This is a genomic window from Paenarthrobacter sp. FR1 (assembly GCF_051106045.1).
Lineage (GTDB): Bacteria > Actinomycetota > Actinomycetes > Actinomycetales > Micrococcaceae > Arthrobacter > Arthrobacter nitroguajacolicus_A.
This window is the reverse complement of the sequence record NZ_JBPFSF010000001.1, coordinates 740279-970964: the sequence shown is the minus strand read 5'-3', so window position 1 is coordinate 970964 and position 230686 is coordinate 740279. Positions and strand designations below refer to the sequence as shown.

At 62.3% G+C, this 230686-nt stretch carries 206 protein-coding genes and 3 pseudogenes (2 of these 209 cut by a window edge); 143 read left to right on the top strand and 66 right to left on the bottom strand.

Annotated features, from left to right (window positions below):
* From ACR30Z_RS04500 to ACR30Z_RS04475, 6 genes are all read left to right on the top strand, one after another.
* Positions 1–519, top strand: partial view of a TadA family conjugal transfer-associated ATPase gene (locus tag ACR30Z_RS04500; RefSeq protein WP_434371353.1) — the final stretch only. It extends 744 nt beyond the left edge of the window; the window shows 519 of its 1263 coding nt (coding positions 745–1263); the start codon falls outside the window, past its left edge; its stop codon occupies positions 517–519.
* An 80-nt stretch (positions 520–599) separates the two neighbouring features.
* Complete coding sequence (locus ACR30Z_RS04495) at positions 600–1304, top strand: type II secretion system F family protein (RefSeq protein ID WP_434371352.1); 705 nt, start codon at positions 600–602, stop codon at positions 1302–1304.
* Positions 1304–1921, top strand: a complete 618-nt coding sequence (locus tag ACR30Z_RS04490) for a type II secretion system F family protein (RefSeq protein WP_434371351.1) — start codon at positions 1304–1306, stop codon at positions 1919–1921. The genes ACR30Z_RS04495 and ACR30Z_RS04490 overlap by 1 nt, the downstream gene beginning before the upstream one ends.
* Before the next feature lie 242 nt (positions 1922–2163).
* Positions 2164–2526, top strand: coding sequence for a DUF4244 domain-containing protein (locus tag ACR30Z_RS04485; RefSeq protein ID WP_434371350.1), 363 nt, complete (start codon positions 2164–2166; stop codon positions 2524–2526).
* On the top strand, positions 2523–2909 hold the full coding sequence (locus ACR30Z_RS04480; protein ID WP_434371349.1) for a TadE family type IV pilus minor pilin: 387 nt from the start codon (positions 2523–2525) through the stop codon (positions 2907–2909). The genes ACR30Z_RS04485 and ACR30Z_RS04480 overlap by 4 nt, the downstream gene beginning before the upstream one ends.
* Positions 2906–3268 (top strand): Rv3654c family TadE-like protein, encoded by a 363-nt coding sequence (locus tag ACR30Z_RS04475; protein ID WP_434371348.1) that lies wholly within the window; start codon positions 2906–2908, stop codon positions 3266–3268. The genes ACR30Z_RS04480 and ACR30Z_RS04475 overlap by 4 nt, the downstream gene beginning before the upstream one ends.
* A gap of 40 nt (positions 3269–3308) precedes the next feature.
* On the opposite strand, the gene ACR30Z_RS04470 is transcribed toward ACR30Z_RS04475, so the two are convergent.
* Both ACR30Z_RS04470 and ACR30Z_RS04465 read right to left on the bottom strand, forming a co-directional pair.
* Positions 3309–5624, bottom strand: coding sequence for a DEAD/DEAH box helicase (locus ACR30Z_RS04470; protein ID WP_434371389.1), 2316 nt, complete (start codon positions 5622–5624; stop codon positions 3309–3311).
* Positions 5625–5762: 138 nt separating this feature from the next.
* The gene (locus tag ACR30Z_RS04465) at positions 5763–6458 is read right to left on the bottom strand and encodes a GNAT family N-acetyltransferase (protein WP_144653012.1); all 696 of its coding nucleotides are present in this window, start codon (positions 6456–6458) and stop codon (positions 5763–5765) included.
* A gap of 147 nt (positions 6459–6605) precedes the next feature.
* On the opposite strand from ACR30Z_RS04465, the gene ACR30Z_RS04460 reads away from it, so the two are divergent.
* Positions 6606–7502, top strand: a complete 897-nt coding sequence (locus ACR30Z_RS04460) for a rhodanese-related sulfurtransferase (RefSeq protein ID WP_434371347.1) — start codon at positions 6606–6608, stop codon at positions 7500–7502.
* A gap of 5 nt (positions 7503–7507) precedes the next feature.
* On the opposite strand, the gene ACR30Z_RS04455 is transcribed toward ACR30Z_RS04460, so the two are convergent.
* Together ACR30Z_RS04455 and ACR30Z_RS04450 are read right to left on the bottom strand one after the other, a co-directional pair.
* Entirely contained in the window at positions 7508–8038 is a 531-nt protein-coding gene (locus ACR30Z_RS04455; RefSeq protein ID WP_434371346.1) for a hypothetical protein, read from the bottom strand.
* 64 nt (positions 8039–8102) lie between these two features.
* Positions 8103–8546: a hypothetical protein gene (locus tag ACR30Z_RS04450; RefSeq protein ID WP_434371345.1), complete on the bottom strand. Its 444-nt coding sequence runs from the start codon at positions 8544–8546 to the stop codon at positions 8103–8105.
* 94 nt (positions 8547–8640) lie between these two features.
* Here ACR30Z_RS04450 and ACR30Z_RS04445 point away from each other — a divergent pair, with 94 nt between their 5' ends.
* The 7 genes from ACR30Z_RS04445 (at position 8641) to proC (ending at position 17517) form a co-directional block, all read left to right on the top strand.
* Entirely contained in the window at positions 8641–10290 is a 1650-nt protein-coding gene (locus ACR30Z_RS04445) for a DUF7059 domain-containing protein (protein ID WP_434371344.1), read from the top strand.
* A complete protein-coding gene (locus ACR30Z_RS04440; RefSeq protein WP_434371343.1) occupies positions 10287–10997 on the top strand; it encodes an ArsR/SmtB family transcription factor in 711 nt (236 codons plus the stop codon). Before ACR30Z_RS04445 ends, ACR30Z_RS04440 begins: the two co-directional genes overlap by 4 nt.
* Before the next feature lie 125 nt (positions 10998–11122).
* Positions 11123–13846, top strand: coding sequence for a type I DNA topoisomerase (gene topA, locus ACR30Z_RS04435; RefSeq protein ID WP_144653006.1), 2724 nt, complete (start codon positions 11123–11125; stop codon positions 13844–13846).
* 66 nt (positions 13847–13912) lie between these two features.
* Positions 13913–14347 (top strand): SseB family protein, encoded by a 435-nt coding sequence (locus ACR30Z_RS04430; RefSeq protein WP_144653005.1) that lies wholly within the window; start codon positions 13913–13915, stop codon positions 14345–14347.
* A gap of 77 nt (positions 14348–14424) precedes the next feature.
* Positions 14425–15540, top strand: coding sequence for a Ppx/GppA phosphatase family protein (locus ACR30Z_RS04425; RefSeq protein ID WP_434371342.1), 1116 nt, complete (start codon positions 14425–14427; stop codon positions 15538–15540).
* A gap of 1 nt (position 15541) precedes the next feature.
* Positions 15542–16375, top strand: a complete 834-nt coding sequence (locus ACR30Z_RS04420) for a sugar phosphate isomerase/epimerase family protein (protein WP_434371341.1) — start codon at positions 15542–15544, stop codon at positions 16373–16375.
* Positions 16376–16686: 311 nt separating this feature from the next.
* Positions 16687–17517, top strand: a complete 831-nt coding sequence (proC, locus tag ACR30Z_RS04415) for a pyrroline-5-carboxylate reductase (protein WP_144653002.1) — start codon at positions 16687–16689, stop codon at positions 17515–17517.
* A gap of 9 nt (positions 17518–17526) precedes the next feature.
* On the opposite strand, the gene ACR30Z_RS04410 is transcribed toward proC, so the two are convergent.
* Both ACR30Z_RS04410 and ACR30Z_RS04405 read right to left on the bottom strand, forming a co-directional pair.
* Positions 17527–18165, bottom strand: a complete 639-nt coding sequence (locus tag ACR30Z_RS04410; protein ID WP_011775951.1) for a potassium channel family protein — start codon at positions 18163–18165, stop codon at positions 17527–17529.
* A 40-nt stretch (positions 18166–18205) separates the two neighbouring features.
* Positions 18206–19639, bottom strand: coding sequence for a TrkH family potassium uptake protein (locus tag ACR30Z_RS04405; protein WP_144653001.1), 1434 nt, complete (start codon positions 19637–19639; stop codon positions 18206–18208).
* 102 nt (positions 19640–19741) lie between these two features.
* Here ACR30Z_RS04405 and ACR30Z_RS04400 point away from each other — a divergent pair, with 102 nt between their 5' ends.
* Complete coding sequence (locus tag ACR30Z_RS04400; RefSeq protein WP_144653000.1) at positions 19742–20968, top strand: acetoin utilization protein AcuC; 1227 nt, start codon at positions 19742–19744, stop codon at positions 20966–20968.
* Positions 20969–20978: 10 nt separating this feature from the next.
* Here the strand turns inward: ACR30Z_RS04400 and ACR30Z_RS04395 are convergent, their stop codons facing one another.
* Positions 20979–21455 (bottom strand): hypothetical protein, encoded by a 477-nt coding sequence (locus tag ACR30Z_RS04395; protein WP_434371340.1) that lies wholly within the window; start codon positions 21453–21455, stop codon positions 20979–20981.
* A 155-nt stretch (positions 21456–21610) separates the two neighbouring features.
* On the opposite strand from ACR30Z_RS04395, the gene ACR30Z_RS04390 reads away from it, so the two are divergent.
* Both ACR30Z_RS04390 and gdhA read left to right on the top strand, forming a co-directional pair.
* Positions 21611–22162, top strand: coding sequence for an ArsR/SmtB family transcription factor (locus ACR30Z_RS04390; protein ID WP_144652998.1), 552 nt, complete (start codon positions 21611–21613; stop codon positions 22160–22162).
* A 207-nt stretch (positions 22163–22369) separates the two neighbouring features.
* Positions 22370–23707 (top strand): NADP-specific glutamate dehydrogenase, encoded by a 1338-nt coding sequence (gene gdhA / locus ACR30Z_RS04385; protein ID WP_144652997.1) that lies wholly within the window; start codon positions 22370–22372, stop codon positions 23705–23707.
* Between the two features lie 73 nt (positions 23708–23780).
* On the opposite strand, the gene ACR30Z_RS04380 is transcribed toward gdhA, so the two are convergent.
* On the bottom strand, positions 23781–25112 hold the full coding sequence (locus ACR30Z_RS04380; RefSeq protein ID WP_144652996.1) for an alpha-hydroxy acid oxidase: 1332 nt from the start codon (positions 25110–25112) through the stop codon (positions 23781–23783).
* A 90-nt stretch (positions 25113–25202) separates the two neighbouring features.
* Between ACR30Z_RS04380 and ACR30Z_RS04375 the strand changes: the two genes are divergently transcribed.
* Complete coding sequence (locus ACR30Z_RS04375; protein WP_434371339.1) at positions 25203–25901, top strand: FadR/GntR family transcriptional regulator; 699 nt, start codon at positions 25203–25205, stop codon at positions 25899–25901.
* Positions 25902–25942: 41 nt separating this feature from the next.
* On the opposite strand, the gene ACR30Z_RS04370 is transcribed toward ACR30Z_RS04375, so the two are convergent.
* A complete protein-coding gene (locus ACR30Z_RS04370) occupies positions 25943–26974 on the bottom strand; it encodes a LacI family DNA-binding transcriptional regulator (RefSeq protein ID WP_144652994.1) in 1032 nt (343 codons plus the stop codon).
* Positions 26975–27162: 188 nt separating this feature from the next.
* Here ACR30Z_RS04370 and ACR30Z_RS04365 point away from each other — a divergent pair, with 188 nt between their 5' ends.
* From ACR30Z_RS04365 to ACR30Z_RS04345, 5 genes are read left to right on the top strand one after another with little or no spacing between them, the layout of a single operon-like run.
* A complete protein-coding gene (locus ACR30Z_RS04365; RefSeq protein WP_434371388.1) occupies positions 27163–28575 on the top strand; it encodes a Gfo/Idh/MocA family protein in 1413 nt (470 codons plus the stop codon).
* Positions 28576–28605: 30 nt separating this feature from the next.
* Positions 28606–29604 (top strand): NAD-dependent epimerase/dehydratase family protein, encoded by a 999-nt coding sequence (locus ACR30Z_RS04360; RefSeq protein ID WP_434371338.1) that lies wholly within the window; start codon positions 28606–28608, stop codon positions 29602–29604.
* Positions 29601–30506 carry a 5-dehydro-4-deoxyglucarate dehydratase gene (locus ACR30Z_RS04355; RefSeq protein ID WP_434371337.1) on the top strand — a complete coding sequence of 302 codons (906 nt, stop codon included), beginning with the start codon at positions 29601–29603 and terminating at the stop codon, positions 30504–30506. The genes ACR30Z_RS04360 and ACR30Z_RS04355 overlap by 4 nt, the downstream gene beginning before the upstream one ends.
* Positions 30506–31639: a mandelate racemase/muconate lactonizing enzyme family protein gene (locus ACR30Z_RS04350; RefSeq protein WP_434371336.1), complete on the top strand. Its 1134-nt coding sequence runs from the start codon at positions 30506–30508 to the stop codon at positions 31637–31639. The genes ACR30Z_RS04355 and ACR30Z_RS04350 overlap by 1 nt, the downstream gene beginning before the upstream one ends.
* Entirely contained in the window at positions 31620–33071 is a 1452-nt protein-coding gene (locus ACR30Z_RS04345; RefSeq protein WP_434371335.1) for an aldehyde dehydrogenase (NADP(+)), read from the top strand. Before ACR30Z_RS04350 ends, ACR30Z_RS04345 begins: the two co-directional genes overlap by 20 nt.
* 68 nt (positions 33072–33139) lie before the next feature.
* Here the strand turns inward: ACR30Z_RS04345 and ACR30Z_RS04340 are convergent, their stop codons facing one another.
* The 3 genes from ACR30Z_RS04340 to ACR30Z_RS04330 are packed head-to-tail and all read right to left on the bottom strand — an operon-like array spanning position 33140 to position 37514.
* Complete coding sequence (locus tag ACR30Z_RS04340; protein WP_434371334.1) at positions 33140–34243, bottom strand: M24 family metallopeptidase; 1104 nt, start codon at positions 34241–34243, stop codon at positions 33140–33142.
* Positions 34240–36288, bottom strand: a complete 2049-nt coding sequence (locus tag ACR30Z_RS04335) for a DUF6807 family protein (RefSeq protein WP_434371333.1) — start codon at positions 36286–36288, stop codon at positions 34240–34242. The genes ACR30Z_RS04340 and ACR30Z_RS04335 overlap by 4 nt, the downstream gene beginning before the upstream one ends.
* Positions 36285–37514 carry an acetylesterase gene (locus ACR30Z_RS04330; RefSeq protein WP_434371332.1) on the bottom strand — a complete coding sequence of 410 codons (1230 nt, stop codon included), beginning with the start codon at positions 37512–37514 and terminating at the stop codon, positions 36285–36287. The genes ACR30Z_RS04335 and ACR30Z_RS04330 overlap by 4 nt, the downstream gene beginning before the upstream one ends.
* Positions 37515–37886: 372 nt before the next feature.
* On the opposite strand from ACR30Z_RS04330, the gene ACR30Z_RS04325 reads away from it, so the two are divergent.
* The 3 genes and pseudogenes from ACR30Z_RS04325 (at position 37887) to ACR30Z_RS04315 (ending at position 41368) form a co-directional block, all read left to right on the top strand.
* A complete protein-coding gene (locus ACR30Z_RS04325; protein ID WP_144652987.1) occupies positions 37887–38831 on the top strand; it encodes a carbohydrate ABC transporter permease in 945 nt (314 codons plus the stop codon).
* Positions 38824–39754, top strand: a pseudogene (locus ACR30Z_RS04320) (carbohydrate ABC transporter permease). The gene ACR30Z_RS04325 and the pseudogene ACR30Z_RS04320 overlap by 8 nt, the downstream one beginning before the upstream one ends.
* 240 nt (positions 39755–39994) lie before the next feature.
* Complete coding sequence (locus tag ACR30Z_RS04315; RefSeq protein WP_144652985.1) at positions 39995–41368, top strand: ABC transporter substrate-binding protein; 1374 nt, start codon at positions 39995–39997, stop codon at positions 41366–41368.
* Positions 41369–41508: 140 nt separating this feature from the next.
* Here the strand turns inward: ACR30Z_RS04315 and ACR30Z_RS04310 are convergent, their stop codons facing one another.
* A complete protein-coding gene (locus tag ACR30Z_RS04310) occupies positions 41509–43527 on the bottom strand; it encodes a beta-galactosidase (protein ID WP_434371331.1) in 2019 nt (672 codons plus the stop codon).
* A gap of 205 nt (positions 43528–43732) precedes the next feature.
* Here ACR30Z_RS04310 and ACR30Z_RS04305 point away from each other — a divergent pair, with 205 nt between their 5' ends.
* The 6 genes from ACR30Z_RS04305 (at position 43733) to ACR30Z_RS04280 (ending at position 50440) form a co-directional block, all read left to right on the top strand.
* On the top strand, positions 43733–45019 hold the full coding sequence (locus ACR30Z_RS04305; RefSeq protein ID WP_144652983.1) for an ABC transporter substrate-binding protein: 1287 nt from the start codon (positions 43733–43735) through the stop codon (positions 45017–45019).
* Positions 45020–45070: 51 nt separating this feature from the next.
* Positions 45071–46021, top strand: coding sequence for a carbohydrate ABC transporter permease (locus tag ACR30Z_RS04300; protein ID WP_144652982.1), 951 nt, complete (start codon positions 45071–45073; stop codon positions 46019–46021).
* Positions 46018–46935 carry a carbohydrate ABC transporter permease gene (locus ACR30Z_RS04295; RefSeq protein WP_434371330.1) on the top strand — a complete coding sequence of 306 codons (918 nt, stop codon included), beginning with the start codon at positions 46018–46020 and terminating at the stop codon, positions 46933–46935. The genes ACR30Z_RS04300 and ACR30Z_RS04295 overlap by 4 nt, the downstream gene beginning before the upstream one ends.
* Positions 46936–46969: 34 nt before the next feature.
* Complete coding sequence (locus tag ACR30Z_RS04290; protein ID WP_434371387.1) at positions 46970–47611, top strand: Poxvirus protein I5; 642 nt, start codon at positions 46970–46972, stop codon at positions 47609–47611.
* Positions 47612–47708: 97 nt separating this feature from the next.
* Positions 47709–49007 carry an MFS transporter gene (locus ACR30Z_RS04285; RefSeq protein WP_434371329.1) on the top strand — a complete coding sequence of 433 codons (1299 nt, stop codon included), beginning with the start codon at positions 47709–47711 and terminating at the stop codon, positions 49005–49007.
* A gap of 140 nt (positions 49008–49147) precedes the next feature.
* Positions 49148–50440, top strand: a complete 1293-nt coding sequence (locus tag ACR30Z_RS04280; RefSeq protein WP_434371328.1) for an ABC transporter substrate-binding protein — start codon at positions 49148–49150, stop codon at positions 50438–50440.
* Between the two features lie 50 nt (positions 50441–50490).
* Here the strand turns inward: ACR30Z_RS04280 and ACR30Z_RS04275 are convergent, their stop codons facing one another.
* Both ACR30Z_RS04275 and ACR30Z_RS04270 read right to left on the bottom strand, forming a co-directional pair.
* Complete coding sequence (locus tag ACR30Z_RS04275) at positions 50491–53583, bottom strand: family 78 glycoside hydrolase catalytic domain (protein WP_434371327.1); 3093 nt, start codon at positions 53581–53583, stop codon at positions 50491–50493.
* Positions 53580–55616: a DUF6807 family protein gene (locus ACR30Z_RS04270; protein ID WP_434371326.1), complete on the bottom strand. Its 2037-nt coding sequence runs from the start codon at positions 55614–55616 to the stop codon at positions 53580–53582. The genes ACR30Z_RS04275 and ACR30Z_RS04270 overlap by 4 nt, the downstream gene beginning before the upstream one ends.
* 305 nt (positions 55617–55921) lie before the next feature.
* On the opposite strand from ACR30Z_RS04270, the gene ACR30Z_RS04265 reads away from it, so the two are divergent.
* From ACR30Z_RS04265 to ACR30Z_RS04215, 11 genes are all read left to right on the top strand, one after another.
* Positions 55922–56605, top strand: a complete 684-nt coding sequence (locus ACR30Z_RS04265; protein ID WP_434371325.1) for a YesL family protein — start codon at positions 55922–55924, stop codon at positions 56603–56605.
* Positions 56598–56822 carry a hypothetical protein gene (locus ACR30Z_RS04260; RefSeq protein ID WP_144650862.1) on the top strand — a complete coding sequence of 75 codons (225 nt, stop codon included), beginning with the start codon at positions 56598–56600 and terminating at the stop codon, positions 56820–56822. Before ACR30Z_RS04265 ends, ACR30Z_RS04260 begins: the two co-directional genes overlap by 8 nt.
* Positions 56823–56829: 7 nt before the next feature.
* Entirely contained in the window at positions 56830–58359 is a 1530-nt protein-coding gene (locus tag ACR30Z_RS04255) for an extracellular solute-binding protein (protein ID WP_144650859.1), read from the top strand.
* Positions 58356–59330 (top strand): ABC transporter permease, encoded by a 975-nt coding sequence (locus ACR30Z_RS04250; protein WP_144650856.1) that lies wholly within the window; start codon positions 58356–58358, stop codon positions 59328–59330. Before ACR30Z_RS04255 ends, ACR30Z_RS04250 begins: the two co-directional genes overlap by 4 nt.
* On the top strand, positions 59330–60202 hold the full coding sequence (locus ACR30Z_RS04245) for a carbohydrate ABC transporter permease (protein ID WP_434371324.1): 873 nt from the start codon (positions 59330–59332) through the stop codon (positions 60200–60202). Before ACR30Z_RS04250 ends, ACR30Z_RS04245 begins: the two co-directional genes overlap by 1 nt.
* Before the next feature lie 22 nt (positions 60203–60224).
* Positions 60225–60896 carry a rhamnogalacturonan acetylesterase gene (locus ACR30Z_RS04240; RefSeq protein WP_434371323.1) on the top strand — a complete coding sequence of 224 codons (672 nt, stop codon included), beginning with the start codon at positions 60225–60227 and terminating at the stop codon, positions 60894–60896.
* Positions 60893–61570, top strand: a complete 678-nt coding sequence (locus ACR30Z_RS04235) for a DUF1961 family protein (protein ID WP_434371322.1) — start codon at positions 60893–60895, stop codon at positions 61568–61570. The genes ACR30Z_RS04240 and ACR30Z_RS04235 overlap by 4 nt, the downstream gene beginning before the upstream one ends.
* A gap of 50 nt (positions 61571–61620) precedes the next feature.
* The gene (locus ACR30Z_RS04230; RefSeq protein WP_144650844.1) at positions 61621–62628 is read left to right on the top strand and encodes an acetylxylan esterase; all 1008 of its coding nucleotides are present in this window, start codon (positions 61621–61623) and stop codon (positions 62626–62628) included.
* 220 nt (positions 62629–62848) lie between these two features.
* A complete protein-coding gene (locus tag ACR30Z_RS04225) occupies positions 62849–63997 on the top strand; it encodes a 3-deoxy-7-phosphoheptulonate synthase (RefSeq protein ID WP_434371321.1) in 1149 nt (382 codons plus the stop codon).
* 232 nt (positions 63998–64229) lie between these two features.
* Complete coding sequence (locus tag ACR30Z_RS04220; RefSeq protein WP_017199160.1) at positions 64230–64442, top strand: helix-turn-helix domain-containing protein; 213 nt, start codon at positions 64230–64232, stop codon at positions 64440–64442.
* Between the two features lie 164 nt (positions 64443–64606).
* Positions 64607–64705, top strand: a complete 99-nt coding sequence (locus ACR30Z_RS04215) for a 30S ribosomal protein bS22 (RefSeq protein WP_003792170.1) — start codon at positions 64607–64609, stop codon at positions 64703–64705.
* A gap of 168 nt (positions 64706–64873) precedes the next feature.
* Here the strand turns inward: ACR30Z_RS04215 and ACR30Z_RS04210 are convergent, their stop codons facing one another.
* Together ACR30Z_RS04210 and ACR30Z_RS04205 are read right to left on the bottom strand one after the other, a co-directional pair.
* Positions 64874–65410 (bottom strand): endonuclease domain-containing protein, encoded by a 537-nt coding sequence (locus ACR30Z_RS04210; protein ID WP_434371320.1) that lies wholly within the window; start codon positions 65408–65410, stop codon positions 64874–64876.
* A 568-nt stretch (positions 65411–65978) separates the two neighbouring features.
* The gene (locus tag ACR30Z_RS04205) at positions 65979–66812 is read right to left on the bottom strand and encodes an HAD family hydrolase (protein WP_434371319.1); all 834 of its coding nucleotides are present in this window, start codon (positions 66810–66812) and stop codon (positions 65979–65981) included.
* A gap of 230 nt (positions 66813–67042) precedes the next feature.
* On the opposite strand from ACR30Z_RS04205, the gene ACR30Z_RS04200 reads away from it, so the two are divergent.
* Both ACR30Z_RS04200 and ACR30Z_RS04195 read left to right on the top strand, forming a co-directional pair.
* Positions 67043–67297 carry a glutaredoxin family protein gene (locus tag ACR30Z_RS04200; RefSeq protein ID WP_144650832.1) on the top strand — a complete coding sequence of 85 codons (255 nt, stop codon included), beginning with the start codon at positions 67043–67045 and terminating at the stop codon, positions 67295–67297.
* A gap of 76 nt (positions 67298–67373) precedes the next feature.
* Positions 67374–68081 carry a redox-sensing transcriptional repressor Rex gene (locus tag ACR30Z_RS04195; RefSeq protein ID WP_144650829.1) on the top strand — a complete coding sequence of 236 codons (708 nt, stop codon included), beginning with the start codon at positions 67374–67376 and terminating at the stop codon, positions 68079–68081.
* A 59-nt stretch (positions 68082–68140) separates the two neighbouring features.
* Here the strand turns inward: ACR30Z_RS04195 and ACR30Z_RS04190 are convergent, their stop codons facing one another.
* The 3 genes from ACR30Z_RS04190 to ACR30Z_RS04180 form a co-directional block, all read right to left on the bottom strand.
* Complete coding sequence (locus tag ACR30Z_RS04190) at positions 68141–68902, bottom strand: hypothetical protein (RefSeq protein ID WP_434371318.1); 762 nt, start codon at positions 68900–68902, stop codon at positions 68141–68143.
* A gap of 250 nt (positions 68903–69152) precedes the next feature.
* Entirely contained in the window at positions 69153–69851 is a 699-nt protein-coding gene (locus ACR30Z_RS04185; protein ID WP_144650823.1) for a hypothetical protein, read from the bottom strand.
* Positions 69852–70023: 172 nt separating this feature from the next.
* Positions 70024–70575, bottom strand: coding sequence for a YceI family protein (locus ACR30Z_RS04180; RefSeq protein WP_144650915.1), 552 nt, complete (start codon positions 70573–70575; stop codon positions 70024–70026).
* A 208-nt stretch (positions 70576–70783) separates the two neighbouring features.
* Here ACR30Z_RS04180 and ACR30Z_RS04175 point away from each other — a divergent pair, with 208 nt between their 5' ends.
* The 10 genes from ACR30Z_RS04175 (at position 70784) to ACR30Z_RS04130 (ending at position 84837) form a co-directional block, all read left to right on the top strand.
* The gene (locus ACR30Z_RS04175; protein ID WP_144650820.1) at positions 70784–71449 is read left to right on the top strand and encodes a histidine phosphatase family protein; all 666 of its coding nucleotides are present in this window, start codon (positions 70784–70786) and stop codon (positions 71447–71449) included.
* 4 nt (positions 71450–71453) lie between these two features.
* Positions 71454–72059, top strand: a complete 606-nt coding sequence (locus tag ACR30Z_RS04170) for a TlpA family protein disulfide reductase (protein ID WP_144650817.1) — start codon at positions 71454–71456, stop codon at positions 72057–72059.
* A gap of 5 nt (positions 72060–72064) precedes the next feature.
* Positions 72065–72820 (top strand): cytochrome c biogenesis CcdA family protein, encoded by a 756-nt coding sequence (locus ACR30Z_RS04165; RefSeq protein WP_144650814.1) that lies wholly within the window; start codon positions 72065–72067, stop codon positions 72818–72820.
* Positions 72820–74529 (top strand): cytochrome c biogenesis protein ResB, encoded by a 1710-nt coding sequence (gene resB / locus ACR30Z_RS04160; protein WP_144650811.1) that lies wholly within the window; start codon positions 72820–72822, stop codon positions 74527–74529. The genes ACR30Z_RS04165 and resB overlap by 1 nt, the downstream gene beginning before the upstream one ends.
* Positions 74529–75596 carry a c-type cytochrome biogenesis protein CcsB gene (ccsB, locus tag ACR30Z_RS04155; RefSeq protein ID WP_144650808.1) on the top strand — a complete coding sequence of 356 codons (1068 nt, stop codon included), beginning with the start codon at positions 74529–74531 and terminating at the stop codon, positions 75594–75596. The genes resB and ccsB overlap by 1 nt, the downstream gene beginning before the upstream one ends.
* Positions 75597–75770: 174 nt before the next feature.
* On the top strand, positions 75771–77771 hold the full coding sequence (locus ACR30Z_RS04150) for an Hsp70 family protein (protein ID WP_434371317.1): 2001 nt from the start codon (positions 75771–75773) through the stop codon (positions 77769–77771).
* Positions 77772–77774: 3 nt separating this feature from the next.
* Positions 77775–79847, top strand: a complete 2073-nt coding sequence (locus tag ACR30Z_RS04145; RefSeq protein WP_434371316.1) for a LuxR C-terminal-related transcriptional regulator — start codon at positions 77775–77777, stop codon at positions 79845–79847.
* Positions 79848–80022: 175 nt separating this feature from the next.
* Entirely contained in the window at positions 80023–81345 is a 1323-nt protein-coding gene (locus ACR30Z_RS04140) for an IniB N-terminal domain-containing protein (protein ID WP_434371315.1), read from the top strand.
* A 130-nt stretch (positions 81346–81475) separates the two neighbouring features.
* Positions 81476–83365 carry a dynamin family protein gene (locus ACR30Z_RS04135; RefSeq protein WP_434371314.1) on the top strand — a complete coding sequence of 630 codons (1890 nt, stop codon included), beginning with the start codon at positions 81476–81478 and terminating at the stop codon, positions 83363–83365.
* Positions 83362–84837 carry a dynamin family protein gene (locus tag ACR30Z_RS04130; RefSeq protein ID WP_434371313.1) on the top strand — a complete coding sequence of 492 codons (1476 nt, stop codon included), beginning with the start codon at positions 83362–83364 and terminating at the stop codon, positions 84835–84837. The genes ACR30Z_RS04135 and ACR30Z_RS04130 overlap by 4 nt, the downstream gene beginning before the upstream one ends.
* On the opposite strand, the gene ACR30Z_RS04125 is transcribed toward ACR30Z_RS04130, so the two are convergent.
* Both ACR30Z_RS04125 and ACR30Z_RS04120 read right to left on the bottom strand, forming a co-directional pair.
* On the bottom strand, positions 84818–85420 hold the full coding sequence (locus ACR30Z_RS04125; RefSeq protein WP_144650794.1) for a hypothetical protein: 603 nt from the start codon (positions 85418–85420) through the stop codon (positions 84818–84820). The two genes, ACR30Z_RS04130 and ACR30Z_RS04125, sit on opposite strands and share 20 nt — an antisense overlap.
* 6 nt (positions 85421–85426) lie before the next feature.
* Positions 85427–85831 (bottom strand): PLDc N-terminal domain-containing protein, encoded by a 405-nt coding sequence (locus ACR30Z_RS04120; protein WP_144650791.1) that lies wholly within the window; start codon positions 85829–85831, stop codon positions 85427–85429.
* A gap of 87 nt (positions 85832–85918) precedes the next feature.
* On the opposite strand from ACR30Z_RS04120, the gene ACR30Z_RS04115 reads away from it, so the two are divergent.
* On the top strand, positions 85919–86230 hold the full coding sequence (locus tag ACR30Z_RS04115) for a DUF4229 domain-containing protein (protein WP_434371312.1): 312 nt from the start codon (positions 85919–85921) through the stop codon (positions 86228–86230).
* A 60-nt stretch (positions 86231–86290) separates the two neighbouring features.
* Here ACR30Z_RS04115 and ACR30Z_RS04110 read toward each other — a convergent pair whose 3' ends face one another.
* From ACR30Z_RS04110 to ACR30Z_RS04090, 5 genes are all read right to left on the bottom strand, one after another.
* Positions 86291–87172, bottom strand: coding sequence for a 1,4-dihydroxy-2-naphthoate polyprenyltransferase (locus ACR30Z_RS04110; protein ID WP_144650785.1), 882 nt, complete (start codon positions 87170–87172; stop codon positions 86291–86293).
* 60 nt (positions 87173–87232) lie between these two features.
* Entirely contained in the window at positions 87233–88372 is a 1140-nt protein-coding gene (locus ACR30Z_RS04105; RefSeq protein WP_434371311.1) for an AMP-binding protein, read from the bottom strand.
* 9 nt (positions 88373–88381) lie between these two features.
* Complete coding sequence (locus ACR30Z_RS04100) at positions 88382–89344, bottom strand: 1,4-dihydroxy-2-naphthoyl-CoA synthase (protein ID WP_144650779.1); 963 nt, start codon at positions 89342–89344, stop codon at positions 88382–88384.
* Positions 89345–89365: 21 nt separating this feature from the next.
* Positions 89366–89803, bottom strand: coding sequence for a VOC family protein (locus ACR30Z_RS04095; RefSeq protein ID WP_144650776.1), 438 nt, complete (start codon positions 89801–89803; stop codon positions 89366–89368).
* A 67-nt stretch (positions 89804–89870) separates the two neighbouring features.
* The gene (locus ACR30Z_RS04090) at positions 89871–90599 is read right to left on the bottom strand and encodes a lysostaphin resistance A-like protein (RefSeq protein WP_434371310.1); all 729 of its coding nucleotides are present in this window, start codon (positions 90597–90599) and stop codon (positions 89871–89873) included.
* A gap of 51 nt (positions 90600–90650) precedes the next feature.
* Between ACR30Z_RS04090 and ACR30Z_RS04085 the strand changes: the two genes are divergently transcribed.
* From ACR30Z_RS04085 to ACR30Z_RS04075, 3 genes are read left to right on the top strand one after another with little or no spacing between them, the layout of a single operon-like run.
* On the top strand, positions 90651–91595 hold the full coding sequence (locus ACR30Z_RS04085) for a metal ABC transporter substrate-binding protein (RefSeq protein ID WP_144650770.1): 945 nt from the start codon (positions 90651–90653) through the stop codon (positions 91593–91595).
* Positions 91592–92326, top strand: coding sequence for a metal ABC transporter ATP-binding protein (locus ACR30Z_RS04080; protein WP_144650767.1), 735 nt, complete (start codon positions 91592–91594; stop codon positions 92324–92326). The genes ACR30Z_RS04085 and ACR30Z_RS04080 overlap by 4 nt, the downstream gene beginning before the upstream one ends.
* Positions 92327–92328: 2 nt before the next feature.
* Positions 92329–93192, top strand: coding sequence for a metal ABC transporter permease (locus ACR30Z_RS04075; protein WP_144650765.1), 864 nt, complete (start codon positions 92329–92331; stop codon positions 93190–93192).
* Positions 93193–93207: 15 nt separating this feature from the next.
* Here the strand turns inward: ACR30Z_RS04075 and ACR30Z_RS04070 are convergent, their stop codons facing one another.
* Genes ACR30Z_RS04070 through ACR30Z_RS04055 form a run of 4 tightly spaced genes read right to left on the bottom strand, consistent with a single transcriptional unit; the run spans position 93208 to position 96383 of the window.
* Positions 93208–93996, bottom strand: a complete 789-nt coding sequence (locus tag ACR30Z_RS04070) for an ABC transporter permease (protein ID WP_434371309.1) — start codon at positions 93994–93996, stop codon at positions 93208–93210.
* A complete protein-coding gene (locus tag ACR30Z_RS04065) occupies positions 93993–94967 on the bottom strand; it encodes an ATP-binding cassette domain-containing protein (protein ID WP_434371308.1) in 975 nt (324 codons plus the stop codon). Before ACR30Z_RS04065 ends, ACR30Z_RS04070 begins: the two co-directional genes overlap by 4 nt.
* Positions 94968–95010: 43 nt before the next feature.
* Positions 95011–95874, bottom strand: coding sequence for a DUF4097 family beta strand repeat-containing protein (locus ACR30Z_RS04060; RefSeq protein ID WP_144650756.1), 864 nt, complete (start codon positions 95872–95874; stop codon positions 95011–95013).
* Complete coding sequence (locus ACR30Z_RS04055; protein ID WP_434371307.1) at positions 95874–96383, bottom strand: histidine kinase; 510 nt, start codon at positions 96381–96383, stop codon at positions 95874–95876. Before ACR30Z_RS04055 ends, ACR30Z_RS04060 begins: the two co-directional genes overlap by 1 nt.
* A gap of 202 nt (positions 96384–96585) precedes the next feature.
* On the opposite strand from ACR30Z_RS04055, the gene ACR30Z_RS04050 reads away from it, so the two are divergent.
* The 5 genes from ACR30Z_RS04050 (at position 96586) to ACR30Z_RS04030 (ending at position 103180) form a co-directional block, all read left to right on the top strand.
* Positions 96586–98235: an ABC-F family ATP-binding cassette domain-containing protein gene (locus ACR30Z_RS04050; protein WP_434371306.1), complete on the top strand. Its 1650-nt coding sequence runs from the start codon at positions 96586–96588 to the stop codon at positions 98233–98235.
* 137 nt (positions 98236–98372) lie between these two features.
* The gene (locus tag ACR30Z_RS04045; RefSeq protein WP_434371305.1) at positions 98373–98720 is read left to right on the top strand and encodes a molybdopterin oxidoreductase; all 348 of its coding nucleotides are present in this window, start codon (positions 98373–98375) and stop codon (positions 98718–98720) included.
* Positions 98720–99676, top strand: a complete 957-nt coding sequence (locus ACR30Z_RS04040) for an NAD(P)/FAD-dependent oxidoreductase (RefSeq protein WP_434371304.1) — start codon at positions 98720–98722, stop codon at positions 99674–99676. Before ACR30Z_RS04045 ends, ACR30Z_RS04040 begins: the two co-directional genes overlap by 1 nt.
* Positions 99677–99804: 128 nt before the next feature.
* The gene (locus ACR30Z_RS04035) at positions 99805–101499 is read left to right on the top strand and encodes an FG-GAP-like repeat-containing protein (RefSeq protein ID WP_434371303.1); all 1695 of its coding nucleotides are present in this window, start codon (positions 99805–99807) and stop codon (positions 101497–101499) included.
* A 217-nt stretch (positions 101500–101716) separates the two neighbouring features.
* Positions 101717–103180 carry an amino acid permease gene (locus tag ACR30Z_RS04030; RefSeq protein WP_434371302.1) on the top strand — a complete coding sequence of 488 codons (1464 nt, stop codon included), beginning with the start codon at positions 101717–101719 and terminating at the stop codon, positions 103178–103180.
* Between the two features lie 130 nt (positions 103181–103310).
* Here the strand turns inward: ACR30Z_RS04030 and ACR30Z_RS04025 are convergent, their stop codons facing one another.
* Positions 103311–104081 carry a DUF559 domain-containing protein gene (locus ACR30Z_RS04025; RefSeq protein ID WP_434371301.1) on the bottom strand — a complete coding sequence of 257 codons (771 nt, stop codon included), beginning with the start codon at positions 104079–104081 and terminating at the stop codon, positions 103311–103313.
* A gap of 324 nt (positions 104082–104405) precedes the next feature.
* On the opposite strand from ACR30Z_RS04025, the gene ACR30Z_RS04020 reads away from it, so the two are divergent.
* The 10 genes from ACR30Z_RS04020 to paaZ all read left to right on the top strand — a co-directional run bounded on the left by ACR30Z_RS04020 (position 104406) and on the right by paaZ (position 114251).
* Entirely contained in the window at positions 104406–104864 is a 459-nt protein-coding gene (locus ACR30Z_RS04020) for an SRPBCC family protein (RefSeq protein WP_144650737.1), read from the top strand.
* Complete coding sequence (locus tag ACR30Z_RS04015) at positions 104864–105520, top strand: pentapeptide repeat-containing protein (RefSeq protein WP_434371300.1); 657 nt, start codon at positions 104864–104866, stop codon at positions 105518–105520. Before ACR30Z_RS04020 ends, ACR30Z_RS04015 begins: the two co-directional genes overlap by 1 nt.
* A 140-nt stretch (positions 105521–105660) precedes the next feature.
* Positions 105661–106887 carry a thiolase family protein gene (locus tag ACR30Z_RS04010; RefSeq protein WP_144650730.1) on the top strand — a complete coding sequence of 409 codons (1227 nt, stop codon included), beginning with the start codon at positions 105661–105663 and terminating at the stop codon, positions 106885–106887.
* Positions 106887–107690: an enoyl-CoA hydratase/isomerase family protein gene (locus tag ACR30Z_RS04005; RefSeq protein ID WP_434371299.1), complete on the top strand. Its 804-nt coding sequence runs from the start codon at positions 106887–106889 to the stop codon at positions 107688–107690. The genes ACR30Z_RS04010 and ACR30Z_RS04005 overlap by 1 nt, the downstream gene beginning before the upstream one ends.
* Entirely contained in the window at positions 107687–108553 is an 867-nt protein-coding gene (locus ACR30Z_RS04000) for a 3-hydroxyacyl-CoA dehydrogenase family protein (RefSeq protein WP_144650725.1), read from the top strand. The genes ACR30Z_RS04005 and ACR30Z_RS04000 overlap by 4 nt, the downstream gene beginning before the upstream one ends.
* Before the next feature lie 26 nt (positions 108554–108579).
* Positions 108580–109176 (top strand): GNAT family N-acetyltransferase, encoded by a 597-nt coding sequence (locus ACR30Z_RS03995; RefSeq protein ID WP_434371298.1) that lies wholly within the window; start codon positions 108580–108582, stop codon positions 109174–109176.
* 145 nt (positions 109177–109321) lie between these two features.
* Positions 109322–110218, top strand: coding sequence for an SGNH/GDSL hydrolase family protein (locus tag ACR30Z_RS03990; RefSeq protein WP_144650719.1), 897 nt, complete (start codon positions 109322–109324; stop codon positions 110216–110218).
* A 53-nt stretch (positions 110219–110271) separates the two neighbouring features.
* Positions 110272–111000, top strand: a complete 729-nt coding sequence (locus ACR30Z_RS03985; protein ID WP_434371297.1) for a tyrosine-protein phosphatase — start codon at positions 110272–110274, stop codon at positions 110998–111000.
* Complete coding sequence (locus ACR30Z_RS03980) at positions 110997–112013, top strand: glycosyltransferase family 2 protein (protein ID WP_434371296.1); 1017 nt, start codon at positions 110997–110999, stop codon at positions 112011–112013. Before ACR30Z_RS03985 ends, ACR30Z_RS03980 begins: the two co-directional genes overlap by 4 nt.
* Before the next feature lie 138 nt (positions 112014–112151).
* Positions 112152–114251, top strand: coding sequence for a phenylacetic acid degradation bifunctional protein PaaZ (gene paaZ / locus ACR30Z_RS03975; protein ID WP_144650713.1), 2100 nt, complete (start codon positions 112152–112154; stop codon positions 114249–114251).
* Between the two features lie 273 nt (positions 114252–114524).
* Here paaZ and ACR30Z_RS03970 read toward each other — a convergent pair.
* The 4 genes and pseudogenes from ACR30Z_RS03970 to ACR30Z_RS03955 form a co-directional block, all read right to left on the bottom strand.
* A pseudogene (locus ACR30Z_RS03970) lies at positions 114525–114792 on the bottom strand (transposase); the annotation flags it as partial.
* A gap of 297 nt (positions 114793–115089) precedes the next feature.
* Positions 115090–115692, bottom strand: a complete 603-nt coding sequence (locus tag ACR30Z_RS03965; RefSeq protein WP_089596031.1) for a TetR/AcrR family transcriptional regulator — start codon at positions 115690–115692, stop codon at positions 115090–115092.
* Between the two features lie 37 nt (positions 115693–115729).
* Complete coding sequence (gene paaK, locus ACR30Z_RS03960) at positions 115730–117079, bottom strand: phenylacetate--CoA ligase PaaK (RefSeq protein ID WP_144650704.1); 1350 nt, start codon at positions 117077–117079, stop codon at positions 115730–115732.
* A 7-nt stretch (positions 117080–117086) separates the two neighbouring features.
* Positions 117087–117545, bottom strand: coding sequence for a hotdog fold thioesterase (locus ACR30Z_RS03955; RefSeq protein ID WP_144650701.1), 459 nt, complete (start codon positions 117543–117545; stop codon positions 117087–117089).
* 108 nt (positions 117546–117653) lie between these two features.
* Here ACR30Z_RS03955 and ACR30Z_RS03950 point away from each other — a divergent pair, with 108 nt between their 5' ends.
* Positions 117654–118232 carry a GNAT family N-acetyltransferase gene (locus ACR30Z_RS03950; RefSeq protein WP_434371295.1) on the top strand — a complete coding sequence of 193 codons (579 nt, stop codon included), beginning with the start codon at positions 117654–117656 and terminating at the stop codon, positions 118230–118232.
* Here the strand turns inward: ACR30Z_RS03950 and ACR30Z_RS03945 are convergent.
* Both ACR30Z_RS03945 and ACR30Z_RS03940 read right to left on the bottom strand, forming a co-directional pair.
* Positions 118225–119778: a putative bifunctional diguanylate cyclase/phosphodiesterase gene (locus tag ACR30Z_RS03945; protein WP_434371294.1), complete on the bottom strand. Its 1554-nt coding sequence runs from the start codon at positions 119776–119778 to the stop codon at positions 118225–118227. The two genes, ACR30Z_RS03950 and ACR30Z_RS03945, sit on opposite strands and share 8 nt — an antisense overlap.
* A 2-nt stretch (positions 119779–119780) precedes the next feature.
* Positions 119781–120833, bottom strand: a complete 1053-nt coding sequence (locus ACR30Z_RS03940; RefSeq protein ID WP_434371293.1) for a hypothetical protein — start codon at positions 120831–120833, stop codon at positions 119781–119783.
* Positions 120834–120940: 107 nt separating this feature from the next.
* Here ACR30Z_RS03940 and ACR30Z_RS03935 point away from each other — a divergent pair, with 107 nt between their 5' ends.
* A complete protein-coding gene (locus tag ACR30Z_RS03935) occupies positions 120941–121111 on the top strand; it encodes a hypothetical protein (RefSeq protein WP_017199100.1) in 171 nt (56 codons plus the stop codon).
* A gap of 157 nt (positions 121112–121268) precedes the next feature.
* On the opposite strand, the gene ACR30Z_RS03930 is transcribed toward ACR30Z_RS03935, so the two are convergent.
* Positions 121269–122909: an ATP-binding protein gene (locus ACR30Z_RS03930; RefSeq protein ID WP_434371292.1), complete on the bottom strand. Its 1641-nt coding sequence runs from the start codon at positions 122907–122909 to the stop codon at positions 121269–121271.
* 213 nt (positions 122910–123122) lie between these two features.
* Between ACR30Z_RS03930 and ACR30Z_RS03925 the strand changes: the two genes are divergently transcribed.
* Together ACR30Z_RS03925 and ACR30Z_RS03920 are read left to right on the top strand one after the other, a co-directional pair.
* Complete coding sequence (locus tag ACR30Z_RS03925) at positions 123123–123506, top strand: DUF7793 family protein (protein ID WP_144650686.1); 384 nt, start codon at positions 123123–123125, stop codon at positions 123504–123506.
* A gap of 19 nt (positions 123507–123525) precedes the next feature.
* Complete coding sequence (locus ACR30Z_RS03920; RefSeq protein ID WP_434371291.1) at positions 123526–124338, top strand: class I SAM-dependent methyltransferase; 813 nt, start codon at positions 123526–123528, stop codon at positions 124336–124338.
* A 4-nt stretch (positions 124339–124342) separates the two neighbouring features.
* Here ACR30Z_RS03920 and ACR30Z_RS03915 read toward each other — a convergent pair whose 3' ends face one another.
* A complete protein-coding gene (locus tag ACR30Z_RS03915; RefSeq protein ID WP_434371290.1) occupies positions 124343–126562 on the bottom strand; it encodes a S9 family peptidase in 2220 nt (739 codons plus the stop codon).
* Between the two features lie 196 nt (positions 126563–126758).
* On the opposite strand from ACR30Z_RS03915, the gene ACR30Z_RS03910 reads away from it, so the two are divergent.
* The 7 genes from ACR30Z_RS03910 to ACR30Z_RS03880 all read left to right on the top strand — a co-directional run bounded on the left by ACR30Z_RS03910 (position 126759) and on the right by ACR30Z_RS03880 (position 135486).
* Complete coding sequence (locus ACR30Z_RS03910; RefSeq protein ID WP_144650677.1) at positions 126759–127556, top strand: glycosyltransferase; 798 nt, start codon at positions 126759–126761, stop codon at positions 127554–127556.
* A complete protein-coding gene (locus tag ACR30Z_RS03905; protein ID WP_434371289.1) occupies positions 127553–128995 on the top strand; it encodes a glycosyltransferase family 4 protein in 1443 nt (480 codons plus the stop codon). The genes ACR30Z_RS03910 and ACR30Z_RS03905 overlap by 4 nt, the downstream gene beginning before the upstream one ends.
* A 13-nt stretch (positions 128996–129008) precedes the next feature.
* Complete coding sequence (locus ACR30Z_RS03900; RefSeq protein WP_434371288.1) at positions 129009–130565, top strand: lipopolysaccharide biosynthesis protein; 1557 nt, start codon at positions 129009–129011, stop codon at positions 130563–130565.
* Positions 130566–130670: 105 nt separating this feature from the next.
* Positions 130671–131756, top strand: coding sequence for a glycosyltransferase family 4 protein (locus ACR30Z_RS03895; protein WP_434371287.1), 1086 nt, complete (start codon positions 130671–130673; stop codon positions 131754–131756).
* Complete coding sequence (locus ACR30Z_RS03890) at positions 131757–132572, top strand: PIG-L deacetylase family protein (protein WP_244296743.1); 816 nt, start codon at positions 131757–131759, stop codon at positions 132570–132572.
* A gap of 116 nt (positions 132573–132688) precedes the next feature.
* The gene (locus ACR30Z_RS03885; protein WP_434371286.1) at positions 132689–134164 is read left to right on the top strand and encodes an ArnT family glycosyltransferase; all 1476 of its coding nucleotides are present in this window, start codon (positions 132689–132691) and stop codon (positions 134162–134164) included.
* A gap of 179 nt (positions 134165–134343) precedes the next feature.
* The gene (locus ACR30Z_RS03880) at positions 134344–135486 is read left to right on the top strand and encodes a hypothetical protein (RefSeq protein WP_434371285.1); all 1143 of its coding nucleotides are present in this window, start codon (positions 134344–134346) and stop codon (positions 135484–135486) included.
* A gap of 350 nt (positions 135487–135836) precedes the next feature.
* Here ACR30Z_RS03880 and ACR30Z_RS03875 read toward each other — a convergent pair whose 3' ends face one another.
* From ACR30Z_RS03875 to ACR30Z_RS03865, 3 genes and pseudogenes are all read right to left on the bottom strand, one after another.
* Positions 135837–136754: a GGDEF domain-containing response regulator gene (locus ACR30Z_RS03875; RefSeq protein WP_144650659.1), complete on the bottom strand. Its 918-nt coding sequence runs from the start codon at positions 136752–136754 to the stop codon at positions 135837–135839.
* Positions 136751–140209: a response regulator gene (locus ACR30Z_RS03870; protein ID WP_434371284.1), complete on the bottom strand. Its 3459-nt coding sequence runs from the start codon at positions 140207–140209 to the stop codon at positions 136751–136753. Before ACR30Z_RS03870 ends, ACR30Z_RS03875 begins: the two co-directional genes overlap by 4 nt.
* Before the next feature lie 150 nt (positions 140210–140359).
* Positions 140360–142026, bottom strand: a pseudogene (locus ACR30Z_RS03865) (alkaline phosphatase D family protein).
* A gap of 222 nt (positions 142027–142248) precedes the next feature.
* Between ACR30Z_RS03865 and paaA the strand changes: the two are divergent.
* Genes paaA through ACR30Z_RS03835 form a run of 6 tightly spaced genes read left to right on the top strand, consistent with a single transcriptional unit; the run spans position 142249 to position 147120 of the window.
* A complete protein-coding gene (gene paaA / locus ACR30Z_RS03860) occupies positions 142249–143244 on the top strand; it encodes a 1,2-phenylacetyl-CoA epoxidase subunit PaaA (RefSeq protein WP_144650650.1) in 996 nt (331 codons plus the stop codon).
* Entirely contained in the window at positions 143244–143621 is a 378-nt protein-coding gene (gene paaB / locus ACR30Z_RS03855; RefSeq protein ID WP_144650647.1) for a 1,2-phenylacetyl-CoA epoxidase subunit PaaB, read from the top strand. Before paaA ends, paaB begins: the two co-directional genes overlap by 1 nt.
* 11 nt (positions 143622–143632) lie before the next feature.
* Entirely contained in the window at positions 143633–144550 is a 918-nt protein-coding gene (gene paaC, locus ACR30Z_RS03850; RefSeq protein ID WP_434371386.1) for a 1,2-phenylacetyl-CoA epoxidase subunit PaaC, read from the top strand.
* Positions 144547–145116, top strand: coding sequence for a 1,2-phenylacetyl-CoA epoxidase subunit PaaD (gene paaD, locus ACR30Z_RS03845; protein WP_434371283.1), 570 nt, complete (start codon positions 144547–144549; stop codon positions 145114–145116). Before paaC ends, paaD begins: the two co-directional genes overlap by 4 nt.
* A gap of 10 nt (positions 145117–145126) precedes the next feature.
* On the top strand, positions 145127–146332 hold the full coding sequence (gene paaE / locus ACR30Z_RS03840) for a 1,2-phenylacetyl-CoA epoxidase subunit PaaE (RefSeq protein ID WP_144650640.1): 1206 nt from the start codon (positions 145127–145129) through the stop codon (positions 146330–146332).
* 8 nt (positions 146333–146340) lie between these two features.
* Complete coding sequence (locus ACR30Z_RS03835; RefSeq protein WP_434371282.1) at positions 146341–147120, top strand: enoyl-CoA hydratase/isomerase family protein; 780 nt, start codon at positions 146341–146343, stop codon at positions 147118–147120.
* On the opposite strand, the gene ACR30Z_RS03830 is transcribed toward ACR30Z_RS03835, so the two are convergent.
* Positions 147117–148655 carry a hypothetical protein gene (locus ACR30Z_RS03830; protein ID WP_434371281.1) on the bottom strand — a complete coding sequence of 513 codons (1539 nt, stop codon included), beginning with the start codon at positions 148653–148655 and terminating at the stop codon, positions 147117–147119. The two genes, ACR30Z_RS03835 and ACR30Z_RS03830, sit on opposite strands and share 4 nt — an antisense overlap.
* Before the next feature lie 151 nt (positions 148656–148806).
* On the opposite strand from ACR30Z_RS03830, the gene ACR30Z_RS03825 reads away from it, so the two are divergent.
* Positions 148807–149760 (top strand): lipid kinase, encoded by a 954-nt coding sequence (locus ACR30Z_RS03825; protein WP_434371280.1) that lies wholly within the window; start codon positions 148807–148809, stop codon positions 149758–149760.
* Between the two features lie 35 nt (positions 149761–149795).
* Positions 149796–150236, top strand: coding sequence for a VanZ family protein (locus ACR30Z_RS03820; protein ID WP_434371279.1), 441 nt, complete (start codon positions 149796–149798; stop codon positions 150234–150236).
* On the opposite strand, the gene ACR30Z_RS03815 is transcribed toward ACR30Z_RS03820, so the two are convergent.
* Positions 150233–150856, bottom strand: a complete 624-nt coding sequence (locus ACR30Z_RS03815; RefSeq protein WP_434371278.1) for a hypothetical protein — start codon at positions 150854–150856, stop codon at positions 150233–150235. The two genes, ACR30Z_RS03820 and ACR30Z_RS03815, sit on opposite strands and share 4 nt — an antisense overlap.
* Positions 150853–152385, bottom strand: a complete 1533-nt coding sequence (locus ACR30Z_RS03810; protein ID WP_167510474.1) for a polysaccharide biosynthesis tyrosine autokinase — start codon at positions 152383–152385, stop codon at positions 150853–150855. Before ACR30Z_RS03810 ends, ACR30Z_RS03815 begins: the two co-directional genes overlap by 4 nt.
* A 123-nt stretch (positions 152386–152508) precedes the next feature.
* On the opposite strand from ACR30Z_RS03810, the gene ACR30Z_RS03805 reads away from it, so the two are divergent.
* The 10 genes from ACR30Z_RS03805 (at position 152509) to ACR30Z_RS03760 (ending at position 161916) form a co-directional block, all read left to right on the top strand.
* On the top strand, positions 152509–153387 hold the full coding sequence (locus ACR30Z_RS03805) for a helix-turn-helix domain-containing protein (RefSeq protein WP_434371277.1): 879 nt from the start codon (positions 152509–152511) through the stop codon (positions 153385–153387).
* 201 nt (positions 153388–153588) lie between these two features.
* A complete protein-coding gene (locus tag ACR30Z_RS03800) occupies positions 153589–154230 on the top strand; it encodes a hypothetical protein (RefSeq protein ID WP_144650620.1) in 642 nt (213 codons plus the stop codon).
* Between the two features lie 155 nt (positions 154231–154385).
* Positions 154386–155498, top strand: a complete 1113-nt coding sequence (locus ACR30Z_RS03795) for a hypothetical protein (RefSeq protein ID WP_434371276.1) — start codon at positions 154386–154388, stop codon at positions 155496–155498.
* Positions 155495–156226: a signal peptidase I gene (lepB, locus tag ACR30Z_RS03790; RefSeq protein ID WP_434371275.1), complete on the top strand. Its 732-nt coding sequence runs from the start codon at positions 155495–155497 to the stop codon at positions 156224–156226. The genes ACR30Z_RS03795 and lepB overlap by 4 nt, the downstream gene beginning before the upstream one ends.
* A gap of 45 nt (positions 156227–156271) precedes the next feature.
* The gene (locus tag ACR30Z_RS03785) at positions 156272–157468 is read left to right on the top strand and encodes a polysaccharide pyruvyl transferase family protein (protein ID WP_434371274.1); all 1197 of its coding nucleotides are present in this window, start codon (positions 156272–156274) and stop codon (positions 157466–157468) included.
* A complete protein-coding gene (locus ACR30Z_RS03780; RefSeq protein WP_434371273.1) occupies positions 157456–158688 on the top strand; it encodes a lipopolysaccharide biosynthesis protein in 1233 nt (410 codons plus the stop codon). Before ACR30Z_RS03785 ends, ACR30Z_RS03780 begins: the two co-directional genes overlap by 13 nt.
* Entirely contained in the window at positions 158685–159614 is a 930-nt protein-coding gene (locus tag ACR30Z_RS03775) for a hypothetical protein (RefSeq protein WP_434371272.1), read from the top strand. The genes ACR30Z_RS03780 and ACR30Z_RS03775 overlap by 4 nt, the downstream gene beginning before the upstream one ends.
* Positions 159615–159905: a PqqD family protein gene (locus tag ACR30Z_RS03770; RefSeq protein ID WP_144650602.1), complete on the top strand. Its 291-nt coding sequence runs from the start codon at positions 159615–159617 to the stop codon at positions 159903–159905.
* Between the two features lie 233 nt (positions 159906–160138).
* Positions 160139–161170: a glycosyltransferase gene (locus ACR30Z_RS03765; protein WP_434371271.1), complete on the top strand. Its 1032-nt coding sequence runs from the start codon at positions 160139–160141 to the stop codon at positions 161168–161170.
* Positions 161167–161916, top strand: a complete 750-nt coding sequence (locus ACR30Z_RS03760; protein WP_434371270.1) for a WecB/TagA/CpsF family glycosyltransferase — start codon at positions 161167–161169, stop codon at positions 161914–161916. Before ACR30Z_RS03765 ends, ACR30Z_RS03760 begins: the two co-directional genes overlap by 4 nt.
* On the opposite strand, the gene ACR30Z_RS03755 is transcribed toward ACR30Z_RS03760, so the two are convergent.
* Positions 161842–163164 carry a hypothetical protein gene (locus ACR30Z_RS03755; RefSeq protein WP_434371269.1) on the bottom strand — a complete coding sequence of 441 codons (1323 nt, stop codon included), beginning with the start codon at positions 163162–163164 and terminating at the stop codon, positions 161842–161844. The genes ACR30Z_RS03760 and ACR30Z_RS03755 overlap by 75 nt on opposite strands.
* 51 nt (positions 163165–163215) lie before the next feature.
* Positions 163216–164586 carry a sugar transferase gene (locus ACR30Z_RS03750; RefSeq protein ID WP_434371268.1) on the bottom strand — a complete coding sequence of 457 codons (1371 nt, stop codon included), beginning with the start codon at positions 164584–164586 and terminating at the stop codon, positions 163216–163218.
* Between the two features lie 92 nt (positions 164587–164678).
* Here ACR30Z_RS03750 and ACR30Z_RS03745 point away from each other — a divergent pair, with 92 nt between their 5' ends.
* The 7 genes from ACR30Z_RS03745 (at position 164679) to ACR30Z_RS03715 (ending at position 169531) form a co-directional block, all read left to right on the top strand.
* A complete protein-coding gene (locus ACR30Z_RS03745) occupies positions 164679–165092 on the top strand; it encodes a hypothetical protein (protein ID WP_434371267.1) in 414 nt (137 codons plus the stop codon).
* A 178-nt stretch (positions 165093–165270) separates the two neighbouring features.
* Positions 165271–165810, top strand: coding sequence for a TM2 domain-containing protein (locus ACR30Z_RS03740; RefSeq protein WP_434371266.1), 540 nt, complete (start codon positions 165271–165273; stop codon positions 165808–165810).
* A 14-nt stretch (positions 165811–165824) separates the two neighbouring features.
* Positions 165825–166196: a PH domain-containing protein gene (locus tag ACR30Z_RS03735; protein WP_144650587.1), complete on the top strand. Its 372-nt coding sequence runs from the start codon at positions 165825–165827 to the stop codon at positions 166194–166196.
* A gap of 432 nt (positions 166197–166628) precedes the next feature.
* A complete protein-coding gene (locus ACR30Z_RS03730) occupies positions 166629–167246 on the top strand; it encodes a hypothetical protein (RefSeq protein ID WP_434371265.1) in 618 nt (205 codons plus the stop codon).
* A gap of 171 nt (positions 167247–167417) precedes the next feature.
* The gene (locus tag ACR30Z_RS03725) at positions 167418–168170 is read left to right on the top strand and encodes a hypothetical protein (protein WP_434371264.1); all 753 of its coding nucleotides are present in this window, start codon (positions 167418–167420) and stop codon (positions 168168–168170) included.
* A gap of 23 nt (positions 168171–168193) precedes the next feature.
* Positions 168194–168868, top strand: coding sequence for a sortase domain-containing protein (locus ACR30Z_RS03720; protein WP_434371263.1), 675 nt, complete (start codon positions 168194–168196; stop codon positions 168866–168868).
* Positions 168869–168913: 45 nt separating this feature from the next.
* Positions 168914–169531, top strand: a complete 618-nt coding sequence (locus ACR30Z_RS03715) for a hypothetical protein (protein ID WP_434371262.1) — start codon at positions 168914–168916, stop codon at positions 169529–169531.
* A 13-nt stretch (positions 169532–169544) separates the two neighbouring features.
* On the opposite strand, the gene ACR30Z_RS03710 is transcribed toward ACR30Z_RS03715, so the two are convergent.
* Positions 169545–170213, bottom strand: a complete 669-nt coding sequence (locus ACR30Z_RS03710; RefSeq protein WP_434371261.1) for a response regulator transcription factor — start codon at positions 170211–170213, stop codon at positions 169545–169547.
* A complete protein-coding gene (locus ACR30Z_RS03705) occupies positions 170210–171367 on the bottom strand; it encodes a sensor histidine kinase (protein WP_434371260.1) in 1158 nt (385 codons plus the stop codon). The genes ACR30Z_RS03710 and ACR30Z_RS03705 overlap by 4 nt, the downstream gene beginning before the upstream one ends.
* A 189-nt stretch (positions 171368–171556) precedes the next feature.
* Between ACR30Z_RS03705 and ACR30Z_RS03700 the strand changes: the two genes are divergently transcribed.
* The 3 genes from ACR30Z_RS03700 (at position 171557) to ACR30Z_RS03690 (ending at position 173914) form a co-directional block, all read left to right on the top strand.
* Positions 171557–172462 carry an alpha/beta fold hydrolase gene (locus ACR30Z_RS03700; protein WP_434371259.1) on the top strand — a complete coding sequence of 302 codons (906 nt, stop codon included), beginning with the start codon at positions 171557–171559 and terminating at the stop codon, positions 172460–172462.
* Positions 172463–172606: 144 nt separating this feature from the next.
* Complete coding sequence (locus ACR30Z_RS03695) at positions 172607–173431, top strand: alpha/beta fold hydrolase (protein WP_434371258.1); 825 nt, start codon at positions 172607–172609, stop codon at positions 173429–173431.
* A gap of 285 nt (positions 173432–173716) precedes the next feature.
* The gene (locus tag ACR30Z_RS03690) at positions 173717–173914 is read left to right on the top strand and encodes a hypothetical protein (protein ID WP_434371257.1); all 198 of its coding nucleotides are present in this window, start codon (positions 173717–173719) and stop codon (positions 173912–173914) included.
* A gap of 762 nt (positions 173915–174676) precedes the next feature.
* On the opposite strand, the gene ACR30Z_RS03685 is transcribed toward ACR30Z_RS03690, so the two are convergent.
* On the bottom strand, positions 174677–175753 hold the full coding sequence (locus ACR30Z_RS03685) for an LCP family protein (protein WP_434371256.1): 1077 nt from the start codon (positions 175751–175753) through the stop codon (positions 174677–174679).
* 95 nt (positions 175754–175848) lie between these two features.
* On the bottom strand, positions 175849–177492 hold the full coding sequence (locus ACR30Z_RS03680) for a hypothetical protein (RefSeq protein WP_434371255.1): 1644 nt from the start codon (positions 177490–177492) through the stop codon (positions 175849–175851).
* A 692-nt stretch (positions 177493–178184) separates the two neighbouring features.
* Here ACR30Z_RS03680 and ACR30Z_RS03675 point away from each other — a divergent pair.
* From ACR30Z_RS03675 to ACR30Z_RS03625, 11 genes are all read left to right on the top strand, one after another.
* Positions 178185–178493 (top strand): hypothetical protein, encoded by a 309-nt coding sequence (locus ACR30Z_RS03675; protein ID WP_434371254.1) that lies wholly within the window; start codon positions 178185–178187, stop codon positions 178491–178493.
* A gap of 4 nt (positions 178494–178497) precedes the next feature.
* Complete coding sequence (locus ACR30Z_RS03670) at positions 178498–179772, top strand: glycosyltransferase family 4 protein (protein ID WP_434371253.1); 1275 nt, start codon at positions 178498–178500, stop codon at positions 179770–179772.
* 428 nt (positions 179773–180200) lie between these two features.
* Positions 180201–181520 (top strand): glycosyltransferase family 4 protein, encoded by a 1320-nt coding sequence (locus ACR30Z_RS03665; protein WP_434371252.1) that lies wholly within the window; start codon positions 180201–180203, stop codon positions 181518–181520.
* Positions 181520–182407 (top strand): ABC transporter permease, encoded by an 888-nt coding sequence (locus ACR30Z_RS03660; protein WP_434371251.1) that lies wholly within the window; start codon positions 181520–181522, stop codon positions 182405–182407. The genes ACR30Z_RS03665 and ACR30Z_RS03660 overlap by 1 nt, the downstream gene beginning before the upstream one ends.
* The gene (locus tag ACR30Z_RS03655) at positions 182394–183284 is read left to right on the top strand and encodes an ABC transporter ATP-binding protein (protein WP_434371250.1); all 891 of its coding nucleotides are present in this window, start codon (positions 182394–182396) and stop codon (positions 183282–183284) included. The genes ACR30Z_RS03660 and ACR30Z_RS03655 overlap by 14 nt, the downstream gene beginning before the upstream one ends.
* Positions 183281–185194, top strand: coding sequence for a glycosyltransferase family protein (locus ACR30Z_RS03650; protein ID WP_434371249.1), 1914 nt, complete (start codon positions 183281–183283; stop codon positions 185192–185194). The genes ACR30Z_RS03655 and ACR30Z_RS03650 overlap by 4 nt, the downstream gene beginning before the upstream one ends.
* A gap of 27 nt (positions 185195–185221) precedes the next feature.
* A complete protein-coding gene (gene wecC / locus ACR30Z_RS03645) occupies positions 185222–186475 on the top strand; it encodes a UDP-N-acetyl-D-mannosamine dehydrogenase (RefSeq protein WP_434371248.1) in 1254 nt (417 codons plus the stop codon).
* Positions 186472–187395 (top strand): hypothetical protein, encoded by a 924-nt coding sequence (locus tag ACR30Z_RS03640; protein ID WP_434371247.1) that lies wholly within the window; start codon positions 186472–186474, stop codon positions 187393–187395. The genes wecC and ACR30Z_RS03640 overlap by 4 nt, the downstream gene beginning before the upstream one ends.
* Positions 187341–189650, top strand: coding sequence for a glycosyltransferase family 2 protein (locus tag ACR30Z_RS03635; RefSeq protein ID WP_434371246.1), 2310 nt, complete (start codon positions 187341–187343; stop codon positions 189648–189650). The genes ACR30Z_RS03640 and ACR30Z_RS03635 overlap by 55 nt, the downstream gene beginning before the upstream one ends.
* Positions 189651–189847: 197 nt before the next feature.
* Positions 189848–190711 carry a hypothetical protein gene (locus ACR30Z_RS03630; RefSeq protein ID WP_434371245.1) on the top strand — a complete coding sequence of 288 codons (864 nt, stop codon included), beginning with the start codon at positions 189848–189850 and terminating at the stop codon, positions 190709–190711.
* A 173-nt stretch (positions 190712–190884) separates the two neighbouring features.
* Complete coding sequence (locus ACR30Z_RS03625; protein ID WP_434371385.1) at positions 190885–191376, top strand: acyltransferase; 492 nt, start codon at positions 190885–190887, stop codon at positions 191374–191376.
* Here the strand turns inward: ACR30Z_RS03625 and ACR30Z_RS03620 are convergent.
* The 5 genes from ACR30Z_RS03620 to ACR30Z_RS03600 form a co-directional block, all read right to left on the bottom strand.
* Positions 191357–192187, bottom strand: coding sequence for a hypothetical protein (locus ACR30Z_RS03620; protein WP_434371244.1), 831 nt, complete (start codon positions 192185–192187; stop codon positions 191357–191359). The genes ACR30Z_RS03625 and ACR30Z_RS03620 overlap by 20 nt on opposite strands.
* A gap of 465 nt (positions 192188–192652) precedes the next feature.
* The gene (gene wecB / locus ACR30Z_RS03615) at positions 192653–193807 is read right to left on the bottom strand and encodes a non-hydrolyzing UDP-N-acetylglucosamine 2-epimerase (RefSeq protein ID WP_434371243.1); all 1155 of its coding nucleotides are present in this window, start codon (positions 193805–193807) and stop codon (positions 192653–192655) included.
* 555 nt (positions 193808–194362) lie between these two features.
* Complete coding sequence (locus ACR30Z_RS03610) at positions 194363–196012, bottom strand: hypothetical protein (RefSeq protein ID WP_434371242.1); 1650 nt, start codon at positions 196010–196012, stop codon at positions 194363–194365.
* Positions 196013–196226: 214 nt separating this feature from the next.
* Entirely contained in the window at positions 196227–196799 is a 573-nt protein-coding gene (locus ACR30Z_RS03605) for a YdcF family protein (RefSeq protein ID WP_244296730.1), read from the bottom strand.
* A gap of 60 nt (positions 196800–196859) precedes the next feature.
* Positions 196860–197324 carry an Lrp/AsnC family transcriptional regulator gene (locus ACR30Z_RS03600; RefSeq protein ID WP_434371241.1) on the bottom strand — a complete coding sequence of 155 codons (465 nt, stop codon included), beginning with the start codon at positions 197322–197324 and terminating at the stop codon, positions 196860–196862.
* 171 nt (positions 197325–197495) lie between these two features.
* Here ACR30Z_RS03600 and pdhA point away from each other — a divergent pair, with 171 nt between their 5' ends.
* From pdhA to ACR30Z_RS03585, 3 genes are read left to right on the top strand one after another with little or no spacing between them, the layout of a single operon-like run.
* Positions 197496–198731 (top strand): pyruvate dehydrogenase (acetyl-transferring) E1 component subunit alpha, encoded by a 1236-nt coding sequence (pdhA, locus tag ACR30Z_RS03595; RefSeq protein WP_144650532.1) that lies wholly within the window; start codon positions 197496–197498, stop codon positions 198729–198731.
* On the top strand, positions 198728–199828 hold the full coding sequence (locus ACR30Z_RS03590) for an alpha-ketoacid dehydrogenase subunit beta (RefSeq protein WP_434371240.1): 1101 nt from the start codon (positions 198728–198730) through the stop codon (positions 199826–199828). Before pdhA ends, ACR30Z_RS03590 begins: the two co-directional genes overlap by 4 nt.
* Positions 199829–199830: 2 nt before the next feature.
* Positions 199831–201270, top strand: coding sequence for a dihydrolipoamide acetyltransferase family protein (locus ACR30Z_RS03585; protein WP_434371239.1), 1440 nt, complete (start codon positions 199831–199833; stop codon positions 201268–201270).
* Positions 201271–201860: 590 nt separating this feature from the next.
* On the opposite strand, the gene ACR30Z_RS03580 is transcribed toward ACR30Z_RS03585, so the two are convergent.
* A complete protein-coding gene (locus tag ACR30Z_RS03580; RefSeq protein ID WP_434371238.1) occupies positions 201861–202712 on the bottom strand; it encodes a hypothetical protein in 852 nt (283 codons plus the stop codon).
* Positions 202713–203077: 365 nt separating this feature from the next.
* Between ACR30Z_RS03580 and ACR30Z_RS03575 the strand changes: the two genes are divergently transcribed.
* Together ACR30Z_RS03575 and ACR30Z_RS03570 are read left to right on the top strand one after the other, a co-directional pair.
* Positions 203078–204148, top strand: a complete 1071-nt coding sequence (locus ACR30Z_RS03575) for a NosD domain-containing protein (RefSeq protein WP_434371237.1) — start codon at positions 203078–203080, stop codon at positions 204146–204148.
* 208 nt (positions 204149–204356) lie between these two features.
* The gene (locus ACR30Z_RS03570; protein WP_434371236.1) at positions 204357–205229 is read left to right on the top strand and encodes an MBL fold metallo-hydrolase; all 873 of its coding nucleotides are present in this window, start codon (positions 204357–204359) and stop codon (positions 205227–205229) included.
* Between the two features lie 111 nt (positions 205230–205340).
* On the opposite strand, the gene ACR30Z_RS03565 is transcribed toward ACR30Z_RS03570, so the two are convergent.
* Positions 205341–206603, bottom strand: a complete 1263-nt coding sequence (locus ACR30Z_RS03565) for a choice-of-anchor P family protein (RefSeq protein WP_434371235.1) — start codon at positions 206601–206603, stop codon at positions 205341–205343.
* Positions 206604–206971: 368 nt separating this feature from the next.
* Between ACR30Z_RS03565 and ACR30Z_RS03560 the strand changes: the two genes are divergently transcribed.
* From ACR30Z_RS03560 to ACR30Z_RS03545, 4 genes are all read left to right on the top strand, one after another.
* Complete coding sequence (locus tag ACR30Z_RS03560) at positions 206972–208045, top strand: hypothetical protein (RefSeq protein ID WP_434371234.1); 1074 nt, start codon at positions 206972–206974, stop codon at positions 208043–208045.
* 98 nt (positions 208046–208143) lie between these two features.
* Positions 208144–209724 (top strand): beta strand repeat-containing protein, encoded by a 1581-nt coding sequence (locus ACR30Z_RS03555; RefSeq protein WP_434371233.1) that lies wholly within the window; start codon positions 208144–208146, stop codon positions 209722–209724.
* A 139-nt stretch (positions 209725–209863) separates the two neighbouring features.
* Positions 209864–211081, top strand: a complete 1218-nt coding sequence (locus ACR30Z_RS03550; protein ID WP_434371232.1) for an MFS transporter — start codon at positions 209864–209866, stop codon at positions 211079–211081.
* 58 nt (positions 211082–211139) lie between these two features.
* Positions 211140–212066: a hypothetical protein gene (locus ACR30Z_RS03545; RefSeq protein ID WP_434371231.1), complete on the top strand. Its 927-nt coding sequence runs from the start codon at positions 211140–211142 to the stop codon at positions 212064–212066.
* 21 nt (positions 212067–212087) lie between these two features.
* Here ACR30Z_RS03545 and ACR30Z_RS03540 read toward each other — a convergent pair whose 3' ends face one another.
* Entirely contained in the window at positions 212088–213431 is a 1344-nt protein-coding gene (locus ACR30Z_RS03540; RefSeq protein ID WP_434371230.1) for an acyltransferase family protein, read from the bottom strand.
* Between the two features lie 317 nt (positions 213432–213748).
* On the opposite strand from ACR30Z_RS03540, the gene ACR30Z_RS03535 reads away from it, so the two are divergent.
* A complete protein-coding gene (locus ACR30Z_RS03535) occupies positions 213749–213919 on the top strand; it encodes a hypothetical protein (protein WP_434371229.1) in 171 nt (56 codons plus the stop codon).
* 43 nt (positions 213920–213962) lie between these two features.
* Here the strand turns inward: ACR30Z_RS03535 and ACR30Z_RS03530 are convergent, their stop codons facing one another.
* Entirely contained in the window at positions 213963–214874 is a 912-nt protein-coding gene (locus tag ACR30Z_RS03530) for a phosphatase PAP2 family protein (RefSeq protein ID WP_434371228.1), read from the bottom strand.
* Positions 214875–215029: 155 nt separating this feature from the next.
* Here ACR30Z_RS03530 and ACR30Z_RS03525 point away from each other — a divergent pair, with 155 nt between their 5' ends.
* Genes ACR30Z_RS03525 through ACR30Z_RS03510 form a run of 4 tightly spaced genes read left to right on the top strand, consistent with a single transcriptional unit; the run spans position 215030 to position 219686 of the window.
* Complete coding sequence (locus tag ACR30Z_RS03525) at positions 215030–216448, top strand: extracellular solute-binding protein (RefSeq protein WP_434371227.1); 1419 nt, start codon at positions 215030–215032, stop codon at positions 216446–216448.
* On the top strand, positions 216445–217407 hold the full coding sequence (locus tag ACR30Z_RS03520; protein ID WP_434371226.1) for a carbohydrate ABC transporter permease: 963 nt from the start codon (positions 216445–216447) through the stop codon (positions 217405–217407). The genes ACR30Z_RS03525 and ACR30Z_RS03520 overlap by 4 nt, the downstream gene beginning before the upstream one ends.
* An 8-nt stretch (positions 217408–217415) precedes the next feature.
* Positions 217416–218288 carry a carbohydrate ABC transporter permease gene (locus ACR30Z_RS03515; protein WP_144650487.1) on the top strand — a complete coding sequence of 291 codons (873 nt, stop codon included), beginning with the start codon at positions 217416–217418 and terminating at the stop codon, positions 218286–218288.
* A gap of 30 nt (positions 218289–218318) precedes the next feature.
* Positions 218319–219686 (top strand): glycoside hydrolase family 32 protein, encoded by a 1368-nt coding sequence (locus ACR30Z_RS03510; protein WP_434371225.1) that lies wholly within the window; start codon positions 218319–218321, stop codon positions 219684–219686.
* 112 nt (positions 219687–219798) lie between these two features.
* On the opposite strand, the gene ACR30Z_RS03505 is transcribed toward ACR30Z_RS03510, so the two are convergent.
* Entirely contained in the window at positions 219799–220851 is a 1053-nt protein-coding gene (locus ACR30Z_RS03505; RefSeq protein WP_434371224.1) for a LacI family DNA-binding transcriptional regulator, read from the bottom strand.
* Positions 220852–220914: 63 nt separating this feature from the next.
* The gene (locus ACR30Z_RS03500; protein ID WP_434371223.1) at positions 220915–221544 is read right to left on the bottom strand and encodes a DUF2510 domain-containing protein; all 630 of its coding nucleotides are present in this window, start codon (positions 221542–221544) and stop codon (positions 220915–220917) included.
* Between the two features lie 103 nt (positions 221545–221647).
* Here ACR30Z_RS03500 and ACR30Z_RS03495 point away from each other — a divergent pair, with 103 nt between their 5' ends.
* The 5 genes from ACR30Z_RS03495 (at position 221648) to ACR30Z_RS03475 (ending at position 228668) form a co-directional block, all read left to right on the top strand.
* The gene (locus tag ACR30Z_RS03495) at positions 221648–222238 is read left to right on the top strand and encodes a hypothetical protein (protein ID WP_434371222.1); all 591 of its coding nucleotides are present in this window, start codon (positions 221648–221650) and stop codon (positions 222236–222238) included.
* Between the two features lie 60 nt (positions 222239–222298).
* Positions 222299–223315 (top strand): o-succinylbenzoate synthase, encoded by a 1017-nt coding sequence (locus ACR30Z_RS03490; protein WP_434371221.1) that lies wholly within the window; start codon positions 222299–222301, stop codon positions 223313–223315.
* Positions 223316–223391: 76 nt separating this feature from the next.
* Positions 223392–225479: a PhoX family protein gene (locus ACR30Z_RS03485; RefSeq protein ID WP_434371220.1), complete on the top strand. Its 2088-nt coding sequence runs from the start codon at positions 223392–223394 to the stop codon at positions 225477–225479.
* A gap of 331 nt (positions 225480–225810) precedes the next feature.
* Positions 225811–227520 carry a 2-succinyl-5-enolpyruvyl-6-hydroxy-3-cyclohexene-1-carboxylic-acid synthase gene (gene menD, locus ACR30Z_RS03480; RefSeq protein ID WP_434371219.1) on the top strand — a complete coding sequence of 570 codons (1710 nt, stop codon included), beginning with the start codon at positions 225811–225813 and terminating at the stop codon, positions 227518–227520.
* Between the two features lie 194 nt (positions 227521–227714).
* The gene (locus ACR30Z_RS03475) at positions 227715–228668 is read left to right on the top strand and encodes a hypothetical protein (protein ID WP_434371218.1); all 954 of its coding nucleotides are present in this window, start codon (positions 227715–227717) and stop codon (positions 228666–228668) included.
* Positions 228669–228759: 91 nt separating this feature from the next.
* On the opposite strand, the gene ACR30Z_RS03470 is transcribed toward ACR30Z_RS03475, so the two are convergent.
* The 3 genes from ACR30Z_RS03470 to ACR30Z_RS03460 all read right to left on the bottom strand — a co-directional run.
* The gene (locus tag ACR30Z_RS03470) at positions 228760–229548 is read right to left on the bottom strand and encodes an amino acid ABC transporter ATP-binding protein (RefSeq protein ID WP_144650462.1); all 789 of its coding nucleotides are present in this window, start codon (positions 229546–229548) and stop codon (positions 228760–228762) included.
* Positions 229549–229558: 10 nt separating this feature from the next.
* Positions 229559–230350 carry an amino acid ABC transporter permease gene (locus ACR30Z_RS03465; protein WP_144650459.1) on the bottom strand — a complete coding sequence of 264 codons (792 nt, stop codon included), beginning with the start codon at positions 230348–230350 and terminating at the stop codon, positions 229559–229561.
* A gap of 104 nt (positions 230351–230454) precedes the next feature.
* Positions 230455–230686, bottom strand: partial view of an ABC transporter substrate-binding protein gene (locus ACR30Z_RS03460; RefSeq protein WP_144650456.1) — the end only. It continues 566 nt past the right edge of the window; the window shows 232 of its 798 coding nt (coding positions 567–798); its start codon lies beyond the right edge, outside the window; the stop codon is at positions 230455–230457.

The following is a 230686-nucleotide window of genomic DNA, read 5'->3' as shown; positions in this document are numbered from 1 at the left end:
CACGGGAATCTTGAGGGCGGAGGTGCGCTGGACCTCGGTGAATTGGTCCGCCAGGCTTTGCGTATGCGGCCGGACAGGCTCATCGTCGGTGAATGCCGTGGCGCTGAGGTCCGTGAACTGCTGACCGCACTCAACACGGGGCACACGGGTGGCGGCGGCACCATCCATGCCAATACGGCCGAAGCTGTGCCGGCACGATTGGTTGCTCTCGGGGCGCTCGCAGGGTTGAGCGCTGAGGCCGTGCGTTTGCAGGTCTCCAACGCTTTGGACGTAGTGATTCACGTCGACCGAACCCAGTCTGGACGGAGAATTGCATCCATCGGCGTACTGGCAGACGGCAACGAGGGCCAGAAGGTGGTGAATGCCCTCTGCTGGAGTCCGTCGGGGATGACCCGGGGTCCGGCGTGGCAGGACCTGGCCGCCAGGCTTTCCTTGGCCTCACCCCCGGCGGCAGGGCCGGCCCCGCAGCACAGGCTGCCGGACTTTGGTCCGTCAGCAGGCACGGGACAAGAACCTTGATCATCGGTCTGGTCCTTGTTACTGCTCTTGCGGCCTGGTTGCACCTCCGGGGCCTCCGCGCTGACGGCCCGCGGGTTCGGATGAGCTTGGGTAATGCGCCCGTCGATGGGGGCGAGGTTGCCCATCGCCGTCCGCTGCTTGCTCTCTCGCGGCGGCAGCGGACTGAGCCTTTGTCCTTGGTGGTGTTGGTGCAGCAAATCGCGGCGCTGTTGCGGGGTGGAAGGGGATCTTCCAGGCTCTGGGAGGAGCTGTGGCTTGTCCACGGCTTCCAGGCGACCATGGACGGCGGCCCGCGCGTAGCGGCGGAAAGCCCGGCCCGGCTCTCCGAAGAATCCCTGAAGGTCCTCGCCGCGGTACGGGCAGCGCCGGCAGTAGGAGGCTCACCGGCTCAAGCGATCCGTGGGGCGGCGGGAAAAGTGTTTCGCCGTCGTGGCAGTTCGGAGCGTCGTGTGTGGATGGAGATGGCCGCCTGCCTGGAGGTGGCCGAAACCAGCGGGTGTCCCCTTGCCGATCTCCTCGCTCGATTCGCAGCCCAGCTGGAAGCCGAAGAGGACGCTGAAGCCGCACGGCAGACGGCGCTCGCAGGGCCCAAGGCAACCGTTCGGCTGTTGTCGTGGCTGCCGGTGTTCGGGTTGGTGCTGGGGATGGCCCTGGGGGTTGATCCGTTGGGAATCCTCCTGGACAACATCTGGGGTGTTGCCACTCTTGGTGCCGGGCTCCTGCTGACGGTGGCCGGACGGGTTTGGTCATCACGCCTGGTGGTGTCCGCTTCCGGAGGTGTCTGATGGCTGGAGTCTGGATCCTCACAATGATGGCCGTCCTGGCATTGGCTGCATTCGTTGGTTTCGCCTTGCCGGCGCGGGTGAGGTCCAGGTTTGGTGGAGGCAGCGGGGATGACACCGCGCCGGACTACTCTTCGCGACGGCCCGGCGTCGCAGTGGAGGTCAGGGAACCGTTGCACCTTCCCGACGGTCTTCGCGATACAGCGATGATGCTGGAGCTGATGGCGTCAATGCTTGATGCCGGGGCTGGAATAGGCCGGGCGTTGGAACTCATTGCCCGGTGCGCCGCGCCTCCAATCAGCCAGTCGCTGAGGCCCGTGGTGGCCGCGCTGGCGATTGGCGTCGACTGGGAAACCGCTTGGCGGGCGCCCACCAAACACGCCACCGAAGTCGTGCGGTTGAAGGATGCACTGGCTTTCGCTGCCCTGACAGGGGCCCCTTCGGCGGCCATTCTGTACGCGCAGGCCGCCAGGGAGAGGCGCGAGCAATTTCGCGCCGCGGAGAAGCGGGCGGCTGCCTTGGGCGTGAAACTTGTGGTTCCTCTGGGCTTGTGCTCCTTGCCGGCCTTCATCTGCCTTGGCATCGTCCCCGTACTGATTGCGATGCTTCCCTCCGGTTGAGCTGTGACAGCTGACCACTTTCCCTCCACATCCGGAGCGCACAGTGGTTTATCCACTTGACGTGATCCCTCACTTTCGGGGCTCTTTGCGGCACGGAAGAGTCGAACCAGCCGGCGAAAGCGCTGGCATATATGAAAGGAACTCCACCCGTGAAAACACTGTCCACTACACTTCCCGACCCTCTCAGTGATGTGCCCCAGGACCGGCCGGCTGAAGTCCCTGAGGCTTCCTCCGGGATACCGATGACAACCCAGCAATACGAACTCTCCGAGTACCAGTTGGAACAAAACGATCTCGAGCAATTCGATCTTGGGGACGAACCCGGGCAGTACGAACTTGGGCAGTATGAACCGGGGCAGTACGAACCCGGCTTAGAGGACCTTGAGGAGTTCGAGGACGGGCGACTTCAGGACGATGGCTTCTGGACAAGGGCAAGCGCCAGGACCAAGCTGATGGGCTCCGAACTGGGCATGGCCACGGCCGAGTACGCTATCGCCACCCTTGCCGCGGTAGGCCTCGCGGGCTTGCTGGTGGTCATCCTTCGCAGCGAGGAAGTCCGGGGTTTCCTGCTCAACCTGATCCGCACGGCACTGTCCTTGCCATGACGTACGTGCTGCCTGCCCGCTGGAGAGCCTCCCATGGCGGTAAGGAACGGGGTGCGGTCACCGCTGAGTTCGCCGTCGCTTTGCCAGCTTTGATTCTACTTTTGGCATTCCTGCTGGCAGGCGGCGCTGCGGGCATCACCCAGCTGCGGTTGGAAGAAGCGGCCAGGGCCGGAGCACGTGCTTCTGCCAGGGGCGAGGCACCCGCTTCGGTGGACGGGATCGTCAAACGCCTTGCCGGAGAGGGAGCGAGTTCAACCCAGACCCACGACGGCGAATGGCTCACTGTGACGGCTTCGTCACCTGTCGGGGGAGCACTGGGGCACCTTATCCCGTGGAAGCTGACAGCATTTGCGTCTGCCAGGGGAGAGGCCGGTACGCCGTGAACGATGTGCTGCCGGCTTCCCCTCCCGACCGCGGGTCCGGGACGGTTCTGGCGCTGACATTGGGCGCCGTCGTGATGGCGTTGCTGGTTGTGGTGGTTCTCCTCGCGCAGGCCGCGGCCATGGGGACCCGTGCTGCCACCGCCGCAGATCTCGCAGCACTGGCCGGGGCCGATGCCGCTCGGGGCCTCACTCCCGGAGACCCGTGTGCCGTGGCCGCGGACGTAGCGGGACGCCACCAGGCGAAACTCTCTTCCTGCACCGTAGTCGGCGGGGAGGAGGTGGAAGTTGCGACGGAACTGGCACACCCTTTCCAGTGGGGTGTTGCCAGCGGCAAGGCGCGTGCGGGGCCGCCTCCGTAAGCCGCCGTAGCCGCGGCTGCTCGCTTCGGCACAGCGTCGGTTAGACCGCGTCCTTCAGCAATACGCCAAGGAGAGTGATGGCGGCTGCCTTGTCCAACGGGTTGTTCTTGTTGCCGCATTTGGGGGACTGAACGCAGGACGGGCAGCCGGCGTCGCATTCGCAGGCTTTGATGGCCTCACGTGTGGCCGTCAACCATATCTTGGCCTTCTCGAAACCCCGTTCAGCGAATCCGGCGCCGCCAGGGTGGCCATCGTAGACAAAGATCGTGGGCACCCCGGTGTCAGCATGCAGAGCGGTCGACACGCCGCCGATGTCCCAGCGGTCGCTGGATGCCACCAAGGGGAGGAGGCCGATGGCGGCATGTTCAGCGGCATGCAGCGCACCAGGAAACTGGGCTTCCACCAGCCCGGCCCCATGCAGTGAACGGTTGTCCACCACGAACCAAACGGCCTTGGTAAAGAGGTCGCGGGCACCGAGTTCCAGCGGTTCCTCACCGAGGATCTCATTCGAAATCAAGGCTTTTCTCTGGAAGGAGACTACTTGGGTGGTCACTTTGACGTCGCCGAAATGCACGGTGATGTCACCCCATTGGACCGAGCGCGACGTTTCCAATACTTCGATCTGGGTCACGTCCCGTGCCGTGGTGTAGAAGTCGGGGTTCACTCGCCTGACCATCACGCAATGGTCCGCTTCGTTCAGGTCCTCCACCAGGTAGCTCTCGCCTTGATGGACGTAGATGGCACCCGTGTGTGCTTGATAGTGCGTCTGTGGCGAGTCCATGGTTCCCAGGAGGGACCCTGTCTCGGCGTCGACTATGCTCACCGGACCACCACCATCTGCCCGGAGGTTCACCATCCCGGCAGCGCTCTCGGGATGGGTCCAGAACCACCCCGCGGGCCGCTTGCGCAGATATCCCTGGACCACCAAGCGGTCCAGGAGGCCCTCGGCGGTGGGACCGAAGAGTTCCAGCTCCGCCGGTCCGATAGGCAACTCGGCCGCGGCCGCGCAAAGGTGCGGCCCCAGGACGTAGGGATTGCCCGGATCGAAGACGGTGGCTTCCACGGACACGTCGAAGATCGCTTCCGGATGGTTCACCAGATAGGTGTCCAAGGGGTCGTCGCTGGCCACGAAGGCAGCGATGGCGTCTTGGCCTGCCCGCCCTGCCCGGCCGATCTGCTGGAAGAGCGACGCGCGGGTACCCGGCCAGCCAGCCACCAGCACGGCATCAAGCCCCGAGATATCGATGCCCAATTCAAGGGCAGAGGTGCTGGAGACCCCCAGCAGCTGACCGGACCTCAAAGCTTGCTCCAGGGCGCGCCGTTCTTCCGGCAGATAGCCGGATCGATAGGCCGCCACTCGGCCCGGAAGGCTGGGGTCAACCTCGTCCAGCAGTCTTTTGGTGATGGACGCAATGGACTCCGCCCCTCGTCGGGACTTGATGAAGGCGATGGTCCTGACGCGGGACGAAACAAGGTTGGCCAGGATGTCCGCGGTTTCGGCCACGGCTGTCCTGCGCTGTTTGGCTCCATTTTCACCCTTGACGTCAGTCAGCGCGGGCTCCCAGAAAGCCACGGTGGTGGAGCCGTGTGGAGAACAGTCTTCGGAAACCTCCCGGACGGGGGCCCCGATCAGCCTCCCGAAGGAAACTCCGGGGTCGGATGCCGTGGCGGAAGCAGCAATGAATATCGGCTCAGGGAAGGACGTCCCTGCGCCGTAGTAGGCGCAGATCCGGCGCAGCCGGCGCATCAGGTTGGCCACATGCGAGCCAAACACGCCGCGGTAACTGTGGGCCTCGTCCACGATCACGTACCGCAGCCTCCGGAAGAACCTCGCCCACCACGTGTGGTTGGGAAGGATGCCGAAGTGCAGCATGTCCGGGTTGGCCAGGATGAAATTGGCGTGGTCACGGATCCAACGGCGCGACGAAACGTCGGTGTCGCCGTCGTAAGTTTCCGCCCGCACGGTTGGCAACTTCAGCGAGCGGATGGCTGCGAGCTGGTCCGCTGCCAGGGCTTTCGTAGGGGACAGGTACAGGGTGACCGCGCCGTCGTCGTGGATTTTCCCGGGATCGGACAGGACCCGCAGCTCCGAGCGGTGGATCGCGTCCAAGGCGGGGAGCTGGTAGGCGAGCGATTTGCCGGAAGCGGTTCCGGTAGCGATGACTACGTGCTGGCCGGAATGGGCGAGCTCCGCGGCCTGGATCTGGTGTCTATAGGGTTCGTGGATGCCCAGCGATCCGTAGGCCGCCACGACGTCCGGGTGCACCCAGCCAGGCCACGGTTCGTTGACGGCTTTTCGGGCAGGGATCGTGTGGACATGGCGCAGCTGCTCCGGGTCCGGAGTCCGGCCCAGCATGGAGATCAGCGAATTTGGTACAGCCACCGAATCATTCTGTCACTGTGCGGGCACGCAAACGGCGGCGCCCGTGGGCACCGCCGCAAACGGCGGCGCCCGTGGGCACCGCCGTCGAACATGGCCGCGGAGCGGCGCTTCTCAGGCCCCCGAGAGATCTGATCCTTCCGCGCCGCTGACCGACATCATGAGCACGTGGCAGACCACGTCCCAGCCAAGATGGGAGTAGAGCTTCTGGCCGTCCAAGGATGCCAGGAGAAGCCCGTTTTCGACGTCGTGCGAGAAAGCCTGGGCAGCGAGGGCCTTCATGATGAAGCTGCCCAAGCCGCGCCGTTGGAACTGTGGTTCAGTGACGATCTTGTCGAAGACCGCGGTGCCGTCCACCACGAACACCCGGCCGCTGGCGGCAACTTGTTCACCGGAGTGGACCACGGCGTGATGGACTCCGTTCGCTTCCGAGGTGGCAAGTTCGAGATCGTCGTCCGGGAGCCATGGATCTTCGGCGTCCTGGGTTTCCATGTCCACGATCATCATGGTTTGCGAAGCCGATGTCACCGTGAGCCCGTGCTGTTCAGCCAGGTACTTGTACCGTTGGACGTCGTTGGTGAGGACCGTCAGGATCCGGGTGGGGGCTTCTGCGGTCTTGGCCGCCAAGGCGGTGAACTCTTCGTCCGAGGGGTCATGGGCGAAATACTCCCAATCACCGGTCTTGTCGGCGCGAAGAGCGGCAGGGAAGCGTCCTTCTTGGCGTGACTGATAGCCGCGGCAACCGGACCAACCGGCTACCCAGACTTCCAAGAGGTGCGCAATGTCTTCAACCAAGGCATCTGGACTCATGTAGAGAGACTATGCCAGCACCCGGTGAAGCAACAGAGCGTAGTCAGCCGAAGGATCGTTGCTTATGGAATTGTGACTTCTTCACTCGCGAGGGCATCCGGCGCCCCCGGCAGAGGTGGATTTTACTGCACCCAGTACCCTTGAATAGTGGCTTTGAACCGAATTGTGCTCTTCTATGGCTTTACCCCGATCGCCGACCCCGACGCCGTGCGTCTGTGGCAGCGCGCCCTGTGCGAAAAGTTGGGACTCACCGGCCGGATCCTTATCTCGAAGGATGGCATCAACGCCACTGTGGGTGGCGAGCTGAACAACATGAAGCAGTATGTGAAGACGACGCGCGAATATCGGGGTTTCCACGGCATCGACTTCAAATGGTCCGAAGGCAGCGCCGCGGACTTCCCGCGCCTCAGCGTCAAGGTCCGCGATGAAATCGTGTCGTTCGGGGCTCCCGGTGAGTTGAAGGTGGACGACAACGGCGTTGTCGGGGGCGGCAAGCACCTGCAACCCGAGGAACTCCACGCCCTGGTGGACGCCAAGAAGTCCAGTGGCGAAGATGTGGTGTTCTTCGACGGCCGCAACGCGTTCGAGGCCCAGATTGGCAAGTTCAAGGACGCGATCGTTCCGGATGTGGACACCACCCACGACTTCATCAAGGAACTCGATTCGGGGAAGTACGACGACCTCAAGGACAAACCGGTCGTCACCTACTGCACGGGGGGCATCCGCTGCGAAGTGCTGTCCAGCTTGATGGTCAACAGAGGCTTCAAAGAGGTTTACCAACTGGACGGCGGGATCGTTCGCTACGGCGAAACGTTCAAGGACAAGGGCCTTTGGGAGGGCTCCCTCTATGTGTTCGACAAGCGCATGCACGTGGAGTTCAGCGAGGACGCGAAGACCATCGGAGAATGCGTCCGTTGCGCGGCGCCCACCAATAAATTCGAGAACTGCTCCAATCTCAGCTGCCGCACGTTGACCCTTTACTGTGCGGAGTGCGCTTCCAGCCCTGAGACGCTGCGATGCCCCGGAGGCTGCGAAGCCGCCTAGGGGCTTCAGAGCCTGCTCACCCTGTAAGCGAAGTTGGCGTCCGACCTGGACCCGACGGTGATGGACAGCACGGCGTCTGTCTCCAGTTGCACCACGCTCACCCGCGCGTTGGCGCACCCCAGCGTCAAGTCCACGAGCTCTGCCTCGCCCACTTTGACGGCGAACATCACCCTGCGTGTCCCACGGCACGCCAACGTCACCGCATAGGTCCCACCGGGCAACTGGACGGTTTGCTCAGACTTGGACTCGCCAGGGTTAAGGTAGCCACTGCTGGAGTAGAACGACTGCCCTTGCGATTCGGGCAACGCCGATTTTGCCCACTCGTCCAGGGCATCGCCGGTGACTGTCTGCTCCAGCGCAGGGTCGGGCGGAAGAACCACATTGCCCGCTGTTGACGTGGGGCTGGCCTCCGGCCTGCCGTCGTCGTCGTAGGTGTATTCGCACGCCGTCATGCTGCCGCACATCACAATGAGAAGTCCGACGGCGGCCCTCGCCAGCCGCTGCGACCTTGCCGAGCGAGCTGCCTTGCTGCCCATGCACTGACTTTACGCCCGTGCAGCCGATGGCTGAAGGGATTTCCGGGGAGGCGGTGGTGACGTTCTAGCTCGCTGTTGGTACGAGGTGATAGGCGAAGATCAATGGGGCATCGACGCTGCTGGTGGAGATACTGAGGGGACCGCTGCCCTGTACCTTGATCTTCACCACATCGAGGCTGCCGTTGCACGCTGCGGCTGCGTCGGCCACCTTGTTGCCGTCCGAAGACACTGCGAAGTACGCCTTGCCGCCTCCGTCGCACGCCATGGTGAGTGTGTAGTTCCCGGCAGGCACGCTGGACGCTTCCTTGGTCAGCGGGTCCCGGTTGAGGATCTTGCCGGAGTCTTCCAGAACCGGGCCTGTGGCCGCCGGGAGGACCTTTTCCTTCCACGCGGGGACGTCCGCGTCCGCGATGTTGGCCTGCGGCTGGCAGGCGCAGACTCCCAGCAGTGTCGCCGCAGTGATGGCAACAAGGCCCGCTCGGCGCCTTGTGGTGGAGAAGTTGAGCATGATTCCAACGCTACCGGTTTCCGGGGCGGGTCTTTGTCCACATACCGCAGACCAAAGGATCCACGGGCCCCTGTGCCGCCCCTACACTTGCAAGGTGACTGACACACCTTCTTTGTTTACCGCCGGCAATATTGACGATGCCCCCCGCAGCGACCATCCCCAGCTGCTCTTGGCGCTCGCCGCGGACCTTCGTGCCGTCTCCTACACGGTGGACGGTGTGGCGGAACATCTGGGAGAGGCCGCCTCGGAGGCACTCGGCAGGGACCAACTCGTTCCGGCACTCCTTGCCAGTGAGCGGCTGGCAGATTCCAAGGACACAGCCATGAGGTCGCTGGCAGCGGTTGTCCGCCTCTGGCTGCTCGCGGTCCCACAGTCCGTCATCGACATGGACGCGGCCCTTCCCGGCATACGAACGCAAGGGCTTGCGGAACTGGGCTTGGTCACAGTGGACTCGGGAGTCGTCCGGGCCAAGGTTGACCTGCGCCCTTATGGTTGGGACGCCAACACGGATGGCACCGGCGGGGCGGAACTCTGGGTTGCCAGCGACCTCGCAGCCCACCAGCAGCCGGGAGTCCTGCGGCATGATCACGTCCTGGGAATTGGGCGGGCATCCACCACGTTGGTCCAAACCACGTTCCGGCAGCACACCGAGCGTGCCCTGGACTTGGGAACGGGATGCGGCATCCAGACATTCCATCTCTTGCACCACTGCGAGCATGTGACGGCCACGGACATTTCCGCTCGGGCCCTCGCCTTCACCCGCTTCAACCTGCTGCTGAACGCAGCAGAGCTGGGGCTGGACCCCCATGATTTGGAGAAGCGGGTGAGCCTCCGGCTGGGCTCGCTCCTGGAACCAGTTGCGGGCGAAAAGTTCGGTCTGGTCGTGTCCAATCCGCCTTTCGTGATCACGCCGCGCACAGGAGGTGAATCGTCATCCGAGCAATTCACCTACCGCGACGGTGGACTTCCCGGCGACGAGATCGTCTCTTCCCTCATCCAGTCCCTCGCCGGGGTCCTCGCGCCGGGTGGCACGGCCCAGATGCTGGGCAATTGGGAGATTGCGTCGGGAACGGCCTGGAAGGACCGGCCCACAGCATGGCTCCAGGGCTCTGGCCTGGACATCTGGTTCATCCAACGGGAACAGGTGGGACCTGAGCAGTACGCGGAGACCTGGCTGCAGGACGCCTCGCAGAACCGTGAAGGTGAGCAATATAAGGAGTCGTACGCCGCTTACCTGCGTGATTTCGCGTCGAGAAACGTGGATGGTATTGGCTTCGGCATGGTCTGGCTGCGCCGCCCGGAATCCGGGCACTCGGCCGTGATCAACCGTTTCGAGGAAATCACCTACCCCATCGAGCAGCCCATCGGCCCGCACTTGGGCGCCGCCGTGGAACGAGCCGATTGGTTGGCGGCCCATCCAATACAGGGTGCGCATCTGGTGGTGGCGGAGGACGTCACTGAGGAACGGCACCAGCGCCCAGGGGCAGTCCATCCCGGAGTCATCCTCCTGCGGCAGGGCGCTGGTCTTCGTCGAACCAACCTGCTGAGCACAGAGCTCGCCGGCTTCGTCTCGGCCTGCGATGGCGAGTTGTCCGTTCAGCAGATCGTCTCGGCACTGGTGGCACTCCTGGGCGGTGGCGAAGATTTCGATGAAGCTGCCTTCCGTGAGGGGCTGTTCCGCGATGTCACCAACCTGGTCCTGGAGGGGTTCCTGCTCCCGGACCCGGCGCAGGTCAGCGCATGATCCGGGATGCGGCGCCGCGCTCATCAAACACCGGACCTCCGGGAAGTGACCCTGACTACACTGATGAAGTGACTGCGAACAATGAAACATCCCAGGCGTCAGGCGACGTTCCTCGGCGGAAGCGTGCCGAGAAGACCGTTGAGATCACTGATCCCAAGGCTATCCGGGCATTAGCGCACGCTGCCCGGATCGAGGTCATCTCCGAGCTCTACGCCACGCAGGTCAGCCACACAGCCACGGAACTCGCTGCCAGGACCGGTCTCACGCCCAGTGCCATGAGCTACCACCTTCGGGCCCTCCAAAAGTGGGGGATCGTGGCTCCGGCCGAGAACGCCGGCGATGCCCGGGAGCGTCGCTGGAAAGCTGCCGGAACGGACTTCACCATCTCGGGAGGCAGCGTTGCCAGTCCCGAGATAGCCGTGGTGGATCTGGAGCTGGATGCCTTCCGGCGCCGGGCTTCCGCTTTCGCCAAGGCCCGCGGGGAACGCCGTCAACGGGGGGAGACCGGGGAAGAACCGGCAGCGGTTGTCCTCTCCAGCAACTTGCTGTACCTGACCAACCCACAGCGCAGGGAACTTTTGGACAGAATCCGTGAGGTAGTACGGGAGTACGAACTTGAGGATCCCACTCAGATACCCGAAGGGGCCGAACGTGTGGCAACCTTGTGGTCAATGATCCCGGATGACCGCGTAGCACCCGGTCAGTAACTGCCCCGCCGGGCCGTCGAATGTCCGTCCTGGTTTCCGCACCACAACGCAGGATTCTGCAAACTATGGTGAACTAGGCCAATATGGGCAGCAGCCCAAATACACATTTTTTCTGTAGGAGCACCGTGCCCAGCAAGGCAAAAACCGGCAAGAAACTCGTGATCGTGGAGTCTCCCGCCAAGAGCAAGACCATCGCCAAGTATCTTGGCGAGGGCTTCATCGTCGAGGCTTCGATCGGCCACATCCGGGATCTCCCGCAGCCCTCGGACCTCCCTGCCGAACTGAAGAAGACCTCGCTGGGCAAGTTCGCGGTAGATGTCGAAAACGACTTCAAGCCGTACTACGTTGTTTCCCCGGACAAGAAGAAAAAGGTTGCCGAGCTCAAGGCTCAGCTGAAAGACGCTGATGCGCTCTATCTCGCAACCGATGGGGACCGCGAAGGCGAGGCCATCGCGTGGCACCTCCTGGAGGTCCTGAAGCCCAAGGTTCCCGTTTACCGCATGACCTTCGGTGAAATCACCAAGGAAGCCATCCACCGCGCCATGGACAACCTGCGCGACGTTGATACCGCCTTGGTGGATGCCCAGGAGACGCGCCGCATCCTGGACCGCCTTTACGGCTATGAAATCTCCCCCGTCCTGTGGCGCAAGGTAGCCCGCGGACTCTCAGCGGGCCGTGTGCAGTCCGTGGTCACTCGCATGGTGGTTGACCGCGAACGTGAACGCATGGCTTTCCGGGCAGCGTCCTACTGGGACCTGACAGGCCAGTTCGGTGCAGGCTCAGGCTCGTTCAAAGCCAAGCTCGCCGCTGTGGATGGCGCCAAGGTTGCCAGCGGCCGCGATTTCAACGACAACGGCCAGCTCACCTCCTCCAACGTGGTTCACCTCAACGAGGAACTGGCGACGTCGTTGGCCGCCGGCCTGGAGAACGCTGATTTCCGCGTCCGCTCGGTAGATACCAAGCCTTACACCCGCCGCCCCGCAGCGCCGTTCACCACGTCCACCCTGCAGCAGGAAGCCGGCCGTAAGCTCCGCTTCTCGTCGAAGAGCACCATGCAGGTTGCCCAGCGCCTGTATGAAAACGGCTACATCACTTATATGCGTACCGACTCATCGGCGTTGAGCGACGAGGCCCTCACAGCATCCCGCCGTCAGGCCGCTGAACTCTATGGTCCCGAGTATGTGCCCCAGAGCCCACGCGTCTACGCCAACAAGGCTGCCAACGCCCAGGAAGCCCACGAAGCCATCCGTCCTGCTGGTGACTCTTTCCGGACCCCGGCTCAGGTTGCCAAGCAACTGAGCGGCGACGAGTTCCGACTCTACGAGCTCATCTGGAAGCGTACGGTCGCTTCCCAGATGGCTGACGCCAAGGGTTCTACTGCCACTATCCGCCTCGGTGCAGTGGCCGCTGACGGACGCGACGCCGAGTTCTCGGCTTCCGGTACGGTCATCACCTTCCCCGGCTTCCTTGCAGCCTATGAAGAGGGCAAGGACGAGAGCCGTGGGGACGACGAATCCGACGAAGCCCGTCGCCTTCCGAACGTTGCCAAGGATGATTCCCTCACGGCTTCGGACATCGTGGCCGTCGGCCACGAAACGTCGCCGCCGCCGCGCTACACGGAAGCGTCGCTGACCGCTGAGTTGGAAAAGCGGGGCATCGGCCGTCCGTCCACCTACGCGTCCACCATTTCCACCATCCAGGACCGTGGCTATGTCCGTAAGCAGGGCTCCGCTTTGGTTCCCAGCTGGATCGCATTCTCTGTTATCCGCCTCTTGGAGCAGCACTTCACCGACTACGTGGACTACGAGTTCACCGCAGATATGGAAGGTGACCTGGACAAGATCGCCAACGGCCAGGCCGTCGGTGCTGCCTGGCTCAAGCACTTCTACTACGGTGAAGACGCAGACCCCGGCCTGCTGAGCATCGTTAACAACCTCGGCGAAATCGATGCCCGGGAGATCAACTCCGTGCCCATTGCCGAGGGCATCACGCTGCGTGTCGGAAAGTTCGGCCCGTACCTTGAAAGCTCCATTCCCACAGTGGACGAGAAGACCGGCGAGGTGGTTGAGTCCGCACGGGCCAACGTCCCCGAGGAACTTGCCCCGGACGAGCTCACGGCTGCGAAGGCCAAGGAACTCATGGAGACCGCAGCCCCCGAGGAGCGGGTGTTGGGTACTGATCCGCACACGGGCCACACGGTTGTCGCCAAGAACGGCCGCTACGGTGCCTACGTCACCGAGATCATCCCGGAGATGACCGAGGAACAGTTGGCCAACCAGCCGGTGGAGTACTACAAGAACGGCAAGCCCAAGCCACCGAAGAAGCCTGTAAAAGCCAAGCCGCGAACGGGTTCGCTGTTCAAGTCCATGACCGTGGATACAGTAACCCTGGACGAGGCCCTGCAACTGATGAGCTTGCCCCGGGTCCTCGGCGAGGATGCGGACGGCAACCCGATCACCGTGCAGAATGGTCGCTTTGGGCCGTACCTGAAAAAGGGTACGGACTCCCGGTCCATCGGATCCGAAGAGGAAATCTTCACCATCACGCTGGAACAGGCCCTGGAGATCTACTCGCAGCCCAAGCAGCGCGGCGCACGTGCCTCGGTCCCGCCGCTGGCAGAGTTCGGCCCGGACCCTGTCTCGGAGAAGAACATCGTGGTGAAGGAAGGCCGTTTCGGCCCGTACATCACCGACGGCGTCACCAACATTACGGTCCCGCGTTCCACCTCGCTGGAGGAACTGACTCGGGAACGCGCCGTCGAACTTTTGGCGGAAAAGCGCGCCAAAGGACCGGTCAAGCGGACCACTACCCGCAAGGCCCCGGCGAGGAAGACCGCAGCCAAGAAGTAGCATCAATGCCGGCCGGGATTGCTTTCGTGAATTGCGTCCCGGCCTGCATCGTGGTCGAGTAGAACCATGACTGAACAGACGGTTTCTCCGGACAACGAACCTTTGAACGACCTCGAAGCGAAGCTCGCTTTGGCCGAACAGCCGGACGCGAACCCGGTGGACGTCATCCTCGCCTTCCTGAACAACGAGGTTTACCTTGTCAGCTCTGAAGCTGTGGACGGCCCTGATTCCTCCGTGGAGCCGTTGGTGCTCTCGAATGCCGACGGCCAGCCTGTCCTGGCGGTTTTCAGCCACCCCAGCCGCGTGGATGAGCGTTTCCTCGAAGCGGCCCCGCACGTCCTGGGCACCATGGGTTCAGCGATCCTCGGCAACATTGGGGATGAACTGGGCATGGTGATCAATCCCGGAAGCGAGTTCGGCTTCGAAATCGACCCTGAAGGCATTGCCAACATCCGCCGCGACTTCAAAAGGGCCGACGAAGCCGGAGAGCCAGTCGAATAACGGGCGGGTGCAATCCAGTCGGCGAAACCTGGCTGACAAGTTGCTTCACGGGCTTCGGTTCGGGGAATAATGGCAGAATGCGTCTTGGCGTTCTCGACATCGGGTCCAATACCGTCCATCTCCTGCTGGTGGATGCTCATCCCGGCGCGCGCCCGGTAGCTTTCGCTTCCCATAAGCGCCCGCTCTCGCTGGTGCAATACCTGGACGGCGATGGCAACATCAACGACGCCGGGCAACACGAGCTCATTGAATTCGTGCTGGAAGCTTGGGAGTTCGCCGCCAGGCACAAAGCGGAGGATCTCCTCGCATTCTGTACCTCGGCCATCCGCGAGGCCACCAACGGTCCGGAGGTTTTGGCAAGGGTCAAACATGAAACCACTGTGACCCTCCAGGAACTCACTGGCAGCGAAGAAGCCTCCATGACCTTCTTCGCGGTCCGGCGCTGGTATGGGTGGGGCGCAGGGCCCATCCTGGACTTGGACATCGGAGGCGGTTCCTTCGAAATGGCCTACGGAACGGATGAGCTCCCGGAGCTTGCCACGTCCGTCCCACTCGGTGCCAGCCGCCTCACACGGGACTGGCTCCACGACGACCCTCCCACTGCCAAGAGCGTGAAGGAACTGCGACGCTACATTCGCTCCACCCTGAAACCCGTGGTCCGCAACTTCCACGAACTTGGCCGTGCAAACCTGGTGGCCGGGACGTCCAAGACGTTCCGTTCACTGGCTCGAATCGCCGGTGCCGCTCCGAGCGCTGCGGGACCTTACGTGAAGCGGGAACTGCACGCGGCGGACCTTGGCCTGTGGGCTCAACGTATCTCCGCCATGACGGTGGAAGACAGGTTGTACCTTCCCGGCGTCTCGGATGCCCGCGCCCGCCAGTTGTTGGCTGGCGCCCTGGTTGCCGAGGCTGCTTTGGAACTCTTTGAATTCCCCAAGATGGAGATTTGTCCCTGGGCACTCCGCGAAGGCCTGATCCTTCGCCGCCTTGACCAGTTGGTCTTCGAGGAAGCCCTTGATCCTGCGCCCCATGTGGGCAAGCGCAAGAAGGACAAGTCCAAGAAGAAAGCAGCCAAGGAAGCGGCCAAGTCTACGGACAGTGACGAGGCCCGGCCCATAACTGAAGAATTCCCTGTCCCTGTAATTTCCCCTTCACCCATCCCGGCCCCAGTGGCAGGCGGGCTGGCCTCCTGAGATGAGCAACGACGTCGATCCTGAAGTGAATGACCGCCAGATTCCAGTGGCGCTGTCCAGCGCCTCCGTCTACCCCCTGAGCGTCCATGACGCCTTCGCCGTGGCTCAGGACTTGGGCTACGAGGGCGTTGAGGTGATGGTCACCAACAATGCGGTGAGCCAGAATCCTGACGCCCTGATTCAGCTCAGCCACCGGTACCACCAGAAGATTGTTTCCATCCATGCCCCCACGCTGCTGTTGACGCAGCAGGTGTGGGGGACTGCGTGGAGCAAGATTGAGAAGTCCTGCCAGATGGCCGCTGAGGTGGACTGTGACACAGTCGTGGTGCACCCGCCTTTCCGCTGGCAGTCGAACTATGCCGAGAACTTCGTCGAGGGCGTTCGCGAAATGGCAGCGACCTACCAAGTTCGTATCGCTGTGGAGAACATGTACCCCTGGCGCGTCCGTGGGCGGGAGGCGGTGGCTTACCTGCCGCACTGGGACCCGCTGGGACAGGATTACGACGACGTCACGTGGGACTTCTCGCACGCCGCCACTGCGGGGGCCAACAGTTTGGAAGCCATCAAGGCGTTGGGCAGCAAACTCCGGCACGTCCACCTCACTGACGGGTCGGGTTCGGGCAAGGACGAGCACCTGGTTCCGGGCACCGGGACACAGCAGTGCGCCGATGCCCTGCAGCATTTGGCGTCCAGTGGCTTTGACGGTGTGGTGGTGGCGGAGATTTCCACCCGCAAGGCAAAGGTAGCGGGGGAGCGCGAGGAAATGCTGGCCGAAACCCTGCGCTTCGCGCGGCAGCACCTCAGCATCCCGTTGGTCCGCAGCGGAGACAACTAACGGCGTCGAGCCTCTGACCGCGGCTGTCGCCCTGCTACGGGGCGGCAGCTGCGGTGTTTAACGGGTGTATGCCAGGCTTAAATGCGAAAGCACCGGCGGCCGAATCGGGAAATGGGGGAAAACCCGCCCGGCCACCGGTGCTGCTGGCGGACATCCCCATGCCCGCCTCATCACTCGCACCCTCAATGAGGTAATAACTACGTTAGGCACCCTGCATGGGTGCTGCCTGCAATAACCTTGGGAACTTGCTGGGAATCCTGATATTCGGAATCCGTTAGACCCCGTCCGAGACCAACTGCAATGATGGAGCCATGAGCAACCGAATCGCATTCCTTGGCTGTGGATCCATGAACGAGGCAATCCTGGGTGGCCTTCTCGCCGCAGGGACGGACCCGTCCGACATCGTCGCCACTGTCCGGCGTGCGGAACGTGCAGACGAGCTGGCGCAGCGCCATCACGTCATGGCTATCGCGGGCGAGGAGGAGCCAGACAACAACAAGTTGGCCACCAAAGGCTCCGGGATGGTCATCCTGGGCGTGAAGCCAGTGGGCATCACGGACCTTGCCCGGGAAATCAGCCCGGCCCTGGCAAAGGACACCATCGTGGTCAGCGTTGCTGCGGCTGTGTCGATCGCTCAGCTGGAAGCTGCCCTGCCGGAGGGGCAACCGGTGATCCGCACCATGCCCAACACGCCCGCACGGCTGGGACGGGGCGTCGTTTCTGTCTCGCCCGGCACGCATTGCACGCCGGATCAGCTCGAAAAAGCCAAGAAGGCGCTTGCCGGCGCCGGCACCATAGTTGAGATCCCCGAAGAGCAGGTGGATGCCCTGTCCGCCATCAGCGGCTCCGGCCCGGCCTACGCGTTCTATCTGGCCGAGGCGATGGCCGCTGCTGGTGTCGAGCTCGGCCTGGATGCGGAGCTGTCCGTCATGCTGGCCCGCGAAACCGTGGCGGGCGCCGGCTTCATGCTGGCCGAGCCGGGCGCCAACCCCACTGACCTCCGCGTCGCCGTCACCAGCCCCAACGGAACCACCGAGCGCGCCATCGCGGCCTTTGACGATGGCGGGATCCCCAAGATCATTGCCGATGGAGCCCGCGCCGCCGCAGCCCGTGCGGCGGAAATCACCAAGCAGCTGGGCTAAGGCCCAACCCTACGGTCGCGCTGCGAAGCGCTCCAGCAGGTCCACGTGTCCGGACACGATCAACATGTCGTGGCCGGACACTTTGGTTTCCGGCCTGGCGTACGTGAAGTCCTCGCCGGGTGTCTTCACGCCCACGATCGTCACGCCGTACTTGGAACGCACTTTGGACTCTTCCAACGTGAAGCCGACGGTTTCCTTGGGCGGGTACATCTTGACGATGGCGTAGTCGTCGTCGAACTCGATAAAGTCGAGCATCCGGCCGGACACGAGGTGGGCTGCCCGGACACCGGCGTCGGCCTCGGGGTAGATCACATGGTTGGCGCCGATCCTGGTGAGGATCTTGCCGTGGGAGGGCGTGATGGCCTTGACCCACAGGTGCTGGATGCCCAGGTCCACCAGGTTCACGGTGATGAGCACGGACGATTCGATGGACGTACCCACGCCGACTACGGCAGAGCTGAACTCCTGGGCGCCAAGCTGGCGCAAGGCGTCGATGTTGGTGGCGTCAGCCTCCACCACATGGGTCAGCACGGGCGCCCACTTCTGGACGAGGGTGCGGTCGCGTTCGATGGCCAGGACTTCACGGCCCTGCTTCACCAGTTGCTCGGCGGTAGCGGAACCGAAACGGCCCAGGCCAATGACCAGCACTGGCGCGTTGTGGGCGGGGCGGTTGGCGGCCCCCGTGGTACTAGCCAATGATTGGCCTCTCTTCCGGGTAGTGGTATAGCTGGCTGCGTTGGCGCAGTGCCAGGCCGGCAGCCAAGGTTACGGTGCCGACGCGGCCGGCGAACATCAGTGCGGTAAGGACATAAACGCCCGACGGCGGCAGCTCGGCACTGAGGTTGGTGCTCAGTCCCACGGTGGCGAAGGCGGAAATGGATTCGAAGAGCACCCGGTCCAGGGAAGCGCCGCTGATGGAGAGCAGCAGGAACGCGGCCACGGACACCAGGGTGGCGCCCGCGACGATCACGGAGATAGCCACGCGCATGGTGCCCTGGGGAATGGTGCGACCGTAGACTTTGACGTCCGCGTCGCCTCGGGCTTCGGCCATGATGGCGAGGAACATGACGGCAATGGTGGTCACTTTGATGCCGCCCGCGGTGGAGGCGGAGCCACCCCCGGCGAACATGAGGGCGTCAGTGAGAAGCATGGTGGTGGATTCCATATGGTTTTGGTCCACCAGGTTGAAGCCGCCGGAACGTGTCATGACGGAGGCGAAGAGCGAGTGGGTGATCTTGTCACCCAGATCCATTTGCCCGATGGTGCGCACATTGTCCCACTCCATCAGACCCCAGAGCACCGTGCCTGCCGCGAGGAGGATGAAGGAGACCTGGATGGTGAGCTTGGTGTGGAGATTCCACTTCTTCCAGTTGAGCCCGTTTTGCTGGAGCACCATCACCACGGGGAAGCCCAGGCTGCCGAGGAAGACCCCCAGCATCAGCGGAATCAGAATCCAGAGGTCGGTCTCGTAGGGGACGATCCCGTCGGAGTGCGGAGTGAAACCGGCGTTGTTGAAAGCGGAAATGGAGTAGAACACGCCATGCCACACGGACTGCCAAAAGTCTTCGCCGAGGATCATGAAGCGCGGAATCAGTGCCAGTGCCAGCACCGCCTCAATGACCACCGAGGTCACGATGACGATCCGCAGCAGGGTACCAACTTCGCCGAGCCGGCCCGCGTTGTTCATGGCTTCCTGGGCGATGAGCTTGCCGCGCACGCCCAGGCGCTTGCTGACCATGAGGGCCAGCAGGGAGGCGAGCGTCAAGGTGCCAAGGCCGCCAACGAAAATGCCCACCAGGATGACGAGCTGACCGAAAAAGGTCCAGTGGGTGGCGGTGGATACCACCGTCAATCCGGTAACGCACACGCTGGAGACAGCAGTGAACATGGCCTGGTGCAGGGGAGTGACCGTACCGGCCGTGGAGGCGGCGGGGAGGGACAACAACCCGGTGAACACCAAGATCACCACCGCGAAGACGGTCAACGCCAAACGCGCCGGTGAGGTGTTGGCAATGTTGTCGATGAAGTCGCGTACGCGGGTGAAGATCCAGAGACCTTCCCGCTCCTGCTGGTTGGGTTGCCAGTTGGTCGGGCTCGTGGACCGCGACTGGCTTTGAGACATGGCGCTCTTCCTCGGTTGAACAAGCTTTCTTGAGTAGTAAACCACTATTCCCGCGGTGTAACCGGGCGAACGGGTCCTCCGGCCTCAGGTAGCCTGTTCTGGATGAACTCCAGGCTTGGAACCACAGCTTCCAGCATTACGCGCTCCGCACTGCCAACGACGGTGGTGTGGGATCCAGCCATGACTGCCTACAACTTTGGGCCTGGTCATCCGATGGCGCCGCAGCGGCTCGAACTCACGGCCCGGCTGGCTGAATCATTGGGATTGTTCGAGCACCGGCATGTGGCGGTGGAAGCACCCGGTGTGGCAACCGACGTCGAGCTTTTCTCGGTCCACAGCCGCGAGTATGTGGAGGCTGTGCGCCGCGTCAGTGAAGACCCGTCCTATCCCGAAGAAGATCGTGGCCTGGGCACGGAGGACGATCCTGCGTTTGCCGGAATGCACGAGGCCAGCGCCCGACTTGCCGGCGGCTCGCTTCTGGCGGCCGACAGCATCCTATCCGGGCACGCTGTTCGTGCCGTGAACTTCAGCGGTGGCATGCACCATGCAGCGCGGGAGCGGGCCAGTGGCTTCTGCGTATACAACGATGTCGCCATGGCCATCCAGCGGTTGCTCGACGGTGGTGTGCAGAGGATCGTCAGCATTGACGTCGATGCCCACCACGGCGATGGAACGCAGAGTATCTTCTGGAACGACCCCCGTGTCATGACCATCAGCCTGCATGAAACAGGCCTCACCCTTTTCCCCGGGACGGGTTTCGCCAATGAAACCGGAGGCCCGGACGCGCCCGGAACAGCAGTGAACGTGGCGCTCCCTACGTTCACGGGAGACGCGGCCTGGCTGCGGGCCTTCCATGCCGTGGTCCCACAGCTCGTAGGCGCCTTCCAACCCGAAGTGATTGTCAGCCAGCACGGTTGTGATTCCCATCGTGACGATCCCCTGACGCACCTCAACCTGAGCGTGGACGGGCAGCGTGAGGCGGCGTCCGCCGTCGCAAGCCTTGCTGCCCGCTACTGTGACAACCGCTGGATCGCTACCGGGGGAGGCGGATACGACGTCACTGGCGTGGTTCCGCGTGCATGGAGCCACCTGATCGGGATGGTGACCCAACGCCCGGTGCCACTCAGCACCCCGGTGCCGGAAGCCTGGCGAACATACGTGAAGGAAACGTACGGTGTGTGGGCCCCGGAGACCATGGGCGACGACGTGGACGTCTGGTGGCGCTCCTGGGAGGTCGGCTACGATCCTGCGGACGAGGTGGACCGGACCGTCATCGCCACGCGCAAGGAGATTTTCCCGTTGTACGGGTTGGACCCCTGGTTCGACTGACGTCCCCGGGCTACGGCTCGGACTTCTCCGTCTGGAAGACCACCCCGGCGGCGCCGATGAGCCAGCCCAACAGGGACAACGCGAAAGCTCCGATGAGGTCCGTGGACGCTTGCCCTTTGAACAACCAGACCACCAGGACCAGCATGCCCATGGTCATGTAGACCATGATGGCGAAGATCACCCGGCCTGAGAGTTTCATGGCCACCTCCGCGGGACGGACCATGGGGTTGGGGTCGCCCGCCTTCTGGCTCTCGCTCTTGACCTCAGCGATGGTGAAACCCAGCGCCGACGCCGTCAACGAGCTGAGCGAAGTAGCGAGCACTCCCGCCGCGGTCACCAGGGCGCCGTTCAGTTCGGGCGCATCAGCCCCACCGGTGGGCACCCAGGTCCCTACGCGCACGAGCACGGTGGCCCACACCAACACGAATAGGGCGAGGAACACCGCCGCAATGATGTTGAAGATCTGTCGCCGAAAGAAGTCAGTCATAGCCACTCACCCCGCGCTATGGCGGCCGGGGCCTGGGGGCCCGGACGGACCGTGACTCTGTTGTAGCACCAGCGATGGGGAGGGTCAACGAATGCCCGCTGCATCACAACGAAATAGGGATGCCAATCGGCGTATATGTCGCTAGGGTGTAAGGCATGGTGACTGACGACGTATTTGCCGTCATAGCTGAGGCAACCAGGCGCGACATCCTGGTCTCCCTCCGCTCTGGGGATAAAGCAGTAGGCGAACTGGTGGAAGAACTGGCTGCAAGCCAGCCCACGATCTCCAAGCATTTGAAGGTGCTCCGCGAGGCTGATCTCGTCAGCATGCGCGCGCAGGGCCAGAAGCGCTTCTATGCGCTGAATCCCAAGCCGCTCGCCGGCGTCGCGAGTTGGTTGGAAACGTTCGACGTCGGACCGGCGGCGCCCGCCGTCGTCGCGCCTTCCTCGGAGGTGCCCGCTGCTGCTGTGGACGCCGCCCCTGCTGTCGCGGCGCCTGAGCCCCCGGCCACCACCCGTGCAGATGCCGTTGGTCAGGCAGTGAAGGTCCACGCAAGTGGAACGCCGGTGTCGTTGGACTTGGCGTCGGATGACACGGTTCCCCAGCAGATCGGCCGCACCGTGGGCCGCGCCGCTACCAAGGCTGCTGACCTTCTGGCCAACCTCCCGAACCTGCCAAATCTTCCCAAGTTCGGGCGGAAGCGGTAGCGGGCGCCAAGCTAACGTGACCTTCCTCACATTGTGAGTTTTTGTTAATCTCCTGTTTCCTTGTGTTTTCAACGATTTTCTACAGTTGTGTTAACTCCGCAGCCGGGGTCACATTCCCATCGGATGGAGATCCCATGTCCCGTGGTGCAACCATGAGCGGGACTAATCGTCTCGCCGCGGGTCGGCGCACTGAGGATAGGAACACGCATGGATTCAAGGCTCGAAGCTGTCCGGGACACCGTGTTGGCGCGGAACCCGGGGGAGAAGGAATTCCACCAGGCCGTCACTGAGGTCTTCGAAAGCCTTGGTCCCGTCCATGACCGCCACCCTGAGTTCCTTGAAGGGGCCGTCCTCGAGCGTCTCTGCGAACCCGAGCGCCAGATCATCTTCCGGGTCCCCTGGACGGACGATGCCGGCCGGGTCCACGTAAACCGCGGCTTCCGGGTGGAGTTCAACTCCGCCCTGGGCCCGTACAAGGGCGGACTCCGCTTCCACCCGTCCGTCTACCTGGGCATCGTGAAGTTCCTGGGCTTTGAGCAGATTTTCAAGAACGCCCTCACGGGCATGCCGATCGGCGGCGGCAAGGGCGGCTCGGACTTCGATCCCCGCGGGCGCTCGGACGCCGAAATCATGCGGTTCTGCCAGTCCTTCATGACGGAGCTATACCGTCACATCGGCGAATACACGGACGTGCCCGCTGGTGACATCGGCGTGGGCGGCCGCGAAATCGGCTACCTCTTCGGCCAGTACAAGCGCATCACCAACCGCTACGAATCCGGCGTCCTCACCGGAAAGGGCATCTCCTGGGGCGGCTCCCTGGTTCGCCCAGAGGCCACAGGCTACGGCACGGTGATCTTCGCCCAGGAGATGCTCAAGACCCGGGGTGCGTCCTTCGACGGCCAGCGTGTTGTGGTGTCCGGGTCGGGCAACGTCGCGATTCACGCCATCGCCAAGGCGCAGTCACTCGGCGCCACCGTGGTGGCCTGTTCCGACTCCGCCGGTTACATCGTGGACGAGGCGGGGATCGACGTCGCCCTTTTGAGCCAAATCAAGGAAGTGGAGCGCGGTCGCCTCACGGACTACGCCGCACGCAGGCCGGGCGCCAGCCATGTTGCCGGCGGTTCCGTATGGGATGTCACCGGGACCGTGGCCCTGCCGTGTGCCACCCAGAACGAGCTCGATGGCGATGCTGCCGCCAAACTGGTCAGCAACGGACTGATCGCCGTTGCCGAGGGCGCCAACATGCCCTCCACGCGTTCCGCCGTATCCGTGTTCCAGGAAGCCGGAATCCTGTTCGGCCCGGGCAAAGCGGCCAACGCCGGTGGCGTCGCTACGTCGGCGCTCGAAATGCAGCAGAATGCCAGCCGCGATTCGTGGTCCTTCGAGCACACCGAACAGCGCCTTACCGACATCATGGTGGGTATTCACGACCGCTGTGCGGCGACCGCTGATGAATATGGCGCGCCCGGCAACTACGTGGTGGGCGCCAACATCGGCGGCTTCGTCAAGGTTGCCGACGCCATGCTGGCGCAGGGCCTGATCTAGCCCCTCCCCAACCCAAAAGCAGAGGCCGTTTTGAGCATTCAAAACGGCCTCTGCTGATATTTACTTGGGTGCTTTAGTGCTGCAGCAGCCGTACGTGGTCCGGGTTGAGGTCCGAGACCTTGCTGACGCCCAGGAGTGCCATGGTCCGTGTCATGTCCTTCTCAAGGATCTGGATGGTGCGGTCCACACCCTCGCGTCCGCCGGCCATCAGTCCGTAGAGGTAGGCGCGGCCGATCAGGGCGAAGTCGGCACCCAGTGCCAGCGCGGCCACGATGTCCGCACCGCTCATAATGCCGGTGTCCAGCATGACGGCTGCCTTGCTGTTGTCTGCCTTCAACGCCGAGGTAACCTCCGGCAGCAGGTGGAACGGGATGGGTGCACGGTCCAGTTGGCGGCCGCCATGGTTGGACAGGATGATTCCGTCGGCGCCGTGGTCCACTACCTTGCGGGCGTCTTCCACGGTCTGGATGCCCTTGACCACCAGCTTGCCCTTCCAGGTTTCGCGCAGCCAATCGAGGTCCTCGTAAGTGAGGGTGGGGTCGAACATGGAGTTGATGAGGTCCGCCACGGTCCCCGTGTAACGCGAGAGCGACGCGAACGTGAGGGGTTCGTGCGTGAGGAAGTTGAACCACCAGGCCGGGCGGTAGGAGGCGTCCAGGACGGTCTTCAGCGTCAAGGCCGGCGGGATGGTCATGCCGTTGCGGACGTCGCGCAGGCGGGCACCTGCAACGGCCGTGTCCACGGTGACCATGAGGGTGTCGTTGCCGGCCTTGGCGGCGCGGTCGATCAGTTCGAGCGAGCGGTCGCGGTCCGTCCACAGGTACAGCTGGAACCAGTTGCGTCCGTGGGGAGCGGCGGTGGCGACGTCTTCGATGGATGCGGTGCCCATGGTGGACAGGGTGTAGGGAATGCCTGCGGCCTCAGCGGCCTGCGAGCCGGCGTATTCGCCCTCGGACTGCATCATGCGCGTGAAGCCGGTGGGTGCAATGCCAAAGGGGAGGCGTGATTCCTTGCCGAGAATGTCCGTGCGGAGATCGATCCGCGATACGTCCCGGAGGATGCCCGGGCGGAACTCGATGTCCTGGAAAGCCTGCCGTGCCCGGCGCAGCGTGATTTCTTCTTCGGCAGCGCCGTCGGTGTAGTCGAACGGTGCCTGCGGAGTGCGGCGCTTGGCGATGTCCCGCAGTTCCCAGATAGTGCTGGCGCGCTTGAGCCGCGCGGTCTTGCTGAACTCGGGTTTCTTGAACTGCATCAGCGGTGCCAGGTCCGCGACCTTGGGGACGCGACGCTTCAGTGCCGGAGGCTGCACGACGGCGGGACGCGGCTGGGGCGGGCGGGTCACGTTTTCGTCGCTGCCCGCATTGGCGGGTGCGGCCGTGATCTTGGGATCGAGGGTGTCGGTCATGCGGTTCTCCCTTGAATTCTGTGGTCTTACCACTGTGGTCTAACCACACTGTAATCCATGTGGTTGGACCACATCAACTAGTATTCCGTTATGCGTACCCACGAGTTGGTCCTGCAATGGATCGAGAAGCAGCTGTCTGATGGAGATCTTGCCCTGGGCGGTCGGCTCCCCGGGGAACGCGCCATGGCCGAGCAGCTCCAAGTGTCCCGGACCTCCGTGCGGGAAGCCGTCAGGATCCTTGAGGCGATGGGGGTGGTCCGCGCCGGCGTGGGTTCGGGCAAGGATGCAGGAACGGTGGTTATCGCCGAGCCGGGGTCTGCGCTGGGCTCCACCCTCCGGCTGCATGTGGCAACGCGGCACCTCCCGGTGGCCGACATCGTGGAAACCCGTGTCCTGCTGGAGTCGTGGGCGGCGGAGCGGGCCAAGGTAGGCGTTCCGGAGCTGGAGGAAGCCGCGGAATTGCTGGATCAAATGGATGCTGCCGCGGATATCGACACTTTCCTGGCCTTGGACGCGCGGTTCCATGTGGCGCTCGCCCAAGCCGCAGGCAATACCGTGGTCAGTGCCATGATGGCCTCGCTGAGGGGTGCGATCGAGGACTACGCGGGCGAGCTGACCGGGAACCTTCCTGACTGGAACGCGACATCCACCAGGCTTCGGGCCGAACACCGCGCCATACTCGCCGCCGTCAACAGCAACGACGGCGCCGAAGCAGCTGAGCTTGTTGCCGCCCACATCCAAGGCTTCTACACGGAGGCCGGCGTCGGCTCAAACCCTCCGCCGAACTAACAGTTGATGACAATGTCCGCGCCGAACATTGTCATCAAGTGTCAGCTCGCGGGCCGGAGGGCCGGGGCGGCGGTGCTCTTGCGGATCTCCACCCGCGGTGAGAACTCGTCCTGGGCCTGGATCGATGCTTCGCCGGCCTGCTGAATCTGCTCCCGCATCCTGCGCCATGCCAGGCTACCGAGTTCATTAATGGGCACGGCTGCTGTAGTGAGCGGCGGCGTGGTGTATTTGGCAAACGGAATGTCGTCGAAGCCAGTCACGGAAATGTCCTCCGGCACGCGGATTCCGCGCTCATGCAGGCCGCTGAGCAGGCCCATGGCCACGAGGTCGTTGAACGCCAGAATCCCTGTGGCGCCGCTGGCAATGATGGCCTCCGTGGATTCGTGGCCGGAGTCGAAGTTGGATCCGCCGTGGAGCAGCTCCAGTTCGATCTCCGGATGCTCCGCCCGGAATTGGTCCAGGCCCACCAGCCGCTGGCGGTTGGACGCGCTGTGCTCGGGACCGGACAGGAAGACGAGGCGGCGGTGACCAAGGGAGACCAGGTGCTGCGCCAGCTCCTGGATGCCTTGCCCATAGTCGACGCTCAGGCTCGGGGTGTTGGTGGCAATCGTGGTGCGGTTGATGAGCACCAGGGGGTGCAGGGTGGGCGCCAGCTCCTCGAGTTCGGCGTCGGCCATGCGGGGAGCGCAGAGAACCACGCCGTCACAGCGACGACGAGCTTCGCCGGCCAGGATCGCCTCCTCGCTGGTGACTTCGGAGGAGTCCGCAATGAGGACCCGGTACCCGTCCTGGGCCGCTGCGATGCTGAGCCCGCGGAGGATGGCCTGGAATGTGGGGTTGGCCAGGTCCGGGACCACGATGCCGATCGTGTCGGTCTTGCCAAGCGCCAGGCTTCTGCCTACGGGGTTCGGTTGGTACTTCAGTTCCACCGCAGCGGCCCGGACCCGCGCGGCGATTCCCGGGTCCACGGCGGCGTTACCGTTCATGACGCGGGACACGGTGGCGTGCGAGACGCCAGCCTTCTCCGCGACGTCGGCAATGCCAACGCGCCTGTTGGTGTTCCTGCGTGCCATGTGGCCCCTTCCCATTGGTCGCCCTCCGCATGCTCCGTCGTTGGAGCAATGGTTGACGTGACCACCAGAGTCTTGATACAAAGCTTATAACGCTCTGAGAAAACGCTTTCTCATGATTCTTACACATGAAGCCGGGCCGTCAAGCGGTTCACTCCTGCCTTTTGAAAGGGGCATACCCCATGGTCAACATGGTCAACGTAGACTCAGCCGAGACCCAGACCGCGTCAGCAGATACGGCAGCCCAGAAAGAAGGACACCAGCGCACCCGCATTGCCCTGATCGGCACCGGAGGACGCTCGGAGATGTACATCCGGGCCATCTACGGACAGCACGCGGATGTCGCCGAACTCATTGCCCTCTCGGACGTCAACCAGGGCAGGGTGGACTTCTACCAGGAGCTCATCAAGGAACTCGGCGGAACAGAGCCGGTGGCTTCCTTCGAGCCAGGCGAGCTCACCAGCTTCATCCAGGCCAATGACATCGAACGCGTCATCGTCACGACGCCCGACTACACCCACGCGGACTACATCGTCGAGGCGCTCGAGGCGGGTGCCGACGTCGTGGTTGAAAAGCCGCTGACCATCGATGTTGAGGGCTGCCGCCGCATCACCGAGGCGGTCGCAAAGACGGGCCGCAATGTTGTGGTCACGTTCAACTACCGCTACTCGCCGCGCAACAGCGCGCTCAAGGAAGTCATCCAAAACGGAGTGATCGGCAAGGTCACGTCCATTGACTTCAGCTGGGTGCTGGACACGGTGCATGGTGCTGACTACTTCCGCCGCTGGCACCGCGAAAAGAAGAATTCCGGTGGCTTGCTCATCCATAAGGCTTCGCACCACTTCGACCTCGTCAACTGGTGGATCAACGATGTTCCGGAGCGCGTTTTCGCCTCAGGCGGCCTGCGCTTCTATGGCGACAAGAACGCTGCCGAGCGAGGGTTGGGCGCACGTCCTGAGCGTGGCACCGTTGACGGCCTTGAGCATGATCCGTTCCGCTTGGACATGCGCGAGGACGAGCGCTTGAAGGCGCTGTACTACGACAACGAAAAGTTTGACGGCTACATCCGCGACCAGGATGTCTTCACCGAGGGCATCACCATCGAGGACAACCTTGCCCTTGTGGTGGACTACCAGGGCGGACCCACCCTGAGCTACTCGCTGAACGCCCACAGCCCCTGGGAAGGCTACCGCGTCACCGTCAACGGCACTGAAGGCCGGGCGGAACTCGAAGTGGTGGAGCGCGCCGCCGTCGAGTCCAGCACCGACAAGAAGACCGTGGTTGACCCGAGCGCGACGCCCATCGAGGAAGAGGACGCCGTGCGCCGCAACGGCGAACGCCTGGTGGTCCAGCGCCATTGGGAAGCTGCCTACGAAGTCCCCATCATCAACGGCGAAGGTGGCCACGGTGGCGGCGACAACCTGCTGCTTTCGGACCTGTTTAACGGCCCCGGCGTCGACCCGCTGGGCCGCCCGTCCGGCTACATCGACGGACTCCGCTCAGTATCCGTGGGCATCGCCGGCAACCAGTCCCTGGACACCGATCTTCCCGTCCGCATCAGCGAACTTGGCCTCGGCGCCGATCTCAGCCGCGGCCAGTCCTGACCGGCTCACTACCCACGCAAGGAAAAGACCATGAGCAGGATTTTCGTCACCGGTGGTTCCGGCAGGCTCGGCCGCAGCGTTGTGGCCGGTCTCGCCGAAGCAGGCCACAAGGTGATTTCCGTCGACCGGGACGCCATCCCGGTGGAGCAGCTGCCCGCTGGCGCCGAGCAGTACACTGCAGACCTTCTGGCACCGGGTGAGGCAGAGCGCCTCATCCGGGAAACAGCGCCCGACGCCGTCATCCACCTCGCTGCTATTGCCGTACCTTTCAGCGCACCTGAGGACGTCATTTTCAGCACGAATACCCGGCTCGCCTTCGCGGTAGTCAGCGCGGCCACCGACTCCGGTGTGCCCAAGATCGTGACGGCAAGCAGTCCCACTGCCCTGGGCTACGGCTCACCGGCCGGGTGGCTGCCGCCGTCGTTCCCCCTTGACGAGCGGACGCCGCCCAAGCCCTGGAACGCCTATGCGCTGTCCAAACTGATTGCCGAGCAGACTGTGCAGATGTTCGCTGCGGCGCAGGGGGATAAAATCCGGTACGCGGCTTTCCGTCCGTGTTACGTGATTTCCCCTGAAGAATGGGAAGGCGCGCTGACGCAGCAAGGACACACAGTCCGCGAACGCCTGGATGACCCCGCCCTCTCTGCGCCGGCCCAGTTCAACTACGTGGATGCCCGCGATGTCGCCGACTTCCTGGACGTGCTCCTGGACAAAATGGACACCATCCCCAACGGTGAGGTGTTCTTCGTGGGCGCCAAGGATGCCCTGGCCACAGCGCCCTTGGCGGAATTGTTCCCACGCTTCCTGCCGGGCAGCGGCCCCCTGACCGAACACTTGACCGGCACCAGCCCGGCGTTCTCCATCGACAAAGCCCGCGACCTTCTGGGCTGGGAGCCGAAGCGCACCTGGCGCACCGAGCTCACCCCGCCCTACCAAGGCCCCGACACGGCAGCATCCGATCCAGCAGCACTCAACGACGAGAACCACGCCGGCCTGGTCCCGGCGGGAGCAACCAAGGAGAAACCATGAATTTCGACGGCGTACTGTTCTTCCCCGTCACTCCCTTCGCCGAAGACGGCTCGGTGGACGTACCCCTGCTCAAGGAGCACATCACGTCCCGGCTTCCGTTCGGCACAGGCGGGGTCTTCCCCGCCTGTGGCACCGGCGAATTCCATGCCCTGTCCATCGACGAGATCCGCACCGTGGTGACCGCCGCCGTCGAGGCTGTCGCGGGAGCCGTTCCCGTGGTCTCCGGTGCCGGTGGCCCGCTGGGACACGCCATCGCCGCGGCCAAGGTGGCTGAGGAAGCCGGCGCCGACGCCCTCCTGGTGCTCCCGCCCTACCTGGTCACCGGCCCAACAGACGGTGTGGTGGCCTACGTTGAGGCCATCGCTGCGGCGAGCAGCCTGCCCGTGATCGTCTACCACCGCGGCACCGCCAAGTTCACCGCCGAAGCGATCACCCGCCTCACCGCCAACCCGAAGGTCGTTGGCTTCAAAGACGGCATCGGAGACGTGGGGTTGGCCCAGGAAATCGTGTCTGCCATCAACGCGAGCGGGCGCACGGACTTTGCGCTCTTCAATGGCCTCCTCACCGCCGAACTGACCCAGGGCGCCTACCGAGGCCTCGGTATCCCCCTCTACTCCTCGGCAGCGTTCGCCATGGCTCCCGAAATCGCCAAGGCCTATTACGACGCCTACATCTCCGGCGACGAAGAACGCCGTCACGCGCTGCTCGAGGGTTTCTATGCGCCGCTGGTCCGCCTGCGCGACCAGACCCCTGGCTTTGGCGTTTCCCTAATCAAGGCCGGCCTGAGGCTCGCGGGGTTGCCCGTTGGTCCGGTCCGCCCGCCATTGGTTGACCCCAGCGAGGAACAACTGCTGGAGCTCAAAGCCATCCTGGCCAAGGGCCACGAGCTGGCCGGTAGCTGATGCCCGCCCGCATTACGGGCCTCACCACCCGGCTGATCACGGTGCCGCTGCTGCGCAGCTGGGGTGCGGAGGCGCCGGAGAACCATGTGATCGTCACCGAGCTGACAACGGACGACGGCGGCAAGGGCCACGGCTTCTCGTGGACTCCCACCATCGGTCCCCAGGCGGTGATGGCCCTCCTGGACCACGACATCGCTCCGTACATCCTGGGCTTGGAAGCGAACCCGGAGATGGTGTGGGACCAACTGTGGAAGCGGCTGCATGAGGCCGGCGGGGGAGGTCTCACCACCATCGCGATGGCCGGTGTTGACTTGGCGCTCTGGGACCTGAACGCGCGCCACGCAGGCACCTCCGTCACGGGGCTCCTGGGCCAACGCCAGGAGTCCGTGGAAGTGTACGGTTCCGGCGTGAACCTGCACTACTCCTTGGAGCAACTCGTGGAGCAAGCCCAGCGATGGGTTGCCGCGGGACACAACGCGGTGAAGATCAAGGTGGGTAAGCCCGAGCTCAGGGAAGACGCCGAGCGCGTTGCCGCCGTGCGCCAGGTGATCGGCCCTGACCGGCTGCTCATGATCGACGCCAACCAGCGTTGGGACCTCGCCCACACGTTCCGTGCCTTGGATGTTTTGGGGGAGTACGGACTGGAGTGGCTGGAAGAACCGATTCGCGCCGACGACCTCTGGGCTTACCGCCGCTTGCGCAAGCACTCGCCGGTGCCCATTGCCCTGGGTGAGAACGTCCACACCATCTACCGCTTCCGCGACTTCATCGAAGCGGAAGCCGTGGACATCATTCAGCCCAATATCGTCCGGGTGGGCGGCATTACGCCGTTCCGCAGGATTGTTGAACTGGCCCGCGCCAACAGCATCAGGGTGGCCCCTCACCTGCTACCGGAGCTCTCCGGGCAGTTGGCGCTCACCCTGGCCGAAGCCGTAAGCGTGGAGGACGTGGAAGATGCCTCGTTCGCACAACTTGGCATCCTGGCAGGACCTTCACCGGTACGCATCGGCAACAGCAGGCTCAGCTCTGCAGGTCTTCCCGGACTCGGCTTCGAGTTCACTGGGGAACCATCACATCCGCAGGTGTCCGCTATTGAGAACAAAGGAAACCGCATTGAGTACAGCAACTCTTGACCTGACAGCCATCACGGCGGCCGCCACTGAAGCTGCGAAGGTGACCGCAGCAGCGTCCGACGCCGAACGCGCGGCCTGGCTGACCGCCGTCGCCGACGCTTTGGACGCGAACGTCACCGAGCTGGTAGCGATCGCAGACTCCGAAACGAGCCTCGGCACCGTCCGGCTGACGGGTGAGGTGGCGAGGACCAGCGGGCAGCTGCGGCTGTTCGCCAACGTCATCACTGAAGGCTCCTACCTGGAGGCCGTCATTGACCACGCTGACCCTGCGGCCACTCCGCCCAAGCCGGACCTGCGCCGCATTCTGCGTCCGATCGGCCCCGTGGCTGTGTTCTCGGCGTCGAACTTCCCGTTCGCCTTCTCCGTAGCGGGCGGCGACACCGCGTCTGCTTTGGCTGTTGGCTGCCCGGTGATTGTCAAAGCGCACTCCGGTCACCTCCGTTTGTCCGAGCGGACCGCCGAGATCGTCGCTGAGGCCTTGGCGAAGGCCGGAGCCCCGGACGGAATCTTTGCCTTGGTCAGCGGACGCGAGGCCGGCACGGCACTCGTCCAGGACCCGGCCATCAAGGCAGTCGGCTTCACCGGCTCCATCCCCGGTGGCCGCGCACTGTTCGATCTCGCTTCGTCCCGCCCGGAGCCGATCCCCTTCTACGGTGAGCTGGGCAGCTTGAACCCCGTGGTCATCACGGCAGACGCCCTGGCCGAGCGTGGACAGCAGCTCGCAGCAGGCCTCGCGGGCTCGTTCACGATGGGAGCCGGACAGTTCTGCACCAAGCCCGGGCTCGTCTTCATTCCGGCGGGAACGGACTTCGCGTCGCACCTCGCCGAGGCGAGCACGGACAAGCCCACGGCCGCCATGCTCACCGAGCGCATCGCGGAAGCCTATCCGGACGGCCTGCGTAACGTCGCAGACCAGCCCGGTGTCGCCGTCGTGGCCGGCACGGTGGAGCAGGACAGCCTGGCCGACGGTGCCGCACCCGTGGTGTTCTCCACCAGCGCCGCCAATGTGCTGGAACGCCCGGAGGAGCTGCTGGAAGAGTGCTTCGGCCCCACCACGCTGCTGATCGAATACGCCAACCAGGAAGAACTGTCGGCGGCGCTCGCCAAGGTTCCGGGCAGCCTGACGGGCACGGTGCACGCACAGCCCGGCGAGGACGTCTCCGCGCTGGTGGAACAGCTCAGCACCTTGGCCGGCAGGGTACTGTTCGACGGCTGGCCCACAGGGGTTGCCGTGAACTGGGCCCAGCAGCACGGTGGTCCCTACCCGGCCACCACGTCGCTGTTCACGTCCGTGGGAGCAACCGCGGTACGCCGCTTCCAGCGCCCGGTGGCCTACCAGGACGCACCCGAGACCGTCCTGCACCCGGCCCTGCACGACGCCAACCCGCTGGGCATCCCGCGGCGCGTGGACGGTGTCCTGACGCTCGGCTAGCGCAACCAACACGAAAGGGGCGGGGTCACCAGCACGGTGACCCCGCCCCTTTCGTGTGGCCGCAGGAGTTACGGGCGCAGTGTCAGCGGACGACGGCGGCCGTCCACCTCGGTGGTCGGCCACCGCTCGTCTACGGTCAGGATGCGCAGGCCGGAATCCGTGAGCAGCACGGTGTCCTCGATCTTCACGCCGGGCCCGGACGGGTTCCACGTGAAGGGCTGGTTGAGGACGATCGTGTCCGTGACCTCGGCGGTGACCCTGGGGTCGCGGCCTGCGTAACCAGCGGGGCCACCCTGGTGGTGGAGCGTCCACTGATCGTCGCCGAATCCGTGGCGGGCGTAGGCTGCCTTGATCTGGGTGAACACCTCGTCGAGCCGTGCTCCCGGTAGCGTGGCCCGGAAGATGTCGGCCTCCACTGCTGCGATGCGGGCCTCGGCGTCGAGCTCTTGGGCAGTTCCGGCGTCGAAGGCTACCCAACGGGTGACGTTGGCAACCAAGCCGTTCCGTCGGGCGCACACCACGGCCATGGCACGGCGGCCGAGGGGGGAGTGGGTAGCCAGCGGATGCCGGAAGTCGCTCCGGCCAGCACCGTTGCAGAGGAGGACCAGTGGCTCGGCGCCCACAGACACAATGCGGGCGGCCAGCTCGGAAACCAGCTGGAACTCCGTGGTCTCCGGGGTCGCAGCCGTGAGGACATCCGTCATGGCTGTGGCTGCGTCGGCGGAAAGTGAGGCATACCGTGCAGCCTCGGCAGGCAGGAGTTGCTGGCGGGCCGCCCGCAGCTCCGTGGCGACGGCGGCTTCCACCAAGGGGTCACCGTCGACCGCAAGACCCGCCGCCGCAGCATGCAGCTGGCCATGCCACGGCACGGTGTCCAGGCTGACGCCTTCCGGCAATTCTTCGGCAGCGATCCGCCCGGCCTCGTTGTTGAACGTGACAAGGTGGTCGCCGGAACGATCCACCAGAAGGGCGGCGATGGGATCGCCGGCCAGGCTGATGTGGACGCGGCTGCCGTCCAGGTACCAGGTGAGCGCGGTGTTGGACGTGAGCAGGAGCGAGTCGCGGCCGGCAGCGTCCAGGATATCCAGCACGCGCCGGCGCTTCACTGCGCGGTCGGCTACGTTACCGGGAGCCGTGAGGGATGCGGACGTGGTTTGAGTGGGTGTGGTCATGCCGATTCCCCCAGAGTAGTGATGAGCTGTTCAATGTCTTGTGTTGCCAGGAAGCCGTCCGCAATGATCACGGTGACGGTCCGGTGGACAGGGCGTCCGGGTTCGGCGGCCACCGCCGTATCCCATGCCAGGGACAACCCGACTCCGGGATAGCCCGAATGCCGCACGAACCAAGGATCCGGGGCCTGCGGCGAGGCGAGGAAGACGAGTGTGGCCGGGTGTCCCAGCCCGGGATCGCCCGTGGCATGCGCAGCGCCGGACGCTCCGGCGTCGAACGTTCCAGACCACGCCAGCCACGGCGCGACGCTGCCGTGCACTGCATCCTCGCCCCGTGCCTCCGGGGTCCAGATGGTGGCATCGCCGACCTTCGGCAAGCGCCAAAAGAAGCCGCCGTAACCGCCCTGCGGCCGCCCGTTGGAACCGGGACTGCCCAAGGGCACGGCACGGCCGGTGGCGGACTCCAGCGTGAAGTCCAGGGTCAGTTTCCATGCGGAATTCCCGACGGCGGCCCAGCGCCACTCGCGTTGCTCGCGGAGCACAGGTGATCCGTCGGGCCCGATCCAGCTCAGCTGCTCATGGCGTCGCCCATCACCGTGTTCCGCGGAGTCGGTGACGATGTGTCCATGGTCCTTGCGCCAAACATAGGCCCCGGCCTCGCGAGTGTAGGTCCGTCCGCCCCAGAAGTTGATGCCGTCCACGTCCTGGAGGGCCACGCCTGCTCCGAGGTGCCACACGTGGTCCTCCGGGACGTGGTCGGTCACCACAGTTCCGGCCAAGGTGCGCACGGGGTGGAGGTACGGGCGCGGGGACGATGTTGCCCGGATGAGGGACCCGTCCTGGAGGGTGGCGACAGGGGTTCCGTTGATCTGGAGGGTAGGCCCGCCGGACATAGTCCATGGCGCCCCCAGCTCCGCAAACGTGGCCTGGCCCAGCGCTGCCCGTCGGATCAGGGATTCGATGCCGTGGACTACGGGGTGGGCGTCGTCGTCTTCGCCTTCCCACGTCACCCAGTCAGCGTGGATCGGCTGGGGTGGGTGCGCCGTGCGGATGGCTTCAAGCACCGACGCGTACGCTCCGGCGCCGCTGAGCGGGCTGAGCAGATCCGCCTCGTTGCCTGCATCCAACAGGTTCTCCAGCAGGTCCGTACGGCCGAACGTCTCGCTGCGGACACCCTCCGGCGTGGTGATCTCCACGCGATCTTCCGTATAGGAGAGGGTGAGCTGGCCGAGCGTGCCGTAGACGGTGACCGACGGCGGGGACTGCACAGGTGCGCAGAGCGTTAGCGCGCATGTCAGGACGGTGCCGTCAGTGGTACGCACCCGCACTACCGAGGTGTCGTCACTCTCTGTTTCGTTGGCCCTGTAAAGGTCGGTGTCCACGGACTGCACGTCAGCCACGGTCCTGGCACCTGCCAGGCGCAGCCCGGTGGCCACGGCGTGCGCCAGTGCGTTGGTGGCTACGCCGTCCACCACGTCGGTCCCGTTCAGGCTGCGCTTTCCGGCCCATCGAGATCGCTTGTAGTACGCCGTGGTCCGAAGCCACAAGCCTGTGGCACTGATGCCCCGGACCTCGCCGATTTCACCGGATGCCACCAAGGCTTCGATCGCGGGCAGGGCCTCTGATCCCAAGCTCTGGAACCCCACCTGCACCAGGCGGCCGGCGCTCGCCGCGGCTGCCATCACTTCTTCGTATTGCGCCATGGACGCTACCGGCGGTTTTTCGAGGTACACGTTGGCGCCGGCTTGGAGAGCCGCGAGGGCCAAGGGTGCGTGGGTTTGGATGGGCGTCGAAACGATGACGACGTCCGGTGCGGTCCCAGCCGCCAGGAGCTCGTCGAGGGAAGCGTAAACCTTCACTCCGGGGCCGAGTGCTCCGTCGGCGGGAGGCAGGGGATCGGCAACGGCCACGAGTTCAAGGGCACCGGAGGCAGACAGCCGATGCAGGTTATCCAGGTGGCGTTCGCCGAAGCCATGCACCCCTACCAACGCAATGCGGGGAAGCCGGGGGGTGACCTCCATGGCGATGGCGGTTGAGGTTTGAGTCATGAATCTGTCCTAGCGAGGTCAGGGGCGGGTGAATTGGTGCGGGGCCGGGGCTCCAGGGCAGAGGCGAGGAACGCTGCCGCTTCCTCTTGCATGGCCGGCGTGAAAACATGTGGCTCCTGCCAGAAGCTGCCGGTGTATCGTTCGGGCGGCAAGCGCTTGGACAGGTACGCATCGGCGTCGCGCATTCCCTGTTCCGGGAAGAGCTGGTCGTCCAAGGCGTACTGGATCATTGCCTGGGCCTGGGACCGTGCGGCGAGGTCGGGCCAATCCCCAAGCCTCGCGAGGCCGGGGGAATGCAGCAACCACGAGTGCGCGTCCAGGTAGGCCGGCAGCAGCGAGGCGAACGTGGTCATCATGCACGTCACCACATAGCCGCGGATCAGGGGGCTCAGGGCAGCGAGCACCAAGGCCCGTCCACCCCCGCCCGAGAACCCGAGACAACCGAGCCGATCCGCGTCCACGCCGGGAAGCGTGGCGAGGATCCCCAGCGCTGCGAGATCGTCATGCGCAACCGTCCCGGCCACACTGCTGCCGAGGAGAGTCGCGGCTTTCGCCACGGTTTCCTCGTGGGCGGCAGCCGCTGCGTTGTACTGTTCCGCTGCGGAAGGTTCGACGCCGGCCTCCCGCCAGAGTGCCCGCTGGCCGTTGACGGCGCCGGCTGTCCGCCACGGCAGGGGATCGAGGCCAAAGCGGCGGCTGCCCCACATGAAAGCGTCGTGGGCCAGGACAGCGAAACCCTGTTGCGCCAACCACGTTGCGAGGGCCCGGCCGCCGTACAGCTTCGCCCGGACCTCGAGGGGCTGTAACTCAAGGGGCAGATTACCGGGCAATTCGCTCGAGGAGGCGCCGCCGTCGTCATCCGTTCCGGAAGGAAGGGACACGAGCCGATCCGCGCCGTGGACCTTGATGCCGCCGTGGCAGTGCAAGGCCAGCAGACCGGGAAGCGGACCCGCAGCGTTGGCTGGCCGGACGAACCACGCGGTGGTTCTGGGCCCAAAGCCCAACTGCCAGGAGAGCCGAGAGGTGATGACGCCGTCGTGTTCTGTTTCCACGTGGACGGTGTACGGAAGTTCTGTTGTTACGGCGGGAACCCCAAGTGTGTCAGCCAGCTGCTGGGCATCAGCGGAGGCGGCTATATGGCGTCGCCCCATGTAGGCGGGCCAGTCTTCGTAATTGCCCAGCGCGCTGGGCCGGGAGGGCGAGTCTGCCACGTCAGCCCCGGTCATGGCAGGTGTTGTAGGTGGGAAACAATAGTGTCCTGCCTTATCGATGCGGGAGGGTGTGCTGTAGCGCACGCCGGGCTTCTTCAGCGTGGGAAATCGATGTGGGCGGCTTCCGAAGAAAACGCTTTCTCAAAAATTAGCAAAAGGCTGTACATGGGTCAAGAAAACGTTTACTTTGGTACGGAGCCGCTGAACGCCGGGACCCGAATCCTGGTACTTCGCAGGGTAGCGCCGGACGAACGGCGGCGTCCCGGACGGCAAGCATCAACACATTCGTAGTCCGTGGATGGCCACGATGACCAAAGGAGACCACATGGCCGCATATGAATACACGGGGGCGCCGCAGGGCGTCCGCGGTCAGGCAGGGGGGAAGCAATGAGCGCTATTGGCGAACTCTCTACGATGACCCGGCGCAAGGGCCCCATGACAAAGGAAGAGAAGAAGGCTAACGGCCGCGACAACAAGGCCGCCTACATCTTCCTCCTGCCCTGGCTTGTCGGCCTGGTGGTCATCACCGTGGGACCCATGCTGATGTCCCTGTATCTTTCCTTCACGGACTACAACCTCCTGCAGCCGCCGGAATGGGTGGGCCTGGACAACTTTGTCCGCATGTTCGGTGATGCCCGTCTCCACAACTCGCTGCGCGTCACGTTCACGTACGTGCTGGTGGGTGTTCCGCTCCAGCTGGCCGTTGCCCTGTTGATTGCGCTGGTCCTGGATAAGGGTCTTCGCGGCCTTCCTTTCTACCGCTCCATCTTCTACTTGCCGTCGCTGCTGGGCGGCTCCGTTGCCGTTGCCATCCTGTGGAAGCAGATCTTCGGCACCACTGGCCTGGTGAACCAGGTCCTGGCAATGATTGGCATCGAGGGCCCCGGGTGGATCTCGGACCCCAATACCGCTCTTGGCTCCATCATCCTGCTGCACGTCTGGACCTTCGGTAGCCCCATGATCATCTTCCTGGCCGGTCTTCGCCAGATCCCCAACATGTACTACGAGGCCGCAAAGGTGGATGGGGCCACCACGATTCAGCAGTTCTGGCGGATCACGCTCCCTATGCTGAGCCCCATCATCTTCTTCAACCTGGTGCTGCAGATCATCGGTTCGTTCCAGTCGTTCACGCAGGCGTTCATCGTCTCCGGCGGTAACGGCGGCCCATCCGACTCCACCATGTTCTTCACCCTGTACCTGTACCAAAAGGGCTTCGGCCAATTTGATATGGGTTACGCCTCAGCGATGGCCTGGTTCCTGCTGGTCATCATCGGTGTCTTCACTGCCATCAACTTCATCGCTTCAAAGTATTGGGTGTTCTACGATGACTAAACTTCAGACCCTCCCCGCCGCTGGTGACTCCGCCGACAAGACGGCCAAAAGCCCGCGCCGCCGTGAATCCCCGGGAAACTTGGCCTTCAGCCGCAGTGCCCGCATCAAGGGCCTGATCAAGCACGCCATCCTTATCCTTGTGGGCGGCGTGATGATCTACCCGCTCTTGTGGATGGTGGTTTCCTCCCTGCGCCCGAACGACCCTCATCTTCCGTGAGCCCGGCCTCTGGCTGGACAGCCTGGAAATGAGCAACTACACCGATGGCTGGTCGGCGCTCACGCATCCATTCGGCCACTACATGATCAACTCCGCCATCGTGGTCCTAGGCTCGATCGTCGGTAACCTGATCTCCTGCTCCATGGCCGCGTATGCCTTCGCCCGCCTGCAGTTCAGCGGCAAGAAGCTCTTCTTCGGCATCATGCTGCTGACCATCATGCTGCCCTTCCACGTGGTCATCGTGCCCCAGTACATCCTGTTCTCGCAGATCGGCTGGGTGAACACTTTCTGGCCGCTGATCGTGCCCAAGCTCCTGGCCACGGACGCGTTCTTCGTGTTCCTCATGGTCCAGTTCATCCGCGGAATCCCGAAGGACCTCGACGAGGCTGCACGTATTGACGGGGCCGGCCATCCCAGGATCTTCCTCCGCGTCATCCTGCCCCTGATGGTCCCGGCCCTGGCCACCACCACCATCTTCACCTTCATCTGGACCTGGAACGACTTCTTCGGAGCCCTCATTTACCTGACGGACCCGGACATGTTCACTGTGCCCGTGGCGCTGCGGGCGTTCGTTGACTCCCAATCGGCCACCAGCTGGGGATCACTCTTCGCGATGTCCATCGTGTCCCTCTTCCCCGTGTTCCTGGTGTTCCTCTTCGGCCAGCGGTTCCTCATTAAAGGCATCGCCACCACCGGCATCAAATAGGCATTAAGGACACTTCCCAGTAGGGCCCCTGCGGCTTTGATCGGCTATTGCCGACTAATCCGCGAGCCACGAAGTGTGCGAAGGGCTCCGGACGGGGACTGCGGTGCCCTGTCCGGAGCCCCTGAGCACACTGCTAATACAAGTAGCAGTCTTGTCATACAAGATTGTGACTTGTATCATAAAGTAAGCGAGAAAGCGTTTTCTCATTCGCAACAAGATCAAAGAAGATCGGAGACAACAGTGCCGGTATTTCCAAAGGGTGAAGCAGTCGCCCCAGCAGGCGCTTCGGGACGCGACACCTCGGAACCCAAAGCCAAGCAGCCCAAGCGCAGGCTTCGTGCATCCGCCCTCATCGCAGCCACGGCTGCGGCAGTCCTGGCCCTGACCGCCTGTGGTGGGGGAGCGGAGCAGAAGAGCGCCGACGGCAAGGTGGAGCTTCGATTCTCCTGGTGGGGTGGCGACAAGCGTGCGCAGTTGACGCAGGAGGCCATCGCAGCGTTCGAGGCTGAGAACCCGAACATCAAGATCAAGGCCGAGTACGGAGACTGGTCCGGTTACTGGGACAAGCTGGCAACCCAGGTTGCAGCCAACGATGCCCCGGACATCATCCAGATGGACGAAAAATACATCACCGAGTATTCCACCCGCGGTGCCCTCCTGGACCTGTCCAAGTACGACGTCGACACGTCCAAGCTGGATGAAGCGGCACTGAATGCCGGCAAGGGCGAGAAAGGCCTGACGGGTATCGCTGCCGGTATCAATGCCGCCACCATCCTCGCCAACCCGGCGGTCTTCCAGGCTGCGGGCGTCGCGCTTCCGGATGACAAGACTTGGACTTGGGAAGACTTTGAGCGCATTGCAGCCGAGGTCACGGCCAAGTCTCCCAAGGGAACCTATGGCGCTGCCGCGTATGGAACGGATGAAGCCTCCCTCGGAGTGTGGCTGCGCCAGAACGGCAAGTCGCTTTACACCCAGGATGGCAAGCTCGGCTTCGAGCCCTCGGACATCAAGGGTTACTGGGAATTCCTGAAGCAAATGAGCGAGAACAAGGCAGTACCGACGGCTTCGGAGATTGTTGAGGCGGAAGCGGCACCTCTGGATCAGAGTGGCTTGGCGACCGGCAAGAACGGTATGGCGTTCTGGTGGTCCAACCAGCTTCCGGCGCTCGAGAAGGCCGCCGGCGGCGAACTGCAGATCCTCCGTTTCCCGTCCAAGACGGGCAAGGCTGAGGACGCCGGTCTCTGGTACAAGGCCTCGCAGTTCTGGTCGGCATCATCGCGGACCAAGCACCCTGAAGAAACGGCCAAGTTCATCGACTTCCTGACCAACAACGTCAAGGCCGGAGAAATCCTGCTGGCCGACCGTGGTGTCTACCCGAACTCCGAGGTCCGCGACGCAATCGCCCCGAAGCTCGCCAAGGCGGACGTCAAGGTAGTCGACTTCATCGGTGCCATCAAGGAAGAGCTCGGTGAAGCACCGGCTGCTCCGCCGAAGGGGGCAGGTGCCATCCAGGAAATCATCAAGCGCTACACGTCCGAGGTCATGTTCAACAGGCTCTCGGCCGAAGAAGCCGGGAAGAAAGCCGTGGACGAAATGAAGTCCGCCATCAGCTAGCTTCTCCGCAACGGGAACCGCGCCCCGGGCGATCATTCGTGATCCGCCCGGGGCGCGGTTTTTAGTTTGTGGCCCTCAAGTAGCTGGCAGTAGTGGTTGTTTCCAGCGCTGGGAACAACCACTACTGTCAGTCAGTTGGGTCAGTCTTCCGCGATGACGGCCACGGCTCCAGCGGGTACCACGCCACTGAAGCGCGAGCCGCTCAGCAGATCGTCGCCGTCGGCCTTTACCGTGGCGTCCTCCCTGCCGTGGTTGATGGCGAAGAGGAAGGTGCGGCCGTCATCGGCCCGTCTGCGTGTGAGCTCGACGCCGGCAGCCGCCTCGGTCACGGCCGCCACCCGCGCTTCTTCCACCAGCCGTGCGGTCAGTGCATCGACGCCGGCGGCGTCCGGGAGCGTGGCGAGGTACCAGGCCGAGCCGGTTCCAACCGTGCGTCGGGTCAATGCCGGGACACCGTCCAGGGGGTAGTCGGTGAAGGTTGCCAGGACGTCGGTGGCGGTCCCTGCCGAAACGTGCTCGCTCCACACGGAGCCAACCGTTCCGTCGCTCAACGTCACTGCGGTGCCGGGGAACAGTGGATGGAACTCTTCGCTGCTGACCCCCAGCAGTCCGCGGAAAGCACCGGGGTAGCCGCCGAGCCGGACGTGGTCCCGTTCGTCGACGATGCCGCTGAAGTAGCTGATGAGTACCGTAGCTCCACCCTCGGCAGCGGCGGCTATGGAAGCAGCCGCAGCGTCTGTCACGGCGTAGAGGGTGCAGACCAGGATGAGGTCGTATCCGGAGAGGTCGGCGGAGGGGTGCACGAAGTCAGCAGTGATCCCACGCAGGTACAGGGCGCGGTGGAAGGCGCGCATCGTGTCGAGGTATCGCAGCGAGTTGTTCGGGTGTGAATCAAGTTCCGAAGCCCACCACGCTTCGTAGTCGAACAGGATGGCCACCCGCGATTCGACGCGCGAGCCCTTGATCGGTTCCAGTTTGGACAACGCGTTACCGAGGTCCACCACGTTCCGCCAAACCTGGGTGTCGCGGCCACCGTGGGGGACCATGGCCGAGTGGAACTTCTCGGAGCCGGCCTTGCTTTGCCGCCACTGGAAGAACATGACGGCGTCGGCGCCGCGGGCCACGTGCGTGAGCGAGTTTCGGATCATTTCGCCGGGCATCTTGGGCTGGTTGTGCGGCTGCCAATTCACCGCCGAGGTCGAGTGCTCCATGAGGATCCACGGATCGCCGCCGGCCACCCCTCGAGTCAGGTCGGCGCTGAACGCGAGCTCGATTTCGCGCTCAGGGTCTGCCGCCACAAGGTAGTGGTCGTTGGCAATGACGTCCATATCCTTGGCCCAGTCGAAGTAGTCCAGGGTCTTAGTGGCGCTGGAGACCATGAAGTTGGTGGTTGCCGGAATGTCCGGGGTGACCTCGCGGATCACGGCCAGCAACTGGCGGTAGTAGTCCATGAACGCCCAGGAATTGAACCGCGCAAAGTCCAGCTGCTGCCCCGGGTTGAGCGTGGTGGGAGCAGCGCCCGGCGGGATGATCTCTTCGAAGGAGGCGTAATGCTGGGACCAGAATGCCGTGCCCCAGGCCTCGTTGAGTGCCTCGATGGAACCGTAGCGGCGTTCCAGCCACGCGCGGAAAGCGGTGGTGTCTTCTTCGCCGTAGAACTCGCCTACGTGGCAGCCAAGTTCGTTGTCCACGTGCCAGAGAGCCAGCGCAGGATGACCCTTGTAGCGTTCGGCGATGACTCGCGTCATGGCTGTCGCGTACCGGCGGTAAACAGACGACGACGGCGTGTAGTGGCGTCGCGAGCCCCGTTCCAGCCTGGTTCCTTCCGCCGTTACCGGCAGGATTTCCGGGTACTTGCGCGCCAGCCAGGCCGGCGGTGATGCGGTGGCGGTGGCGAGGGCAACTTTGATTCCGGCTCCGTGGAGGTTGTCCATGACGTCGTCCAACCAGCCGAAATCGTAGTGTCCTTCGGTGGGTTCCAGGAGGCCCCAGGAGAAGATGCCGACACTGAGGAAGTTGACGCCGGCTTCCTTCATGAGTTCGATGTCTTCGCGCCGGATCTCTTCGGGCCACTGTTCCGGGTTGTAGTCCCCGCCATAAGCGAGGCCTTTAAGGCTGTTCCAGACGGACGGGGTGCGTGGGATTTCAGGGGAGGACAAGGGGACTCCTTCGTCGGGCGGACCGGGCTGGTGTGGGTGGAGCTCAGGTATGAGTGCAGCGTATCTGTGAAAACGCATTCTTCGGAAAACGCTTGCCCAGACTCTCGATTAGGGATATTGTATCGATTCAGAACGAGTGTAAGCGAGATCACTGCCACGTTGTAGAGAACTCGGAAGCTTGCACCAACTGAGCAAGGAGGCTCTCATGATCGATAGAAGGAAATTCCTCACCACGGTGGCTCTCGGCACTGCATCTGCCGCGTTCCTCTCCGCGTGCGGGCAGTCCTCTTCCAGCGGGCAGACCGGTTCCGCTGACAACCCCGTCACCATCACCTACACCTGGTGGGGCAATGACGACCGTGCCGAGCGCACGCGTAAGGCCATTGCCCTCTTTGAGTCCAAGAACCCGGACATCAAGGTCAACGGCAACTTCTCCGACTTCGCGGGGTACTGGCAGAAGCGCGCCACGGAAGCCGCCGGCGGTGGCCTGCCGGACGTCATGCAGTGGGACCTGTCCTACTTGCGCGACTACGGTCAGCGGAACCAGCTCCTGGACCTGGGCACCGTCAAGATCAACACCGACGCCTTCGAGAAGTCCCTTCTTCCCTCGGGCCAGATCCGGGGCAAGACCTACGGCATCCCCACCAGCACCAATGCTTTTGCGGTGTACTACGATCCCGCCAAGCTCGCCTCCCTGGGGATCGCGGAGCCGGATGGAAGTTGGAACTACAAGGAATTCAACGCTTTCCTGGCCGAGGTTGGCGCCAAGGGCAACGGCACCCTGTTCGGCGGCACCGACTACACCGGTATCTGGTGGAACTTCAACATCTGGCTGCGGCAGAACAACATCCAGGCCTTCACCGAGGACGGCAAGCTTGGGTTCTCCAAGGACGACCTGAAGAAGTGGTGGAACCTCACTGCGGACCTCCGCGGCACCGGTGCGATTGTGGGCGAAGACAAGGCAACCCAGTTGCTTCCCAAGTCCCCGTTCGGCTCCAACGTCACTGCCACGGAAGTTACCTGGGACAACTTCATGGCCGGCTACCTCGCGGACAGCGGCGCCAAGGAACTCAAGCTGGTGCCGGTCCCTTCGGATGATCCGGACAACCTGGGCCTGTTCCTCAAGCCGTCCATGTTGATGGTGGCCAGCGCGAAGACCAAGTACAAGGACGCCGCTGCACGCTTCATCGACTTCATGGTCAACGATCCCGAGGTGGGCCAGATCTTCAAGACCTCCCGCGGTGTACCGGCGTCGAAGACCCAGCGCGACGGTACCACCTTCGAAGGCACCGACAAGCTCGTGGTCGATTACGAGAAGTCCATTGAAAAGTATCTGAAGGACGCTCCCGAGCCGCCCATCGTCGGTTTTGGCACCCTCGAGTCCACGTTCAAGCGGGTCACCCAGGACCTGAACTACGGCAAGCTCACCGTGGACGGCGCAGCGGATGCGTGGTTCAAGGAAGCCGAAGACCTCATCAAGCAGAACGCCTGATCCAGACCCTCTGTGTCTGAACCTGGCTTCCCCAACTGACGGACTGATCTCGTGACTCAAAGCCCAACCCTGAGCAGGCGCTCCGCTTCCGCTCCCACGCCGCCGCGTAAATCGCGCCGGCGTGGGGCGGACGCCCGCGCCGGCTACACGTTCCTGTTGCCCTGGCTGCTGGGATTCATCGCCCTGACCGTGGGCCCGATGATTTCCTCGCTGTACCTCTCCTTCACCAACTACAACCTCTTCGACGCCCCCAAGTGGATCGGCTTCGATAACTACGTCACCTTGTTCCAGGACGAACGGTTCCTGCAGTCGGTGGGCGTGACCATGAACTACGTGATCTTCGGAACCCCGTTGAAGCTCGCGGCGGCGTTGGCGATCGCGATGCTGCTCAACAGCAAACGCAAGGGCCAGGGTTTCTACCGGTCCGCGTTCTACGCCCCCTCCCTGATCGGCGCCTCGGTGTCCATCGCGATCGTCTGGAAAGCCATGTTCGGCGATTCCGGCCCGGTGGACCAGGGCTTGTCCTTCTTCGGGATCAACCTTGGCGGGTGGGTGGGTAACCCGAACATGACCATGGGCATGATGATCCTGCTGACGGTCTGGCAGTTCGGCGCCCCGATGGTGATCTTCCTGGCCGGCCTGAAGCAAATCCCGGCCGACCTGTATGAGGCGGCGTCGATGGACGGTGCCGGCCCGGTCCGGAAGTTCCTGAACATCACCTGGCCCATGCTTTCCCCGGTGATCTTCTTCAACCTGCTGATGGAAACCATCCACGCGTTCCAGATCTTCGCCTCGGCCTACATCATTTCCAACGGTGAAGGCGGCCCGGCAGGATCCACCCTCTTCTACACCCTCTACCTGTACTTGCGCGGTTTCTCCGATTTCCGGATGGGCTACGCCTCGGCGATGGCCTGGCTCCTGGTGATCGTGGTCGGCATCATCACGCTGATCTTCTTCAAGACCTCCAAGTCCTGGGTCCACTACAGCGGTGATGCAAAGTGACAACCATGGCAACCCCCACCCAAACCCCGTCCACAACACCGGCGCCGGTCTACAACCCGAAGTCCGAATCCGTCACGGCCAAGCGGATCAAGAGCACCATCTTCCACATCATTGCCCTGGCACTGGTGGCGATGGTCCTCTACCCGGCCCTATGGATGATCTCCGCAGCGTTCAAGCCGAACTCCGAGATCGGCGGCGCGAACAACGCGTTGTGGTCGGCCAACTTCAGCTTCGACAACTTCGCCACGGCCATGGAAGGCATCGGCGGGGTCTCCACGCTGACGTTCTTCACCAACTCGTTGATCCTGGCCGTCGGCGCCGTCGTCGGCACCGTGCTCTCAGCGTCGATCTCCGCCTACGCCTTCGCCCGGATCAACTTCCCGGGCCGCGGACTGTTCTTCGGCATGATGATCGCCACCTTGCTGTTGCCCTTCCATGTGGTGATCATCCCGCAGTACATCGTGTTCCAGCAGCTCGGCCTGGTGGACACTTACGTGCCGCTGCTGATCGGCAAGTTCCTCGCCGCGGACGCATTCTTCGTCTTCCTCATGGTCCAGTTCATGCGCGGCCTCCCGGCCGAACTCGACGAAGCAGCCCGCATCGACGGCGCCGGACACGCCCGGATCTTTGGGTCCATCATGCTCCCGCTGATGAAACCGGCCCTGATCTCCACCTCGATCTTCTCCTTCATCTGGAGCTGGAACGACTTCCTGGGCCCACTGCTCTACCTGAACACCCCCGAAAAGTACCCGCTCCCGCTTGCGTTGCGGCTCTTTGTGGACCAAACCCAGAGCTCGGACTACGGAGCCATGATCGCTATGTCCGTCCTGGCGCTCCTCCCGGTCCTGGTGTTCTTCCTGGTCTTCCAGCGCTACATCGTCGAAGGCGTCTCAACACAAGGCCTCAAAGGCTGACGGACACGGAAGAGAATACTGAAAAATGAGCACCATGAACGCCACAGGCAAGCCGTCCAAGAACCCCGGCATTCCGGTCAACCGCTTTGCCCTCTTCGCCGAGACCATCCTGGCCGGAGTCATCGTGCTCCTCCTCTCCGTCCCCCTGGTGACGGCGCCGGCTGCCTACGCGGCCGGCGTCGCACACCTGGAAAGGCACCTCAGCGGCAGGGACGATTCCCTCCGCAGCCTGTGGGGCAATTTCCGTCGCGCGCTGCCCGGCAGCTGGAAGATGGGAATCACGACGGCGGCAGCCGCCGTCGTGATTGTCCTGAACCTGTTGCTCGCCCTGGTGGGTCAACTGCCCGGCCGGGCAGTCATCCTGCCCGCCACCCTGATCCTCGCTGCGGCCGGGGCGGTCCTCCTGCTCCGGACGGCCGCGAACTGGAGCGGGGGAGTGACCTGGGACGGCGACGCAGGCCAGCAACCCGCCGACGTCCCCGGCCCGCAACGGTGGGCTGCCGCCTACGCCCACGCCAAGGAAGAATCGCTGCGCGACTGGACCGGATCACTGCTGCTGCTCGCCGCAGTCTTCATGACCGTGGTGTTCGTCTGGATGCTGCAAGCCCTCTTCGTCATCGTCCCCGGCACGCTGGTCCTGGCCGCAGCAGCCATCAGAATCCGCTCCCACCACTAGGAGTTTTTGTACAGCTGATGCCCTTAAGAAGCCCTCTTAAAGGCATCAGCTGTACAAAAACTCCCCACCGACCCAGCTGAATCGAGCAAAACCCCCAGTGTCGCCGCGCCCCTTTCCACCGCGCCTTTTTCCACGTCGATCCACCCCCACCCAGACTGCAAGCCCACGTGCCCGCTCCACGGAAAGCTGGCATTACCCGCTGCGGCACCACAATTACCGGATCTTCGTCGCCCTATCGCTGGTAGGGAGCGGTGGCGTATGGATGCAGCGGTTGGCCCAGGACTGGCTGGTCCTGCAGCTCACCGGCAGCCCGGCCGCCGTGGGGCTCGCCGTGGCACTCCAGTTCCTGCCCATGCTGGTGGTGGGACCCATCAGTGGCGTTCTGGTGGATCTGTTCCCTAAGCGCCGGATTCTCCTGGTGTGCCAATCCGTCGCTGCGCTCTTGGCCGCCGGCCTCGCCGTCTGGAATGCGATGGGCGGTACGGATGTATGGGTTGTCTATGCCTCCTGTGTCGCATTGGGCATCACCAGTGCCATCGACGGACCAGCCAGGCAGGTGTTCGTCAACGAGGTGGTAGGCGACGCCGGCTTGCCCGCCGCCATTGGCCTGAACAGCGCAATCGGCCAGTTGGGGGCTATGGCCGGCCCTGCCCTCGCTGGCGTGGTCATCGCGCAGGCAGGTCCTGCGGCCGCGTTCGCTGCCAACGCCGGCATCGGTGTGGCAGTGCTGGCCATGATCGTGTCCATCCGGCCCGGCGAACTCCACCATTCGCCAGCGGCGCCTGAGCCGGGTGCCCGGCGGGGACAGATCCTGGCTGGATTCCGATTCGTCCGAGCCCGCCCGCCACTTCTATTGACGATGCTCCTTGCTGGTTTGCTGGGGGCTTTTGGGATGAACGGTCCCGTTGTCCTGGCAGCCTTCGCGGACCGTGTGTGGCACAGCGGACCTGCCGGGTTCGGCCTTTTCAATACCGTCAGCGCACTGGGTGCTTTGGCCGGCGCCCTGGTTGCAACCAGGATCAAGCGTTTTGGCCGGAAGGGGATCGTTGCGAGTGCGGGGCTGTTCGGCCTCACCCAATTGCTTGCTGCCCTGATGCCCACCCAGGAATGGTTCGTGGTGATGCTCATTGTGGTGGGTTTCATGACGCTCCTGTTTCTCACCAGCGCAGCCACCACGGTCCAACTTGAGGCCGGTGCCAGCGTTCGCGGCAGGGTCCTTGCCCTGTACTTCCCGCTGCTTTTGGGTGGCCATGCCCTGGGTGGCCTGCTGGCGGGGTGGCTCACCGAGGATTTTGGTGTCCGGACGGGGCTGGTGGTCACGGGGGCGTTGGGGATGCTGTCCGCGGCGGTGATTGGGGTTCTGCTGTGGAAGTATTCAACGCGGCGACGGGTCTGAGAGCGCAGCGACTGTTTGAGCGCTTTTGTTAAAGTGATAGCTCAAACAAACAAAAACTCCCTTGACGAGTGACGTAGCGCACATCTACGCTGAGAAAGCGTTTTCTCCTTCGTAGCGCACGACTCAGATAAGGACGTTTGATGTCTATTCGAGCACGGAAAAAATTCGCGGCGAAAGTCGCAGCAGCCGCGGTTGCCGCCGCCATTACCTTGACCGGCTGCGGTGGCGGGTCCCAGCAAGCAGCCTCCGACGGAACCGTCACCCTCCGCTTCAGCTGGTGGGGTTCGGATGTCCGCCACAAGATGACACAAAAGCTGATCGACGCCTTCGAGGCGAAGAATCCGAACATCAAGATCGAAGGCGAGTATGGTGACTGGTCCGGCTATTGGGACAAGTTGGCCACCCAAGTCGCGTCCCAGGATGCCCCGGACGTCATCCAGATGGACGCCGCTTACCTTGGCGAATACGCCGAACGCGGCGCCCTGCTGGAACTCAAAGACGTTGATCTCGGCAAGTTCGATCAAGCAGTGGCGGATGCCGGGAAAGTGGAGGGCAAGCAGTATGCCGTCACTGCCGGTGTAAATGCCCAGGTGGTGCTGGCCAACCCGGCACTGGTCGCTGCCAGCGGCGTTACCCTCCCGGATGACACAACATGGACTTGGGATGAATACAACAAGACTGCCGCCGCCATCACGGAGAACAGTAAAGGCGGTGTGTATGGTTCCGGCGCGGTCAGCGGCGATGCGCCCATGAACCTTTGGTTCCGCCAGCACGGAAAATCGTTGTTCACCGCTGACGGCAAGCTTGGTTTCGACGAAAACGACCTCACCGGCTGGTACGAATACCAAGCGGAGCTGCGCGATTCGAAGGCAGTACCGCCTGCCTCCGTGATGACGGAAGACGTCACCGCCTCCGTGGACCAGCAAGGTCTCGCCACCAACAGGTTCGCCTTGGCCTGGTACTGGTCAAACCAGCTGGGAGCCCTCGCCAAAGCCTCGGGCCAAGCCCTGGAGATCCATCGGCCGCCGAGCACGGACGGTACTGCAGCCGGCGCCAAGCAGTTCTACAAGTCATCGCAGTTCTGGTCGGCAAGTTCGCGGACCAAGCACCCCGCCGAGGTGCAGAAGTTCATCGACTTCCTCTCCAACAGTGTTGAGGCGGGCGAAATCGCACTGGCAGACCGCGGCATCCCCGGTAACTCCGAGGTCCGGACCGCAGTCCTGCCCAAACTGACACCGGAAGACGCGGCTACGGCCAAGTTCATCGACGAAATCTCTTCGGAACTGGGTGACGCCGTCCCCGTGCCGCCGGCCGGTTCGAGCTCGGTTGTCGAGGCCTTTGGCCGTTACGCCATGGAAGTCCATTTCAACCGGATGTCACCCGCCGACGCCGCCAAGAAGGCCATGGACGAGGCAAAGAGCACGCTGGGCTAACACCCCGCCGAGGTGACAGTTAATGCCAATCCCCACGGGAAATATTGGCATTAACTGTCATCTCGCGGCAGCAGCACCTGGGCTGTGACCCCTGCAGGAACCGTGTATTCGAGGTCCATGCCTGCGGGAGTCCGGCGCCAAGCAACCGAAACCGGCCCGCGCTGTGTCGGCACGCTGCCCTCCGCATATTCCAGCCTGCATACCGGCGGTTGAATCACGACGGCGGACCCTCCTGCCCCGGTCACGCGGACACCGAGGAGGTACTCAAGAATCTCCCGGACCACTGAGGCTGACCATGCGTGCGACTGGCTGTAGTCCGTAGCCTCATCCAACTCCCAGGCTTCCCACGTGAAGGAGGCCCCGGCGTCGAGTTGTCGGGCCCACCCCGGCTGGCTGGGATCCGTGAGGAAGTTCAAGACATCGTCCACCCGTCCCTGCGACAGCAAGGCCCGGAACAGCCGGTGCACCGTCATGGGTCCTTGGCGCATCCCCATCCCGGCGATCCGTTCGGCATCCTTCGCGGCGTGCTCAGCAGGAGTGATCCCCATGGACAGCGGGAACGACGTCGCATGCTGGGAGGCATTGAGGCTGGGCTTGCCGTCGGCGTAGAGCCCGTCCACCATGACGCCGTCCACCCTGAGTCGTGAGGAGATCTGCTGCGCCAGCGATACTGCGGCTTCGCCGAACCGGGCCGACTCCCGCCCAAGGCCGACAGCCCCGCAAAGCCGACTGACGGCGTCGAGTACTGACCAGCCCTGGGCGTTCACCGTGGTGCGCGCCGCGCATTCCATGTCGTAGCCGAAGCGGCCCGGCGCAGGCCAGTCCACAATGCCGTGGAGATAGGGCCCGCCGCCGCCTCCGAGATCGGTGACGAGTCCGGCAGTTGGGCCGTGGTCCGGGATGTGGCGGAGCACGTACTCGGCCGTGTCCCGAAGCTGGGGGAGGAGCTCGGCCACCAAGGCGTCGTCGCCACTGAGCCGGTAATAGTCTTCTACCCACTCGGGCACCATGAGAGAGAAGTCCGGGATGTCGCGTTTGCCGTCTCCATTGGGGTACACCGCGTTGTAACGCCCACGCTCGGATGGATCCTGCCAGTAGCGTTGCGCCGATCCTGCGAACTCGCGCAACGCTTTGGCCGTGAAGTGGCGTTCGCCGAACAGGGCCATGGTGGCGTACGAGATATTGACGGCATCGCCCAGGAACTGGCCCTTTTCACGGGTAGGGGTGTCCACGAACTGCTCCTGGACGCCCAGCAGCGCCGAATCGCGCAGGAGCGTGAAGACCCGGTTCAGCACGGGATCGGAGCTATGGAAGCTGCCGTTCTCCGGGTGCTGGGCATGGATCACCGTTGCGCCGATGTCCCCGAGATCGGCCTTGTCCACGCCGGGGAGTTCGAGGTACCGGAACCCCAAATGCACGGCTGCTTCGTAGCGTTGCGGTCCATCCGTCTGTGTATACGGAAACGTCATGTCCGTGTTCTGGCTGGAGGTCTTGCCATCGTCCACACGGCCATTGGCGCGCAGGTTGTAGCCGGTCCGCAGCATCACCGTTCGCCCGTACTCACCGTTGCGGAATTCCACCAAGGGACGCCCGGGGAGGACCTTGCCGAAGTCCGCTACCGGAGTGCCGTCGCCGGCAGTGAGGAGCTCGACGGCGGCAGCGTAGTTCCGCTCGACGCCCGCGTCGTTAGGTCGCAGCACCGGAAAATCCGGGACCGGGTGGGCTCCAAGGGACAGCGCCGGGTGCCATTGTTGTGGCTCCGGCCAGGCCGTCGCGTCGAAGTGCTCAATGGGATCGCCCTCATCGTTGCGGTAACCGCTCTGGCGGTACGGACCCTCGGCAACCAGCCACCCAGGCCCGGATCCGAAGACGTCCCGCGTGCCGTCGTCGTACTCCACCGTCAGCTGCGCCAGCAGGCCAGGGCGACCAGCCGCGCGTCCTTGGCCCGGTCCGTACCAATGGGCGACGGCGGTGAGGCTGGCCGTCTCGCTGGACTGCAAGGCAGCTGTGACGTCGGCGGCGTTGTAAAAGTGCTCGCCAGGGTAGCCGAAGTTGGTGGTCTCCAGGCAGGAGTTGCCGTTGATGGAGAAGCTGGCATGGTGGCTTGCTGCTGCGTAGAGGCGCCCACGGACCACGGGGCGTTTGAGGCTGATGCTTGCCTTGGCGAGAGTCCACTCGTCCGGCTGGCGGAAGGGCGTGGTGGTGGTCCAGCCCGTGAGGGCGCCTGGTGTGGCAAAGGCTGTTTCGAGGAGGCTCGCCCGGCCAGCCTGGACCCGAAGGGACGAATACTCGGCTTGGCTGCGCGGGCTCTGATGGAAAGCGATGCCGGTGCCGGCGGTGCCGGGGACCACAACGCTCAAGGCCGATTCGCCGTCGATGGTGACGCTGATGCGTTGGCCGTCGTCGGTGATCTCCATGTCCTGCCAGCCGTCCTGGGGAGTTGCCCCGGCGCGGGAAGCCGCAGTTGCTTCGAAAGCCGGCGTCTCGGCCAGCGGCTCCGTGATCGGCGCAGTCATGGCACCGATCCGCCAGTCCGGGGCGGGGCGAAGGACGGCCGACCGGTTCGGCTTGATTTCCACCAGCAACCCTGTCCCCGGGCCCTCACTGCGAAGGAGAATTCCGGCGGTACCGAGGCGCAGGCGGAAGCGGGCGGTGATGACCGTGTGGCCACCTGTAGAGACAGGCCAGGGAAGGTACGGCGAGCCGCTCACCCGGAGGAGGCCGTCCACCAGTTCCATGGGTGCCTTGCCGCCCGGGGTCCGGTGGATCCACTCGGCGTTCCAGTTGCCGGTTTCTGCGAGGCCGGTGCTGAAGGAGGCCGGCGCGCTTGCTCGGCCGGTGTTTCCTGCCGCATCAGTGAGCTGGACGGTCCACTGGTAGTCGCTGTCAGGGGCGAGGTCTGGCCCCGTGTATGGAAGGTGGTGCTGCTGGTCAGTGACAACGGTGCCTGAGTCCCAGACTTCCGTCCCGGCGCGGTCCAGCATTGTGATGCGATAGGCGCTTTGGAAAGATTGCTCCGCGCTCGCGGCGGGACCAGCGGTCAGCTGCCACCCGAAATTCGGGGTGGCGGGAGCCGTGAGGCAGTGCTTCAAGCCCTGAACAGTGAGCTGCTTGGCGCTGAGGGGCGCCTCCGGAAGGCTCATCGAGCAGCCACCAACTCTTCGATGTCCTGCAGATCCAGTGCCCCGTCGCTGATCCACACCGTGATGGTGCGGGTGAGGCTCCGCCCCGCAGCCAACTCCACTGCCGTGTCCCAGGCCAGGGCCGACCCCACCGCTGGGTACCCGCCACACCGCACGAACCATGGGTCCGGTGACTCGGCAGGCGAGCCGAACACCAGGGTGGCCGGGCCGCCGTCGAACTCTCCAGTCCAGGCCAGCCAAGACGATACCGAACCGTGCACGGCCGACTCGCCTTCGGCGGTGGAGGTGAAGACGCGCGGCGAATCATGGGCGGGCAGCCGCCAGAAGAATCCGCCGTAGCCGCTGCCGGCGGCGCCATGCGAACCGGGGCTCCCCAATGTGGCATCCACGACGGCGGTGAGCTGGGTCTGGATGTCCAGGCGCCATGTGCGAGGACTGCTGACAGTTCGTACAAACGTGCGGCGTTCCTGGAGGACAAGGCTGCCGTCGGCCGCGAACCAGTCGAGGTCGAGGGTAGTGTGGCCGGCCTTCCGAGCGAGGTCTGCGATCTCGATCCTGCCGTGGTTCTTCAGGTCCACGTATTTCCCAGCAGTCCTCCGGTAGCTGCGGCCGCCCCAGAAGTTGCTGCCGTTGACATCCTGGAGAGCAAAGCCGGCGCCGAGGTGCCAGACATGGTCCGAGGGCAGATGCTCTGTGACGGCTGTTCCGGCAGGGGTGGAGACGGGGTGCAGGTAGGGCCGTGGGGAGAGTTCCGACTCGAGGTCGCTCCCGCTCCGCAGGGTGGTGATGGGCTCGTCCGAGCCTAGGCCGGCCGAGAAGAGGGCACGGGTGCCGGTGGAGGCCGGGCGTGCCCAGGGGAGTCCCAACTCGGAGAACGTGACGTGCGCGCGGGTGGCGCGCTCCAGGATGTCCTCGATGTTGGGAATCACAGCGTGGGCTTGATCGCCGGTCCCCACCCATTCAACGCACTCCGAGGGAATCAGTGCAGGCGATTCCGCAGTACGGATGGCCTCCAGAACCCGCATGAACGCACCGCTGTGATCCAGCGGGCTGAGCAGGGGCGTGCCTTCGGACAGGTGTCGGAGCAGGTTCTCCGTGAGGTCGTCGCGCCCGAAGGTGTGCGTGGCTTCGCCTGCTTCCGTGCGGACCGTGACGCGGTCCTCCGTGTAATGGAAAACCGCCGTTCCCTCCGTGCCATGGAGCGTGACGTATGGTTCCACGGACTCGCCGGCGCAGAGCGTCAGGGCGCACGTGATGGGCAGCCCGTCGACTGTCCTCATCCGGATCACCGAGGTGTCGTCCGCCTCGATGTCGTTGGCGCGGTAAAGGTCGGTCTCCACGGAGGCAAGGTCCGCCACGTGGCGGGCGCCGGCAAGGCGCAGTGCGGTGGCGATGGCGTGGGCCAGGGGGTTGGTGGCAACACCATCCACTACGTCCACCCCGTCGAGGCTCCGCTTGCCTGCCCAACGTGAGCGCTTGTAATAGGCACGGTCGCGGACCCAGCGGCCCGTGGCAGAGATTCCCTTGAGCATGCCGATGGAAGGAAGCTCATCCGTGGCTTCTCCGTTGGCCAGGTTTTCCAAGGCTGCGAGGGCATGGGAACCCAGGCTTTGAAACCCAATCTGGACGCTTCGTCCAGCTGCGCTCGCGGCTTCCTGGAGGCGGAGGAAGTCCTGCATGGAGGCTACAGGGGGCTTTTCCAAGTAGAGGTCGGCCTCGGAAGCAAGGACGGACAGGGCCAGCGGAGCGTGGGTTTGGATGGGAGTCGCCACGATGATGACATCCGGGCGGTGGCTGCCGGCCAAGAGTTGATCGAGGTTGTCGTGGACTGCAGTGGTTTCGGGCAAGGCACCTGGTGCCGGAGGATTGGGATCGGCAACGGCCACGAGTTCCACCATGCCCTGTGCGCTGAGCCGTTCGAGGTTGCGGAGATGGTGCGTTCCGAACCCATGAACTCCCACTAAAGCGATCCTGGCCGGTGCAGTCCCAAGGTGCACGGGACTCTCGGTGGACTCGACGGAAGGGGTGTCCATGGCTCTCCTCTGCTGGCACTGCAAACGAAGGCTGGGGACGCCGTCGTCAGGTATTCACGAAAAGTTCTCCGGCGGGTTCAGGCTATACCTAGCAAGCGCTTTCCCGCGTTCGGTTTTGCCCAGTGTAGCGCGAACGGGTAGCAAATGTAACGATTCAAGAAACGCCTTGACTACCCACTCCTTTAGCGTCTAAGTTTTCGGGAAAGCGTTTACTTCGTGACATGGCCCACTCGGGCTGAACCCAACTCCTGGCACTGCTGCCAGTAGTTGGGCCTGTTCTGCAACGATGGAGAAAGGGGTAAGCCGTGACGTCTGGTGGATTCGGCTTTCGCGCTTACACGCTCTTCGACACGCTGCTCTGGATTGCATGCCTGAACATTCTCTGGCTGGTCTTCACTTTGCTGGGCGGAGTGGTCCTCGGCATCGGGCCCAGTACCGCTGCCGCCCACGTCCTGGTACGTGAGAAGGTGCGGGGCAGTGCGACGCCGCTGATGCGCCGCTACGCCAGGGAGTATGTCAAGAATTTCGGCAAGGGCAACGCCTTGGGCCTACCGATACTTGCTGTCGGCGCTGCGCTGGCGCTCAACTGGGGCTACTTCTCGGCGGGCTGGGACTTTGGCTCGCAGATCGCCTCTGCCGGAATCCTGATGGCGGCGCTCTTCGTTGCCGGCACAGTCTGCTATCTCTTTCCGATGTTTGCCCGCTATGAACTGGCCTTGCCCCAGTACTTCCTGATGTCGTCACGGTTCGCCGTGCGCCACCTCGCGGGGACCGTCATCCTCTTGTTCGTGACGGCGGCAGCTGTGTTCGTCTGCCGATCTGTTCCAGGGCTGATCCCCTTCTTCGGAGTGGGCGCGTGGCTCTACGTCACGGGCTGGCTCTGTGATCGCTTCTTCACCGCCAATGACGAGTCTATGGCCAGTGCGGACACCCTTCCGGCCGCGCCTGCGGCGGCCCCCGCAACCACCCAGGAGGCCAGCCTTGTCTGAAGTCAACCCGTCCCGAACTCCAGCCAGCACCGCTCCCGTCCTTCATCGACCCCTTGATGTCCAAGGGCACGTGCAGGTCACCCGCAGTGGCTCTGGCAGCAGCATCAATGAAACGTATCAAGACGCCGACGGCCAACACCTCTGGACCCTGAAGAGATTCCCCGGAGCGCAGGTACCGGATACGTCGAACAACAACAACCCCGAAGAAGTGGAGTAGAAGAACAATGATCCGTAGAAAACCAACCCTGGCAGCCGCCGTCGTGGTTTCCGCTGCCCTGGCCCTGACCGCCTGTGGTGGCGAAGCGCCGGCGTCGGACCTCTCGTCCGTCAAAATCATGGCACCCTTCCTGGAAGCGCAGCCGCCAACAGCCGACGGCGCCGTGCAAAAGAAGCTCGAAGAGCTGACCGGCAAGGACGTGAACATCACGTGGACGCCCAACGCGTCGTACGAGGACAAGATGAACATCACCCTGGCGTCCTCGGAGATCCCCCACGTCCTGGTAGTCCAGGGCAAGACGCCGGGCTTCGTGAAGAACGCCGAAGCGGGCGCTTTCTGGGACCTGACGGACAAGCTGAAGGACTACCCGAACCTCAAAACCACGTTCCCGGAAGTCCAGCAGAACGCCAGCGTCAACGGCAAGGTCTATGGTGTGTACCGCGGCCGCAACCCGATCCGGGCCGCGGTTATGTTCCGTCAGGACTGGCTGGACAAGCTTGGCCTGAAGGCGCCCGAAACCACCGAGGACCTGTACAAGGTAGCCAAAGCGTTCACTGAACAGGATCCGGACGGCAACGGCCAGAACGACACCTACGGCATCACCATCCCCAAGTGGGGAGCGCTGGGAACCAACAGCCCGTACGACATGATCGAAACCTGGTACGGCGCGGGCAACCGCTGGACCGAGCGGGACGGCAAGCTGGTCCCGAGCTTCGAAACCGAAGAGTTCCTCGAGGCCAACCGCTTCATCAAGAAGATGGTGGATGAGAAGCTCATCAATCCCGACTTCGCTACGTTCGACGGCACCAAGTGGAACGAGCCGTTCTTCAACGGCAAGGGCGGCATGATCGTTGACGTCGATTCCCGCGTGAGCGTGCTGATCAACCTGTTCAAGCAGGCCAACCCCAACGACTTCGAGAACAAAGTGGGCTTCGTGGGCAGCCTGAAGGGACCGGACGGCGAACTCCACGCGCACCCCACCGACGGCTACTCCGGCTTCCTGGCCGTCCCCAAGTCCAGCGTCAAGACCGAAGCCGACTTGAAGAACGTCCTCACTTTCCTGGACAAGCTGAACAGCAAGGAAGTGGCGGTGCTCATGAACAACGGCATCGAGGGTGTGAACTTCACTGTTGAGGAAGGCCTCGCTGCCACCATCAAGCCTGAGACTCCTGAGGGCAAGGTGGTCAACACTGACATCAAGAGTTTCGCCCAGTTGGGAACCAACGTCACCGGCAACAACTTCTACCCCGTCAAGCAGGCCTCCGAGTACGAGCAGAAGGTCTTCGATGACCGCGTCGCCGTCATGGCCGAGGACCTCAAGAGCGCCGTCTACAACCCGGCGGCCGCATTCGTTTCGCCCACCTATGTTGCCAAGGGCGCCCAGCTGGACAACATCGTGGCCGATGCCCGGATCAAGTACCTGGCCGGCCAGACCGACGAACAAGGCCTGAAGGACGCCATCAAGCTGTGGAACACCAGCGGCGGTGACAAGGTCAAGGAAGAAATCAATAAGCTCTGGCAGGAAAACAAGAAGTGACAGCCCCCGTTGTAGAAGCCAAAGCCTCGGAGCGGGCGGCCACCACGCCGCCCGCCCCGGCGCGGCGGCGCGGGTTCGCCGTCCACTTCGCGCACTACAAGTGGCTGTATCTGCTTCTGTTGCCCGGAGTCCTGTACTTCGCGATCTTCCGGTACGGGCCCATGTACGGGGTGTCCATTGCCTTCAAGGACTACGTCCCGTTCCTGGGCGTCAACGGCAGCCCATGGGTGGGAGTCCAGCACTTCCAGGACTTCTTCGCGAACCCGGACTTCCCCCGGCTGCTGGGCAACACCCTGATCCTGGCGTTCCTGAACCTGGGAATCGCGTTCCCCCTGACCATCGTGCTGGCACTGCTGCTCAACGAGGTCCGCCTATCGGTGCTGAAACGCACGGTCCAGACCCTCGTTTACATCCCGCACTTCCTGTCCTGGACCATCGTGGCGTCCCTGAGCTTCCTGCTCTTTGCACTGGACATTGGACCCTTGTTCCAGTTCGTGAACGGGCTCTTCGGGACCAACGTGGACATCCTGTCCGATCCCAACTGGTTCCGGCCGCTGATCGTGCTGCAGGAGATCTGGAAGAACACCGGATGGGGAACCATCATCTTCCTCGCCGCCCTGGCCACAGTTGACCAAGACCAGTACGAGGCAGCGATCATCGACGGCGCGGGCAGGTTCCGGCGCGTCTGGCACATCACCCTGCCGGGCATCCGTTCCACCATCATCGTGATGCTTATCCTGGCCATCGGACAAATGCTCAACACCGGCTTCGAGCAGATCTACCTCATGACCAACGCCCTCAACCGCAGCGTGGCCGACGTCTTCGATACCTACGTGTACTTCGTGGGCATCACCCAAGGCGCCTACAGCTACAGCACCGCCGTCGGACTCTTCAAATCCCTGGTGGGCATCGTGCTGATCTTCGGCACCAACTGGCTGTCCAAGCGGTTCAACCAGAGCGGACTGTTCTAATGAAGATTCACAACACCAGAGGCGGACGGATTTTCGACGCCGCCAACTACGTCTTCCTCACCCTGGTGGGCATCATCACCCTGCTGCCGTTTGTGTACGTCGTGGCCGGGTCCTTCGCCAATGAAGCGGAAATCACCCGACGGGCGTTCTTCGTCTGGCCCGAGCAATTCACGCTGGGCGCCTACGAGTACATCTTTTCCACTCCGGCCTTCACGCGGGCGCTGATCACCACGGTGCTGGTCACGCTGGTGGGCACCCTGATCCAGCTCATCCTGACGGTCACCATGGCCTACCCCCTGGCGAAGAAGAACCTGCGCGGCCGGAAACTGATCATGTCCCTGGTGGTCTTCGCCATGGTGTTCTCCGGCGGGATGATTCCCACGTTCCTGCTGGTCAAGGACCTGGGCCTGCTGAACTCGTACTGGGCCCTCATTTTGCCTGCGGCCATCAACCCGTTCAGCCTGATCATCATCAAGAACTTCTTCCAGGAACTCCCTGCAGAGCTGGAAGAGTCCGCCAAAATGGACGGTGCCACGGAAATCGGGATTCTCTGGCGGATCCTGCTGCCACTGTCCAAGCCGGTACTGGCGACGTTCGCCCTGTTCTATGCAGTGGGTATCTGGAACGACTTCATGTCCCCGCTGCTCTACCTGAGCGACAACAACATGTGGACCCTCCAGATGTACCTGCGCCAAGTCACCGCCGCGTCCGACCTCCTCGGTACGGGCAATGTGGATCCCACCTACATCCCGCCGGAGCAGGGCATCAAGTTCGCCGTGATCGTGGTGGCCACGCTACCCATCTTGATCTTCTACCCCTTCCTGCAAAAGCACTTCGCCAAGGGCATGCTGATCGGCTCGGTCAAGGGCTAGAAGCCATCTCGAAAGGACAACCATGAAAATCCTCCTTGCGGGCGACTCAACCGTGGCCGCCTGCCCCAGTTACGAGTACCCGATGAGCGGCTGGGGCGCCCACCTGGCACCCGAGACCTACTGGTGGGCCGCCGTCCACAACTACGCCAAGGGCGGCGCCACCACCGAGTCGTTCCGCGAGGAGGGCCTCTGGTACCAGCTGCTCAACCAGACGGTGAAGGACGATCTTGTATTGATCCAGTTTGGGCACAACGACCAGAAGCGCGCCCACCTCGCCGCGCACGCGGGATACGCCGCCAACCTCCGTCGCATGGTGGCCGAGGTTCGGGCCAAGGGCGGTGTTCCCGTCCTGTGCACGTCGGTGGAACGCCGGCATTGGGCCGGCGGCACGCTGGAGGTGACCTTGGGCGACTACGCGGACACCGTTCGCGGGCTTGGGGCCGAGCTCGGCCTCGACGTCATCGACCTCAACCAGTGGACCCGATCGCTCTACCAGGAACTGGGGGAGGAGGGCTCCAAGGAGTTGTTCTTCCACTTCGCCCCGGGCGAGCATGCCCACTGGGCAGGCGGCTTGGAAGACAACACGCACTTCCATGTGAAAGGCGCCCAACGAATCGCCGTCTTTGTCGCTGAACAGCTCGAAGCCTTCGGGTACGGGCTGACGGTGACGCTCAACGCGGCGGCGCAGGCTTGATCTACTCGAACCCTTTGCGAGGTCCTTCGGATGTGGCGGGCTGGGTGGCCGAGGGGCCGGTTCAGTTCGGAACGCACGACGACGGCGGCCCGGGTTTGGGCGGCGACGGGACCAGCGCGCTGGTCCTGTCGGGCTCCCTTGACGCGAAAGAGCACGGCGACCACGCCCACTGGACCCTCTGGTGCCCGGAAGAAATCCCGGATCACGTGCGGATCACCTGGGAGTTCCTGCCACTGGAAGAGCCCGGACTGGCCATGGTGTTCTTCGCTGCCCGCGGGCACCGTGGCGAGGATCTGTTCTCCCCGTCCTTGGCTCCCCGCACCGGCTTCTACCCGCAGTACCACTCGGGAGACCTCGACGCACTCCATATCTCCTACTTCCGCCACAAGTACGCCTCCGAGCGCCGGTTCCGCACCTGCAATCTCCGTAAGAGCGCAGGCTTCCAGCTTGTGGCGCAAGGGGCTGATCCGCTTCCTCCCGCTGAGGACGCTGACGGCTTCTATCGGATGGAAGTCATCAAAGACGGACCACGAGTAGCCTTTTCCATCGATGGCTTGCCGCTCTTTGAGTGGATGGATCCAAGCCCCGAGCCTTTGGGCGGGGGCTACTTCGGAATCCGCCAAATGGCCCCGCTCAAAGCCGCCTACCGCAACCTGTCCATCAGCCCCTTGTAGCTGCCGCGCCCTGTGATGGGGCACACGAAACCATGACGTAGGATGTCCCCATGCCTCTCTTTGACCTGCCCCTCGAGCAGCTTCGCAACTACACCTCCAGCGCGGTTCCGCCAGCAGACTTGGACGCCTTCTGGGACCGGACCATTACCGAGGCCAGGGGCTTGCCGCTGGACGCTGTCTTCGAGCCGGTGGAGAACTATCTATCAGTGATTGACACCTTTGACGTCGCGTTTTCCGGCTTCGGAGGAGACCGCATCAAGGGCTGGCTGCACGTGCCCGCCCACCTCGAGGCCGGGCAGCAGCTACCCGTAGTGGTGGAATACATCGGCTACTCCGGAGGCCGCGGGCTGGTCAACCAGAACACCCGCTGGGCACAGGCCGGTTACGCACATTTCATCATGGACACCCGAGGCCAGGGCTACGGCGGGGTCTCCGGCGATACCCCGGATCCGCATCCTTCGGCAGGTGGCGTCGCCTTTGCCGGCCTGATGACCCGTGGCGCCGACCACCAGGACAATTACTACTTCCGCCGTGTCTACGTGGACGCCTTCCGAGCGGTAGAGGCGGCGCAGAACCATCCCGCCGTCGACCCTTCCAAAGTGGTGCTGGCCGGCGTGAGCCAAGGCGGCGGCATCACTGTTGCTGCTGCCGGGCTGACGGCCGGAAGGCTCGACGGCGTCATCGCCGCGCTGCCCGACGTCCCGTTCCTCCAGGACTTCCCCCGCGCCATCGACATCACCCCGCGTGGACCGTACCCGGAAATCGCTGGGTTCCTGGGGCGGCACCGGGATCGCTATGAACCCATCCTTTCGGTGCTCAACTACTTCGACGGCGTCCACCTCGGCCGCGCGGCCACGGTTCCCGCGCTGTTCTCCGCCGCCCAGATGGACGATATCTGCCCGCCGTCAACGGTGTTCGCGAGCTACAACAACTACGGTGTTGGTTCGGGCCGGGTTGAGAAGGACATCGAGGTGTACCGCTTCAACAACCACGAGGGCGGCCAAGAGCACCACTGGATCAAGCAGCTGCAGTTCCTGCGCAAACTACTGTCATCTTGATGGACGCGATTTGCCCGCTGTGAAGAACCGCGGTTATGGTGTGGCTATGACTAAGCGTTGGTATGCGTATTTTTCGTTGGCTCTGGAGGGGCCCGCGTCTAACTGACACGCATCCAACTTTCCTTCAGAGCCAACAGGGCAGAGATTATTCTCTGCCCTTCGCCATATCCGGCGGGTTCTGAAAAGGGGCCCGCTCCGTATCCCGGAACAGGACCCAGACATGACCAGCATCGCCGCAGAACCCACCGAATCGCTCGAAGCCGCCGACGCCGCTGACTCCGCGCAGCCTGCCACCTCCAACCTGCGGGTGGCCCGCTTCGAGCCGCTTCCGGCCCCTCAGGACCTCATCGCCGAGTTGCCGCTTGATGCCCGCTCAGCAGCTGTCGTCGACCGTGGCCGTGACCAGGTGCGCGCCATCATGGACGGCGTGGACGACCGCCTGTTGGTGATCGTGGGACCGTGCTCCATCCATGACCCCAAGGCGGGCCTCGAATACGCGCGCCGGTTGGTCAGCCAGGCGGAGAAGCACAAGGAAGACTTGCTGATCGTGATGCGGACGTACTTCGAAAAGCCGCGCACCACGGTTGGTTGGAAGGGACTCATCAACGATCCCCACCTGGACGGCAGCCACGACATCGCCGCCGGCCTGCGCGCCGCTCGTGGCTTCCTCAAGCAGGTCACCGCGCTGGGCCTGCCCACTGCCACCGAATTCCTCGAACCCATCAGCCCGCAATACATGGCGGACCTCGTCTCGTGGGGCGCCATCGGTGCCCGCACCACCGAGAGCCAAATCCACCGCCAGCTCGCCTCCGGGCTGTCCATGCCTATCGGCTTCAAGAACGGCACCGACGGCGATCTCCAGGTGGCGATTGACGCTTGCGGCGCCTCTGCCGCTGAGCAGGCCTTCCTGGGAATCGACGACGACGGCCGCGCGGCCCTTGTAGCGACGTCCGGCAACCCGGACACGCATGTGATCCTCCGTGGCGGACGAAAGGGCCCGAACTACTCCCAGGAAGACGTTGCCGCCGCTTCCTCCAAGCTCGCAGCCAAGGGGCTGAACCCGCGCTTGATCGTGGACGCCAGCCACGCCAACAGCGGCAAGAGCCACCACCGCCAGGCCGAGGTTGCGCTGGAAATCGGGGCGCAGCTCGAAGCCGGGGAGACCTCGCCTATTGCCGGCGTCATGCTGGAGAGCTTCCTGGTTGGCGGTGCGCAGAACCTGGACACGGTCAAGCAGTTGGCCGGTGAGCAGGAACTGGTCTACGGCCAGAGCGTCACGGATGCCTGCATGGAATGGGACGTTACGGCCTCGGTGCTGGAGCAGCTCGCCGCCTCCGCCCGCAAGCGTCGCGGGGTGGTTGCGGAGTAAATCCATTTCGTGGCTTCGCTGCGGAGTATGCCGTGCGTTCGGCATTGCCCGCAGCGAGGCCCCGTTATGGGCCCTGACCTGCCGGGAGAGCAGCATCCCACTTTCCCGAAACGCTTTCACATTGGCCCCATCAGCCTCTAGAGTATCTAGCACATGGTTGTTTGATGGCTCAGCATCGGCACACCGTTCTACTGGGGGTGTCCTACTGTCTGAGAGCAAAGGAATATGGGAAATGTCCGCGGAGACTAACTTCTCGAATGCGCGTTTCATGACGGTGGCTGAAGTAGCCGACGTCCTGCGTGTTTCCAAAATGACTGTGTATCGCCTGGTCCACTCAGGGGAAATGCCCGCCGTAAGGTTCGGCCGTTCCTTCCGGGTTCCGGAAGAGGCCGTTGCCCAGTACCTCAAGGGTGCTGTGGTGGACGGACAATCCGAGACTGCCTGAGGCTGCCTGGGTCCGTCCCGCGGACCGTGGTCACGGGGTGCCCCTCTGAAGCGGTACTCTGTTAAGGAACGTTTTACGTCAATGTAAGAATCTGTCAGTTGTACTTGTCTGCTTCCGCGGATCTGTTCCAACAGACAGGAACTTCTAGTTTGTAAGGAACTTTCGTGGGTTCAGTTATTAAGAAGCGCCGCAAGCGTATGGCCAAGAAGAAGCACCGCAAGCTGCTTCGCAAGACTCGCCACCAGCGCCGCAATAAGAAGTAGAGATACTTCACCAAGCGTGAATGCCCGTTGCCTCTCGAGGTGGCGGGCATTTTTGCATCCCCCGATGCTCTCTCACGTCCTGCCGGGTTTTTGGTGATGCTCTCTCACGTCCTGCCGGGTTTTTGGCGATGCTCTCTCACGTCCCGCCGGGTTTTTGGGGATGCTCTCTCACGTCCCGCCGGAAAAGCCTGATTCGACGGCGGGATCGATCCAAGCGGTCCGCAGCACCTTCTTGATCTGCCGTACTGCCGCGTCGAAATCATTTGCCAAGTCTGCCTTGTTGAAGACCAAGACTGTCCAGCCCGCAGCGATGAACGCCTTGTCCCTCCGCCGATCACTGAACACCTGTTTCTCCTCAAGGTGATGGCCGCCGTCGTACTGGATGGCGACGCGCCGTTTTCGATACCCAAGGTCCACGGACGGCGAGAGGGGATCGTTGGGACGGAGCAGCACCTGAAGTTCCGGCTCCGGAAGCCCAGCGCCGAACATCGCAAGACGTAGCATCGATTCCGGCGCCGAATCGGAGCCGACGCGCATCAGGTCCAGTGCTTCCCGGGCTCGGACCACGCCTTGGAGGTTCTTGTGTCGGTTCACCATGGCGCGGAGTGCAGCGATCGTTGTAAAGGGCTCGGCTCGTTGTTCGAATTCGAGCCTCGGGTTGCGAATGAGCTCATCACCGATACAGAACAGTTCCTTCAAGGGCATAGCGCGGGCCAAGTCCAACCATGTTCTTGATCGAGTTGAAATCCAGATCCCTCGGACCTGCTCGACTTCCCCGTCCGAAATCGTCAGAGTGTGGCCGGTTACTCCTTTTCGGCGCACTGACGGCAGATTCCTCGGCTTACTGAGGTGCAGCTCGTTTGAATCCGATAGCCACGGAGGCAGCGAGAAACCATGGAGTTTCGCTGCCGTGACGTGAGAAATCCAAGCGCCAGGGCTCGCAGCTGACAGCGAGCGGGCGGCCGCCTCCAGGTCAAAGTCCCAATTGGCCGGGCGATACAGGCCCCGGCTCACAGGGGCGATGTCACTGCGACGCCAAAGGCGCTCTTGTTTGATGCCCGCTGATTTAGCTTCGTCGAGAGTGAACGGTGCCGTCGGCAGATCGGACTCTGTCAGGGTGAGTTTTTCCATACCGGAATTGTTGCCGGTCGGGCACTTTGTCTGCAGAAGTTATCCACAGGCAGCCTGATGGCCCGCGGGATGTGAGAGAGGGTGAGGGTTTTGGGGGTGGGATGTGAGAGAGGGTGAGGGTTTGGGGCGATGTGAACGAGGGTCAGTAGCGGGGACCGCGGAACCGCGAGAAGCCACGCCAGAGACCGTAAATCGCTCCGCCGACCGTTGCAGCCTTCAGCCCGAGCGTGGCGGCGCGACGACCGGAGCGGAAATCGTACACAGGCCAGTTGTTGTCCCGGGCGTGACGGCGCAGTTTCGCATCAGGGTTAATGACTACCGGGTGCCCCACCATGGTGAGCAGGGGAATGTCGTTTGCAGAATCGCTGTAGGCCCAGCAGTGCTCCAAATCCAGCCCCTCACGTTCGGCAATGAGTTGGACTGCCACTGCTTTGGCCGGGCCGTGGAGAATGTCGCCGACTAGCTTCCCCGTGTACATGCCATCGTGCACTTCCCCTACGGTCCCGAGTGCACCCGTCAGCCCAAGTCGGGTGGAGATGACGGTGGCAACTTCGATGGGAGTCGCTGTGACGAGCCAAACTTTGCGACCAACCCTAAGATGCTGCTCGGCCAAGGCCTTGGTTCCCGGCCAAATCCGCGACTCGATCATTTCGTCGTAGACTTCTTCGCCCAACGCCTTGATGTCGTCCACGGTGATGCCGGCCGCGAGGGTCAACGCGGAATCACGCACCGCGTGAACGTCCTCCATGTTCTCGCCGCGCATGACGAACTTGAACTGTTTCCAGGCAAATCCAGCAGCCTGCGGCAGCGTGAAGGCCTTACGCTCGTACATCTTCCGGGCAACGTGAAAGAGGCTCGCGCCCTTCATCAAAGTGTTGTCGACATCGAAGAAGGCAGCTTCGCCGGTGCGCTTCTGCGCTGCGTCGTTCTGCGCTTGGGCATCTGCGACCACGGTGGCGTTCTTCTCCTCGGGCATGCCTTGAGTCTAGTCAATCGCTAGTGCGGCGCGCTGCGGGCGCACGGGTGGCGTTGTTGGGGGTGGGGTGTGAGAGAGGGTGGCGTTGTTGGGGGTGGGGTGTGAGAGAGGGTGGCGTTGTTGGGGGTGGGATGTGAGAGAGGGTGGCGTTGTTGGGGGTGGGATGTGAGAGAGGGTGGCGTTGTTGGGGGTGGGATGTGAGAGAGGATCGGGGCGGTTACCGTTATCCCATGGCTATTCCCGACGTCGTTCTCCTCACCAAAGCTGACTGCCACCTCTGCACTGAGGCGCGTGCCGCCGTCGAGCGCGTGACGAAAAGCCTCGGCGTTCCGTGGACCGAGAAAGGGATCGACGACGATCCGCAACTGCAAGAGCGGTTCGCCGAGGAGATTCCGGTGATCTTGGTCAACGGCGTACAGCGCGACTTTTGGAAGATCGATGAGGACCGGCTGGCCCGCACCCTGAAGAAAGTGATGGAGGGCTGAGGGTGCGGTTACCCGCAAGTAATGGCTTTTGTTGAGTCCGGCTGGGGGTCATAGAGTGGAACAACAAAGCGACGCAATGGAGAATACCGTGACTGCGCTGGAACCGTCCCCGGAAGCGACAACCGAGGACAACGAACCTGCCGCCAAGCAGATCCCGCCCGCGGCTGTGGCCCGGATGACCCTCTATTTGCGCGCGCTCAACTCCCTCCTCGCCGAAGGGGTGGAACGGGTTTCGTCCGAAGCGCTCGCCGAGGCGTCCGGCGTTAGCTCATCCACGCTCCGCAAGGACCTTTCCTACGTTGGCTCCTATGGGACGCGGGGAGTCGGCTACGAGGTCCAGTACCTGAGCCGGCACATCGCGGCCGCACTGGGACTGACACACGACTGGAAGGTCGCAATTGTCGGCGCGGGTAACCTCGGCAAAGCATTGGCCCGGTATGGCGGCTTCGAGTCCAGGGGCTTCGACGTCGTGGCGATCTTCGACGCCGACCCCATGGTGATCGGCAACGAGGTGGGATGGCTGCGCGTCAGCGACTCCGCCGAACTCGAACGGGTCCTGGAACGGACCCATACGAACATGGTGGTGCTGGCCTTGCCCGCCACCGTTGCCCAAGCGGTGTGTGACCGCGTGATCGCCGCCGGTATCCGGAGCATCCTCAGCTTCGCTCCTGTCCTGCTGCAGGTTCCGCCGCACGTCAACCTCCGCAAGGTGGACATGGCCACCGAGCTGCAGATTCTGGCCTACCACGCACAACGGGCGCAGACACCGGGCCAGGCTGTTTAGCCTCGCCGGGTCCGCGCCCGCGTGAATGATTTCCTGAAGGCCTGGTGTGGCCCCCGGGTTTAGCGCCCGTAGGGGTTCTGGTAAGCGTTGCCGAACGGCTGGGCTTTCCGGAAGTACGGAGCCGACGCCGGCAGGTACAGCATGACGATGGCTGCGATGCCGAGGAGTGCTGCCAGTGTGGCAAGGCTCAGCGGCACCAACGCAAAGATGGACAGCGCGGCGAGCACTGTTCCAAGGATTCGTGCCCAGTTCCGGCCCTTGCGGACGTTGATGGCCACGAGGGCGTACAGCGCGGCACCAATAATTCCAACTGCCACCATGACTCCAACGATGACACCCTGCACGTCTTCGAACCTCACGTCAGCCGCGCCCCCGGCAGCCATCTGGTCCTCGAACATGGTCCGCATGGCGGGGTCGTTGATGGCGGCCATCGAAAGGAGGATCGAAATGAGCCAGATTGCTCCGGCGCCAACAATCATCCAAAAAGCGATGTTGACCATCTGCGGCACCGTGGTGGGACCCGGCTGCTGGCTCGGCCAGTTGGTGTCCTGGCCGTACTGCGGTGCTGCCGGCGGCTGGGACTGGCCGTATTGGGGCGCCCCACCGGGCTGGCCGTACTGCGGCGCGGCGGGGGACTGCTGACCATATTGCGGTGCTGCCGGTGGCTGGGACTGCTGGCCGTACTGTGGCGTGGCGGGCTGGCCGTACTGCGGTGCGGGAGGTTGGGATGCGGGAGTTTGGGGTGCGGCGGGCTGGGAGCCGGGCTGCTCGGACTGGTTGGCATCGCCCGGGTTTGACGGCGGGTACGGAGGGTTGCTCATGGCATTCCTTTGCTTGGTCGACTGCTGTGTGGCCGCCGGGATCAGCAAAATGACCCTGCCCCCAGCGTGGTTCTGTTTCCACCGTACCTCTGCGCCACTGCGCTGCCTCCGACCACACGCAGGAAAATACGGCTCGCGGACAAAAAATCATCATGTTGGCTTACGCCTTCATGATGAAGGCCGCGGGGATTCTGAGGAATCCCCGCGGCCTTGTTACCGCTGGTGGACGACGGCGGCAGTCGAGTTAGGGCTAAACGCGGCCCTTGACTGCCTTGAACCAGAGCTGCGAGTTCGGCAGCCACATCAGCACGACGGCGACGGCGCTGACCAGGAAGCCGAACCAGTTGCTGCCAAGACCGGTGCTGGAGCCCCCGGCACTGGCTGCACTGAAGATCGCGAGGAGCAAGGAGATGCCGGCCACGATGGTGAGGGCGAGGCGTGCCCACTCCTTGCCTTCCTTCATTTTCATGGCCAGGACAACCTGAGCCACGGCCACTGCAAGGCTGAGGATCAGAAGGATCAGCAGGATGGCGGCAATTCCAGGCGCAAAGGCGAAGAGGGCGATGATGGCAAAGAAGCCGATGAGCCCGAACAGAAGGCCCAGGAGTCCGGAAATTACCCAGATGAAGTAGGAGACCTTCAGTTCCGTTGGCAGGCCCTGGGTCTTGAACATTCCGGAGAAGCCGCCCTGGGGCATGACGTCGTTGAAATTGCGGGGCCCGTCAGTGGGCATTTCGAAGTGGAAGCCGGGCTGCCCCGGAGCTGGTTGTCCGGGTCCGGCCGGAGGCGGTGCGGGCTGCGAATACTGGCCCGGTTGCGACGGCGGCTGGTAGCCCTGAGGTGGCTGGTAGCCCTGCGGAGGCTGGTAACCCGCAGGAGGAACGCTGCCGGGCTGCGGAGGCTGAGAGCCGGGCTGCTGTGGCTGTGGTGCTTCGTCTGGGGTACTCATGGCATCACTTTAGACCGCAGGTTGAAGGATGCATAGGAAATTCGGAGCTAACTCGCAGCTAAATACAGGCTGTTTGCCGAACAATTGCGGGGTGACTTCCGTAAATGCGAAACGGCGCCCCCACGGCGTGATGCTGTGGGAGCGCCGTTCGGCATGCCTGGAGGGGCCGGAACTATGCGGCAGCCGGTGCGATGAACGCGAGTTCCAGGTTGATGACTACCTTGTCGCTGACCAGTACGCCGCCGGCCTCGAGGACGGCGTTCCACGTAAGGCCGAATTCCTTGCGGCTGATGGTGGTCTCGCCGGAAACGCCGGCGCGGGTGTTGCCGAACGGATCCACGGCCACGCCGTTGAATTCCGTCTCGATGGCAACTTCCTTGGTCACGCCCTTGATTGTGAGATCGCCCACGAGGTCGAAGCTGTTGCCGTTGGCCTTGACGTGGCGGGAGACGAACGTGATTTCCGGGAACTTCTCCACATCGAAGAAGTCCTCGCCCTTGACGTGGCCATCGCGGTTGACGTCACCGGAGTCGAAGCTGGCGGTCTGGATGGTGGCGGTGACCTTGGAGTCGGTCAGCGTTTCGCCAACCTCCAGGGTGGCCGCAGCGTCCTTGAACTGGCCGCGGACCTTGCTGATGCCTGCGTGGCGGACGGTGAAGCCGATCTCGCTGTGGGAAGCGTCGAGGGTCCAGGTGCCGGTGGTGACGGAGGCGGGAAGGGTCATCATGGTGTTGCTCCTATGTCTAGTGGAAGGTACTGCGTGCTTGCCCGGCTGAATCCAATTGCTTGAAGCGTCAACCGAGCTTCGTGTCTAGTATAAACATGCATATGCATCTTTTATTCCAACTCCGTGGAACATTTCGGGAAAACTTTGAGTTCTACTAGCGGTAGAAGATTTCGGATCGCCCCGCTTCTTTGAGAAACTGGTAAACATGCCCCAAGCAACTGTCCATCTGCTTCGCCATGGCGAGGTCCATAATCCCGACGGCGTCCTGTACGGCCGACTGCCGGAATTCCACCTCTCCGAGCGTGGCCGGGAGATGGCCCGGATGCTGGCCGACCACTTTGCGGCCCGCGCCAACCAGGGCGCCAAGATCGTGCACCTGGTGGCCTCGCCGCTGACGCGTGCCCAGGAAACGGCCATGCCCACTGCCGAAGCCTTGGACCTTGAAATCACCACGGAGCCGCGCATCATCGAAGCAGAGAACCACTTCGAGGGACTCCACCCCACCAAGAGCGAGTTCCTCAAGCCCAAGCACTGGTTCTACTTCCGGAATCCCATGCGGCCTTCCTGGGGTGAGCCCTACAAGGAGCAGGCCGCCCGCGTGCTGGCCGCTGTTGAGGATGCCCGTGTCAAGGCGATCGAACTGGGTGGCGACGGCGCCGAAGCCATCCTGGTCAGCCACCAGCTGCCCATCTGGTCAACCCGATTGACTGCGGAAGGTCGTCGCTTGGCGCACGACCCCCGCAAGCGCGAGTGCACACTGACGTCCCTGACTTCACTGACCCTGGACGACGACGGCAAGATCATCCGCGTTGAGTACAGCGAACCCGCTGCCGTGCTGCTTCCCGGCGCGGCGAGCACCCCGGGGGCATAGAAGCATGGACAACAATCTTTCACGCCGTGGCGTGCTCACTGCCGGTGGTGTCCTGCTCGCAGGGCTGACCATGGGCCTTTCCGCGTGTGCCCAAGAGGACTCACTTGCCGAGCAGGCAAGGAAAGGCGACAACAAGAACTACGTAGCCGGCGACGGTTCGGTGACGGAGTTCGCCAAGGCTGATCGTGCTGCGCCCGTGGCCCTCAAAGGCACTCTTTTCAATGGCGAGACGGTCAAGCCCGAGGACCTGCAGGGCAAGGTCACCGTGCTCAACTTCTGGTTTGCCGCCTGTGCTCCTTGCCGCATCGAAGCCCCTCAACTTGAGGCCCTCCACCAGGACTTCAAGGACCAGGGTGTGCAGTTCTTCGGGGTAAACCTGCGCGACGAGCAGGCCACTGCCGAGGCTTTCGATAAGACCTTCAACATCACCTACCCGAGCTTCAACGACAAGGACGGGGCAGTGCTCCTGTCCGTGTCCGGCATCGTTCCGCCGGGCGCCGTGCCCACAACCCTCGTCCTGGACAAGGAAGGCAGGGTTGCCTCCCGCGTGCTCGGCGAGATCGAGAAGGGCACCCTGAAAGCCCTCATCACCTCAGCCGTGGCCGAGTAGCACCCATGAACAGTCCCTTCGCCGAGACGATCCTCAATGGATCACTGCTGCTGGCTGTGCCGGTGGCTCTGCTGGCCGGGCTGGTCTCGTTCCTTTCGCCGTGTGTGCTGCCCCTGGTCCCCGGTTACCTGGGCTACGTCACGGGGCTGACCGGCGTCGACCTTGAGAAGCAGCGGCGCGGCCGCATGCTGGCCGGCATCGGCCTGTTCGTCTTGGGATTCTCTGTGATTTTCGTCCTCCTGGGCGGTGCCTTCGGACAGCTCGGAACCCTCCTGACCGGTCCGCAGAACGCGTGGATCACCCAAGTGCTTGGCGTCCTGGTGATCATCATGGGCGTTGTGTTCATGGGCGGGTTCGGGTGGCTGCAGCGCGACGCGAAGATCCACGCCAAGCCACCTGCAGGGCTCTGGGGCGCTCCGCTGCTGGGGCTGACCTTTGGCCTCGGCTGGGCGCCCTGCATTGGTCCGACGTACTCCGCGGTACAGTTGCTGAGCTTGTCCGGCGGTTCGTCGGCAGCGAAGGGCGCACTCCTGGCGTTCGTTTACAGCCTTGGCTTGGGCATTCCCTTCCTCCTGATCGCCCTGGCAGTCCGCCGGGGCATGGGGGTCATGTCCTTCTTCCGCAAGCACCGGCTGGCAATCCAGCGGATTGGCGGAGGCATCCTGATTTTGCTCGGCATCCTGATGACCACCGGAGTGTGGGGAACCTGGGTGACCGAGTTGCAGTACTGGTTCCAAAACGATGTGAAGTTGCCAATCTGATGAGCGAGTCCGTGAAAGCCAAGAAGAAGTCACCAGCCGCTGAAGGCGCCAACACAGCGGATGGAAAACTCCAGCAGGCCAAGTCCGAAGCCGCGCTGCCCGCGCTCGGTTTCAAGGGCATGCTCAGGTGGGCCTGGACCCAGCTGACCAGCATGCGTACCGCGCTGTTCCTGCTCCTCCTGCTCGCCGTGGGCGCCGTGCCGGGATCACTGTTTCCGCAGCGTGCCGCCAACCCGGTAACGGTCACGGACTGGATTAAGAACAACCCGGCGACCGGACCGTTCCTGGACGCCCTGCAGATGTTCGATGTCTACTCGTCGGCCTGGTTCTCGGCCATCTATATCCTGCTGTTCATCTCCCTGATCGGTTGCGTCACGCCTCGCGCGATCGCCCACTACAAGGCGATGAAGTCGCAGCCGCCACGCACTCCCAAGCGCCTCTCGCGACTGCCGGAGTACGGCACCCTGGCGCTGCCCGCCGACGCCGGAATCCCGGCGTCGAAGGCCATCAACGATGCCGCCGGGCTGCTCAAGAAGCGCGGCTACCGCGTTGAGGTCAGGGACGCCGACGGCGACCTGCCGTCCCTGGGTGCCGAGCGCGGCTTCCTGAAGGAAGTCGGCAACCTGGTGTTCCACACTTCGCTGATCGGCGTGCTGGTGTCGGTGGCCATCGGTGGGCTGTTCGGGTACAGCGGCCAGCGCATCCTTGTGGAGGGCGATACCTTCGTCAATACCCTGGTGGGCTACGACCAATTCACCCCTGGCACCAACTTCCAAAGCAGCTCACTTCAGCCGTATTCCGTCCAGCTGGACAAATTCGAGGCCAAGTTCGATCGCGGCGAGTCTCCGGGCAAGGCCGGCCAGCCCATCGACTACACGGCCGAGGTCACCACCAAGGAGACCCCGGATTCACCGGCCAAGAAGGAAGTCCTGAAGGTTAACGAGCCCGTATCGCTTGGCGGCACCAGCCTCTACCTCACCGGCAATGGCTACGCGCCCATGGTGACGGTCCGGGACGGTGAAGGCAACGTTGCTTTCCAGGGCCCCGTCACGGCCAAGGTCCAAGGGGATAACTACTACTCGTCGGTGGTCATCAAGGTCCCGGACGCCAAGCCGGAACAGCTGGGTTTCCAGGGCTTCTTCCTGCCCACGTCCATAAAGAACGAGGCCGGTATTTCCTATAGCGCGGCCCCTGAGCTGTTCAAACCGGAACTGACGTTGGACTCGTACTATGGCGACCTTGGGCTGGACAAGGGTGTGCCGCAGAATGTCTTTGAAATGGACGTCAGGGACCTCACGCAACTGAACGGCCGCAAGCTTGAAGCCGGCGGCATCACCCTTCTGGTGGGTCAGAGCCAGGAACTGCCAGACGGCAAGGGCAGCATCACCTTCGACGGCGTCAAGAAGTACATCGGCGTGGACATCCACCACAACCCCGGCCAGCTGTACGCCTTGATTTTCGGTTTCCTCGCGGTGGCCGGCCTGGTCATGTCGCTCTACATCAACCGCCGCCGTGTCTGGGTCCGTACCGGAACCCACACGGACGGCCGCACCATGGTGGAATACGGCCTGCTGGCGCGCGGTGAAGACCACCGCCTCGCCGGCGAAGCCGCAGCCCTCCGGGAACTCTTTGCCCGGGAATGGAATGTCCCGGAAACGCCGGACACTGACACTAAAACAGTCTCTTCCTCAACCTCGAAGGACCAGTAATGCCCGTCATTAACGAAACCCTGGGCCAATACAGCGAGCTGTTCATGCTGTTGGCCGCCGGCACGTACACCGTGGCGTTCATCGCTTTTGCCTGGGACCTGGCGAAGAGCAGCAAGATGCTCCGGGCTGTGGACCTGAAGGCCGCAGCCAGCTCCGCCACCGAAAAGGTGACTGTTGCAGCGGGACGGGCCGGCGGCAGCCTCAGCGCTCCCGACGCCGGTGGGCCGGCTGGCCGGGCCGAGCGTCCGACGTCGGGCCTCACCGTTGAAGGCGGCACCGCCGCAGGTGACATGAAGTACGGTGCGGAACGCCGTGCACCTGCCCGCGTTGCGGTGGCCCTGACGGTGCTGGGTGTCCTGATCCACGGCGCAGGTGTCGTGACACGTGCACTGGGCGCCGGCCGCGTGCCGTGGGGCAACATGTACGAGTTCCTGACAACTGGTGCTTTTGTGGCCGTCGCTGTGTTCTTGATCGTCCTGATCCGCCGCGACCTTCGCTTCCTGGGCACATTCGTGATCGGCCTGGCCATCATCATGCTGGTGGCGGCCTCCGCTGCTTTCTGGACCCCGGTAGGCCACCTGGTCCCGGCACTGCAAAGCTACTGGCTGATCATCCACGTTTCCATCGCAGTGCTGTCCTCAGCGTTGTTTACGTTGACATTTGCCATGTCGGTGCTGCAACTGCTGCAGTCGCACCGGCAGAAGAACCTGTCCACAGGCGGTGCGGACAAGCTTGGCTTCATGCGCCTGGTTCCGAACGCGCTGAGCTTGGAAAACCTGTCCTACCGCATCAACGCCATTGCCTTCATCGGCTGGACGTTTACGCTCATGTTCGGCGCCATCTGGGCAGAAAAGGCCTGGGGGCGGTTCTGGGGCTGGGACCCCAAGGAAGTCTGGACGTTCGTGATCTGGGTGGTCTACGCGGGCTACCTGCACGCCCGAGCCACCCGTGGTTGGACCGGAACCCGTGCTGCATGGTTGTCGATTGTTGGTTACGCCTGCGTGATTATCAACTTCACGCTGGTGAACACGGTTTTCAACGGACTGCATTCCTACTCGGGGCTCTAAGCCTCAAACCGGCCTGAGCAGGGGCGTTACCTCCGACTCAGGCGAACCGCCTCGAAAACGGCCAGTCGGTCCAGCAACTGAGCCTTTTGCCGGTCCTGAGCAAGTGCTAACTTGTTGAGGACCCGCTTGTGATGCAGCCCGCTAGCGCCGCGCCGTGTTCTTTTCGAGGTAGCTATGAACTATGTTCTCGCCATTGACGTCGGGACAAGTTTTACCGCAGCAGCCCTGGTTAAGCCTGACCAGAGTCCAACCCCTACACCTGAAATCCTTCCGTTGGGATTGCATGGCAGTGCCGTGCCTTCAGTGCTTTTCTATGCGGACGACGGCCGGACACTGGTAGGTGAGGCAGCCGAGCGACGCGGATTGGACCATCCCCAGCGGATGGTCCGGGAGTTCAAGCGCCGCATAGGGGACTCGGTTCCCTTGGCCGTGGGTGAGGACTGGCTGGCCGCTGAGGATGTCTACGCCACCATGGCCAGATGGGTGGTGGACAGGGCCGAAGAGCGCGAGGGAAGTTCGCCGTCGTCGATCATCATGACGTACCCCGCCGCGTGGGGTCAGCACCGCACCTCGCTGGTTCTCGCAGCGCTGAACGTGGCAGGCCTGCATGACGTCACGCTGATCAGCGAACCTGAAGCAGCTGCCCTGCACTATGCCTCCCAAACCCGTGTGGAGAACGGCAGCACCATTGCGGTGTACGACCTCGGCGGCGGTACGTTCGACACTGCGGTCCTCCGCAAAGTGGGCGCCGGGAACTTCGAACTGCTCGGCCGTCCCGACGGCATTGAAACTTTGGGCGGCGCCGATTTCGACGCCGCTGTCCTGCGTCACGTCCTGGGTCACCTCGGTGATGCCGCGGATAACCTGGACCCCGGCTCGCCGGAAATGCTGGCAGCTCTTTCGCGCCTGCGCCGGGAGTGCCGGGAGGCCAAGGAAGCGCTCTCCATGGACAGCGAAGCCAGCGTGGCTGTGGCCTTGCCGGGAACCCAGCAGTCCGTCCGGTTGGTGCGGTCCGAGTTTGAGGCGATGATCGAATCACCCCTTCGGGACACCGTGGATGCCCTGGAGCGAAGCTTGCGGAGCATCAACGTTGAGGTGCAGGATCTGAGCGCTGTGCTGTTGATCGGCGGGTCCTCGCGGATTCCCCTCGTAGCCGAGATGATCTCGGTGGAATTGGGCAGGCCAATCGCCGTCGACGCCGATCCCAAGTCCTCCATTTGCCTGGGTGCGGCGGTGGCTGGGTTGCGCTCAACAGGGGCCGGGGTTGTGGACGCGGCCGACGCCGATGTCGAGGCCGTTTCGGCGGGCTCCACTGTGGAACGGCCACACGTTGTCAGGTCCGCGCCTGCGTTGACCGCGCTGAAGGCAACCTCCGATAAGCCCGGGAGGCATGCCCCTCGGCCTCGTGTGCGGATGGCAGCGGCCGCGGCGGTGGCCGCAACTGCGTTGACCATTGCTACGGCAACGGCAGCCCAGAGTCCTGAAAGCACCGGCCTGCTGGCATCGATGTTCGGCAACCAAGCTGCCGACGTGATGCGCGACGACGGTACGCAAGGTGCGGGGCCACAGACCGCCAAGTCCCATGGCGGCGCTGCCGCTGCCGGCAACCCGGCGGCCGGACTTGAAGCCAGTGTTGGTGCCGGCGTCACAAGGGCTGGGACGAGTGCAGGGAAGAGCCCGGCTCGGCCAGGAACTGCGAATACCGGGAAGGGCAGTGCCGGGACGGGATCGGGGTCGGCGGCAGGGGCGGCCGGAGGGCCAGCCACCAGCACCACACCGAGTGGCGGTGGGACAGGCAGCACCGCGCCTGCTGTGCCCGGAACGGGTAGTCCCACGACTCCTGGGACGCCAGCTACGTCGCCTCCCACCCCCGAACCCACAGGAGGCGCGGCTACCGGACCGACTCCTCCTCCGGTGACGACGCCGCCCACCACGCCGCCCGTTTCCGAACCGACAACACCCCCCACCACCCCGCCCGATCCAGTCACCCCGCCGCCGTCACCGGAACCAACCGTGCCCCAGCCGGAGCCTTCGGTCACCCAGGACCCCCCGCCGCCGTCGCCGGAACCCACCGTGACCCAGGAGCCCACACCGCCGCCGGCTACCCTCGACCCCACGCCCCTGCCTACGGAAACAAGCCCGGTTCCGGACCCAGCGCTGCTCTCGGCGGTATAGCCCATGACGGGACATGGCCATAAGCCCGGGCAGTCGCCGTCCGGTGCCGACGATCACCCGCTGAAGGAAGCCGGCCCTGGGGATCCGGCAGATTCCCGCCGGGCCACGGCCCCGGAATCGATGGGTGATTCCGCGGCGGTCCGCGAACTGCTTCTTGCCCTGTCCGTGGGTTTCACCATTCCGGCGCCGCTGCCTGCGGCTTTGGCAGAACATGACGGGCTGGACTCGATGATCGCCTCAGCCAAGGACGCAGGTCTGTTGTTACCGGACGGAACTGTGGTTGGGACCGCCCAATATGCCTTGCTGAACGGCACTCCGGTGCGTCGAATCCATGCACTGCAGAGGGAACTGGTGGACAAAGTCCTGGAAGAGGGCCGATCCCTGGGTGACCTGGCCCGGGACCTCGCCCGGAGCGGGCTGCAGGATTCCCGTGTTGCCGACGAGCTGGAGCGGTCAGCGGACAAGATCTTGGAAGCGGACCCGCGGATGGCGGCGGATCTCTACGCCGAAGCAGTCATGGCGGGCGGAGAGGAACTCGCCAATGCGGCAAGGCGCGCCCAGGCGGCAGCGGCCACCGGTGATTTGGACGCAGCCGGCAGGTTGGTGGACCGGCTCCTTGCCCTGCCTGAGCCACCGGAGCTTCGCCTGGGTGTGGATGTGGCAGCTGCTGTGTGGGCCCAGCGCGGAATGCTGTCCCGCGGCGCGGATACCTATAAATGGTTGGGACCGGACAGAATAGAGGGTTCGGCCCCGTTGGCTGCGGTGGCCATGATTGGTTCAGGCAACGCGGCTGCAGCGGAAGAACTCTTGGCAGCCCAGACTCCGGCCGGTTCGCCCACGCTCCTGGCGGTGGCATTATCACTCACCCAGGAAGGGCTTCGTCGGACCCTGGGAGCCGCACCGCAACTGGCGCTGCCGGAACTCATCAGGGCCTCGGACATGATGAACGCGGCAGGCGCACCGATACCCATGCCCGAGACCCCCGCTGCCTTGGCTGCCTTGTGCGCCCTTCACCATGGCGAGCCCGCCGTAGCGGAGAGCGTGCTCAAAGCTGCGTTGGCGTCAGGGCAGGGCGGGGATGCTTCCCGCCCCAGACTGTTCCTCCTGCAGGCATGGTCCGGGATGCAGCAGGACAATCCCGACGAAGCACGGTTGGCTATCAACGAGGCCGTGAAGGCCAACCATTGGTCCCTGGCGCCGCGGGATGCGTTCCTGTTGGCCGCCTTGGACGTAGGCCTGGCCCGCCGCGGCGGCGAAGTCCACGAACTGGTGCTTGCGTGGGATCGGGCCCGTGAAGCCATGATGCACGTGGCTGTGGATCTTTACAGTCTCCTGCCTTGGGGCGAACTGATGATTACGGCGGCGCGACTGCGGGAAACCCGCCATGTTTCCCATTACATTGACGGTGCCTGGGACCTGTTGGGACGGCTGGGAAATCCGCCGTTTTGGTCGGTGTCCTTGCACTGGGCGGCGGTGCAGGCTGCCCTGCTCAGTGAAAGCCCCGCGGAGCTTGCCCCGCACGCTGCCGCGCTGGTCCGTGCCTCCGAGCACAGCCATCTGGCATCCGTCCTCGCCGCGGGCGGCAAGGCGTGGGTTTCCGTGCTGGCCGGCAGGTTTGAAGCGTCCGACGTCGAAACAGCGGCCCGTGGGTTGGCCGCCGTCGGAATGCCGTGGGAAGGGGCACGCTTGGCGGGTCATGCCGCCGCGCATGCTGACGAGCGGCGCGACATGGTGAGGCTGCTGGCATGTGCCAGGGACATCCATCCGCAAGCCGCTGCCCCGATGGCAGGAATTTCCGAGCGGGTGGAAGATTCACTCGCGGCAGGACAGGGGCCGGTGCTTGCCGAAAACGCCGGGGGTCCCGAACCGTCGGGGCTCAGTGCCCGGGAACGGGAGGTGGGGCGGCTGCTCCTGGAGGGCAAGACGTATAGGGAGATAGGGGAAGCCATTTACATCTCCCCCCGGACGGCGGAGCACCATGTGGCACGGATGCGGCGGCGCCTGGGGGCAGAGAACCGCTCAGAACTGCTGGTCCGCCTGCGCCTTGCCTTGGGGGATGGGTACCCACCCCCGTGAGTCGCAATCCCCTCCACCCCCTAACGGAAACCCCCGGCACCCCCTAACCACCGGGCGGACGGTAGGGGGGCCACCCCCGATGCCCGGTCCGGAGGCCCGGCAATACGTTGAATGGGAGCCCGGCAAAGGCGCCGGGCCATTTACCATCCACCACAGAATTTGAGGGAGCAATCCAATGCCTACACTCGCACAACAGCTCGTGCAGTTCCTGATGAGCCTGTTCAACGATCCTGACGCAGCCGAAGATTTCGTGCGTGATCCGGAAGCGGCCCTCGCCGCAGCTGGACTCCGGGACGTTTCCTCGGCAGACGTCGACGCAGCTCGTCCGGTGGTCCTGGACTATGCACCCATCAACGCACGTTCGTCGTTTGACCGGGAATACAACACCGGCGGCAATCACGGCTCCACTGGCGGCGGTGGACGTCCCGATGACGATCATGGCCACGGTGGTGGCGGTGGCGGCGGTGGCTGGGACGGCCATGATGACGACGACGATCACGGCCATGGCGGTGGCGGTGGCGGCGGTGGCTGGGACGGCCATGATGACGACGACGATCACGGCCACGGTGGTGGCGGTGGCGGCGGTGGCTGGGACGGCCATGATGACGACGACGATCACGGCCACGGTGGTGGCGGTGGCGGCGGTGGTGATTGGGACGACCACGCTCACGCTGTTCAGCAACTGGTGCACGTGGTGAACAACTACTCCTACACCACCAACATCGACGACCGGGACACCATCACCGATCAGTCGGTCAACCAGAATATCTGGGCCGACGGTGATGTCACGCAGCTCTTCAACCAGGACGCAGTTGTTGCCTCCGGTGACGGAGCCATCGCTGCCGGCGACGACGTCAAGGACTCCGGCAACACAACCACCACCAACAACGATGACCACTCAACGGACAACTCGGTGAACGTCAACGAGTCGGGCGATGGGGACGTCGAAATTGGCAACACCGACATCGAGGTCAAGGATTCGTTCAACGACGATCACTCGGTGACCAAGGACTCCTACAACACGGACGACTCCTACAACACGGACGTTGACGTTGACGTCGACATCGAGGACTCCTTCAACGAAGACAACTCCACCAACACCGACAACTCGGACAACTCCGTCAATGTTTCGGATTCGTTCAATGACAACTCGGTGGACAATTCGGACAACTCGGATAATTCGGACAACTCCGTCAACGTGGCCGACTCGTTCAACGACAACTCCACTGACGTGGACGTCGAGGACGTTCAGCTCATCAACGAGTCCATCGTGGTCCAGGACAACGAACTGGAAATCGACAACTCCAAGGAAATCGACGTCGAAGACGTGCAGGTCAACTACGATTCCACGGTTATCCAGGACAACGAGTTGGATGTGGACTACACCAACGTGGAGGACAACACCGTCATTGCCGACAACGAGCTCGATGTTGATGTCGAATACAACGACATTGACGATTCGATCGTCGTGGCCAAGAACGACGTGGACATCGACTAGGAACACCGTGTTCCAGATGGCGTAGCGATCTACGACGCGACACCCCAGCAGTGCCCGGCAGGCGGAAAACCGTTTGCCGGGCACTTCGTGGCCTCCCGGAAGCACACCGGCAGCGAGCAAAGGACAGACCGTGGCGGAATCAGTAAACATGACCACGTTGGTGCAGCAGGCCATGGCCTTGGTGGGGGAGAGGAACGACCTGAGGCGGCGGTTGGAGAACACCCTCAAGCGCCTGCAGGATCCCAGCGTCCGCGTGATCGTGGTGGGAGAGTTCAAGCAAGGCAAGAGCCAGCTCATCAATGCCTTGGTCAACGCCCCAGTGTGCCCGGTGGATGACGACATTGCCACCTCCGTGCCCACGGTCGTACGGCAGGGGGACCCGGCGTCGGCCGTAGTCCTGGTTCCCGGCCAGGACGGAAACCGGGCCGATGGCGGGGTGGAAGGTGACGTCGCTGGAGCCGAAGCCGGGCTTGAACGGCAACCCGTCCAACTGGACGACCTCGCGGAGTATGTGTCGGAGAAGGGTAATCCGGGAAATACGAAAAACATCGTGGCGGCCGAAGTCTCGCTCCCGCGAAAGCTGCTCGCAGGCGGATTGTCCATTGTGGACTCTCCAGGCGTTGGCGGCCTGGGTTCAACACACACCCTGACCACCCTGACGGCACTGCCCTCAGCGCACGCAATGGTGTTCGTCTCCGACGCTTCCCAGGAATACACCGAACCGGAAATGCGATTCCTTGGCCAGGCCATGCGCATCAGTCCCAACGTTGTCTGCGTGCTGTCCAAAACCGATCTCTATCCGAGTTGGCGGCAGATCGCGGATCTGGATAAGCGGCACCTGGCCGATGTGGCGCCGGAGGTGCCGTTGTTTCCGGTCTCCTCCGAGCTGCGGCTCCAGGCAGCGCGGCTCCAGGACACCGAACTCAACGAAGAATCCGGCTTTCCCGCACTGATCGGGTACCTGCGGAACACAGTGGTGGGCGGTGCCGCACGGATTCAGCGACGCTCCGTTGGCCACGACATCCTGTCTGTGACGGAGCACCTGAGCCTGGCCCTGCAATCGGAGCTCGGAGCCTTGGAGAATCCCGAGGGAACCCCGCAAATGATCGCGGACCTTAAGGCTGCGAAGGAGGACGCCGATGCCCTCCGCAAGCGTTCCGCCCGATGGCAGATCACCCTCAACGACGGCATCGGAGACCTCATAGCAGACATGGAATACGACTTGAAGGACAGGCTTCGCCGGATCCAACGCGAAGCCGAAACAGCCATAGACAACGGCGACCCCGGCCCGGCCTGGGAACAGTTCACCCAGTGGCTGGAACAGAGCACAGCCTCGGCAGTGTCCGAAACGTTCGTATGGACAAGCGAGCGGTCCCAATGGTTGGCCGGCCAGGTTGCGGAGCATTTCTCCGAGGAAGAGGTTGCCCTTCCGGCACTGAAGGTGGCCGACACGGGAGGGGTACTGGACCCGGTGGCCGATCTGCAGGGCATGGAGGACGGGCGACTGGGTCCGTTGCAGAAGGTGCTGATTGGCATGCGAGGGTCCTACGGTGGAGTCCTGATGTTCGGCCTCCTGACCGGTATTTTTGGAATGGCCCTCATCAACCCCCTGTCTGTGGGTGCGGGGCTCCTACTGGGCAGGAAGGCCTACAGGGAGGAACAGGAAGCCCGGTTGAAGCGGCGTCAGGCGGAGGCTAAGGTCCTGGTCCGCAAACAAGTGGATGACGTGGTGTTCCAGGTGGGAAAGCAACTCAAAGACAGGCTGCGGATGGTCCAGCGCGCCACGCGTGACCACTTCACCGAGATCGCCGAAGAGCATCACCGCTCCCTCACGGAATCCGTGGCTGCCGCCCAGAAGGCTGCAGCGACGTATGCCGTGGAACGGGACCTGAGGATCAAGGAGATACGAAGCCAACTCAAGTCCGTGGACGCGCTGGGCAAGGCCGCGCAGCAACTGCAGGACGTTCCACCGGCGCAACAAGGTGCGCCCACCACGCAATCGGCGGTACCGGCGGGATGACTGAGGCAGGCATCGCCGGAGCCTCAGACCTGCTCCGGCAGGCAAGGGACGTCTTCCAGGACGATGCTGCAGCGCTGGCCGTGCTGGACGAGCTCGACGACAGGCTTGCGGGGCCGCTCCGCATTGCCGTGGCGGGCATGGTCAAGGCCGGCAAGTCGACCCTCCTCAACGCGATCATCGGGGAGGAAATAGCACCCACCGATGCTGGGGAGTGCACCAGGATCGTCACGTGGTATCGGTATGGGCACACGCCCCGCATTACGCTCTATCCCTTCGTGGGCGGGCCGCAGTCGCTGCCGGTGACCCGCGAGAACGGCCGCTTGGTGTTTTCCTTGGGGGGATACCAAGCACGGGACGTGGAGCGGCTCGTTGTTGATTGGCCATCGGCCGGCCTGCGTGACCTCACGCTGATCGATACCCCTGGCATTGCCTCGTTGTCGCAGGACGTGTCCAGCCGGTCCACGGCATTCCTCCTCCCGGAAGATGCTCCCGCGGCGGCAGACGCCGTCATCTACCTCATGCGACACCTGCACGCTTCCGACGTTCGTTTCCTGGAGTCCTTCAAAGACACCGCCGCGGGGCAATCCGGTACCGTGAACGCCTTGGCCGTCCTCTCCAGGGCGGACGAGATCGGTGCCGGAAGGATCGATTCCCTGATCTCCGCGGCCGTCATCGCCGACAGGTACAGCCGGGACCAGAACCTCAAGCCCCTCGCACTGGGTGTAGTCCCCGTAGCCGGACTGTTGGCGCAAAGCTCACGGACCATGCGCCAATCGGATTTTGAGGCGTTGATGCTGTTGGCACAGCTGGACAGGAACCAGCGGGAACGCATGATGCTGTCCGCAGACCGTTTTGTGCGAATCACGGAGCCTGCAGGACTCGACCCCGCCACCAAAGCCTCCTTGGTCCAAAGGTTCGGACTGTTCGGGATCCGCCTTGGCGTTGCCCTGATCCGGGGCGGAACCAACAATCCCACTGAGTTGGCCCACGATCTCGCACGGCGCAGCGGCTTGGGCGTACTGCTCGACACCGTGGGGTACCTCTTTCAATCGCGGGCTGGCGCGCTCAAGGCACGGGCCGCCGTCGTTGGTTTGGAGTCATTGCTGCGCGACTCACCCAAGGAGCGCACCGCACCGCTGGAAGCGGCGTTGGAGCGGCTTCAAGCCGGTGCCCATGAGTTCAGGGAGTTGAAGCTCCTGGCGACGCTGCGCACAGGTGGCGTTGGGCTGGGTGAAGAACGGGAAGCGGAAGCCGAACGCTTGGTGGGTGGACGCGGCAGCGGCCCAGCCCTGCGGCTTGGCTTGGCCCCGGAAGCTGGTCCCGTCGACATCAGCGACGCGGCGCGGAGCGCGCTGAATCGTTGGCGGTTGATCGCGGAAAACCCGCTGACTGAGCCGACGGCGCTGGACGCCTGCCGGGTGGTCCTTCGCAGTTGCGAAGGGATGTTGGCAGCTATGCCCGCCGCTCGCTGAGCAACCAGGTGGTGGTTGACGGGAGGAACAGCAGGATCAACCCGGCCGCGGCAAGGATGAATTGGGCCGCCAGCAGCGCAATTGCCAAAACTCCGTCGGCCCCTGGAGCCACCACGAAGTCCGCCGTGATCACGGTGACCACAGCATGCAGGAGCACCAACGGAGCCAAGGCCCACCGAGCCCATAGCCGGCGTTTGAAGAGCACCGCCAGCAGGACGGCTTCCATCGCCACCACCAGGGCAAGCATGGCGAGGCTTCCCAGGAACACGACGGCGGTGGTGCCCTCGACTGCCTCGGCGCCGCCGTCGGGAACCATGGTTCCCAGGACGCCCTTGAGGCGTTCAAACTGGGCGTCACGGCCCAGGAAACCAGTGACCACCACGGCGATCCCTGCCACGAAGCTCGCCACCCACAAGGACCGGGACAGGCGTGCAGGACCCGGCGGCCTGACCACCGCGGCTATGGGCGGCGGTGAGGACAGGGACATCCCGGGGCGGGGCGGTGGTGCTGGGGGCATGGCTGGCCCGCTGGCTGATGGTGTTGAGGAAGGTGACTGCCGGGAACCATCAGCTTGCTGGGCCATGTTTGCCTACTTCAGCTCGTCGGTATCGTGAGGGTCCGGCTCGCCACGCTTGGCTTCGCCTGTGCCGTCGGAAGACTTTCCGTCGCGTTCCTTGGCATCGTGTTCGGCTTTAAGCTTCTTCAAGCGCTCATCCTCCGCCTGCTGGCGTCGGCGAATTTCCAAGTTGCGGAGGAACTCGGGGTCGTCGTCCGGGGCGGTGGGATGGCGGCGGATTGGCTGGGCCGTGGGCCGGCCATAGGGGCGTCCGAAGATGAACCAAAGGATGGCGCCCAGCAACGGCAAGAGGATCATCACAATGATCCACGCGGTTTTGGAAATACCGCGGGTTTGGTGACGGTCCGTGCGGATGACATCCACCAGGGCATAGACGAAGATGACCAGGACTACGACGACACCTATAACGCGGGGCATGCACCAAGTCTAGTCGCCGGAGAGCATTCACCGGATGCCCTCTTGTGGCCGTGATCAGAGTGCAACCATCCGGGCGGCTAAACTTGGATGGTGGCTTTCCTGAAGTATTCCCTCATCCGTCTGGCGCTGTTCGTGCCGTTGTTCATTATCTTCGCTCTCTTGCAGGTGGGTCTGCTGCCTGCGGCCATCTTCGCAGGACTCATGGCCTTCGCCATCAGCTACCTGTTCTTCCAGAAACAGCGCGACGCCGCCACGGCTGCCATGCGCGAGCGCTTCTCCGGGCGGGCCAAGCCCATCCGGACCGCCGGCGAGGTTGAAGACGCCGCCGCGGAGGATGGCTTGGTGGAGAAGAACCCGGATATCGCCGTCAACAACGACAAGCGTCCGGGCACAGCCTAAGGATGTTAACCAGCGAACGCCCCCCAGAACATTTCTGAGGGGCGTTCGCTGTTGTGAAGTTTAGAAGCCGTGGCTCAGGATCAGGCCCAGCGAGAAAAGCAGGCTGTAGCCGAGGTTGATCAGGCCGGTTTGCTTGAGCACCGGAATGAGGCTCTTGCGCTTCTTGCCGTTCACCATGAGCCAAGCCGGCATCAGGCACGCGGGGATCAGCAGCAGGACGATCAGCATCCACGGCTTGGTGGGTGCCAGGACGATCACCAGCAGGATGGCGACGGCCAGCATCAGCACGTAGCTCTCGCGGGCGTGCCGGTCTCCGAGCCGCACTGCCAGGGTCCGTTTTCCAGCAGCCGTGTCCGTGGGAATGTCCCTGACATTGTTGGCCATCAGCAGGGCGCAGGCGATCAGCCCTGTACCAATGGCGCCAATGACCGCCGCCAGGCTCACCTGACCGGCCTGCGTATAGGTGGTGCCGAGCGTGGCCACCAGTCCAAAGAAGACGAAGACAAAGACGTCGCCCAAGCCCATGTAACCGTAAGGGTTCTTGCCGCCCGTGTAACCCCAGGCCGCCAGGACACAGCCGATGCCCACCAGGATCAGCCACCACGTCTGGGTGATGATCACCAGGATGAGGCCACAGACCATGGCCGCTCCGAACAATGCAAACGCAGCCCACTTCACCTGCTCCGGCTTAGCTGCACCGGACCCGACCAGTCGCAACGGTCCCACGCGGTCTTCGTCGGTACCGCGGATGCCGTCGGAGTAGTCGTTGGCGTAGTTGACGCCGATTTGGAGCAGCAACGCCACCAGTGCAGCCAGGATCGCGTTCGGCAACCTGAACGCTTGGAGCTCGTACGCCGCTGCCGAACCGATCAGGACGGGCGCGATGGCCGCGGGCAGTGTGCGGAGCCGGGCTCCTTGAATCCATTGTGCAGCTGTCGCCACGTGTAGTACCTCGTGTATTTCGCGTTTGATCTTAGTCAGGTTCGGGAGGGGAGAACTTGTCTATTGTCCCTGATGCAGGGTGGAAAGCAGGTCAATCATGGCCAGCCGGTCCGGTTTTCCGTTGGGCAGCATGAGCAATTCCTTCTCAGCGAGCACGGTCTTGGGCGCCAAAACACCCAGTGCGGCCTCTCGGTGGGCCGTGAAACCCTTGATGCCTTCCGGGCTGGGGTCGGTCACGGCCACATAAGCCGCAACGGCTTGGCCCCACTCGCGGGACGGGACGCCGGCCACGAAAGCCGCGGTGACGCCGTCGAGCTCTTCAAGCTTGCTTTGGATGTACGCAGCGGAAGCCTTGACGCCGCCGGTGATGATGACGTCGTCGGCGCGGCCAAGGACGGTGAGCTTGCCGTCGTCGGACAGCTCACCGAGGTCCCCGGTGATGTACCAGCGGACGCCGTCCTCCTCGAAGAACGCAGCTTTTGACGCGCGGGCAGCGTCCAGGTACCCGGCAGCAACAGTGTCGCCACCCAGCAGGACGCGGCCTTCCAGTTCGCCGTCACCGATGCGGACTTCGACGCCGTCCAGCGGCTCGCCGTCGTACACGCACCCGCCGCACGTTTCGGCTGAGCCGTAGGTGGTGACCACCTTCAGTCCCTCCGCATGGGCGGCTGCCAGGAGGACGGGCGATGCTGGTGCGCCCCCCAGCAGGATGGCGTTGAAGCGGCGCAGCACGGCGAGGGTTTCGGGCGCGGGGGAGTCCAGGAGCCGTTGCAATTGCGTGGGTACCAGCGACGTGAACCGGATCTTGTCCGTCAGTTCCTCGGCTGCGGCTGTGAACGCCTCCGGAGTGAAACCGTTGGTCTGGTCCATCACCCACGGCCGGGTTCCCGCGTAGAGCGAGCGGACCAGGACCTGGATGCCCGCCACGTACTGCAGGGGGAGCGCGAGCAGCCACTGGCCTTCGCCGCGCAGCGCCATGGCGGTGGACACGGAAGACGCCGCGAGGGCGTCGACGGTCAGGACCGTGGCTTTGGGCGTCCCAGTGGAACCGGAGGTACGGACCACCACGGCCGCCTCTTCGACGCCGGTCTCTACCGGGACCGCCCGTGGCTCGCCGTTATCATCCAGGACGATTTCGACGGCGGGGCCCTCGCCGTGGAGGGCAGCCATCAGGGCTTTCAGTACGGGATCGATGTCCACGGAGGAGTCCTAGAAGTAGTAGGGAAAGTTGGACCAGTCGGGGTCGCGCTTCTGGAGGAACGCTTCCTTGCCCTCCACGGCCTCATCGGTCATGTAGGCCAGGCGGGTGGCTTCGCCGGCGAAGACCTGCTGACCGGCCAGTCCATCATCGGCCAGGTTGAAGGCGAACTTGAGCATACGGATGGCCTGCGGGGATTGGCGGGCGATGTCGGCGGCGTACTCCAGGGCGACTTCTTCGAGGCGTTCGTGGTCCACGGCCTCGTTGACGGCACCCATGCGGACCATATCCTCGGCCGAGTATTCGCGGGCAAGGAAGAAGATCTCCCGCGCGGCTTTCTGCCCGATCTGGCGGGCCAGCAGCGCGGAGCCGTATCCGGCGTCGAAACTTCCTACCGTGGCGTCCGTTTGCTTGAACTTGCCGTGTTCGCGGGAGGCGATGGTGAGGTCGCTGACGACGTGCAGCGAGTGGCCGCCGCCTGCTGCCCAGCCGTTGACGACTGCGATGACTACCTTGGGCATGGTCCGCATGAGCCGCTGGACTTCAAGGATGTGGAGGCGACCGGCGCGGGCGGGGTCTATAAATTCCGCAGAGTCTCCTGGGGCGTCTTCTACTGCGTACCTGTAACCATCACGGCCCCGGATCCGCTGGTCGCCACCGGAACAGAACGAGTGCCCGCCGTCCTTCTCGGAGGGCCCGTTGCCGGTGAGGAGCACGGTGGCGACGTCCGGCGTCATGCGTGCGTGGTCCATGGCCCGGTAGAGCTCATCGACGGTGCCGGGACGGAACGCGTTGCGAACTTCGGGACGGTTGAAGGCGATGCGGACTGTGGGAAGGTCCTTGACCGTGCCGTCCGATGAACGCTCAACCTGCCGGTGGTAGGTCATGTCCTTGAAGTCGTCGAAGCCGGAAACAACCCGCCAGCGCGAGGGGTCAAAGATGTCGGAAACCTTGGCAGGAAGATCAGTGTTCACAGTCCGAGTCTAGTAATGGCCTCAGCTGATGCAGAACTCATTGCCCTCGGGGTCGGCCATGGTGTGCCACTCATGCGGCCCTTGGTTGGCGGTCCACAGGTGCTTCGCCCCGCGCGCTTCCAGTTCCTTCCGCACCACGTCCTTGTCCCGACCATCCAGTCTGACGTCCCAGTGAACCCGGTTCTTGACGGTCTTGGGATTGGGATCGGTCTGGAAGAGGATACGGCGGCCCGTCTTGGGATCGGTGTCTTCGGCGGGCACGATCGCACAGCCTTCGGCCCAGACGAGCTTGCCGTTGTGCGTGATGGTCTGGTCCTCGGTGGCAAATCCTTGCTCGATCATGGACCGGATGAACGCCTCGTCCTGGGGTTCCACGGTCCACTCGAGTGTCTCGGCCCACCAGTCGGCGAGTTCGTGGGGCTTCTTGCAGTCGACGGCTATCTGGATGTTGAGTGTCATGCCTTGACGCTATGCCGACGGCGGGCGGCTGGGTAGCGTGATGCGGTCACCTTCCGTCCGGGTTCCCCTAGCTGGGCAGGAGCTGGGGTGGGATTGCGTAGATGAGGACCACGGCCATGAGGTTCTTGGCGGCGTGGACAAAGTAGGAGAACATCAGGTTCTTGCCCGTCCACACATAAACTCCCACCAGCACAACGGCCATTCCCAGGTATGGAGCCAACGCGGACAGCACCAGTCCTTCGCGGCCTATCACGTGGATGGATGCGAAGACCACCACCGAAATCACGCAGCAGATCCATATGTTCACATAGCGCGAGAGCTTGCCGATCAGGAGATGACGGAACAAGTACTCCTCGACGAAGGGCCCCAGGACCACCAGCAGGGGAACCATGAGCCAGGCGGGCACTTGTTGCAGCAGGCCCTGAATGCCCAGTTGGTTTTCGGAGCTCTGGGCAGTCCCGAAGGCAGCCACCAGGATTGCCGTGAGGATCAGCATCACTACGATGGCCAGTGGAACCATGCCCAGGGTGAACCAGGGCCGAGTGCCCAGGATCTTCAGGTCGCGGCCAGCCACCCGCCACGCTGAGGCCAGCGCAAATATTCCGACGCCGACATAGAAGACCGCGTTGACGGCATAGGACGCTGTGGCCGGGTTGGCGAAGAGCTGCACCATGAGTCTTTCGACAGTCTCCCCGGCCAGGGTGAAGTAGGCGGTGAAACCCAAGTAGGCGGCCACCGCGATGGCGTCGAGGGCAGTGAATCGGTAGAGAGGTGCCGTGCCGGAAAGAGTGCCCATGTGACCAGCCTAGCTTTGCTGGCCCGCCCTCGCTTGGTTACACTTTTCGGTATGCCTAACTTTTCGTTTCGGCGCGCCAAAGACGTCCGCCGTTTCGCTGCTGCCCTCATTGCCATTGCACTTGCCCTGGGCGTTTCCGCCTGTGGCGGGAACTCCCCCGCCGGAGGTGATGACAAGCCAGTAGTGCTCACAACATTCACAGTGCTGGCAGACGTGGCCAAGAACGTAGCCGGGGACAAACTCCGGGTGGAGTCCATCACCAAGGCCGGCGCGGAAATCCACGGCTATGAGCCCACCCCTGGGGATATCCGGAAGGCCGCCCAAGCGGACCTCATCCTGGACAACGGACTCAACCTTGAGGCGTGGTTCGCCCAGTTCGTGGAAGACCTGGACGTGCCCCACGCAGTAGTCAGCGATGGCGTGGAGGTCATGCCGATCGCCGAGGATTCCTATCAGGGCAAGCCCAATCCGCACGCGTGGATGTCGCCCAAGAACGTCCAGATCTACGCCGACAACATGGCCAAGGCGTTCGCCACGTTGGATCCCGCCCACGCCTCCGAGTTTGAAGCCAACGCCAAGGCCTACAACGCCCAACTCCAAACCGTGCAGGACGAGATGGTGTCCAAGCTCTCCGTCCTTTCGGAAAAGCAGCGGGCCCTGGTCACCTGCGAAGGCGCCTTCTCCTACCTCGCCCGCGATGCAGGACTCAAGGAGGTGTACATCTGGGCAGTCAACGCTGAGCAACAAGCAACGCCGCAGCAGATTACCCGGGCCATCGAGTTCGTGAAGGACAACCAGGTTCCGGCCGTGTTCTGCGAATCCACGGTCTCTGACGCCCCCATGCAGCAAGTGGTCGGGGCAACCAACGCCAAATTCGGCGGCGTTCTCTACGTCGATTCATTGTCGGAGGCGGATGGGCCGGTTCCCACCTACCTGGACCTCATGCGCCACGACGCCAAGGTCATCACCACGGCACTCACAGGAGGAACATCATGAGCACCCCCGCGATCGCTGTAGAGAACGTCACCGTCCACTATGGCGAGGTCCTGGCCCTGGACTCCGCTTCACTGACCTTGGAACACTCGCGGATCTGTGGCCTCGTGGGCATGAACGGCTCAGGCAAGTCCACGCTGTTCAAGGTGATCATGGGCATGGTTAAGCCGGATTCCGGACGTGTGCTGATCAACGGAGAACCGCCTGTGAAGATGCGCAAGGATGCCGGCATTGGCTATGTCCCCCAAAGCGAGGATGTTGACTGGGCATTCCCCTTGTCCGTCCGCGACGTGGTGATGATGGGCCGGTACGGGCACCTCGGCTTCACGCGCCGACCGCGAAAGGCGGACCGGGAAGCCGTGGACCATGCATTGGAGCGCGTGGAACTAAGCGAGTTCGCGGACCGGCAAATCGGGCAGTTGTCCGGCGGACAGAAAAAGCGGGCCTTCGTGGCTCGGGGCATCGCGCAAGGTGCCACCATGATGCTGCTGGACGAACCATTCGCGGGCGTTGACAAGCGCTCAGAGGCAACCATCACCAGGCTCCTGCGCGAACTGGCGGACAATGGCGCCACCATCCTCATCTCCACCCATGACCTCCACGCGCTTCCGCAACTCTGCGACGAAGCCGTGCTCCTGATGCGCAAGGTACTTATGCATGGCAGTCCGGACACCGTCCTTCAACCAGAAAACCTGGCCATGGCCTTCGGCCTCGACGTCATGAACAGGGGCTAGCCGTGGACTTCCTGCTGGAACCGCTCACCTACGACTTCATGGTCCGGGCCCTCGCAACCACCGCCATAGCCGCCGTCGTCTGCGCCGTGCTCAGCTGCTGGCTCGTCCTCATCGGCTGGTCCCTCATGGGTGACGCCGTCTCGCACGCGGTGCTTCCCGGCGTCGTGCTGGCATACATCGTAGGGGCGCCGTTCGCCCTGGGTGCGCTGGTCTTCGCACTGATTGCGGTGACGTTGATCGGCGTGGTCCGGAATACCAGCCGAGTTAAGGAAGACGCGGCGATCGGGATCGTGTTCACGTCGCTGTTCGCGCTCGGGCTGGTGCTGATCTCCGTGACGCCAAGCCAAACGGATCTGAACCACATCATCTTCGGCAACCTGCTGGGCGTCAGCGTTCCGGACCTGATCCAAGTGGTGGTCCTGGGCGTAGTGGCTTTCGCCATCCTGATCCTCAAGCGCCGTGACCTCACGCTCTACGCTTTCGATCCCACACACGCCCACGCCATCGGCCTCTCACCCAAGAGGCTCGGTGCGTTGCTCCTGGGCCTGCTTGCACTGACCTCAGTGGTGGCGCTGCAGACCGTGGGCGTGGTGCTGGTGGTGGCCATGCTGATCATCCCGGGCGCCACGGCCTACCTTCTGACGGACAGGTTCTCCCGGATGCTGGTCATCGCCCCTGTCATCTCGGTTGTGTGCTCCATGGCAGGCATCTACCTCAGTTATTACTTGGACACGGCGTCGGGGGCCATGGTGGTGCTCACCCAAGGTGTGGTGTTCGCCGTCGTATATTTGTTCAGCCCGCGCCAGGGGCTCATCGGAACGCGTCTGGCCAAAGCCCGCCGGAAGCGGGCCGTCGCTGCGGTGTAGCGGTGGCGGCCCGAATCAGCCGCGCACCGATTTCCGGTTGTAGAGCCACAGCGCCCAGAAGTATCCGCCAAGGCTGATGACGGCGCACCAAACGAGCGTCGCCGCCATGGTCCCGCCGGCTACCGGCGTGCCCATCAGCAAGCCGCGCACGCTCTCGATGAAGGGCGTGAACGGCTGAACATCGGCGAACCAGCGCAGGCCATCCGGCATGGAGTCCGTGGGGACAAAACCGCTGCCCAGGAACGGCATCAGCATCAGGAACGTGGGCTGGTTGCTGGCAGTTTCCACGCTCTTGGCGTTCATGCCCATTGCCACGGTCAGCCATGTCATGGCGAAGGCGATGAGTGTCAGGATGCCGAAGGCACCCAGCCAACCTGCGGGGGATCCCGTGGGGTGGAAGCCGATCAGCACAGCCACGGCTGCCACCAGAAGCACGGCGGCCATGGTTTGGATGAGGCTGCCCAGCACATGTCCGGTGAGTACCGCGCCGCGGGAAATCGCCATGGTGCGGAAACGGGCAACGATCCCTTCCGTCATGTCCGTCGCCACCGAGATCGCCGTTCCCTGCGCGCTGCCGGTTAGGGCCAGCATCAGGATGCCCGGCACGATGTACGCAATGTAATCGTCCCGGGTCCCGCCCATGCCTGATCCCAGGGTCCCACCCAGGACGAACACAAACAGGAGCAGGAAAACAATCGGGATCCCGGCCACGAACAGGGGGATGGACGGGTAGCGGACCACGTGCTTGAGGTTGCGGCGAAGCATGGTGGAAGCGTCGGCGGCGGCGAAGCCGAGGGAACTCATTGCAGGACATCCTTCCGGTCTGTTGAGGCTGGATTGGTGGGAGCCTGGCCTGTCAGGGCGAGGAAAACGTCGTCGAGATTGGGAGTGTGGACCGATAGGTCCACAACCTCCACGGAAGCCCGCTCCAATCGGTCCAGCACGTCTTTCAGGGCACGGACGCCGTCCTCGCCCGCAACGTCCAAGGTGAGGGAGTCGTCGTCGCGGCTTTGAGGTTCAAGCACGACGGCGGCACGCTCCAGCGCTGGCAGGTCACCGAAAGTGAGGCGGAAGTGACCGCCGGGCACCAGTCGCTTCAGCTCTGCCGGAGTGCCCTCGGCAACGATCCTGCCTTGGTCCAGCACGGCGATCCTGTCGGCCAGTTGATCGGCTTCTTCCAGATATTGGGTGGTCAGGAAAATAGTGACGCCCTTGGCCGCCAGGGTACGGATGATGTCCCACATTGTGCGGCGGCTGCGCGGATCCAGGCCCGTGGTGGGTTCGTCCAGGAAGATGATGTCGGGGTCGCCCATGAGCGTCATCGCCAGGTCAAGGCGCCGTTGCATTCCACCGGAGTACGTGGCCAGGGGCTTCCGGGCTGCCTCTTTGAGATCGAAACGGTCCAGCAGCTCCGCCGTCCGGCGCTTGATGTCATCCGGCGGGAAATGCCTGAGCCGGCCCATAAGGGTGAGGTTTTCTTCGCCCGTCAGCAGGCTGTCCACGGCCGCGAATTGTCCGGTGAGTCCGATCTTGCCGCGCACCGCATCCGCCTGTCCCACCACGTCGAAGCCACCCACGGCAGCCTCGCCTCCGTCAGCGCGAATGAGGGTGGAGAGGATGTGCACCATGGTGGTCTTACCGGCACCGTTGGGGCCAAGGAGGGCGTAAATGGCGCCGGCCGGGACGGTGAGGTCCACGCCGTCGAGAACTTGCTTGGTCCCATATGACTTACATAGCCCGGTCACGCTGATGGCTGCGGGGGTGGTGCCTTGCATGGTGGCTCCTTTGCTCGAAGTGGGTCCGCCCGCTGGAGCCGCCCTAGCTGACTGGGGCGGGCGAGCGCGTTACTTTGATGTCGCCGTAGGCGTTGCGGGCGCGGATCTCCACTTGGTCCGTAGACCCGCCCGGTCCCTGGGTGGCGTCGAGGGCGTTGCGTACCCGTCCATATTTGGTGTTGAGGTCCAGCCAGGCCGCAGTGCCTTCACGCACGCCGATGGACAGCGTGCCCGCTGCGGTTTGGACGGTGAGGGTGCCTGCAGAAACTTCGCCAACCGTGATGTCACCGTTGGATGCCTTGATGATGGTGGATGTTCCTGCCCGTTCCAGGGCGACGTCGCCATTGGCGGCGCTGACGCTGAGCTCGCCGGCGGCGTCCACGATGTAAGTGCTGCCATTGCCATTCTTGATCGTGGCAACACCGTCGATTTCCCGAATGCGGATCTTGCCTGAACCAGTCTTGATCCTTGACCGTCCTGAGGCGCGTTCCACCGTGACGTCCCCCATACCCGTATGGGCACGGAGCTCGCCGCAATGGTCGATGCGGATGTGGCCCAAGTCGGTCTTCAAGTCAGCGGTGCTGAATTCGCCTTCGCAGTGGAGATCGCCCATGCCGGACTTCAACTCCAGGCTGCAGCCGACGGGAACTTCCACTGTGACTTCCACGGCGCCACCGTCGCTGAACCACGTGTGGCGGATCGCGGGATGAAGCCGGACCTGCAAGCGACCGTCCGAGTAGTCCACTGTGGTCTGCTCAGCCATCTTGGCGTCCAGGGCGCGTTTGGCCTTGCGTGGCTGGACAGTGACTTCGGTGTCTGCGCGGTCCCGTGCCACCACCCAGATGTCGGCGCGGACGGAAACATCAACCACGACGGCGATGGGTCGCGGAGTCTGGAAGGTTGCCATCAGCGTGCCCATCCTGTGAAGTTCTGTTCGCCGGGTTCGTGGCGCTCTTTCCGCTGGGCTGGCCGGCCATTGAGGGCATCTGCGACAGCTCGGATCAGCCACGAATTCACGGACAGCCCCGCTTTGCCCGCTGCATCTTCGACTTGCTGCTTGAGGTGGTCGGGGAGCCGCAACGTGGTGCGGGAGGTGCTGGTGCCGTCAAGATCCTCAGCCGTAGGAGTGGGCTGTCTTGGTTGTTCGGTCATGGCTTCGAAGTCGTTGGCCGTGGCGGGATTGCTCACCACGAATTCCGGCTCGCGGCCGCGCAGCCTGACCTCCACCGAGCCGGGGGCCAGCTCCAAGGTGATTTCGTTCGCCGCGTCGGAGAGGGCCTCCAGGAGGACCAGCCTGATGGTGGATTCCAGTGCTGCGGTCAGGCGTTCGCTGAGCGCACGTGCCTCGGGGCCACCGGCCTCTGCGGCGGTGTCCAGTTGGCGTTGGACTGCGGTGACATATTGGTTCAGCTGCATGACACCATAGTGACACCATAGTGGTGTCACTGCAATGGCATTTCGTGACAAATGGTGCCACAAGTGGTGTCCCGGCTTGACGCGCCTGCTTTTCGCGGGCAGGCTGGACCGATGAAGTCTTGAGCGCAGCCCCTACCTTCGGCTGCATCCCCAGTACCCACATGGCTTTCTGCCACCCACTGCGGACTTGCGAGGATTCCTCTTGACTGACCACCTTTACCTTTCCGGCGTTTCCCACGGCTACGGGGACCGCGAACTTTTGAATGCCGTTGACCTCGTCATCCATCACGGCGAGCACGTGGCCATTGTTGGCGAGAACGGTGCCGGCAAATCCACCCTGCTCCGCCTGATGGCCGGTGTGGAAACGCCCGACGACGGCACCGCGGGTTTGTCGGGCAACCCCGGCTACCGCGTCGGTTACCTCGCCCAGACGCACGGGCTTGCTGAGTCGTTGACCGTGGGGGATGCCATCGACGCCTCCCTCGGTGCGCTGCGCTCGCTGGAAGACCGAATAGCGGAACTCGAGCGGGACCTGGCCGATGCCGACTCCGAGGCGCTGGACCTCTACGGCAGCCTGCAAACCGAATACCAACTGCGCGAAGGGTACGCCGCCGAATCCCGGGTGGAAGCAGCGCTGGACACATTGGGGCTGGGAGGCCTGGACCGCCGTCGAACGCTTGGATCCTTGTCCGGCGGCGAGCAGGAGCGGGTAGCGCTCGCCTGCCTGCTCGCTGATCCCGCTGAGGCGTTGTTGCTGGACGAGCCCACCAACCACTTGGACGCGAACGGCACCGCCTGGCTGGAGTCGAGGTTGGCCGCGCATCGCGGGACTGTAGTGGTGGTCTCGCACGACCGTGTTTTGCTCAGGAAAGTCGCCACTACCATCATCGAAGTGGACGCTGAGCGGCGGTCCGTGAGCCGCTACGGCAGCGGCTATGAAGGTTACCTCCGTGAGAAAGCGGCCGAACGGGCGCGCTGGGTCCAGCAATACGACGAATGGCTCAATGCCATGGCCGCCGAGCGGCTGCAAGCCGCCACAGTAGCCGATGGTATGGGCTACGGCCGTAAGCGCGACAACGACAAGATGGCCTTCGGCTTCAAAACCGGTACGTGGCAAAGCGCGGCAGCCAGCAAAGTCCGCAACGCCCAGGAGCGGCTGCGCAGGCTCGAAGAGAACCCGGTGGACCGGCCTCCGGTTCCACTAAAGCTGGCAGCTCCGCTGGGAGCCGTGGCTGTGGCTGCGTCCCTGCCGGCGTTGGAGGCCCACAGGGTCAGTGTGCCCGGGAGGCTCCAACCCACCGACCTCAGGGTGGAAACCGGGCAGAAAGTCCTCATCACCGGCCCCAACGGCGCCGGCAAATCCACGCTGTTGTCAGTGCTGACGGGCAACCTGGAGCCCGCCGCGGGATCCGTGACCGTCAACGGCAAAGTGGGCTACCTGCAACAGGAACTTGAGGTCCCCGCCCGGCCGGGACTGCGCCTGCTGCCGGCGTTCGCCGCGGGACTGGGCGGCAACATTGACGAGCATGCTGAAGGCTTGCTGAGGTTGGGGCTGTTCCGTCCTGCCGAATTCCATGTTCCGGTTGGCGGGCTCTCCGCCGGCCAGCAACGTCGCTTGGCTCTGGCCCGCCTCCTGCTGGGCGGCTACGACACCATGATCGTGGATGAGCCCACCAACCATTTGGCGCCTGTGCTGGTGGAACAACTGGAAGCCGCGCTCGCATCCTTTGCCGGGACGGTGGTGATCGTCAGCCACGACCGCGCACTGGGTGAGTGGTTTGACCGTTGCGCGCGTCCCGCGCCCGTTGGCACCTGGGTCCGCTACGGCATGCAGGGTGGCGAACTGTTATAGGGCTCAACCTGAGCTCCACCGTGTGAGCTGTTCGCAAAGCGATCGTTACGCTTTGTCCTGCGGGATGAAACATGCGGCAGCGCGCCCTGAAACAACGGCGGAGCACCATGGGAGGAAGACGGCCGAAAGGACTTCCCGTGATCGCCAAGAATCTCTTCCTGCAGGGCATCTACCACTTCGAAGGCACCGGGCTGGACAAGCCCGTGCCCATTCACAGCGAGCTATCGCACTTTGTCCCGGACGGCGTCGTCAACCAGACGTTGTACTTCCGCGGCGGCAACTCAAGCCCGGAGCTGATCACTGTGGTGCTGATGCGGGACCGTATTCCCATGCGGTACTTCCCCATCGGGGCCAAGGGTGACGTTCATGTTCCGCTCAGGGTGGTGGAAGACACCGAAGGCGGGTCGGTGATCGAGCTGTTCATCGTGGCGCCAACCGGGGTGCGGGGAACTGTCGTGGTGGATCTTGGCATGGTGGAGCACTGATGAAGCAGCGGCTGGTGGTGATCGGCAACGGCATGGCTGGTGCCCGGGCCGTGGAAGAGATCCTCGCCCGGGGAGGGGCAGATCTGCTGGAGATCACCATGTTCGGCGACGAACCCTACGGAAATTACAACCGCTCCATGCTTAGCCATGTGCTCTCCGGCGAGGCAAACGCTTCGGACATCATCCTCAATGCCTTGACGTGGTACCGGGAAAACAACATCACCCTGCACGCCGGGGTCCGCGTGGATCGCGTGGACAAGTTCAGCAAGCACGTCTTCGCCAGTGATGGCAGGGTGGTGGCCTACGACGTCCTGATCTTGGCTACCGGCGGACGATCCCACCTTCCACCCATGGAAGGCCTGTACACACCCAGTGGCACGCTCCGGCCCGGGATCTTCACTTTCCGGACCATGGACGATACCCGCAGGATGATCCAGTTCGCCCAGCAGGATCATCACCGCAGGGCCGTGGTGATTGGTGACGAAGTGCCCGGTCTTGAGGTGGCAAGGGGGTTGCAGGCCAGGGGCCTGGACGTCGCTGTGGTCCACTCGGGGAGCAGAGCTACCGGGGTCCTGGGCTCAGATCGGGTGAGTGGGATTCGGCTGCACGGCGGCAACGAGCTTGACTGCGACATGGCGGTGGTGACTTCGGGCATCAGGCCGAACGTCGACGTCGCGGTGGTGAGTGGTTTGGCAGTGGAGCGGGCCGTCGTCGTGGACGACTACTTACAGGTCATGGACGAAGAAGACATCTACGCGCTGGGGGAGTGCGTCCAGCATCGCGGTGAGGTTTACGGGCTTGCGGCGCCAGCGTGGGATCAGGCAGCTGTCGTGGCCGACCACATCACGGGTGTGGATCGCTCTTCCGTTTACTTGGGGTCCCGGAACGCCGCCAAGCTGAAGGTGGCCGGCGTCGATGTCCCTTCATGGGCCAGCACGTCCGGGACGGGACACTAACGAGCGCCAGGCGCTCACCGGTACCGGCGTCTTCGAGCCGATGCTGACCCGGGACAGCAAGATGATGGGGCGATGGCGTGCGCTGAGTGGAGCCGATGAGGTAGCCGGCAACTGTAGGCTTTGCTTTTATGCGAATCCTGACCCGCGGCCGCGCGTGGCCCGTTGCCCTTGCCGTGATTCTGACCGTTTCGACCATGTCAGCCGGCGGTGCTTCGGCTACACCGGATGTGACGGATACGATCAACGTCGGTGGTACTCCCGTAGGTGCTGCCGTTGATCCTCAAACAGGAACCCTCTACGTGAGTGACGACGCGAGCGGCACGGTAGCTGTCATCAACGGGAGCACTATCACAGCAAGGATTTCGGTTGGCCGGGAGCCACGCAACATCGCTGTGGACCCAAGCACTCACACGGCGTATGTGACCAACTGGGGTGACAACTCTGTCTCCATCATCAAGGGGACCAAGGTGACGGCAACAGTGGCAGTGGGTGGGCATCCCTACGGCATAGCGGTGGACCCTGCGACTCACACGGCATATGTCGCAAACTCCCAATCCGGCAGTATTTCCGTCATCAAGGGGACTACGGTGACCTCGACTATTGCAGTCGGGCATGACTCGTGGGGCGTCGCCGTGGACCCGGGAACCCACACTGTCTACGCCCCAAGTGGTGATGGCAGCCTCTATGTCATCAATGGCGCCTCCGTCACAGGCACCATCAAGGTCAGCAGCTACTCGCTGCAAGGGGTGGCGGTGGACCCGCAGACTCACGACGTATTCGTTACAGCTCCATCCGCCGGCGGACGCCTCTATGTCATCAATGGCTCCAAGGTCGTCCAGGAAAAGATGATCACAGGCGGTGCTCCAGAGTGGATCGCCGTGGACCCTGGGACCCACGCTGTCTACATGACGACCTTGTATGCCAACAAGTTGTCTGTCACCAGCGGCCGCGGTGTCAACACCGCCGTCCCCGTCGGAGAGACGCCAATAGGCATAGCGGTGGACCCCGTCAGGCACATTACATATGTGGCCAACGCCAGCGATGGCACCGTCTCCGTGGTGAGGGATCACGCCAATAAAGACTTCAATAGCGACGCGCACCCGGACATCATTGCCAGGGATGGGAGCGGCTTGCTGTGGCTGTACCCCTCCGATGGCTCAGGCGGCTGGCTCTCGCGGATTCAGGCCGGTCAAGGATGGAATGTCATGAATCACTTGATGACGGCAGGAGACTTCAACACTGACGGGCACGCAGATGTTTTGGCTCGCGATGCCGCTGGGGTGCTGTGGTTGTACCCGGGTAACGGCAAGGGTGGCTGGCTTCAGCGGGTCCAGGTTGGCTCGGGGTGGAATGCAATGTCCGAGCTGGTCGCGCCGGGCGACGTCAGCGGCGATGGAAAGCCTGATGTCTTGGCGCGGGACGGCAGTGGCAATTTGTGGTTGTATCCGGGCAATGGCACGGGTGGCTGGCTTCAGCGGGTCCAGGTTGGCTGGGGCTGGAACGGACTGTCAGAGCTCGTCGGGCCGGGAGATTTCAGCGGGGACGGCAAGCCGGACGTTCTGGCCCGCGATGCCGGGGGTGCTTTGTGGTTGTACCCCGGGAACGGTCGTGGCGGTTGGCTCAATGCCGTCAGGATCGGTTCTGGCTGGAACGGCATGTCTGAGCTGTCAGGGCCAGGTGACTTCGACAGCGACGGCCATACCGACATTCTTGCCCGTGACGGTGGCGGGTCTCTTTGGGTGTACCCCGGCAACGGCCAAGGAGGCTGGCTGGCTCCCGCCAAGGTGGGTTCCGGTTGGAATGTCATGAGTGCTCTTCTCTAGCGACGAGCCTTTTCCCTTGCCTCTTGTTGCCTGCGTCACGGGCATTCGGGTTAATCCCGTAAGATAGACGGGTTGCGCGAACCTTCGGTGTTCTGCGTTCTTTGTCACACTTCGAGTCCTCAAACGAGGAAAAGCTCGAATTTTGTGTGCCAAAGCCGCCCGTGTTCCGGCACTGGCGTAACCCCTACAGCAATACCCCAACCCACAAGGAACAGCTGTGCCGCAAAGTACTCCCACAGATCTCCAGAGCCCCAAGGCCTCATCCGCAGCCGCGGGCTCCACCCTCAGTGCCGAGGGATACCAGAAGACCCTGAGCCGCCGCCACGTCACCATGATCGCCATGGGTGGCGCGATCGGCGTCGGCCTGTTCATGGGTGCCGGTGGCCGTCTGGCCTCCACCGGCCCTGCCCTGATCTTCTCCTACGCCATTGCCGGCGTCATCGCTTACCTGCTGATGCGCGCCCTCGGCGAACTCATCATGTACCGCCAGACGTCCGGCTCTTTCGTGAGCTACGCCGGTGAAATGTTCGGCAAGAAGGGCGCCTTCCTTTCCGGGTGGATGTACTTCATCAACTGGGCCATGACAGGCATCGCCGAGCTCATCGCGATCGGCCTCTACTTCCAGTTCTTCTTCCCGAACGTGCCCATTGAACTGTCCGCCATCGCAGCGCTGGTGCTGCTGGTGGCCGTGAACCTGTTCAGCGTCAAGGCGTTCGGCGAATTCGAATTCTGGGCCTCCTGCCTCAAGGTTGCGGCGATCGTGATCTTCCTGGCTGTTGGCACGTTCATGGTGGTCACCAACGCGAAGGTGGGCGAAGGCAACGCGTCCGTGGCCAACCTGTTCCACGAAGACGGCGGAATGTTCCCCAAGGGTGGCCTGGTGATGATCCTGGTCCTCAACGCCGTGATCTTCGCTTACAACGCCATCGAACTCGTCGGCATTACCGCAGGTGAGATGGAGAATCCGGAACGTGAAGTTCCCAAGGCGATCCGCGCCGTCGTGATCCGTATTGTTGTCTTCTACGTCGGCTCGGTGACGCTGCTTGCAATGCTGCTGCCGTCCGACCAATACGTTGCCGGCACTTCGCCGTTCGTCACCGTGTTCGGCCAGATGGGCCTCGGCTGGATGGGTGACGTCATGAACATGATCGTCATTACCGCTGCGTTGTCCTCCTGCAACTCGGGCCTGTACTCGATCGGCCGCATCTTCCGCACCATGGCCAACAACGGCCACGCTCCGCAGTGGCTCACCAAGATGTCCACCCGCCACGTTCCTTACGCGGCAATTTTGGCCATCGGCGGCGTGTACCTCGTGGGCATCCTGCTCAACATCTGGCTGGGTGGTTCGCACGCGTTCGACCTCGCACTGAACACGGCTTCCATCGGCGTGATCTTTACATGGGGATCCATCTTCGCGAGCCAGATTGCCTTGCGTAAGAAGCGCGGCAATGTCTCCAGCTTGCCGATGCCCGGTTCTCCGTGGACCAGCTGGCTTGGCCTCATCGCACTGCTGGCCATCACCGTGCTGATCGGCTTCGACACTATGACCAACAAGGAAACCGGCGAGATCTTCCTGCTGGGCCTCTGGACGCTGGCCACCATCCCGTTCTTCGCCCTGATCCTGTGGCTGGGCTGGCAGAAGGTCAAGAACAACGAGCCCAAGAGCGAGCTGTTCAGCTAAGCCTCTCCACTCGTCAAAACGCTCGACGGCGGGTGCCTCCTTTTCGGGGGCACTCGCCGTTCGCGTACCCGTACCCAACTGACTGGCATTAGTGGTTGTTTTGAGCGCTCAAAACAACCACTAATGCCAGCTACTTGGGCGTCCAGCCTTGGCCAATCAGCGCATTCCGGACTTTGGATACGGCTGAGCGAGCGTCGTTTCTCATGTGGCGTTTTGAAATGCGGACAAGTGTCCATCCGGCGCGACTAAAGTCCTCTTCCCGCTCAATGTCCCGGACAATCTGGGCAGCATCTGAGTGGCCCTCGCCTTCGTATTCCACCGCCACCCGGAGCTCGGGACAGGATAGGTCGGGTTGACGCACGACGCCGGAACCCAGTTCGGTGGGCCGGTTCACCTCCACCTGTGGCAGCCCTGCCCGCTCAAGTGCCAGGCGAAGCCGCGTTTCGGGCCCGGAATCGGCTCCCATGCGGGCCTGCTCCAGTGCAAGGCGCGCCTTCCGGATTCCCGGTGTCCCTTTATGGCGGTCAAGCATGGTTTCAAGATCTTCACGCGTGCAGTAAGGGTCGCTGCGCCCCTCGAACTCAGCCCTTGGCGCCCGCAGTAGGTGATCAGCCACCACGGTGATCTCGTCAATGCTCATCTTCCGGGCGCAATCGAGCCACGTCCGTGCACGGCTGGTGACGAGCAAGCCGTTGTGGTTGGCAATTTCGTCCTCGAAGAACTGCCCTACATGTCCCACCACACCCTTCCTTCGCGGGATTGCCATGGTGTCCGGCCGTGAAATGTGGATGAGAGATTCGTGGCTGCCCGGCAGGAAACCAGGGAATTCCCAGAGCACGAACGCCGTAGCGTGGGAGGCCGCGGAAAACGGTGTAATGACCGTGTAAGGCCGGATCGTCATGGCTAGTTCGGTCGCGTGGCCGGTGGTGGGGCTCCGTATCCCTCGGCTTGGTGAGTCAAGCCCCCAGTGCCTCCACCTCTGACGGGAGACGCCGGCGTCGAGCGCTTCTTGCCAGGTGAAAGGGGCGCCTCCAAGGCGATCGGGCAGCTGCTTGGGGATACGCATTTTCCCATGCTGGCAAATCCTTGAAGCGGGCGGGCGGTTATCCACAGGCCGCACGTACTCGCTCCCAACTGACTGGCATTAGTGGTTGTTTTGAGCGCTCAGAACAACCACTAATGCCAGTCAGTTGGGAGTGTCGGGGGTCGGGTCTAGGCTCGATGTATGGAACACACCACCACCCTGACGCAGCACGTCAACGCCAGTCCGGAGAAGGTCTGGGCGGTCCTTTCGGACATTCCAGGATCGGCCGGCACGCTTTCCGGCATCAACGCAATCCAAATGCTCAGCGAGGGTCCGTACGGTGAAGGCACCCGCTGGAAGGAAACCCGCACCATGATGGGCAGGCAGGAAACGGTCGAAATGTGGGTGTCCCACACCGACCCGCCCCGCAGCACCACCATCAAGGCCCTCCAAGGCGGCGCGGACTACACCACGCGCTTCAACTTGAGTGAGCGCGACGGCGGCACAGACCTCACCATGACATTCGGCGCCGAGATGATCAACCCCTCCCTTCTCAGCAAGGTGGGCATGGCCTTGTTCGGCAAGATCGGGATGAGCATGACCCGGAAGGCCCTGGCCAAGGACTTGTCCGAGATCGCAGCCAAAGCGGAATCGCTCTGATGGCGGCTGCGAAGGTAGCGGCCCCTAAAATTTCGCCGGTGCGGTTGGACGAACTTCGCGACGACGACGCCCCGGACTTCCAGCGTGGCGAACGGTACGACGGCGTCAGGTTCACCAAAGTGTCCGCTGACGGGGAAGAGCTGAGTGGCTCGGATTTCATCGAGTGCGAGTTCAACGGCGTGTCCTTCAATGAGGCCCAATTGCGCGGAGCCACCTTCCGTGAGTGCATCCTCGCAGAGCCGTACGCCCCGGTCTTCACTGCGGCACGGAGCTCCTGGCAGGACGTGGAGATCAGCAATCCACGCTGGGGGTCTGCCGAACTTTATGAGGGCAATTGGCGGTCAGTCCGAATCGACGGCGGCAAACTGGACTACGTGAACCTGCGTGGCTCCAAGCTCATGGACATCCAGATTTCGGACTGCATCATCAACGAGCTCGACCTCGGAAACTGCGCAGGCACCCGCGTGGCCCTGAAGAACTGCACCATCGGAACCCTGGATGTCACGGGAGCCAAGCTGAAGGACGTGGATCTCCGGACGTCGGAATTCCGCGGAATCAACGGTTTGGCGGGGCTGGCAGGCGTAATTATCGACGACTACCAGTTGAGCCTTATGGCGCCGCTGTTGGCCGGTCACTTGGGGATCCGGGTGGTCTGATGTTGTGGCGGGCCGGGCGGGTTGTCCCTTGCTGAGGGCTTCATCTGTTGACCGGCCCGCTGCGCCGTGTAATCTTTATAGAACGAACGGTCGGTATATTATTCACGACCGGTCCCTTTCACTTCGCGAAGGATGTTCTCATGGTCGAGGCTTTTCTTGTTGGCGGCGCACGCACGCCTGTAGGTCGCTACGGTGGGGCCCTGTCCTCAGTCCGCCCGGATGATCTCGCCGCATTGGTGGTCCGGGAAGCTGTGGCGCGTGCCGGCGTCGATCCTGACTCCATTGACGAAGTCATCCTGGGCAACGCCAACGGCGCAGGCGAGGAAAACCGCAACGTCGCACGCATGGCCACCATCCTGGCCGGACTTCCCCTCCACATCCCCGGCATCACCGTGAACCGCCTGTGCGCCTCGGGCCTGAGCGCCATCATCATGGCGAGCCACATGATCAAGTCCGGTGCTGCGGACATTGTGGTGGCCGGCGGCGTCGAGTCCATGAGCCGTGCGCCGTGGGTCCAGGAGAAGCCGTCCACGGCCTTCGCCAAGCCGGGCCAGATCTTCGATACCTCCATCGGCTGGCGTTTCGCCAACCCGCTCTTCACCAAGGGCGAGCTCTCCCGCGACGGCAAGATGACCTACTCCATGCCTGAAACGGCCGAGGAAGTAGGCCGCGTGGACAGCATCTCCCGTGAGGACGCCGACGCCTTTGCCGTCCGTTCCCATGAAAGGGCCTTGGCAGCCATCGCCGGCGGGCGCTTCAAGGACGAGATTGTTCCCGTCACGGTCAAGAATCGGAAGTCCGAGACCGTGGTGGACACCGACGAGGGCCCCCGCGAGGGCACCACCATGGACGTCCTGGCTGGGCTGCGGCCTGTGGTTCCCGGTGGATCCGTGGTGACGGCAGGCAACTCTTCCACGTTGAACGACGGCGCCTCGGCCATCATCGTGGCCTCCGAAGCCGCCATCAAGAAGTTCGGCCTGACTCCGCGCGCCCGCATCGTCGACGGCGCCTCTGCAGGCTGCGAGCCGGAAATCATGGGCATCGGCCCGGTCCCGGCCACGCAGAAGATCCTGTCCCGCACCGGCCTCACCGTGGACCAGCTCGGCGCCGTGGAACTGAACGAAGCGTTCGCCACCCAGTCGCTGGCGAGCATGCGTCGCCTGGGGCTGGATCCGGACATTGTGAATAACGACGGCGGTGCCATCAGTTTGGGGCACCCGCTGGGTTCCAGCGGCTCACGTATTGCGATTACGCTGCTGGGCCGCATGGAGCGCGAACTGGCCTCCACCACTGGACCGAAACTTGGCCTGGCGACCATGTGCATCGGCGTTGGGCAAGGCACCGCGATGCTGCTGGAAGGCGTGTAATGGCTCTGAATCCGGACGACTTCACCACTCTCCTCCTTGAAGAACGCGAAGATCGCCTCACGGTTCTGTTGAATCGCCCCGAGGTCCGCAACGCGATCGATCAGACGATGGTGGATGAGCTCCATCAGGTGTGTGCCGAGCTGGAACGCAACCCGAAGGTGCTGATCATCGCCGGTACTGAAGGTGTGTTCGCTTCTGGTGCCGACATCGGCCAGCTGCGGGAGCGGCGCAGGGACGACGCCTTGCAGGGGATCAACTCCACGATCTTTGTCCGCATCGCCAAGTTGCCCATGCCTGTCATCGCGGCTTTGGACGGATACTGCCTGGGCGGCGGGGCCGAGCTGGCTTACGCTGCCGATTTCCGTATTGGTACGCCGAGCGTGCGTATCGGCAACCCGGAAACGGGCCTGGGAATCCTCGCCGCCGCCGGTGCAAGCTGGCGTCTCAAGGAACTGGTGGGAGAACCGAAGGCCAAGGAGATCCTCCTGGCCGGAGCCGTCCTGCGTTCAGAGGAAGCACTGCGGATCAGCCTCATCACTGAGATCCATGAGGCGCCCGAGCTCATGGATGCAGCGCACAAGCTGGCGGACCGGATTGGCCGCCAGGATCCCTTGGCCGTGCGCATCACTAAGTCCGTGTTCCATGCCCCCGCCGAGGCTCACCCGCTGATCGACACACTGGCCCAGGGAATCCTCTTCGAGTCCCAAGCCAAGTTCGACCGCATGCAGGCCTTCCTCGACAAGAAGTCGGCCAAGGCTTCGAAAGATTCCGACGCTTCCACGCAAGACAGGACCCAGAAATGACGACCACAGCTCCCGCCATTCCGCACGTCGTCGGTGTCCTCGGTGGTGGCCGGATGGGCGCCGGCATCGCACACGCGTTCCTCACCAAAGGCGCAACGGTGATCGTGGTGGAACGCGACCACGAAGCAGCAGCAGGAGCCCAAGGCCGAGTAGCTGAGGCCGTTGCCAAGTCCGCAGCCCGCGGCACCCTGGGCGAAACTCCAGAAGAGGCGCTGTCCCGCTTCAGTACCTCCACGGATTACGAATCCTTCATTCACTGCGGACTCGTGGTGGAGGCCGTGCCCGAGGACTACGAGCTCAAGGTCACTGCACTAAAGGCTGTGGAGGAGCACTTGTCCGCGGATGCTTTCCTCGCGTCCAACACCTCTTCCTTGTCCGTGACCGGCCTTGCCAACGAGCTCCGCCGTCCGGCCAACTTCGTGGGGCTCCACTTCTTCAACCCGGTGCCGGCTTCCACCCTCATTGAAGTGGTGCTGGCCAAGGAGACGTCTCCCGAACTCGCTGTTGCGGCGAAAAGTTGGACCGAGGCACTCGGCAAGACCGCCGTCGTCGTTAATGACGCTCCTGGCTTTGCGTCCTCCAGGCTGGGCGTCGCGATTGCCCTTGAGGCTATGCGCATGGTGGAGGAAGGCGTGGCTTCGGCGGAGGACATCGACGCCGCCATGGTGCTCGGGTACAAGCACCCCACGGGTCCACTGAAGACCACCGACATTGTGGGCCTGGATGTTCGTTTGGGCATCGCGGAGTACCTTCATTCAACGCTGGGCGACCGATTCGCTCCGCCGCAGATCCTCCGGGACAAAGTGGCGCGCGGCGAGCTGGGACGCAAGACGGGCAAGGGCTTCTTCGACTGGAACGACTGACGCTCACGGGCGGTTAGGCTATCCGGGTGACTTCAATCGAACCCATCACCCTGACCGGAAAATTCGTGACGCTGGAACCGTTGAGCCCGGAACACCACGACGGGCTGGTTGATGCAGCCCGTGACGGTGATCTCTGGAAGCTCTGGTACACCTCGGTTCCGACGCCGGAGGGCATGGCGGCTGAGATTGATCGGCGCCTGGACCTGCAGGCAAAAGGCTCCATGGTGCCGTTCGCCACGCGGTCCAACACGACGGGCAACCTCATCGGTATGACGACATACATGAACATTGATGCGGTGACGCCCCGGCTGGAGATCGGCTCAACCTGGAACGCTGCGTCGGCTCACGGCACGGGAACCAACCCGGATTCCAAGCTGCTGCTCCTCCGGCACGCGTTTGAAACCTTGGGCTGCCCGGCCGTGGAGTTTCGTACGCACTGGCTCAACCAGCAGTCCCGCGACGCTATTGCACGGCTCGGTGCCAAACAGGACGGAGTGCTGCGGAACCACTCACGCAGCGCAGATGGTGCCCTCCGGGACACCGTGGTGTTCTCCATCCTGGAGCACGAGTGGCCCGCGGTGCGGAACGGCTTGGAGTTCCGGTTGGCCAAGTACGGCGCGTAGCGCCTGTCAAGGTCTTTTCACCACACAGCCGTAGGCGTAACCTTGCCCACACATTGCCCCGGTACGCGGCCGACTGGTGGGCGAGCCGCAACTTCCGCACCTGCGGGAGGCCGGAGCCCCACGGAGCGTTATGAAGGGGAACATCATGGCAACTCATCAAGCACGACGGCGGCACACGGTTCTGGCGAGCGGGCTCGCCGCCCTGGCACTCGTGGTGGGATTCACGGCGAGTCCGGCGACTGCCGCACCACCTCCGCCCGTCAACTATGTCGCCTTGGGTGATTCGTACACGGCGGGAACGGGTGCAGGGGATCTTGCCGGACCTATCCCCGCCATTCCTTGCTGGCAAAGCGCCGGCGGATACGTGGATATCGCCGGTGCCTCCGCTCGGGTAGCCCTTATTGATAACGCCGCCTGCCACGGTGCGTTCCTGGGCCCTATTGGAACTTCCACGCCGGTCGTGCAGCAGATCGCGGAATTGAGCGGGGCTGCCCTCAACAGTGAGACCGACTTGGTGAGCATCACTGCCGGTGCCCTGGATGCGGGAAGTGGGCTCGCGTTGCAGGCGTGCGCCTCGCCCGATACACAATCTTGTGCGGTCATCGTTGCCGGGATCATCCAGAACCTGGGTATCGTCGAAGCCGCCTTGGAAGGTACCTACCAGTCCATCCAGTTTGCTGCGCCGAATGCCACCATTGCTGTCCTGGGATACCCCCGGCTTTTTGATCCCTCGGAGGGCGACATCGTGTTGGGCGGGGCCACCGTGGTCCCGGTAGCCAACCAGATCCTCGTCAACCAAGCAGTGGATGCCCTCAACGCCACCATCGCCAAGGCTGTAGCGGAGAGCGGCACCAATGCTGTGTTCGTCGACGTCGCCAAGCGGTTCACAGGCCACGCGGTGAACTCGGACAACCCATGGATCGTGCTGGACCTGACCCAGCCGTTGTTGGACGCGAACTTCCACCCCAACGACGCCGGGCACCGAGCCTACGCATCAGCCCTGCTTTCTTCAGTAAAGCTGACCCAACTCGCCAAACGGTAGGGTCTCGGCGGCAGGCTCACCCGCAGACCTGCCTTTGTGCTTAGCTGGCTCCTATGGAAGGGACAACCAAGGTCCACTGGGACGGTGCAGTGAACGCGTGGATGATTGCCGGGGACGTGTATCGGATGGGCCGCCACGAATGGGTCACCGAGGCCGGGTGGCAGCAGATGTACGACGACGGCGTCCGCACCGTTATCGATCTCCGCGCCTCCCGCGAGCGGAAGCAGCGCGACACCGATCCCCAGGTGCGGGACGATGTGAAGGCGCGCATCGACGTCGTACATTGCCCAACGGAAGACCCGGACCATAGCGACTTCAGCGAGCTGTTCGGCCCGTATCTGAAGGATCCTGAGCACTACGGGGCTTACCTGGAGCTCTTCGGGGACAAGATTGCGGCGGTCTTCAAAGCCATCGCGGCGTCGCCGGGCAAGGTGGCGGTTCACTGTTCCGCGGGCCGGGACCGCAGCGGCGTGATCGCGCTGATGCTCCAGCAGTTGGCGGGCCTCGGTGACGGCGAGATCGTGCGCGGCTATGAGCTCGCTGCCAGGGGCATCAACGAGCGGCACCGCACCCATGGGGCGCCGCACGCGCACGATCCGTACCTGTCCGATGAGGACCTCGAGGCGGTACTGATACGGCGGCGTGCGAGCCTGCGGGAGTTCCTTGGTTCACTGGACGCGGCCGGTTTCCTGGCGGCCAACGGTGTATCAGCCGAACAACTTGCTGCACTCCGGGCCAAGCTGGGGGAGCGGGCCGGAAGCGCTGCTAACATGCAGGATTGATCACACTTCCCGAATGGAATGGACGAGCCATGACCGCCGGTGCCCGCATCACCATCGTGACCCGAACCAAGAACCGCCCGATTTTCCTGGCTCGTGCGCTGGATGACATCTTCGCCCAGACCTTTCAGGACTTCGAATTGGTGGTAGTCAACGACGGCGGAGATCCGGCCGACGTCGAACGCCTCACCTCCCAGCGGTCGGACGCGGAGCAGGCCCGCATTACCACCCTCCACCATTCGGAATCCGTGGGCATGGAAGCCGCGTCGAACGCCGGGATCAAGGCCGGCAGCGGCGAGTTCGTCGTGATCCACGATGACGATGATTTCTGGGCGCCGACGTTCCTGGAACGCACGGTCGCGTACCTCGACGACCCAGCGCACGCTGCACAGGCCGGCGTGATGGTCCGGACGGAGATCGTCATCGAGGAGTTGGTGGAGGACAGGATCGAGCCCGTCCGCCGCGAGATCTTCTGGGCGGACATGCGCCAGATAACCCTCGCGGACATGCTCAGGATCAACCGTGCGGTGCCTATTTCCTTCCTATACCGTCGCAGCCTCCATGACGCCGTGGGCTACTACAACGAGGATCTGCCGGTGGTGGGCGACTGGGAGTTCCACTTGCGGGTCCTCAGCCACTCGCGCGTAGGGTTCCTGGACGGTGAACCCCTTGCGTTCTGGTCGCAGCGGCCCGAATCCGAGGGGCATGACGGCAACAGCATCTTCGCCAAGGCCGCCGAGCACGCCCACTACGATGCCTTGGTCCGCGACGAACATCTCCGCGACGGCGTGGCCCAGGGTGGGCTGGGCACGGTGTTGTACCTGTCCCGCATCCTTGCGGAGCAGGAGGAGCTGATCCGCGCCCAGCAACGCCGCCTCGACGAATCCGCGGCCAAGCTCGACCACGTTTTGGAACGCTTGGACGCCCTGAACCAGACGCTGATTTCCCGCACCAGCGTGGGGGAGTTCCTCAAGAAGCCGTTGCTGTTGGCGAAGAAGCTGGGTGGTCGGGGCTAGGCCCCCGGGAAATAACTGCTGTACTCCTCCGGGCATTCATGTACCCTGTATATATTACCGAACGGCCGGTCAGTAATGTTGGCTCCAGTCACACTCTGACCGTGCCGATTTCCTGTGCCTTGGAAGGACCCGTCGACGATGACCACTACCGCAGTCGCCCCGGAAACCACAGCCGTTGCCACCGTCCCCAGCTACGTCCAGGATGCCTGGTGGACCCCGGCACCTGATGCGAAGAAGGTCCCGGTTCGTGACGCCAGCACCGGAGAAGTCCTGGCGAACGTGAGCACCGACGGCCTGGACCTGTCCGCCGTCGTGAACTTTGCCCGGACCACAGGCCAGGCAGAACTTGGGAAGCTGACGTTCCACCAGCGCGCGCTCAAGCTCAAAGAGCTTGCCATGTACCTGAACGGCCGGCGCGAGGAACTGTACGCGTCGTCGTCGCAGTCAGGCGCCACCAAGATCGACAACATGATCGACATCGACGGCGGCATTGGCGTGCTCTTCACCTTCGGTTCCAAGGGCCGCCGTGAACTGCCCAACTCGCAGGTGGTGGTGGACGGCCCCATGGAAACCCTGTCCAAGGATGGCTCATTCGTTGCCGAGCACATCTACACCCGCATTCCGGGCGTCGCCGTGCAGATCAATGCCTTCAACTTCCCTGTTTGGGGCATGCTGGAGAAATTCGCACCGTCCTTCCTGGCCGGTGTCCCCACCATCGTGAAGCCGGCTACGCCCACGGGCTACGTTGCCGCTGCTGCGGTCAAGGCGATCATCGAGTCCGGCATCCTTCCGGCAGGCTCCCTCCAGCTGATCTCCGGGTCCGCCCGAACCATCCTGGACGAACTCGACTACCGCGACCTCGTCTCCTTTACTGGTTCCGCGTCCACCGCCAACTCCCTCAAGAGCCACAACAACGTGGTGCAGGGAGGCGTCCGGTTCACTTCCGAGACCGACTCCCTCAACGCCGCAATCCTCGGCCCCGACGCCGTCCCCGGCACACCCGAGTTCGACGCTTTCATCAAAGCCGTCGTCACCGAGATGACCGTCAAGGCAGGGCAGAAGTGCACCGCCATCCGTCGCATCATCGTTCCACAGGAGTTGACCGCTGATGTCGCGGCCGCCGTCGGAGCCCGCATCACCGAGCGCGTGGTCGTCGGCGACCCGCGCGCCGAGGGCGTCACCATGGGCGCCCTGGCGTCGCTGGAGCAGCTCGCCGACGTCCGCGCTGCCGTTCAGTCAATGCTCGACGCCGGCGGTGAGCTTGCGTACGGATCTCTTGATGCGCCGTCGGTCACCTCGGTTGGCGGCACCGTAGGCGTGGTGGAGGACGGCGCGTTCATGTCGCCGGTCCTCCTCAGCTGGGCTGATGCCGAAGCCGAGGAAGTCCACTCCCTTGAAGCCTTCGGTCCTGTTTCTTCGGTGATCGGCTACTCCGACGTTGCCGATGCCGTCCGACTGGCCGCCCGCGGCTCCGGTTCGCTGGTAGCCTCCGTCTGCACCAACGATCCCGCTGTGGCCCGCGAGCTGGTCATGGGCATCGCTGCCCACCATGGCCGCGTCCACATGCTCAACCGTGAAGACGCCCGCACGTCCACCGGCCACGGCTCGCCCGTCCCGCACCTGGTCCACGGCGGTCCGGGCCGCGCCGGCGGTGGCGAGGAACTGGGTGGCATCCGTTCTGTCCTGCACCACATGCAGCGCACCGCCATCCAGGGCTCGCCCAACATGCTGACCGCGGTGACTGGCCAGTGGCACACCGGCGCTGACCGCAACTTTACTGTTGAGACAGAAGGCGAGCACCCGTTCCGGAAGCACCTCTCGACCCTCCGCATCGGTGACGCCGTGCGTTCGGAGCTGCGCCAGGTGACCCTCGAGGACATCACCGCCTTCGCCAACTCCACGGGGGACACGTTCTACGCGCACACCAACCAGGAAGCTGCCGAGGCCAACCCGTTCTTCCCCGGCATCGTGGCCCACGGTTACCTGCTGCTGAGCTGGGCAGCCGGACTCTTTGTGGAGCCCGCGCCGGGTCCCGTGCTGGCCAACTACGGCTTGGAGAACCTGCGCTTCATCACCCCCGTTGCGGCCGGCGACTCCATCCGCGTCACGCTGACGGCCAAGAAGATCACCCCGCGTGAGACCGACGAATACGGCGAGGTGGCCTGGGACGCCGTCCTGACCAACCAGAACGACGAGATCGTGGCCACCTACGACGTCCTGACCCTCGTGGAGAAGTAACCCTCTCTCACCTCCCGTGGGGTTTGGGGTGGCGCTCTCTCATGTCCCGTGGGTTTTGGGGTGGCGCTCTCTCATGTCCCGTGGGGTTTTGGGGTGGCGCTCTCTCACTTCCTGCGCGTATGACTTTTCTGATCGCGACGTCGTAGCCCAGGAAGAGCATGAACTCGCTCCAGGCGTCGTGCCAGAGTCGGGTCCGAACCACGGCTGGGGGCCAGGCTGTATTGATCGCGTCGATGGACATCGCCGCGAGCACACAGTCCCCGCGAGCACACAGTCCATAGGATGGTTTTGCCACTCGGTCATTTCCCCTACGACCTTCACGGTGATCCCGGAGATGGTGTCCTTGGAAACCGTCCCGCCGAACACGCAGGCGAAATGCGCCGCAATCTTCGCGGTAGTGAGCCCTTTCGCGCTCAAGGACAGAACGATTCCGTCGACGACGGTCGTCCGACGCTGTCGCTTCTTCATCGTTTGGGGGATCGAACGTGGACCCGGTATCCCGGGGCACATCGATCTCCACCGGGCCAATCTCGGTCACCAACTCTTGCTGATCCACCTCAGTGACCCTTGGAACCCATGGCCTCGCTCATGATCAGTCCTCCCCGCAGGCCAACGTTTGGCGTGTCAGGCCAACCCCGGATCCATCGTTATGAAGACACCCCCAGGAAGCCGTCACGGCGGACCCGAGGACTGGTGTTTGCTCTCTGACGGCCGGTCGGGTGTGGGATGTGAGTGAGGGTTGGCGGGTTGGGGTGTGGGATGTGAGTGAGCGTTGGCGGGTTGGGGTGTGGGATGTGAGTGAGGGTTGGCGGGTTGGGGTGTGGGAGGTGAGAGAGGCTCAGGCGGCCGTGTGGAGCCCGTCGAAGGCCATGGTGATGACGTCGTCCGCGAGCTTTTCAGGGGACAGGGAGCCTCCGGGCTTGTACCACTCAACGATCGAGTTGATGGTGCCGAACAGCAGGCGCGTGACCGTGCGGGGATCGATGTCCTGGCGCAAGGAGCCGTCCTCACGGGCAGCCGAGATCAGCTCAGCCACCTTGTGGTCGAACGCACGCCGGCGTTCCAGTGCGTCCCGCTCGATCTCCGTGTTGCCGCGCAAACGCAGCAGCAGGGTCACGAACGGCAGCCTGTCCACCAGGACCGCAATGGTCTGCCGCAACACGAATTCGAGCCGCGCGTCAGCGGGACCCGACGTTGCCGCGGGCTCTTCAAGGATGGCCTCCAGGCCGCCCAGCGCGTGGTCCAGGGCGAGCTTCAGGAGATCGCCCTTGGACGGCACGTGGTGGTAGATGGCTGACTTCGAGATCCCCAGGTTCTCGGCCAGGATGCCCATGGACGTTGCATCGTACCCGTGGCGGTTGAACACGTCGACGGCGATGCGGAGCACCGACTGCTGGTCGTAACCGGGCCGTCCGCGCTTGGTGGTGGTCTCAGTAGGCATGCTGGCATTTTCTCACGATCTCAACGGCGGAAGGCGCTCAGCCCTTGGGACGCATGTCGTAGATGCGGCGGAGCTTGCCGTTGGAGCGCTCAAGGGAACCGGGCTCCACCACATCAACGACGCAAGATGACCCGACGTGAATCTTGATCTGCTCACGCAAGGTGTGTGCCGCCGTCGTGCCTGCCTCGGACGGAACGTTCTCGCGGCGCTCAATCTTGACAGTCAGTGAATCCATGCGCTTGCCCTCAGGGCGGGTGATTTCGAGCTGGAAGTGCGGGCTGAGCTCCGGGATGCGCAGGGCGATTTCTTCGATCTGCGACGGGAAGAGGTTCACGCCGCGGAGGATGATCATGTCGTCGCTGCGACCGGTGATGCGGCCCATCCGGCGGTGAGCGGGGCGTGCGGTGCCGGGAAGCAGGCGGGTAAGGTCCTTGGTGCGGTAGCGGATGATCGGCAGAGCTTCCTTGGTCAAGGATGTGAACACGAGTTCTCCGGGTTCGCCGTCGTCCAGGACCGTGGAGTGATCGAAGGGGTCGATGATTTCGGGGCGGAAGTGGTCTTCCCAGATGTGGCAGCCGTCCTGCGTTTCAACAGCCTCGCCGGCAACGCCCGGGCCCATGACCTCGGAGAGCCCGTAGATGTCCGAGGCCTTGATGTTCATGGTGACCTCGAGTTCGTGGCGCATCTCTTCGGTCCACGGTTCGGCGCCGAGCACTGCGTACTTGAGCGAGGTGGAGGTGGGGTCGATGCCCTGGTGTGCCATGGCGTCCGCAATGGTCAACAGGTAGGTCGGCGTGGCCAGGATGGCGTCCGGCTTGAAGTCCTGGATGAGCTGGATCTGGCGTTCGGTCTGGCCGCCGGACATCGGAATGACGGTGCAGCCGAGCGCTTCGGCGCCGGCGTGAGCGCCCAGGCCGCCGGTGAAGAGGCCGTAACCGTAGGCGTTGTGGACCTTCATGCCGGGCCGGACTCCGGAAGCGCGGAAGGAACGGGCCACCAGGGTTGCCCAGTTGGCGAGGTCGTTCTTGGTGTAGCCCACCACTGTGGGACGGCCGGTGGTGCCGGAGCTGGCGTGGATGCGCGCCACCTGGTCCTGCGGGACGGCGAACATGCCGAAGGGGTACTCCAGGCGCAGGTCTTCCTTGGTGGTGTAGGGGAACTTGCCAAGGTCGCTCAACTCGCGGAGGTCCGACGGGTGCACGCCGGCTTCGTCGAACTTGCGCTTGTACAGCGGAACGCGATCGTACGCGTAGGCCACCGTGTGCTGGAGGCGGCTGAGCTGCAGGGCCTCCAGTTCGTCGCGGGAGATGGTCTCTTCACGGTCCAGCACGGGAGCAGTTGCCTTCGATGGGGAAGCTGTGGGTGCGGCCACGGTGTTCTGGGTCATGAGGTTCCTACTTCTTGGAGATAGTGCGGCTGCGGCCTCGGAACTCAGCAATGAGTTCGCCGGGCGCGGTGTCCGGGGTGGCATCGGCGTCGGCCGCGTAGATCTGGATGTCGTACAGGCCGCTGCGGCCGGTACTCGCGCGGCGGTCTGCGACGGCGGTGATCACCTGGCCTTGGAACGCCGGCTTGATGAAGTTGATGTCGACGCCGGACGCCACAGTGATGTTGGCAGCTTGCTTGGGCGTGGGGTTGGCCGGGTTGCAGGCCAGGGCAAAGGCGGTGTCACCGAAGGCGAAGATCATTCCGCCGTGTGCCATGCCGAAACCGTTGAGCATTTCCTGGCGGAGGTGCATGCGGATGGTGGCATGGCCGTCGTCGATCTTGAGGACTTCGATGCCCATCCATTCGGACGCGTAGTCGTTCGTCAGGATGTGGTGCGAAGCACCGGAGAGGGTTGTTTCAACCATGCGTCATTGCCTCCAGCTTTATTTACCGAATGTTCATTAGGTAATCCCAGATCGCGCCACGTGTCAAGACTGGACCACGATTCAGCCATAGCTAGTAGCCTCGAGTGCATGCCCGAAATTGAGCTTCCCATCATCACTGATCGACTTGTCCTGCGGCGCTTCGAGGCTGAAGACCTCGACCGTTTCCACGGCTACCAATCGCTGCCCGAGACTGCGCGGTTCCTTTTGCGCAATGAGCTGACCAAGACCAAGTCCATGGAAGTCCTTGGCCGGTACGCGAATTTCGAGTTCAACCAGGAAGGGGACTGGGTTTGCCTGGCTATCGAGCGCAAGGACCAGCCGGGCCTGATGGGTGAGGTGGTGCTGAAGTGGCTGGAGGGGACCGGCCAAGCCGAGCTCGGCTGGATCCTGCACCCGGACGCCCGCGGCCACGGCATTGCCACTGAGGCGGCCGAGGCCGTGCTGAAGCTTGCGTTCGAGCAGTTTTCCTTCCACCGCGTTGATGCGAAGCTGGATGCCTTGAATGTAGGGTCGGCCGGTATTTGTCAGCGCTTGGGCATGCGGCTCGAAGCAACCTTGGTGGACAACTGGCATTACAAGGGCCAGTGGGCCACCGAGAACATCTACGCCATTCTGGACTCGGAGTGGCGCACGCGGCACCATCCATGGACCCGGACCATCAGCTGACAGGCCACGCCTTGTGGTGCTTCAGCTGGTCGGTCAGCTGCTCCTCGGGCAGCGGCCGGCTGAAGTAGTATCCCTGGCCGCTGGTGCAACCGATGCTCAAGAGATACTCGGCCTGCCCGGCGTCTTCGATGCCCTCCCACACGGCATTCAGGCCGCATGCCCGGATGAGTTGCAGCACGGCGGCAAGCAGGGCGGGCTGCGACGGGTCGCTGCCCAAGGCCGAAAGAAGCGTCCGATCCACCTTCACCGCGTCTACGGGCAACCGCCGGAGATAGCTGATGGAGGAGTAGCCCGTGCCGAAGTCGTCGATTTCCAGTCCCACGCCCAGGCGGCGCAGGCTCATGAGCGTATAACGGTCCAGGTCGTTGCCCTGGATGACGGCGCTTTCGGTCAGTTCAAGGACCAGGAGCGAGGGGTCCAGATCGGCGGAGGCCAGGGCGTCCCGCACGTCTTCGATGAACTCCAGTCGCTGCAAGTCTGCAGCCGATACGTTGATGCGCATGGTGAAGTCGTGGCTCGCCGTCAGGGGGTCGCTGCGCCATTTCTTCAACTGTTCGACGGCGGTGCGGAGCACCCAGCCGCCCAGGTCGGAGATCATTCCCGTTTCCTCGGCGATGGGGATGAACTCGTCCGGCATGATGATCCCACGGGAAGGGTGGTTCCACCGGACCAGGGCTTCCACACCTTCAATTCCGCGGGTGTCCAGGCGGATGATGGGCTGGTAGTAGAGCACCAGTTGCGAGCCCGCGATCGCGTCTTTGAGCTCGCCCACCAATTGGTTCCGCATCTGCCGGGCATGCAACATGGCCGGTTCAAACACTTTGAGCTTGCCGCGTCCATCAGCCTTGGACTCGTACATGGCGATGTCTGCTTCCATCATCAGCTCTTCCGCCCTCTGGCCGGGGTCGGCCATCCGGAGGCCCATGCTGGCACCACAGCGGAGATGCTGACCCTCAATCTCCATGACGGCCACCACTGCAGCGAGGATGCGGTTGCCAATGGAGGCCGCCACCGCAGGGGTCACGTCCGGGATCAGGACAGCGAATTCGTCCCCGCCCATCCGGGCCACCATGTCTTGGCCGCGAACGGCCCCGCTGATGCGATTGGCTACGGTTTCCAGGACTTTGTCGCCGATGGTGTGGCCCAAGGAGTCGTTGATGGCCTTGAATCCGTCCATGTCCAACAGGAGTATGGCCGCACGGGTGCCGCGTTCCTCCCCAACGGCTTGGGCTTCGCTCAAGGCGGAGGCGAAGGCGGAGCGGTTGTGCAGGCCGGTCAGCGGATCAGTCATGGCCATGTGTTGCATCGCCAAGTGGGCTTCGTTGAGCTGCTGCGTCCGGGCCTGCACCCTTTGTTCGAGCTCTTCGTACACGATCTGGAGGTCTTCGGCCAGGAGGTTGGTTCCCATGATCACAGCATCGATTTCATCGCGTGCGTCCGAGACTTCGATCCTGGTGTTGAGATCCCCAGCGGCCAGCCTGACGATGCCTTCCAAGAGCAACCCCAAGCGGGGGTCGTCGCCGGAGTACATTTTCTCTTCGGACATGCTCACTCCCCGTGTGGCCGGCCTCTTTGCTCATCGACATGGCGCAGATGCTCCCGGACAGCCACACTGCGTTCGGGCAAAGCTGCTTGTTCGAACAACGAGGCTGCTTCTTCGAATGTAGCAAGTGCTTCCTCTCGCCGCCCGGACGCCAGCAATGTCCGGGCAAGCAGGAAGTGTGCCTCGGCGGAAGTTTGCTTGGCTAATATCGAGGACCGTGTGCAGAGGGGTTCAAGGATTGCCGCAGCCTGCTGCATATCCCCACTGAGGAAATACCAATGGGCGCGGACCAGGGACATTTCCAAATGGTCGCGTTCGGAGCCACCCACAATGTCCGTGGCGAGCTCGGCCCTTTCAATGCAGCGCAGGGTCGCGGCGTCACTGAGTTTCGCCTGAAGCCGCATTTCAGCGGAAGCCCGGTTGAAACGCGCCCATAAATCAACGTCTTTTGACGGCGAGAGCCTCTCGGCGGCAAGGTCGTGATAGAGCCCTCCGTCAGCCACGCGGTCAGCCAGGAAAGCAACGTTTCCAATGACCCAATAGCCTTTGCCCGCGGTGTCTTCGTCAACATCGTCGGTCAGCAGTGTTTCCAGGACCAGGCACTCCCGCCAAGCATCGTCCAGGAGCCTGCTTTCGGCCAGGGCGGCGATCAGGGCGCGTTGGGCAAGGATCTGGACGTAGACCAGGTCGGACTCGCGTGCAGCCAGCTTCGCCGCGTCAGCAGCCATGGTGGCGGCCTCGGCAAGTCGGCCAAGGCCTTGGAAAGCTATGGCTACCATGGTGCCTGCTTTGGCGCCGAGTTCGGGCGACGTGGCTGTCAGGCTGTGGTCGTTGAGCTCCACTGCCAGGCTGAGGTACTCCTCAATCCGGCCTTGATCCCGGAGGCATTCGGCTTGGAGGTACCGCATGTTCCACCAGGATTCCTCATCCCCGGCGAGCGTGGAGAGCTCTGCGGCGTCGCCTGCCAGGCGAAAGGCTTCATCGAAGTCCCGTTCCTTCCATTTGGCGCGCGCCGTGAGACCGGCAACGTGGTGGGAGGCTAACTGGGGACTGTGCATATGCCCATTATCCATGTCATTGAAGAAGAAAAGCTCGTATAGTTTGCCCCGTGACTTTATTCAAGTCACAGTCAACAAATTCGCATCAGTACGAAAGGGCATAGCGGATGAAAAAATTTGCGGCAACCCTGCTCATGGCGGCGGTTCTGGCAGTAACGGGATTCGCTGCTCCGGCTAATGCCGAGCCTACGCAGGACAGCACGGCAATCGGCTGGTGGCCGAACAGCACCACCACAGGCAAGACGAACACCACCAGCATCGGATGGTGGCCGAACTAAACATTGGGGGAGCGCCCCTCAAGGGCCACTTGACGTAAATTGATGCCCCGGGCTCCAGTCCGGGGCATCAGTTTTGTTTCGCTGCATGTCGCGCTTTAGTGACGGCAGAACACATGAACGGGCCAGGCATTGACACAGTTGTCACAGGCCGACGGAGCTACGGTCCGCCCACGGGTAGCTCCACGGATACCGTGGTCCCGGATCCCAAAGTGGAATCCAGGAGCAGGCGCCCCATGTGGCGGCTGATGATGTCGTGGGCGATCGCCAAACCGAGTCCGCTGCCGGGAACGGCGGCCGAGGTGGCATTTGAAGCACGGTAGAAGCGCGTGAAGATGTGCGGCAGATCGTGCTCGGGGATCCCCAGGCCATTGTCAGCAACTTTCACGAGTGCTGCCAGCCCGCCATCCTCAGCAGCTGACACCGTGCTGGTGATGCCCACGCGGCCGCCCTCGGGCGTGAACTTGATGGCGTTGGCCACGATGTTGGTGAAGACCTGTTCCAGTTTTGCTTCGTCGGCCGTCACTTCAATGTCCTCGGTTGCCTCCGTGAAGGACAGAGAGACGTGGCGGGACTCCGCCAGAGGTCGAAGAGTCGCGACCACCACTTGGAGTAGTTTGGCGATATCCACCGGTTTGAGGTCCAAGTTGCTGGCGTCCTGCATGGAGACCGTGAGCATGTCTTCGATGAGCTTGCGCAAGCGGTTCGAGTTGCGTGCGATGACGTCCAGCATCTTACCGATGCCCTCCGGGACCGGCCCGCCGGAACCGTCCTGGATCATGTCCAGGTAGGCGGTGATCGAGGTGAGCGGAGTCCTGAGTTCGTGGTTGACGGTGGCCAGGAACTCGGTCTTGGCTTTGTCCAACTGCCTCAGCTGGTGGAGTACCCGCTGTTGGGCGCTGATGAGGTGGCCTTGTATGAGGCCGTGGGCCACGTTGCCGGCCACGTGCTGCATCAAGGCGATCTCCGGGCGGGTCCAGTCGTGACGCTCTTGCACGGTGCTCAGGAGGATGATGCCCATGGCGGAGGCGCCTTCGCCCACGGGAAGCAGCACGGTGGAGACGGGCGTAAGTTCGCAGGACCACTCCCGGAGCGCCTTGGCGATCTCCGAGTCCGGGTCCTCGCGATGGTCTGTTACCGCCAGGACATCGGCTTCAGCCCATAGCTTGTTGGCCGTCTCGGTGATGATGTTCTCGCTGTCCCCCAGCTTCGCGGGAAGCAGAGGCACGTTGGCCGCATTCCATTGCGCCCGGATACTCGGGACCCGTTCGTCGCGGAACGTAGCGAACCACACGTGGTCCACGCCCAGGGCCTCGCCGAAGCCACGCACCACATGGTCCGCAATCAGTTGGGGGTCGTTTGTCTCCCGGATGGCAGAGGAGACATTTCGGAGGCTTTCCCGCAGCGCTTCGATTTCGCCACGGGAGCGTGCCCGTTCCTTGGCACGGCCGATCAAGGTTTCGACGCGATGGATGAGCTCTCCGTCACGTACCGGGCTGATGATGTAGTCCGCTACACGCCAGGACTCCATCTCGGCAAGGTCCACGGATTCTTGTGCCGAGAGGAGCAGCAGCACGGGAGCTCCAGGGTTGTGGAGCCCGTGTGCCAAGGAGCTTTCCGCCACCACGACGTCAGGGCTGTGTTGCCTGATGCGGGAGGCAATGGATGCGCTGTCCGCTGCTGGGAAAATGTCGAATCCCGCTGATGAGAGCGCAGCTGTGGTCCCGGCCAGGCGGTCCTCATCGGAATCCGCCACTACTGCGGAACGGGAATGCTGTACATCGGCACCGGTCTCGCCCACTGAGCCCCTTCCGTTCCAACGCTCATCCCACAGTAATTCCTGATGTGGCAACACCCTATCAGCGGCATTGCGGACAGGTGTGGCCGTGCACCAAATGAGCCGGATGAGTCGTGGGACACACCTTTACTTTGGGAGCCGGATTCGACAGCCTTAGGGGAATCAGCAGGGCAAGCATGTCCGCCTTCCCTGCAGGCGAAAGGCAAGAGGAGCAACGTGGACCACCCAGCAACACCTCAGGATCATCAGCAGGTGACGTTCCAGCTGGAGCTCGAAGAGCCGGGCATCCTGCGACTCACGTGGCCGCGCGGCGCCAGGATCCAGGAATCCGACGCGCAGCGGGCCATGGACCGGGTCAATGAGCTCTGCGGGGAGGACCGCCACCCGATGATCGTGGACATGGCAACCACGGACGACGTGACGAGGGGAGCCAGGTCCGTGTTCGCCAAACCATGCCAGGCCAACCGCATCGCCCTCTGGGGTTCATCGCCCGTGGATCGGGTCATTGCCAACTTCTTCCTGGGCATCATGAAGCCGCCCTGCCCCACCAAGTTCTTCACATCGGAAACGGAAGCGCTTGAGTGGTTGGTGGAGGCCTAACGCCACATATATTTGGAGGATGTTCTCCGCCTTCAGGAAGTACCTGCTGATTCCACGCCTCATCAGGCTTTCTTCGGCTGCTCCCAAGGATCCGCGAACTGCCTGGGACCAGTACTGGGGCAACATCCGTTCCACCGGTGCCACGGGCGATGTCCTATGGGACTCGGGCAGCGATCACGAACTGAACGGCTACCTGCCTACGTTGGCGCACTTGGACCCGGCCCTGCCTGTGGTGGATGTCGGGTGTGGGAACGGCAGCTTCACCCGGCTGCTGGCGCAGCACTTCCCGCTCGCTGTGGGGCTGGACTACTCCGCGAACGCCGTGGACCGCGCACGGCTGGAGTCAGCGGATGTTACGACGGCGTCCTTCGCCGTGTGCGACATGACGGCACCTGACGCTGCGCAGACTGTCGCGGCGGCACTCAAAGAGGCAGGCTGGACCGGTGAAGCGAACGTGTTCATCCGCGGAGTCCTGCACGTACTGGACCTCGACGGCCGTTCTGCTTTGGCAGTGAACCTCTTGCCCGTCGTCGGGACCCGCGGCGGCGTTTTCCTGGCGGAAACCAACTTCCCAGGCACCCCCGTTGATTACGTCAGCCATCTGGGTGCCACCCGGAAATCCATTCCGGCGCCGCTTGAGTGGGCCATCCGCGGGTTGCCCATGCCTGGGCGCTTCGGGGCTGCACAACGTGCCAAGGCGTTTCCGACGGCGGACTGGAACCTTGTGGAGGAAGGCTCAGCGAGCATCGAAACGCGGCCGCTCGGCAATCCGTCGGCCTCGGACGTGATCCCGGGCTACTACGCTTTGCTCCGGGCGCGCCAACCAGGGTGAGCAGCTATTTGAGCCCTGCCCCAGGCAGGAGTTCGGTAGCCCCTACGGAGTCGGCCACGAAAGCGTAGTCCCAGGCCCGCTCGCGCCACTGGACGTATCGTCCTGACGCACCTCCGTGCCCGCCGTCCATCTCGATCTTCATCACGATGGGCTCGGATCCTGTGGAGACGGACCGGAGCGCCTGAACCCATTTGGCCGGCTCGACGTAGAGCACGCGGGTGTCATTGAAGGACGTCACGGCAGCGATCTTGGGGTAGGCCACGGCCCCCACATTCTCGTACGGAGTGTAGGACTTCATGTACGCGTAGGCCTCGGGATCCGTGATCGGGTTGCCCCATTCCTCCCATTCCAGGGCGGACAAAGGGAGCTCGGGATCCAGAATGGTGGTCAAGGCGTCCACGAACGGAACCTGCGCCACCACGGCAGCGTACTTTTCCGGAGCCATGTTGGCGACGGCACCCATGAGCAGGCCACCGGCGGATCCGCCCATGGCGGCAACACGGGCAGGGTCCACCCAACCTGAGCCTGCCAGCCAGTCCGTGGCCGCAATGAAGTCCGTGAAGGTGTTCTTTTTGGTGAGTTTCTTGCCATCCTCGTACCACTGGCGTCCCAGCTCGCCGCCGCCGCGGATGTGGGCGATGACCATCACGATCCCGCGGTCCAGGAGTGACAACCGGGCAACGCCGAAGCCGGGATCCATGCTCATTTCGTAGGAGCCGTAGCCGTAGACCAGCCCGGCAGAGGTTCCATCCTGCTGCACCGACGCGTGCCGCAGCAATGACAACGGAACCCGGGTGCCGTCGTCGGCGGTGGCCCATTCACGGGTGGCGACGTAATCCTGCGCGGAGTAGCCGCCCAGGACAGGGCTTTCCTTGCGGAGCAGCAATTGGCCGGCAGGCAGTTCGGCTGTCGGCAGGACAAAGTCGTAGACGCGGGACGGCGTGAAGTAGGACGTATAGCCCATGCGGATCACGGGAGCCTCGTAGTCCGAGCCGGAAACTCCGGCCGTGTAGAGCTCCTCGTCGAAGGCAGGCTCAACCGGCGCGGCCTGAGCGGGAGTGCCGAGCCCTGCCAAGGGCAGCACCTGCACGCGCTCTATGGTGTCCTTGCGGACGGAAAGGACCAGGTGGGTGGACGTCACGCCCGCGCCGTTGACGCGCACGTCAGAGGAATGTTCGACGACGGTCCGCCAGTCCTGCTCGTCGAGTGGCTTGGTGAGCTCTTCCGGGTCCACCAGGCTCACCATGGAGTTGATGGCGTCCTTGTTGTGGGTCAGGAGCAGTGTCTCCTTGCCATCCAGGAGGAAGGGCTCGGCCTCGTAGAGCACGTGGTGGTCGCGCGGGATGACGGTGCTGAGGCCCGCGGCGTAGTCGTCGAAGCGGAGCAGCCGGGTTTCGCTGAACTCGGAGCAACCGATGCTGAGCACCAGGTGACGGCGGTCGGAGGCGAGGTCGAAGCCCAGCCACATGGCGACGTCGTCCTCCTGGTACAGAACCTCATCCTCGGTGACCGGCGTTCCCAGGACGTGTGCCTTCACCTGGTAGGGGCGCCAGGAATCATCCACCACGGTGTAGAAGAGGCGTGCGCCATCCGGGGAGAAAGCCACTCCGTAGAAGATGTCCTCGATGACGTCCGGGAGGAGTTCGCCGGTACGCAGGTCCTTGATCCGCAGGGTGAACCGCTCGTCTCCGGAGTTGTCCACGGCGTAGGCATAGAGGTTGCCGTCAACGGTCACGGCGGCGCCGCCAACGCTGAAGAAGGGCTGGCCTTCAGCTTCCACATTGCCGTCCAGGAGCACCTGCTCGCCGGGAAGTTCCACGCCGGCTTCAACGGGCGGGGGAGTCCAGTCCGCCACGGGGTCGCCGGTGTTCCGGGCCAGCACGCGGCACTGGATGGTGTACTCCTTGCCCTCTACCGAACGGCTGTAGTACCACCAGCCATCCTTCCGGCTGGGCACGGACAGATCCGTCTCCTGGGTGCGGCCCTTGATCTCCTGGAACATGGCCTCGCGCAATGGTTCCTGATGCGCGGTGACTGCCTCCTGATAGGCGTTCTCCGCCTTGAGGTGGTCTACAACCTCCGGCGATTCTTTGTCCCTGAGCCATTCGTAGTTGTCCACGAAGACGTCGCCGTGGTGTTCGCGGCGGGTGGGGACCAGTTTGGCGACGGGAGGCTGGACTGCTGATTCCGTGGCGGAGGCGGCGGCGGAAGACGTGTGGCTCATGGGGCCACTCTATCGACGGGCTCAGACACCGAACCACTGATTTCGCTCAGAGCGCCGGGGCTTCCCCGGATTAGTGAGAGCCGTCGATGACTTGAATCTTCAACCCAGATTGCCGTCATGACTTGCGTGCTGCGCCCACTCCTTATATTGCGAGCACGATTTCGTACCGTTCCCGAATAGACAGTAGGAGGTTCAGATGGCCCTGCTTCACTCGCACAGCGTTCACATCGGAAAGAGGGGAGGCCTTCAAGCACGTCGACGTTCAGACTCTTTGCGCCGATCCCAGGTGGATCTCGAAGTTGTTATTCCGGCCTACAACGAGGCCGCAAGGATTCCCAACACCTTGACGCAGACCGTCGATTTTCTGGCCAACCAGCCTTGGTCCTCCCGCATCGTGGTGGTGGACAACGGCAGCGTGGACGAGACCGCGGCTGTTGTGCGCCGGATATCCCGTGAAAAAGGGGACGAGGTTCCCATTTCCGTTGTGGGGTGCTCCCGTCGCGGGAAGGGGGCAGCCGTCCGCCGCGGCCTCCTCAGCGGTACCTCCCGGTTCACAGGCTTCTTTGACGCGGATCTCGCCACGCCGCTGGACACGCTTACGGAAGTCATGACGCACCTTTCCGACGGAGCAGCTGCGGTCATAGCCTCCCGCCACGCCCCAGGCTCCAGATTGGTCCGACCCCAACATTTCGGGCGCCGTGTGGGTGGTAAGGCGTTCCGGGTCTTGACCAAGTCAAAGGTCAAGGGCATCCAGGACACACAGTGCGGATTCAAATTCTTCGAACGGGACGCCCTCACTGCCGCCATGGTTCAGTGCCGCAGCACAGGGTTCGCCTTTGACGTGGAGCTTTTGCTTCGACTGCAGGACAACGAGGCCAGCATCATTGAGCTTCCTGTCGCTTGGACAGACGGTGCCGAGTCAACATTCCGTCCGTTCCAGGACGGTGTCGCCAGCTTCGCGTCGGTGATCCAACTTCAGAAAGCAACACTATGACGGATGCGTTCACCGACCTGAATTCCCCAACCAAACTCGCCGGAAAACACGTACTGGTTCTCAACTGGCGCGACATCCAGCATTCACAAGCAGGCGGCGCCGAGCAGTACATGCATGAGATTTCCAAGAGGTGGGTGCAAAACGGAGTTCAGGTCACGTGGTTTACTGGGCGCGACTCCGGCCAGTCCATGGAGGAAGTCATTGACGGCATCCGAATCCTTCGCGGAGGCGGGCCGCTATCCATCTATGGACAATCCGCTGTCAGGCTTCTGCGCACCAGCGGTCAGTTTGATGCCGTGGTGGATTGCCAAAACGGCATCCCGTTCTTTTCCCCGTTGTTCCTGCCGCGATCAATTCCCATCATTCAATTGGTCCACCACGTTCACCAAGAGCAGTTCCGCACCCGGTTCTCCCCGCCGCTGGCCGCAGTGGGTCGGTTCCTTGAGAACACCGGAGCCAAAACGGTATACGGGCAGCGGGCCATCGTGGCGGTGTCACCTTCCACGCGGCAGGAACTGCGGAAGCTCGGATTCTCGGGAGCCATCCATGTGGTGCCGAATGGCACTATCGATATTCCCCGGGTAGTGGCGCCCCGTACGCCTGAGCCCACCATCGCCGTCGTCAGCCGTTTGGTGCCTCACAAACGGCTGGACCTGTTGCTGGGCCAGTTCGCTGTGGCTGCCCGCAGCGTGCCGAACCTGCGGCTGGACATCGTCGGCGATGGCCCGGAACGTGCGCGCCTGCAGCAGCTCGCCATGGACTTGGGCCTGGACCACGCCGTGACTTTCCATGGCTACCAATCCAACGAGGTTCGTGACGAGTTGCTGAGCAGGGCTTGGCTGACCGCCTCCACGTCGGCTTCGGAAGGCTGGGGCTGCTCTGTGATCGAAGCCGCGGCTTGGGGTGTGCCGTGCCTGGCACTCCGCGTTCCTGGTATCCGGGACTCCGTAGTAGACGGCAGGACCGGTTGGCTGGTTGACACGCCCAAGGAGTTCGGGGCGGCCATGATTGAAGCGATCACAGCAATGTCGGAACCGGATGCAGCATTGGAGACTTCCGCCGAGTGCCGGGAGTGGGCCGGCAGCTTTACCTGGGACCGCAGCACAAGACTGCTCACGGGCGTGCTCCTGGAAGAAGGAAAGGTTCGACGCGAAGGCGGGGACGGGCGTGCACGGCACTCGGATCTATCCACGATGGTGCGCTTCGAAGTGCCGCCCGGGGCCAACCTCGCCACCATCCTTCGGCCAACGGACGAAGTTGCGCTGACCGATGATGGGCACATTTCAGTCCTGATGAAAGGCCGGGACGAATTCGAGGCCTTCGCCGTCGTGAAGAAAATTGGCGTGCCCGCGGCGGAACTCCGCCCGGCCGGCCCTGGCACCTTGCTTGCTGGACCGGGGAGTCCGTTCACGCCAGCCGACGCCTTCGATGGACAGTAGCGGTAGCAGGATCGTGGATGAATCCCAGCAATCCATGACCATAGCCGTGCGTGAAAGGCCCCGAGCCGAACGCAGGGACAGAACTCAAGGTCAAGACGTCAACATAGCTGAAAACAGCGGCTTCCTTGCCATATCCGCGGGAGTAGTGGGCGTGGTGAGCTATGCCTGCACGCTGCTCATGGCCAACATGCTGGGAACAGCGGACTACACGCAATTCGCCGCCGCCGCAATGATTCTTGGGGTTGTGGGAGTCGTAGCCAACGCGCTGGTGCCACTTCCCCTGTCGCATGTTGTGGCAGTACATCCGCAAGGATCCGATGAGCGGCAGAGTGGCATGGCCTTCTCGGTCTTCGTATCGTGCCTGGCGGGTATTGCCGCTGCCATCATCACGGGCAGCGTGATGCTTGCGCTCGCCACTCCGGCTATGGCTGCTGCCGTGGGGTTGGCTGCACTGGCCATCTTCATAGTCAATGCGCCCGCCGGATGGCTGCAGGGCGAGCTCCGCTTCATGTGGTATGCCGTGTCCACTGTTGGCGAGGTTGTCCTCAGGTTGATCTTCAGCCTGTTGGTCATTGTGATGGCGTGGGGTGCAGGTGGGGCGGTCATGGGCTTCGTTGTGGCGTGCCTGGCCCCGTTGGTTGTCCCATGGTCGTTCTACCGGGATCTTCGCTGGCGTCCGCGGGTCTTGCTGGAGAAATGGCGTTGGGCGGAAACCAGCGATATCGCGTCCGTTCTGTGCGTCGTTTCCGTGCTGGTGGGCATCGACGTCGTGGTGGTCGGCTTCCTTGATAACGGCTCGGCCGCCGCGGCAGGATTCCAGGCGCTGGCCACTATCGCCAAGGGGCCGGTGTACGTCGCGGCCGGAACGGCGTTGGTGGCATTCCCCCTGCTCCGCACTCCTGGCGTCAAGGTTGGAGAGGTGCTTGGCGCTTCCTTCGCTTCGTTCGGGCAACTCGTGGTGGTGGCTTTCGCCATTATCGCTACCGCGCCGCCCCAGATGGCCGGCCTGATAGTCCCGCAGAAATACCACGCTTCCCTGGGCCTCCTGCCATGGCTGGCCGCGTCCGGTCTGGGCTACGCCGTCCTGATGGTGCTTGCCACCATCCTGCTCGCCATACGGGCCTACCGCCGCTGCCAAATCGGCCTCGCTTTGGCGTGCCTTCTGGTGGTGGGCGGGCTGTGGATCGGGTGGCAGCTCAATGCCGTCACTGGCATGGCGGTGGGCTCGGCCGTCGGGGCCGTGATGTCCGGGGTGGTCCTGGCAATTCTTGCGCGTCCCGTGTTGGTGACCGCTGATACAGGACCGGGCGCCGGCAAGTTGGTGGTTCTGGCGTTCGCCCTGATCTCGGCCCTTGCGGTCGCCGCGCTGCTGCAACCAATGGTGTGGCTCATGCTGGCCGCATTCAGTGGGCTTGCGGTTCTTGCCCACCAGCGCGGCCTGCTGCCGCACAGGAACGATTTCAGGATCTCCCGGAGACGCCGTGCCCACAGACGGAATACGGATGGAGGCCGCCAGCAGTACCGGGCACGCCACATGGGTGAAACAGGGACCCGGTCCCGCTGTGCTTAGTGCAGTGGCTGGGCCCTCCACAGATATTGAGACGGAAAGACAGCGATGAGAGTTTTACATCTGGGTTTCGAAGATCCACGCATGCCTGGAGCAGGCGGAGGATCTGTGAGAACACACGAAATCAACCGCCGCTTGGCGGGAATGGGCTTCCGCGTCACCGTGCTGACCACCCGATATCCGGGCTGGCAGGAGCGCGAGGAGGACGGTGTGCACTATGTTCCGATTGGCTTCGGAGGTGGCGGCAGCCGACTGACCAGACTGCTGGCGTATGTTGCCCGCCTGCCCTTCGAAGTACATAGGCGCCGGTCAACTGCGGAACTGGTGGTTGAAGACTTCTTTGCTCCGTTTTCCACCATGGCCGCACCACTATGGACCAGGCGTCCCACCGTCGGAGTGGTCCAATGGCTTCATGCCGAGGGCAAAGCACGGCAGTACAAATTGCCACTGCACTGGATCGAGAGATTGGGTGTCCGAAAGCATCGCCGGCTGATCTCGGTTTCGCAGGGAATTGCCGAACGCCTGGTCAGCCTGAATCCGGGCGCCCACGTGGACGTGATTGGAAACGGGGTGGATCCGGCGGCATGGAAACCGGAGCCCCATGTTGGCAAGGACATTTTGTTCATGGGGCGCCTGGAGTTCGGTCACAAGGGCTTGGATCTCCTCCTGGAGGCTTGGGCACGGTGCTGCAACCGGATAGATGGCAACCTGCTCATTGCCGGATCAGGCCCTGACGAAGCCTCGTTGCGCGCAGCCATTGACGACGCCGGTCTCTCGGAACGAGTGCGCCTGCTCGGGTGGTTGTCTGGAGAGAAAAAGTTTCAGGCCCTCAGCGATGCCCGATTAGTGGTTGTGCCTTCCCGGCACGAGACCTTCGGCTTAGTGGCCATCGATGCATTGGCGACCGGAACGCCAGTGATCACCTTTGACATTCCTTGCCTCCGGGAGATCGTGCCGCCCGGCGCGGGGTGGCTGGTTGAAGCCTTTGACGTTGACGCCTTCGGTGACGAGATCTCCCGCAGATATGTGCAGTCCGGGCTGGAGGAGGCTGGCGCGCTCGGACGGGAGTTCGCTGCTGCCTATGACTGGGATGCGCTCGCCGGGATGCAGGCCACTTCCTACCGAGAATCTCTCCGTGCTTTGAACCAGAAACAAGGCAGGCTGCAAAATGCCGGCTATCAGGAAAGGGCTTGAATGCCGCACGCATCAAGAATCGAACGATCCATGGCGGGAGACGCGCCTTGGTTGTTCCTGTCACCCCACCTTGATGACGCAGTGCTGTCCTGCGGTGCTCTTATCGAGGCGCAGGCCCAAAAGCGTCAGATTATCGTGGCCACGCTTTTCACCGAGGCATCGCCGGCACCACACACGCGAGCGGCACGGTCCTTCATGCGCCAATGCACCATCGGGGACGCCGGGGAGCTGTTTAACGCCCGGCGATCCGAGGACCGAACAGTACTGGAATCGATGGGTGTCCACTCCATTCACCTTGGCGAAGTGGATGCACTGTTTCGGCGCCGACGTAGACCCCCGCAATGGGGGAGCAGCGCGTGGGAAAGGCTCCTGCCGGAGCTCACCCACCGTTACCCCACCTACCGGTTCGACATTGCATTGGGCAGGATCTCCAAGGGCGACACGGGGCTTGTTCGCCACCTCCGAAGGGATGTGGCCGGGCTCATGGCCCAGACAAAGGCGGAGTTGCTCTTTTGCCCCGCGGGGGTGGGAAGGCATGTGGATCATCTCATTACCCGTGACGTCGGCACAGGCCACGGCGAAAACTTGGTGATGTACTCGGACTTTCCCTACGACCTCGTGTCGCAGCCGGATGAATCCCATATGAAAGGTGTGGGATACGTGCCTTGGATGTGGGACGAGGGCCTTGCAACCAAGACGGAACGGATCAAGCAATACGCCACACAAGCGGACGCCCTGTTTCCCGGTGGGGCGATCCCCTTGAAGCCGGAAACCTACTTCGTGCCCGGTCATATCAGCGTTCCAGCGCGTCAATGAGGGGCACCATGAATTCGGTGCAGGAGGTTGAACCATATCGACCGGCGGCCCGGGCCCGGAGGGCCGCAAGGAAGTCTCCTTGGGCCATTCGACATCCGTGGTGGGTTGCGGCGTGTGTGGGATGGCTTGCGGTGGTGTTCAGGGTGTTCGGTGTACAGCGTGCCAACGACGTGTTTATCGATGAAGTAACGTATGCGGACATAGCCCAACAGATAGCGGAAGGCCGCATGCCGTCGCTTTCCGGCACCCCCTTTTTTCTGCATCCTCCGGGTTCATATGCGTTCAACGCCCTGATTATTCGTGTCCTGGGCTTGGAAGGCCACCCTATGGATCTGGCCTTGCAACTGCGCTGGGTCAATTCTTTCCTTGGTGCTCTGACAGTGGTGGTTTGCTTTCTGTTGGTTCGCCGTCTGGCAGGACTGGTCCCCGCTGCGATAGCGGGCACCATATTGGCAAGTGATCCGTTCGTCCTCCGGATGGACGGTCGGTTGATGATGGAGACTCCAGCAGGTCTGGCTGTTTTGACGGGATGGCTCTTGGCTCTGTGGGCGCTCGGCTCCAAGCTGGGGCGCGGTCGCATGTGGCTTGAAATCAGCGCAGGGTTGGTTTTCGGGATAGCCATCGTCATGAAGGACATGACGGCCGTGTTTACCGTAGTGCCGCTGCTGGCCGCCGTGTTTTGGCGCAGAACCGTTCCTCTGCTGGCAGCCTTGCGTATTCTTGGCTGTTCAATCGTTCCTTACCTGATCTATTTGAGCGTGATTGCGGCCAACGGGCTGTTTTCGCAGTTCTTGGATCAAAAGTCGGTGGGCGTCCTCAGAATGGTTGGGGCCGTTCAGATGACTGGCTTTAATTCAGTCCCAGGGGTCAGCCTGACGGATCGTTTGCTGGATATGGCCGGCCGTTTCGGCACAAGCTATCTACTGCTGGGGCTTTCCGTTGTGGCGGGATTCGTAGTCGCTTTGTCTCCGCAGGTGGAGCGGCGGGTCATAGGGTTGTTCTCGGTTTTTACCGGTTCCGTTGGCGTCTACTCTGTGTTCTTCGGGGCGGCAGAGGAGCAGTTTGGCTACTGCGTGGTGCTTGCCGCGCTGGTTTCGATACCCATTGCCGCGGCCATGGTGGTGACGTGCCGCCCCCGCCTGCGTGGGGCCGTTGCCACTGCAGCGGTACTCATGACCGTTGTGAGTCTCTTTCTGGGTGTGCAGGCACGGTCCGTGGTTGATGACGGGCTTGTCCGTGCGCGGGATTGGATGATCGCTGTCCTGCCGGAGTCCTCGAAGGTGGGGCTGACGTCCGTAACTGGTGAGTTTGCACTGCTGCCTCACCAGGGTTGGGAGGTTTTGCCCTCGTTGAAGTCCCTTCGTGACGGCAACGCCGACTTTGTGCTGACTCAGGGGAGGCCGCTCAGTGAGGGCTACGGATTCGCTGCTCCTGAACTGCTGGGCTGGCTGCAGGACAACGCTCAGCCGGTCTTCACCTTTACTGGACCGACGTCGGGGGACACTGTTGTGTGGCGGCTGGACCGAGCCAGGCTGGATGCTGCTGTCGATGGAGGGCTGGTAATCCCTCCTGTCACCGGCGGTTACCCGTGAGGCGCCTTGTCCTTTTGATTCTGCTGCCGGCCATGGTAGTAACTGTGAGCGTCGGATGCAGCGCACGGGCCAAACCCGCAGAACCTGAACCTATGTCGTTCGGGGTTTTGGGCGGCACTTGCGCTCCCGATCGTCTGGCAGCACTACGGACGGCCGGGGCTTCAGCGGTGGAATTGCCGATGGCTTGGGACCGATACCAGCCGCAGGCGGGACAGGTGGACCGGGGATACGTTGCCGAGGTGCGGGCACGATTGAACGATTGCCGCGAAGCCGGAGTGGGGGTGGTTCTGTCTCCTGGCTTGCAGTACCCGCCCGATTGGGTGAGAGGTCTTCAAGGGGGCGTGCTGGAGGGAAGCGCCGGTGGTGCGCCAAAGGATGCCGGGGCAGAGTTGGTGTTCAGCTCAGAAGTGCGGAAAGCTGCCCAGGATTACTTTGCGAGGGTGCTGTCCGATCTTGGGCTCGCGGGCATTACCGCAATCCGCGTAGGGACGAACGCCAGTGGGGAGCTGGGGTACCCGGGACCCGACGACGGCGGAAAAGAAGGCGAGTTTTGGGCGTTTGGTGACGCTCCCCAGTTCGGCATCGGCCTGGCTGAGGGGCTGGCACCGTCACCGATGCCCGGATGGATCCCGGGCTCCAGAACATGGAACGGCAGGTCCGTTACTGACGAACAGGTCCAGAGGTGGTGGGGGTGGTACGCCGGATCTGTCGTTAATGCCGTGGCATGGCAGGTGGGAGAACTGCGGAAGCTCGGCTATCAAGGGCGGGTGCATGTTCCCGTTGCTGGCCGTGGGGTCCTGCCCGAGGACAGAGCGGCAGCTGTAAAAGGCCGCCTGGACGGGAGGGCAAACCCGGACGGCGCCCAGGAACGCGGCTTGGACTACGTGGAACAGTTCGCAGTTCTGGCACGCTTGCCGGGGGTGGACGTTGACTTCACTGGCGTGGACGACGTGTCGAACGTCAGAGCGCGTGCTGCCGCTCCGCCACAAGACCGATGTCAACCGGGCGACGACGCCAAGGTGATGGAAGACGTCTCATCTTGGTCATCGCACCGTTACACGAGCGCGTTGGCCCGGCGCGCGGGGCTGGGACTTGTGGGGGAGAACCCGGGACCTCCCGACTCTCCGTTCACCGGCGGCTCTCCGGAATCACACAGCCTTGCAGAACAGCTGCGGGCCGCTCCACAGTATGCCGACGAATGCGGGATGACCATGTTCTTGTTTGGCTTCGAAGACAACCTTTTTGAAGAAGGGGGGCGCGCCGAAAGCGGCGTCAGTGTTGACGACTACAAAGAAGTTATTCAGCGGATCCGGTCTCCTTGACGACCCACTCCGGGCTTGAGGCTCTCTTGGGGGACAAAAGGGATACGAAAGATCCTCGCCTGAGGGGGCATTCATCGGTCACGTCACGTTCACCAGACTGCGTGCACTCACTTAGTGGACGTCCTCGACGTTGCTAGTCCGAAGATTCGATAGGAGACCACACCCGTGACCAAAGACAGAGCCGTGACCAAATACAGACCCGTGACCAAGACAGAGGCACAGGCGGCTACCGTCTTCCGGCTGGTACTGGGAACGTCAACGAGCGGAACACCCAGAGCACGGCGTGCTGACTCGAGCCTGTCTCGTATCGTGAGTTCACATTCCGGACACCACAGAGCCGGCTCGTCGGGTCAGTCTGAGCCGTGCGGGAGTGCACTGGCCAAGGTCACCCGGTTACGGCCGGAGGCCTTCGCCGCGTACAGGGCGAGGTCGGCTTCGCGGAGAAGCTGCTCGGTGCCGGCACGGTGCCCGTCCGTGAACGCGGAGACGCCGGCACTGATGGTCAAGATGCCGTCAGGGTCCCCGGAGTGCTCGATCCTCAGGGCCGCCACGGCTGACCGCACGCGTTCCATGACCGCCCCGGCGCTCGCTGTTGACTGCTCACCCAGGACAAGCAGGAACTCTTCGCCGCCAAACCTGTAGACGGCGTCGGACTTTCGGACCGCGCCAGCCAACGATGTTGCAATCGCTACCAACGCAGCGTCCCCGGCCTGATGACCGTAGATGTCGTTGTAGCTCTTGAAGTTGTCCACATCCACCATGGCCAGGCAGTAGTCGTGATCATTGCGGTGGAGATTTCCCAGGTCCTCCGACAACTTCAGGCGGTTGTGCAACTTGGTCAGGGGGTCCGTGCGTGCCTGTTCCGTCAGCGCAGAGCGGTAACGTGCCAGGTCCGCATGCAGCGAGGTGATGCGCTGGGCGGCCAGGAGCCGGATGTGCAGGCTGAAGGGGTCCAACGGCTTGGTGACATAGTCGTCAGCACCGGCTTCCATGCCGGCCAGGACGTCCTTCCGTGAGCCGTGGGAGGTCACCAGAATGATGTAGGTGTAGCTGTCCTCCTCGGCGGCCCGGATGGCCCGGCAGAGGTCCAATCCGTTGAGGCCGGGCATCATCAAGTCGGTCACCACAGCTTCCGGGCTGTGCTCCTTGTATAGCTGCCACGCCGAGTCTCCGTCCACGGCAACGATGCACTCATGACCGGACTGCTCAACGGCGGCCTTGGTGATCATCCGGGAGATCTGGTCGTCGTCGGCGATCAGGACTTTCATGAAGCTCCTTGGAGAGTGCGTTCGAGGGCAAGGTCCACCCGCGTGAGTTCCGCTTGCAACTGCGCCAGCACCGGTCTGCATTGTGCGGCCAGGTCCGGGCCTGCTTCACGGCCGGATCGTTCCAAATCCTTGCACAGGACTGCCGCGCCCACTGCTCCGATATTGGCTGCCGCGCCGGCGAGTTTGTGAGCGGCCGTCTCCACGGTTGGGGCCTGCCCGGCGTCCAGTGCGGAACGAAGCACTTCCAAGGTCGCTTCGGCATCCTGGCGGAAAGCCCTGACGGCCTCGGGGAGCAGGCCTAAACCGTCCGCGGGACCAAGTTCGCGCAGGATCTGCAGCCTCCCCGCGTCCAGGACATCGGCATCCGGGACGCCCGCGTCCAGAACAACAGCGTTCGACGGCGGTGCTGCCGACGGCTGAGGTGTCCCGCCCGACGCCGCGTTGCCCGCTGGCCTGACTGCCGCCGTCGACGTTTCAATAACCTCCGGGACCCAGCGGGTGAGGACTTCCCCAAGTTTGGCCAGGTCCACGGGCTTGCTGATGTAGTCGTCCATGCCCGCCGCGAAGCAGCGCTCGCGGTCCTCGTTCAATGCTCCGGCCGTCATGGCGATGATGGGGATCCGGGCTGATTGTCCGTTGCGGGCCCGGATGGCCCTGGTTGCGTCGAAGCCGTCCATGACGGGCATATGGCAGTCCATGAGCACTGCGGCGTAAGTCCCGGACAGCGCTGCTGCAACGGCCTTGGCGCCGTCGTCCACGATGTCCACGTCGTAGCCCAGCCTGTTTGCCATGCCACGGGCTACCAACTGGTTGACCTCGTTGTCTTCCGCGACCAGAAGCTTTCCGATCCGCGGCACCGGTTCGTCGGACGCGACAATGGCAGGTTGGACCGGCAGCGCGGGAGCCCCCGGCGTTCTGGTGGCCATCAGGCGGAGGAGCCGGTTGTAGAACTCCGAGCTGCGCACAGGTTTGGTGAGGTATTCACGGATTCCGGCGGAGGCGAGGTCGCTTCTGTCCACTTGCATGGTGGAGGTCAGCAGGATGATTCCCGGTGATCCCGAGCCGTTGCCCTCGTTCTTGATGGTGCGGGCCAGTTCCAGGCCGTCGGTATCGGGCATGCACATGTCCACCACGGCGATGTCGTAGGGGCGGCTGTTCAGCACGGCCGTGCGGTATGCATCCATTGCTGAGGCAGCGTCGGCAACGGCCACTGGCTGCATGCCCCAACTGGCCAGTTGCGTTTCCAACACCAATCGGTTGGTGGCATTGTCGTCCACCACCAGCACCCTCCGGCCAGCGAGCGTGGCAGGCAAGGTGCCGGTATCGGACACCGCCGGGCCAACGGGAAGTTCCAGGACAAACCAAAATTTGCTGCCCGTTCCCGGCTCGCTCTCGAGCCCGATCCTGCCGCCCATGACCTCGGTGAGACGTCGTGAGATGGCCAAGCCAAGGCCCGTGCCCCCGTACCGCCGTGTGGTGGAAGCATCGGCCTGGGCGAAGGATTCGAACAACCGGTGATGGTCTTCGGCGCTGATGCCGATCCCGGTGTCCCGGACTTCAAAGCGCAATGCGGCGTTCTCTGGATCCCGGCTGACCACGGAAACCTGAATTTCGACTTCGCCGGCTGGGGTGAACTTCACTGCGTTGGAGGAAAGATTCAGCAGGATCTGGCGGATTCGTCCGGAATCGCCCATCAAGCGCTCCGGAACGTCGGGGTGGCAGTAGGAGATGAGTTCCAGGTTCTTCCCCTGCGCGGCTTCTGCAACCAACCCAGCTACCTCATCCACCAAAGCGCGGGGATCGAAGGAGTTCACATCCAGGTCAACTTTCCCGGCTTCCAATTTGGAGAAGTCAAGGATGTCGTTGATCAGGGTCAGCAGGACCTCGCCGGCGCCTTTGACGCCTTGGGCGTACTGCCGCTGGCCCTCGCTCAGGGGCGTGTCCATCATGAGCGATGTCAGGCCGATCACGGCGTTGAGGGGAGTGCGGATCTCGTGGCTCATGGTGGCCAGGAATTCGGATTTGAGCCGGCTCGCTTCCAGCGCGGCTTCACGTGCGGCGAGGAGTTCGGTTTCGGCTGCTTTGCGTTCGGTGATGTCGCGCGAAATAGTGGCTACCCCGCGGATGCCGGTGTCACCCCGGACGGGGGACAGCGTTACTGACACCGGAATAACTTCGCCGTCTCCGCGCCTTCGCCGAGTCTCGTAATTCTGCACATCTCCGCTGTGGGCCGTGGCCTCCAACGCCTCGCGTTCCTTCTCCATCAACTCGGCGGGAACGAAGAAATCGCCCTTCCTGCCGATGGCTTCAGACGCCGGATACCCGAAGATGCGCTCCGCCCCGGGGTTCCAACTGGTGATGACGCCGTCGGGTGTTTCGCCGATGATGGCGTCGCCGGAGGAATTAACGATTGCTCCGAGGCCCTCCAGTTCGGCAGTGCGTTCGGCCACCTTCGACTCGAGGTCGCGGGTCAGCGTTACATTCTCGACGACGATCAGCACCTGCCGCACGATGACGAAAGTCACCGTCACCAGCCCGGTGACCACCAAGATGGGGTCTTCGCCAATGGGCCGGCTGCGCGAGAAGAAGACGGCACTGAACACGGGGAGATAGGGGAGCAGTTCAAGGGCCGCGGCGTAGGCGCGCCCGTCTTTGCGCGTACTGTCCGCTTCAGGGAGCAGCGGGCTTAGCCCCACCAGCAGGAAGGCAAGAACCCAGCCCAAGGCCAAGGGGGATCCCGTGACACCCGTGATTCCTTCGAGGGTCAAGCGCATGTAAGCGAGGTCCGTAATGGCCAGGATCCAGAAACCAAGGCCCATGCTCAGCCACGGCAGCCTCCGGCCACGGGCTGCACGCATGGTCAGGACGATGACTACCGAGACCATGAAGACATCCGCGATGGGGTAGGCCATCTGCGTGATGTGGGCAAAGGCGTCCTGGTCCTTGGCGCCTGCCAACGTACCCAGCACGGAGCTCCACGCAATGAAGAAGGTGGCACTTGCCACCACGCCGGCATCCAGGATGGTGCGGCGCAGTGAAGTGCGGAGTCCCTGGCCCCTCAGCAGCAGCACAAGTCCAATGGACGTGGGCAGCGCGTACCAAACAAAGCCGATGTCCGCGAAGGAAGGGAACGGGTACTGGTGGTCCAGCGTGATGCCGTTGATGGTCCACACGGTTTGCCCCGCGCTCCACACGGCCAGGCCTGCCACGATGAACCATCGGCCCGCCGCGTTGTCCTGTCGTTTCCGGGCAGCGAGGGTGTGGGTGGTCAGCGCGGTGAGTGCAGCGAGAAGGATCGCCAGGTCACCGGCCAGTTGCGCCGTCGTCGTTCCTGATCCGCTTGCCAGGCCAACGACCAGCAATACCAAGCAGACGCCTACAGGCACCAGGAAGAGCGGCCATCCATGCCCCGTCACCAATCGCACCGGAAGAACCCCGTGCTTCACTCCTGCCACTGAACCCCTGCCTTCGAACGTGGCCCCACCCAAAAGCGAACAACGCGTCTTGCCTGCGCTGAGGAGAGCATACGCCGAATCACCCCAAGTAGGGGACAGCACATGCTCTTATGAACGCTCATTAGGACATGCGCTGTCCCCTTACGTGAGTCAGCGTTCCGGGGTGAGCGTCTTTGAGTAGATCACCACACCATTCGCGTTGCGGAGGCTCACGGTAAAGAGACCATCGGCAGCGAGGTCCACGTGCCCGAAGTACTGGTTCTCGCCGTCGCGCGGTGACTCACCAGGGAAGCGTCCGGCCTTGGCGAACAGCACCTCCGGCCCGAACGTCTTGTCCATCTCACTTGGCCCGAAAGAGCCAGCGTTGATGGGCCCGGCGACGAACTCCCAGAACGGGTCGAAGTCCGTAAAGGAAGCCCGCTCGGGGGAGTAGTGGTGCGCGGCGCAGTAGTGGACATCGGCGGTCAGCCAAACGGTGTTCTTCACGCCAAATTTCTTGAACGCCGAAAGCACTCCCGCGATCTCCAGTTCGCGGCCCAAAGGAGCTCCGTGGTCACGGTTGGCCAGGCTTTCCTGGTTTACAGCGCCATCGGGCACGATGATGCCGAGCGGCAGGTCGGCGGCGATCACCTTCCATGTTGCTTTGGACTTCCGTACTTCCTTGATCAGCCAGTCCACCTGCTCCTGGCCCAGGATGTTGGTGGCGTACGGTTCCTTGCCGTCGGTGTTGGGGGACTTGAAGGTCCGCATGTCCAAGCAGAATATGTCCAGCTGTGGGCCTCGCGAAATCTTCCGGTAGATGCGCGCGGGCTGGTACCGGCCGGCGTCGACCGTTCCGGGGCGCCACAGCGCTGCGGCGTCGGCGATCGGCATATTTTCCTGCCACGCCTGGCGACCACGCGCAGCGAGGACGTTGACGTTCCGTTCGGTGTAGCGGGGGTCGTCCAGCATTTCGCCGGGGTACCAGTTGTTGGTGGTCTCGTGATCGTCCCATTGTGCGATCACGGGCACGTCCGCGAACATGGCGCGCATGTTGGCGTCCAAGGAGTTGTAGCGGTGCCGGCCGCGGTATTCCTTAAGGGTTTCAGCCACTTTGGAGACTTCCTCGGTGACGATGTTGCGCCACACCTGCCCGTCCTTCTCCGTCACGGAGGCAGCGATGGGGCCGTCGGCGTAGATGGTGTCGCCGGAGTGGATGAAGAAATCGGGCTTGGTGGCATGCATGGCTTTGTAACCGCGCATGCCGCCCAGGTCTTCGTTGATGCCCCAGCCTTGGCCTGCGGTGTCGCCGGTCCAGACGAAGCTCTGCGAGGAAGACGACGGCCTGCCGCCTCCGCCCGCGTCTTTCGTGCCGCCGTCGTACTTTCCCTTCACGGAACCGGGCGCCGTGCTGAACGTGCCGCGGACTGCCTCACCGAGGCCGTTCTCATCCTCGAAATTCAGTTCCAGGGCGAAGCGGGTACCTGCGGGCAGGCCGGTGGCGTGGATCTTGGCGGTGTAGTCGCTGGCGTCGGTGGCCAGGGGACCACGGATGGTGCGGCTGAAACCGTACCGGCCACGCAGGATTTCCCCTGAGTCGTCCACTGCCTGCAACAAAGCCGTGAGCCGGCCGGGGCCTGAAGCGCGGGACCAGAGGACGGCAGAGTCCGTGGTGACGTCCCCGGTGGCGATCCCGGTGGGCAGCGTGAGGCGCTTGCGGATTAGGGGAATGGCGCCCGGAGAGCAGAAGCTGACGGAGAACCAGCGGCGGTTGCGCCGGCGACGGCGAGTGTGGCGAGGGAGGTTTTGACGAGCGCGCGGCGAGAAAGGTGAGTCATGGTTCCACTCTGATGAGCCTCGGTGAACGGAAGATGTGGCTGAGGTGACGGATTCTGCTGGATCATTCGGGTGGGCCGGCCCGTCCGTCGCGTGGTGCCGGCGGTTGCCGGCGGGCAGCGTGGAATGATCCAGCAGAATCTGCGTGACGGCCCAAAAGCTTGACTGAAAACATCCGCTCCGCATATTCTGAACGAACGGTCGGTAATTTATTAGGAGCAACCATGGCATCGCAGAATCTGCAGTCAGTGCCCGCTGAGCTGTCCCCGGAGGAGCAGGAGCGGGAGGCAGCCGGTCAGGCGTATTTTGATCGCATCATTTCGGAGGACTCGCGCATCGAACCGCGCGACTGGATGCCAGCGGCTTACCGCAAGACTTTGCTGCGCCAGATCTCGCAGCACGCACACTCGGAAATCATTGGCATGCAGCCGGAAGCCAACTGGATCACCAGGGCACCGAGCTTGAAGCGCAAGTCCATCCTCATGGCCAAGGTCCAGGATGAGGCCGGCCACGGACTGTACCTGTACTCGGCCGCCGAGACCCTGGGACAATCCCGGGACCAGATGATGGAAGACCTGATTGCCGGCAAGGCGCGGTACTCGTCCATCTTCAACTACCCCACGATTTCCTGGGCAGACATGGGAGCCATCGGCTGGCTTGTTGATGGCGCCGCCATCTGCAACCAGGTGCCCCTGTGCCGTGCCTCGTACGGTCCTTACGGTCGCGCAATGGTGCGCATCTGCAAGGAAGAGTCGTTCCACCAGCGCCAGGGTTTCGAGATTCTGCTGGAGCTCTCCAACGGCACAGCTGCGCAGAAGCAGATGGCCCAGGATGCAGTGAACCGCTGGTACGCGCCGTCGCTGATGATGTTCGGCCCGCCGGATGACGATTCACCCAACTCCAAGCAGTCCATGGCCTGGAACATCAAGCGCTTCAGCAATGACGAGCTGCGCAGCCGGTTCGTCGGGATGATGGTGGAGCAGGTTCGGGTCCTCGGACTGACCCTCCCTGATAAGGACATCCGTTTCAACGAAGAAACCAAGAAGTGGGAGCACGGACCCCTGGACTGGAATGAGTTCAAGGAAGTCTTGGCCGGCCGCGGTCCCTGCAACTCGCAGCGCGTAGAGCGCCGCCGCGAGGCACACGAAAACGGTGCCTGGGTTCGGGAAGCAGCAGTGGCCTACGCCCGTAAGCAAGCACAGAAAGAGAACGCAGCATAATGGCTCCTCACGGAAACCCGGAAGCACCTGGCAGCGCCGCCAGCGAAATCAACCGCGAGGCCCCCAAGGTTGCGGCCACCACTGAAGAGCACCAGGAATCCCCATGGTCCCTGTGGGAGGTCTTCGTGCGGTCCAGCCGCGGCCTCTCCCACGTGCACGCCGGTTCCTTGCACGCACCCGATGCCGCCATGGCCCTCCGGAACGCCCGCGACCTGTACACCCGCCGCAACGAGGGCGTGTCCATCTGGGTTGTCCCGGCCGAGGCGATTTCCTCCAGCGATCCCGACTCCAAGGGTTCCTTCTTCGAGTCGCCGCAGGGCAAGGATTACCGCCACGCCACCTACTACACCAAGAGTGAAGGCGTGAAGCACCTGTGACCACTAAAGACGTGACCAACCACGACACTGACTTCGCCATCGAAGGCCACGGCGACATTTCCGTCGGCGTTCACGGAGCCGGCGCATCCGGTGATGGGTCCGCCAGCGCCACCCGCATCACGCCGGGCAATGCCCTGCGTCCCGAGGACATCGCGCTGGAAATCAGCCGCGGCCAGGTCAAGCCCAGCAACGACGTCGCGGAGTTCGCCCTGCGCATTGGCGACGACGGCCTGATCCTCGCCCAGCGCCTGGGCCACTGGATTTCCCGTGCTCCTGAGCTTGAGGAAGACATAGCCCTCGGCAACATCGCACTGGACCAGTTGGGCCACGCACGTTCCTTCCTGACCTACGCCGGTGCCGCCTGGGGCAAGTCCGAGGACGACCTCGCGTACTTCCGCCGCGAGCACGAGTTCCGGTCTGCCCACCTATTCGAGCAGCCCAACGGCGATTTCGCGGTGACCATAGCCCGTCAGTTCATCGTGAGCTTCTACCAGTTCCAGCTCTACACACGCCTCATGGAGTCCACGGACGCCACCATCGCAGCCATCTCCGCGAAGGCCGTGAAGGAAGTGGATTACCACCGCGACCACAGTGCCCAGTGGGTCCTGCGCTTGGCCGGCGGTACTGACGAGTCGCGTGCCCGAATCATCCAGGGCTTCAAGCTCGTGTGGCCGTATGTGGACGAACTCTTCGAGGACGACGAGCTGACCACCCGCCTGGCCGAGGCCGGCGTCACTGTTCAGCCCTCCAGCCTCCGTGCCGAGTTCGACCGCCTCACCGGCGAGATCATGACCGAAGCGGACTTGCAGATCCCCGGCGTTCCGCAGGCATTGGGCGGCGGCCGCCGCGGCAAGCACTCGGAATTCCTGGGCTACATCCTTGCGGAGATGCAGGTCCTGGCCCGCGAACACCCCGGCGCGAGCTGGTGACCAGCGTGGCAACGCAGGTACGCACCGGGCTGGAAAAGTCCGCTGAGCAGCGGGCCTGGGACATTGCGTCCACGGTCTGCGACCCGGAGATCCCGGTCCTCACCATCGAGGACCTGGGGATTTTGCGCGGCGTGCGGGTCATCCCCACAGAAGCAACTGACAGGCACGACGGCGGCGCCTCAGGTACCGCCGTCGAGGTCACCATCACGCCCACGTACTCGGGTTGTCCGGCGATGGACGCCATTGGCGACGACCTGCGGAAGGCCTTCGAGGCCGAGGGCTACGCGAGTGCGCACATCAACCTGGTGTTGTCGCCCGCATGGACCACGGACTGGATGACCGATTCCGGCAAGGCGAAGTTGGAGGAGTACGGGATCGCACCGCCCAGTGGCAGGGCTGCCGCCGGGGGTCATTCGGGTCCCGTCCGCCTGAGCCTGGCCGTGAAATGCCCGCAGTGTTCCTCGCTCAACACCAAGGAACTCACCCGCTTTGGTTCCACCTCCTGCAAGGCGTTGTTTGTCTGCCAGGACTGCAAGGAACCGTTCGACTACTTCAAAGTCCTCTAAGGAAGCAGCCATGACCACCGAAACACAGACGGCCAGCCGCCGTCGTGCGTCTTTCCACAACCTGACTGTCGCGGAAGTCCGGCGCCTCACGGACGATGCCATCGAGGTCACGTTCGGTGTTCCCGCCGAGCTCGCCGGGCAGTATGACTACCTTCCCGGCCAGTACGTCGCCTTGCGCACCACGCTTCCCGATGAGAACGGCGAGCCGCACGAGGTACGCCGCAGTTACTCGATTTGCGCAGAGCCGCGCAGCTTCGAAGACGGCAGCAGCGAGATCCGTGTAGCTATCAAGAAGGATCTTGGCGGTTTGTTCTCCACGTGGGCGAACGCCGAACTCAAGGCCGGCGATGTCCTGGACGTCATGAGCCCGCAGGGTGCGTTCATATCGCGGCACGGCAAGGACGGCTCCTCAGTCCAGCACAACGTCATGAATTCCATGAACCACCCGGAGGAACTGGCGGGGGAGCCGGGCAGCTTCGTGGCCATCGCCGCAGGTTCGGGCATTACACCGGTGATCGCGATTGCACGGACGCTGCTGGCTGCCAACCCGGAGACACGCTTCGACCTGGTGTACGCCAACAAGGCCGCCATGGACGTCATGTTCCTGGAGGAGCTGGCGGACCTGAAGGACAAGTACCCGTCGCGCCTGGCCCTGCACCATGTGTTGTCCCGCGAGCAGCGAATTGCCCCGTTGATGACCGGGCGCATCGACTCGGAGAAGCTGCAGACCCTGCTCAGCAGCGCCATCCGTGCCGAGGATGTGGACGAGTGGTTCCTGTGCGGGCCGTTCGAGTTGGTCCAGCTGTGCCGCGATACCCTCGCTGCCCGGGGTGTTGAGCCGGAGCACGTCCGGTTTGAGCTTTTCACCACCGGCCGACCGGATCGCCCCGAGGGCAACGCCGGCCGACCTGTTGTGGCGGACGAGTCGCAGGACACGTACAAGATCACGTTCACGCTGGATGGCCTCACCGGCGATGTTGCCAGCCCCACGCACGCACGCGAGTCCATCCTCAACGCCGCGCTGCGTGTCCGCCCGGACGTTCCGTTCGCGTGTGCCGGCGGTGTCTGTGGCACCTGCCGCGCCAAGTTGATCACCGGTACGGTGACCATGGATGAGAACTACGCCCTTGAACAGGACGAGCTGGACAAGGGCTACGTCCTCACTTGCCAGTCCCACCCCACCAGCGAAGAAGTTACCGTCGACTTCGACGTCTAAGGAGTCCCATGATCGAGCTCTCCATTGCCAACGGCATTGCCGAGATTGTCCTCAATGCCCCCGAAAAGCTGAACTCGCTTAACGAGGACGCGCTTGCCGAACTGGATAAGGCGTTCGACGACGCTGCTGCCGCCGCCTCGCGCGGTGAAGTGCGGGCGCTGCTGCTTCGCGGAGAGGGACGCGCCTTCTGCGCTGGCCGCGACATCGCCGCTGTGACTCCCGAAACCGACGATGCCCAGGCTTACCTGGGGGGACTCGTAGAGCCGCTGCTCAAAAAGATGGCTGCGTTCCCGGCGCCGACGTTTGCTGCCGCGCATGGTGCTTGCCTGGGAGTTGGGCTTGGACTGCTGCTGGCCACGGACGTGGTGTATGTGGCGGAGAATGCCAAGTTTGGGTCACCGTTTGCGAAGCTCGGTGCGACGCTTGATTCCGGCGGGCATTGGTACTTCACCGAACGCCTCGGAATGCACCGCACCTTGGACCTCATCTACACGGCCGACCTCATGACCGGGGCCGAAGCCGTGGCACAGGGTATGTTCAGCCGGGCGATGCCTGCTGATGTCCTGCTCGATGAGACCCGGGCGATTGTTGCGCGGGTCGCCGCGGGCGCGACCCAGGCGTTTGTTGCGTCCAAGGAGCTCGTGGCACACATCCGCGACCAGCGCCTGGGCCTGTGGGATTCCATGGTGGAGGAGAACGCAGAGCAGGCACGCCTGTGCAAGACCGACGACTACGCCGAGGGTTTCCGGGCTTTCCAGGAGAAGCGGGCGCCCGTTTTCAAGGGCTAGACGAACTCCTTGAGGAGCTTGTAGCCGGCCACTTTCCCCTCCAAGGATATGACGGCCATGCCATTGTCCGTGGTGTTCACGTCGGTGAGAGCGCCATAGGTGAGCGCTGGCACGGCCGTGCCGCCTTTGACACACGGGAAGGCTGAGTAGGACCCTGCCCCGGGAGCATCTTGGTAGGGGCCATGAGGGGGCATGGTGTAGGTGGTCTCTTTCAGGCACACGAAGACGTCCTCGAACGATGTGCCACGGTATTTCCCGGCGGTGGTGTCCCAAAGGTTTGCGCTCCAAAAAGTACCTGCAATAACCCGGTCTCCACGGCTGAGCGATGGCAAAAGGCCGTAGTCGCCCCAGTGTCGGACCTCTACCGCTTTGGTTTCCCAAGCTGCGTCGCCGGTGAGTGGATCGTAGCCGACGAGCTTCGACAGGCCACCACGATATTTCCCGGCAGGGAACTCAATGTGGCCTTCCGTATATTCGCACCTGACCGGGAATGCCTCACCGCCTTCCAATTTGGTGGCGGCGGTTCCAATTGTCTTGGCACACTCCACCTGCGAGCCTTCGGCTGTCCAGAGAACCCGTGCGCTGGAAGCCCGGAAGCCTACAGTTTTGGTGGACTCGCGCAGGTTGAGTGAGAAGGTCTGCCCTGTGAATTTGTCGGGGGAGAACTCCGTGGGGTTGATTCCAACGGAGCCGACGTAAAGGTCCAGCTTTTTGGAGTAGGTGAAGTGCCAGCCCATTCCGGTGTTGGCCCCTTTGCCAAAGATTTTTTCGATCTCGACTTCCCAGAGCACCTCGCCGTAGGAGACGTGGGCCAACTTTTCGACGCCGTCCGTCACCACCGAGTACAGTTCCTTGCCCACCGGTCGGAAATTGCCGCTGAGGGGGTTGATGTCGGGACCGCCCGCTTCCTCGCCGGATTCCAAGTCAACCCAACGTTCCACAGTGTGGCCATCTTCATCGAAGGCGATGAAGCACAGGTCCTGGACGTCGTCGCAGGCAAAGGGGCGGGTGCTGACCAGCTCTTCCCTGCCGCGATAGATTTCCTTGCCTGTTCCAAGGTCAAAGGCTACGGGCGCTGTCCACCAGGTCTCGCCGCCGTCGTTGGCTGGTGGTGTTGCGGCCTGCAGGAAGATCGCCGCACTCTTGCCACTGGGGGTCCTGGTAACCACAGGTTCAAGCGGCACGCCCGGCGCTTCATATCCGGGATGAACGGGCTGCGTCCACAGCTCCTTGCCGTCGGCCACAGAGATGGCATGGGCAGCAACGCCTGCGGTGCTCTTGGCGTAAACCAAAGCGACACCGTCGGCCACCACAGGCTGTCCGATGGGATCCAGCGGAACTTCCCACGCCGCCGTCGTGATTTCTGTGTTTCGCTCGAGTGGAGCGTCGCTCGGCGTCGGCGTGCTTGCAGCAGGTGTAGCGGGCTGGGGGAGCAGACTGCACGACGCAAGCAGCATCGCTGCGCCCACGGCTACGATGCCGAGTCCCACAGGCTTCAGGCGGGCGGAAAGCTGCGCCGATGGAAAGAGATTCATGGTTCCCCCAGGAACATCAATGGTTCAGCACCTGCAGGGCGGAGTTCCAAACCAGAAAAGGCCAGCTAAGCGTGGCTCAGATTGAGGATACAGTGCGGATCACCGGCCGCCCAGAAAGCTCGCAGGGTTCTCCAAGGTACTTCCGCCTAGCATGGTTCACATGAAGGCTGCTCGAGAGGCGCGCTCTGCTGCCGTGGTGATAAATGCTGGATCACGTCGCGGGGCGGCTTCAACCGAATTGGCCGTGGACGCGATGCGAAGGGCTGGTGTGCCTGTCCGTTCCGTGCATCCCGTGAAGTCCGGGACGGAACTGTTTCAGACCCTGCGGCGCGTGGTCGCGGACGGGCACGACCTTGTAGTTGTCGGTGGCGGTGACGGCACCATGACCTCCGCGGCAGGACTACTTGCCGGGACTGACATCATGCTGGGCGTTCTCCCGCTGGGCACCGCCAATGACTTTGCCAGAACCCTCGAGATACCGGGTGGCCTCACAGAGGCCTGCGCTGTCATTGCTGACGGGAAGGTGGTGGACGTTGACCTTGGTCGGGCGAATGGCGAGCCGTTCCTCAACGTCGCGTCAGTTGGGCTTTCTGTGGGCGTTACCGAGGCACTTAGTCCTCGCTTGAAGCGACGCATCGGGTCCTTGGCCTATGGCATCGCCACCATGCAGGCCTACGCGCGGCACAAGCCGTTCCGGGCTCGTCTTGAGTTCCCCGAGGGTGACCATGAGCCGATGGAGCTTGAAGACGTTCTTCAGGTCGCCGTGGGCAATGGCAGGCATTACGGCGGCGGCAACATCGTGTCACCCATGGCAGGCATTGATGACCACACCCTGGATATCTATGCCATCCTGGCGGCACCGCTGAGGGAACACGTCAAGATCGCGCGGTTGCTCAAGGATGGAAGCTTCATTGAGCATGACCGTGTTTACCACTTGGCTACGCGGAGGGTCCGTCTGGTCACTGAGCCGCCGCTGTCGGTGAACCTCGACGGGGAAATCGCTGCAGTCACGCCCGCCGATTTCAGTGTGCAGCGCAACGCCGTTCACGTCATAGTGCCGCAGAGCAGCAACAGTGCCTCGTTCGAGGGTCCGTCGAGGCATTGATCCCGGAGCGTCCTGTCCTCATCTAGGCTGGACGAATGACCACAGCCAAAAGCCGGATGCTGCAGATCAGCCGGCGGTGGCCAGGGGCAGCATTCGCCGCCTACCTGGTGGCACTGGCCTTCGTGGTCTTCCTTCCATCAAAGGAAGCAAGCACGGTCACCGGCTTTGTGGGCATCATTGCCGGTTGGCTCGCGGCCCTGGGCCTGCCCTACAAGGAAGCCGCTGTCACAGTTGAATTTGTATCCAACGTGATCATGTTCGTCCCGTTCGGCGGATTGGTCCGCTGGCTGTGGCCCGACAGCTGGAACTGGTGGCGCATCCTGTTGCTGGGCGCGGCGTCGTCCACGTTCATAGAACTCACGCAGCTCTTGATCCCCGGCCGGGTGACAGCAGTCTCGGATGTCATCGCCAACAGCGCGGGCGCGATGGTCGGCGCGGTGGTAGTTGTGTGGCTGCGCCGGCGACTCAGCCGCTAGAGGTGTTTGCCGAGGATGGATACGACGTCATCACTGTAGGTGGCGATCCGGTGTGCAACCTCGCGGTGGACAGCTTCCGTAGCGTTGATGGGGTCCGGAATGTCGTCGGCGTCGCCTAGCTCGGCGGTGGACCTGACGGCGGCGATTCGCCGCACCAAACCCGCGACGCCGGAAGCCGTGCCCTTGCCTGTCACAGCGGCCCAACTCGGCGCAGGGGGAAGGCTCTGGCCAAGCGGAAGGGACTCGGCTGCCCGAACGAACTCCGCCATGGTGAACGTTTGTTGAGCTGCGCCTGGATACTTCTTGACCAGCTCATCGCGTTGCTTGCGGGTCATGGTCAAGACGAGCTCGGCCTCACCCACCAGAACTTCGGTGATTTGCTTGCCAAATGATCCCGCGGAGTTGCCGCCGTACTCTGTTGAGAGGGCCGCTGGCAGCGGCTCCATAGGAGCGTTCACGGCGGCGTGCAGCCCTGCGCTGCCCACTGCGAAGTTCCCGATCCCGGCCTTCGACAACCGGGCACGAATCAACTGCTCAGCGAGCGGGGAGCGGCAGATGTTGCCGGTGCAGACGGTCAAAATCAACGACGGCGGCTGCGCGCCAAGGCTGACCGGCGTCACAGTGCGGGGGTGCTTTCGCGACGCCGCCCGCGGCGCTGTCCGTCCAGGGGAACGTGGTTGGCGGCATCCACTGGCTGTGACTCCGACGCCGACACGTGCGTAGCCTTGGCAGCCTCGCCGCCAACGTCCTTGCGGTTGTAGTACGTGTAGTACTGGTAGCCGTAATCTTCACCCTTGGAGGACTTGCGGGAAACGCCGTTGATGATGAGGCCCAACGGACGGCCCCTGACGCGCTCCAGGTTTTGGAGGGCCCTCTTGAGTTGGTCGTAGGTGGTCTTCCCGGCCCGGCTGACCACGATCGCCCCGTCCGTTCGGGCGGTGAGGATTGCCGCGTCGGTCACTGGCAGCAGTGGAGGTGCGTCGACCAGGACGATTGCATGCTTGGCGATGTCTTCGAGCAGGGCGTGCATGACATTCGAGCCCAGAAGTTCGCTTGGGTTTGGTGGTACGGAGCCCGCACCGAGAACAAAGAGGTCGCCGGTCTCTCCCCACGGTTGGAGAACGTCATTGAGAGTTGCCCGGCCGATCAGCACATCCGTTAGTCCAACGTTGTTGAGGAGCCCGAAAGCCTTGGCGAGGGTTGGACGCCGGAGGTCGCCGTCAATCACAACAACACGTTGTCCGGACGCGGCGATGGTCTGGGCAAGGTTGGCCACAACGGTCGTCTTGCCCTCGCCTGGCAGTGCTGAGGTGACGACGATGATACGAGGGGGATTGTCGACGTCCATGAACTGCAGGTTGGTCCGCAGTTCGCGGATGGCCTCGGCCACAGCGTAGTCCTGGTGGTTCCTGTTCTCGAGGTCGTTGCCGCCGTGGGAGAGGACGATTCGGTTCTTGCCGTCGAAGTTCTTGTGGAAGGGGATCGTGCCGATCGCGGCGACACCAGTTTCCGCCTCGACCTGTGCAACGGAGCGGACGCGGCGGTCAAAGATGTTGCGGAGCAGGGCGTAGGCAATAGCAGCCACCAGGCCGGCCACCAGGCCGATGACCAAGGCAAGGCGGGTGTTCGGGGACGTAGGCGATGTGGGTAGCTGAGCGGCATCCAGTGACCGGAAGCTGACAATCGACGTTTCCGTACTGCTGGCGCCACCCCTTTCAAGCTGGTCGACCTGCTTGCCCACGGCGCGTACCCAGGCTTCGGCAAGATCGCGGGCCGACTCGGGGGAGCTGGCTTGCGCGGAGAACTTCAAGGTGGCGGTGTCCTGGGGATTCTGGACCGACACGCGAGCGATCAGTTGCTCCGGTGAGGTGTTTTGAAGCTTGAGATCCTTGATGACGGTCTCGGCTACGGAACGGGACTTGGCGACATCCATGTAGGACTTGGCACGCGATTTGGAGTAGGTCTCGCCTGCCATGGCGGTTCCGAGGTCCTTGTTCACACCAACCGAAATGATGCCGCTGGCGTCGGCGCTGAACACCTTTGTCTGGGTTAGGGTCCAGCCGAATGCCACTATCCCACCCAAGATGGTGATGGCAATAACTGATATCCAGTGCGCCCGGAGGACCTTCCAATAGTCCGTAAGCTCCATAGAATTGTCCCCCTGGTGATGTGTACGACGACACAATAAAGCACGCAGTTCTTGCGCTGAGTCATGAATATCGTAACGTGCTGTTCTAAAGGGCAACTCACCAGCAGGTGGGATGGGGGATTTATGACAATGCAGGATACCGATGATTTCCCGGCGGATGTCGAGGAAATCATCCATGGACAAGGCGTTGCCGTCCAGCGTGCCGAATGGATATTCGGAGTTGTTTCGCTGGGCTCGTTGTCGGGAGACCTGGGTGCGTTGAACTCAGTGGACTCGCAGGACAGTGTAGATATCTACTTCGTCAGTTCCGGCGTGGTCCGTGACCCACGTTCAGGGGTTTTGATTCAAGGCGAGGGAACTGTGGTTATCGTTCCCGGCGGGCAGCAGTTGGCATCGCCCTTCGTGGGGGAGGGGGAGGCCAAACGGATCCGGATCCAACGGGCTGCGGCGGAGACATTCGTGCCCCATGCCTTGGACAGTGTGACAGTTACGCCCACCCGGTCCAGGCTCGACCTCGCCGCTGCCGCGTTTGTCGTGGCCATCATGGAACAGCCTCCAACGCCCGGTTCCGCTATCGAGTCATATGCAACGGAACAGATCCTGTTGGAACTGACCGGCAGTTTGCTGTTGGACCACTGCGGTGTCTCCTGGAATTCCACGTCAGTGACCTCTGTATTAAGGGACCAGGCGATGGCGGTCATTGCCCAGCGTTGTGCGGACAGGGAGTTGAATCCGGAAGCGGTTGCCAAAGCGGTGCAGTCGTCCCTGCGGAGGGTTCAGGCAGCCTTCGCCGAAGTTGGAAACTCCATTGCGGCAGAGATCCGGAGGCAGCGTGGGCGCTTGGCAAGGACACTGCTTACCGATGCGCGCTACGACGTCCTGAGTGTCCAGCAGATTGCGGAGCAGACCGGTTTCGGGACGACGGCGGCACTGCGGCGCGCCCTTGACGAACTATACGGTTGCGGGCCCACGGACCTTCGGGAACGGCGGGGGAGGGACTAGCGCGGAGCCTGGAAAGTCGCTGAATGGCGGGGATTTCGGTCATTTCGTGCAGACCTTGGACCATACAGCGACAATCTTGCCGCAGGTGCCTGATCTGTGCTTTCCGGCCCAAAAGCGTGAGTAATGTCTATGCGTGATGGGGGAACTCGGCATGTGCTGGATTCCAACCGATGGTTTTCATCCCTAGCTGAAAGAAGAACTATGAGCGACGAACTTACCGTTTCCAAAGCGCACTCACGCCGCGCTGTGGTCAAGGGTGCAGCTTGGTCCGTTCCGGTCATTGCAGCAGCTGTTGCAGCACCGGCCGCGGTTGCGTCCGTAAACAACGCGGGCCTTGCCATTACCGGCACACAGACGGGCTTGCTGTCCCTCAACCTGCTGGACGGCGGCGGCACTCTGACAGCAACTGCGCTGACCACCGTGCCCACCGAGATCACCGTGACCAATGGCGCCGGTGCGATCAACCAGAGCGCCACCATCACGGTTACCGTTGGCCGCCCCGCGGGCATCAACATCCCGGTTGGTCGCGCGCGAGGATTCGGCGTGTACTCCTACAACGGCGTCAACAGCACGGCTGGCCAGCGTACGGCTGTGTACCAGTCCGCGCCCATCGTCGGCCAGTTTGGCTTCCCGATCACCACCTTCACCACCACGCAGACCATCAACGTGGCCAGCAACGGAAGCTTGCTTGTCCCGATCGTCTTCGGCCTTGCCGGCACCAGTACTGGTGTCGCGATCAGCGCGCTGTCCAGCTTCCCGGTGACGATTACCGTTGATCTCGGTACTCGCGTTCTCTCGGCCTCGGGCAGCATTACTGTTCCGGTTGGTGCAGGCATTCTCTAAAACTTCTTTGTCGAATTTTAGGGGCGAAAACGCGTCAGTATTTGGCTGACGCGTTTTCGTGCGTCCTGGTGGCAGGATGATGTTTCCTTTCGGGTTGAAACATGCAAGGTCGCTGACTTTGTGTGGCAGACCGGTGATTCTTTGGATGGGTTCTAATGCAGGCCAGTGACTTTACGGTAGATGCCCTGGGCGGCGTGGTCCGGATTCGCCTGGATTTTTCCGATAACGAATTTGATGGGCACCGATTCAGCAAATTCAGGGATCCTTGGTGTGACGCCGCGCCCGAAAGCCGAGCATCGGATACCGTCGTGGCGGAACTCCTCTGGCGATTCCCTGATGCCGAGGGCACCACGGGGTCCGTTGCCGAGTTGTCCACCTACGCTACGCTGGCGGCCATCGAGGCAAACCGGGGACGGTTGTTGATGTTGCATGCTGCGGGCGTCGCCGATGATGCCGGCAAAGTACTGGCCTTCATCGGCCCTTCCGGCAAGGGCAAGACCACGTTGGCACGCACTCTTGGTACTGACTATGGTTACGTCACTGACGAGACTGTTGGTATTGGGCCTGACGGTTCGGTCCATCCATACCGCAAACCGTTGTCCGTCATCCGGTCCGGTGAGGACTATAAGGAGCAATTGGCCCCTTCTGCCTTGGGACTTCGGGAACTCCCGGACGCTGCTTTGCAGTTGGGTGGCTTGATAGTGGTCGCCCGTGTTGAAGATTTTGTCGGTTCGCCGGAGGTTGCCACACTGGGGCTCTGCGAGGCGTTGGCTGCCATCGTCCCGGAAGCCAGCTACCTTGCGGACATGGACCAGCCGCTGCAAACAATTGCCCGGCACGTGGACCAGTGCGGGGCAATCCAGCAGGTGACGTACCGCGATGCGACGCAGGTTCTGTCGCTCGTGCCGGAACTCATGTCGCGGACAGAACCGGAGGAGTGGCAAGCGGTTCTGCCTACTGAGGGAGCCGGTGTGCTGAGTACGGTGTCGCAAAGCTCGTTCATGCCCGTGCCTGTTATTGATGCTGTCGAGGCCGGTGGCCAGACGGCAATCCTGGACACCAACCGCATGGTTCATGTGCTGGACGGCGTGGGGCCGGTGGTGTGGCGGACCCTCGGCCGCGGCCTGGATTATGAGTCGATTCTGCGTGAAGTTGAGCTTGAGTTTGGGGCGCCCCCGGAGCAGAGCCTCGACGCCGCCGTCGACGGAATTCTGGGTGCCTTCGCTGATGCGGGCCTGGTGCTCCGCATCCCGGTGCCACAGCCATGAGTCCTCACACAACGCAGGCAGCACGCCGCCGTCGACGATTTTTTCGCTCACCGTGGGCCCACGCTGTCCTTGCCCTCATCGTGGTGTCGTTGATCCAAGGATTCCTGCTGAAGGTTTATCAGGTGCCCTCGGGGTCCATGGAACAGACGCTCAATGTCGGTGACCGCGTTCTGGTGAACCGCACCGCCTACGCATTCACCGAACCCAAACGCGGAGACGTCACTGTTTTCCGTAAGCCAGCCACCTGGGGGCCGGGACCTGAGCATGGTTCGTTGCGTACCGCCGTCGGCTGGTTCGGGGAGGTGACGGGTATCGGCCCGAGCAACACGGAGTACGTAGTCAAGCGCCTGATCGGGGTACCGGGCGACACTGTGGAGTGTTGCGGCTCCGGCGGTCAACTCACTGTCAACGGCGAAGCAATCGCGGAACCTTACGTCTTCGAGGACCTTCCGTTTGATCCCGGGAACCGTGACTGCACGACGGCGGTCGCCTCGCCTCGATGCTTCGGGCCGATCCGGCTCGGCCAGGACCAGTACTTGCTCTTGGGCGACCACCGGTCCAATTCGGACGACTCGGTGGCAGCATGCCGGAGCGCTGCAGCGGAGACCGATTGCGTCAAGACCGCCGGACGCTCCGATCTGGTGGGAACCGTGGAGTGGTTCCTGTTTCCCTTCGAAAAGTGGGGCGGCAGCGAGAACCTGAGGGCTGCGATCGGGAGCACACAATGACCAGGGTCCGCAAGGATTCCCAGACCGTCGAACGGGGACAAACAGGTGGGTAATCTCAACCGCATGGTGGCGGGGTATGCGGCGCCCACCCTGGTCACCGGCCAACGGCGGATCCTGGGGTTTGAGAAGCCCGCGGACATCGAGGCCGGTGTCACTGCGGTTCTGTCGCCTGCGAGCTACGGCTCCTTCGGCGATGAGGGCATGATCCAGGGAAGCAGGGACAGCATTGTTGCCGCCTCCGGGAAAGCACAGCTGTTCACACCCGGCCCGGTTGAGCCTTGGACCGCGATGGGTGTCACGGGCGTGAGGTCCATCGATGGGATCATTGCCCTTGGCCGGATGCATATGGACGCACGCAAACTGAGGCGTCTCACGCGCGCGGAACGAATGGTTGTCCTGGGCGCGGACTCCATCGACGGAGCCTACGGCATCCGCTCGATTTCCCAGCGGGTCAGTCTCCTGAACGTCGCGGCAGCACAAGGCAGGCGCGCTGAGTTGGCCAACTTCAGCTTCCGCCGGAATCCCAGTTCCGACGCGCTCACTGCGTTGCGGCGCTTGGACAAGCGGGTGCGGCTGACTGCCCGAGACAAGAATTCGCAACGCCGCGCGACTGAAGCTCTGCAACGTGCGGTTGGCGTATTCCCGGATGTGGCCGCATACATGAAGCCTGGGCAAAGCGCGGTGATCGACTCCTTACGGGCCTGGGTGGCGGGACGCGACCGGCCCGTGGTTGTCCTGGTTCCGAATGCGCACTTGGCTGCTTTTGACGGCACCGGATACAAGGAAGTGGCACGCAGGTTCCAGGCCTACATGGTGGCATTGCTGGATGCCGGTTTTGCTGTGGTTGTTCTCCCGCACGATGTCCGTGAGAAACCCGGAGACATCGCGATGTCGGAACAACTCATGGTCGGTATGCCCCATGACGACGTGATGTTGGCCGTGCCACGGAACGCCCAGGAGGCAAAGGGCATGCTGTCCTTGGCCGACGTCGTGGTCACCGCGCGCATGCACGCTGGAGTGGCGGCACTCAGCCAGGGCGTTCCCTGCGTGGGGTTGGATTACGTGGACAAATTTGCCGGCCAGTTCCAGTGGTACGGCGCCGAGCAGTTTGTGGTGGCATGGGAAGACAACCCGAAACCACATCTGGTTGCAGAACTGTCCCGGTTGGCCCTGTCCCAAGCGGGAAACGCCCACCCAAGCACCCCCGATTTCGTCAAGGCGCCACCACCATGGTTGCGCTAGACCAACCCGTCAGGCGCAGCCACCATGCATTGAATGCCGCAGGCTCACTGCTTGTGCCGTTGAGCTCGCTCCTGGTGGCGCCGCTGTTGACGCGTTCGCTGGGGCCGGCAGGACAAGGGGACTTTTCCACGAGCCAATCGATCATTGTGGTGGCCGCTTCCGTCCTGGGGCTCGGCACGTCCGATTCCCTCGCTGTGTATGGGAACTACTGGTTGCGGAGGTTCCGTTTCGGCGCATGGATGACCGTGGTGGTGGCAGCTTTCGTGCTCGCATCGGTGGCAGCGTTGGCGTTCGTCCAGGCAGGTTTCCTCCAGCCGGACCTCAGCTGGTCCCTTGGCTTCGGTGCCGTGGTCTTCGCCGCAGCGTTGGTCCAACGGGGGGAGGTCCTGAACCGCAACATGATCCTTGCGCTCTCCGTTGAAAAATGGATCACGGCGCTGTCGCGGCTTGTACTCACGGCAGGATTGTTCTTCACGGATCTGCTGAACCTGCAGACTGCAGTGCTGACCCTGGTGGTCCCGCAGGTGCTGGGATTCCTGTACCTGTGTGCTGCCTGCGTCAGGGTGCCAAGGGAAGTCAGCGTTGCCACGACCCGGGCCATGCGCCAAGTGACGTTGAGACCGCTCAGAACGTTGAACTGGGCCGTGCTCGGTGGCCTGGGTGGCGTCCTTCTGGTCAATCTGGACCCCATAGTCCTCAGGCCACTGATTGGTGCTGAGCAACTTGGTTACTACGCAATCGGCATGCTGGTCGCCGAACTCTTCACCGTGGCTGCCAAGCCCTTCCGCGACGCTGCCATGGCTGGAGGCAGCGGCCTCCGGAAAGCGACCGAGTTCAGTGCTGTCATCCGATGGTGTGCCCTGGTGATGACCGCGGGAGTGATTGTCTGCGCAGGAAGCTTGTGGTTCCTCATTCCGTTGGTCTTTGGCGAGGAATTTCATGGTGCGGTCCTCCCCGCAGTGATTCTCGCCGTCGGGGGTTGGGCCAAAGGCATGGGCTTCCTAGTCAATGGAATTCTTGTGAAAACGGGCCACGCGCGCATACGTGCCTACGCGACGCTGACCGCGGTGCTCTTCAGCGTCGGCGGGATGATTGTTCTATCGCCGATGGGAGCAGTTGGAGCGGCAATTGCCGGCTCGGTTGCGTACGTGGTCATGCTGGCTCCCGGGGTAGTATTCCTGCGGGCACGCGGAAGAAAATCGGGCGGGGAATTCGGATGACTCAACAGGTGGATGTGGCCTCTGTTGCATTGCCGGTGGCAGTAGCGACCCCTCTCGCTTATGCCCTGGTGGATCGGATTGCGGCCGAGCACTCCGTGAGGGTTCTTGCCATAAAGGGTCCTTTGCTGGAGAAAATGGGCCTTCGAAGTCAGAAAATCTCCAGTGATGCGGACATTTTGGTGGAACCTTCCCGGATGTCCGAGTTCTGCACGATCCTTGCAAGCTATGGGTGGAAAGACCGGGACGTAAGGTTTGCGCCAAGCATCCTTGATCCACACTCACGGACATTGATCCACGAGGAGTGGCCGAGTGACATCGATGTGCACTCGTATTTCCCGGGCTTTTTTGGGAAAGCCGGGGAGGTATTTGATCTTCTGTGGGAAACGCGCACCCAGGGTGAATTGGCTAACGTTCCTGTCCTGACTGCCAGTCGTGTGGCCAACGGTGTGATTGCGTTATTGCACGTCCTGAGGAACTCGTCGACGGCCGAAGACGATGCCCAGTACGCCGAACTGATAGCGGGCCTCAAGCAGGACATGGATCCGGTGCAACTTCAATCGCTGGTCCGGCTGGCTGATGTTGGAAGAATTCGGCGGGTTTTGGAGAAAGAGCTTCGTGAGCTGGGCGTCGATGGGCCGTTCGACGACCTGACGGCGGGGGAGCTGGCCCGTTGGGAGATTAACCGGACCAGTGCCCAGGCCACTACTGGGGGGTGGCTTTACGCCATCAGGATGGCCGAATGGAGGTCCAAGATTCGGCTCTTCGTCAGGGCGGTATATCCCAGTAATGAGGAACTCCGTAAAGATCCTGGGATGGCTGAAGCGGATCGCTTCGGTTTGATTCGGTCGCGGGTGAAGAGGTTGGCACGGGGTATCAGGACGTTACCCTCCGCTTCTGCAAGTCTCTTCAAAATCCGAGGGGACTAAATGGACAAATGGTACAGGCCGTCGGGTATTGCTTTCGAACTCTGCGAGGAAGCCGTCTATGTCCTGGATCTCCGGGATTTGCAGGGAGATCTTCGCCCACGCGCGCTCCAAGGTCCTGCAGCCGCTATCTGGTTGACCCTGGGGACCGTCGATTCACCTTGCCCCGAACTGGATCTGGTGAAGAGCGTGGCGGAAGAATACGGAATGGAGCTGCATGAAATTGAAGGACCGGCTCTGGACTTCCTCCGTGATCTGGAGTCAGCCGGGCTTGCTGAACGGATGCACGCGTAGAAGGTCGGAATGCTTGCAATTCATAGCAGCTTCATAAGGTGACGCAGGGCCCGTTCCAGCACAGGACCTCATTCCTCATGAAGTAGAATTCATGAGGAATGAACAGTGGTTTCCGGTGGTATTGCTGCAGCGAAACCAGCTGTATTGTTTGACGTTTCATTGGGGGAAGAAATTATGGAACCGATGCCTCGGTACCGTCCTGCGTGCATACTCCATGAGTGTGAAGTTCGCAGATGACCACGTTGCTCGAAAATGGTGCAGTTGTTGGCCAGAAGAAGAATCCGGTTTTCGTCAGCTGGATTGATTTCCATGGACGTAGCGAGGGCATCGCCCGGCGGCTAGGCATTGAGGAATGGTCCGACGGCGGTGGGTCCGGCCCGTTGCCTCTGCGCTACCTTAGGCTCTGGGTTTCCACGTGGAAGTACCTGCGTCGATACAAGCCCACCGAAGTGATTGTCATGCAGCCTCCCGTCGTCGCGCTCTTGGCCGTGCGCTCCGCCGTCGGGAAGAACGTGCGCATCTGTGGCGACCTCCATACCGGCACTTTCTATGACCCCAAGTGGAAGTGGTCCACCAAACTGGTGGCCAAGCTCCTTGGCGCACCCAACCTGGCGATCGTCACCAACGATGCCCTGGCAGTCCAAGCCCAGGACCATGGAGCCGAAGCCTTGGTCCTGCACGATCTCATAGAGACCTACCCCGAAGTAGGTGAACTCGGTGAGTTCGAGGACCAAGGACTGGCCCAACTGCAGGATAAGAAGTACGTCCTGGTCCCCATCACGTACTCATACGATGAACCTCTTGAGGAACTGGCCGCAGCAACCCACTTGGCTGGCGGCGTCGTATGGGTCTTTACCGGCCGGGCGCCCGAATCGTTCTCTCAGGCATGCAACGCTGCCAATACCGTCTTCCCCGGTTTCGTCTCGAGGGCAGAATACCTTCGGCTTTTGGGGCATGCCAACGTCTTGCTTGCACCGACCACCGAAGAAGACACCATGCAGCGAGCCGGCTACGAAGCAATGTGCGCCGGCAAGGCCTTGGTCACTTCGGATACTGAAGTCCTCCGGGACTTCTTTGGCGAAGCGGCCTTGACTGTTCCACCGCGCGCTGAACTTTATGCTGACGCGGCCAATGACGCCGTCCGCAGGCAAAGCGAATTGGAGGGCTCGATCGTTGAGCTCAGAACCCGGCGAGTACGTGAGCAGTCCGCGGCGCTGCAGAGACTGAGTGAATGGATCCACAACGACTTGGGGACGCGCGAATGAGCAACGGCAACGTGGTAACCCGGCGGGAACGCGTCTTCGACCTTCCCCTGGATCTGTTGACCATGGAGGAGTCCGTGGATCTGTGCCACCACCTTGTTGGCGAGCGTGGCCATTGGCGGGCTGATTTGAACGCGTCCATTGTGCTTGCCGCTTTGGAAGACACCAAACTGCGGCAGTATGTGGAAGCGAGTGCCATCAGCAACGCCGATGGACAATCCATTGTCTGGGCCAGCCGCATTCTTGGCGTTCCGGCACCTGAACGCGTTTCCGGCATCGACCTGTTCCTGGAGTTGATTCGGCATGCTCCGGAGCGTGGGGACCGGGTATACCTGTTGGGCGCGCGGGACGACGTGGTCCACACTGTCGCCGAAGACTTCATCTCCAGAGGGGTCAACGTGGTTGGCTACCGTAACGGGTACTGGACTGCTGACGAAGAATCCGGAGTTGTGGAAGCCATTGCTTCCGCAAAGCCCGAGCTGCTCTTCCTGGCGCTTCCCAGCCCCCAAAAGGAGCATTTCGTCCTCCGCAACAAGGATCAGCTGGGGGTTGGCCTGGTGTTCGGGGTAGGTGGATCGTTCGATGTCATCTCAGGACGCTTGAAGAGAGCGCCGCTGTGGGTTCAAAAGCTGGGCTTGGAGTGGTGCTACAGATTCGCTCAGGAACCGCGTCGGCTATTGAAGCGATACCTCGTGGGCAACACCCGGTTTGTGTTGCTGACGTTGAAGACGCGCTTCGGTCGAAGCTAGGGAACCGCTGGATGTCAGCTTCCGGGTTCTCAATCCGGAGGCGAACGTCGCGCCAACCAGCAGCCACATGGGTACCGTTGCGTTCATGGAGCCGGCAGTCTCTGCGAGCATCGCAATGACCAGTGCTCCAATGGCCAAATAGGATTCCCACCGCCCGGGTTGCCGCAGCAGGAAAACGACAGCTGCACCCAGCGCTGCAACGTAAATGCCTACGGTCACCAAACCAGCGGCAGAAAACGCAATTCCCGAGAGGCTCTCGGACGCCTCCTGAAGCCCGCCTGCCTTTCCTGCAAAGTTTCCAACGTAGCCGAATCCTCGACCGATCACTGATTCGAAGGCATGCTCAACGCCCACGGTAAGGCCATCTACATGGGAATCGGAATTGCCGAGGTCGGCGATGTTGTTGCCCGCCATGAGGGCGGGGATCCCCAGAATTGGCAGGGCTACCAGCGGGTGAAGCTTCCTTGCCAGAATCGGTCCGACAATGCCGATAAGCATAAGAAGAATCCCTGCTCGGCTGATTGTGGCGATGGTCGCGAGTCCAAATGCCAGGACCAGCAATAACCTCCAGCGGGACCGCACGGCATGAAACGTTAGGACAGCAGCTGCACCAGTCGCAATGCCTGTTGTAGGCGGATTCAGGAAGAGCCCGCCAGCTCGGACTGCAAGTTCGCCAGCCAAGTCAAAGGACATGTAGTAACCGGGCAAGCCGTTCGGGTACATGGCAGTTTTGCTGAGAAGGGCAAAAGGAGCGGGATCAACAAGCCGTATTCCCAGTACCTCAAGCCCGATGTAGGCGGCGTTGAGGAGACTGATACCCATCACTGCCACCAGGACCCATCGCCACTCGCGCCGGGTCATGACCAACCCACAGACGATTACCAACACAGGCATGCAGACTTGCCGGAACAGGAAGAAGGCGGAGTCGCTGGGAATAAGACTCTCATCCACAGTTCGCCAAAGAGCGATCAAGCAGGCCACGATCCAAACCACGGAGAGGAGGGCTGGAACGTTGAATCGATGAGCCAATCGAGTGAGGGCAACCATGAACATCAGCGAGATGCACAGATCGTCCATGAGGTTGAAGCCACCGAAGGATGAATAAGTAAGAAGGATGTTCTGAGCAAGTCCACTGATCAGCGCTCCCAGCGCCAACACCCCAATGAGCCAACCCGCTTGATCCGGGGTGAAGCTGAGTCCCCTGAACTCAGGGTTCCGCTTCTCATGCAACCGGTGTCCGGGCTTCAAGGTGTCCTTCTCATCATGTATTGCGAGCCTTACTTTGTGGTGGTCTGAACGCTAGTAAGCGCCGTCTCTGGCGAGCACTGCACGTAGCGTGCGGAACAGGATCATCAGGTCTTGGGCTGGCGACCAGTTTTCTACGTAGTAGAGGTCCAGCCGTATGGACTCTTCCCACGACAGGTCACTGCGGCCACTGACCTGCCACAAACCGGTGATACCCGGCTTTACCATCAGCCTGCGGTGCTCGTGCTGTTCGTAGACCGCCACTTCCGAGGGCAACGGAGGCCGGGGTCCTACCAAGCTCATGTCACCTTTCAGGACATTGAACAATTGTGGGAGTTCGTCAATAGAGTATCGGCGAATCCATTTTCCGATGCGGGTGACGCGAGGATCGTTCTTCATCTTGAACAGGACGTCGTTGCCTTCGCTGAGCTGCTTGAGCGCCTCCAGTCGCAGCTCCGCGTCGCTGCGCATGGACCGGAACTTGTACATGTGAAAAGCTTCGCCGGCTTTGCCGATGCGCTCCTGGAGGAAGAACACTCGCCCGCGGCTATCGAGCTTGATCAACAGTGCCACAACAGCCATCGGGAGCGATAGAAACGCAAGAAGAACGGAGGAGGCAAGAATATCGAAGGTGCGCTTGGCTATGGCCTGCATCCCCTCCAGCTTTGGCGTGGTGACGTGCACAAGCGGCAACCCTGCGACGGGCTGAATATGAATCCTCGGACCTGACACATCGGTAAGTGCCGGTGCCATGATCATTCCAACGTCGCGGGCCGATAATGCCCATCCCAGATGACGCAGAAAGGTAGGGTCAGCACCACTGGAGATGGCCACCGTGTCAGCCTTTCGCTGCTCAATGGCATCGAGCACTTCCTCAACTGATGGGGATGTGCCCAGGACTGGCAGCCGCTTGTCAATGCTGCCGGAATCGGTGAGGAAGGCCGCCACGGGTTGGTAACCCGAAACAATATGCTGGTTCAGCCTCGTCCATAGGTGGTCCACGCTCTGGGCCGCACCTATCAGAAGGACGCGATGAAGATAAAGGCCATCGAGCCTGCCTTTGTGGAGAATCTGCCGCTGGAACCAGCGGCTTGCCAGCAGCAGGAGGATTCCCAGGGGGAGGGCAACCGAGACGTAACCACGTGCCGTCTGCAGCTGGAGAACGTAGGAGACGACGGCTAGTGCACCGAAGAGCCAGAGAGACGACGCCGCCACCCTTTTGTATTCTTCGGTTCCGGTACCGAGGACTTTCGCGTCTTTGGTTCCGCTGAACTCCAGTACTGTCAGCCAAACGACAACGAGCAGAACTGAAACAGCCGCGTAGGAGACTTCTGTTTCGGCAATGGACGCATCTTCGGCTCCGAAGCGGAGTATGTGCGCGCCGCCGACTGCAAGCACTACGCACAGCAAGTCCAGAATGCGCATCTGCATACCTTGAGCGCGCAGCCAGGTTGTGCTGCCCGTGGACCCGCTGGTAGTTGACGACGTTAGCGAAATGGCCATGCCGAGGACTACTTATGTCGCAGCAAAGCGCCGGCAGGCATGCGGCGGTTCTCCAGCACGGTTATCAGAGTCAGGACACAAATATTCACGATTCAGCCCCCATAGCTGCCCCCAACGCCCTATCAGGCGAACGTAAATTAATCGAACAAACCCAACTGAACGCAGTTGACTTGACGCTTCAAGCCCATCCTAAAGTGACTTTAGTTGCATCTCCAAAACTTGCCGAAGACTTGCGGAGTGCGATTATTCACAGTGCTTCAAGAACGTTCATTCCGCGCAAATATTGCTATTTTGCGCGCAATAGGAAGGCATCTGATGCAATCCATTCTGTGCAAATTTTAGTAAATTTTGCGCAAATCCTGATTGTTGACAGTGCAAAAAATGCGTTGATTCAGCGCTGTGTCGGGGTTCGGGCGGTGCCACCATGAACCCGCTTGGGTCAGGGCTCAAGAACCAGACGGTCTCCAGCCCGAAATGTTGCGCGCAATCAACGTAATTCGCGCTGTGGTCCGTCAAACTGGTCTCGGCACAATGCTTGGGGGATGCCGGTTCTGACTGTCGCCCGCCACCTTGGGCTGCATTGACTATCTCCGAAAGGCATCCATCATGGCACAACCACATCCAGACGACCACGCAGCTCAACCGGAAGGCGGCCAGCCTCCCGTCCCGCCGCAACCGCAGTTCCACGAACAGCCACAGCCGCCCCTGCCTCCGCAGGGCTATGCCCAGCAGCCCCAGCAGCCTTATGCACATCCCCAAGTTCCGCAGCAGCACTATGCCGCTCAACCGCCGGCACTCCAGCAACCGCAGTACTACGCGCAGCCTCAGCAACCGCAGTACTACGCGCAGCCCCAGCAACCGCAGTACGGTGCCCAGCCGCCGCTGCCCAACCCGGCGTATGGCTACCCGCAGCAGAAGTCGAAGATCGCTGCCGGCCTGCTGGGGATCTTCCTGGGCGGCCTCGGTATCCACCGCTTCTACTTGGGTTACACCACCATCGGTGTCATCCAGTTGGTTCTCACGATTGTGGTGGGCATCTTCACGTTCGGTCTGATCGGACTGTGGGGCCTCATCGAGGGCATCATGATCCTTGCCGGTGCTGAATATTTCCGAAGGGACGCCCAGGGCGTCCCCCTTCGCGACTGACCCCGGGAGAGATCTTGACCAACATCATTCACGACAAGCCAGAGCAATTGGAGCAGATCCGGGCGGGCTTACTTCAAGGCGAGATCGTCTATGCGGTGTACGACTGCATCGGCGTGGGTACTGGCTTCGTCGGTATCACCAACATGCGCGTCATCCTGCAAGACAAGAGCTTTGTTGGCAACAAACTGGCCATCGTCTCCGTGCCATACAAGAACATCCGCTCCGTCTCCATGCTGTCCAACAAATCGATGATGGGCCGGTTCGCCTCGACATCCAGCATCGGAATCGATACCGGCGGCAGCATCAAGGAAGCGGATTTCCGCGGTGACGACAAAGCCAGGCATGCCCACGACCTCATCCTGTGGAATGTGTTGACCACCAAGTAGTGGTGGCAGCGTCGGTGTCCCGCCCGATGGGGGATCAGGAGGGACACCGACGGCGAGCTGTTTACGCTTCCCGTCACCTTGCGCACGGGTTAAACTTTGAGGACACGCTTCGAACGCATTGTGCGAGTTGTGCGTGCTGGGAACGGAGATCGCCATGCTCCAGATGATCATGTGCAAATTGAACCTCCACCACGTCTGGCACGTGGAATCCGCGGAAGATGGCAGCGGCCGTTACAGGCGCTGCACACGGTGCGGCAAGTACGACCGAGACTGGGATGGCAGCGGTTTCATGCACTGAAACGGCCAGACGCTCCCGCGACGTTGGCGTGGCGCCGTCGGGCTAGACTGTGCGGATCAGGACGGATTGGGGGATCCCGTGCGACGTAGTCGACGTTCCGCTGGTCAGTCGTTGCCAGCGAACAAAGGACGAGCGTGAACTTCTTCGATGACTTCCCGGCGCCCGAAGCCGTCCAGCCTGTGAGGGGCGCCAGATTCGTTCCGCCACCGTGGGTCGGGGCGCCGGATCATGAGCTCCCGACCGTAGTGCACATCGGCCAGTTCCTGCATAACAGTCCAACCCTGATGCTTGCCGTCAGAAGCGCCAGCGTGTTCTCCGTGGGGTGCATGTTCGATCTCGTGTGGATCATTCGACGGGCCGATGAGGACAACGTTGAATGGGCTACGCTCCACGCCACGATTTTCCAGCATGGACCCAACATGGGGCCGCACAGTGCGGACCGGCAGCTCCTGTTCGGCGTTCAGCTCCCGGACGGCAAACGCGCTAGGACGGGCCTTCAAGACATGGGCGCCCACATGAACCCGACACAGCAGCCTGAGCCGCCGACGTTGACATTCCGCGGTGGCGGCGGAAGCGGTGGCGACGACGAGGTTTCTGCCTCGGGCAACCTCTGGCTGTGGCCGCTGCCCGACGACGGCGAAGTCCGGCTGGTGGCCCAATGGAAAGCCCTGGGAATGGAAGAAGCCTTCATCGTGCTTGACGGTGCTCAGTTGAGAGCCGCAGCAGCAAGAGCACAGCCCTTCTGGTCGTAGTTCCGACCTGCAGGCACGGCGGAACCGACCGCCGTCGTCGTATCCCTGTGGTACCGGCACCCATCCGAACGTCCCGCGGCTCCGAATAGTCTGTGTTTCCGTTTCCGGAGGCACGCACGTCTTAGACGCGTCTATGAGGAGATCATTCCGATGAACAAGACACTTAGATTCATGGCTGTACCCACCCTCGCCTTGGGGGCACTGGCTCTCGCAGGCGCTCCCGCCATGGCCCACGACGGGGAACACCATTACCAGTCCACGTTGGGTGCCATCAACGGCAGCTCCGCATCCGGCACAGTCACGGTCGACGTCAACGGGACCCAAGCCCACGCCGTATTGAAAGTATCCGGCTTGGCCGCGACCTTCATGGATGCTCCCTATCCTCACGTCCAGCACATCCACGGTGGTGCGCAGGGTGTTTGCCCGCCTGCCTCGGCCGACAAGGATGGTGACGGAGTCGTTTCCACTACCGAAGGCGCCCCGTCTTATGGCGGCATCGTCACCACTTTATCCACCAGTGGAGATACCAGCCCTGCAGCAGGCCTTGATCTGAAGCTTGCTGGCCAGGGTGCCAGCTACACTGTGGACCGCACCTTCGAAGTCAACGCCGAAACGAAGGCCGCCCTCGAAGCCGGGACCGCCGTCGTCGTCGTTCACGGACTGGACCCGGCAACACTGAGCGCGGCAGGTCAGGCTGCCAAGAGTGACCTGGTTCCGAGCCTTCCGTTGGCTGCTACGTCGCCGGCTCTTTGCGGCACGTTGGCCGAAGGTATGGCCATGCCTGGCGGCGGTGTTGACACCGGTGTTACCGAAACCCAGGGAATGGATGCAGGGGCACTGGCCCTCGGTGGCGGGTTCGTCCTGGCAGCTGTTGCCGGTGGCGCGTATGTGATCCGTCGCAATCGCGTAGCTTCAGCTGCCTAAGCTGACGCCGTCGAGCTGAGCTGATGACAAGCGTGAAACACCCCCGCCGTGCAGGTATGCGTGCCTACACGGCGGGCGGTCTGCTCCTGCTTCTGGCGCTGACCGGATGCAGCCCGGTGGACTCGGAGAAGCCGGCACCGCCATCGGCCACGTCTTCCACTGCCGCGCCGACACAGACCGCGGCGCCGGCACAGTCCGTCGCGCCTGCACCCACAACTGTTTCCAGCGAACCGCCGGCCTTGGCCGCGTCCGATCCGGTGGTCCTGGAGATCCCCACGATTGGTCTTCGGAGTGAGCTGATCAGTCTGGGGCTGAGGGAAAACCGGTCATTGGAAGTGCCGCAGGATACCGGAAACGGAGCACCGGCGGGGTGGTACAACGGATCGCCGACTCCTGGTGAACGGGGGCCCTCGGTGGTCCTGGGCCACGTCAATGCCCTGGGCGGGAACAAGGGTGTCTTTGCGGATCTGCGCGCACTCACAGCCGGCTCGGACATCGAGGTTGCCCGCGCCGATGGCAGCACAGTGGTCTTTACTGTCGACCGGGCAGCCACGTACAGCAAAGGCGACTTTCCCACCTTTGACGTGTACGGCAACACGGCCGGACCGGAGCTTCGCCTCATCACCTGCGATGGCTACAACGCCGCAACCGGCCTCTTTGATGACAACTACGTGGTGTACGCCAAGCTCAAGACCTGACCCGCGGAGTGATGGCACTAACATGCCCAAGAAATGGACCTTGCGATGAAGAAACCCCAGTATTTTTTGGCCGCACTGGCCCTTACTGCACTCCTGCTCTCGTCATGCGCAGCCGGCACCGCGGCACAGCAGCCGCCTTCCGAGGCCGCGTCTCCATCCGGCTCAGCTTCTGCGGACGGTGGACACGCTGCCCACGGCTCCAGCACCTCGTCCTCCGATCCCTCCGGCGGCCCCAGCGAGGCCTCCCTCATGGTCTGCGGTGACGAAACCATGGGGAACGTGACCTCGATCCTGGGCTTGGACTCAGCGCCGCACACGGTTAACTCCTGGGCCAACAGTACGTTCGCCTGCACCTATCACATGCTGGGAGGGGCATTGAAAATCACTGTCCAGGAAGCAACGGACAAATCGACTGCCCTGAAGTACTTCGAGGCCATGGAAGCCTTGGCAACCGACGCCAAGCCCATTGAAGGTCTGTCCAACCTCGGCTTCCCTGCCTACGAGACCGCCGACGGTTCAACGGTGTTCCAGAAGGACTCCATGATCCTGCACGTTGATGCCTCCGGGCTGCCGGAGAAACTAGGCCCCAACAGCATCACCCGGACCGAATTCGCCTACCAACTGTCCACCACCATTCTGGCCTGTTGGATCGAACACCCCTGAGACGCGGGCGAGTTCACGGCCCCGCGGAAACCAGCCCCGACTCATAAGCAAGGATCACCAGGTGAGCTCGATCCCGGGCATCCACTTTGGTCATGATCCGGTTGACGTGTGTCTTTGCTGTGTGCGGGGAGATTACCAGGTCCGCCGCGATCTCCTGGTTGGTCAGCCCCCTGGCGACGAGGAGGAGCACCTCCCGCTCGCGCTCGGTGAGTCGAGCGAGCGTCTTGTCCTCCCACACGGTGGCGCGGGGAGCGGGCTGATGTACGAAACGCTCGACGAGGGATCGCGTCGCAGCGGGGGACAACAGCGATTCACCCAGATGGATGGTTCGCACGGCACGGACGATGTCGTCGGGCTCCGCGCCTTTGCCGATGAAGCCGCTCGCGCCGGCACGGAGGGCGGCCACAATGTACTCGTCTTCCTCGAAGGTGGTGAGGACCAGAACTCGCGTCGTGCCGCCGGAACGACCCGCGCAGATTTGCTCTGTGGCTGCGATACCGTCGAGCTCGGGCATTCGGATATCCATGACGACGACGTCCGGGACCTCTCGCGCCGTGGCGGCCACAGCCTCGCGGCCGTTTGATGCCTCGCCAACCACTCGGATGTCGCCGTTGTCGGACAGAATGTCCCGCACGGCTTGCCGCACCAACGGTTGATCGTCGACGACGAGAACCCTGATCATCTCCCCGTCCCGTCTGCAGAGGGGATAGTGACGATGAGCCGAAACTCGCCGTCTCTGCGCAAAGTCCGGACGTTTCCACGCACGGCCGCCACCCTTTCGCGTAGTCCACGCAGTCCGTGCCCGCTGGCTGCGGCCAAGGAAGCTTCACGACCCACGGGATTGGTGACCGTCAGCAGTACGTCACCTGCGCTGGCGCGGATGTCGACGGCGGTTTGGTTGCCCGTGCCGTGTTTGTGCGCGTTGGTGAGGCCCTCCTGCAGGGCCAGATAGGCGGCGTGGTCGCTTGCTGAGGAGAGCGGGGCGATGCCCTGCTCCCTGTGCAATGTGACCTGCAGGCCGGCATCGGTGAAGCGGGAGAGTAGATGGTCAAGCCGACTCAGCCCGGCCTGTGGGTGGAGATCACGTTGTTCGTCCGCATTCTCGGTGCGCAGGAGCGCCATCAACGTGCCGATGTCGGCCAGGACTGATCGGGACGCACTCCGGATGTTCGTCAGTGCCTCTTGCGCCCGTTCCGGCCGTGCCTGCAGCGAGGAGGAGGCCACCCCGGCGCTAAGGCTGATCACGGAGATTTGATGAGCAACCAGGTCGTGGAGATCCCGGGCGATCCGGACGCGTTCCTCAGCCACCCGCCGTCGTGCTTCCTCTTCCTTGCCGCGCTCGGCTCGTTCGGCGCGTTCGGTCACGGCGGCGATGTACTCGCGGCGCGATCTTGTGGCGTCCCCCATGGCACCGGCCACGACGATGAAGGAGACGAACTGAAGTGCCCGGGAGTCGAAGAGATCGCCGTGAAGTGGGACAGAACTGACAACGAACACCACCAGTGCTGCCAGACCCACATAGATGATTGCCACCAGCCGTCGTGTCCGGGCTGCCACTGAAAACGCCGCCACTGTGACAGCGATCAGCGTTCCGGGCGCGAGTACTCCGGCGAAGGCGATGCCAACGGTGCAGGCGAGACTTACCCCGAGCGTAGCGACGGGCCAGCGGCGGCGAATTGGGATCACCGCAACGGGCAGGAGTGCCACAACGAGCAACAGTCCACGGGCTTGGAAAACTTCGTCGGGATAGGGAAGGACGCCAAAGAGCACCACAAGGGCGACGGCGATGACATCACCCAGCGGTGCGGTGATTCCTGGGGGGCGGAGTGACGGCACCCGCCCAGTATTGCGTTGCCGCCACCCGGACTGCTTCATCGTGAGGACGATATCCACGTACCGCGAAAGTAGTACGCAAGTGAACCCCTGGGGGTGACGCGGGCGCCGCTGTTGAAAGCGAGGCTGGATGGAGGGCACATCGTGTGCCCTGGAGAGGCATGGTTGAAGAGGTCAGTTAAGAAATTGCTCGTGGCGGCTACCGCCGTAGGGGCCGTGCTCGCTGTGGGCCTGGCTACCACCACGGTGATCAATGTGGTGGCGAGCGAATCCGAGAGTCAGCGGATCGAATCCTACGGCCAGAGGGTGGACGTCGAAGGCCGCAAGATGAATGTCTTCGTGAGCGGGGCCGGGGAGAACATCGTACTCTTGCCGGGCTTTGGCACGTCTTCTCCTGTCCTCGATTTCGCGCCGCTGGTACGGGACCTTGCCACCGATCATCGCGTGATCGTCGTGGAACCGTTCGGTTACGGCCTCAGCGACGGCACTGATCAGGAGCGGACCACTGAGAACATCGTGCAGGAGGTCCATGGGGCGCTTGAGGCACTCGATATTGACCGGTACGTCCTGATGGGCCACTCCATCGCCGGCATTTACGGCATCGAATATGCCACCCGCTACCCGGAGGAGGTGACGCGATTTGTTGGCATCGACACCAGTGTCCCCGGGCAGCCGGGGATGGACACCCAGTTCCCCACGGGGCTGTTCTCCGCGGCGAAGAACCTCGGCATCATGCGCCTGTTCACCGCTGCCGCCTATGCCAAGGACAACTCCGAGTACTCCGACCATGCGCGGGAGCAGATGGAGTTGCTCACCAACCGGAACTCCCTCAACCCCACCTATCTCAACGAGATGGCGCACATTCCCCAGAACTTCGAGCGCTCCCTCGGCACGGGTTTCCCGGCGGACCTGCCGCTGCTCCTGTTCGTCGTGTCAGACAACGCGAAGAACCCGGAGTGGGTGGGCCTGCACCAGAAGCAGGCATCGAGCGTTACCGACGGAACCGTGGTGCCCCTGCCCGGCGAGCACTACCTTCATCACACGCACTCCGCGGAGATTGCTGACAAGTTCCGGGAGTGGGAGACGGGGCGGAGCTGATCCCGCTGATGGCGGCTTAACGTAGGTGTCCCGCCTGATGGGGGATCAGGCGGGACACAACAACCTTAACGCCGAAAGCTGGTAATTGACCGGGTGTCTTTGTTGGCCCTCGTGGGAGCGCAGTGCTGAGCGTACGCTGGCCCCATGAAGTCCGAGGTCAGGACCGTATCTCTCGCCACCGGAATCACTGTGCCGTGTTTTGTTCAAGGTCACCTTGAGGAAATAGTCGACGACGGCGGCACGCCTTTGCTCTTGCTGCACGCCTGGAGTGAGTCCTGGCGGAGTTTCGAGCGGCTGATTGCCTCACTTCCGGACGTGGTTGTTGTGGTGCCGGATCTGCGTGGGCACGGTGGGGCGGACAAGCCTTTAGTTGGGTACTCGTTGGTTGAGGTGGCTCAGGATGTGGCTGCACTCCTTGAAGCCCTGGGGATTTCCCGAGTTCACGTGCTGGGTTCGTCCAGCGGGGGATACGTGGCGCAGCAGTTGGCGGTGTTGCGTCCGGAACTCGTGGAATCGTTGATTCTGGTGGGCTCGCCGCTGAGCCTCCACGGGAAGCCTCCGTTTGCCGACGAAGTGGAAGCGCTGACTGATCCGATTACCGAGGACTGGGTTCGCGACTCCTTGTCTTGGTACAGGCTGCTGCACACCGTGCCCGCTTGGTACATCGATGACCGGGTGCGGGATGGCCTGGCTATGCCGGCGTCCGTTTGGAAATCATCGCTGCGGGGATACTACGAGGCTGTCCCGCCGACGGAAACCGGAACCATCTCAGCTCGCGCGTTGATCCTTTGGGGCGCCCACGACCACTTGGTACCGCGGCACCATCAGGAGACACTGGCCGGGCGAATTTCCAGGTCCCGGTTCACGGTCTATGAAGAGACAGGGCACTTGGTGCTGTGGGAGTGCCCGGAGCGGGTGGCGGGGGACGTGAAGGGGTTCCTAGCTGGTTTGCCGGGCGGCCCGTCCTGAGGGTGCTTCTACCATGATTGGACTTTGCAACTTCTCTCAACGCGGGCGGTTCTGGTTGGGCCACAGGCCTCAGTGCGGCTTCGTCAGGTTACACGGTCACTCACTGGCGGCGAGGGCGGGCGAATAATCGTCAGGTAGGGGCAGATGCCTATATGGCTCCATGATGCGCCGTGCTAGGCGCTTAGCCAGCGAATGGCCAGTCGACAGCAAGCTTACATACGACAGAATTTGTCATGACGCAAGTCAAATTACTCGAAACGATGGAGGCCAGTATATTTTTGCTCGATGGGGTCCATCGAATACACAGAACACAGGCAGTCTGTGACTGCCCTTGCCGCCGTTGCCTTGGCAGTCGGAACGTCCGTTGATGATGCTTGGAAGATCGCCCTCGAGGCAGCTAAGCAATCCACCGAAGAAGCCTGCTACCGCGAAGCGTTTCGACTTGCTGGCGGCGTTGCCTACAGCCGGTTTAGCCAAGCGTGACCGGCGCTTCGCGGCTCCGCTCCGACAACCTCCGCATCACTGACTCAGCCTGAATCGAGGTAAACGTCATCATAGTGCTCCGAAAAGGCAGCCGACTACCACTAGGTGTTTAGGACCGGCATGAGCACATCCGGGAGTGGCTAGCGTCCGTGGCGGGCCCGGGCGAAGATAATCTGTAAAGCGACAGTTTCTCATTTCGGTGGTGGCGGAGCGCCTCAGTACCTCTGTTGACTGGCACCTTACGCCCCTGGCACCCAGGTCTCACTTCGCGTTTGGGGACAACTTCGCCTTGGACTTCCTGCCCCTTTTGTTGAAAGTACGGCGGCGAGGCCACCGCCACGATATAACAGGGATATCCCGCCCGAAGTCATGACTGAGGCGAAGAAACTGGACCTGACCTGGTCGCGGGGGCCAATCGTACGCTCTACAGCAACTGGCTGCGGCCGATATGCCGTTCTACACCGTGAGGACCTGGGCGGAGTTCGCTAAAATTCGCGGTCTCCTGCCCGTATCACCGTGTCGTTAGAGCTGACGAGAATTCAATCGGTGTATTTGGGCGCGAGGGTGTGGCCGAACACGTCTTTGGCACTTGCACGACAGACCCAGGGACGCTCGCGTGTGTTCCTCGAAGCCGTCCACCGGGTCAGCATGCGCTTGTAAGCAACCGTTTGTCACCCGCGTACCGGCCAAGCCGCCCACCCAAGTTCTGGGTGGTCGGCTTGGAGCTCACGCTATATAAGACAGAACCAACGAATGCGCTGATCAGTTGCCTTTCTCAAGAGCATGAGCAGTGACGTAGGCTCCCAGCTGGTCCTTCGAAAGGGCTGTTGCAATCTCGGTGATGGCTGTTGTATCCGGCACAACGATCGACTGTCCGTCCGCGGACGTTCCGGTGCCGAGCGTGGGCAGCGTGAACATCACGGTGTCGTTCGCTCGAAGGTCCTTCATCCCCAGTGCGAGGCTACCGATGGCTGTAGCATCGAAGCCTTTGTCGACACTGATGAACGGTGACACTGCGCTCACCATGCTGTTGACCGTTACCGGGTTGGTCAGCGTCTCGCGGGCGATCGTCTTGCTGATGATTGCCTTCATGTAGGCCTGCTGGTTTCGCACGCGCTGGTAGTCGCCGTCGCTGAACGAATAACGCTCGCGGACAAAGGCCAATGCTTCGTCACCGTTGAGGGTCTGCTTCCCGGCTTCGTAATAGTGACCCTTCATGGGCCCCTTTGCTGGCGAGAATGGAATCTTGATATCGACTTCCACACCGCCCAAGGCATCTGTGAGGCCCTTGAAGCCTTCGAAGTCCACCATGGCTACGTGGTCAATGCGCTGCTGGAAGAGAGACTCCACTGTCTGGACCATGAGCGGAACTCCACCCTGAGCCAGGGCCGAGTTAATCTTCGACTGTCCCTTTCCGGGGATGTCGACCCAAAGGTCCCGCATGAGGGAAACAGCGTAGACATTCTTACGGTCCGCCGGGATATGCACCAGCATCAGAGTGTCAGCCCGCTGGTCGGTGGACGACTGGGTGTCGACGTCGAGTTCAGCAGATCCGCGGGTGTCGCTGCCCATCACAAGGATGTTCATCGCCGCAGTACCGTTGACGGGCTCTGTCTTCTGCGGTCGCGTGGACTCTTCCGGGAAAGCGGTCTCAATCTTGGTGGTACCCGAGTTGAACGTCTGTGCAAGGTTGAAGATGTAAGCGCCGCCGATGAGGCCAGCTACGAGCACCGCGGCGGCGAAGCCAAGAAGCACGTTCCGTGCGGTTTTCTTGCCGCTCTTTTGACGTCGGGGTCGGGACTCCTCAGAGGGAGTTTCGGTTTCGGTCGGGAGCGTCATGTGTTCCTTGGTGTCGGCGTCAGCAGTGATGATTCTATCAAGCGGCAAAAGTAGCCGGCGAAGTGAGCCGTTGGCTCATGCACTGGGCTACGTGACTACTGGACTTGGGAAAAGAATTCCGCGGTTGTCCTACCCCATCCATTGGTTAGTTGTACTGTGTAGTCCTTTGAGGCATTGCTGGTAGTGACGCCAACGTTGACGGAGACCTTTTCCAGCTTGGGATTCATGCCTTCCCGTATTCCGTAGGTCGAATCCGGAGTACTGGCTTTTACTGATTTCTCGAGCTGTTGTCCCTTTTGGTTTGTCCACTTCACGGTGACATTGCTTCCCTCCAAGTTGAAGCCGACCACCTCGACTTGGCCAGTGGAGGGTTTGAAGGTCGTGTCGGTGACGATGGGGGCGGTGGCCCCCGACTCGACCTGTTCCCGCAAGGTAGTGCCGGTCCCTTTGCAGGTGAAGTACGAGTCCCACATGAAGGAAACAATCTTCTTGGCTGTGGCTACCTGTTGAAGTTGACGGTCCAGACGGGCCTTGGTTGTTTGTCCGCGACGACTGTCACCGCACGTGTTTGCATTGGTTACGGGTGCCATCCCTTCAACATTGGCCCACAGCACGGCTCCGGTGCCGGAAATACCTGTGGCAGCGGCGGAGAAGTAATCCTTGTTTGGCGCAATGTACTTTGCTCCCCAAGGACCTTGTCCAACAATGGTTGCCGCGAAAGGATCTACTGCCGAGTTGGCTTCGCTTTCACTGAACGCTGCACCCTTGCCAGTACCCATGCCATCTTGGATGGCAATGTTCAGCCCCAGGCCGCCCGAAGTTTGCGCAATCCTGCGGATCCCGGTTTTGACCTTATCTAGACTGATGCCTGCGTTGGCGGTGCGGGAATCAATGTACGGACTGACTATCGCTTCGCGGGTAGGAAGGATACGACGAATGGCACGGTTTTGATTGGTGTAAAGATCGAGTATTGGATCGAACACAGAACTGTCTGTTAAAGGCATCTCCGTGTGGTGGTAGAAGCCAGCCAGGCCCGGTATGTCATTTGCATCCGCCTGATAGGCGAGAAACCGCTCAGTGAAGACAGCCAGCGTTGCTTGATATGAGAGATCTGGAAGATAGGCGAGCTCATTGCCTCTCACAGGTGCGGGCAAGCCAGCGTAGAACTTCATGCCAAGATCGCTGGCTGCGTTTGCCAGGGAGTGAGAGGGGTCGACTGCAGATGAGCTGCCGCCTCCGGCCACCACGACGTCATATTTTCCGTCAGAGGAGGTGCATCCTTGACCAGAATTTGGCAGAACCAAAACTGAGTATGTTTGGCCGTTGTTATTGACTGTGCGGTCATTCGGGCATTTGAGAGCTGAATCGCCCCAATTGCTACCGTCCAAGAATGTGAAATAGCGGTCCACGCTGAGTGAACCGGAGGCGACTCTCGCGCAGGGCTTCCCGTCAATGAGGCAGTCACCGGGCATTGACGCCAGTGTGGCTGGCTGAAGTGATGTCCCGAAGGTGATAACGGTATCGCCGCCAAGTGCTTTGATATCCGCAAGCTTTTTCTGGTTGGTGGTGTCGCGGGAACTGGCCATGATGAAGTAACCGCTGATCGGGTAGGTTGGCTCGGGTGATTTCTGGCCGGGGACTTTCCCGGCCACAAGCCCGGATGAGCCAGCCTCTTGGACATCTCTTTCGATTCCTGCGACGAAGCTGACTCCGCCCAACATCAAAACCACTGCAGACATCGCCGTAACTACGGTGACGAGGCGAAACGAGCTCCTAGGAAAACGGTGCAACAGGGACCCGTCGGGAGGCGTTTCACTCTTGGGCAACTTCCGGAGCGGCATGACTTCCTAGGGATCGGCTTGGCAGCTATGACTCTAGCAAGGACGTTGTGCCCACTTTGGGAGTGGCTGTGGGGCGGCTTCCGGACAGCGGTGTCAGAGCCCGCACGGAAAGGTACTTCTAATCCATACGATAAACTAAACCGGGTCGCCCTCCGACGGTGGACGTCCGCGCGCCGCCAAGTCTCAGGCGGTTGTGTTCGACAGAGCTCTGAGAGAGCTCTGAAATAGATACAACGGGGGGAAAGTTGGGCACCGGAATCAAACGTGTTCAAGCCGCACTTGTGGTCTTGATGCTGGCCATTCTCGGGTTCCTTGGAATCCAGCCTGCCATCGCCACCGAAACAGAACCAGGACCCGGGACGGAAACCGGGCAGCCGGTTGACCCTGGAACTCCTACCAAGCCGGTAGTGCCTCCGGTGGTGGTCCCTCCGATTGAGCCGGTTCCGACGTTTGCACCCTTGGACCCGGAGACGCCTGCTCCAGTTGTGCCGCCTGTAGAGCCTGCACCTGTCGTTCCGCCAGCCCCGGAACCCGCCGCTCCGGCGCCCGTTGAGCCAGTAGCACCGGTCATTCCCCCTCAAGAGACCCAAGTGCCTGAAGTACCAACGGACGCCGGCATGCAAGGTTACGTCGTGGAACCTGAGATCCCGGCGGACGCCGCTACGTCGGCTCCCGCCGAGACCACGCCTACGCCGACACCCTCAGCTACTAAGACCGCAGCGCCTCCGGTGGTTAGTGCAGATGTCGCTGGCCCTTTGAAAGCTGCCTTGGCGCCGGTTGCCGAAAACAACCCCATCGTCCAAGGTCTCACCGTTCTGGTGCTGATACTTCTGGGTGTCGCATACTTCAGGGCTCTGCGTTCCAGGGGCGTCCCCGGATCCCGCGTCAACGGCAAGTAGGCCAATGCGTAACTCCCTGCACGGGGATAGGGCTGACATAAAACCTGCATCACCGCTGCGCCTTATGCTCCTCACACATTCTTACTGGCCTGAGCACAGCCCTCCCCAACGTCGATGGTTATCCTTGACCCGCGAATTTCGTCGGGCGGGGTGGGACGTGGACGTTGTCGCTCCCGTAGCTCACTATCCCAACGGCCGCCGCAATTTGCCCCGTAGGCAAGCTGGGCTTGCCTTCACGCAGCAAACCGGGCCACACGGGGAAATCATCCGACGTGCTCCTTACCTGAGGCATCTGGGGACTTCGTCCCTTGCGCGCTTTATAGACCAGCTTTTCTCGGCGGTCATGTCCGTTCCCATGGGGCTGGGTGGCAAGAAACCCGATGCAATTCTTGCGACGGCGCCGAGTCTCCCTACTCTGGCAACCGGATATGTTCTCTCCAAGCTTCGTAGAGTGCCTTTTATCGTCGAGATGCGGGATGCTTGGCCGGATCTTGCGCGAGATGCCCGAATGGTGCAAGGCAGCGTCAAAAGCTTGGTAGAGCGAGTCGTAGAGTTCGTGCAGCAGCGGGCCGATCTCGTGGTGACGGTCACGGAAGGCTTTGCAGATACATTGCGGGAACGCGGCCTGGAAAATGTGGTCACAGTCAGCAACGGTCTCGATCTAAACTTAGTCCCATTCCTGGATCCGCCGCCGATGGAGCGTGATGTCTTCCGAGCCCTGTACCTGGGAAATCACGGCAAGAGCCAACGCTTGGACATACTGATTCGCGCCAGCGCCCTGTTGGGTGACGCGTTTCAGCTGACGCTCGTAGGGCACGGCACCACCCGTCCCCAACTGGTGAAATTGGCCCGCGAACTGGACGCGCCCGTCACCTTTTTTCCCTCGCTTCAAGGACCAGAAGTGGTAGAAAAATACCGGGAAGCGGATACCTGCGTAGTGTCCCTTCGGGACGACTGGAAGTCCTTCGAGACCACAGTGCCCTCAAAGACCTACGAGGTCCTGGCGATTGGGAGGCACGTCACCGCTATAGTGCGGGGCGAGGCTGAGCGCATTGTTCTCGAGGCCGGTGGCGGAGACGTCGTGCCCGCCAGCCCTGAGGCCGTGGCACAGTTGTGGCGCGAGCTGGCCGCCGATCGGAGTCGGCTGGCGTCCGGTGCAAGTGGACGTGAGTGGGTGCGTGATAATGCCGACTACGCGCAACTGGCGGTTAAATACATGGACAACATTTCGTCACTGGTGCGCCCGGAACGCTCGGCAGACCAGGAGCACACCAAGTGATCCAGTTATTTCGCAACATTAAACTTATGGCGGGAACGGTGTCGGAGCACCTAACCGAGGCACCGTTTGTGTTGGTACTTCAGGTTCTGAGGAAACTGCCCGCGGGATTCGTCAGACCGGCTGCTCGTCTCTTCGCGTCACTGGCACCCTCGTCCGGGCGTCCGCTGTTTCTCCTAGCCAGCCATGCAGCGGGCCAAGAGTCTGAACTGATTCGACGCTTTGAAGGCATGCTGGCTGCCGGCTGCGAAGGTGCATCTGCCCGGAAGGCCGCTGACGTTGCCATTGCAGCAGGACTGCCCCAATGGGCGGACGTTCTCTTACAACGCGCAGGGGACTCCAGGTCCGTTCCGGCCACCATCGCCAGGCGAAAGTGGTACGACGGCGATATGAGTGGCGCTCTCGACGTTCTTCGGAGCAAACCTGGCAGCATGGCTAAACAACGGCGTCGTCTCGAATCGGAACTCAAGGTCTTCAAAGGTTGGAAGCCAGCCCTAACGACTACGTCCGTGGTACCTGAACCCCGCCGAGTACTTCACCTGCTGACAAACTCGGTGCCGCACACCGGCAGTGGGTACGCGCGACGCTCGCACTCCATCCTGACCGCCCAGCAGGATGCCGGCTGGGAAACCTTGGCCGTAACCCGCTTGGGCTATCCCGTTCAGATTGGCACACTCACCGCTCGGAAGCTGGACACTGTTGACGGCGTTCGATACGAGCGGATCCTGCCAAGCCGCATGGCGGCGACAATGGATGGTCGTCTGCAGCAACAGGCGTCGGAGTTGCTGACGTTGGCGCGGGACTTTAGGCCGTCAGTTCTGCACACCACCACCCACTTTGTTAATGGACTGGTGGCGCGTGAAGTAGCCAGCGCTTTGGACATACCGTGGGTCTACGAGGTCCGGGGGCAGTTGGCTGACACTTGGGCGTCGAGCCGCGATGAGGCAGCACGCAGCAGCGAACGATACGAGCTCTTCACCGAGCGTGAAGCCGACGTCATGCGCGCAGCCGACCTCGTAGTGACCCTCGGTGAGTCGATGAAACAGAACATCGCAGCCAGCGGCGTCCCGGACCATAAGATCCTCATAACTCCCAATGCGGTTGGGGGTGCGTATCTGGAAGCTCCGATGAAGCATGGGGAAGCTCGTCATGCCCTCGGTCTTGAACCAGACGACCTCTATATAGGGACTGTCAGTAGCCTTGTCGGCTACGAGGGCCTTGACGACCTCGTCACATCATTTGCGCTGCTTGCGCCAAGACTGCCAAAGTTGAAGCTGGTCTTGGTAGGCGATGGCACGGCCGCGCCTGCTCTCCGTGACCAAGTCGCGCGTCTGGGGCTTTCAGGGCGGACTATCTTCACCGGTCGGGTCCTGCCGGAGCAAGCGCGGCTTTACCACTTGGCCTTGGACGTTTTTGTTGTGCCTCGAAAGGATTCGACCGTAACGCAGGCAGTAACTCCGTTGAAGCCCGTAGAGGCTCTGGCCTCCAGTAGGCCGGTGGTGGCCAGCGATCTCAGCGCCCTGCGTGAGATAGTGCACGACGGCGTCAACGGCAGAGTGACCAAGGCTGAAGACCCTGGACGGTTGGCTGAGGTATTGCTCGATCTGTTGGAGGATGAGGGATTGCGCCGGCGGATGGGCTCTGCGGGCAGGGACTATGTACTAGCCACAAGGACGTGGCAGGCCAACGCTATTGCGTATGGCCGAGCTTATGAAGCTTTAGCGTCTAACTATAAGAGGAGGGTCAGCTGATGTCGGCGAAAAAGGCACTTTTGCCAGAGCCAGCAGTGGTACAACCGCTGGCTGTGGATATGCGGCGCTTGACGCGCGTCGGCGCACGGCCAGGATTCTTGGACTACTTGGTACAGCTCTGGGACTTTCGCGAGTTCATCTTCTACGATGCCCGCGCCAGGGTTCAGAGCGGGACACGCCGTGACCGCTTGGGCAGTGCATGGTTGTTGCTCAACCCCATCTTCAACGGTCTTACTTACTTTGTGATTTTTGGACTGCTGCTCCAAACCGGTCATGGCATCGAGAATTACGTTGGTTACTTGGTTATTGGCATCTTCATCTTCCAGGGGACGTCTGGCGCCATAACAAGCGGCGCGAGATCGATCCATAGCAACAAAGCCGTAGTCCAAGCCTTCAACTTCCCGCGGGCAACGCTTCCTATTGGGGTCAACATCCGTGAGATGATGTCGAACGTCCCTCTGATTCTCGCCATGCTCCTGATCATCACTCTGATTCCACCAGTGGAAAAGATCACCTGGTTGTGGTTCATGATTATTCCAGCCGTAATGCTGCAGGCCATCTTCAACTTGGGTGTGGGGCTAATCCTGGCGCGCGTCATCTCCCGCGTGCATGATGCGACGCACTTGCTGCCGTTTTTCATGCGGGCCTGGATGTATGGCTCCGCTATCTTCTACTCCTACGAGAAATTTGTCACGCACCCGGACATATTGGCGATCATGAAGCTAAATCCGCTCTTCAACGTGATTGACATCATCCGCAACTGTGTCCTCTACGCACAACCTCCGACGTGGCAGTCATGGGCGACACTCAGCGTTTGGGCCTTTGGTGCGCTTCTCGTTGGCATGGTTTTCTTCTGGCAGGGGGAAGAATCCTATGGTCGTGGCTGAACAGGTATTGGACGTTGAGGGTCACCCCTGCGTAGTAGTGGATCGTGCCGCCATGGAGTATCGCGTGGTCACAACGGATGCTGACGCGGTTGCGAAGGAACGCCAGGAAACGAGCTTCTTGGGACGCTTGGTACGGCGCCCCAACACGGTAACCGTGCGTGCCTTGCACGAATTGTCCCTCGTCGTGGAGCGGGGCGAGTCGGTTGGCATTATCGGCCGAAATGGTTCTGGTAAGAGCACGCTGATGAAACTCATTTGCGGACAGGTCAGGCCCTCCTCGGGTGCGGTCTTCGCTTCCAGTACTCCGATAATGTTGGGAGTCAATGCGGCGCTTGTCGGCGACCTTTCGGGTCACCAGAACGTAGTCCTGGGATGTCTCGCTATGGGCATGAGCCGCCGGGAAGTAGCCGCCAAATTTACTAGCATCGTAGAGCTTTCCGGGCTAAGGGAGTCTATCTACCTGCCTATGAAGTCTTACTCCTCAGGCATGGCATCAAGGCTTCGATTCGCCATTGCTGCAAGTATCGATCCAGAGATTCTCCTTGTAGACGAAGCATTGAACACGGGTGATGCCCAGTTCGGTGAGAGAAGTAAGCGCCGTATGGATCAACTACGTGAACAGGCGGGCTGCGTTTTCATCGTAAGCCACTCACTGGACACCATCACCAGCATGTGTAGCCGCGTCGTGTGGCTGGACATGGGCCACATGATCATGGACGGAGACCCCGCTGAAACCGTCAAGGCCTACCAGGACTTCACTGGAAATCTCGCGAAAGGAAACGGCATATCTGCCGCCAGAATTCGTGATGAAGCTCGGGCAAACCTGCAAATGACAGAAATTTTGGCCAGAAGTAAGATGCGTAGGAGTCGGGCATGATTTATACCGTGGAAAATTTGCGAAAGGCCGCTTGGCACTTTCGGGCCGGGGGAGTCCGGCAACTCCAGGCGTTCCATATACGCCAACGGGCGCTTGCGGTAAATAAGACATCCAACAAGAACGTGCAGGCGCGACCAGCAACTTCTAAGACTAGTAACGAGAAACGGCAGCTCACTTTCCCGGCCTTCGACTACCCGCGGGTGCCGTCCCGCCGGGACGATCTAACCGTGGCCGTAATCTTGGATGATTTCTCAGCCAAGGCCTATGCCTTCGAATGGAATCTTGTCTTTCTGACGAAGGACCGCTGGATGCAGCAGCTTCAGGAGCAGCGCATCGACTTCTTGTTTGTTGAGTCCGCGTGGGAAGGCAATAGTGGGTCCTGGAGATACCAGCTGACAGGGACCAGTGGCCCGAAGCAGGATTTCCTGAACCTTATGGAATGGTGCCGTGACAACGGCGTTCCGACGGTCTTTTGGAACAAAGAAGACCCCCCACACTTCCACGACTTCTTGCCGGCAGCCCGCGAGTTTGATGTCGTTTTCACATCCGACGAAAACAAGCTGCCGGAATACAGGCAGGCGCTGGGACACAACCGAGTCGATGTATTGCCGTTCGCGGCACAACCGGCCATCCACAATCCTGTCCGCCCCCGAGAAGGCCGTCACTCCCGTGACGTGGCTTTCGCAGGCATGTACTTTGCCCATAAATATCCTGAGCGCCGTGAACAGATGCGTCTTTTGCTCGATGGTGCCATAGCCGGATCGGACAGGGTCAAACACGGCTTGGAGATTTTCTCGCGGCAGCTCGGTGGGAATCCGGACTACCAGTTTCCGGAACCATATGCTTCCCATGTTGTTGGCTCGCTGACATATGATCAAATGCTGACCGCGTACAAGGCCTACAAGGTCTTTTTGAACGTCAACTCAGTAGTCGATTCTCCGAGTATGTGTGCTCGCCGAATCTTCGAAATCACCGCTTCCGGAACACCCGTGGTTACCACGCCCAGCCCTGCGTTGCCGAGGTTCTTCCCCGACGGCGAGATTCACAGCGTGGAAAATAAGGAAGACGCAGCGTTCATCATGAGAGCGTTGATGAGGAGTCCCGAACTAAACGATCGTTCTGTTCACCTCGCCCAACGTCGAATTTGGGCCGAGCACACTTACGCGCACAGAGCAGAAAAAGTCGTAGGGCTGGCGCTTCCTCATAGGGCTCGCCCAGTGCAACCCGAATCAGTGAGTGCACTGGTATCAACTATTCGCCCTCATCAACTCGAACATGTTTTCAAGACCGTTGGCTCCCAGCAAGGGATCGATGTCGAGTTGGTTCTGCTGACGCATGGTTTCAAGCCCAGCTGGTGGAAAATTTGGCGTCTGCGTAGGAAATATGGCGTACGCAAAGTGACGCTTCTTCATGAGCCCAGGACCGTCAGTCTTGGTACTTGCCTGAATCTGTGTGTTGCGGCATCGAGCGGTGCCATTCTCACGAAGATGGACGACGACGACTATTACGGTCCGAACTACCTTCGAGATCAGGTTAACGCCTTGATGTTCTCGGGAGCCGACGTCGTCGGCAAGCTAGCGCACTTCATGTATATCGAGAGCCGGAATGCCACACTGCTGAGGTTCAATCATATGGAGCATCGCTTCAGCCATATGGTTATTGGTGCAACGATCATGGCCAAGAAGTCAATCTTCGAACGCTACCCCTTCGAGGAGCTTGGGCGAGGAGAGGACACCGCCTTCATGCGCGCGGTCAGCGATGCCGGAGGCAAGATCTATGCCTCCGACCGATACAACTACTACGTTCAGCGGTCGGCTTCCGGGCATACGTGGACTGCTACCGATGATCAATTACTCGCGTCCGGGGACATTCAGTTCTGGGGCAATCCTTCCGAGCACATCACTGTCTAGATAAACCAAACTAAAACGGGGAATACATTGAATACTATTAATCGCGTAGCCGTAATCGGTCTTGGTTACATTGGCCTTCCAACTGCTGCCATCCTTGCGACGAATGGCATAGAGGTCATTGGCGTGGACGTCAGCCAACGTACTGTGGACGCGGTGAACGCTGGGCAGGTACCTTTTGTGGAGCCGGACCTTGGTGTTCACGTGTCTGGAGCGGTGAGCCAAGGCCACCTTAAGGCAACGACATCGACCCCGCAGGCTGAGGCGTATATCGTTGCGGTTCCGACGCCTTTCCAAGAGGACCGCTCTGCAGATCTTAGCTACATAGAGGCTGCCGCCCGGGGTATCGCGCCGCAGCTGCAGGGCGGCGAGCTGCTGATTCTTGAATCAACTTCTCCTCCAGGGGCCACTGAACACATGGCCAACTACATTCTGAACCTGCGCCCCGACCTGAGCCTGGACGGCTCAGATTCGCGGCCGGCCATTCTGGTTGCCCACTGCCCTGAGCGCGTTCTTCCGGGCCGTGTCATGATCGAACTGGTCACCAACGACAGGATCGTTGGCGGCATGACACCCGAAGCCGCCGAGTCTGCCAAGAACCTCTACTCAGTATTCTGCCAAGGCGAGATTCTCACTACGGATGCAGTTACTGCCGAAATGGCAAAGCTCGTGGAGAACTCGTACCGTGATGTCAACATCGCGTTCGCTAATGAACTGTCGGTGATTAGCGAGAAGCTCGGCATAGATGTATGGGAGCTTATTCGCTTGGCAAACCACCACCCGCGAGTCAACATTCTGCAGCCGGGGCCGGGCGTCGGCGGGCACTGCATCGCGGTCGATCCTTGGTTCATCGTTGCCGCCGCGCCCGAAGAGGCGCGTCTGATTCGGACCGCCCGCGAGGTCAATGATGCAAAGCCCGAATGGGTCTTTCAACAAGTTGTTTCATCCCTCCAGGATCTTCCCGCCACGGCCGAGGTTTCTGTCTTGGGTCTGGCATTCAAGGCCAATATCGATGACCTCCGAGAATCGCCGGCAATTGAGATTGCTGCACACTTGGCAGACGCACTGAATGATCGTCGCATTAACGTCGCCGAGCCCCACGTTGAGGAATTGCCGAAGCAGCTCAGCGGCCGCAGCAACGTCGAACTCATGAGTGTGGAGGAATCCATTGAACGCTCAGGTGTTGTGGTCGTGCTCGTTGACCACGACGCCGTCAAGGACGTAGCCCCGGAGCTTCTGGCTGGTAAGACAGTGATCGATACTCGAGGAGCGCTGCTGGTATGACGACGGCTGTCGGGAACTCAGCAGTAGGCACGGACACGTTAATCGGGCTCAGCGCCGGGGCGGATCTAACAGGTGAGAGTCTACCCGTCGGCCGTATCACAGTTATTACTGGCGCGGTGATAACGGAATCCGAATTCACTCTGCTTCCGCTGGATGCAGTCCTAATTCGAAGCCTCGATGACTTTGAAGCAGTGGGGTCCTCTGACGCAAAGTCGTTTCTGGTCACAGAATCCGGATTTCCTCTGGCAGCCGAGCTCCTCGGGCTTGGAGTGTTAAGCCCGAAGGCACCTATCACTTGGAGTCTGCAAGCTCCTCTGAATGAAACCCTTGAGCAACTTGGCTTGCTTGGCTTGCCTGAGCGGATCGCTGTGCACACGGTGCGGGGAACTTTCGACAAGGTGGTTGTCGGCACAGCTGAGGACGGTGCTGGGAGGCTTGATCTTGAGAGCTTTCAGGCGGGCTTAGCCGTTAACGCCAGCCTACTGGGCCGGGATTACGTATATCAGGCACCAGAACCTGACGAAATTCTTCAGGAACTGAATGTGCTGCGTAGCAAGCACTTGAGTCTGTTGGAAGTGCTAATACCTGCTCCAGTAGAGGTTGAGACACCCATGGTCCCAGCTGAGGACGTGCGCAAGCTCGAGGATGAGTTGAGTCTGCAGGAGCGTCGCCATGAGGCTCTGGACGGAAAGTACCGGGCCCTGGAAACCGAGCACCAAACCCTGGACGGAAGGTACCACGCCCTGGACGGAAAGTACCAGGCGCTGGAAACCGAGTACCACGCCTTGGAGAGCAAGTACCACGTCTTAAACAGCAGATACAACGCTTTGGCCAACTCCCGCCTCGGCAAGTTAACGCTGCGTTTGTGGGAGCGGAAGACATCAAGGGCAAACAAAGCGCAATCGAAAGAGGAGAAGTAAAGGTGGCAGAGCAAAGAGAGGGGTATGTGGACGTCGACTACGGCTCCAGGATGGTGGTCGATAGTACTGCGCGTGATAGCGAGATCTCAGCTCTTCGTCGTTTGCTCGGCGAGTCTGTGGGGGCTCAGGCCTATGCAAGACCTGAAGGATTCACCCCGGGTGTCAGCGTAATTATTCCGAGTTACTTGGGCAGTGACCGAATCGCGGTTTGTCTACAGTCTTTGGTTGATCAAACCCTTGCGCCCTCATCCTTCGAAATCATCTTGATCATCAATGGAGTAGATGACGGCACGTACGACATAGCTAATACGTTTCGTGAAATCAATCCAGATTATCAAATCCGTATCCTGTATCAGCGTCGACCTAGTGCAGGTTCAGCCCGCAACGTAGGGATCGAGGCAGCACGATTCGAGTACCTGACATTTGTTGATGATGACGACTATGTTGGCCCCAAGTTCCTTGAGAGATTACTGGCAGCGGCTTCGCCTAACTGTGTTTCGATTTCGTCAATAGTAAATGTAGATGCTGATGGAAACCAAAACGCTTCAAATGCTGTGAACGTTCAGATCTCTGCCCGCGGAACTAAGAAGTTCAAGTTCAGATCGGTTAGTACCTTCCTTGGTCTCAACGCTTGCAAGCTGATTCCCACGAAGGCTGTTAAAGACATTAGGTATGCGGAGACCCTCAGGAGTGGTGAGGACGTCTGTTTCATGGCGCGTTTGGCTGTGCAGAACAACTTCGATGCCCTGGTAGCGACAACTGAGGCTTCTGGTTCATATTTTCGCGTCCTTCGGGATGAGTCGATTTCTCGTCAGCCCCTGAATTTTGACTTTGCGGTCACTCAACGCCTTGAGGTCATTCAGGACCTTGAATCACAGAGGAGCTGGGATTCTTCGGCAAACGATCTGATGCTGACGGGCTTGATCCGTTCCCAAGCGAATTTTGTCAAGCGGTACCTTGACGAGAATCCTGAGGACCGCCAGTCTGTCATCGAGGCCGTCGACGCGCTGGGTCTCAAGGATTTTCCTTGGTCGCTTGTTAACGAGGGTCGCGCCCGGGACCTCGTTGTCAGCTATTGCTTCGCCCCATACTCCGATACAAGCGCTGTGGTTGCGTCCAAGGCGATCGTAGAACGTGGAAAAGTTGTGGATGTCATCTATAACAACATGGCCGCGGTTCGCCGGAAGGATTCGAATCTCGAAACAATTGCTGGCCGTTTAATTGCGAATGCGACTGAGATCAATGCTCCACCGTCGTTCGGTGGGTGGAAACAGATCTCCGAGTTTGTTACAAAGGGCATGGATGTTGCTGACCGACGGGATGCCTTGATCGGTGGCTACGAATCGCTCTATAGTCGTGTACTTTGGCCGGGTTCCCATTTCCTTGCGGCGCTGTTCAAGATACGGCATCCAGCCATCAAATGGACGGCGGAGTTCTCAGATCCAATGAGCACCGACGCCCAAGGAAAACCACGTTCGGGTGATCTCGTTCGCGATGACATGTTTGGGGTGTTCAAGCAAGCCGTTACAGCAAGGGGGTTTGATGACCTTGATACAGACAGCCTGTTTACGTGGTGCGAGTATGTCACATATATTTTGGCCGATGAGTTGATCTTTACGAACGATAATCAACTCAGCTATATGCTGAGTTATGTCTCGGATTCCCGGCTGAAGAGCCTCATTGAAGCCAAGTCGATAGTGCGGGTACACCCGACACCGCCGGCTAGAAGCTATGAAATTCTTCCGTCCAGCTATGCACTATCAGAGTCTGTAGTGAATGTGGGCTACTTCGGAGCTTTCTATGAGAACCGTGGCCTTCTCGAAGTTCTGACCGCTCTGTCCAATTCCTCTCCTGCGGTTCGGCAGAAGCTTCGACTGCACGTCTTCACAAACAAGCCAGACGATGTAACCCGTCAGGTTCAGGAGTTTGGTTTGATGGGCATTGTAAAAGCGCAAGGCTACCGCCCCTACCTTGAGTTCCTAAACCTTGCGACGAAGTTTGATGTGTTGCTGGTGAATGACGTTGAACGTTCCGGAGAAATGGACATTAACCCATTCCTGCCATCCAAATACTCGGACTATTTGGGTGCTGGCCAGCCGGTGTGGGGCTTAGTGGATGAGGGTAGTCCATTGAGCAGTAAGCCTTTGGCTTACAAATCGACGGTGGGCAGCGCACTTGAAGCAATTCGAGCTTTGGACAAGATTCTTGACGATTGGCTGGAGTCGAGGCCAAAGCTTGCCGGAGTTCGACATTAGTAGTATTTGAGCCGCTGATTCGGTTTCCCAGACCGGGAGGCCGAATCAGCGACTATTCAATCCAGCCAGATATACATTGTCGCTCGGACGTACTACGTGTTCCGACTCCGTGGACAAGGTCCGGTGTGCGTCCTGGATCTCCGAATGAGTGCAACTGCTTTCGACCGGGGGCCGGATGCATCCGAGTCTGGCGTGAGGTGGCAGAGAAAGATGAACTTCGAATGGATAACTGGGATTCGCGCCATAAGGCGCCCATTGTTGAATGGAATGAACTTCAAGACCTGCGGCTCGACGGCCGACAGCGGCATATTGTTAAATCGGGTCCAGGTGAAACATATGATCTCGATTGCCTGGTGGACCCGCGCGAATCCGACACCCTGATCGTGGCTCTGCATGGTGCGCTTAACCGGGACGTATATACACTTCCTCGTTTCGAATGGATGGCTACTCTCCAGAACCGTACGGAGAGTCAACTGTTTTTATCTGACACTGCACTGCAGTCAAGCGACGAGCTGAAGCTTGCGTGGTACACCGGCGACGCTGGTGATAACCTCACTGCCAGGTACGCCGCCTTGGTGCGGAGTGTCGCCGTGCAGTGTGGTGCTTCGCGGATTGTACTACTGGGTTTCTCGGGGGGAGGATTTACAGCTTTGGCTATGGCTCCACTCATTGCTGGCTCTCTGGCCCTGGCTTTCTCACCGCAGGTCTCCATCGGGAGTTATTACAGGTTCTTTGCGGATGCTTATTCGAACGCACTCTTTCCTGAGTACGAGTCTTTCGATGATGTGGAAGCGGCATTCCAGCAACGCTTGAACCTTCTGGAGCTATACCGGGATGCCGGTGTCCCAACTAACTTCGTGTATGTTCAGAACAGCGGCGACGCACACCACATGAACAATCACTATCTGCCGTTCCGCGAACTAACGGATGTGCGAGTCGGCGCACGATTCGTCCTTGAACACGAATCAGATTCCCACGCGGCTCCCTCTCGAGAACGTGTGAGTGAGATGCTGGACGAATGTCTTGCATCGCAATTTCCGGAGTCCGCGGTGGCGAGCTAATTTCATTACCTGTCCTCAGCTGCAGGATTTCCGCCGAAATCGAGCGCTTCTCTTAACAGAGGTTCGATTGTTGGCTGGCATCACAATAGGAAGCGGAACAACGATTGCAGAATTTACAGCTCGAAATCGCCCAGCTTAAGAAGCAAGTTGCAGAGCTCAGGCAGCTTGTAAAAATGAACACCGCTCGGCAGGAGGCGTGGTTGCCACCCGATACGACTATTGGAGAAAATTGCACAATAGCGCCAACTGTCCAATTCATGTCGGGGGAAGATCGTCCGATACGAATCGGCAACAGGACGAATATCTATCGCGGAACAGAAATCACAGGACCGGTGACCATAGGAAATGGCTGCCTGGTAAACCGTGATGGGTACCTTCGAAGTAACACGACACTCGGTAACAACGTCATGGTTGGCCCCTTCACTCGATTCGTGACTGATTCCCACGAGATAGGGCCGTCTACTAAGCGTGGTGGCGCAAACAAGTGGCCTCCAATCACGGTTGGGGACGGGACCTGGATTGGTGCCAGCGTGACCATTTTGGGGGGAACGAGCATCGGCAAGGGGTGCATCATCGCGGCAGGCGCAGTCGTCGTATCAGATATCCCCGACAATGCACTGGCCGGAGGCGTTCCAGCAAAGGTAATCAGGATCCTGACCGACTAGCCGGACTTGAGAATTTGGGGAGTTCAACGTTGGAGGTCATGTACACATCTGACAGGAACCCGGCGAAGGTGGCGGCTTTCCGATATAGCGAGGTCACAGGCGTGCGACCAGCATTTTGTAGCGCCTTGGGCCGCAGAGCTTCAATTCCTGACGCCTGGATGCCCCTGTCGACGTCATGGAGACGCCCCTGGAGGTAGTTCTTTGTATCTCCCAGTTCCGGGAACTTGGAGAAAGCCAATGGGATCTCCCAAACATTTGCCCAATCACGTGACCAAGAGGGCGCCTCGGTCTCGTCTGTGGGCCCGATCGGCAGTTGTTCAGCCACGGTATTAAGCGCAGTTGCGAGAACGGCTTCCCATTCGGTGGCCCGGTCGGCTGCCAGCACACGGCTTATTGGCATACCGAAAGCGATGATCGTCGCTTGGTAAGCAACACTGGCACCGACGGCCATAGTGCCGTCCCACTTTTCCGCGTAGGGCCACCATCCGGTACGCCAAGCGCCGAACCGAGCCTCCACATGGTCGACAATTAGGCCAGCTTGCTGGAGGAAACGCGCGTCTCCGGTTACTTCGAAGGCTCTCGACAACGTCAGGGCCGCATAGATATCCCCGTTGAGAATGTCCACGTGTCTTGCCTGCGCACTCTTATAGATGGCGCCGCTGTTTTCCACGGCAACTTGGGTGAGTAAGAACTCCGCGGCTGCCACCAGAGCATCTTTTGCTGATTCAATGCCCATCGAATGATAAAGGCTAAAAAGTGCGTTGGCTGATGCGCCAATTTCTGCAATGTCTTGAAGGTCCGGCTTATCCACGGGCTGATTGTACGTACTCGAAAAGGAGCCATTCGAGTTCTGACGTTTCCGCACATTTTCTGTCAGGGAAGCCGCAATGTAATCACTTCTACCGCCATTTAGGGCGTGGTCCAGAGCGAATAAGGACGCAACTTGAATTTGGGTGCAGCAGGTTGCCGGTAGCTCAGTGTCCGGGTCTATGATTGCGTACGTTCCCGACTCATCGAGGGGCTCCAGGAGTGACTCGAAATAGGAGACCAAGGATTTTGTTACGCGCCCGAGGCCTTCCCGTCCGATGAGAGAGATTGGAAAATCAACCAAACCTGCACACTCCTTACCGATTTCTGTTCACCTGAGATCGCATCATGCTATCAGCAGGCAACACCATAAGGTCCGGCCGGGATTACCAGTAGCGGACCTTATGGTATACCAAGGTTGTGTGTGCAGCTCCCACGGCATCGACGACGTCAAGCGGAGGCCTTCAGCCTATGCGACCGGGGCTACACCAAATTCGTCAATGCGTTGGCCGACGCCAAGCAGCTCAGCAACGGCCGCAACAGTGCGTTCCGAGGCGCGGCCATCTCCGTAGGGGTTCACTGCATTGGCCATTGTGTCGAAGTGGTTGGAGTCGTTGAGGAGGCGGCTCACTTCCGTAACGATGCGTTCTTCGGCAGTTCCGATGAGAGTTACCGTGCCGGCATCGACTGCTTCCGGACGTTCAGTATTGTCGCGCATCACCAGTACCGGCTTCCCAAGGCTGGGAGCTTCTTCCTGGACTCCGCCCGAGTCAGTGAGAACGATGTGTGCCATGGAAAGCATGCGCGTGAACTCGCCGTATGCCAGAGGTTCAGTAACCACAACATTCGCCTTGCCTTCGAGCGCGGGCAGCACTGCTTCGCGGACCACAGGGTTCTTGTGTGCCGGCAAAACGATGACGAGTTCAGGTTCAGCCTCAGCAATGCGGGCCAAAGCGCGGCCGACTCCACGCATTGCGTCGCCCTGGTTTTCGCGGCGGTGCGTCGTCACCAGAAGAATTCGGCGGCCACTGGCGGCAAGATCCTCGAGCTGCGGGTCCGAGAATGGGATGTGCTTGTCAACAGTAGTGAGAAGGGCATCGATCACGGTGTTGCCAGTGACGACGATATTGTCCTCCGAAATCCCCTCGGCCAGAAGGTTGGCTCGGCTCACACTGGTCGGGGCCAGATGAAGACTTGCGATCTGGCTGGTGATCTTGCGATTGGCTTCTTCCGGGAACGGCGAGAACAGGTCCCCGCTTCGCAGTCCGGCCTCGACGTGGACTACGGGTATGCCGTGGTAGAAAGCGGCAATTGCGCCAGCCGTTGACGTGGTGGTGTCGCCTTGGACGATCACTGCGTCAGGTTTCTTGTCCGTAAACAACTTGTCCAGACCGTCGATAGTCCGAGTCATGATGGCTGAAAGAGACTGGCGCTGCTGCAGGATATTCAGATCGTGGTCCGGGACAATCCCAAACAACTCGTTGACCTGGTCCAGCATCTCGCGGTGCTGACCGGTCACAGTCACGATGCAGTCGAAATCCTTGGACTCTTGAAAAGCACTGACAATCGGAGCCATCTTGATGGCTTCCGGACGGGTGCCGAAGATTGGCATGACGCTGGGCATGGATTTCCCCCGGGAGTGGCGTTGAGTGACCTCCCGATGCTATCGCACGACGCATCGGGGAGTTCAATTTGCGAACCGCTGGTCGCCGTCCTACGGGGCAAAGATCAAGGTCAAGGCTAGAACAGGAACAGTGACAGAGACGAGGATCACAAGCACCAGCGCAATCAGACGCTTTTGTCTGTGCGAGACTTCGCGCGTTTCGGGGCCCTGCCCGTCTGGCCCCCTAGTTGGGGTGGTTGGCTTGAGTACTCTTGAGTCTGGTGAAGAAGTTTGTGCAGATGCGCGCGGAGGATGTGTGGGGCCGCTCGTTTGGTACCCAGCCATGTGGCTCGTTGAAATCTCGGACCTGAAACGGCGTTTGCGTAGATGCCGAGGGGCAGGCGAAAGAGCCGCCGTCCGGCGGACTGGGTCCGTCACGTTTTACTCCTCAGTTGCGTCCAGATGAACCATGGCCACAACCAATTCTTGCATTGAAGCCGTCAGTCGCAATATTAAGAGAAGCGGCGACGCGTCAGAAGGGCGGCTCGAACCTCGAACCGCCCCTCCGAAGTTGCGCTAGCCGCGGTCGGAGTACATGGCGTCGTTCTTGACACCTGCGCCGTTGACCACATCGATGAAGTAATGCTTGCCGGAAGCCAGGGAAGTTGCCCCAAGCTTTGCCGTAACGGACTCCAGCAGCGGATTGATCCCCAGCTGTTTTCCGTAAGACGCGTTGTAGTCGGCCGCAGTCACGGTCTTGTCGAGAACCCGTCCATTGGCGTCTGACCATTGCACCCGGATGGTGCCCCCGCTCAGGTTGTGTCCTGTGACCAGGACATCGCCGTTTCCGTAGAAAATGGAGTCGGTGATGATGGGGGTCGTGTTGCCGGCTTTGAGGCGGTCGAGCATCGGGGCCCACGTCCCAGCGCAGGTGAAGTACGGATCCCACATGAACGAGATCACCTTCACTGGTGTGTTGCCCAGTTGCTGCAACTGCTTATCGATTCTGGTTTTAGTACTTTGCCCGCGCAAGCTGTTGTCGCAAGGGTTTTGTGAGGTCGCCGGCGCCATACCTTCGAGGTTGGCCCATAGCTGGGCACCGGTACCCCGTACGCCTTCAGACAGTGCCCAGAAGTAGTCCCTGGTTGGGGCGAGATACTTGCTTCCCCAAGATCCACTCCCCACGATGGATGCGGCAAATTGGTCAACGTTGTTGCCGCTCTCGCTCGAAAAGAATGAGGCCCCCTTGCCTGTACCCATACCGTCTTGGACGGCGATCGCCAGTTTTACACCGTTTGCGGTCTTTGCGATTTTGTTGGCAGCATTGCGTGCTTGATCGACCGTGACGCGCCCGCCGAATGCTGTGCGGGAGTCGATGTACGGGCTAACCACCGCTGAGCGGCTTGGCTGGTACTGTGCAATTCTCGCGTTTTGGATTCTGTACAGCGTGAGGACGGAATCCCACACCGCTCCGTCGCTGAGCGGCATCTCCGTGTGGTGGTAGAAGCCCGCCAAGCCTGGAACATTGTTCACATTCCCTTGATAGATCAGGAAGCGGGCTGTGAAGAGTGACAACGTTGCTTGGTACGAGAGGTCGGGAAGGTAGGTGACGTCGGTACGCATGATCGGAGCCGGGAGGCCTGCGTAGAACTTCATTCCCAAATTCGTGGCCGCCTTTCCCAGGGAAACCGACATCGAGGTGGACGTCACCCCGTTGATGACCACAACGTCGTATGTTCCGCTTGGTGAGTTGCAGCCACTTCCCTCAACAGGCAAGACCAAAATCGTATAGACAGTTGTTCCGCTGGTGACTGTCTTGTCGCGGGAACAGAGGATGGCTGGTGATGCCCATGAGCTGCCATCCGAGTAGGTGAAGTACCGCTTCACCTTGACTCCGGACGCTGCAGCTGTCGCGCAGTTTATGCCCGAAATGGTGCAGGCGGCAGGGATGGTAGAAAGCGTGGCTGGCTTCAGTCGGGAGCCAAAGGTGATCACCGTGTCACCGCCTACCGACTTGATGTCCGTCAATTTCTTTACATTGACTGCGTCGTTGGTGCTGCCATAGATGAAGTACCCGCTGATGGGATAAACAGGGGCCGGAGCCGCTTGAGCAATGGGTCCGTGAACGAAGCCGATTACCAGAATGAAGGCGGCGAAGAGGCTCGCTACAAAATGCCGAGCGCGAGCGAGGTGGGTGGTGGACGGCTTGGGCCGGAATTTTTCCACGATGGATCCTTGGGCTCGTAGGGTGAGACCTTGGACCTATGGCAAAAGGATGGCGCGCTTCATCCTCGAAACTCAAGAGTTTGACAAAAACCTTCAAACGGTAAGAAATCAATACAAGGGCTACACGATTAGTTGACAGCTGCCCCCGTGTGATTTGTCTTGGCATTACTTGAAATGTCATATCCGGACAACCCTTCCCGAACCACGGAGAGCTCTATAAAGAAGAGCACTCCGGCCGCATCCAGACGTCGATCAGGCCTCCTGTTTCCACCACGAACCGGTCCAACCAGGCGCCGACGGAAAGATCGGGCTGCGAACCCACCATCTGGACTTCCGCGTTCGTGCATTGCTCCATCAGTGTTCCGGCGCGGAAGAGGTGGTATTCGGAGGTGACTATCGTGACGGACTTCCAACCATGTTCCGCAATCAAAGCGCGCAATGCTTCGGCTTCCCCCCTCGTATTGAGGGGGGACGGGCGGAAGCACACCAGGTCAGGATCGCCAGCATCCTCGTGGCAAAGAGCATCGCCTTCCACATTGCCCGCAAGGCCGGTTGTTGAGACCACAAGAACCGGGATATCCAAGTCTTGCTGCAGCTCCTGGGCCACCGGTAGCCGCTCCTTGCTCATGCCGCCCAAGACAACGATTGCGTCAGTCCGGTGAGGGGCCGCTTGCGGGGGGTCATAGAAGAACTGGAAGGCTGCGATCAGCCAGAGCACTGCCGCCACAAAGCATGCCCCTATGACAATGCCAAAGGCGCGCGTGGCGGGGGCAGTTTTGAGGGGCACGGGGACAGTCTAAGGTCCGGAAATGAGTGGTCCCTCCGAGCCAGGAGCCGCGCAGGACGCCTACCGCGTATCAACATCCTCAAACACAAGGAAAGTCTGCGTATCCAGCACCCCATCCATGGACTGCAATTGGTCGAAGATCACACGGCGCAGGTGAATGTTGTCGGTTGCTCGGACCAGGAGGATGACGTCAAAGTCGCCACCTACCAACGCAATGTGGTGTACCTCCGGTATGGCCCGCAGTTGTTCCTTCAGCTCACGCCATGAATGTTGCTGCACCTTCAGCGTTACGTACGCGGACGAGCGCAGGCCCGCCTTGATGGGATCCACCAGCGCAGTGAACTTGGTCAGCACGCCTTCGCCTGTGAGCCGGGCTATCCGCGAGTAAGCGTGTGCGCGGCTGATGTGTACATTCTCGGCCACCTGCGTAATGGACATGCGCCCGTCCGTGGTGAGTTCGCGGATGATGTCCCGGTCCACGCTGTCCAGCGGTACGGCGGTCTGCTCCGACTCGGCCTCGCTCACGGTCTCTCCAATTCGTCTACGGCACAGGCGCGTTACCCAGCTCACAATTACAATTCGTCTTCCAGAATACCCAGTTTGGGCAATGGCTTCCATGATTTTCCTGATAGCTGGATACGAAACAGCGCCGGGGAACATACTGGAAGCACATAGTGGCTAGAGAAGGACGGACCAATGACGATCCACGCAGACCACTCTGCGCCGGAAACGGTTGTAGAGGACCAAGCTGCTGACGTTCGGACTAAATTCGGCATCAGCGTCGAGGACTACATGCTCCCCGCCCGGCACCAGATCCAAATGGTGAACCCGGATGGCACCCTGCGCTCGCATGACGAGCAGGGCACCGAACCCGGCCACGAGTACCCCACGCCCGGCGACGCTGAACTTATGGCCGCGTATGAGCAGCTCGTCGTCGGACGTCGCGTCAACGACCAGAACTCTGCACTCGTCCGACAGGGCCGCATGGCCGTCTACCCATCCAGCCATGGCCAGGAAGCCTGCCAGGTTGCAGCTGCCATGTGCCTCAGTGAAGGTGACTGGCTGTTCCCCACCTACCGCGACGCCGTCGCCGTCATGACGCGAGGGGTGGATCCCGTTGAGGTCATGACCATCTTCCGCGGCGACTGGCACGGTGGGTACGACCCCACAGAGCACAACGTTGGCATCCAGTGCACGCCCCTCACCACGCAGCTGCTGCACGCAGTCGGCGTTGCCCATGCTGCCAAGCTGCGCGGCGAAGACACGGTAGTGATGGCCATGTGCGGCGACGGCGCCACCAGCGAAGGTGACTTCCACGAGGCCCTGAACTTCGCCGCCGTCTTCCACCTGCCTGTCATCTTCTTTGTGCAGAACAACAAGTACGCCATCTCCGTGCCGCTCAGCCACCAGTCCGTGGCTCCGTCGCTGGCTCACAAGGCCGTCGGCTACGGGATGGCCGGTGAGCGCGTGGACGGCAACGACCTCGTCGCACTGCTCGCCGTGATGGACCGAGCCGTGAAGCTGGCCCGCGAAGGATCCGGGCCGCTGCTGATTGAGGCCCACACCTACCGCATGCAAGCCCACACCAACGCCGACGACGCCACCCGCTACCGTCCGGACAGCGAAGTCGCCGAATGGCAGGCCAAGGATCCGCTTGCGCGCATGAAGTCGTACCTCACGGACAAGGGTCTCCTCGATGACGAGGCCGGCGCCAGGATCGCCGAGCATGCCGAAGCCGTCGCCACCCAGCTCCGTGAGGGCCTGGGCGAGGATGTACCGGTTCAGCCTCTGGACCTCTTCAAGTACGTCTTCGCGAAGCCCACCTCTCAGCTGAAAGAGCAGTCCGAATTGCTCGCCAGCGAACTCGCCCGCGCTGAAAGCGCCGGTAACACCGGCAACGCCCACAACTCAGGATCGGAGAGCGCAAAATGACCGTCACCACCGCTGCCAACGGCACCACCACAGCCAACGTCAGCGCAGCCACCGCCAGCGCCGCCGCTTCCGCTGCAGCAACAGCTGAAGCTACTGGTCCGCAGAGCCTCACTATGGCCAAGGCGCTCAACACCGCCATGGCCGACGCCATGCGCACCGATCCGTCTGTCCTGGTCTTCGGCGAAGACGTCGGCATGCTCGGTGGGGTCTTCCGCATCACCGACGGCTTGATGGCCGAATTCGGTGAACAGCGCTGCTTCGACACCCCGCTCGCAGAATCCGGCATTGTCGGCATGGCGGTCGGCATGGCCATCAACGGCATGCGACCTGTCATTGAAATGCAGTTCGACGCCTTCGCGTACCCGGCCTTCGAGCAGATCGTCAGCCACGTAGCCAAGATGCACAACCGCACCAAGGGCAAGCTCAAAATGCCCATGGTTATCCGTGTTCCCTACGCCGGCGGCATTGGGGGAGTGGAGCATCACTGCGACTCTTCCGAGTCCTACTACGCCCACACCGCAGGCCTGAAGGTTTACACCCCGGCCACCGTCGCCGACGGCTACCGCATGCTGCGCGAAGCCATCGACTCCGACGACCCCGTCATGTTCATGGAACCCAAGAAGCTCTACTGGTCCAAGGACCAGGTGGACCTGGGCGCCTTGCGCGCAGAGCACGACGCCGGCACCTCCACCGAGGGCCGCGCAGCCGTTGCCCGTCCCGGCACGGACGCCACGCTCATCGCCTACGGACCTTCCGTTCCCACCGCGCTCGCCGCTGCGGCTGCCGCGGCCGAGGAGGGACGCTCGCTCGAGGTCATCGACGTCCGCACCCTCGTTCCCTTCGACGACCAGACCGTCTGCGCGTCCGTGCGCAAGACCGGACGCGCCGTCGTCATAGCCGAAGCGCACGGCTTCGCATCGGTTTCCTCTGAAATCGTGGCCCGCGTGCAGGAACGCGCGTTCCACTACCTGGCAGCGCCGATCCTCCGCGTGACCGGCTTCGATGTCCCGTTCCCGTCTCCCAAGCTGGAGCACTACTACCTGCCTAGCGTCGACCGCATCCTCGACGCCGTCGACGACCTTCAGTGGGAGGACTAACCATGAGTTCTGATATGCAGGTCTTCAAACTGCCCGATCTCGGAGAAGGACTCACCGAGGCCGAACTGGTGAACTGGCTCGTCGCCGTCGGCGACGAGATCGTGGTTGACCAGCCCATCGCCGAGGTCGAAACCGCCAAGTCCATGGTTGAGGTCCCCTCACCTTATGCCGGCACCGTCGCCGAGCTGCACGGTCAGGCTGGAGAAACGCTCGACGTCGGCAAGCCGCTGATCTCGATCTCTCGTGCTGGTTCTGGTTCGCCCGATGCCGCAGCGCCGGCCGCTCTGTCCTCCGGGATCGACGCTTCTCCTGCCGTAGAGGCGGCCGCCGAAACGTACCGTACTGAGGAGAAGGCCGGTTCCGGCAATGTGCTGATTGGATATGGCACGCCTGGGGGAGCGACTGGTGGCCGGACCCGGCCACGCAAGGCGAGTGTCGGCGTCGTCGATCGCCTTGCTGAACCTGTTGCTGATCCTGTCTTGGAACCGGCTGTTGCCGGGACACGCATCCCCGGCAAGCTCAGCGCGGTCATTTCACCGCTGGTGAGGAAGATGGCACGTGACCACGGTGTATCGCTGGACACGATCGAAGGCTCCGGTGCCAGCGGGCTGATCATGCGCCGGGACGTGGAAGCGGCTATCTCCACGCCGGACTCTCCTGCAGCCCTGGCTCCCGCTCCTGCGCGTGTGGAAGCGCCTGCTGCCGCCGAGGGTTCCCTCGATGGGCGGACAGGCCTGGCAGTCTCGGCCAGGACGCCCGTCCGTGGAGTCCGCAAGGCCGTGGCCGCGAATATGACAAAGAGCCGCGCCGAGATTCCCGAAGCCACCGTCTGGGTGGACGTGGACGCGACCGCCCTGCTCGACATGCGGGCTGAGCTGAAAAAGCGTGCTCCACATGAAACTCCGGGTCTGCTGGCCTTCATCGCGCGTTTTGTCACGGCTGGGTTAAAAAAGTACCCGGCGCTGAATACGCGGTTTGAAACTGCGGCTGATGGCTCGCAGGAGATCGTGGGCTTCGACGGAATCAACCTCGGTTTCGCGGCCCAGACCGACCGCGGCCTCGTGGTCCCGTCCGTGCGCAACGCTCACAAGCTGAGCGCCCGTGAACTGGACGCAGAGATCCGCCGACTCACCGCCGTCGCGCGTGAAGGTAAAGCGACTCCCACCGAGCTGGGCTCCGGCACCTTCACGCTCAATAACTATGGTGTGTTCGGTGTTGACGGCTCGGCCGCGATCATCAATTACCCCGAGGTCGCGATGCTCGGGGTGGGCCGCATCATCGACAAGCCCTGGGTGGTCAACGGCGAGCTGGCCGTCCGCAAAGTCACCGAGCTGACCCTCGCCTTCGACCACCGCGTGTGCGACGGCGAAACGGCCGCGGGCTTCCTCCGGTACGTCGCGGATGCCATCGAGAACCCGGGTGGAGCGCTCGCGGATATGTAAGGCTTCCAGCCAGGAGGACCCCGGTCGTCATGTCCGGGGTCTTTCTGCGTCCATTGCCTGAAGGATTTTCTGGTCGGTTCCGCGTCATGATTGTGCCGTCGGCGACACTTCTAAGACATGGCGATGCGTCCGAAAGAAGGAGCCCTCCACAATTGCCCAGTTACGAAGGGGGCTCAATATGGAATGTAAGTTGACGGCCGGTGAGCTGCGCCCAAGTGAGCGCTTCGAATGAGTGGAGCGGAGAGTTCCGAGGCTCCCGGCCAGGCTACCGCGCTGGTTGCGCTTGCAGCAGTTGCCATTGCTGTGGGCGTCTCCGCTGACGAGGCATGGTCAATCGCATTGAGGGCCAACAACAAGGTTTCTGATGAAGCTGCATTCAGGGAGGCCTTCCGCCTTGCAGGAGATATCGTCTACAGCGGAATAAAACGATGAGCGATCCGTCCCCGGCGGCCTTCGGACCAGCCCATCGATATCGCGAAGGAAGCCGCAGCACAATCACAGGCGACCCTGTAGATGATGGAGCTCGCCTGTCCTAAGCGTAAGGGCTGGATGGGGGACGTCGGCAGGGAGTCGTGGAGACTGTGGCAGCGCTAGTTCCTGGAAAAGTACTGGTCCCAGTTGGTATCAGGGTTTGACATCGATCCAATGATTTCGCGTAGCCGCTCTGATGAGGGTGCGACGTGGCCGGCGCCCCAATCGTCCATGATCGTCCTTACCCTCTCCAACGAATTAAGCGAGTCGAGGAACGGATTCATGTGCAGGTTAACGTGTGGGTCAGTGATGTTCTGGACGTAGAGAATGTAGTTGGGGGTCTCGCCGTTGTAATGGTCGCGGAGATCTGAGCAGAGCTGTGTTGCAAACACCTTCTCGTGTTGCTCTACGGTTACAGCTCCGAACGCTGCTTCCGTGTAACTTCGTTGATGCGCGATATTGAAGTTCGACAGAATCGTCTGCGGATTCACCGGGACTGCTAAGGAGCCCGGAAAGAATCGCGAGTAGAAGAGAGCCGCAAATCCACCGGCCGATGGACCCCAGAACATGGTCCGAGAACCACCCGCGGCGTCGATCAATTTGCTGAGTACCTTCGGAAGTTCAACTTGGAGGGGAAGCTCTTTGGTGGCAGAAAACCATCCGATGGTCAGATCGTCGCTTGCCAGCAGTCCCGGGTCAGAAACAAAGATCTGATTAGGCATCCAATCCTGAGTGACCTTGAAGCCCGAGAACATGGGGAGGTTCGCGCCTTGGCCGGTAATAGCGGCGTGAAACGAGACAACGGTGGTGGCGCTTCCAGTTGGGAGATAAAAGATGTCCAGTGGCTGGGCCCCCTCGATGGACAGGATTTCCGAGGGTAGGTGCTCGACACCTAGGAATTCGTTCAGGCTTGAGTAAACTGTGTGGTTTCGCGGATACCGCGACACATCGCGGCGGTTCGAGTTAGTCATGATCCGGACTCTAGTTGAAACAGACGGCGACTGCCGGTCAATGTCAGCCGCATCCTGCGCTGGTAGTTGGGTGTGGGGGCCTATGCACAGCTAGCATAAAGGCAACGAACAATCGGTTTTGCTCTACCGCATCGGGGTCCATATCGATGAATTTCCCATGTGGACGGCGACGCGGGTGATCGAGAGACCGGTCCAAGGGTCATAAATTCTGTTGGGATGGGAGTTGCATGACCGCTATTTGGACAGACCGGACCCGGGGCTGGTTGATCGGTTCTCTGGCGGCGGCCTGCTGCATCCTTTTGGGAGGGTGCCAAACGAACGCCGGTGCCGTCCCCGCCGCGACGTCCTCTGCTACGACACAAGCCATGCCCTACAGCATCAACAAGGAGCCAATTGAGGTTCCGAACGCCGCGAAGGGCGACGGCGTCGCCGACGATACGGCTGCTTTGCAGGCATGGCTTGACGCTGGTGGCGTTCGGCTCGCTGACGGTAACTACCGCATCACCAAAGGCCTGGTTCTGACTGGTAACAACAGGATCCTTCAAAGTCAGAATGCCTCTATTCTTGCCGATGGCATCGACATTACGGCGCTAACCGTCAAGGGAGATAATGCCAAAGTAAGCCTCCATGTCGATGGCCTCAACCGTGCAGCATATGGACTGAAAGTCACTGGCTCCGGGGCGCTGATTGAGAATGGCCGCTATGAGAACTTCCGTTCGGAGACTCAATCGGCCCGCGGGATCGATGCTTCGACCAGTGGTGGCATCGTTATCCGTAACAACTGGGTGCGCAATGTTGTCAGCGTGGGCGACGGCATCGGAGGGAACGGGTCGGGGGCCGCACGCGGGATTGCGCTCAATTCAATAGAGTCCGCTCAGGTGAGTTCTTTCATCACAGGAAACCGAATCGAGAACGTAACGGGCGAGGAAGGAGACGCAATCCACGCGCTGTTCTTTGACGGCACGTCTCGACCGTTCACGGCGGGAATGCTCACCATCAGCGACAACGACGTCAGCAATGTCTCTCGGCGCTTCATCAAGGTCCAAGCATCGTATGTGGTGGTGCAGGGCAACAAGCTTCAGGCTGACCCGGGAAAGGCCCCCACCAATCCCAGTGCCGCGATTGACGTAATCCAATCTGAGCATGTAAAAGTCTTGAACAACTCCATCAATCCACGCGTGATTGGGAACGGCATCGCTGTGAACGGGGCCGCGATGGCTCCACTTCGTGGAATCGAGGTGCGCGGCAACGTCCTACAGGAATCCGTGACTGAGGCTGGCGTTGGCATTTACTTGAAGTGGACTGTCGCTCCAGTCGTTCGAGATAACACTGTGACGGGTGCCAGCGTGGCTGTGCAGCTACGATCCTCTACGGACGCAGATGTGCAAGGTAACGAGCACAGGCAAAGCATAGTGGCAGCTCCTGTACTGAAGTGAGCCTTGGTCTTCTCTAACAGCTGCCGCTGTTTCCAGATCGTGGCTGGCCTGTTCACAGACGTCGGCACCACCATTAGCGGCGGAACGATGAAAGGCCTCGGATACTGTGAGTCATTCCGCTATGCGCTTCGTTCCGCTGTTTCCCAGCTTTCCGTGGGTAGAGTAGAGGCCTGAACATCGCCGGATTGCACTGTAAACGGAGAATCAATTGTCAGCTTGGCTAGAACTCGGTCCGAACAACTACGTCCTGGAAACCGAGGGGTCGTTACTGAACACCGGACTCGTAGTGGGCACTGAACTCGCCATGGTCATCGACACCGGTTGCGGCCCTCGCCAAGGCCGGGAGATCCTCGCGGCAGTCCGCGAAAAGACCCAGCTGCCGCTGGTTGTCGTGAACACGCACGCGCACTACGACCACTTCTTCGGCAACGCCGTTTTCGCTGACGACGGCGTCACGGAGTTCTGGGCGCACGCCAACTGTGCGGCGGCCATCGAAAAGGACGCCGACAACCAACGCCGCTTCGTGGCCACTAACGAACCCGAGATGGCAGCGGGCGAGGGCGACGCCGTCGACATCGTTGTCCCGAACGCGCTCGTCCACGACCAGCCCGTCCTGGTGGATCTCGGCGGAATCACCGCCACGCTCTTCTACCTTGGCCGTGCACACACCGATGGCGACCTTTTGGTAGGCACCAGCTCAACGCTCTATGTGGGCGACCTCGTTGAGCAAGGAGCGCACCCTTCGTTCGAGGATTCATATCCCGAGGAGTGGGCCGATGCCTTGCGGCACATTTCAGCCCTCCGCCACCGCTACGAATTCCTGGTGCCGGGCCACGGGAAGCCTGCGAGCGACCAGTTTGTCAAGACCATGGCTGACACCATGAGCACAGCGGTCCGGCAGGCAACGCAGTCCATCCGCGACATGCCATCGGACGCAACCAAGGCGATACCAGTGCTTCCGTATGGTCCCGAGCAATCCCGCTGGTTCATCAAGAGGCTCCAGGAAACCAATGCCCACGGACGAGCGACGATGGCGACGCCGGACTTCGGGCCGGGAAAAGCCGGTTCGTACCCTTCCTGATTTCAGCTGCTAAATCCACCGAGCAAACGAACGGTCCGTCACCAACGCATTGGTGACGGACCGTTCAGGTTTTTGACCAAGAGTGGGACCATCTGGCCTACAGGCCGGCAGCTATTGCGTGACGCCAGTGCTGGAGTACCCGATCTGGATTCTTGACCCTGTGGGCAGCGCACCCAGTGGCTGGTTCAGCACGACGTCAATCATGACGACGATGATTGACGTCGATGACTTGCTGACTTTGTGCAGGGTGACTTGTCCCAGCCCGGCAACTTGGACCACCGTGTTCGGGGCGACGGAGGCATTGATGGCTGGAAGCCCCGCGACCTTCAGGTTGGTGAAGGTGGAGGTGTCGGTCAGGGTCACGGTTGAAGCGGTCGCGGCCCGTGTAGCGCTAGTCTCTGCCTTGATCGCGTCAGCCGTTATTGCACCATTGAGTAGGTTAAGACCTGCCAGGGTGTCGGTCACTGTGACCTTTGGCTGAGGCGTAAGTGTGCCCGTGGTCGCCGTTGAGGAGGCCCCCGCCGACAAAATGCCCGGGATCGTGGCGCCAGCGGTATTTGCGTTGTTCGTCCCACCACCACATTTGGCGTAGGCAAGCGCTGTCGGGCCGGCGTTCAATATACCTGATGCCAGGACAGCCCTAGTACTGAAACCCATACCCGCGAGGTATCCGGACTGCGGGGCGGTCAGATTGGCGGTGCTGACACCCAAACGGATGTCGGTACCGATCTTGAGGCCAGGCAGCCCGGCTTTCAGAACTTCGACACGTAGCGCCGTGGTCGATACTTGGTAAGTCCCGTTAACTAGGCGCTTCTCCTGGCCGTTCAAGGTGATCTTGCCAACCGAACCTACCAACGGAACGGCGAGGTCGAGCACCGTGTTAGCGCCCGGGTTGGCTCCAACAGCGATACCCAGAACTTTCAAATCAGCAATGGTCGTCTTGTTTGTGCCAGAAAAGGCTCCCGCAGTGTTCTTATCCGCGGAGCTTTCGGAGGTGATGGCTCCGGCAGTGATCAGCCCACCCAGGAGGGTGGTTCCGTTGATGGTGGATTTACTTTCGATCCGTTTACCCGTAGTGGTCAGCAGAGTTTTGACACTGGTCGTTGCTGCGCCGACATTGCCGACGGCGGGAACGGTCAGCGCCGCCGCGGTGTTAGAAGAAGTCTTTCCAGTTGCACCGGTGCAACTGATACTTGAACTCGCCGTGGGACCAGAAGTTAGTGTCTTATCGGTATTGAAAATGTAGGAACCATACGCGGAACCAGAGAATCCGGTGGTTACCTGCGCTGGTGTGGTTGCGGCAAGGGCCGGTGTAGCCGACCCGGCAAGCGCTAGAGTTAGTGCCCCCACTAAAGCAACATGCGAACGTTTCATGTATTTCTCCCCAGAATGTCGTACACGATCTCGTAAGAGTGCTTACGGTGCTGCTCACGGTACAGTCCGGAAATAGGCGAAAACAATAGATCCAACGAATCAGGTAAAGAGTTCTTTTCTTGTTCCCTCGTGCGATGCCCTGCGTCGGACCAGCCAAGAATTGTCCACGAGGTGCAGGCTGCAGGGTTTCGGTGAGAAAAGTGCCGTCCGGGAATCGCGTTGTGAAAGCTGGTTTACTCTCAGGCATGGACTAATGGGTAACTCCAGTCCTAGGATGAAGGCGACCGTATGGTTCGCGACTACCTGGGGGTGTCGAGATGAAGGGTTCACGCGTATTTCCGCGTGCTACCAGCATTCTCCGCTCTGTCATGATCGCTGGAGCCGGGACGGCAATCTGGATGGCTCTCTCGGCTACGGCAGCGAGTGCAGACACCGGAGCCTCGGACAATCATTCACTGCGTGACGGAGTAATGTCCTCCGTTTCGTCCACGGTGTCAGCAGCAACGGGCGCAGTGAAGGGTGTTGCCATCGCGGCAACGGGTACCGTCGGATCGGTAGCGAAAGCGGCCGTGCCACCGGCGACGGCTCCTACCGTCAGCATTCCTGTACCCAACGTGCCACTGCCCGCGCCTGTCAAAGGGGTGGTACCGGCAAAGCCGATATCGGTCGCTGTTCCGGCAGTGACGCCCATCGTTGGACAAGTCGGCGGATCTGCGGACGAGATCGTGACGACAGTTCCCGTTGTCAGCCAAATTCTTCCTGCTGATACCGCAGGGACCGTTGTGGGCACCGTGGTGGCACCAGCTACACGACACGTTGACGCCGCAGTTGAGGCCGCAGTTCCTCCTGTCAACGATGTCCTTGCGCCCGTCTGGCTGACCCCAGTAACCGACGTGGCCACTCCGATTCTTCAGCCAATTGTCGACGTCGTGGACTCAGTTCCTCCGCCTGTTGAAGCCGTTGTCCCGCCGCTCGCTCCCGTCGTCCCGCTGATCCCTGGCCCTGGGTCGTCAGTACTGCCCGTGCTGGGTGGTGATCGTCAACAAGCAGCGTCAGCCTTCGAAACTCCAGACCAGAAGACAGTGACCGCGCACACGGAGCAGGTCCGCGCTGCTACTGGCCAAGGCGGTGTCAACGAGGTATCACTGTTCTACTCGATATCCAGTGTGCTGGGTCCAACCGGCACGGTTCCAACTGCTGGGGCGGGCCCGGGGGCTGACCCTGACGCTCCCACCGAATGGCCTGCCGATCTTGAATCAGTGCCCGCCGGCGTGGCCGGAGCGGGCTCCAGTAATTCCAACAACGGTCCTCCAAGCTCCGCAGCAGCTTTCCTGCACGGGGCAGTGATTATTCCCGCAGAGTCTCTTCCTGGCCTCGCAACGGCAGCTGAAGAGCAACATCCAAAGCCGGTCTGTTTTGATCCCGGCTCCTCTCCTGACTAGTTCCCCCACCATGCCGCGCCACCTCTTGCGGCAGACGGTAATTCGGGCGATCCGTCATCGGACGTCTCTGGGAACAAGACCTTCAGGAGAAGATCACAATGAACAAGACCATACGCAAGTGCCTCATAGGCACATGCTTTGCGGGGGGCATGATTGTCCTCAGCGCGACCGCGGCAAACGCCGCGGACACCACCAGTGGCAAGGACGGGGTGCTATCGGGAACGCAGGTGGTGGCGCCGGTAACAGCGCCCATCAACCTCGACGCAACATCTCTGGGACTTTTGGGGGATTCAGCAGCTACGAAGTCAGCGACTGCGCCTGCTGCAGGTTCCGGCGCTGCACCTGTCGCCAGCACCAACGGTTCCAACAGCATCGGGTCCGGGACGCAAGTAGTCGCCCCGGTCACGGTGCCCATAAACCTGGGCTCGTCGTCAGTGGGTCTGCTGGGGGGCTCCACTGCGGCGAGCTCAGCCACACCTGCCGCGCCAGCGGCGACAACCAGTCCGACGCCGGCAGCCGGTACCAGCGGTTCTGGCGGCATCGCCTCGGGAACCCAGGTGGTAGCACCGCTGACGGTTCCGATCACCGTGGGGTCGACGTCAGCGGGTGTCTTGGGGGACTCGTCAGCCACCTCGACAACAGCGGCAGCAACTTCTGCACCGGCGCAAGCGCCAGCGCAGACAACAACGTCGGGGGGAGAGAGTATCGCATCCGGCGCTCAGGTAGTGGCTCCGATAGCGGTCCCTGTTAATATCGGAGCCACTGCTGTGGGTGTCGGTGGCGACTCTGCAGCCACGTCCGGTTCTGCCGGTTCGGCAGCTCCTGCCGGGTATCCCTCGGGCGCTACAACCAGCGGTTCGGATGGCATTGGTTCGGGCACCCAGGTGGTCGCTCCGATCAGCGTTCCAATCAACACGGGTTCTACGTCGGCTGGTGTGCTGGGCGATTCCTCAGCGGCGAACGCTGGAACTTCCGGTGGGACTGCTCCTTCCGGTACCACTGGTGCTGGCAGCACCACGAGTGGTTCGGATGGCATTGGTTCGGGCACTCAGGTGGTCGCTCCGATCAGCGTTCCGATCAACACGGGTTCTACCTCGGCTGGTGTGCTGGGCGATTCGTCAGCTACGACCACTGGCACCACGGGTGGAACTGTCGGCACGGCCACAACGCCCGGCAGCACTACTTCGGGTAGCAGCGGAGTGCTTTCGGGCACCCAGCTGATCATCCCGATCACGGCTCCCGTATCTACTGGCTCCACTTCGGTAGGCATCGGTGGCGGCTCGGCTGGCACGGTTACGCCTCCGGTGGTGAACCCGCCGGTCGTTACGCCTCCGGTGGTGAACCCGCCTGTCGTGAATCCGCCTGTCGTGAATCCTCCGGTGGTGAACCCGCCGACCGTCAACCCGCCCGCTGCTGGCGGCCCCGTCACCGGTGTTAATACAGGCAGCAACACAGCTGGCATGAACTCAGCCACTGGCACCCAAACTGGGACCGTCGTTTCCGCTGGTGCCACCCGAGGTGCGACAACGGCGGCAGCTGCCACCGCCGTCGGGAGTTCCACTGCGCTGGCTAACACGGGACTGAGCGACAGCTTCGGTCTTTGGGCAGGCGCCTTGCTCCTGATGGGCCTGTTCCTTGCCGCGGCTGGTCGCCGGAAGGCAGCAGTCAACCGCCGCTAGAGGACGGAAGCAATCCCGCGTCGCATGTAGTTGTTGCGGCTCCATCCTCGGAGCCGCAACAACTGCGAGCCAGTATGGGCAGCATTGCAGTACGTAATGCCAGGCCGGTCCACACTTAGACAGTCCTAGGATGAAAGGGATGACCACCACCCAAGCAGATAGAAACTTCAGCCTTCGCAGCGTCGCCCTACCGGCCTTCGGGCCCGCGCTGCTGTTCTGTATCGGCGAAGGGGCGGTTCTGCCGGTCATCGCACTCTCGGCACGTGACCTGGGTGCTTCGGTGGCTGTATCGGCGTTGATCGTCACGCTGATCGGACTGGGATCATGGTTCTTCAATATCCCGGCCTCGATCATCACGGAGAGGTTCGGCGAACGGTGGTCGATTGTAGGAGCTGGCGCCTTGGGTGCGATTGCCCTCGGTGCAGCAGCGTTCGCACCGCAGGTTGAGCATGGCCTCTGGCTGCTGGCCGCCTCGATGACCCTCGTGGGAATGTCGGCCAGCGTCTTCAATCTCGCCAGACAGAAGTTCCTCACGGAGGCCGTCCCGGTCATGTTCAGGGCAAGAGCCCTGTCCACCTTGGGCGGCGTCACCAGGATCGGCATCTTCATCGGTCCGTTCGTCGGTGCCGGTGTGATGCAGTTCGCCGGCATCAGTGGGGCGTACTGGGTGGGGTTTGCGGGGATGATGGCAGCCGCGGCTTTGTCCCTCACCATCCCGGACCTGGTGGCCCCGGATACGTCCGACGGCGGTCCGCGCCCTCCGGCGTCGACGCTCAAAAGTGTTGCAGTCTCGCATGCAGGCGTGTTCCTGACGGTCGGTTTCGGGATCCTGCTCCTGAGTGCCCTGCGTGCTTCGCGACAGGTGGTCATCCCGCTCTGGGCGGATCATCTGGGGCTCGATGCCACGCATGCCTCGCTGCTCTTCGGGTTATCCGGGGCGATCGACATGCTGGTGTTCTACCCTGCCGGGAAGCTCATGGACAGGAAGGGCCGGCAATGGGTGGCCATCCCCTCCACGTTGATCATGGGCACGGCCTTGATACTGATTCCGTTCACCGGCGGATTCGTTCCGCTGCTGCTGGTTGCGTTGCTGATCGGATTCGGCAACGGCATCAGTTCCGGGCTGATCATGACGTTGGGCGCCGACTTCTCACCGGATAATGGGCGCAGTCACTTCTTGGGGATCTGGCGCTTCATAGCGGACTCTGGTGCAACCGGGGGACCTGTGTTGTTGTCCGGGCTGACGGCTGCGATCTCACTGTCTGCAGGTGTCTGGGCCACAGGCGTACTGGGCTTCGCAGCGGCCGTGGTGTTCGCCGTCGCAATTCCGCGGCTGAAGCATCGGCGGAACTACTGAGGCGTACGGCTGGCAGCGGGATTCAGGACTCGCGCGCTGGCGCGGCTAGACTACCGTGGTGCCAGAAAACCAAGCCGTCGAAGCCCCCACGCCATCCAGATTCTCGGACCTTGACGCATTTCTGTCCGCGGACGAGGTTCCTGCTGGGCTGATCGAGATTCAGCACCAAGGCTTGCCCATTGAAATCCTGAATGTCCCCGCCGACTCCGATACCACCTTGGTGTGTCTCCACGGAGCGGCCGAGAATGACGTTCGTCTGCCGTGGTTTCTGGGCCAAGGAGTGACCGCGGGCCTGCCCGTCAATCGCATCTTCATCTCTGACCCGAGCCTCAGGAAGTCCACCGACTTCAATATTGGGTGGTACGCGGGCTCCAAGGAGCAGCCGGACCTTCAAGAGACCCTGACCGATGTTATTCGGCGCATCGTGAGGGCGACCGGAGGGTACAACGTCATGTTCTTCGGCAGCTCGGCAGGCGGGTACGCCAGCCTGGCACTGTCCAGGTTCTTCCCGACATCACTTGCTCTCGCGGTCAATCCTCAGACCTCAATTTCCCGGTTCTACCCTGGTGCCGTGGGACGTTACATGACCCACGCCTGGGACATGGAGGGAAAGGATATGACCGAGTTGCCCGCGCGGGTTGCTCATGACCTGGTACCTGCCTATTCTGCGGGCTTTGACCACACGGTAGCTCTTGTTCAGAACGCAAAGGACTGGTTCCACATCCAGAACCACCAACTGCCCTTCGTGGACGCGGTTGGTGGCTCTGGCAACCTCTTCATGCTCATGGACAGATGGGGACCCGACACCGGCGATGGCCATACCCCGCCGCCGAAAGAGCTGGTTCGGGCGTGGTTCGAAAAGCTTGTGACGTGCCGGGGCCACTGGCAGGCAGGGCTTGCGGACTGCGGTTTCCAAGCTGAAACCACACGATCAGACGTGAAGCGCCGGGTGGGGGAAACCGCCCCATCGGTTCCGGCCAGCTGACAGGCCCATTGTTCGTTTTCGTCAGGAAGCCACAGACCCTGACGAAACAAGTCGCGGAGTCTTCCACGCCCGGTCCGGAACCTTGCCGGTCACCAAGGCTACAGCGATCACCAACAGGACTAAGCCCCATGTGGCATTGGCAACGTCAAGTGCGGACCTCATCACCACTAACGGCGGGATGATGGCCAAGACTGTCCCGACTGCGATGCGCCACATGGCAGGCCGTTCAGCACCCGGTGCCAAAGCAGTGCTTGCAAGCTCCAGGCGAACAAGCGGCATGGAGACCAACAGCACCAGCGCCCAGGCCGCAACATAGAAGGCGGGCCGGCTGAGCCACCACTCGGCGCTCGCAGGCTCGGGGAATGGCAACCGCGGGAGCAGGGCGATGCCGAACATCGCGATGATCAGAGGCAGATGCCACAAGTAGATGGTCATGGCCCGGCTGCCCACAACGAACATCACCTTCTGCACCCAGCCAACGTGCACACAGCGCCGCAGCACCGGGTACGCGGCCTTCACCAGCAGGACATGTGCCAGGCCCACCAGGACCAGCGGGAACATGGGTGGGTTTTGGCTGGTCAGCATGTCCACGGGGTACGGGCCGGCATGAGTGAGCGGAACCAGGATGGCGTAGCAAGCGGCCGCGGCAACAGTCAGCTTCCATCGGGTGAACCGGTCGAAGAAACCGTCGGCGTAGAGGAACCCCAGCTGCTGCAGCAAGCCCCACACGAACACCATGTTCAGCAAGCCAATCGGGTTTGAGTCGAAGCCCCAAGGGTTGCGTTCCAAGCCCAAGCGAAGAACATCGACGACGACGGCGCCCGCGGCCAGCGCCGCGATGGTCCGGTACGGTGCCAGTTGGTGGAGCTTGGACATCGTAGGCACCATGGCCTGGCAGATCAGATAGGCGGCCAGGAACCACAGTTGAACACCGGCACCCGCAGCGATAACGGTCAGCAAGTCACCGGGGACGCCCGCCGCCGTCGCGCTCCATAACGCAATGGCGAGAAACGCGTACAAGGCGACCGTGGGTCGCACCAGTCGCAGCACCCGGTTTCTGAGGTAATCGCCTGCGTCGCCGCCCCTGCGCTGCAGGCTGCGCCACGAGGTCAACGAGGCAAAGCCGCCCACCACGAAGAAGAGTGGCATGACCTGCCCAAACCACGTGCCTTGGGCGAACCAATTCAGGGATGTCAGCGGATTTCCTACGCCGATCCCGGACTCATCCACGCTGATGCCCATCATGAGAAGGTGCACAGCCACTACCGCAAACATGCAGGCCACACGGATGAAGTCCACCACCAGGTCGCGGGATGCAGGGGCGCTGTTGGCGGAGCTGAGGTTAGGGCGGAGGGTGGAAGACATGGGAGCTCCTGGGATTTGCCATTGTTTATCCATCGAGTGGATTAACTGTAACTCACCAAGTGGCGTGGCGTCGACGTCTTGTTCAGAAAGGTTGCGGCTTTCGGGTCAGGAATAGCTGGCGGGGCGTAGCCTGAAAGGGAGGGCCCTCCTCGGTGCCCAGAGCGTTTGCCCCAGTGCATTCAGGTCCCACGAACCCACCCCAACAATGAACGGCAGCGCTGATCACTATGCACATCAGGGAATTTTGGAGTCAGCTTTCTCCGGACACGCAGCAGTGGCTTATCGACAATCCGGGCAGCATGATCGTGCCCCGAACAATGACGGCCATCTTCAATGGTGAAACAGGCGAACACGGAGCCGTGGATATCCACGGCGGCACGTTGCTCACTGCCGACGATCAGCTCTTCATCCAGGGGCAGGCTCGGGAGAATGCAGAGAGGACCGCGGAGGGTCCCAAGTTCTTCGATGCTGTGGGCCCCGAGGACTAAGCCCTCGTAGCTGCCGGTGGGCCCGCTAGCGCCGGCGGGCCCGCTAGCGCCGACGGGCCGCCAGCCCGAAAAGCCAGGTGCCACCAAGGGCTGAAAGGTATCCGGCGATCACAATGAACGCCGTGCCCGCCCAGAAGTAATCGATGGTGCTGTCCGCGCTCAGTCCCGGCATGACCTGCAGGAGCGAGTACCCGGCAACGGCGATCGCCACCACCAGGGCGGTAACGGTGAGCCATACCCATAGCCGGGAAGCGGCCCAATGCTCGCCGTAGCCTTTCCAAACATTCCAGCTGCTGCCCGTACGGAGGATGAGCCACCCGGCGGGAAGCATCACGGCACCCACCACCAGGAAGGCGGCCACGACGTCGGCCGGGCGGTGCCACTGGTTGATGAGCGTGGAAACGCCGGTGGCCACTGCGAAGGTACTGCCGAGGAATCCGGCCAAGGGGCGCCACCGTGGGGAAACCATCAGGAACACTGCGGCGGCAGCTGAAGCGGCGAGCGTTGTGTGCCCCGAGGGCAGCGAGTTGAGCTCGAGGGTCTGGACGCCGCGGTCAGGCCTGTCCGGGATGAGGAATTTGAGTACCTGCGTTGCTACGTTGGCCGCGATGCAGGCCACCACGGCGATGCCAGCGGCAGTCCAGCGTCGGCGCGCGACGGTCACGAAGAGCACCATGATGGCGGCGATTGCGAGGGAAAGCATGGGAAGCATGTCGAGGAAGTCCGTGGAGGCCCTTCCGGCAGTTCCGCCCAGCACTGTGGCTTCAACCAGTGCCGATTCGTCGATGAACTGACCGGCAGTAGTTCGCACAAAGAAGTAGTACGTCGCAGCCAGCCCTACCACGCTGGCGACCGTGGCCAGGCAGAAAAGGAAGCCTGTGCCGGCGCCGGGCTCGCGCTCTCGAAGCGGCCGTTTGCTCGACCTCCCGCTGGTGCGGAATTGCTGGGAACTCATTCTGTCAAGACTGCCACAGTTCTCTGGACGGCTCATGTGAGCGCCACCTTCGCGATCCGGGCCGTCGTGAGGCATACGCAACATTCCTGTGACGCTTGACACGTGTTAGGCGACGGGCATACGCTTCCTAACACGTGTTAGGGAAGGAAATCTACATGCCGGGAACCAATGGGGCTTTGCGTCAATTCACACGCAGAACCGCCCTCACAGCCCTCGGTGCCGGAATTGTTGGAGCAACCGCGGCGTCGTGGCCGCGTTTGACCGGGGCCGACATTCCAGGCCGGGGAGACAACAGCCTCAGCATCGCCATTATGGGCACCGCCGCGGATGCCGCAGCCCGCCAGAAGGTCATCGACGCCTTCGCAAAGGTCCACCCAGAGATCAAGGTCAAGGTCCAGGCCATCCAGGCCGTGGACTGGAAGGACTTCTTCACCAAGATCCTCACCATGGTGGCAGCCGGCACTCCGCCGGACGTCGTGTACGTCGCAACCGAAGGCGCCCAGCTGTTCGCCGAGAAGTTGGCACACCCGCTGGACGAGTACCTGCGCCGCGATGCCGACCACATGAAGGAGTACTTCGCGGACGTCCACCCCAGCCTGGTGGAAGCGTTCATGTACAAAGGCAGCCTGTTCCAGCTCCCCATCGACTGGAACGCCGCCAACATGTATTACAACACCGAATCACTCAGGCAAGCTGGCTTGGAGCGACCGGCCGACAACTGGACGCACACCGACTTCCGCAGCACCCTCGCCGCCATGAAGAAGGCAAACCCCAAAGACTTCACGCCGTACTACTGGACCAACCGTCTCTTCGGCGGCGTGGTGCCTTGGCTCTACGCCAACGACACCAGCTTCCTCAAGGAAACCAAATCCCCGGGCGGCGAATGGTTATGGGACGGCTTCTACGCCAACGACCCCTCACGCAGCCTCCGCTCCGGTGGCTACCAGTGGCTGGAACCCAACGCCGATGACCCCAGAGTCTTCGAATCCTTCGACTACCTCCGCGGACTCGTCAAGGACGGCCTTGGCGTCCGGCCCGAGGAAGGTGGCGGCAGCGCACTGATCGGCCTCTTCGCCTCCAACAGGATAGGTACGACGCCGGCAGGCGGCTATTGGGTGCAAGGCCTCCATGAAGCGGGGATGACAGAGGACGGCTTCGACGTCCAGTTCTTCCCCAAATGGCGGACCCAGCGGCACCAGTTCGGCACGGCAGGCTACGCGATCATGAAGACCGCCAAGGACAAGGATGCCGCCTGGGAATGGGTGAAGTTCAGCTCAAGCCTGGAGGCCATGCAGATCGTATTCCCCACACCGAACACCACCCCTGCCCGCCGCTCCATGGTCAACGAGCAGCTCTACGCGGGAACAGGCCCACGGAACTGGAAAGTCTTCTACGACACCTTGGACCGGTTCCCCACCACAGGTCCCATTCCGGCGCCACCCCAGCAGGCCGCCGTCGAGACCGCCCTCATGAAGAACGTCAGCCTGGCTGTCAGCGGCGACGAGCGCCAACTCAAGGACGCTCTCAGCTCCATGCAGCGCGATCTTGAACTTGCCTTGAGGAGGCAGCCATGAGTACCGCAACCAGTACCCCCACCGGGACGGGGAGCGAGCCGGGGCGAAAGCCCGCGCATCAGGGCAGCTCCACCTCCAAGCGTGGCCGCGTCCAGCAACGGTGGCTGCCGTGGGCCTTCCTCGCTCCCACCATCGTGGGCATGGGCATCTTCACCCTGCTCCCGATCGTGGCCTCGATCGCGCTGGCGTTCTTCCGCTGGGACATCATCTCGGCGCCGACGTTCGTGGGCTTCGACAACTTCGCCGAGGTGGTCCAGGACCCGACCGTGAGGGTGTCGTTCCTGAACACCATCGTGTTTGTGGTGGTGGCAGTAGCGCTCCAGCTAGGACTGGCGCTCGGCTTGGCGATCATGGTGCAGGAAAAGCTCCCGGCCTGGCTCCGGGTGTTCTTCCGCTCGGCGTTCTTCTTCCCGCTGATCCTCTCCGCAGCCTCGGTATCGATCTTCATGCGCTACCTCTTCAACGAGCAGTTCGGCGTCGTGAACTGGTTGCTGTCCATCGTTGGCATCCCAGCGGTCCCGTGGCTGACGACGCCAGGCGGGTCTGCCGCCGTCGTGATTCTTGTCTATGTGTGGCAGAACTTCGGGTTCTCGTTCCTGCTGTTCATCGGCGGGCTGGCCTCCATTCCGGTGGAGACGTACGAGGCCGCGTCCATTGACGGCGCCACGGGTTGGCGTAAGCACTGGTTCGTCACCCTGCCCCTGCTGAGCCCCACCACCCTGGTGGCCTCGGTCATGGCCATCATCAACGCGCTCCAAGTGTTCGACCAGCCCTACGTCCTCACCCGCGGCGGGCCCGGCGACTCAACGCGCACAGCGGTGATGGTGATCTTCGAGTCCGCCTTCCAACGGCTCGAGTTCGGCCAGGCCTCGGCGATCGGCGTGATCCTGACGCTCATCATCATGGCCATCACCGCCGCGCAGTTCCGGCTCAGCAAACGATTCGTCTTCTACCAGTAAGGCCCGCCATGACCATCATTCAAGAACGTGTCACCACCACGGCGCCCGTAGTTACACGGAAGAAGCGCGACTGGTCAGTGGCCGTCCGCGTCGTCGTCTTGCTGATCGCATCCGTCTTTGTCCTGGGCCCGGTGTTGTGGACGCTGTCCACGTCGCTGCGTCCGCCGTCGGAATCCTTCCAGCTGCCGCCTGCATTCCTGCCGCTGAACCCGGACCTGACCTCCTACGAGCAAGTGTTCAAGCAGCTCAACATCGTGGCGCTCGTAGTGAACAGTGCACTGGTGACCGGGCTGATCGCAGTGGGGCAGATGCTGACGGCAGCGTTGGCCGGCTACGCCTTCGCCCACCTGAAGTTCCGCGGCCGGGGCGCGCTGTTCTCGATCGTGCTGGCCACCATGATGGTCCCCGCGCAGGTGACGATCGTTCCCGTCTTCATGCTGATCCGGGGCGTGGGCCTGTCCGACACGCTGCTGGCACTGATCATTCCGGCCATCCCGACGGCGTTCGGCACCTTCCTGATGCGCCAGTACTTCATGGGGTTGCCCGGCGAGCTCGCCGAAGCGGCAGCGATCGATGGAGCCTCGCCGTGGCGGACGTTCCGTTCCGTATACGCGCCGCTGGCCATGCCTGGCCTGGCCATCGTGGGCATCCTGGCGTTCAACTTCCACTGGAACGAGTTCTTCAGGCCACTCATCATGACCATCTCCGAACAGAACTTCACGCTGCCACTGGGGTTGGTCTCGCTCCAAGGCAACCTGGGCACCGGAAGCATCTCAGTGGTGCTGGCCGGAGTTGTCCTCTCCATGATTCCCGCGCTGGTGGTGTTCATGTTCGGCCAGCGTGCACTGCAGGACGGACTCACCGCAGGCACCGGCAAGTAGTTTTATCTCTTCTTTCTGAAAGGGGTTCCGTTGACGGACCTTGCACTTATTGATTCACTCGCTTCCGCCGCCACACACCCGGATCCCGCCTTCCCACGCTTCCACCCCCGTCCGGCACAGGGATGGATCAACGACCCCAACGGCGTCAGCTACATCAACGGCCGCTACCACGTGTTCTTCCAGTACAACCCGGACTCCGCCAGGCATACCCAGATCCAGTGGGGACACGTGAGCTCCCCGGACCTGGTCCAGTGGGAGGAGCACCCCGTGGCGCTTTCGCCGCAGCCAGGCGGGCCCGACTCCGCCGGGTGCTGGACCGGTGTTGTGACCTCTGATGGTGGCGTCCCGACGGCGGCGTACTCGGGCGTGAAGGATCACGGCGGGCACTCGCAGGTGGTCATTGCCCGCGGTTCCTCTGACTTGGTGACGTGGGAGCAGGACGGCCACGTGGCGGCGTCGATGCCTGAAGATCCGTTGGTGACTGCGGTCCGCGACCCTTTCATCTTCCGCTTTAACGGTGCTCGATATGCCATGCAGGGTGCCGGTCTGGCTGATGGGCGCGCTGCGCTGTTGCTCTACACCGTGGAGGACCTGAACGATTGGAAGTACCAGGGCATCTGGCTGACCACTGCTGATCCCGTGGCGGCGGTTCATACACCGGCTGAGATCTGGGAGTGCCCGCAACTGGTGCAGGTGCCTTCTGGTGAATGGGTCATGATGTTTTCGCTGTGGCTCTCCGGAGACGATCATGAACACGCCAACGGAGTGGGGCACCTGATCGGCTCCCTGTCCGCGGATCCCGTCTCAGGGCTGCCCGTGTTCGTGCCGACCTCCGGTGGGAAGTCCGATCTGGGACGCGACTTCTACGCCCCGCAGATCGTACAGCTTGAGTCCGGTTCTACGCCCGCTGCGTTGCTGTGGGGCTGGGCCAACGAAGGTCCCGGACGTGACGGCCGCCGCGGCCGCAGCCAGGAAGAAATCGACGACGCCGGATGGGCGGGCGTGTTGACGCATCCTCGCGTTTTGTCCGTGGTTGACGGTGCGCTGGCTGTTTCTCCTGCGCCGGCGGTGGAGGCGTACCGGGGTGCTTCCGTGGCTTCGGATGCTGCTGGTTCGATTGTTGTTCCGGGGTTCGCCGAGGTGCTGGTTCGGGGTGCCGGCTCCGGCCCTGTGGACCTGGTCCTCGGTGCGGGGGACGACGCGCAGGTGGTCTACTCCGGTTCCCTGGCTGCGGGGGAGGAGCTGCGGATTTTCATCGATGCATCCCTCGTGGAGGTCTACCGTGCCGGCGGCGTGGCGAAGACGCTCCGGGCCTACCCTGCTCCGGGCGAGGAATGGCAGCTCACGTTGCCCGCCGGCGCGACTGCCGACGTGTGGGAGTTGGCGCTCCCCGCTTAGGCGGCAGGCCGGCGTCGTGCGCTTTTGTGCGTGGGTGCTGGCTAGAGACGTTGGAAACCCGCTATTCCGTTGCCGGCCAGCAACGGAACAGCGGGTTTGCGACGTTCAAGACCTAGCGCGTGGGCACCGGGCCGGTCGATTCACGGGTGACAAGGCGGCAGGGGACCATCGTCTCAACAGTGGTCCCCGTTGCTGTCCCATCGTTTCCTTCGATGGCGTCCAGCAACGTGGTCATGGCGGCGCGGCCAATCTCGCGCAGGGGCAACGCCATGGTGGTGAGGGCCGGGACCATGGTGTCGGCGATTCGGGCTTCGTCGTCGTAGCCCATGATGGACAGGTCTTCGGGGACACGAAGGCCCAAACGAGCGGCGGCAAGGGCCACGCCGACGGCAAGGCGATCGTTCGCGCACATGATGGCCGTGGGGCGCTCAGCCGGGGATACGTCGTCGAGCAGTTTCATGGCGCCGTGGAAGCCGGCATCGATGTCCCAGCCAATCATGAAGATCCGACCCTCGCTGGCCTTGAGTCCGGCAGAGGTGTGGGCGTCCCGGTAACCCTGGACACGCAGCGGAGCCGCAGGGGAATCCTCCGAACCGGCAAGCAGGGCGATGTCCCGGTGACCCAACGTCAGCAGATGCTCGGTGGCTTCGCGGCCGCCGGTGACCTCATCCGGGATGACGTGGTGCAACTGCGGCTGGGGGCGGGCGTCATAGCAGTTGGCCAGGACCGAGGGTACCCGGAGCATGCCCTGCGGAACATCAATCGGCTTCAGGCCCACGGTCACGTACATGAGCCCATCTACCTGCCTGTCCAGGAGTGTCTCGATAGCGCTCGCATCCCTGGCGGTATCGCGTTCGGTGTCCATCACGACCGTGACGAAACCGCGGCTTCGGGCGATGTCGTCCGCTCCTCCGATGATGTTGCCGTCGAAGGGGCTGACCACCACCTCGTCGGACAGGATCCCGATGACCCGTGAACGCTGGTTCCGCAGGCTGAGCGCGATGGCGTTAGGGGAGTAGTTCAGTTCCACCGCCGCGGCCCGGATCCGGTCCTGGCTCTCCTTGGCCACATTGCCATCGCCACGGCCATTCAGCACCAGCGAGACCGCGCTCCTGGAGACTCCGGCTCTCTTGGCGACGTCCAGTGCAGTGGCCTTGCGGTTCATGGGCTTCCTCTCCTGCCGGTTACTCAGCAGTCTACCTAACGCGTGTGAGGGTTCTACGGGCTGTCACGTGGAGACGGAGTAGCCAAAGGAGGACATCATGGACTGCATCAGGTTGGACGTCCAGATGCCCGCAATCACCATGCTGACGACGAAGACGGCGATGGTGGCCCATACAGGCCACAGTCCACGCTTCTGGGCGACCTTCTGCACAATCACCGATCGGCCGATCACGTAGACAAACGCGCTCAGGAACGCCCAGGCCCAATGGAAGGGACGCACGACGCCGGACTTCAACAGCCGCTGATGGTCCAGATATGCGAAGAATACCGACAGGCCGTAGATCACAAAGCTCGAGACCATCAGAAGGAAGTAACCCGGCGTGTAGATGGACAAGGGGTCCACCGTGGTGACGCCTTGCCGTGTGGTGACCATCCGGAATTCCGGTTGCCAGGTGAGCATGAATACAAGCGAGACCAACGGCAACAACGTGATGGCCCAAATGAAGGGGTTGTACACCGGTGTTTGCGGGCTGATCTCAGTGCGTGGAGGCTGGAATGCCGGCTGGTACTGGGCCTGCCGTGGAGCTTGGTTGGCCGTCCATGCGTGCCCGTCCCACCAGCGGACAAATCGCGGGTCCGAAGGATCCGGGTACCAGCCGGGAGGTGTTGTTGAACCGGGCGTTGATTGAGTCATATCTCCCCCACATTGAGTCGTGATTCTGAGAATATCGCGATTGAGCTCTCTCGGTTGTCAGAAGCCCCTCCCCAGCCCTCATCCAGCGGTGTAAGGATGGAGCATGACCTTCTTCGACGACCTCCCTGAGCCGCCTGCGCGGCCACGTCAACCGCAGCCGATCCGGCCCGGATGGTTCGGGCCGCCGTCGGATGAACTCCCGGGCATCGCGCCGGGCGGTTTCGTGCACCGCGGCGCCAACTCGGTGGTGGCTCTGAAGCTCGTGGAGGTGTACTCCACGGGGTGCCTGTTGGACCTGGCGTGGTCCATCCGGCGAAGCGACGAATCGGACCAGGAGTGGCGGGACATCCAGGAGAACAGCTTCAGTCGCCCGGGCCTGCCGGGAATCATGATCGGGGTAGGCCTGGCTGATGGGCGGAAGGCCATCGCAGCCCATCCCACGCCCTCCATGTTTGAGGATACCGACGACGTATCAGGGCCAGTGCTGACCCATCGCGGAGGAGGCGGCGGCAGCGCGGGCGATGAACAAGTGGAGGGCTCCGCCCAATACTGGCTGTGGCCGTTGCCGGTGGAGGGAGACACCACACTCGTTGCCAAGTGGGACGACCTCGGAGTGCCGGAGAGCTCGATGACTGTGTCCGGTGAACAGCTGGGCAACGCGCTGGGACACGTGCGCCGGTACTGGTCCGAATAAGTTTCCACATAGCAGGATTAGCCAGGATTTGGCCTGCGGAGCCGCCGGTACAGTGGCACTATGCCTGCTCTTCCCTCCCTTGAAGAACTCCTCGATTCCGCCCACGTCGTCTCGCTGCCCATGCGCGTGAAGTTCCGCGGCATCATGGAGCGCGAGACGCTGCTTCTCCGCGGACCGCGCGGCTGGGGCGAATTCTGCCCCTTCCCGGAATACGACGACGACGAATCCTCCCGCTGGCTGGCCGCCGCTTTGGAAGCCGGCTGGCTTGGCTTTCCTCCAGCCCTGCGTGACAGCATCCCGGTCAACGCAACGGTCCCCGCCGTCCCCGCCCACCGCGTTCCTGATGTGCTTGCCCGCTTTGGGCGGGTAGATGCGGTCAAGATCAAGGTCGCCGAACACGGTCAGGAACTGTCGGACGACATCGCGCGGGTGACCGCCGTTCGCGAGGCCCTGCCCGAGGCCGCCATCCGGGTGGACGCCAATGGCGGTTGGGATGTGGACCAGGCAGTGGAGGCGCTGGGCAAGCTCTCAGCATTCGGGCTGGAGTACGCAGAGCAACCTGTTCCGACCATCGACGGCTTGGCTGAGGTCCGCCGTCGGCTTGCTGCTGCTGGAACACCGGTCCTGATCGCCGCCGACGAAAGTGTTCGCAAGGAGGACGATCCCCTTCGCGTGGCACGGGCAGGCGCCGCGGACCTCATCGTGGTCAAGGTGGCCCCGCTCGGGGGAGTGCGGCGTGCCCTGAACATCGTCCAGCAGGCCGGGCTGCCCGCCGTCGTCAGTTCAGCCCTGGATACGTCGGTAGGTATTCGTGCCGGACTGGCGCTCGCAGCTGCCCTGCCGTCGCTTCCATATGCCTGCGGCCTGGGCACCGTTTCGCTGTTCGCCTCAGACATCACCCTCGACCCTTTGGTGGCCGACGACGGCGCCATCCAGTTGCGCGACTCACACGCCGATGCCGGGCTGCTTGAACAGTACGCAGCCTCCGGGGAGCGTCGGGATTGGTGGCTGGAGCGGCTCCGGCGGGTACATGCCGTCCTGGCGCAGAACCAGCACGGTTTGTTCACCGGGTCTTAACCAGAGCGACCTCTCAGATTCGGATTCCGCTGAAAGGCTCAGCGGGAACCTCGTACACACTCTGGAAGGTCCCCCCATGTCAGAAACCACCGGACGCACGTTTGCCCTGCTCCCCATGCTCGGCCACACAAAGGGCAAGCGCAGCCCCGTGACGTGCGCCTTGAAGTGCGACAACGCCTGCTCGGGCGACGTCTGCAACACCAGCTCCAACGGCTACTTCCGCGACATCGCCTCCACCGCAATGTCCCGCCGCGCCGCCCTGGGACTTGGCGCCGCCGGTGCGCTCGCCGTCGTGCTCGGTGGTGCAGTAACGGGAGCCGACACCGCGGTTGCCGACTCAGGCAACGGACTGTCTGACGCTGCGAAGAAGGGCTTCGACAAATCCAAGCTCAAGTTCACGGCCATCAAGCCGGTGGACGCGGCCGTTGATGCTTTCACGGTTCCCGAAGGCTTCGACTGGAAGCCCATCATCCGTTGGGGCGACCCCCTGTTCGCCGATTCACCGGCCTTCGACCTCAACGCCCAAACCGCCGCAGCTCAGGCCCGCCAGTTCGGCTACAACAACGACTACACGGACATCCTGCCCATCCCGGGCTCCAAGGACCGCCGTGCGGTGCTCTTCACCAACCACGAGTACACCAACGAGAACATCATGCTCCCGGTAGGCTTCGACGCGGCCGAGGCACGTGCCATCGGACGTGCCGGGCATGGCCTGGCTGTGGTGGAACTCGAGCGTAAGAACAAGAACAAGCCGTGGAGCTACGTCCAGGGTGCACCCCTGAACCGCCGCTTCCTCACGGACACTGTCTACGAGCTGACCGGACCTGCCGCCGGCACCAACCTGGTCAAGACCATCGACGACCCCGCCGGCCGCTGGATCAAGGGCACGCTGGGCAACTGCTCCGGCGGAACCACGCCCTGGGGCACCATCCTCTCCGGCGAAGAGAACTTCAACGGCTACTTCGCAGCTCCGGGCACCAGCGACGGAGACAAGCGCTACGGCATCACGGCCAACCCCACCTCCCGCAAGTGGGAGCTCGACGAGCCGCGCTTCGATACTCGCAACGCCGGTTACGCCAACGAGACCAACCGCTTCGGCTGGATGGTGGAAGTCGACCCGTTCGACCCCACCTCTACGCCTAAGAAGCACTCGGCCATGGGTCGCTTCAAGCACGAGGGCGCCAACGTCATCGTGGCTCCGTCCGGCAGGGTTGTTGCTTACATGGGCGACGACGAGCGTTTCGACTACCTCTACAAGTTCGTCTCCAAGGGCAAGTACCAGCCCGGTGACTCCAAGGCCGCCCGCAAGAACAACATGGGCCTGCTCTCCGAAGGCGACCTCTACGTGGCCAAGTTCACCGGTGATTCACCGGCCGACATCGACGGGACCGGCAAGCTCCCCGTCGATGGCGCGTTTGACGGCACCGGCGAATGGCTGCCCCTGGTGGTCAACGGCACCTCGGCCGTTCCGGGGATGACGGTGCCCGAGGTCCTGGTCTACACCCGCCTGGCAGCCGACAAAGTTGGCCCCACCAAGATGGACCGCTGCGAAGACGTTGAGCCCAACCCGCGTACCGGCAAGGTCTATGTTGCGTGCACCAACAACTCGGACCGCGGCAAGCCCGGCAAGGAAGGCGCCACGGAGGTCAACCCCCGCACGCTCAACCGCGATGGACACATCGTGGAGATCACCGAGGGCAAGGAACAGACGGGCACCAAGTTCAACTGGAACCTCCTCTTGGTGGCCGGTGACCCGGCCAAGAACAACTCCACGTACTTTGCCGGGTTCCCCAAGGACAAGGTCTCGCCCATCTCCTGCCCGGACAACGTGGCCTTCGACTCGGCCGGCAACCTCTGGATCTCCACCGACGGAGCCCCCTCCACCATTGGTTACGCCGACGGCCTGTTCAAGGTCACGCTCGAGGGCAGGGACCGCGGCAAGGTGGAGCAGTTCCTGGCCGTACCCCGTGACGCTGAAACCTGTGGCCCCATCATCCACGACGAAGAGCGGACCGTATTCGTCGCCGTACAGCACCCGGGCGAAGACGGCTCGTTCGCTGCTCAGAACTCGTTCTTCCCGGACTACGTTCCGGCTGGAGCCACTCCCGCCGCGGGTGCGGCGAGGGCCCCGCGGCCGTCGATCGTGCAGGTCTTCCGGAAGTAGTCTGCTCTGACGAATGCTCCCCTACCCGGTTCCTTGGGCGGGGGAGTTTTTCGTCTCCCCGGCCCTCTCTCACGTCCCGCGGGTTTCTCCCCGACGCTCTCTCACGTCCCGCGGGTTTCTCCCCGGCCCTCTCTCACGTCCCGCGGGTTTCTCCCCGGCCCTCTCTCACGTCCCGCGGGTTTGGCCCTGACGCTCTCTCACGTCCCGCTTGCTGGGGGTGGGATGTGAGTGAGGGTCCGTGGTGTGGGGGTGGGATGTGAGTGAGGGTCCGTGGTGTGGGGTGGGATGTGAGAGAGCGTTGGGGGTCGGTGGGCGCCAATAGACTGGAGCGGTGACTTCACAGGACTCTCTGACATCCATCGCCGCCGCCCGGATTGCCGTGACGGCACTGCTCGACGGCGGTGTGCGGCACGTGGTGGTGGCGCCGGGTTCGCGGTCGGCGCCCGTGGCCTACGCCTTGGCCGAAGCTGAAGCTGCGGGGCGCGTCCACCTGCACGTCCGGATCGACGAACGGGATGCCGGGTTCACGGCTTTGGGCCTTGCACTCTCCACCGAGGCTCCCGTGGCCGTAGTGACCACGTCCGGTACGGCTGTTGGCAACCTGCTTCCCGCCGTCATGGAAGCCAATCACTCAGCCGTTCCCGTGGTGGTGATCTCCGCGGACCGGCCCGAAGAACTCCACGGAACCGGGGCGAACCAGACCACCATCCAACTGGACCTCTTCGGCGATCACGTACGCTTCGCCGTCGACGTCCCTGCCGGTGACCATCCGCAAAAGGCTGTTGCCACTGCGCTGTACGCCGCCACCGGCGCCCTTGAAGACACGCCGCCAGGTCCCGTCCAAGTGAACCTCGCCTTCCGCGATCCGCTGGTACCTGCTGACGGCGACGCCCTTCCGGCCGCTGCGGGACACGGCGTGTTCCATTACGACGCCGGTCCCCAGGCTTTGGATCTCCCGGCACCATCCAACGAACTCGCCGAGCGACGGACCGTTGTCCTCGCTGGCCATGACGCCGGACCGGTGGCCGAAGCCTTCGCCCGCGCCCACGGCCTTCCCCTGCTCGCAGAGCCGTCCTCCAACGCACGCTTCGGACCCAACGCGGTTGGCCCGTACCGGGTGTTGCTGGAGCACTTCGGTCCGGGTTCTCCGTCGCCCATCGAGCGCGTGGTCCTGTTCGGCCGGGCAACGCTGTCCCGCCCGGTGGCGTCGCTCCTGGCACGGGAGTCGGTGGAATCAGCCATCTATCAGCCCGTCCCGGTCGCTTGGTACGAGGCTGGCCGACGCCGCGAAATCCCCATCGAAACCCTCCCGCAACTCGCCGATTTCGCGGGACGCGGATCTGCGGAGTGGCTGGACTCCTGGCTCCTCGCTGGCGCCGCCGCCCAGCACGGCCTCGACGGAGTGCTGGCGGGGGAGGACGTTGCCAACGGTCCGTCCGTGGGTGCGACTGTCTGGGAACATGCCCGTGGGCAGCTGGTCCTCGGTTCTTCCAACGGCATTCGCGATGTGGATCTCGCCGGCCAACCGCACACCGAACCCATCGCCACGGTGTACGCCAACCGAGGCTTGGCCGGAATTGACGGCACCATCGCCACAGCCACCGGAATTGCTTTGGGCAGCGGACGTGAAACGACGGTCCTCTTGGGCGATGTCACCTTCCTGCACGACGCCGGTGGCCTGCTCCTGGGCCACGGCGAGCCAGTTCCGGACCTCCGCATCGTGGTCCTCAACGACTCCGGGGGTGCCATCTTCGGGCTCTTGGAACACGGTGCCGTGGAAGACTCGGGCACCTACGGGACCGCCGTCGAACGCCTCTTTGGTACCCCGCACTCAGTGGACATCGCGGCACTCGCTGCAGCGTACGGCGTCGGACACCAAGCGGTAAGTACGACGGCGGAACTCGCCAACGCACTCAAGTCGCCCCTGAAGGGACGCACCATTGTGGAGGTGCGCGTGGACCGGGCGGGCCTGCGGGCGCTCCATGCACGGATCAAGGCAGCCATCAACGCCGCAGTGGGCCAGGTCTTGACGGCCGGCTAGTCACCGCCGCGTTGCGCCGCGCACCTGTGCCACGGAAACCGGCGCGGGCCACGGAAACGGGCCAGTGCCGCGCAAATACGGGCGTCGTTAGCCCGTTTCCTGGGCACGGGGGAGTGTGCGTGGCCCGCGGTGGACTGTCCACATAAGCCAACTCTCCTCTCGAAACGCAGCAGCCTTCGGCAAAGACTGTTGCAATGCGAAGGCTACCCAAACTCATTCTCGCCAAGGACCTGTCCATCCTCGGAGGCGATTCCAGGCAGCTGTCCATGGATGCGAAGGCCGGAAAGCTCGTCCGCATCAGGCACGGTGTCTACGTCGATGCCCCTCAATGGCAGCAGTTGGAGAGCTGGGAAAGGTACGCCCTGAACGTAGAAGCGGCAGCCGAGTGCTTAGCGGCTCCGACCATCTTCTCGCATCACTCGGCGGCGTCGATTCACGGCATTCCCACTATCCTTCGCCGTCAGCCTGTTCATGCTCTGACCACTTACGCCGGAGGAGGCCGTTCGCGTGCGGGGGTGAGACGCCACTTAGTAGTCGCAGGAAGCGAACGGGCCCAGGAGGTCAAAGGATTCTTGGTCACGGACAGGGTCCGAACGGTGTTGGACATCGCAGCGTCGGTTCCGTTTGCCGAGGCCGTCGTCCCGGTGGATTTCCTGCTGAACAGAAAGCGAAACTCCCAGCCTGTGAGCAAGGAGCAACTCCTGGATGGCATCAGCGGGACGTACTCCAAAGCAGCGGTCAGGCGAATCACTGCGGCGGCGAATTTTGGTGCCGGAAACTCTGGTTCAGCAGGAGAGTCCTACGCCCGTGCCCTGATGCACGTCCTCGGATTCGAGATGCCTCAGCTGCAGTATGCGGTGAACACCACCAGGGGAACGGTATACACGGACTACTTCTGGAGGCGGGCCGGGCTGGTTGGAGAATTCGACGGCCGCGAAAAGTACATGAAGCCGGAGTACTTGCAGGGACGTACGCCTTCCCAGGTAGTGATCGAAGAAAAGGCCCGCGAAGACGCCATACGCGCCACCGGCCGAAGAGTGTTCCGGCTGGTGTGGAGCGACCTGACGGTGGGCAAGCTGGAACGGGCGCTGGAGGCAGCAGGGGTTCCCCGCCGTCGTCGTGCTTCTGCAGGCCACCCAAATTCGTAGGCGAACCGGAAACGGGAGGGCGACACCCAAATGTGGGTGTCTCCCTCCCGTTTCTGCGGCGCCAATCAATATGCGCGGCGCCAGCGAAAAGCTACGCTTCCTCGACGCCGATGTGCGTCGGGTCCAGGACTCGCCGCAGGAATTCCTTGGTGCGGGGCTGGGTGGGGGCGCTGATGACATTCTCAGCCGGCCCTTCCTCCACCACAACGCCGGCGTCCATGAAGACCACGCGGTCGGCAACTTCGCGGGCGAAGCCCATCTCGTGGGTCACCACCAGCATGGTCATGCCTTCCTGTGCCAGCTTGCGCATGACCGCCAGGACGTCGCCCACGGTTTCGGGGTCGAGGGCCGACGTGGGCTCATCGAAGAGCATCAGCTGCGGGTCCATGGACAGTGCACGGGCGATGGCCACGCGCTGCTGCTGGCCGCCGGAGAGCTGGTCCGGGAAGCGGTCCGCCAGGTGACCCAGGCCCACGCGTTCCAGGTTACGTCGTGCCACGTCGCCGGCCTCGGACTTGGACCGCTTGAGCACCTTCATCTGGGAGATGGTGCAGTTGTCCAGGACGCTGAGGTGCGGGAACAGGTTGAAGTGCTGGAACACCATTCCAACGCTCTGGCGCATCCGGTTGAGGTCTACGTCGGGGTCTGTGGCCTCGAACTTCCCTACGTTGATGGTGCCCGCGTTCGGCTGCTCCAGCAGGTTTACGCAGCGCAGGAGGGTGGACTTTCCGGAGCCCGAGGGCCCGATCAGGCAGACCACCTGTCCCGGTTCAACGGTCAGCGAGATGCCCTTGAGCACTTCGTTGTTGCCGTAGGACTTACGCAGGTCCTTGATGTTTACGCCCGCGGCGCGAACGGTGCTGTTTACGACGTCGTTCATGACTGCCTGCCTATCGCTTCGTCCGCGCGGAGCGGCTTTCGAACTTCCGTGCCAGAAGGCTCAACGGGATGGTGATGACCAGGTAGAAGGCGCCGGCCACGAGCAGCGGGGTGAGGCCTGCACCCAGGCTGGAGATGCCGTCGCGGCCAAACTTGGTGAGCTCGTACTGGGACGCGGTGAGGCCCAGGACGTAGATCAGTGAGGAGTCCTTGGTGAGCAGGATGATCTCGTTGGTCAGCGGCGGCAGGACGATCTTGAAAGCCTGGGGGATGACGATGGACACCATGGCCCGCCAGTGCGGCATGCCCAGCGAACGGGCGGCTTCCATCTGTCCCTTGGGCACAGCCTGGAGGCCTGCACGCAGGGTTTCAGCGATGTAGGCCGCAGCCACCATACCCAGCGACACCATCACGATGATGTTGACGTCCCACTGGATTCCGAAGGCCAGGGGAACGCCGTAGCCGAAAGCGATGAAGACCAGAAGGGCAGGAACGCCTCGGAAGAACTCGATGTATCCAGTGGCGAGCCAGCGGTACAGCGGGAACGAGGAGAGCTTCATCAGCGCGAGCAGGAGGCCGCCGGACAAGCCCACCACAAAGCCCAGGGCCGTATAAATGAGGGTGTTCTTGAGGCCCACCAGGAAGATGTCCGGGAACATCGGGCCGATCTTGGCGAAGTTGAAGACGCTGGTGCCAACCGTCTTCCAGTCCACGGCAATGATCACTGCGGCCACGGCCACAACGAAGATACCGGCCTGGACGTACAAACTGACTTTGGCTCGTTGACGTGCAGTCATTGCCATGGTGTTCTCACATTCATGTTGCGCAGGTGGGGCCCCGAAAGGACTGCCTCAACAGTTCGTTTCGGGGCCCGCCTGCGTGGATCTCGGGGGAGCCGGGGCTCGGACTACTTGGTGGCTTCGCCGAACCAGGTGGTCTCGAACTTCTTCAGTGAGCCGTCGTCGGTGATGCGCTTCAGGGTTGCGTTCACGGCATCGGCCATGGCGGTGTTGCCCTTCTTGATGGAGATGCCCAGCTTCTCGCCCGTTGCGTAGTCTTCAACGCGCTTGAGGTTGGAGTCGTCCTTGATGGCGTAGCCCAGGACGGACTGGTTGCCGATGGCGGCGTCAATGGTGCCG

Excerpts from the sequence above, each read along its gene's own strand:
- ACR30Z_RS04400 (WP_144653000.1), top strand. The coding sequence starts at position 19,742 with ATGAACTCCAGGCTTGGAACCACAGCTTCCAGCATTACGCGCTCCGCA.
- paaB (WP_144650647.1), top strand. The coding sequence starts at position 143,244 with ATGGCTCCTCACGGAAACCCGGAAGCACCTGGCAGCGCCGCCAGCGAA.
- ACR30Z_RS03805 (WP_434371277.1), top strand. The coding sequence starts at position 152,509 with ATGACAATGCAGGATACCGATGATTTCCCGGCGGATGTCGAGGAAATC.
- ACR30Z_RS04495 (WP_434371352.1), top strand. The coding sequence starts at position 600 with ATGAGCTTGGGTAATGCGCCCGTCGATGGGGGCGAGGTTGCCCATCGC.
- ACR30Z_RS04055 (WP_434371307.1), bottom strand. The coding sequence starts at position 96,383 with ATGCAGCTGAACCAATATGTCACCGCAGTCCAACGCCAACTGGACACC.
- ACR30Z_RS03565 (WP_434371235.1), bottom strand. The coding sequence starts at position 206,603 with ATGAAACGTTCGCATGTTGCTTTAGTGGGGGCACTAACTCTAGCGCTT.
- ACR30Z_RS03470 (WP_144650462.1), bottom strand. The coding sequence starts at position 229,548 with ATGAACGACGTCGTAAACAGCACCGTTCGCGCCGCGGGCGTAAACATC.
- ACR30Z_RS03500 (WP_434371223.1), bottom strand. The coding sequence starts at position 221,544 with ATGACTCAATCAACGCCCGGTTCAACAACACCTCCCGGCTGGTACCCG.
- ACR30Z_RS03920 (WP_434371291.1), top strand. The coding sequence starts at position 123,526 with ATGTTCTCCGCCTTCAGGAAGTACCTGCTGATTCCACGCCTCATCAGG.
- ACR30Z_RS03485 (WP_434371220.1), top strand. The coding sequence starts at position 223,392 with ATGTCAGAAACCACCGGACGCACGTTTGCCCTGCTCCCCATGCTCGGC.
- ACR30Z_RS03530 (WP_434371228.1), bottom strand. The coding sequence starts at position 214,874 with ATGAGTTCCCAGCAATTCCGCACCAGCGGGAGGTCGAGCAAACGGCCG.
- ACR30Z_RS03650 (WP_434371249.1), top strand. The coding sequence starts at position 183,281 with ATGATTTATACCGTGGAAAATTTGCGAAAGGCCGCTTGGCACTTTCGG.
- ACR30Z_RS04340 (WP_434371334.1), bottom strand. The coding sequence starts at position 34,243 with ATGACCACACCCACTCAAACCACGTCCGCATCCCTCACGGCTCCCGGT.
- ACR30Z_RS03740 (WP_434371266.1), top strand. The coding sequence starts at position 165,271 with ATGGCACAACCACATCCAGACGACCACGCAGCTCAACCGGAAGGCGGC.
- ACR30Z_RS03670 (WP_434371253.1), top strand. The coding sequence starts at position 178,498 with ATGCGTAACTCCCTGCACGGGGATAGGGCTGACATAAAACCTGCATCA.
- ACR30Z_RS04195 (WP_144650829.1), top strand. The coding sequence starts at position 67,374 with ATGGAGAATACCGTGACTGCGCTGGAACCGTCCCCGGAAGCGACAACC.
- ACR30Z_RS04465 (WP_144653012.1), bottom strand. The coding sequence starts at position 6,458 with ATGAGTCCAGATGCCTTGGTTGAAGACATTGCGCACCTCTTGGAAGTC.
- ccsB (WP_144650808.1), top strand. The coding sequence starts at position 74,529 with ATGCCCGTCATTAACGAAACCCTGGGCCAATACAGCGAGCTGTTCATG.
- ACR30Z_RS03575 (WP_434371237.1), top strand. The coding sequence starts at position 203,078 with ATGCCCTACAGCATCAACAAGGAGCCAATTGAGGTTCCGAACGCCGCG.
- ACR30Z_RS03965 (WP_089596031.1), bottom strand. The coding sequence starts at position 115,692 with ATGCCTACTGAGACCACCACCAAGCGCGGACGGCCCGGTTACGACCAG.
- ACR30Z_RS04060 (WP_144650756.1), bottom strand. The coding sequence starts at position 95,874 with ATGGCAACCTTCCAGACTCCGCGACCCATCGCCGTCGTGGTTGATGTT.
- ACR30Z_RS04420 (WP_434371341.1), top strand. The coding sequence starts at position 15,542 with ATGAGCAACGACGTCGATCCTGAAGTGAATGACCGCCAGATTCCAGTG.
- paaZ (WP_144650713.1), top strand. The coding sequence starts at position 112,152 with ATGACCACTACCGCAGTCGCCCCGGAAACCACAGCCGTTGCCACCGTC.
- ACR30Z_RS04275 (WP_434371327.1), bottom strand. The coding sequence starts at position 53,583 with ATGAGCCTTCCGGAGGCGCCCCTCAGCGCCAAGCAGCTCACTGTTCAG.
- ACR30Z_RS03750 (WP_434371268.1), bottom strand. The coding sequence starts at position 164,586 with ATGCGCATTCTGGACTTGCTGTGCGTAGTGCTTGCAGTCGGCGGCGCG.
- ACR30Z_RS03835 (WP_434371282.1), top strand. The coding sequence starts at position 146,341 with ATGATCGAGCTCTCCATTGCCAACGGCATTGCCGAGATTGTCCTCAAT.
- ACR30Z_RS04395 (WP_434371340.1), bottom strand. The coding sequence starts at position 21,455 with ATGACTGACTTCTTTCGGCGACAGATCTTCAACATCATTGCGGCGGTG.
- ACR30Z_RS04120 (WP_144650791.1), bottom strand. The coding sequence starts at position 85,831 with ATGCCCCGCGTTATAGGTGTCGTCGTAGTCCTGGTCATCTTCGTCTAT.
- ACR30Z_RS03715 (WP_434371262.1), top strand. The coding sequence starts at position 168,914 with ATGAAGAAACCCCAGTATTTTTTGGCCGCACTGGCCCTTACTGCACTC.
- ACR30Z_RS03935 (WP_017199100.1), top strand. The coding sequence starts at position 120,941 with ATGAAAAAATTTGCGGCAACCCTGCTCATGGCGGCGGTTCTGGCAGTA.
- ACR30Z_RS03580 (WP_434371238.1), bottom strand. The coding sequence starts at position 202,712 with ATGACTAACTCGAACCGCCGCGATGTGTCGCGGTATCCGCGAAACCAC.
- ACR30Z_RS03820 (WP_434371279.1), top strand. The coding sequence starts at position 149,796 with ATGACCACAGCCAAAAGCCGGATGCTGCAGATCAGCCGGCGGTGGCCA.
- ACR30Z_RS03825 (WP_434371280.1), top strand. The coding sequence starts at position 148,807 with ATGGTTCACATGAAGGCTGCTCGAGAGGCGCGCTCTGCTGCCGTGGTG.
- ACR30Z_RS03490 (WP_434371221.1), top strand. The coding sequence starts at position 222,299 with ATGCCTGCTCTTCCCTCCCTTGAAGAACTCCTCGATTCCGCCCACGTC.
- ACR30Z_RS03940 (WP_434371293.1), bottom strand. The coding sequence starts at position 120,833 with ATGCACAGTCCCCAGTTAGCCTCCCACCACGTTGCCGGTCTCACGGCG.
- paaA (WP_144650650.1), top strand. The coding sequence starts at position 142,249 with ATGGCATCGCAGAATCTGCAGTCAGTGCCCGCTGAGCTGTCCCCGGAG.
- ACR30Z_RS03515 (WP_144650487.1), top strand. The coding sequence starts at position 217,416 with ATGACCATCATTCAAGAACGTGTCACCACCACGGCGCCCGTAGTTACA.
- ACR30Z_RS03775 (WP_434371272.1), top strand. The coding sequence starts at position 158,685 with ATGACTCAACAGGTGGATGTGGCCTCTGTTGCATTGCCGGTGGCAGTA.
- ACR30Z_RS04115 (WP_434371312.1), top strand. The coding sequence starts at position 85,919 with ATGGTGGCTTTCCTGAAGTATTCCCTCATCCGTCTGGCGCTGTTCGTG.
- ACR30Z_RS04335 (WP_434371333.1), bottom strand. The coding sequence starts at position 36,288 with ATGACTCAAACCTCAACCGCCATCGCCATGGAGGTCACCCCCCGGCTT.
- ACR30Z_RS03880 (WP_434371285.1), top strand. The coding sequence starts at position 134,344 with ATGGCTTGGGACCGATACCAGCCGCAGGCGGGACAGGTGGACCGGGGA.
- ACR30Z_RS03540 (WP_434371230.1), bottom strand. The coding sequence starts at position 213,431 with ATGTCTTCCACCCTCCGCCCTAACCTCAGCTCCGCCAACAGCGCCCCT.
- ACR30Z_RS04470 (WP_434371389.1), bottom strand. The coding sequence starts at position 5,624 with ATGCTGGGCCGGACTCCGGACCCGGAGCAGCTGCGCCATGTCCACACG.
- ACR30Z_RS04000 (WP_144650725.1), top strand. The coding sequence starts at position 107,687 with ATGACGACCACAGCTCCCGCCATTCCGCACGTCGTCGGTGTCCTCGGT.
- resB (WP_144650811.1), top strand. The coding sequence starts at position 72,820 with ATGAGCGAGTCCGTGAAAGCCAAGAAGAAGTCACCAGCCGCTGAAGGC.
- ACR30Z_RS03760 (WP_434371270.1), top strand. The coding sequence starts at position 161,167 with ATGAGCAACGGCAACGTGGTAACCCGGCGGGAACGCGTCTTCGACCTT.
- ACR30Z_RS04375 (WP_434371339.1), top strand. The coding sequence starts at position 25,203 with ATGCGTACCCACGAGTTGGTCCTGCAATGGATCGAGAAGCAGCTGTCT.
- ACR30Z_RS04210 (WP_434371320.1), bottom strand. The coding sequence starts at position 65,410 with ATGCCCTTGAAGGAACTGTTCTGTATCGGTGATGAGCTCATTCGCAAC.
- ACR30Z_RS03665 (WP_434371252.1), top strand. The coding sequence starts at position 180,201 with ATGGCTAAACAACGGCGTCGTCTCGAATCGGAACTCAAGGTCTTCAAA.
- ACR30Z_RS04480 (WP_434371349.1), top strand. The coding sequence starts at position 2,523 with ATGACGTACGTGCTGCCTGCCCGCTGGAGAGCCTCCCATGGCGGTAAG.
- ACR30Z_RS04225 (WP_434371321.1), top strand. The coding sequence starts at position 62,849 with ATGACCAGCATCGCCGCAGAACCCACCGAATCGCTCGAAGCCGCCGAC.
- ACR30Z_RS03955 (WP_144650701.1), bottom strand. The coding sequence starts at position 117,545 with ATGGTTGAAACAACCCTCTCCGGTGCTTCGCACCACATCCTGACGAAC.
- ACR30Z_RS04085 (WP_144650770.1), top strand. The coding sequence starts at position 90,651 with ATGCCTAACTTTTCGTTTCGGCGCGCCAAAGACGTCCGCCGTTTCGCT.
- ACR30Z_RS04025 (WP_434371301.1), bottom strand. The coding sequence starts at position 104,081 with ATGACGATCCGGCCTTACACGGTCATTACACCGTTTTCCGCGGCCTCC.
- ACR30Z_RS04255 (WP_144650859.1), top strand. The coding sequence starts at position 56,830 with ATGATCCGTAGAAAACCAACCCTGGCAGCCGCCGTCGTGGTTTCCGCT.
- ACR30Z_RS04280 (WP_434371328.1), top strand. The coding sequence starts at position 49,148 with ATGTCTATTCGAGCACGGAAAAAATTCGCGGCGAAAGTCGCAGCAGCC.
- ACR30Z_RS04165 (WP_144650814.1), top strand. The coding sequence starts at position 72,065 with ATGAACAGTCCCTTCGCCGAGACGATCCTCAATGGATCACTGCTGCTG.
- ACR30Z_RS03795 (WP_434371276.1), top strand. The coding sequence starts at position 154,386 with ATGCAGGCCAGTGACTTTACGGTAGATGCCCTGGGCGGCGTGGTCCGG.
- ACR30Z_RS04080 (WP_144650767.1), top strand. The coding sequence starts at position 91,592 with ATGAGCACCCCCGCGATCGCTGTAGAGAACGTCACCGTCCACTATGGC.
- ACR30Z_RS04230 (WP_144650844.1), top strand. The coding sequence starts at position 61,621 with ATGCCTCTCTTTGACCTGCCCCTCGAGCAGCTTCGCAACTACACCTCC.
- ACR30Z_RS04365 (WP_434371388.1), top strand. The coding sequence starts at position 27,163 with ATGGTCAACGTAGACTCAGCCGAGACCCAGACCGCGTCAGCAGATACG.
- ACR30Z_RS03905 (WP_434371289.1), top strand. The coding sequence starts at position 127,553 with ATGACGGATGCGTTCACCGACCTGAATTCCCCAACCAAACTCGCCGGA.
- ACR30Z_RS03590 (WP_434371240.1), top strand. The coding sequence starts at position 198,728 with ATGACCGTCACCACCGCTGCCAACGGCACCACCACAGCCAACGTCAGC.
- ACR30Z_RS03550 (WP_434371232.1), top strand. The coding sequence starts at position 209,864 with ATGACCACCACCCAAGCAGATAGAAACTTCAGCCTTCGCAGCGTCGCC.
- ACR30Z_RS04150 (WP_434371317.1), top strand. The coding sequence starts at position 75,771 with ATGAACTATGTTCTCGCCATTGACGTCGGGACAAGTTTTACCGCAGCA.
- ACR30Z_RS04170 (WP_144650817.1), top strand. The coding sequence starts at position 71,454 with ATGGACAACAATCTTTCACGCCGTGGCGTGCTCACTGCCGGTGGTGTC.
- ACR30Z_RS04325 (WP_144652987.1), top strand. The coding sequence starts at position 37,887 with ATGAGCGCTATTGGCGAACTCTCTACGATGACCCGGCGCAAGGGCCCC.
- ACR30Z_RS04180 (WP_144650915.1), bottom strand. The coding sequence starts at position 70,575 with ATGACCCTTCCCGCCTCCGTCACCACCGGCACCTGGACCCTCGACGCT.
- ACR30Z_RS04140 (WP_434371315.1), top strand. The coding sequence starts at position 80,023 with ATGCCTACACTCGCACAACAGCTCGTGCAGTTCCTGATGAGCCTGTTC.
- proC (WP_144653002.1), top strand. The coding sequence starts at position 16,687 with ATGAGCAACCGAATCGCATTCCTTGGCTGTGGATCCATGAACGAGGCA.
- ACR30Z_RS04240 (WP_434371323.1), top strand. The coding sequence starts at position 60,225 with ATGAAAATCCTCCTTGCGGGCGACTCAACCGTGGCCGCCTGCCCCAGT.
- ACR30Z_RS04330 (WP_434371332.1), bottom strand. The coding sequence starts at position 37,514 with ATGACCGGGGCTGACGTGGCAGACTCGCCCTCCCGGCCCAGCGCGCTG.
- ACR30Z_RS04145 (WP_434371316.1), top strand. The coding sequence starts at position 77,775 with ATGACGGGACATGGCCATAAGCCCGGGCAGTCGCCGTCCGGTGCCGAC.
- ACR30Z_RS04190 (WP_434371318.1), bottom strand. The coding sequence starts at position 68,902 with ATGAGCAACCCTCCGTACCCGCCGTCAAACCCGGGCGATGCCAACCAG.
- ACR30Z_RS03660 (WP_434371251.1), top strand. The coding sequence starts at position 181,520 with ATGTCGGCGAAAAAGGCACTTTTGCCAGAGCCAGCAGTGGTACAACCG.
- paaK (WP_144650704.1), bottom strand. The coding sequence starts at position 117,079 with ATGACCCAGAACACCGTGGCCGCACCCACAGCTTCCCCATCGAAGGCA.
- ACR30Z_RS03890 (WP_244296743.1), top strand. The coding sequence starts at position 131,757 with ATGCCGCACGCATCAAGAATCGAACGATCCATGGCGGGAGACGCGCCT.
- paaE (WP_144650640.1), top strand. The coding sequence starts at position 145,127 with ATGACCACCGAAACACAGACGGCCAGCCGCCGTCGTGCGTCTTTCCAC.
- ACR30Z_RS03640 (WP_434371247.1), top strand. The coding sequence starts at position 186,472 with ATGACGACGGCTGTCGGGAACTCAGCAGTAGGCACGGACACGTTAATC.
- ACR30Z_RS04090 (WP_434371310.1), bottom strand. The coding sequence starts at position 90,599 with ATGGGCACTCTTTCCGGCACGGCACCTCTCTACCGATTCACTGCCCTC.
- pdhA (WP_144650532.1), top strand. The coding sequence starts at position 197,496 with ATGACGATCCACGCAGACCACTCTGCGCCGGAAACGGTTGTAGAGGAC.
- ACR30Z_RS03985 (WP_434371297.1), top strand. The coding sequence starts at position 110,272 with ATGGAAGGGACAACCAAGGTCCACTGGGACGGTGCAGTGAACGCGTGG.
- ACR30Z_RS04070 (WP_434371309.1), bottom strand. The coding sequence starts at position 93,996 with ATGAGTTCCCTCGGCTTCGCCGCCGCCGACGCTTCCACCATGCTTCGC.
- ACR30Z_RS04290 (WP_434371387.1), top strand. The coding sequence starts at position 46,970 with ATGAACGCCACAGGCAAGCCGTCCAAGAACCCCGGCATTCCGGTCAAC.
- ACR30Z_RS03625 (WP_434371385.1), top strand. The coding sequence starts at position 190,885 with ATGAACACCGCTCGGCAGGAGGCGTGGTTGCCACCCGATACGACTATT.
- ACR30Z_RS04425 (WP_434371342.1), top strand. The coding sequence starts at position 14,425 with ATGCGTCTTGGCGTTCTCGACATCGGGTCCAATACCGTCCATCTCCTG.
- ACR30Z_RS04350 (WP_434371336.1), top strand. The coding sequence starts at position 30,506 with ATGCCCGCCCGCATTACGGGCCTCACCACCCGGCTGATCACGGTGCCG.
- ACR30Z_RS04380 (WP_144652996.1), bottom strand. The coding sequence starts at position 25,112 with ATGACCGACACCCTCGATCCCAAGATCACGGCCGCACCCGCCAATGCG.
- gdhA (WP_144652997.1), top strand. The coding sequence starts at position 22,370 with ATGGATTCAAGGCTCGAAGCTGTCCGGGACACCGTGTTGGCGCGGAAC.
- ACR30Z_RS04020 (WP_144650737.1), top strand. The coding sequence starts at position 104,406 with ATGGAACACACCACCACCCTGACGCAGCACGTCAACGCCAGTCCGGAG.
- ACR30Z_RS04245 (WP_434371324.1), top strand. The coding sequence starts at position 59,330 with ATGAAGATTCACAACACCAGAGGCGGACGGATTTTCGACGCCGCCAAC.
- ACR30Z_RS04440 (WP_434371343.1), top strand. The coding sequence starts at position 10,287 with ATGATCCGGGATGCGGCGCCGCGCTCATCAAACACCGGACCTCCGGGA.
- ACR30Z_RS03990 (WP_144650719.1), top strand. The coding sequence starts at position 109,322 with ATGGCAACTCATCAAGCACGACGGCGGCACACGGTTCTGGCGAGCGGG.
- ACR30Z_RS04005 (WP_434371299.1), top strand. The coding sequence starts at position 106,887 with ATGGCTCTGAATCCGGACGACTTCACCACTCTCCTCCTTGAAGAACGC.
- ACR30Z_RS03915 (WP_434371290.1), bottom strand. The coding sequence starts at position 126,562 with ATGAGCCACACGTCTTCCGCCGCCGCCTCCGCCACGGAATCAGCAGTC.
- ACR30Z_RS04370 (WP_144652994.1), bottom strand. The coding sequence starts at position 26,974 with ATGGCACGCAGGAACACCAACAGGCGCGTTGGCATTGCCGACGTCGCG.
- ACR30Z_RS03560 (WP_434371234.1), top strand. The coding sequence starts at position 206,972 with ATGATCGCTGGAGCCGGGACGGCAATCTGGATGGCTCTCTCGGCTACG.
- ACR30Z_RS03525 (WP_434371227.1), top strand. The coding sequence starts at position 215,030 with ATGCCGGGAACCAATGGGGCTTTGCGTCAATTCACACGCAGAACCGCC.
- ACR30Z_RS03770 (WP_144650602.1), top strand. The coding sequence starts at position 159,615 with ATGGACAAATGGTACAGGCCGTCGGGTATTGCTTTCGAACTCTGCGAG.
- ACR30Z_RS04220 (WP_017199160.1), top strand. The coding sequence starts at position 64,230 with ATGTCCGCGGAGACTAACTTCTCGAATGCGCGTTTCATGACGGTGGCT.
- ACR30Z_RS03535 (WP_434371229.1), top strand. The coding sequence starts at position 213,749 with ATGACGGCCATCTTCAATGGTGAAACAGGCGAACACGGAGCCGTGGAT.
- ACR30Z_RS03710 (WP_434371261.1), bottom strand. The coding sequence starts at position 170,213 with ATGATCAGGGTTCTCGTCGTCGACGATCAACCGTTGGTGCGGCAAGCC.
- ACR30Z_RS04305 (WP_144652983.1), top strand. The coding sequence starts at position 43,733 with ATGATCGATAGAAGGAAATTCCTCACCACGGTGGCTCTCGGCACTGCA.
- ACR30Z_RS03945 (WP_434371294.1), bottom strand. The coding sequence starts at position 119,778 with ATGTCCGAAGAGAAAATGTACTCCGGCGACGACCCCCGCTTGGGGTTG.
- wecB (WP_434371243.1), bottom strand. The coding sequence starts at position 193,807 with ATGCCCAGCGTCATGCCAATCTTCGGCACCCGTCCGGAAGCCATCAAG.
- ACR30Z_RS04485 (WP_434371350.1), top strand. The coding sequence starts at position 2,164 with ATGACAACCCAGCAATACGAACTCTCCGAGTACCAGTTGGAACAAAAC.
- ACR30Z_RS03465 (WP_144650459.1), bottom strand. The coding sequence starts at position 230,350 with ATGGCAATGACTGCACGTCAACGAGCCAAAGTCAGTTTGTACGTCCAG.
- ACR30Z_RS04405 (WP_144653001.1), bottom strand. The coding sequence starts at position 19,639 with ATGTCTCAAAGCCAGTCGCGGTCCACGAGCCCGACCAACTGGCAACCC.
- ACR30Z_RS03720 (WP_434371263.1), top strand. The coding sequence starts at position 168,194 with ATGACAAGCGTGAAACACCCCCGCCGTGCAGGTATGCGTGCCTACACG.
- ACR30Z_RS03830 (WP_434371281.1), bottom strand. The coding sequence starts at position 148,655 with ATGAATCTCTTTCCATCGGCGCAGCTTTCCGCCCGCCTGAAGCCTGTG.
- ACR30Z_RS04035 (WP_434371303.1), top strand. The coding sequence starts at position 99,805 with ATGCGAATCCTGACCCGCGGCCGCGCGTGGCCCGTTGCCCTTGCCGTG.
- ACR30Z_RS03690 (WP_434371257.1), top strand. The coding sequence starts at position 173,717 with ATGGGGTCCATCGAATACACAGAACACAGGCAGTCTGTGACTGCCCTT.
- ACR30Z_RS04125 (WP_144650794.1), bottom strand. The coding sequence starts at position 85,420 with ATGGCCCAGCAAGCTGATGGTTCCCGGCAGTCACCTTCCTCAACACCA.
- ACR30Z_RS04040 (WP_434371304.1), top strand. The coding sequence starts at position 98,720 with ATGAAGCAGCGGCTGGTGGTGATCGGCAACGGCATGGCTGGTGCCCGG.
- ACR30Z_RS03505 (WP_434371224.1), bottom strand. The coding sequence starts at position 220,851 with ATGAACCGCAAGGCCACTGCACTGGACGTCGCCAAGAGAGCCGGAGTC.
- ACR30Z_RS04355 (WP_434371337.1), top strand. The coding sequence starts at position 29,601 with ATGAATTTCGACGGCGTACTGTTCTTCCCCGTCACTCCCTTCGCCGAA.
- lepB (WP_434371275.1), top strand. The coding sequence starts at position 155,495 with ATGAGTCCTCACACAACGCAGGCAGCACGCCGCCGTCGACGATTTTTT.
- ACR30Z_RS04185 (WP_144650823.1), bottom strand. The coding sequence starts at position 69,851 with ATGAGTACCCCAGACGAAGCACCACAGCCACAGCAGCCCGGCTCTCAG.
- ACR30Z_RS04455 (WP_434371346.1), bottom strand. The coding sequence starts at position 8,038 with ATGGGCAGCAAGGCAGCTCGCTCGGCAAGGTCGCAGCGGCTGGCGAGG.
- ACR30Z_RS04450 (WP_434371345.1), bottom strand. The coding sequence starts at position 8,546 with ATGCTCAACTTCTCCACCACAAGGCGCCGAGCGGGCCTTGTTGCCATC.
- ACR30Z_RS03800 (WP_144650620.1), top strand. The coding sequence starts at position 153,589 with ATGAGCGACGAACTTACCGTTTCCAAAGCGCACTCACGCCGCGCTGTG.
- ACR30Z_RS04015 (WP_434371300.1), top strand. The coding sequence starts at position 104,864 with ATGGCGGCTGCGAAGGTAGCGGCCCCTAAAATTTCGCCGGTGCGGTTG.
- ACR30Z_RS03655 (WP_434371250.1), top strand. The coding sequence starts at position 182,394 with ATGGTCGTGGCTGAACAGGTATTGGACGTTGAGGGTCACCCCTGCGTA.
- ACR30Z_RS03950 (WP_434371295.1), top strand. The coding sequence starts at position 117,654 with ATGCCCGAAATTGAGCTTCCCATCATCACTGATCGACTTGTCCTGCGG.
- ACR30Z_RS03810 (WP_167510474.1), bottom strand. The coding sequence starts at position 152,385 with ATGGAGCTTACGGACTATTGGAAGGTCCTCCGGGCGCACTGGATATCA.
- ACR30Z_RS04065 (WP_434371308.1), bottom strand. The coding sequence starts at position 94,967 with ATGCAAGGCACCACCCCCGCAGCCATCAGCGTGACCGGGCTATGTAAG.
- ACR30Z_RS04175 (WP_144650820.1), top strand. The coding sequence starts at position 70,784 with ATGCCCCAAGCAACTGTCCATCTGCTTCGCCATGGCGAGGTCCATAAT.
- ACR30Z_RS03910 (WP_144650677.1), top strand. The coding sequence starts at position 126,759 with ATGGCCCTGCTTCACTCGCACAGCGTTCACATCGGAAAGAGGGGAGGC.
- ACR30Z_RS03520 (WP_434371226.1), top strand. The coding sequence starts at position 216,445 with ATGAGTACCGCAACCAGTACCCCCACCGGGACGGGGAGCGAGCCGGGG.
- ACR30Z_RS04270 (WP_434371326.1), bottom strand. The coding sequence starts at position 55,616 with ATGGACACCCCTTCCGTCGAGTCCACCGAGAGTCCCGTGCACCTTGGG.
- ACR30Z_RS04390 (WP_144652998.1), top strand. The coding sequence starts at position 21,611 with ATGGTGACTGACGACGTATTTGCCGTCATAGCTGAGGCAACCAGGCGC.
- ACR30Z_RS03875 (WP_144650659.1), bottom strand. The coding sequence starts at position 136,754 with ATGAAAGTCCTGATCGCCGACGACGACCAGATCTCCCGGATGATCACC.
- ACR30Z_RS04200 (WP_144650832.1), top strand. The coding sequence starts at position 67,043 with ATGGCTATTCCCGACGTCGTTCTCCTCACCAAAGCTGACTGCCACCTC.
- ACR30Z_RS03680 (WP_434371255.1), bottom strand. The coding sequence starts at position 177,492 with ATGTCTGCAGTGGTTTTGATGTTGGGCGGAGTCAGCTTCGTCGCAGGA.
- ACR30Z_RS04490 (WP_434371351.1), top strand. The coding sequence starts at position 1,304 with ATGGCTGGAGTCTGGATCCTCACAATGATGGCCGTCCTGGCATTGGCT.
- ACR30Z_RS03555 (WP_434371233.1), top strand. The coding sequence starts at position 208,144 with ATGAACAAGACCATACGCAAGTGCCTCATAGGCACATGCTTTGCGGGG.
- ACR30Z_RS03685 (WP_434371256.1), bottom strand. The coding sequence starts at position 175,753 with ATGACGCTCCCGACCGAAACCGAAACTCCCTCTGAGGAGTCCCGACCC.
- ACR30Z_RS03495 (WP_434371222.1), top strand. The coding sequence starts at position 221,648 with ATGACCTTCTTCGACGACCTCCCTGAGCCGCCTGCGCGGCCACGTCAA.
- ACR30Z_RS03765 (WP_434371271.1), top strand. The coding sequence starts at position 160,139 with ATGACCACGTTGCTCGAAAATGGTGCAGTTGTTGGCCAGAAGAAGAAT.
- ACR30Z_RS03725 (WP_434371264.1), top strand. The coding sequence starts at position 167,418 with ATGGCTGTACCCACCCTCGCCTTGGGGGCACTGGCTCTCGCAGGCGCT.
- ACR30Z_RS03780 (WP_434371273.1), top strand. The coding sequence starts at position 157,456 with ATGGTTGCGCTAGACCAACCCGTCAGGCGCAGCCACCATGCATTGAAT.
- ACR30Z_RS04360 (WP_434371338.1), top strand. The coding sequence starts at position 28,606 with ATGAGCAGGATTTTCGTCACCGGTGGTTCCGGCAGGCTCGGCCGCAGC.
- ACR30Z_RS03585 (WP_434371239.1), top strand. The coding sequence starts at position 199,831 with ATGAGTTCTGATATGCAGGTCTTCAAACTGCCCGATCTCGGAGAAGGA.
- ACR30Z_RS03745 (WP_434371267.1), top strand. The coding sequence starts at position 164,679 with ATGTCGCAGCAAAGCGCCGGCAGGCATGCGGCGGTTCTCCAGCACGGT.
- ACR30Z_RS03475 (WP_434371218.1), top strand. The coding sequence starts at position 227,715 with ATGCGAAGGCTACCCAAACTCATTCTCGCCAAGGACCTGTCCATCCTC.
- ACR30Z_RS04205 (WP_434371319.1), bottom strand. The coding sequence starts at position 66,812 with ATGCCCGAGGAGAAGAACGCCACCGTGGTCGCAGATGCCCAAGCGCAG.
- ACR30Z_RS03695 (WP_434371258.1), top strand. The coding sequence starts at position 172,607 with ATGAAGTCCGAGGTCAGGACCGTATCTCTCGCCACCGGAATCACTGTG.
- ACR30Z_RS04095 (WP_144650776.1), bottom strand. The coding sequence starts at position 89,803 with ATGACACTCAACATCCAGATAGCCGTCGACTGCAAGAAGCCCCACGAA.
- ACR30Z_RS04430 (WP_144653005.1), top strand. The coding sequence starts at position 13,913 with ATGACTGAACAGACGGTTTCTCCGGACAACGAACCTTTGAACGACCTC.
- ACR30Z_RS04130 (WP_434371313.1), top strand. The coding sequence starts at position 83,362 with ATGACTGAGGCAGGCATCGCCGGAGCCTCAGACCTGCTCCGGCAGGCA.
- ACR30Z_RS04010 (WP_144650730.1), top strand. The coding sequence starts at position 105,661 with ATGGTCGAGGCTTTTCTTGTTGGCGGCGCACGCACGCCTGTAGGTCGC.